The sequence below is a fragment of the Paenibacillus lacisediminis genome (assembly GCF_046567315.2).
The window spans coordinates 1-230686 of sequence record NZ_JBKIAX020000002.1 but is presented as its reverse complement, the minus strand read 5'-3'; the positions used below and the strand labels follow the sequence as shown (position 1 = coordinate 230686).

The 230686-nt window shown below is 53.6% G+C and carries 202 protein-coding genes, 3 tRNA genes, 1 rRNA gene, 4 pseudogenes, 1 riboswitch and 2 other annotated features (1 of these 213 cut by a window edge); of the genes and pseudogenes, 167 read left to right on the top strand and 43 right to left on the bottom strand.

Features of this window, described 5'->3' with window-relative positions; all coding sequences use genetic code 11:
• The 23 genes and pseudogenes from ACLD72_RS04405 to ACLD72_RS04295 form a co-directional block, all read left to right on the top strand.
• Positions 1 to 114 carry the final stretch of a carbohydrate ABC transporter permease gene (locus ACLD72_RS04405; RefSeq protein WP_410996158.1) on the top strand. 741 nt of this gene lie to the left of the window's left edge, so 114 of the gene's 855 nt are visible here — the last part of the coding sequence; its start codon lies beyond the left edge, outside the window; its stop codon occupies positions 112 to 114.
• Positions 115 to 371: 257 nt separating this feature from the next.
• Positions 372 to 1910, top strand: coding sequence for an extracellular solute-binding protein (locus ACLD72_RS04400; protein ID WP_410996156.1), 1539 nt, complete (start codon positions 372 to 374; stop codon positions 1908 to 1910).
• Positions 1911 to 1929: 19 nt separating this feature from the next.
• Positions 1930 to 4002, top strand: coding sequence for an alpha-glucuronidase family glycosyl hydrolase (locus ACLD72_RS04395; RefSeq protein ID WP_410996154.1), 2073 nt, complete (start codon positions 1930 to 1932; stop codon positions 4000 to 4002).
• A 53-nt stretch (positions 4003 to 4055) separates the two neighbouring features.
• On the top strand, positions 4056 to 7511 hold the full coding sequence (locus ACLD72_RS04390; RefSeq protein WP_410996152.1) for a glycoside hydrolase family 2 TIM barrel-domain containing protein: 3456 nt from the start codon (positions 4056 to 4058) through the stop codon (positions 7509 to 7511).
• Between the two features lie 13 nt (positions 7512 to 7524).
• Positions 7525 to 9141, top strand: coding sequence for a glycoside hydrolase family 43 protein (locus tag ACLD72_RS04385; protein ID WP_251591277.1), 1617 nt, complete (start codon positions 7525 to 7527; stop codon positions 9139 to 9141).
• A 49-nt stretch (positions 9142 to 9190) separates the two neighbouring features.
• Complete coding sequence (locus tag ACLD72_RS04380; RefSeq protein WP_410996150.1) at positions 9191 to 10246, top strand: NAD(P)-dependent alcohol dehydrogenase; 1056 nt, start codon at positions 9191 to 9193, stop codon at positions 10244 to 10246.
• Between the two features lie 506 nt (positions 10247 to 10752).
• The gene (locus ACLD72_RS04375; protein WP_458475577.1) at positions 10753 to 11076 is read left to right on the top strand and encodes a hypothetical protein; all 324 of its coding nucleotides are present in this window, start codon (positions 10753 to 10755) and stop codon (positions 11074 to 11076) included.
• Between the two features lie 23 nt (positions 11077 to 11099).
• Positions 11100 to 11468, top strand: a complete 369-nt coding sequence (locus ACLD72_RS04370) for a DUF6933 domain-containing protein (protein WP_410996147.1) — start codon at positions 11100 to 11102, stop codon at positions 11466 to 11468.
• Positions 11469 to 11810: 342 nt separating this feature from the next.
• On the top strand, positions 11811 to 12458 hold the full coding sequence (locus tag ACLD72_RS04365; protein WP_410996145.1) for a FusB/FusC family EF-G-binding protein: 648 nt from the start codon (positions 11811 to 11813) through the stop codon (positions 12456 to 12458).
• 138 nt (positions 12459 to 12596) lie between these two features.
• A complete protein-coding gene (locus tag ACLD72_RS04360; RefSeq protein ID WP_410996143.1) occupies positions 12597 to 13106 on the top strand; it encodes a DUF1572 family protein in 510 nt (169 codons plus the stop codon).
• Between the two features lie 165 nt (positions 13107 to 13271).
• The gene (locus ACLD72_RS04355; protein WP_410996141.1) at positions 13272 to 13739 is read left to right on the top strand and encodes a hypothetical protein; all 468 of its coding nucleotides are present in this window, start codon (positions 13272 to 13274) and stop codon (positions 13737 to 13739) included.
• 64 nt (positions 13740 to 13803) lie between these two features.
• Positions 13804 to 14409: a hypothetical protein gene (locus ACLD72_RS04350; protein WP_410996139.1), complete on the top strand. Its 606-nt coding sequence runs from the start codon at positions 13804 to 13806 to the stop codon at positions 14407 to 14409.
• A gap of 29 nt (positions 14410 to 14438) precedes the next feature.
• Positions 14439 to 15179 (top strand): ATP-grasp domain-containing protein, encoded by a 741-nt coding sequence (locus ACLD72_RS04345; RefSeq protein WP_410996137.1) that lies wholly within the window; start codon positions 14439 to 14441, stop codon positions 15177 to 15179.
• A gap of 69 nt (positions 15180 to 15248) precedes the next feature.
• Positions 15249 to 15542 (top strand): hypothetical protein, encoded by a 294-nt coding sequence (locus tag ACLD72_RS04340; RefSeq protein ID WP_410996135.1) that lies wholly within the window; start codon positions 15249 to 15251, stop codon positions 15540 to 15542.
• A gap of 347 nt (positions 15543 to 15889) precedes the next feature.
• Positions 15890 to 16327 carry a GNAT family N-acetyltransferase gene (locus ACLD72_RS04335; RefSeq protein WP_410996133.1) on the top strand — a complete coding sequence of 146 codons (438 nt, stop codon included), beginning with the start codon at positions 15890 to 15892 and terminating at the stop codon, positions 16325 to 16327.
• 52 nt (positions 16328 to 16379) lie between these two features.
• On the top strand, positions 16380 to 16949 hold the full coding sequence (locus ACLD72_RS04330; protein ID WP_410996131.1) for a histidine phosphatase family protein: 570 nt from the start codon (positions 16380 to 16382) through the stop codon (positions 16947 to 16949).
• A 128-nt stretch (positions 16950 to 17077) separates the two neighbouring features.
• Positions 17078 to 17500 carry a hypothetical protein gene (locus ACLD72_RS04325; protein WP_410996129.1) on the top strand — a complete coding sequence of 141 codons (423 nt, stop codon included), beginning with the start codon at positions 17078 to 17080 and terminating at the stop codon, positions 17498 to 17500.
• Positions 17501 to 17545: 45 nt separating this feature from the next.
• On the top strand, positions 17546 to 18028 hold the full coding sequence (locus ACLD72_RS04320; protein ID WP_036620204.1) for a tetratricopeptide repeat protein: 483 nt from the start codon (positions 17546 to 17548) through the stop codon (positions 18026 to 18028).
• A pseudogene (locus tag ACLD72_RS04315) lies at positions 18021 to 18197 on the top strand (GNAT family N-acetyltransferase); the annotation flags it as partial. The gene ACLD72_RS04320 and the pseudogene ACLD72_RS04315, both read left to right, overlap by 8 nt.
• Positions 18198 to 18239: 42 nt before the next feature.
• Positions 18240 to 18773 carry an AAA family ATPase gene (locus ACLD72_RS04310; protein WP_410996127.1) on the top strand — a complete coding sequence of 178 codons (534 nt, stop codon included), beginning with the start codon at positions 18240 to 18242 and terminating at the stop codon, positions 18771 to 18773.
• A gap of 38 nt (positions 18774 to 18811) precedes the next feature.
• Positions 18812 to 19225, top strand: a complete 414-nt coding sequence (locus tag ACLD72_RS04305; protein WP_410996125.1) for an 8-oxo-dGTP diphosphatase — start codon at positions 18812 to 18814, stop codon at positions 19223 to 19225.
• 60 nt (positions 19226 to 19285) lie between these two features.
• Complete coding sequence (locus ACLD72_RS04300) at positions 19286 to 19744, top strand: GNAT family N-acetyltransferase (RefSeq protein ID WP_410996123.1); 459 nt, start codon at positions 19286 to 19288, stop codon at positions 19742 to 19744.
• A gap of 49 nt (positions 19745 to 19793) precedes the next feature.
• The gene (locus ACLD72_RS04295) at positions 19794 to 20546 is read left to right on the top strand and encodes a hypothetical protein (protein WP_410996121.1); all 753 of its coding nucleotides are present in this window, start codon (positions 19794 to 19796) and stop codon (positions 20544 to 20546) included.
• A gap of 452 nt (positions 20547 to 20998) precedes the next feature.
• Here the strand turns inward: ACLD72_RS04295 and ACLD72_RS04290 are convergent, their stop codons facing one another.
• Positions 20999 to 22375, bottom strand: a complete 1377-nt coding sequence (locus ACLD72_RS04290; protein ID WP_410996119.1) for a PTS transporter subunit EIIC — start codon at positions 22373 to 22375, stop codon at positions 20999 to 21001.
• Positions 22376 to 22627: 252 nt separating this feature from the next.
• Between ACLD72_RS04290 and ACLD72_RS04285 the strand changes: the two genes are divergently transcribed.
• On the top strand, positions 22628 to 23827 hold the full coding sequence (locus tag ACLD72_RS04285; protein ID WP_410996117.1) for an enolase C-terminal domain-like protein: 1200 nt from the start codon (positions 22628 to 22630) through the stop codon (positions 23825 to 23827).
• Between the two features lie 13 nt (positions 23828 to 23840).
• Here ACLD72_RS04285 and ACLD72_RS04280 read toward each other — a convergent pair whose 3' ends face one another.
• Positions 23841 to 24548, bottom strand: a complete 708-nt coding sequence (locus tag ACLD72_RS04280) for a GntR family transcriptional regulator (RefSeq protein WP_251591237.1) — start codon at positions 24546 to 24548, stop codon at positions 23841 to 23843.
• Positions 24549 to 24639: 91 nt separating this feature from the next.
• Between ACLD72_RS04280 and ACLD72_RS04275 the strand changes: the two genes are divergently transcribed.
• Positions 24640 to 25140 (top strand): PTS glucose transporter subunit IIA, encoded by a 501-nt coding sequence (locus tag ACLD72_RS04275; RefSeq protein WP_410996115.1) that lies wholly within the window; start codon positions 24640 to 24642, stop codon positions 25138 to 25140.
• A 1442-nt stretch (positions 25141 to 26582) separates the two neighbouring features.
• Here the strand turns inward: ACLD72_RS04275 and ACLD72_RS04270 are convergent.
• Positions 26583 to 28214, bottom strand: coding sequence for a response regulator (locus tag ACLD72_RS04270; protein WP_410996113.1), 1632 nt, complete (start codon positions 28212 to 28214; stop codon positions 26583 to 26585).
• A complete protein-coding gene (locus ACLD72_RS04265) occupies positions 28211 to 29959 on the bottom strand; it encodes a sensor histidine kinase (RefSeq protein WP_410996112.1) in 1749 nt (582 codons plus the stop codon). The genes ACLD72_RS04270 and ACLD72_RS04265 overlap by 4 nt, the downstream gene beginning before the upstream one ends.
• A gap of 339 nt (positions 29960 to 30298) precedes the next feature.
• On the opposite strand from ACLD72_RS04265, the gene ACLD72_RS04260 reads away from it, so the two are divergent.
• From ACLD72_RS04260 to ACLD72_RS04235, 6 genes are all read left to right on the top strand, one after another.
• The gene (locus ACLD72_RS04260; RefSeq protein ID WP_410996509.1) at positions 30299 to 31873 is read left to right on the top strand and encodes an extracellular solute-binding protein; all 1575 of its coding nucleotides are present in this window, start codon (positions 30299 to 30301) and stop codon (positions 31871 to 31873) included.
• Positions 31874 to 31888: 15 nt separating this feature from the next.
• The gene (locus tag ACLD72_RS04255) at positions 31889 to 33670 is read left to right on the top strand and encodes an alpha-amylase family glycosyl hydrolase (protein WP_410996111.1); all 1782 of its coding nucleotides are present in this window, start codon (positions 31889 to 31891) and stop codon (positions 33668 to 33670) included.
• Positions 33671 to 33840: 170 nt separating this feature from the next.
• Positions 33841 to 34764 carry an ABC transporter permease gene (locus ACLD72_RS04250; protein ID WP_410996110.1) on the top strand — a complete coding sequence of 308 codons (924 nt, stop codon included), beginning with the start codon at positions 33841 to 33843 and terminating at the stop codon, positions 34762 to 34764.
• Between the two features lie 15 nt (positions 34765 to 34779).
• A complete protein-coding gene (locus tag ACLD72_RS04245; protein WP_410996108.1) occupies positions 34780 to 35700 on the top strand; it encodes a carbohydrate ABC transporter permease in 921 nt (306 codons plus the stop codon).
• A gap of 264 nt (positions 35701 to 35964) precedes the next feature.
• Positions 35965 to 37584 (top strand): extracellular solute-binding protein, encoded by a 1620-nt coding sequence (locus tag ACLD72_RS04240; RefSeq protein WP_410996106.1) that lies wholly within the window; start codon positions 35965 to 35967, stop codon positions 37582 to 37584.
• A 539-nt stretch (positions 37585 to 38123) separates the two neighbouring features.
• Positions 38124 to 38546: an NUDIX hydrolase gene (locus ACLD72_RS04235; RefSeq protein ID WP_458475575.1), complete on the top strand. Its 423-nt coding sequence runs from the start codon at positions 38124 to 38126 to the stop codon at positions 38544 to 38546.
• Positions 38547 to 38634: 88 nt separating this feature from the next.
• Here the strand turns inward: ACLD72_RS04235 and ACLD72_RS04230 are convergent, their stop codons facing one another.
• The 4 genes from ACLD72_RS04230 to ACLD72_RS04215 are packed head-to-tail and all read right to left on the bottom strand — an operon-like array spanning position 38635 to position 41745.
• Positions 38635 to 38844, bottom strand: a complete 210-nt coding sequence (locus ACLD72_RS04230; protein WP_458475574.1) for a hypothetical protein — start codon at positions 38842 to 38844, stop codon at positions 38635 to 38637.
• Positions 38844 to 40076 (bottom strand): glycosyltransferase family 4 protein, encoded by a 1233-nt coding sequence (locus ACLD72_RS04225; RefSeq protein WP_410996102.1) that lies wholly within the window; start codon positions 40074 to 40076, stop codon positions 38844 to 38846. The genes ACLD72_RS04230 and ACLD72_RS04225 overlap by 1 nt, the downstream gene beginning before the upstream one ends.
• 14 nt (positions 40077 to 40090) lie before the next feature.
• A complete protein-coding gene (locus ACLD72_RS04220; RefSeq protein WP_410996507.1) occupies positions 40091 to 41089 on the bottom strand; it encodes a polysaccharide biosynthesis protein in 999 nt (332 codons plus the stop codon).
• Between the two features lie 5 nt (positions 41090 to 41094).
• A complete protein-coding gene (locus ACLD72_RS04215) occupies positions 41095 to 41745 on the bottom strand; it encodes a DUF1796 family putative cysteine peptidase (RefSeq protein WP_458475573.1) in 651 nt (216 codons plus the stop codon).
• 238 nt (positions 41746 to 41983) lie between these two features.
• Between ACLD72_RS04215 and ACLD72_RS04210 the strand changes: the two genes are divergently transcribed.
• On the top strand, positions 41984 to 42745 hold the full coding sequence (locus tag ACLD72_RS04210) for a hypothetical protein (RefSeq protein ID WP_410996098.1): 762 nt from the start codon (positions 41984 to 41986) through the stop codon (positions 42743 to 42745).
• 111 nt (positions 42746 to 42856) lie between these two features.
• Here the strand turns inward: ACLD72_RS04210 and ACLD72_RS04205 are convergent, their stop codons facing one another.
• Both ACLD72_RS04205 and ACLD72_RS04200 read right to left on the bottom strand, forming a co-directional pair.
• A complete protein-coding gene (locus ACLD72_RS04205) occupies positions 42857 to 43222 on the bottom strand; it encodes an aspartyl protease family protein (protein WP_410996096.1) in 366 nt (121 codons plus the stop codon).
• 20 nt (positions 43223 to 43242) lie between these two features.
• Positions 43243 to 43503 (bottom strand): hypothetical protein, encoded by a 261-nt coding sequence (locus ACLD72_RS04200; RefSeq protein WP_410996094.1) that lies wholly within the window; start codon positions 43501 to 43503, stop codon positions 43243 to 43245.
• Positions 43504 to 43723: 220 nt separating this feature from the next.
• Between ACLD72_RS04200 and ACLD72_RS04195 the strand changes: the two genes are divergently transcribed.
• On the top strand, positions 43724 to 45088 hold the full coding sequence (locus ACLD72_RS04195) for a helix-turn-helix domain-containing protein (protein ID WP_410996092.1): 1365 nt from the start codon (positions 43724 to 43726) through the stop codon (positions 45086 to 45088).
• A gap of 253 nt (positions 45089 to 45341) precedes the next feature.
• On the opposite strand, the gene ACLD72_RS04190 is transcribed toward ACLD72_RS04195, so the two are convergent.
• A complete protein-coding gene (locus tag ACLD72_RS04190) occupies positions 45342 to 49559 on the bottom strand; it encodes a S8 family serine peptidase (RefSeq protein WP_410996090.1) in 4218 nt (1405 codons plus the stop codon).
• A 274-nt stretch (positions 49560 to 49833) separates the two neighbouring features.
• On the opposite strand from ACLD72_RS04190, the gene ACLD72_RS04185 reads away from it, so the two are divergent.
• The 4 genes from ACLD72_RS04185 (at position 49834) to ACLD72_RS04170 (ending at position 52208) form a co-directional block, all read left to right on the top strand.
• Positions 49834 to 50451 carry a DUF4269 domain-containing protein gene (locus ACLD72_RS04185; RefSeq protein WP_410996088.1) on the top strand — a complete coding sequence of 206 codons (618 nt, stop codon included), beginning with the start codon at positions 49834 to 49836 and terminating at the stop codon, positions 50449 to 50451.
• Positions 50444 to 50779 (top strand): cupin domain-containing protein, encoded by a 336-nt coding sequence (locus ACLD72_RS04180; RefSeq protein WP_410996086.1) that lies wholly within the window; start codon positions 50444 to 50446, stop codon positions 50777 to 50779. Before ACLD72_RS04185 ends, ACLD72_RS04180 begins: the two co-directional genes overlap by 8 nt.
• Positions 50780 to 51176: 397 nt before the next feature.
• Positions 51177 to 51698 (top strand): YfiT family bacillithiol transferase, encoded by a 522-nt coding sequence (locus ACLD72_RS04175; protein WP_410996084.1) that lies wholly within the window; start codon positions 51177 to 51179, stop codon positions 51696 to 51698.
• Between the two features lie 42 nt (positions 51699 to 51740).
• On the top strand, positions 51741 to 52208 hold the full coding sequence (locus ACLD72_RS04170) for a DUF5381 family protein (protein WP_410996082.1): 468 nt from the start codon (positions 51741 to 51743) through the stop codon (positions 52206 to 52208).
• 349 nt (positions 52209 to 52557) lie between these two features.
• On the opposite strand, the gene nrdG is transcribed toward ACLD72_RS04170, so the two are convergent.
• The 3 genes from nrdG to ACLD72_RS04155 form a co-directional block, all read right to left on the bottom strand.
• Complete coding sequence (nrdG, locus tag ACLD72_RS04165; RefSeq protein WP_410996080.1) at positions 52558 to 53076, bottom strand: anaerobic ribonucleoside-triphosphate reductase activating protein; 519 nt, start codon at positions 53074 to 53076, stop codon at positions 52558 to 52560.
• 5 nt (positions 53077 to 53081) lie between these two features.
• Positions 53082 to 55271 carry an anaerobic ribonucleoside-triphosphate reductase gene (gene nrdD, locus ACLD72_RS04160; protein WP_458475571.1) on the bottom strand — a complete coding sequence of 730 codons (2190 nt, stop codon included), beginning with the start codon at positions 55269 to 55271 and terminating at the stop codon, positions 53082 to 53084.
• A gap of 353 nt (positions 55272 to 55624) precedes the next feature.
• Positions 55625 to 56683: a permease gene (locus ACLD72_RS04155; RefSeq protein ID WP_410996076.1), complete on the bottom strand. Its 1059-nt coding sequence runs from the start codon at positions 56681 to 56683 to the stop codon at positions 55625 to 55627.
• 186 nt (positions 56684 to 56869) lie between these two features.
• Here ACLD72_RS04155 and selD point away from each other — a divergent pair, with 186 nt between their 5' ends.
• The 9 genes and pseudogenes from selD to nagZ all read left to right on the top strand — a co-directional run bounded on the left by selD (position 56870) and on the right by nagZ (position 64600).
• Positions 56870 to 57922 (top strand): selenide, water dikinase SelD, encoded by a 1053-nt coding sequence (gene selD / locus ACLD72_RS04150; RefSeq protein ID WP_410996074.1) that lies wholly within the window; start codon positions 56870 to 56872, stop codon positions 57920 to 57922.
• A 39-nt stretch (positions 57923 to 57961) separates the two neighbouring features.
• Entirely contained in the window at positions 57962 to 59014 is a 1053-nt protein-coding gene (gene mnmH / locus ACLD72_RS04145; protein WP_410996072.1) for a tRNA 2-selenouridine(34) synthase MnmH, read from the top strand.
• Between the two features lie 294 nt (positions 59015 to 59308).
• Positions 59309 to 59599: an S-layer homology domain-containing protein gene (locus tag ACLD72_RS04140; protein ID WP_410996068.1), complete on the top strand. Its 291-nt coding sequence runs from the start codon at positions 59309 to 59311 to the stop codon at positions 59597 to 59599.
• 63 nt (positions 59600 to 59662) lie between these two features.
• On the top strand, positions 59663 to 60499 hold the full coding sequence (locus ACLD72_RS04135; RefSeq protein ID WP_410996066.1) for a DUF2785 domain-containing protein: 837 nt from the start codon (positions 59663 to 59665) through the stop codon (positions 60497 to 60499).
• Between the two features lie 773 nt (positions 60500 to 61272).
• A pseudogene (locus ACLD72_RS04130) lies at positions 61273 to 61452 on the top strand (MerR family transcriptional regulator); the annotation flags it as partial.
• 133 nt (positions 61453 to 61585) lie between these two features.
• On the top strand, positions 61586 to 62041 hold the full coding sequence (locus tag ACLD72_RS04125) for a DinB family protein (RefSeq protein WP_410996505.1): 456 nt from the start codon (positions 61586 to 61588) through the stop codon (positions 62039 to 62041).
• 74 nt (positions 62042 to 62115) lie between these two features.
• On the top strand, positions 62116 to 62700 hold the full coding sequence (locus ACLD72_RS04120; protein WP_410996064.1) for a hypothetical protein: 585 nt from the start codon (positions 62116 to 62118) through the stop codon (positions 62698 to 62700).
• Entirely contained in the window at positions 62697 to 63275 is a 579-nt protein-coding gene (locus ACLD72_RS04115) for a TIGR00730 family Rossman fold protein (RefSeq protein WP_410996062.1), read from the top strand. The genes ACLD72_RS04120 and ACLD72_RS04115 overlap by 4 nt, the downstream gene beginning before the upstream one ends.
• Positions 63272 to 64600, top strand: coding sequence for a beta-N-acetylhexosaminidase (gene nagZ, locus ACLD72_RS04110; RefSeq protein WP_410996060.1), 1329 nt, complete (start codon positions 63272 to 63274; stop codon positions 64598 to 64600). Before ACLD72_RS04115 ends, nagZ begins: the two co-directional genes overlap by 4 nt.
• Here nagZ and ACLD72_RS04105 read toward each other — a convergent pair.
• A complete protein-coding gene (locus tag ACLD72_RS04105) occupies positions 64593 to 64913 on the bottom strand; it encodes an MGMT family protein (RefSeq protein ID WP_410996058.1) in 321 nt (106 codons plus the stop codon). The two genes, nagZ and ACLD72_RS04105, sit on opposite strands and share 8 nt — an antisense overlap.
• A 78-nt stretch (positions 64914 to 64991) precedes the next feature.
• Here ACLD72_RS04105 and ACLD72_RS04100 point away from each other — a divergent pair, with 78 nt between their 5' ends.
• The 3 genes from ACLD72_RS04100 (at position 64992) to ACLD72_RS04090 (ending at position 66949) form a co-directional block, all read left to right on the top strand.
• A complete protein-coding gene (locus ACLD72_RS04100) occupies positions 64992 to 65552 on the top strand; it encodes a GNAT family N-acetyltransferase (protein ID WP_410996056.1) in 561 nt (186 codons plus the stop codon).
• Positions 65553 to 65657: 105 nt separating this feature from the next.
• Positions 65658 to 66389, top strand: a complete 732-nt coding sequence (locus ACLD72_RS04095) for a DUF1361 domain-containing protein (protein WP_410996054.1) — start codon at positions 65658 to 65660, stop codon at positions 66387 to 66389.
• Positions 66386 to 66949 carry a GNAT family N-acetyltransferase gene (locus ACLD72_RS04090; protein WP_410996052.1) on the top strand — a complete coding sequence of 188 codons (564 nt, stop codon included), beginning with the start codon at positions 66386 to 66388 and terminating at the stop codon, positions 66947 to 66949. The genes ACLD72_RS04095 and ACLD72_RS04090 overlap by 4 nt, the downstream gene beginning before the upstream one ends.
• Before the next feature lie 156 nt (positions 66950 to 67105).
• Here ACLD72_RS04090 and ACLD72_RS04085 read toward each other — a convergent pair whose 3' ends face one another.
• A complete protein-coding gene (locus ACLD72_RS04085) occupies positions 67106 to 67915 on the bottom strand; it encodes a histidinol-phosphatase (protein WP_410996050.1) in 810 nt (269 codons plus the stop codon).
• Between the two features lie 35 nt (positions 67916 to 67950).
• Positions 67951 to 68853, bottom strand: a complete 903-nt coding sequence (locus tag ACLD72_RS04080) for a LysR family transcriptional regulator (RefSeq protein ID WP_251591194.1) — start codon at positions 68851 to 68853, stop codon at positions 67951 to 67953.
• 261 nt (positions 68854 to 69114) lie between these two features.
• Here ACLD72_RS04080 and ACLD72_RS04075 point away from each other — a divergent pair, with 261 nt between their 5' ends.
• The 7 genes from ACLD72_RS04075 (at position 69115) to ACLD72_RS04045 (ending at position 78840) form a co-directional block, all read left to right on the top strand.
• Positions 69115 to 69573, top strand: coding sequence for a chemotaxis protein CheX (locus ACLD72_RS04075; RefSeq protein WP_251591191.1), 459 nt, complete (start codon positions 69115 to 69117; stop codon positions 69571 to 69573).
• Positions 69574 to 69608: 35 nt separating this feature from the next.
• A complete protein-coding gene (locus ACLD72_RS04070; RefSeq protein WP_410996048.1) occupies positions 69609 to 70385 on the top strand; it encodes an SDR family NAD(P)-dependent oxidoreductase in 777 nt (258 codons plus the stop codon).
• A 127-nt stretch (positions 70386 to 70512) separates the two neighbouring features.
• Positions 70513 to 70734 carry a hypothetical protein gene (locus ACLD72_RS04065; RefSeq protein ID WP_410996046.1) on the top strand — a complete coding sequence of 74 codons (222 nt, stop codon included), beginning with the start codon at positions 70513 to 70515 and terminating at the stop codon, positions 70732 to 70734.
• 403 nt (positions 70735 to 71137) lie between these two features.
• Entirely contained in the window at positions 71138 to 74629 is a 3492-nt protein-coding gene (locus ACLD72_RS04060; RefSeq protein WP_458475570.1) for a carbohydrate binding domain-containing protein, read from the top strand.
• 635 nt (positions 74630 to 75264) lie between these two features.
• On the top strand, positions 75265 to 76791 hold the full coding sequence (locus tag ACLD72_RS04055) for a DEAD/DEAH box helicase (protein WP_410996043.1): 1527 nt from the start codon (positions 75265 to 75267) through the stop codon (positions 76789 to 76791).
• Between the two features lie 90 nt (positions 76792 to 76881).
• The gene (locus ACLD72_RS04050) at positions 76882 to 77619 is read left to right on the top strand and encodes an ABC transporter ATP-binding protein (RefSeq protein WP_410996503.1); all 738 of its coding nucleotides are present in this window, start codon (positions 76882 to 76884) and stop codon (positions 77617 to 77619) included.
• A gap of 3 nt (positions 77620 to 77622) precedes the next feature.
• A complete protein-coding gene (locus ACLD72_RS04045) occupies positions 77623 to 78840 on the top strand; it encodes an ABC transporter permease (RefSeq protein ID WP_410996041.1) in 1218 nt (405 codons plus the stop codon).
• 77 nt (positions 78841 to 78917) lie between these two features.
• On the opposite strand, the gene ACLD72_RS04040 is transcribed toward ACLD72_RS04045, so the two are convergent.
• Complete coding sequence (locus ACLD72_RS04040; RefSeq protein ID WP_251591186.1) at positions 78918 to 80216, bottom strand: aminotransferase class I/II-fold pyridoxal phosphate-dependent enzyme; 1299 nt, start codon at positions 80214 to 80216, stop codon at positions 78918 to 78920.
• A gap of 111 nt (positions 80217 to 80327) precedes the next feature.
• On the bottom strand, positions 80328 to 80948 hold the full coding sequence (locus ACLD72_RS04035) for a pyridoxamine 5'-phosphate oxidase family protein (protein WP_410996039.1): 621 nt from the start codon (positions 80946 to 80948) through the stop codon (positions 80328 to 80330).
• Positions 80949 to 81374: 426 nt separating this feature from the next.
• Between ACLD72_RS04035 and ACLD72_RS04030 the strand changes: the two genes are divergently transcribed.
• Together ACLD72_RS04030 and ACLD72_RS04025 are read left to right on the top strand one after the other, a co-directional pair.
• On the top strand, positions 81375 to 83057 hold the full coding sequence (locus ACLD72_RS04030; protein ID WP_410996038.1) for a PLP-dependent aminotransferase family protein: 1683 nt from the start codon (positions 81375 to 81377) through the stop codon (positions 83055 to 83057).
• Between the two features lie 58 nt (positions 83058 to 83115).
• A complete protein-coding gene (locus ACLD72_RS04025; protein ID WP_410996036.1) occupies positions 83116 to 83901 on the top strand; it encodes a helix-turn-helix domain-containing protein in 786 nt (261 codons plus the stop codon).
• Between the two features lie 845 nt (positions 83902 to 84746).
• Here the strand turns inward: ACLD72_RS04025 and ACLD72_RS04020 are convergent.
• Positions 84747 to 85649, bottom strand: coding sequence for a transposase (locus ACLD72_RS04020; protein WP_458475569.1), 903 nt, complete (start codon positions 85647 to 85649; stop codon positions 84747 to 84749).
• A gap of 597 nt (positions 85650 to 86246) precedes the next feature.
• Between ACLD72_RS04020 and ACLD72_RS04015 the strand changes: the two are divergent.
• The 5 genes and pseudogenes from ACLD72_RS04015 to ACLD72_RS03995 all read left to right on the top strand — a co-directional run.
• Positions 86247 to 86435: pseudogene (locus ACLD72_RS04015) on the top strand (IS4 family transposase); the annotation flags it as partial.
• A gap of 152 nt (positions 86436 to 86587) precedes the next feature.
• Positions 86588 to 86809, top strand: coding sequence for a hypothetical protein (locus tag ACLD72_RS04010; RefSeq protein ID WP_458475568.1), 222 nt, complete (start codon positions 86588 to 86590; stop codon positions 86807 to 86809).
• 298 nt (positions 86810 to 87107) lie between these two features.
• Positions 87108 to 87219, top strand: a riboswitch (TPP riboswitch).
• 99 nt (positions 87220 to 87318) lie between these two features.
• The gene (locus ACLD72_RS04005; RefSeq protein ID WP_251591179.1) at positions 87319 to 87924 is read left to right on the top strand and encodes an ECF transporter S component; all 606 of its coding nucleotides are present in this window, start codon (positions 87319 to 87321) and stop codon (positions 87922 to 87924) included.
• A 2-nt stretch (positions 87925 to 87926) separates the two neighbouring features.
• Positions 87927 to 89594 carry an ABC transporter ATP-binding protein gene (locus ACLD72_RS04000; RefSeq protein ID WP_411003771.1) on the top strand — a complete coding sequence of 556 codons (1668 nt, stop codon included), beginning with the start codon at positions 87927 to 87929 and terminating at the stop codon, positions 89592 to 89594.
• Positions 89591 to 90388: an energy-coupling factor transporter transmembrane component T family protein gene (locus ACLD72_RS03995; protein ID WP_411003770.1), complete on the top strand. Its 798-nt coding sequence runs from the start codon at positions 89591 to 89593 to the stop codon at positions 90386 to 90388. The genes ACLD72_RS04000 and ACLD72_RS03995 overlap by 4 nt, the downstream gene beginning before the upstream one ends.
• 8 nt (positions 90389 to 90396) lie before the next feature.
• On the opposite strand, the gene ACLD72_RS03990 is transcribed toward ACLD72_RS03995, so the two are convergent.
• Entirely contained in the window at positions 90397 to 91527 is a 1131-nt protein-coding gene (locus ACLD72_RS03990) for a YheC/YheD family endospore coat-associated protein (protein WP_458475567.1), read from the bottom strand.
• 228 nt (positions 91528 to 91755) lie between these two features.
• Between ACLD72_RS03990 and ACLD72_RS03985 the strand changes: the two genes are divergently transcribed.
• The 23 genes from ACLD72_RS03985 to ACLD72_RS03875 all read left to right on the top strand — a co-directional run bounded on the left by ACLD72_RS03985 (position 91756) and on the right by ACLD72_RS03875 (position 115864).
• Positions 91756 to 92943: a glycosyltransferase family 4 protein gene (locus tag ACLD72_RS03985; RefSeq protein ID WP_458475566.1), complete on the top strand. Its 1188-nt coding sequence runs from the start codon at positions 91756 to 91758 to the stop codon at positions 92941 to 92943.
• Between the two features lie 683 nt (positions 92944 to 93626).
• Positions 93627 to 94499, top strand: a complete 873-nt coding sequence (locus tag ACLD72_RS03980; RefSeq protein WP_458475565.1) for a glycosyltransferase family 2 protein — start codon at positions 93627 to 93629, stop codon at positions 94497 to 94499.
• Entirely contained in the window at positions 94496 to 95686 is a 1191-nt protein-coding gene (locus ACLD72_RS03975) for a glycosyltransferase (protein ID WP_458475564.1), read from the top strand. The genes ACLD72_RS03980 and ACLD72_RS03975 overlap by 4 nt, the downstream gene beginning before the upstream one ends.
• A complete protein-coding gene (locus ACLD72_RS03970; protein WP_411003765.1) occupies positions 95683 to 96429 on the top strand; it encodes a glycosyltransferase family 2 protein in 747 nt (248 codons plus the stop codon). The genes ACLD72_RS03975 and ACLD72_RS03970 overlap by 4 nt, the downstream gene beginning before the upstream one ends.
• A 163-nt stretch (positions 96430 to 96592) precedes the next feature.
• Positions 96593 to 97324, top strand: a complete 732-nt coding sequence (locus tag ACLD72_RS03965) for a sugar phosphate nucleotidyltransferase (protein WP_411003764.1) — start codon at positions 96593 to 96595, stop codon at positions 97322 to 97324.
• A gap of 28 nt (positions 97325 to 97352) precedes the next feature.
• On the top strand, positions 97353 to 98462 hold the full coding sequence (locus tag ACLD72_RS03960; RefSeq protein ID WP_458475563.1) for a GT-D fold domain-containing protein: 1110 nt from the start codon (positions 97353 to 97355) through the stop codon (positions 98460 to 98462).
• Positions 98463 to 98466: 4 nt separating this feature from the next.
• Positions 98467 to 99819 (top strand): glycosyltransferase family 2 protein, encoded by a 1353-nt coding sequence (locus ACLD72_RS03955; protein ID WP_411003762.1) that lies wholly within the window; start codon positions 98467 to 98469, stop codon positions 99817 to 99819.
• Positions 99820 to 99949: 130 nt separating this feature from the next.
• Positions 99950 to 100237 carry a nucleoside-diphosphate sugar epimerase gene (locus tag ACLD72_RS03950; RefSeq protein ID WP_251591164.1) on the top strand — a complete coding sequence of 96 codons (288 nt, stop codon included), beginning with the start codon at positions 99950 to 99952 and terminating at the stop codon, positions 100235 to 100237.
• Between the two features lie 27 nt (positions 100238 to 100264).
• Positions 100265 to 100618 carry a restriction endonuclease subunit S gene (locus tag ACLD72_RS03945; RefSeq protein WP_411003761.1) on the top strand — a complete coding sequence of 118 codons (354 nt, stop codon included), beginning with the start codon at positions 100265 to 100267 and terminating at the stop codon, positions 100616 to 100618.
• Positions 100615 to 100917 (top strand): hypothetical protein, encoded by a 303-nt coding sequence (locus tag ACLD72_RS03940; protein WP_251591162.1) that lies wholly within the window; start codon positions 100615 to 100617, stop codon positions 100915 to 100917. Before ACLD72_RS03945 ends, ACLD72_RS03940 begins: the two co-directional genes overlap by 4 nt.
• Positions 100918 to 100920: 3 nt before the next feature.
• Positions 100921 to 101310, top strand: coding sequence for a hypothetical protein (locus tag ACLD72_RS03935; RefSeq protein WP_411003760.1), 390 nt, complete (start codon positions 100921 to 100923; stop codon positions 101308 to 101310).
• Positions 101311 to 101992: 682 nt separating this feature from the next.
• Positions 101993 to 103090, top strand: coding sequence for a CgeB family protein (locus ACLD72_RS03930; RefSeq protein WP_458475562.1), 1098 nt, complete (start codon positions 101993 to 101995; stop codon positions 103088 to 103090).
• A 31-nt stretch (positions 103091 to 103121) separates the two neighbouring features.
• Positions 103122 to 104258, top strand: a complete 1137-nt coding sequence (locus ACLD72_RS03925; RefSeq protein ID WP_411003759.1) for a glycosyltransferase family protein — start codon at positions 103122 to 103124, stop codon at positions 104256 to 104258.
• Between the two features lie 41 nt (positions 104259 to 104299).
• The gene (locus ACLD72_RS03920) at positions 104300 to 105871 is read left to right on the top strand and encodes a glycosyltransferase (RefSeq protein WP_411003758.1); all 1572 of its coding nucleotides are present in this window, start codon (positions 104300 to 104302) and stop codon (positions 105869 to 105871) included.
• A 26-nt stretch (positions 105872 to 105897) separates the two neighbouring features.
• Positions 105898 to 106989, top strand: a complete 1092-nt coding sequence (gene wecB / locus ACLD72_RS03915) for a non-hydrolyzing UDP-N-acetylglucosamine 2-epimerase (RefSeq protein WP_411003757.1) — start codon at positions 105898 to 105900, stop codon at positions 106987 to 106989.
• Entirely contained in the window at positions 106982 to 107968 is a 987-nt protein-coding gene (locus tag ACLD72_RS03910; RefSeq protein ID WP_251591157.1) for a polysaccharide biosynthesis protein, read from the top strand. The genes wecB and ACLD72_RS03910 overlap by 8 nt, the downstream gene beginning before the upstream one ends.
• Positions 107965 to 108798: an SDR family oxidoreductase gene (locus ACLD72_RS03905; protein ID WP_251591154.1), complete on the top strand. Its 834-nt coding sequence runs from the start codon at positions 107965 to 107967 to the stop codon at positions 108796 to 108798. The genes ACLD72_RS03910 and ACLD72_RS03905 overlap by 4 nt, the downstream gene beginning before the upstream one ends.
• Positions 108774 to 109718: an NAD-dependent epimerase/dehydratase family protein gene (locus ACLD72_RS03900; RefSeq protein ID WP_411003756.1), complete on the top strand. Its 945-nt coding sequence runs from the start codon at positions 108774 to 108776 to the stop codon at positions 109716 to 109718. The genes ACLD72_RS03905 and ACLD72_RS03900 overlap by 25 nt, the downstream gene beginning before the upstream one ends.
• A complete protein-coding gene (locus tag ACLD72_RS03895; protein ID WP_411003755.1) occupies positions 109715 to 110437 on the top strand; it encodes a glycosyltransferase in 723 nt (240 codons plus the stop codon). Before ACLD72_RS03900 ends, ACLD72_RS03895 begins: the two co-directional genes overlap by 4 nt.
• A gap of 721 nt (positions 110438 to 111158) precedes the next feature.
• Positions 111159 to 112238 (top strand): glycosyltransferase family 4 protein, encoded by a 1080-nt coding sequence (locus ACLD72_RS03890; protein WP_411003753.1) that lies wholly within the window; start codon positions 111159 to 111161, stop codon positions 112236 to 112238.
• A 2-nt stretch (positions 112239 to 112240) separates the two neighbouring features.
• Positions 112241 to 113452 carry a glycosyltransferase gene (locus tag ACLD72_RS03885; RefSeq protein WP_411003752.1) on the top strand — a complete coding sequence of 404 codons (1212 nt, stop codon included), beginning with the start codon at positions 112241 to 112243 and terminating at the stop codon, positions 113450 to 113452.
• A 13-nt stretch (positions 113453 to 113465) separates the two neighbouring features.
• Positions 113466 to 114263 (top strand): glycosyltransferase family 2 protein, encoded by a 798-nt coding sequence (locus ACLD72_RS03880; RefSeq protein ID WP_411003751.1) that lies wholly within the window; start codon positions 113466 to 113468, stop codon positions 114261 to 114263.
• An 8-nt stretch (positions 114264 to 114271) separates the two neighbouring features.
• A complete protein-coding gene (locus ACLD72_RS03875) occupies positions 114272 to 115864 on the top strand; it encodes a glycosyltransferase (protein ID WP_411003750.1) in 1593 nt (530 codons plus the stop codon).
• A gap of 580 nt (positions 115865 to 116444) precedes the next feature.
• Here the strand turns inward: ACLD72_RS03875 and ACLD72_RS03870 are convergent.
• Entirely contained in the window at positions 116445 to 117347 is a 903-nt protein-coding gene (locus ACLD72_RS03870) for a transposase (protein ID WP_458475560.1), read from the bottom strand.
• Positions 117348 to 117725: 378 nt separating this feature from the next.
• Between ACLD72_RS03870 and ACLD72_RS03865 the strand changes: the two are divergent.
• Positions 117726 to 117923, top strand: a pseudogene (locus ACLD72_RS03865) (IS4 family transposase); the annotation flags it as partial.
• Between the two features lie 168 nt (positions 117924 to 118091).
• On the opposite strand, the gene ACLD72_RS03860 reads toward ACLD72_RS03865, so the two are convergent.
• From ACLD72_RS03860 to ACLD72_RS03850, 3 genes are read right to left on the bottom strand one after another with little or no spacing between them, the layout of a single operon-like run.
• The gene (locus ACLD72_RS03860; protein WP_458475559.1) at positions 118092 to 119009 is read right to left on the bottom strand and encodes an NAD-dependent epimerase/dehydratase family protein; all 918 of its coding nucleotides are present in this window, start codon (positions 119007 to 119009) and stop codon (positions 118092 to 118094) included.
• Entirely contained in the window at positions 119006 to 119986 is a 981-nt protein-coding gene (locus tag ACLD72_RS03855; protein WP_411003285.1) for an NAD-dependent epimerase/dehydratase family protein, read from the bottom strand. Before ACLD72_RS03855 ends, ACLD72_RS03860 begins: the two co-directional genes overlap by 4 nt.
• Positions 119987 to 120015: 29 nt before the next feature.
• Positions 120016 to 121293: a nucleotide sugar dehydrogenase gene (locus tag ACLD72_RS03850; protein ID WP_251591141.1), complete on the bottom strand. Its 1278-nt coding sequence runs from the start codon at positions 121291 to 121293 to the stop codon at positions 120016 to 120018.
• 231 nt (positions 121294 to 121524) lie between these two features.
• On the opposite strand from ACLD72_RS03850, the gene ACLD72_RS03845 reads away from it, so the two are divergent.
• The 8 genes from ACLD72_RS03845 (at position 121525) to ACLD72_RS03810 (ending at position 131706) form a co-directional block, all read left to right on the top strand.
• Positions 121525 to 122754, top strand: coding sequence for a glycosyltransferase family 4 protein (locus ACLD72_RS03845; protein ID WP_411003284.1), 1230 nt, complete (start codon positions 121525 to 121527; stop codon positions 122752 to 122754).
• A 3-nt stretch (positions 122755 to 122757) separates the two neighbouring features.
• A complete protein-coding gene (locus ACLD72_RS03840) occupies positions 122758 to 123912 on the top strand; it encodes a hypothetical protein (RefSeq protein WP_411003283.1) in 1155 nt (384 codons plus the stop codon).
• Between the two features lie 222 nt (positions 123913 to 124134).
• Positions 124135 to 124584, top strand: coding sequence for a hypothetical protein (locus tag ACLD72_RS03835; RefSeq protein WP_458475558.1), 450 nt, complete (start codon positions 124135 to 124137; stop codon positions 124582 to 124584).
• A gap of 274 nt (positions 124585 to 124858) precedes the next feature.
• On the top strand, positions 124859 to 126415 hold the full coding sequence (locus ACLD72_RS03830) for a glycosyltransferase (RefSeq protein ID WP_411003281.1): 1557 nt from the start codon (positions 124859 to 124861) through the stop codon (positions 126413 to 126415).
• Positions 126416 to 126429: 14 nt separating this feature from the next.
• The gene (locus ACLD72_RS03825; RefSeq protein WP_411003280.1) at positions 126430 to 128997 is read left to right on the top strand and encodes a glycosyltransferase; all 2568 of its coding nucleotides are present in this window, start codon (positions 126430 to 126432) and stop codon (positions 128995 to 128997) included.
• A complete protein-coding gene (locus tag ACLD72_RS03820) occupies positions 128994 to 129272 on the top strand; it encodes a hypothetical protein (RefSeq protein WP_411003279.1) in 279 nt (92 codons plus the stop codon). Before ACLD72_RS03825 ends, ACLD72_RS03820 begins: the two co-directional genes overlap by 4 nt.
• Positions 129273 to 129322: 50 nt before the next feature.
• Positions 129323 to 130390, top strand: a complete 1068-nt coding sequence (locus ACLD72_RS03815) for a glycosyltransferase family 4 protein (RefSeq protein ID WP_411003278.1) — start codon at positions 129323 to 129325, stop codon at positions 130388 to 130390.
• Between the two features lie 158 nt (positions 130391 to 130548).
• Entirely contained in the window at positions 130549 to 131706 is a 1158-nt protein-coding gene (locus ACLD72_RS03810) for a YhcN/YlaJ family sporulation lipoprotein (protein ID WP_411003277.1), read from the top strand.
• Positions 131707 to 131819: 113 nt separating this feature from the next.
• On the opposite strand, the gene nagA is transcribed toward ACLD72_RS03810, so the two are convergent.
• Genes nagA through ACLD72_RS03795 form a run of 3 tightly spaced genes read right to left on the bottom strand, consistent with a single transcriptional unit; the run spans position 131820 to position 134592 of the window.
• Positions 131820 to 133001, bottom strand: coding sequence for an N-acetylglucosamine-6-phosphate deacetylase (gene nagA, locus ACLD72_RS03805; RefSeq protein ID WP_411003276.1), 1182 nt, complete (start codon positions 132999 to 133001; stop codon positions 131820 to 131822).
• On the bottom strand, positions 133001 to 133729 hold the full coding sequence (gene nagB / locus ACLD72_RS03800; protein ID WP_411003275.1) for a glucosamine-6-phosphate deaminase: 729 nt from the start codon (positions 133727 to 133729) through the stop codon (positions 133001 to 133003). The genes nagA and nagB overlap by 1 nt, the downstream gene beginning before the upstream one ends.
• Positions 133723 to 134592: a MurR/RpiR family transcriptional regulator gene (locus ACLD72_RS03795; protein ID WP_411003274.1), complete on the bottom strand. Its 870-nt coding sequence runs from the start codon at positions 134590 to 134592 to the stop codon at positions 133723 to 133725. Before ACLD72_RS03795 ends, nagB begins: the two co-directional genes overlap by 7 nt.
• Positions 134593 to 134815: 223 nt before the next feature.
• On the opposite strand from ACLD72_RS03795, the gene ACLD72_RS03790 reads away from it, so the two are divergent.
• Both ACLD72_RS03790 and ACLD72_RS03785 read left to right on the top strand, forming a co-directional pair.
• Complete coding sequence (locus ACLD72_RS03790; RefSeq protein WP_411003273.1) at positions 134816 to 135256, top strand: MarR family winged helix-turn-helix transcriptional regulator; 441 nt, start codon at positions 134816 to 134818, stop codon at positions 135254 to 135256.
• Between the two features lie 333 nt (positions 135257 to 135589).
• On the top strand, positions 135590 to 135814 hold the full coding sequence (locus ACLD72_RS03785) for a helix-turn-helix domain-containing protein (RefSeq protein ID WP_009225122.1): 225 nt from the start codon (positions 135590 to 135592) through the stop codon (positions 135812 to 135814).
• 107 nt (positions 135815 to 135921) lie between these two features.
• Here the strand turns inward: ACLD72_RS03785 and ACLD72_RS03780 are convergent, their stop codons facing one another.
• Both ACLD72_RS03780 and ACLD72_RS03775 read right to left on the bottom strand, forming a co-directional pair.
• The gene (locus tag ACLD72_RS03780; RefSeq protein ID WP_411003272.1) at positions 135922 to 136215 is read right to left on the bottom strand and encodes a hypothetical protein; all 294 of its coding nucleotides are present in this window, start codon (positions 136213 to 136215) and stop codon (positions 135922 to 135924) included.
• Between the two features lie 356 nt (positions 136216 to 136571).
• Positions 136572 to 137927, bottom strand: coding sequence for a dipeptidase (locus ACLD72_RS03775; protein WP_411003271.1), 1356 nt, complete (start codon positions 137925 to 137927; stop codon positions 136572 to 136574).
• Between the two features lie 231 nt (positions 137928 to 138158).
• Here ACLD72_RS03775 and ACLD72_RS03770 point away from each other — a divergent pair, with 231 nt between their 5' ends.
• From ACLD72_RS03770 to ACLD72_RS03760, 3 genes are all read left to right on the top strand, one after another.
• Positions 138159 to 139337 carry a peptidyl-prolyl cis-trans isomerase gene (locus ACLD72_RS03770; protein WP_411003270.1) on the top strand — a complete coding sequence of 393 codons (1179 nt, stop codon included), beginning with the start codon at positions 138159 to 138161 and terminating at the stop codon, positions 139335 to 139337.
• A 124-nt stretch (positions 139338 to 139461) separates the two neighbouring features.
• On the top strand, positions 139462 to 140217 hold the full coding sequence (locus ACLD72_RS03765) for a class I SAM-dependent methyltransferase (protein ID WP_411003269.1): 756 nt from the start codon (positions 139462 to 139464) through the stop codon (positions 140215 to 140217).
• The gene (locus ACLD72_RS03760) at positions 140214 to 141212 is read left to right on the top strand and encodes an MBL fold metallo-hydrolase (RefSeq protein ID WP_411003268.1); all 999 of its coding nucleotides are present in this window, start codon (positions 140214 to 140216) and stop codon (positions 141210 to 141212) included. The genes ACLD72_RS03765 and ACLD72_RS03760 overlap by 4 nt, the downstream gene beginning before the upstream one ends.
• Before the next feature lie 299 nt (positions 141213 to 141511).
• On the opposite strand, the gene ACLD72_RS03755 is transcribed toward ACLD72_RS03760, so the two are convergent.
• Positions 141512 to 142078 carry a phosphatidylglycerophosphatase A gene (locus tag ACLD72_RS03755; protein ID WP_411003267.1) on the bottom strand — a complete coding sequence of 189 codons (567 nt, stop codon included), beginning with the start codon at positions 142076 to 142078 and terminating at the stop codon, positions 141512 to 141514.
• Positions 142079 to 142228: 150 nt separating this feature from the next.
• Here ACLD72_RS03755 and ACLD72_RS03750 point away from each other — a divergent pair, with 150 nt between their 5' ends.
• From ACLD72_RS03750 to ACLD72_RS03735, 4 genes are all read left to right on the top strand, one after another.
• On the top strand, positions 142229 to 143302 hold the full coding sequence (locus ACLD72_RS03750; RefSeq protein ID WP_411003266.1) for a GerMN domain-containing protein: 1074 nt from the start codon (positions 142229 to 142231) through the stop codon (positions 143300 to 143302).
• A 199-nt stretch (positions 143303 to 143501) separates the two neighbouring features.
• The gene (rph, locus tag ACLD72_RS03745; protein ID WP_251591113.1) at positions 143502 to 144260 is read left to right on the top strand and encodes a ribonuclease PH; all 759 of its coding nucleotides are present in this window, start codon (positions 143502 to 143504) and stop codon (positions 144258 to 144260) included.
• Between the two features lie 3 nt (positions 144261 to 144263).
• On the top strand, positions 144264 to 144884 hold the full coding sequence (locus ACLD72_RS03740) for an XTP/dITP diphosphatase (RefSeq protein ID WP_411003265.1): 621 nt from the start codon (positions 144264 to 144266) through the stop codon (positions 144882 to 144884).
• A gap of 390 nt (positions 144885 to 145274) precedes the next feature.
• Positions 145275 to 146177, top strand: coding sequence for an endonuclease/exonuclease/phosphatase family protein (locus ACLD72_RS03735; RefSeq protein WP_458475623.1), 903 nt, complete (start codon positions 145275 to 145277; stop codon positions 146175 to 146177).
• A gap of 506 nt (positions 146178 to 146683) precedes the next feature.
• On the opposite strand, the gene ACLD72_RS03730 is transcribed toward ACLD72_RS03735, so the two are convergent.
• Positions 146684 to 147598, bottom strand: coding sequence for a serine hydrolase domain-containing protein (locus tag ACLD72_RS03730; RefSeq protein ID WP_458475556.1), 915 nt, complete (start codon positions 147596 to 147598; stop codon positions 146684 to 146686).
• 368 nt (positions 147599 to 147966) lie between these two features.
• Here ACLD72_RS03730 and ACLD72_RS03725 point away from each other — a divergent pair, with 368 nt between their 5' ends.
• The 5 genes from ACLD72_RS03725 to ACLD72_RS03705 all read left to right on the top strand — a co-directional run bounded on the left by ACLD72_RS03725 (position 147967) and on the right by ACLD72_RS03705 (position 155949).
• Entirely contained in the window at positions 147967 to 148926 is a 960-nt protein-coding gene (locus ACLD72_RS03725; protein WP_411003262.1) for an ABC transporter permease, read from the top strand.
• Positions 148927 to 148952: 26 nt separating this feature from the next.
• Positions 148953 to 149855 (top strand): carbohydrate ABC transporter permease, encoded by a 903-nt coding sequence (locus ACLD72_RS03720; RefSeq protein WP_411003261.1) that lies wholly within the window; start codon positions 148953 to 148955, stop codon positions 149853 to 149855.
• 46 nt (positions 149856 to 149901) lie between these two features.
• A complete protein-coding gene (locus tag ACLD72_RS03715; RefSeq protein ID WP_411003260.1) occupies positions 149902 to 151494 on the top strand; it encodes an ABC transporter substrate-binding protein in 1593 nt (530 codons plus the stop codon).
• 63 nt (positions 151495 to 151557) lie between these two features.
• Entirely contained in the window at positions 151558 to 154935 is a 3378-nt protein-coding gene (locus tag ACLD72_RS03710; protein WP_411003258.1) for a GH36-type glycosyl hydrolase domain-containing protein, read from the top strand.
• Positions 154936 to 154983: 48 nt separating this feature from the next.
• The gene (locus ACLD72_RS03705; protein WP_411003257.1) at positions 154984 to 155949 is read left to right on the top strand and encodes a LacI family DNA-binding transcriptional regulator; all 966 of its coding nucleotides are present in this window, start codon (positions 154984 to 154986) and stop codon (positions 155947 to 155949) included.
• A 169-nt stretch (positions 155950 to 156118) separates the two neighbouring features.
• Here the strand turns inward: ACLD72_RS03705 and asnB are convergent, their stop codons facing one another.
• Positions 156119 to 157963, bottom strand: a complete 1845-nt coding sequence (gene asnB / locus ACLD72_RS03700) for an asparagine synthase (glutamine-hydrolyzing) (RefSeq protein WP_411003256.1) — start codon at positions 157961 to 157963, stop codon at positions 156119 to 156121.
• A gap of 149 nt (positions 157964 to 158112) precedes the next feature.
• Here asnB and ACLD72_RS03695 point away from each other — a divergent pair, with 149 nt between their 5' ends.
• The 3 genes from ACLD72_RS03695 (at position 158113) to ACLD72_RS03685 (ending at position 158969) form a co-directional block, all read left to right on the top strand.
• On the top strand, positions 158113 to 158436 hold the full coding sequence (locus tag ACLD72_RS03695; RefSeq protein ID WP_251591099.1) for a hypothetical protein: 324 nt from the start codon (positions 158113 to 158115) through the stop codon (positions 158434 to 158436).
• 26 nt (positions 158437 to 158462) lie between these two features.
• Entirely contained in the window at positions 158463 to 158813 is a 351-nt protein-coding gene (locus ACLD72_RS03690) for a hypothetical protein (RefSeq protein ID WP_411003255.1), read from the top strand.
• Positions 158814 to 158895: 82 nt separating this feature from the next.
• Positions 158896 to 158969, top strand: a tRNA-Arg gene (locus ACLD72_RS03685).
• 59 nt (positions 158970 to 159028) lie between these two features.
• Here the strand turns inward: ACLD72_RS03685 and ACLD72_RS03680 are convergent.
• The 9 genes from ACLD72_RS03680 to ACLD72_RS03640 all read right to left on the bottom strand — a co-directional run bounded on the left by ACLD72_RS03680 (position 159029) and on the right by ACLD72_RS03640 (position 165076).
• A complete protein-coding gene (locus tag ACLD72_RS03680; RefSeq protein ID WP_411003254.1) occupies positions 159029 to 159763 on the bottom strand; it encodes an ABC transporter permease in 735 nt (244 codons plus the stop codon).
• Positions 159764 to 159776: 13 nt separating this feature from the next.
• On the bottom strand, positions 159777 to 160484 hold the full coding sequence (locus ACLD72_RS03675; RefSeq protein WP_411003253.1) for an ABC transporter permease: 708 nt from the start codon (positions 160482 to 160484) through the stop codon (positions 159777 to 159779).
• The gene (locus tag ACLD72_RS03670; protein ID WP_411003252.1) at positions 160481 to 161389 is read right to left on the bottom strand and encodes an ABC transporter ATP-binding protein; all 909 of its coding nucleotides are present in this window, start codon (positions 161387 to 161389) and stop codon (positions 160481 to 160483) included. Before ACLD72_RS03670 ends, ACLD72_RS03675 begins: the two co-directional genes overlap by 4 nt.
• 88 nt (positions 161390 to 161477) lie before the next feature.
• Positions 161478 to 162218 (bottom strand): sensor histidine kinase, encoded by a 741-nt coding sequence (locus tag ACLD72_RS03665; protein ID WP_458475555.1) that lies wholly within the window; start codon positions 162216 to 162218, stop codon positions 161478 to 161480.
• A 356-nt stretch (positions 162219 to 162574) separates the two neighbouring features.
• Complete coding sequence (locus tag ACLD72_RS03660) at positions 162575 to 163288, bottom strand: response regulator transcription factor (protein ID WP_411003250.1); 714 nt, start codon at positions 163286 to 163288, stop codon at positions 162575 to 162577.
• A gap of 198 nt (positions 163289 to 163486) precedes the next feature.
• Entirely contained in the window at positions 163487 to 163570 is an 84-nt protein-coding gene (locus tag ACLD72_RS03655; RefSeq protein WP_269059151.1) for a putative holin-like toxin, read from the bottom strand.
• A 189-nt stretch (positions 163571 to 163759) separates the two neighbouring features.
• Positions 163760 to 163833, bottom strand: a tRNA-Gly gene (locus ACLD72_RS03650).
• Positions 163834 to 163913: 80 nt separating this feature from the next.
• Positions 163914 to 164291 (bottom strand): hypothetical protein, encoded by a 378-nt coding sequence (locus ACLD72_RS03645; RefSeq protein ID WP_458475554.1) that lies wholly within the window; start codon positions 164289 to 164291, stop codon positions 163914 to 163916.
• 290 nt (positions 164292 to 164581) lie between these two features.
• On the bottom strand, positions 164582 to 165076 hold the full coding sequence (locus ACLD72_RS03640; protein WP_411003248.1) for a glutathione peroxidase: 495 nt from the start codon (positions 165074 to 165076) through the stop codon (positions 164582 to 164584).
• Between the two features lie 570 nt (positions 165077 to 165646).
• Here ACLD72_RS03640 and ACLD72_RS03635 point away from each other — a divergent pair.
• The 5 genes from ACLD72_RS03635 (at position 165647) to nikC (ending at position 171306) form a co-directional block, all read left to right on the top strand.
• Positions 165647 to 166636 carry an ABC transporter ATP-binding protein gene (locus ACLD72_RS03635; protein ID WP_251591087.1) on the top strand — a complete coding sequence of 330 codons (990 nt, stop codon included), beginning with the start codon at positions 165647 to 165649 and terminating at the stop codon, positions 166634 to 166636.
• On the top strand, positions 166633 to 167613 hold the full coding sequence (locus ACLD72_RS03630; protein ID WP_411003247.1) for an ABC transporter ATP-binding protein: 981 nt from the start codon (positions 166633 to 166635) through the stop codon (positions 167611 to 167613). Before ACLD72_RS03635 ends, ACLD72_RS03630 begins: the two co-directional genes overlap by 4 nt.
• A gap of 80 nt (positions 167614 to 167693) precedes the next feature.
• Positions 167694 to 169352, top strand: coding sequence for an ABC transporter substrate-binding protein (locus ACLD72_RS03625; RefSeq protein WP_251591083.1), 1659 nt, complete (start codon positions 167694 to 167696; stop codon positions 169350 to 169352).
• 40 nt (positions 169353 to 169392) lie between these two features.
• The gene (locus ACLD72_RS03620; RefSeq protein WP_251591081.1) at positions 169393 to 170397 is read left to right on the top strand and encodes an ABC transporter permease; all 1005 of its coding nucleotides are present in this window, start codon (positions 169393 to 169395) and stop codon (positions 170395 to 170397) included.
• Between the two features lie 12 nt (positions 170398 to 170409).
• Positions 170410 to 171306 (top strand): nickel transporter permease, encoded by an 897-nt coding sequence (nikC, locus tag ACLD72_RS03615; RefSeq protein ID WP_411003245.1) that lies wholly within the window; start codon positions 170410 to 170412, stop codon positions 171304 to 171306.
• Between the two features lie 555 nt (positions 171307 to 171861).
• Here nikC and ACLD72_RS03610 read toward each other — a convergent pair.
• A complete protein-coding gene (locus tag ACLD72_RS03610; RefSeq protein ID WP_458475553.1) occupies positions 171862 to 172764 on the bottom strand; it encodes a transposase in 903 nt (300 codons plus the stop codon).
• Between the two features lie 1095 nt (positions 172765 to 173859).
• On the opposite strand from ACLD72_RS03610, the gene ACLD72_RS03605 reads away from it, so the two are divergent.
• The 50 genes from ACLD72_RS03605 to ACLD72_RS03360 all read left to right on the top strand — a co-directional run.
• Positions 173860 to 174813 carry an L-lactate dehydrogenase gene (locus tag ACLD72_RS03605; RefSeq protein ID WP_411003182.1) on the top strand — a complete coding sequence of 318 codons (954 nt, stop codon included), beginning with the start codon at positions 173860 to 173862 and terminating at the stop codon, positions 174811 to 174813.
• 126 nt (positions 174814 to 174939) lie between these two features.
• Complete coding sequence (locus tag ACLD72_RS03600) at positions 174940 to 175557, top strand: GNAT family N-acetyltransferase (protein ID WP_411003181.1); 618 nt, start codon at positions 174940 to 174942, stop codon at positions 175555 to 175557.
• Between the two features lie 67 nt (positions 175558 to 175624).
• Positions 175625 to 176452, top strand: coding sequence for an alpha/beta fold hydrolase (locus ACLD72_RS03595; RefSeq protein ID WP_411003180.1), 828 nt, complete (start codon positions 175625 to 175627; stop codon positions 176450 to 176452).
• A gap of 124 nt (positions 176453 to 176576) precedes the next feature.
• Positions 176577 to 176650: transfer RNA gene (locus ACLD72_RS03590), tRNA-Arg, on the top strand.
• A 238-nt stretch (positions 176651 to 176888) separates the two neighbouring features.
• Complete coding sequence (locus ACLD72_RS03585; protein ID WP_411003179.1) at positions 176889 to 177770, top strand: hypothetical protein; 882 nt, start codon at positions 176889 to 176891, stop codon at positions 177768 to 177770.
• Between the two features lie 180 nt (positions 177771 to 177950).
• Positions 177951 to 179387 carry a trigger factor gene (gene tig / locus ACLD72_RS03580; protein WP_411003178.1) on the top strand — a complete coding sequence of 479 codons (1437 nt, stop codon included), beginning with the start codon at positions 177951 to 177953 and terminating at the stop codon, positions 179385 to 179387.
• A gap of 271 nt (positions 179388 to 179658) precedes the next feature.
• Complete coding sequence (clpP, locus tag ACLD72_RS03575) at positions 179659 to 180243, top strand: ATP-dependent Clp endopeptidase proteolytic subunit ClpP (protein ID WP_411003177.1); 585 nt, start codon at positions 179659 to 179661, stop codon at positions 180241 to 180243.
• Positions 180244 to 180262: 19 nt separating this feature from the next.
• Positions 180263 to 181519: an ATP-dependent protease ATP-binding subunit ClpX gene (clpX, locus tag ACLD72_RS03570; RefSeq protein WP_251591072.1), complete on the top strand. Its 1257-nt coding sequence runs from the start codon at positions 180263 to 180265 to the stop codon at positions 181517 to 181519.
• A gap of 119 nt (positions 181520 to 181638) precedes the next feature.
• Positions 181639 to 182760: a flavodoxin-dependent (E)-4-hydroxy-3-methylbut-2-enyl-diphosphate synthase gene (ispG, locus tag ACLD72_RS03565; protein ID WP_251591070.1), complete on the top strand. Its 1122-nt coding sequence runs from the start codon at positions 181639 to 181641 to the stop codon at positions 182758 to 182760.
• Positions 182761 to 183250: 490 nt separating this feature from the next.
• Positions 183251 to 184969 carry an ATP-dependent protease LonB gene (lonB, locus tag ACLD72_RS03560; RefSeq protein ID WP_251591067.1) on the top strand — a complete coding sequence of 573 codons (1719 nt, stop codon included), beginning with the start codon at positions 183251 to 183253 and terminating at the stop codon, positions 184967 to 184969.
• Between the two features lie 135 nt (positions 184970 to 185104).
• Positions 185105 to 187441, top strand: coding sequence for an endopeptidase La (gene lon, locus ACLD72_RS03555; protein WP_411003176.1), 2337 nt, complete (start codon positions 185105 to 185107; stop codon positions 187439 to 187441).
• Positions 187442 to 187744: 303 nt separating this feature from the next.
• Entirely contained in the window at positions 187745 to 188341 is a 597-nt protein-coding gene (gene yihA / locus ACLD72_RS03550) for a ribosome biogenesis GTP-binding protein YihA/YsxC (protein WP_251591065.1), read from the top strand.
• A 172-nt stretch (positions 188342 to 188513) separates the two neighbouring features.
• Entirely contained in the window at positions 188514 to 189101 is a 588-nt protein-coding gene (locus ACLD72_RS03545; RefSeq protein ID WP_411003175.1) for a non-ribosomal peptide synthetase module, read from the top strand.
• A gap of 327 nt (positions 189102 to 189428) precedes the next feature.
• Positions 189429 to 189827: an adenosylmethionine decarboxylase gene (speD, locus tag ACLD72_RS03540; protein ID WP_411003174.1), complete on the top strand. Its 399-nt coding sequence runs from the start codon at positions 189429 to 189431 to the stop codon at positions 189825 to 189827.
• A gap of 206 nt (positions 189828 to 190033) precedes the next feature.
• A complete protein-coding gene (gene hemA, locus ACLD72_RS03535) occupies positions 190034 to 191428 on the top strand; it encodes a glutamyl-tRNA reductase (protein WP_411003173.1) in 1395 nt (464 codons plus the stop codon).
• A gap of 185 nt (positions 191429 to 191613) precedes the next feature.
• Complete coding sequence (locus tag ACLD72_RS03530) at positions 191614 to 192249, top strand: precorrin-2 dehydrogenase/sirohydrochlorin ferrochelatase family protein (protein ID WP_458475550.1); 636 nt, start codon at positions 191614 to 191616, stop codon at positions 192247 to 192249.
• Positions 192246 to 193241 (top strand): hydroxymethylbilane synthase, encoded by a 996-nt coding sequence (hemC, locus tag ACLD72_RS03525; RefSeq protein ID WP_411003171.1) that lies wholly within the window; start codon positions 192246 to 192248, stop codon positions 193239 to 193241. The genes ACLD72_RS03530 and hemC overlap by 4 nt, the downstream gene beginning before the upstream one ends.
• Positions 193242 to 193247: 6 nt before the next feature.
• The gene (gene cobA, locus ACLD72_RS03520) at positions 193248 to 194792 is read left to right on the top strand and encodes a uroporphyrinogen-III C-methyltransferase (protein WP_411003170.1); all 1545 of its coding nucleotides are present in this window, start codon (positions 193248 to 193250) and stop codon (positions 194790 to 194792) included.
• Positions 194793 to 195313: 521 nt separating this feature from the next.
• The gene (gene hemB / locus ACLD72_RS03515) at positions 195314 to 196318 is read left to right on the top strand and encodes a porphobilinogen synthase (RefSeq protein WP_411003169.1); all 1005 of its coding nucleotides are present in this window, start codon (positions 195314 to 195316) and stop codon (positions 196316 to 196318) included.
• 62 nt (positions 196319 to 196380) lie between these two features.
• On the top strand, positions 196381 to 197682 hold the full coding sequence (gene hemL, locus ACLD72_RS03510; protein WP_411003168.1) for a glutamate-1-semialdehyde 2,1-aminomutase: 1302 nt from the start codon (positions 196381 to 196383) through the stop codon (positions 197680 to 197682).
• A 44-nt stretch (positions 197683 to 197726) separates the two neighbouring features.
• Entirely contained in the window at positions 197727 to 198629 is a 903-nt protein-coding gene (locus ACLD72_RS03505; RefSeq protein WP_411003167.1) for an RluA family pseudouridine synthase, read from the top strand.
• A gap of 691 nt (positions 198630 to 199320) precedes the next feature.
• Positions 199321 to 200700, top strand: a complete 1380-nt coding sequence (locus ACLD72_RS03500; RefSeq protein WP_411003166.1) for a LysM peptidoglycan-binding domain-containing protein — start codon at positions 199321 to 199323, stop codon at positions 200698 to 200700.
• 86 nt (positions 200701 to 200786) lie between these two features.
• Positions 200787 to 201060 (top strand) — a binding site (T-box leader).
• Between the two features lie 148 nt (positions 201061 to 201208).
• Complete coding sequence (locus ACLD72_RS03495; protein WP_411003165.1) at positions 201209 to 203881, top strand: valine--tRNA ligase; 2673 nt, start codon at positions 201209 to 201211, stop codon at positions 203879 to 203881.
• Positions 203882 to 203916: 35 nt separating this feature from the next.
• The gene (locus tag ACLD72_RS03490) at positions 203917 to 205296 is read left to right on the top strand and encodes a bifunctional folylpolyglutamate synthase/dihydrofolate synthase (RefSeq protein WP_411003164.1); all 1380 of its coding nucleotides are present in this window, start codon (positions 203917 to 203919) and stop codon (positions 205294 to 205296) included.
• A 59-nt stretch (positions 205297 to 205355) separates the two neighbouring features.
• Positions 205356 to 206678 (top strand): UDP-N-acetylmuramate--L-alanine ligase, encoded by a 1323-nt coding sequence (gene murC, locus ACLD72_RS03485; protein WP_251591657.1) that lies wholly within the window; start codon positions 205356 to 205358, stop codon positions 206676 to 206678.
• Positions 206679 to 207122: 444 nt separating this feature from the next.
• Positions 207123 to 208427, top strand: coding sequence for an SPOR domain-containing protein (locus tag ACLD72_RS03480; RefSeq protein ID WP_411003163.1), 1305 nt, complete (start codon positions 207123 to 207125; stop codon positions 208425 to 208427).
• A gap of 163 nt (positions 208428 to 208590) precedes the next feature.
• Entirely contained in the window at positions 208591 to 209193 is a 603-nt protein-coding gene (locus ACLD72_RS03475; RefSeq protein ID WP_411003162.1) for a Maf family protein, read from the top strand.
• 181 nt (positions 209194 to 209374) lie between these two features.
• Positions 209375 to 210064 (top strand): RadC family protein, encoded by a 690-nt coding sequence (gene radC, locus ACLD72_RS03470; RefSeq protein WP_411003161.1) that lies wholly within the window; start codon positions 209375 to 209377, stop codon positions 210062 to 210064.
• Between the two features lie 39 nt (positions 210065 to 210103).
• Positions 210104 to 211138 (top strand): rod shape-determining protein, encoded by a 1035-nt coding sequence (locus ACLD72_RS03465; RefSeq protein ID WP_128629488.1) that lies wholly within the window; start codon positions 210104 to 210106, stop codon positions 211136 to 211138.
• A 104-nt stretch (positions 211139 to 211242) separates the two neighbouring features.
• Positions 211243 to 212142, top strand: a complete 900-nt coding sequence (gene mreC / locus ACLD72_RS03460; protein WP_411003160.1) for a rod shape-determining protein MreC — start codon at positions 211243 to 211245, stop codon at positions 212140 to 212142.
• Complete coding sequence (gene mreD / locus ACLD72_RS03455; protein ID WP_411003159.1) at positions 212135 to 212665, top strand: rod shape-determining protein MreD; 531 nt, start codon at positions 212135 to 212137, stop codon at positions 212663 to 212665. The genes mreC and mreD overlap by 8 nt, the downstream gene beginning before the upstream one ends.
• A gap of 80 nt (positions 212666 to 212745) precedes the next feature.
• Positions 212746 to 213405 (top strand): septum site-determining protein MinC, encoded by a 660-nt coding sequence (gene minC, locus ACLD72_RS03450; RefSeq protein ID WP_251591025.1) that lies wholly within the window; start codon positions 212746 to 212748, stop codon positions 213403 to 213405.
• 3 nt (positions 213406 to 213408) lie between these two features.
• Complete coding sequence (gene minD, locus ACLD72_RS03445) at positions 213409 to 214203, top strand: septum site-determining protein MinD (RefSeq protein WP_411003184.1); 795 nt, start codon at positions 213409 to 213411, stop codon at positions 214201 to 214203.
• Between the two features lie 6 nt (positions 214204 to 214209).
• The gene (locus tag ACLD72_RS03440) at positions 214210 to 215355 is read left to right on the top strand and encodes an FtsW/RodA/SpoVE family cell cycle protein (protein ID WP_411003158.1); all 1146 of its coding nucleotides are present in this window, start codon (positions 214210 to 214212) and stop codon (positions 215353 to 215355) included.
• Between the two features lie 368 nt (positions 215356 to 215723).
• Entirely contained in the window at positions 215724 to 216668 is a 945-nt protein-coding gene (locus ACLD72_RS03435; protein ID WP_411003157.1) for a peptidoglycan DD-metalloendopeptidase family protein, read from the top strand.
• Positions 216661 to 217515, top strand: coding sequence for a M50 family metallopeptidase (locus ACLD72_RS03430; protein ID WP_411003156.1), 855 nt, complete (start codon positions 216661 to 216663; stop codon positions 217513 to 217515). Before ACLD72_RS03435 ends, ACLD72_RS03430 begins: the two co-directional genes overlap by 8 nt.
• Positions 217516 to 217631: 116 nt before the next feature.
• Positions 217632 to 218813, top strand: a complete 1182-nt coding sequence (locus tag ACLD72_RS03425; protein ID WP_411003155.1) for an Rne/Rng family ribonuclease — start codon at positions 217632 to 217634, stop codon at positions 218811 to 218813.
• A gap of 80 nt (positions 218814 to 218893) precedes the next feature.
• Positions 218894 to 218979, top strand: a sequence feature (ribosomal protein L21 leader region).
• A gap of 13 nt (positions 218980 to 218992) precedes the next feature.
• On the top strand, positions 218993 to 219304 hold the full coding sequence (gene rplU, locus ACLD72_RS03420; RefSeq protein ID WP_251591020.1) for a 50S ribosomal protein L21: 312 nt from the start codon (positions 218993 to 218995) through the stop codon (positions 219302 to 219304).
• Positions 219305 to 219317: 13 nt separating this feature from the next.
• Entirely contained in the window at positions 219318 to 219650 is a 333-nt protein-coding gene (locus tag ACLD72_RS03415; protein WP_411003154.1) for a ribosomal-processing cysteine protease Prp, read from the top strand.
• 18 nt (positions 219651 to 219668) lie between these two features.
• A complete protein-coding gene (rpmA, locus tag ACLD72_RS03410) occupies positions 219669 to 219980 on the top strand; it encodes a 50S ribosomal protein L27 (RefSeq protein ID WP_036620517.1) in 312 nt (103 codons plus the stop codon).
• Between the two features lie 189 nt (positions 219981 to 220169).
• Positions 220170 to 220937: a Spo0B domain-containing protein gene (locus ACLD72_RS03405; protein WP_458475546.1), complete on the top strand. Its 768-nt coding sequence runs from the start codon at positions 220170 to 220172 to the stop codon at positions 220935 to 220937.
• Positions 220928 to 222241, top strand: a complete 1314-nt coding sequence (obgE, locus tag ACLD72_RS03400; protein ID WP_411003152.1) for a GTPase ObgE — start codon at positions 220928 to 220930, stop codon at positions 222239 to 222241. The genes ACLD72_RS03405 and obgE overlap by 10 nt, the downstream gene beginning before the upstream one ends.
• Positions 222242 to 222390: 149 nt before the next feature.
• Positions 222391 to 222828: an ACT domain-containing protein gene (locus tag ACLD72_RS03395; RefSeq protein ID WP_128629477.1), complete on the top strand. Its 438-nt coding sequence runs from the start codon at positions 222391 to 222393 to the stop codon at positions 222826 to 222828.
• An 84-nt stretch (positions 222829 to 222912) separates the two neighbouring features.
• Complete coding sequence (locus tag ACLD72_RS03390) at positions 222913 to 224199, top strand: homoserine dehydrogenase (RefSeq protein WP_411003151.1); 1287 nt, start codon at positions 222913 to 222915, stop codon at positions 224197 to 224199.
• 28 nt (positions 224200 to 224227) lie between these two features.
• Complete coding sequence (gene thrC / locus ACLD72_RS03385) at positions 224228 to 225298, top strand: threonine synthase (RefSeq protein ID WP_411003150.1); 1071 nt, start codon at positions 224228 to 224230, stop codon at positions 225296 to 225298.
• Positions 225295 to 226263, top strand: a complete 969-nt coding sequence (thrB, locus tag ACLD72_RS03380; RefSeq protein ID WP_411003149.1) for a homoserine kinase — start codon at positions 225295 to 225297, stop codon at positions 226261 to 226263. The genes thrC and thrB overlap by 4 nt, the downstream gene beginning before the upstream one ends.
• Positions 226260 to 227165, top strand: coding sequence for a prephenate dehydratase (gene pheA, locus ACLD72_RS03375; protein WP_411003148.1), 906 nt, complete (start codon positions 226260 to 226262; stop codon positions 227163 to 227165). The genes thrB and pheA overlap by 4 nt, the downstream gene beginning before the upstream one ends.
• Positions 227165 to 228046 (top strand): branched-chain-amino-acid transaminase, encoded by an 882-nt coding sequence (gene ilvE / locus ACLD72_RS03370; protein WP_411003147.1) that lies wholly within the window; start codon positions 227165 to 227167, stop codon positions 228044 to 228046. The genes pheA and ilvE overlap by 1 nt, the downstream gene beginning before the upstream one ends.
• A 164-nt stretch (positions 228047 to 228210) precedes the next feature.
• Entirely contained in the window at positions 228211 to 229974 is a 1764-nt protein-coding gene (locus ACLD72_RS03365; RefSeq protein ID WP_411003146.1) for a LysM peptidoglycan-binding domain-containing protein, read from the top strand.
• A gap of 387 nt (positions 229975 to 230361) precedes the next feature.
• A 16S ribosomal RNA gene (locus ACLD72_RS03360) occupies positions 230362 to 230686 on the top strand; the annotation flags it as partial.

The following is a 230686-nucleotide window of genomic DNA, read 5'->3' as shown; positions in this document are numbered from 1 at the left end:
CAAGGGGTCAAAATGGCCGTGATCGTCGTTTCCACGCTGCCGATTATGATCGTCTACCCGTTTCTGCAAAAGCATTTCGCCAAAGGAGCTTTAATGGGCTCGGTGAAGGGCTGACGAGATTATTTTATTTAAAAGTGCGTGTTCAAAAAGTTGAGTTTTCAGGACCGAGAAGGTTGAATGAAGCTAGGGACTGAGTAGCGGAGCGTAGATAGATCTACGTGAGTCAAATGTTTCCGAAGGAAACATGCCTCGGAAGCATCCGCTTGGAAGGCCCGGCTGAATTCAAGATTCGACGTCGACTCCACTCCCTGAATTACTTCGTCATGGGAAGACGACTTTTTGAACAACCTCTAAAAAGGGAGGCATTAGGTATGACACGTAGAAATAGTATATGGAAAAAATCGGGGGCCGCAGCGCTCATTTTGGTTCTGGCCGGCTCGCTGCTGGCCGGGTGCGGCTCCGGCAAGGCGAACCAAGCAGGCTCCGGCACGGACTCCGGTTCCGGTTCGGCTGATCAGCCGCTCAAAATCAAGATGACCCTGAACTTTGACGGGAAAGAAGTTCCGCAAAAAGATAACGAAATCGAGCAGGCGATGGAGAAATACACGAACACTGAACTTGATCTTACCCACATTTCCAGCAACGACTTTTGCACCAAGCTGCCGGTCATGATCGCCTCCGGCGAGCTGCCGCAGGTGCTGGCGAGCTGTGGCGCGCCTAACCAGTCCTATCTGATCACGGCCGCCCAAAACGGCGCCTTCTGGGATATTACGGATCTGATTAAAGATTACAAAAATCTGGCCTCCATGCCTCAGCTCGTCTACGACAACGTATCCATCGAAGGCCGGTTATATGGCATTCCGCGGTTCCGTCCTGTCTCCCGGTATACTTCGGTTTACCGTCAGGACTGGCTTGATCATCTCGGCATGCAGCCGCCCCAAACGCTTGATGATTTATACCGGATGTTAAAAGCGTTTACAGAGCAGGATCCCGACAAAAACGGCAAAAACGATACCGTCGGGGTGACGATCATGATCAGCAATAACAGTATCTCCTTTGACCTGAGCTCAGCCTTCGGCGCGCCCAACAATTGGAGCGAGACGGACGGGGAATTCGTAAAAGCGGAAGAGACACCGGAATACCTGGAATATCTCAAATTTATGAAAAAGCTCTATGACGAAGGGCTGATGAACAAAGATTTTGCCTCGATTGATGTCGGACAAAACGAAGGCAATTTGGAGAACGGCAAAGCCGGCGTGATTAACGCTACGACCAACAACGTGCTCGGCTTTCAAACCCGTGTCGAGAAAGTGAACCCCGCGGCGAAGCTGGATTTTGTCAGCGCGCTGGAAGGGCCGCAAGGACAAAGGGTGTCCGCGGACCGCGGCTCCAACGGCATTCTCATGTTTCCGAAATCGAGCGTGAAAAGCGAAGAGGAGCTGAAGCAGCTGCTGGCTTTTTTTGACAAGCTGGCGGATAAGGAAATGGCGGACCTGCTGGAGTGGGGGATTGAAGGCAAGCATTACGAGATCAAAGACGGGAAGGCGGTTCGTCTCAACCAGGAGCTTTATGATAATGAGGTTTCCTTTCCATACAACAAACCTCTCGTGACAGTACCTTTAACTTCGATTAAAACGCCGGGCGACCTTGATCCGATCTCCGAGAAAGTGCTTCAAGTGGAGAAGGAAAATGAGCAATTTGCCATCAAGGACCCTACGATGAGCCTGGTCTCCGATACTTGGGCGGAACGCGGCGCTGAACTGACGCAAATCCTGATCGACGCCAAAGTGAAATTCATCATGGGCAAGCTGGATGAGAACGGCTGGAAACAACAGCTGGAGAAATTTAAGCAAGCGGGCGGCGACAAGGTAGCCGAAGAGTATGCCGCCGCATTGGCCAAATCGAAATAGCAAAAGCGGAGGTATTTCCATGCAACGGTTAAGCAATCACGGTGAGGTTTACAAATGCTGGCTGCGGTACGCGGCGGTTACTGATCCGGCAAAACTTCAGGAATACCGGAAATGGTGCGGGGAGCTTGTCTCCCCGGCTGCCGCCGGCGTCGTACTTAAATCGGCGATTGAGGAGCTCCAACAAGGCATTCTCGCGATAACTGGTTCGAGTCTGCAGGATCGACAATCCCCTTCCGCATCCCATTATATTTTGCAGGGAACCCGCGGACAGTCGAAAGCAATCGACGAAGCTTTATCCTCGCTATCTACTTTGTCCGCGGATAGTTACATACTCAAAACTTTGCCTCTGGACGGGCGGAAGTGCCTGCTCGTCGCCGGGCGATCGGACCGCGGAACTTTGTACGCGGCTTTTCATCTGCTTAGGCTCATGCAAATGGGAAGCACACTGGAGGACCTGGATATTCAGGAGTCCCCAGTGAACGGACTAAGGATGATCAACCAGTGGGACAACATGGACGGAAGCATTGAACGCGGGTACGCGGGGCAATCGATTTTTTACGAAAATAACCGCATCGTCAGCGATCTTTCCCGGATCAAGGATTATGCCCGGCTTTTGTCCTCGGCGGGAATCAACGCCATCTCCATCAACAATGTCAATGTTCATCATCACGAGACGCTGCTCATCAAGCAGCCGCAGTTGTCCGAGGTGGCCCGGATCGCAGGCGTATTCCGCAAGTATGGCATCGCAACGTTTCTAAGCATTAATTTTGCCAGCCCGATGCAGGTTGGAGATTTGCCCACAGCCGATCCGCTTGATGAGGGGGTCAGAGGGTGGTGGAAGAATGCGGCCGAGGAAATTTACCGGGTCATTCCCGATTTCGGCGGGTTTCTGGTTAAGGCGGATTCCGAATCCCGTCCCGGGCCGTTTACGTATGGGCGGAATCATGTTGACGGGGCGAACATGCTGGCGGAAGCGCTGCTTCCCTTTGGCGGCACCGTGATTTGGCGCTGCTTTGTTTACAATTGCCAGCAGGACTGGCGCGATCGCAGTACGGACCGGGCCCGAGCCGCCTACGATCATTTCACGCCGCTCGACGGCGGGTTCCACGACAATGTGATTTTGCAGATTAAAAACGGACCGATGGATTTCCAAGTCCGTGAGCCGGTGTCGCCATTATTCGGGGCTTTGCCCTCGACGAACCAGGTGCTGGAGCTGCAAATCGCCCAGGAGTATACGGGGCAAGCCAGACACGTCTGTTATCTGGTGCCGCAGTGGAAGGAAGTGCTTGAGTTCGACACGTTTGCGCGCGGCGAAGGCTCCGATGTGGCTAAGGTGATATCCGGCTCATTATTTGGCGGGAAGTTAGGCGGGATCGCGGCGGTATCCAATATCGGGAACGATGCAAACTGGACGGGACATGTTTTGGCCCAGGCGAATTTATACGGATTTGGCCGCTTGAGCTGGAACCCGGAGCTGACCTCGGAACAGATTGCTAGAGAGTGGATTTATTTAACGTTTGGTACCGAGCCGAAGCTGGTGGAGGTCATTCTGAATATTCTTTTGAACTCCTGGCAGACCTATGAAAATTACACCGCCCCGCTTGGTGTCGGCTGGATGGTGAACCCGGATCGTCATTATGGGCCGAACGTAGACGGCTACGAATATTCCAGGTGGGGGACCTATCATTTTGCCGACAGGAATGGCATCGGCGTGGATCGGACAGAGAAAACGGGAACGGGATACGCTGCCCAATACCATAAACCGCATGCGAACCGCTATGAATCGCTGGACACTTGCCCGGACGAATTGCTGCTGTTTTTCCATCATGTTCCGTATACCCACAAGCTGCATTCCGGTAAAACGGTCATTCAGCACATTTACGACACGCATTTTGCCGGGGCGGAGCAGGCAACGGATTTTTTGGAATCCTGGCTGACCCTGGAAGGGAGTATGGATGCGCAGCAGTTCGAAAATGTACGCAGCCGTCTTCAGGAACAAGCGCAGCACGCCTTGGAATGGCGGGACCAAATCAATACGTATTTTTTCCGTAAGTCCGGTATTGCCGACGAACACGGGCGTACGATCTATTAGAGGTTGTTTTTGAACTCCACTATTATTAGGAAAGGGAAAGAGGGCGAGAGGCGATGAATATGAAGATGCGGTTTAACGACGGTTGGGAATTTGCCAAAAGCGGCCTGGAAGTTGCGAGTCCTGCCGATCTGAACTTTGAACCGGTCGATATTCCCCATGACTGGCTGATTTACAATACACTGGATCTGTACGAAAACAGCATCGGCTGGTATAGGAAAACATTCAATTATACAGGCAGCGATGAGGAGGTTTTGTTGGCCTTTGACGGGGTTTATATGGACTCTACTTTGTATGTGAACGGGCAGCAGATCGGGGAGTGGAAATACGGGTATTCCTCCTTCGAGCATGAAATCACGGAGGCACTGGTGTCCGGGGAAAACGAAATTGTGCTCAAGGTCGTGTTTCAAAGCCCCAACAGCAGGTGGTACTCCGGTGCGGGGATTTACCGCAATGTATGGCTGAGAACACGGGGCCGGGGCCATATCGTCACGGATGGCATCTATGTTTCTACGGCGCGGGACGGGGATAAATGGCAGGTGGACATCGAAACCGAATTAAAGCTTGATCGGGATGCATTACTCTCTCATACGCTTTTGTACAAAGGGGAGATCATTCAGTCCAGTGCGGAACAGGTCTCGCCAGGGGCAGGAGGCAAAGATTCCGCCGTGATTCTGAACCTGCAAAAGCTAACGATCCCTTATCCGCATCTTTGGAGTACGGAAGCGCCGCATTTGTATACGCTCGTGACCGAGCTGCGGCCGGCTGGGGCGGAAATGGGCGGCTCCAGCGGCGGTCCGATTCTTGAAACCGTTACTCAATCCGTCGGATTCCGGGAGCTCCGCCTTGATCCCAACGCGGGTTTCTTTTTGAACGGGAGATCTATGAAGTTAAACGGCGTCTGCGAACACCATGATCTTGGCGCTTTGGGTGCGGCGTTCAACAAGGAAGCCATGCGGCGGCGATTGCGGATATTGCGGGAGATGGGCGTGAATGCCATCCGGACGGCCCACAATATGCCGGCGCCCGAGCTGATGGACTTGGCTGATGAAATGGGCTTTCTGGTCGTGTCCGAAGCTTTTGACATGTGGGAAAGACCAAAAACGACTTACGATTACGCGCGTTATTTCAAAGATTGGGCCGCTGCGGATGTGAAGAGCTGGGTCAGACGGGACCGCAACCACCCCAGCCTTTTGCTGTGGAGCATCGGGAATGAAATCTATGATACCCATGCCGATGAAAGAGGGCAGGAAATCACTAGGCTGCTGATGGAGGAAGTACGCGAATCTGATCCGAAGCAAAACGCCCGGGTGACGATCGGCTCCAATTACATGCCTTGGGAAAATGCGCAGAAATGCGCCGATATCGTCAAGGTTGCAGGCTACAATTATGCGGAAAAATACTACCGCCAGCATCATGCCGAGCATCCGGACTGGATCATCTACGGCAGTGAAACGGCTTCGGTCGTACAAAGCCGGGGCGTGTACCATTTCCCGTTTGAGCAGTCCATTCTGGCCGATGATGATGAGCAGTGCTCGGCGCTGGGGAACAGCTCCACCAGTTGGGGGGCGAAATCAGCGGAAGCGTGTATTTTGGCGGAAAGGGACACTCCGTTCTCCTTGGGGCAGTTCATTTGGACCGGATTTGACTACATCGGGGAGCCGACCCCGTATCATACGAAAAACGCCTATTTCGGGCAGATTGATACGGCAACATTCCCCAAAGACTCGTATTACATCTATCAGGCGGAGTGGACGGATTACAAAGACCGGCCTATGGTGCATCTTTTTCCATACTGGGATTTCAATCCCGGGCAAATGATCGATATCCGCGTTTGCTCGAATGCCCCCCGGGTGGAGCTGATCTGCAACGGCGTGACCGTTGGAAGTCATGAGATCGATCACCGGAATGGGCAAGAGCTGGTCGGATGGTGGAAGATTCCTTATCAGGCAGGGGAAATCAAAGCCATCGCTTACGACGAGCACGGCCGGGTGATTGCAACCGATGTTCGCACCTCTTTCCAAGACGCGAGACAGATCAAGCTAAAGCCTGATAAGGAGTCACTGATCGCAAACGGGACGGATCTCATTTTTGTGGAAATTACGATGGAGGATGAGGACGGGCGGCCTGTGGAGAACGCAAATAACCGGGTGTTCGTTGAAGTTACGGGAGCAGGGCGGCTGGTGGGGCTCGATAACGGAGACAGCACGGATTACGATCCGTACAAAGGCTTAAGCCGAAGATTGTTCAGCGGAAAACTGATGGCGATCGTTGCGGCCGGTACTGAGCCGGGCACGATCCGGATGAAGGTAAGTTCAAAAGGCATGGAGAGCCGGACGCTGGAATTTGCCGCCCTGCCTTGTGAAGCAGAAGAGCTGTCGGGAATCTCCGCTTATATGAGCAACCGGGAGCTGCCTTGCGTTATGGGCCGACTGGACGAAATTCCGCTGCGCAAAATCGAATTGCTCAGCCGCTCGGGTCAGCATTTGGACGAAACGAAACCTGCGGTTGAGGTGGAAGCGAAGCTGTACCCTCATAATACTACCTATACGGAAGTGGAATGGAGCGTGGTCAACGACGCTGGCATTCCTTCCAATCTGGCGCAGATTGAAGGCGATGGTCACACCGCACGAATCACGGCTTTAGGGGATGGCGCATTTCGCGTTCGGTGTACCGGCAAAAACGGCAGCGACAAAATCAAGCTGATCTCCGAACTGGAATTTGCGGTTACCGGACTCGGCATGGCGGGTAAGGACCCCTACGGCTTTATCTCTGCCGGGCTGTATGATTACAGCCGAGGCGAACTCGGCAACGGTAACGAAAGAGGCGTCGCCACCAGCAGGGACGGAGAAACCCGGGTCGGCTTTCGGAATCTCGATTTTGGTTCCCATGGTTCGAATGAGATTACCCTTCCCATCTTTGCCTTAAGCAGCGAGCCTTACCCGCTGCAGATTTGGGAAGGCATGCCGGGCGAAGAGGGCAGCGAGCTGCTGGCCGATGCCGTGTACCAGAAAGAGACGAAATGGAATGTCTACCAGGAGGAAACGTTCCGCCTAAACAAGCGGCTCCGCGGCATCACTTCAATTTGTTTCGTACTCCGGCAGAAGGTCCATATCAAAGGTTTTTATTTTACCCGTCAGAATCGGGCTTTTGCACAAAACGCCGCTGCGGACTGTGATCATATCTATGGGGATACCTTTAAGATTGTGGACAGCCGCGTCGAAGGCATCGGCAACAATGTCTCTTTGGAGATCAAGGAGATGGACTTTACGGCGGAAGGCGCCTCGAAGCTGGCTGTTTACGGACATTCGCCGATCGATAAAAATACGATTCACGTGCGGTTTTCCCGTCTGGACGGCGAGAGCCTGCAACAGCTGATCGAATTTACGCACACCGATGGTTACGAGGTGAAGGAGTTTCCTTTGAACAAAGTGACCGGCGTGCAGGATGTGACGTTTATCTTTTTGCCGGGGAGTCAGTTCGATTTTGGCTGGTTCCGGTTTGAAAAATAGGAGGGGTGTCAAAATGAAGACGATTGTTAACCCGATCTTGAGCGGTTTTAATCCCGATCCTTCGATCATCCGCGTCGGTGACGACTATTATATCGCCACGTCAACGTTTGAATGGTTTCCCGGCGTTCAGATTCACCATTCCCGCGATCTCAAGCATTGGCGTTTATTGCCGCATCCGCTGACGCGGACCAGCCAGTTGAACATGCTTGGCAATCCCAGCTCCGGGGGCGTTTGGGCCCCCTGTCTAAGCTACTGTGACGGGATTTACTATCTCGTGTATACCGATGTAAAAAGCCATATCGGACCGTTCAAGGATACGCACAATTATTTGGTTTATGCCTCCGATATTGAGGGGCCTTGGTCGGAGCCGGTCTACCTGAACAGCAGCGGTTTTGATCCATCGCTATTCCACGATGAAGACGGCCGGAAATGGCTGCTCAACATGGTGTGGGATCATCGGAAAGGACGAAATCGCTTCGGCGGGATCGTGATGCAGGAGTACGATGAGCGGCAGCGGCAGCTGGTTGGCCCGGTGCATAACATTTTCCGCGGGACTTCGCTTGGCCTGACGGAGGGACCGCATCTTTACCGCCGCGGCCGCTATTATTATCTGCTGACCGCGGAAGGCGGCACCCGCTATGAGCATGCCGTTACGATGGCTCGCTCGGAGTCCATCCTGGGACCGTATGAGGTCGATCCGGCGAATCCGATTTTGACTTCCCGGTTTAATCCCGAGCTCCCGCTGCAGCGGGCGGGACATGCGGACCTGGTGGAGACGGCTGCGGGCGAATGGTACATGGTTCATTTATGCGGCCGGCCCTTAAAGACGTCCCGTATGTGTAATCTGGGCCGGGAGACGGCGATTCAGCAAGTGGAGTGGACGGAGGATGGCTGGCTGCGGCTGGTGAGCGGAGGTTGTGAGCCGGAGCTTACGGCCGCCGCCCCTGCGGATTTGCCGGAGCATCCTTTTCCCGAGCAGCCGCCGCACGGTACGGGCATCGATCATTTTGATGGCGAGACGCTTGCCGTCCATTTCAATACCCTGCGCGAACCGGCAGACGAAGCTTGGCTTTCGCTGCGGGAGAGACCGGGTTATCTGCGCCTTCGCGGACGAGAGTCCTTCTCTTCCGCCCATGGCCAGAGCCTGGTGGCCCGCCGGCAGCAGGCGTTCACCGCGGAGGCGGAGACGGTGGTCGAGTTCGAACCCGACACGTATCAGCAGATGGCTGGGCTGGTCTACTATTATAACGCTCGGAACTGGTATTATTTGCGGATCAGCCGGGACGAAACGCTAGGCAAATGCCTGGCCATCCTCACGAGCAACCAGGGGGAATATGATGAACCGCTGGATCAGGAAATATCCGTGAACGGATGCGAACGGGTTTATCTGAAGCTTACGCTGGATCATGATCAGGCTCAATTCTACTACTCGGTGGATGGCTCCGATTGGAACGCTGTCGGGCCGGTGCTGGATGCCGGACGCATGTCCGATGAAAATGCGGAGACGAAGCGCGGGGGCGTACTGTTGGACCAGGGATTTACCGGCGCGTTCATCGGCGTCTGTGTCCACGATTTAAGCGGGCGCAGTCTCCATGGGGATTTTGATTATTTTGCGTACCGGGAGGACTGAGAATGAACCCGGCATGTACATCATTTTATTTTACAAGAGGTGAATTCGTATGACGGCAGGCAAGATGAAAGCGGCGATCATGGACGAGCCGTTTACCATCGCGGTCAAAGAGGTGGAAATTCCTGTTCCCAAGGAGAACGAGGCGCTGATCAAAGTTTATTGCATCGGCATATGCGGATCGGATGTGCATTATTACGAGCATGGCAAAATCGGGCGTTACGTGGTCAAGGAGCCGATTGTGCTGGGCCATGAGCTGGCCGGCGAGGTGGTGGAGGTAGGCGTCAATGTAACGAATGTAGCCGTGGGCGACCGGGTGGCGGTGGAGCCGGGGGTGACCTGCGGCCGCTGCGATTATTGTAAAAGCGGGCGCTACAATTTGTGCCCGGATGTCGCTTTCCTGGCGACGCCTCCGGTGGACGGCGCGTGGGCGGAATACATCGTGATGCCTAGCGATTACCTGTTCAAGCTGCCGGAAGCGATGAGTTACGAGGAAGGTGCGCTGCTTGAGCCGCTGTCCGTTGGCTTTCACGCTTTGCTTCGCGGCCAGGCCAAGCCGTTTGACCGGCTGCTGATCACCGGCCTCGGCCCGATCGGCCTGCTTGCGGGGCAAGCGGCGAAGCTGTTCGGCGTATCCGAAATCTACGGAACGGATGTGGTGCCGCTGCGGCGGCAAATGGCCCTCGACCTGGGCTTTACCGCAGCGCTTGACCCGGCCAGTGAGGACGTCCGGGAGCGGCTCGTCGAGCTGACGGGCGGAGAGGGGATCACCCTCATCGTCGAGTCGTCGGGCAATGCCAAAGCGATGGCCGATACGATTAAGCTGGTCCGGCGCGGCGGAAGAATCGTCTTCGTCGGCTTGCCCGCTTCGGACACGGTGCCGATGGATATGGGCCAGCTGATCGACGGCGAGATTGACGCCTATGGCGTTTTCCGTTATGCCAACACGTACAAGCCAGCGATTCAGACGCTGCAGCATTCCTCCGCCGAGATGGAGAAAATTATCACCCACCGCTATGCGCTCGATGACATTAAGGAGGCGGTAGAAACGGCGCGTACGGAGAAAGACACCAGCATTAAGGTCATGATCTATCCGAATATGCCTTGAGCGATGTATAATACCCCAGCCTCAGATAAGAATTATCTAGGGCTGGGGTGTTTTGTGAATACCGGATCGTCATATGCATGATGCCACCTCTCATTGGAAAAAATCCAATAGATTGACGGCATCAATCGCAATTTGGTACTCTCATTGGAAAATATCCAATAGAATTCGCCCCAATCGCCTATTTTGCACGGTGCAGAGCCAGATCTATTGGAAATTTCCAATCTAACTGCCGTATCTGCCATTGAATTTCCAATTCAATTGGATATTTCCAATCAGAACGTTGTGTCAGAGCGGGAAACTTCCCGACTTTGACAGCGACTTCATGAATCAGTTTCAATAGTTTGCTCGTTGAACTGCATATTTGCAGTTGAACCGCCCTTTTCGAGGGATTTCGACGAAAATCGCATGCCCTTTCGGCTTGTGCATTTCGTGGAAAGTTACAGACGGTCATAGCGGTTGGACTGATCATTATTTTTTGAAAAAATGAGTCGGGGGCAAGAACTAAGGTGGAATTTGAAGTGAGAGAAATCAAATTAACAGCGCATCAGTTTGAAGAACTAGTCTTTGCCAGTGAGCATACGGGATATGAAATGAAATATTATTTTGATTTGCAGACCAGGGAAGTAGAGATGTTGGGAGATTACATTGACAATGATCCTGAGCTTGAAGAAAGAATTGAGGAAGAATTTGGAGAACGCTATATCAGAGTACCGCAAATTGAATCATGGCAATCGTTCGAGGATATGGAAAAATTCACTGAAACCGTGACAGACAAGAGAATGAAGAACTCGCTTGAACATGCTCTAAGTGGGGGAAGGGGGGGTTTTTAGAAGATTCAAGGACACTTTATCGGATGACGATTATTATTTTTGTCAATAACTCAAGTCGATTATGTTTGATCCTCGATGGGATTCGGAGTTCGCAATTAAGCAAACTGCAGGAAAAATTTAAGTCCGAACTTAAAGAGTATTTACAGCTAGAGGGGATAAAGAAAAGTGTGATTGAACAATATTTGTTTGAAGCCGGAGAAGTTAGTATAGGTATTACCAATGATAAAAGTGTTTTGGCAACGATGACAGAAATGTTACGCTATAGTAGAAGTGCAGAGTTTGATCACACTTTTGACCTGAGTGCCTGGCTAAACTCATTGATCTACAAGCCCATTGATTATCAAAAACCCATTAAAGTATTCAAGGATGCACTAGAAAGAAAGTATTCATGACACGGCCGGCCATTTCGTAAACCTTAAGGCTCTCGAAGTGCAACAAATTTAGGAAGAATGTTGGTCTGAGGAGATACATTTAATCCATCCACCGAAAAAAATTGCGCCTCCCGGGACTTGCTGCTATACTTTGCGTATGATATGTGATTGGGGGTAGGACCGGTGGCAATACTGAATTGCTCATTAGCTAGGGAGTCCTCATGCAAAGCCTGATTTGGGGCGATACTTTGCGTGGGGCGTGATAGGATGAACTGGATCGCCCAAACTTAAACTTTATCGTTTCTAATAACAGGCTTTGCACCTTATTGATTATCTTTCAAAATAAATAAGGGGCTGAAAGCTATGAGTACACCATTTATTAGAAACCACCAATTTAACGTGATTAAGAAACAAGCGGAATTTCTTCAGAAAACTTTGCGGACCGTTGCGGATCGGAGTGTCTTGGAAACCGTAAGGTATAGTGCCGTAGCGAACATTGTTGAAGCATTTCCGGTTCTGACAGAGGATCAAAAGAAGATGCTGGGACAAATCTCGACCTTCGAGACGGCATATGATTTTCAGAGATATCTTAGCGCCTTGGAAGCGTACCTGGAGCCTTTTCCACCGATTACGCCGAAGCAAATTCAGAAGTTATTCCCTAAAAATAAGAAGCTGAAAGTGCCGGATTTACAATCCATCGACTTTCGTTTTGTGACGTATCTGGGTTGGGTGGATATCGCCACGAACAAGCTATTCATTGTATATCCGTTCGAAGGACGGTTCATTGGCATCGAGGGCAGAATTACGCCGACCAACAAGAAAGGGTATTGCCTGTTCTGCAATCGGCATCAGGAGCTTGCCTTTTTCTCGGTCAAGACCAAGCCTGCTATCGCTTCGCCGGATAATATTTCGCTCATGGGTAACTACGTATGTCTGGATAACCAAGGATGCAATCACAGCATTACCGATACAGGATCACTGGAGAAGTTCATTCTCTCCGCCAGTAAATAAGTTGCTATAACCAGAAATAGGCTGCCGCTTAAGGCAGCCTATTGTGTTAGTAATGAGTAAATCTGAGGCATCAGGCTATCCTCCCTTAGCGATCAGATGTATAATTATGGAACATGAATATTAAAAAGAGGTGTACCAATGGATATAGCCTCCGAAGTGATCGAGAGTATGTTAATCAAATTTAAATCTGAGAAGAAATGGACTCTTCAGGCGATTGCGCAACTGTCAGAAGAAGATATAAATTGGTCGCCGAACACGGAAAGCAACAGTATTGCGAATTTGGTTGCTCATATTCGGGGTTGTGTTCACTCTCGAATTGAAACCATCTTTTTTGATATTCCTGATACAAGGGACCGGGATAAGGAATTTGAACGCGGACTAACCATGTCCAATGAGGAAGCCTATAACAAGACAAAGGAAGCCTTTGATATAATCATTCAATATCTCGAACACCTAGGCTCAAACCCGGAATTGTTATTATCTCAACCCTTTATCAATCGTCCACCCCTTACATATAGCCAAGTAAATAATGAGACAACCTCGCTTAACCTAATGATAGCGATGGTTAGAGAGATTCATTATCACACAGGGCAAATCATTTATGCGGCAAAAATAAGAAAAGGGCAGCTTGTATGGCAATATGACTAGACAGAAACCCATGGAGAGGGACTGTCTTTTTTATTGTCAAGAAGAAATGGAATGAAGGTATAATTAAACGAGAAGATATGGTGTGTGTGTAAATCCCTAAATGGAGGCGTGCAGAAAGGAAGTGAAACCTTTAGGGTTAGTTAACCTGAAAGGAGGAATAATTACATGCCATATCATGAATTTATAGTTGGGGATGAACGAGCGCCTTTAGAAAATGTGACATGGGATAAAAACAGAATTGCCATTAATGGAATTGAAGTTTTACCTCAGGTTTCAATTGATGATGATTTTATTAATTATATTAGTGATTCTCTCGCATGGATTAAATCTAGGGGGCCGAGTGATGCCTTTCATGGATTTGGATTGGATTTATATGGGTATACGATAATCCGGGATAAAGAGAGTCTGAATACTTTTAAGAATATTATTTCATCTTGGAAGGAACTTTTTTTGTACGCTCCTCCAGAGTTTATTATTACCGGAAATTACGGTTGGGAAGCAGGGTCAGATGAAGGGCACTACGAAAAGATATCAGTTACACGAAATGAATTAATCGAATCATTAAGCAAATTAATAGAGGTAATAAACACCGCCTTAGAATCTAATCAATGTGTGATACACTTTGGAATATAATGAAATAATACAGGTGCGTACTAAAGAATATTTTTCCGGCAAGTACAACTAAAGGAGGTCTCTTATGAAGAACTTCATAATCTTTGGATTTATGGTAACAGTCATTACATTGACAAGTTGCTCGTCTAATGAAGAAACCTCCAATCGTACTGTACCAACTTCTGAAATTACTGCCCCCTCCAATGACCCGGTGCCTTCTATTCAAGAAGACAATTATTATTCCATTAAGACGGATGAATCTTCTTTAATTCAGTTGCGGAATGATGAAAAATCGGTTCGAGAGGTTTTGGGCAAACCATTAAAGGAAACCACACCAGAGCCGCTCGGAGACGGGGCGGATACTTTTAGCGGGATGTATAGCAAGACCCTTGAATATGACGGGCTAACATTGAAATTTTTGGGAAAATCGGCTGAAGAACTTTGGTTATCTGAAATTGAATTAAGCAATAACAAATATGCAACGTCGGAAGGAATTAAAGTAGGGGACTCTTTAAATGCTTTACTAAATGCTTACCCCAATATTAAATATCTGGATACTACTATACTCGAAAACAAGCCAAATTCGAAGGTATACGGATTTCGCCAAGGCGAGCTTGGATTTTTTGCGGATTTTGTTGTTGATGAGAATGAAAAAATAGAAGCCGTGCATATGTATTTTGTATTTGATTAGTTATATGGAGAATTGAGAGGTATCAATGGATGAGAGCATACATACAGGCAGACAAGAATGGGGACTTCTACAATGTAAATGCATTTATCGCTAATGAAGGCTTCACTTCTTTCGGGTGGGAGACAATTAAGTTTTATGACGTCCAAGAAATTAAAGAACATAATCCTGAAGATATCGTAGTTGGCGGAATTGGCAACGTGAGAAAACGTCTCGAAATTTTGGGATTTGAAAGAAATCATGGGGAGATCGATTATCCAACTTCCTTATCCGGTTATTTTGGCAGAAAAATTTGGACTACAACGATTCAGGAACTTTTTGAGAACAAAGAGAATTGGAATGTTTTTATAAAACCGAAGGACACAACAAAGAAGTTTGCTGGAAAAGTTGTCAAAGAATATAGAGATTTTATAGGATTAATGGAAGAAAACGAGGTTACGAATATTTGGTGTTCGGAAATTGTTGATTTTATAACGGAGTGGCGTTGTTTTATTCGCTACGGCCAAATACTGGATATCAGATATTATAAAGGCGCTTGGGATTCAAAATTAGATTTAAGTGTTGTAAAAAGTGCGGTTAGAGATTTTACCGATGCGCCGGTTGCTTATGGTATGGATTTTGGAATGGATCGGGAAGGAAATATGAAATTGGTGGAGATCAACGACGGACATTCTTTAGGAACTTATGGCATCAGCCCTTTAAACTATGCGAAATTTCTTTCGGCTAGATGGTCGGAATTAACAGGGACTAAAGACTATTTAAGAAGCTTATAGTTTAAGGAACCTATTGTACGCAGCAATACAGCATTCAAGAAACATACAAGGTTAGAAGAGGGGCCTTTCATGAATATTTACTTAGAGTACGGTGATACAAGCTTTATAGGGTTAGTCAACGCTCAGAATTACAAGTCCTTTGTAAATGAAGACTGGGAGTTGGTAGAACTGCTGCAGCATTTTAGTAGTGAAATGATAAACGAAAATATATTAGTGTACCAAATGACAAACGAAGGAATTGAACATTCATGGAATATAGATGTAATCATAGGTCCGGAAACGGAAATAGCCGATGAAGAGTGCTTCAGGAAGGCAGAAGGATACATAAAAGTAACAGACAACAAACTTTATATTGTGGACTAGGATTGTTTAACAATGTCCGCGCAATTTGAAGATGAACAGGTCCCGGATCATAATTGCGCGAAAAATCAAATAAATATCAACAACGGGACATATAAAGTAACTTTTTATCAGTATTATAATGTAGATGAAAACAAGTTTATTGGCAGAAACGATACTGACATTAGGATGATTATAACGGAAATTTCTGAAATAAAAGATCAGGCAGATAAGGTTTTTTGGTGCACTTTCTATTAGATTTCTGTTATGATATTAACAAAGAGCAGCTCTCTGATGAGGGCTGCTCTTTGAATTTTTTAAACTAGACCTGCTACTTAGAATGGTATAATCAGGAAGAAGGGACTGATTCAATGATAACAATAAGACAAATCACAAGAGATGACTTAAAGGATTTGTGTATGCTCTACGAGGAACTTATTGATAGACAGACCAATTTTGAGAAATTGGTTGAAGCATTTGAAAGCATTAAAAGTAACGATAATTATTATATACTTGGAGCTTTTAAAGAAAATGAATTAGTAGGATCAGTTATGGGGATTATTTGCCAGGATATAGTAGGGGAATGCAGACCTTTTATGGTAATTGAGAATGTCGTGGTTTCCGGTCGAGTTCGTAAACAAGGAATCGGGAAAAAATTGATGAAAAATATTGAAACAATAGCTAAGGAAAGAAGCTGTTATTATATAATTTTTGTGTCTGGTGGACATAGAAAAGAAGCACATGCTTTTTATGAGAAATTAGGATTTAAAGATGAAAAGGTTGAAGGATATAGAAAACATTTTTCTTAAAGGGTACGTTTAAGTGAAGAAGATATTTCAAATATTTCAAGTCGGAGGTTGTATGAAAACATATATTTATATGGTGAGACATGGAGAGTCCCCAAAAACGGAAAATAATGAGAGAACTCGCGGGCTGACGGACAAAGGATGGTCTGATGCAAAAAGAATCACGGAAATACTTAAAAATGAAGGAATAGATGTATTTGTATCGAGTCCTTATAGGAGAGCCGTGTTAACCATCGAGGAATTAGCGAAGTGTTATGATAAAGAAATATTACTTTTTGAAGAGTTAAGGGAATTGGAATTTTCAAACGAAAATCGGATAATGACTGATCAGGAATTATATCCCGAAGTAAAAAAGATGATTGGTGATCCCGACTATTCATTGCCTGGAGGAGAGTCCAGTGTGATGTGTATGAACCGGGCTATTGGTGTTTTGAAGAAGATAATAGAGGAAAACCAAGGAAAAAAGATCGTAATTGGCACACATGGACTGGTCATGACATTAATGATGAGATATTTCAACAGTAAGTACGATTTCGATTTTTTGTTAAGCACAACGAAACCGGATATCTACCGGATGGAGTTTGAAGAGGGCGGTTTAATGGAAGTAAAGAGAATATGGAATTGAGGAACCGGGTGGAGTTGTTCTTATATCATTATTTTGAATCAAGTCACGGACCGTTCAGAAATCTGTCAGGGATGAAGAAATAATACAAAAGTACATTAAGAAAAACGGTATGTGAAAAGGAGAAACTTATGCCAACTACATTAGAGCAAGACATAATATCAACATCAGAAAGCTTCACCAAAAATTTTGCGGATAAAGGCAATTTCAATTTTAGTATTGAAAGCCTACATGATGTAGATGATCTTCTTGATGAACTATGCGATTTTGAATTGGATGAAGAACATTTGGATTCAGTCTCTTCTATGGTAGGATGTTATATTTTCGAAGTTGCTAGAAGGAACTGCGGCGGGAAGTACTATTGGGTGCAAGATCGAAAACAACCGATTCTAATTACGGGTGAACCGGATTTTTCAATTTCATTATTAGCTTTTGATAAAGTGAGGGGAAGAATTCTAAATGGAACAGAAGATAATATCCCTTTTTACTTTAATGGTTATGTCGAGGCGGTTAAAAAGGGCAAAGAAACAGGATACTGTGCAACGATTGTTTGAACTTGCCGGACTAAAGGGGAAAATAATCGTAGAGGATGAACATTAATGAACGAGTTGGAAAAAGCCATAGAACTCAGGCAAAGCGGAAAATTGGAAGAAGCCAAGTCATTGCTGCTTGATTTGATAGCGCAAGATCCTAAGAATCCGTCCGTTTGGTACCAGTGTGCTTGGGTACATGATGCTGCGGGACAAGAAAGGGAAGCGGTCCCGTTTTACCAGAAAGCCTTGGAGTTGGGACTCCAAGGAGAGGAAAGACAAGGAGCATTATTGGGTTTGGGAAGTACGTATCGAACACTGGGAATGTACCAACAGTCCGAGAAAATATTTGAAGAAGCGATAAAAGAATATCCGGAATCAAAAGAGTATCAAGTCTTCCTGGCAATGGTTAAATACAATCTTAAGGAACACAATGCTGCAATGGAAATTTTATTAAGTTTATTGGCTGAAACAAGCAGCGATAAAGGGATTCAAACCTATAGGAGAGCCATTCAATTTTATTCAAACAAGTTAGATCAGGTGTGGGAATAGGATCATGGAAGCCATTAGGGAATACTTGCAGGACAATGCACCGGAAAAATCATTTGTAGGCTTATTTGCATCCCAAGGTAAAGAGCCATTCTACAATAAATATGGTTTCCATAAACATGACGGAATGACGGGAATGTTCGGCGTTATTCATGAAATTGAAATAAGATGACGTTATTGCATAAATCTAAAAAGAAATAGGGGGACGTTATATATGATAACGGAACATCCTCGGATCATTTTAATTACGGGGATTATGGCGAGCGGAAAATCGACGGTGGCTCAACTGCTTGCTGAACGGTTTGGAAAGTCGGTCCATTTACGCGGGGATATTTTTCGAAAAATGATTGTCAATAACCGCAGTGAGGTAACGCCGAACCCGGAAGAAGGTGAAATAGAACAATTGCTGCTCCGGCATAGGCTAACGGCCCAAGCTGCCGATCTTTATTTTGAAGCAGGGTTTACCGTGATTGTTCAAGATGTTATCATTGGCCCCATGCTGCAAGGGTTTATATCATTTGTCCGTAACCGTCCTTTGGATGTGGTTGTTCTTTGCCCCAATAAATCAGTTGTGGCACAAAGGGAAGCTGCGCGAACGAAGAAAGGATATGGAATTTGGACCGTAGAAGCATTAGATAACGTACTGCGGAAGGAAACTCCGCGAACCGGAATGTGGTTAGATTCCTCTAACTTAACACCCGAAGAAACCGTTGATGAAATTTTGGGAAACCTCATTTGGAAAGAATAAATTGAAAAATAAGTGATTTTGCGAGCATTCTTTAGGAGATGACGAAGTTGTCCAAAGTTGAAATGACAAATATGTGCATGATTTACGATAAAGACAAAGGCAAGGTTTTAGTACAGAATAGAGTTAAGTCATGGAAGGGGATAGCTTTTCCGGGCGGACATATCGAAGACGGCGAAAGTATTATAGATTCTACAATCAGAGAAGTTAAAGAAGAGACAGGGTTATCGATCAGTGATTTGGAGCTATGCGGAATCATTCATTGGTTTAATGATGAAACCGGCGATAAGTATCTGGTTTTTTGTTATCGAACGGAGAAATATAGCGGTGATTTATTGGCTGAAACGGAAGAAGGCCGATTAAGTTGGGTAGATGTTAAGGAGTTACCCTCGCTTCCCCTTGCGGAAGGGTTTAGAGAAAGGCTGCCCATGTTTATTGACAAGAAATATTCCTAGGGATTCGGACTATGGAATAAGGCTGCAAGTGAGATGAAATGGCAATAGAAGGAGGATATTATGGAAGTATCCATTGAAAAACTATCAGATAAATTATCCGCGCCCTATGATTTATTGTTGCTCGCAGATCCCTCTAAAGCTATAGTTGATGATTATTTATCGAGAGGTATTTGCTATACGGCTTCATTAGAGGATGAGGTAGTTGGTGTATTCGTTATTTTGAGGACTCGGCCGGATACGATTGAAATTGTAAATATAGCAGTGAAAGAGAACTATCAAGGTCAGGGACTAGGTAAAAAAATGTTGTCGCACGCCATACAAACCGCCAAAGAGATGAACATCAAAACGGTTGAGATCGGCACGGGCAATTCAAGTGTTTCACAGCTGGCCTTGTATCAGAAGTACGGTTTTCGGATCGTTGGGGTGGATCACGATTTTTTTGTAAGACATTATGATGAAGAGATTTATGAAAACGGGATCCAGTGCAGGGATATGATCCGTTTGCGGATGGAGATTTGATACTGGCGCTAAAATGATGTCAATAAACCTTAATGAGGAGACTTAAGATTTGAAGCCAAATGATAAATATCTGATCAAGCTTTGGAAACCGGCAATTATTATCGGCTTGTTAGCCATATATAGTATTTTCGCAAGCGGAAATTTTGGTATTATCCTGATCCCCGTTGTTGTCGCGATTGTATTTATGGTACTTAAAATTAGGAGTAAAAATGGTGTGGCCAAAGCGCTTCAACATGAAGATCCATCCAGGTTAATAGACACGATCGTAAAACCATTGAAATCTTCCATTTCGCAAAAGAAAACCGCGGAATGTTTGATGGCTTACAATACGGCTATCTCACATGTATTATACGGAGAATACAAGCAGGCCGAAGACGTGATGAGTAGAGTGGATTGGGCTTCCAAAGAGCCGATGTTTCAATCATTGGACTGGAGTATCAAGAGTTTAATTCACTTGTTTACCGGCAACATTCATTTAGGGCTGTCCGAAGCCCGTCAAGCGAGGGCTTTAGCCACGACATCAGCGTTTCCGGGGGCTCAAAAAAGTATCGACACCTATGAGGCGTACATACAAGTCGGGCAAATCCTGGCCGGGATATGTCATGACGAAATGATACATAGTTTGGAGGCAAAGCAGCAGAAGCTGCCGCTTATTCCCGCTTTGCTTATTGCTTGGGGATTAATAAATGGATATCACGAGAGAAATGAACTGGAGAAATATCGGCGTATGGTTGAATTTTGCGAAAATAACGCGCCCCATTGTCATCCATTAAGACGTTTGGTTTCTGTAAATGGGGATTAGGGAGACACTGGTGTGCAGGTGCAGCCGTAAAGCGAATCCTAACGGACACCAGCGCCGTTATTTCGATGAAATCAACCGTTTTAAAAATGTAACGGACACCACAGACCTTATTCGGCATTTTTGAGCACGTATCCGGCCATTTTCGAGCAAATAGCGCCTCCCCTGTCCGTTAGAAATCAGAGCGGCGATTTTTCAGGCAAATAAGGTCGCTCAGGTCCGTTAGCCTCCCCATGCGGTCGGATCTGCCGTTTAGAGTAGCTTGTCATCATGCTCCATGGTCCACCGGAGCTAAAAATGCAAAAAACCGGACGAAGGTGTCCGGTCTTTGTATTTTAACCGATCAAGCAACATCCGCCGCAGTCCAACCATAGCCCAACCACAGCCCGACCACAGTCCAACCACAGTCCAACCTCAGTCCAACCGCGGCCCCACTCTCCCCGAACCGAAATCTATTAAGCCGATTGCGCAGCAGTACCAGTACCGCCTTTTCTTAGGAGCAGGTAACACAACGTAAAGGACAGGGCAATTGCGATAATCATGCCGGAGATGGCATATACGAAGTAGGGCCCGATGTAAGCAGGGATGCTAAAAATGCTCGAGAGTACGTATCCGTACAATCTGACGCCAAAGAAACTGATAAATGCCGAAGCGACGGAACTGGCGATGATTGCAGATAGAAACGCCTTTTTATATTTTGCCAAAACCCCGAACAGGGCGGGCTCTGTGATTCCCAGCAGACCGGAAATCGCGGCCGAGACGATAATTGACTTCTCTTTTGGCGTATTGACTTTGAAGTACACGGCGAAGGTGGCGCCTACAATGGAGAAGTTGGCCATACACATCATGGGCATCAGCATATCGTAGCCCTGGGTGGCGAAATTTTGCAGAGCGATGGGAGTCATGGCATGGTGCATCCCCGTAAATACGGCCAGCGGACGAATCGCCCCCACAACAACCCCGGCCACAATAGGCGAGATATCAAACAATCCTTGAACGACCCAAGCTAACCCATTCCCCAAATAAATTCCGATCGGACCGATTACCGACAAGGCCAGAAAACCTGAAATAAACAGCGTCAATGTAGGCGTAACAACCGTTTTGAGCACTTCCGGAATAAATTTGTTCACGATTTTATGGACATAACTCATCAACCATACCGCAAAAATAATCGGAATGACCGTACCTGTGTAGTTAAAAACAGGGATCGGGATGAAGCCCATAAAAAGAAATTGCGATATTTCTCCGGCTTTGGCCGCGTCCACCATCGTGGGAAACATAATTGTAGCGGCGATGGCGATCGCCAAATATTCATTGGTTTTAAAAATTTTAGCTGCTGATGCCGCCAGGAAGAAAGGTAAAAAGGTAAACACGCCGCTGGCCATCATATTGATGATTTGCACGGTTTGGCTTTGATCCGAAATGATCCCCAGCGCGGACAAACCGGCAAGCAGCCCTTTGATCATACCGGCCCCGGCGATCGCAGGCACGATAGGACCGAATACCCCGGATACGATATTCATAAATACCGTAACGAAATCTTGTTTCTTTTCGGCTTGCCCGGCTTCGGCGGGTTCCTTCTCGGAAATCTTTAATTCACTGGCCAGAACATTAAAGTATTCGTTGACTTTGGGACCCAGTACGATCTGGAATTGATCGTTGTTAAATTGCGCGCCCAAGACGGGATCCAGCTCTTTGATTTTCTCGATGTCCACTTTGCTTTTATCTTTTAAAGTAAACCGGAGCCTGGTCATGCAATGCCAAGCGTTGTCAATATTGCCCTCCCCGCCGACCCTGGAAATGATATCCTGTACGACTTGTTCTTTACTCATGCAAAATTCTCCTGTCTGGAATAAGTTTTGGTTCCGTTTACAACCTGAATAGTAACACAAACATTCTTTAGTTAAAAGCAGTCCAAAATTCACTGAATTTTTGAGAAAACGTTGATTTAACAAGGTTTTTCCTATAAAAATATTAAAATTGGACTGGTTTATTTTATTCTTGGGCGCTTTTTGCCAACCAAATTGATTCCCCGCTATAAACATGTTTCAATAGACTAAGAAATTACAGAAAAGAGGAATAGCATGATCCCTTCCATAATTACCAATGTTGAATGTTTTGTGGTTAAACCCGACCGGCATAATCTCGTAGTTGTTAAGGTAACCACGGATAGAAACATAACCGGATATGGCTGCGCGACTTTTCAACAGCGTCCCAAAGCTGTTCAGGTGATGGTTGAAGAGTACCTCAAGCCAATACTAGTGGGGAAAGACGCTAATCATATTGAGGATTTATGGCAAATGATGATGGTCAACGGGTATTGGCGTAATGGACCGGTCACCAATAATGCCATTTCCGGCGTGGATATGGCCTTGTGGGATATTAAGGGGAAGCTTGCCGGCATGCCTTTATACCAGCTATTTGGGGGGAAATCCAGGGACGCGGTTCCTGCCTATACGCATGCGGTTGCCGATAACATCGAAGACCTGTATATAGAGATCGACGGCCTTTTGGAACAAGGGTATAAACATATCCGTTGCCAGCTTGGGTTCTATGGAGGGAACCCGACACGTTTGCATGTCCCGGAAAATTGCACGGAAGGGTCTTATTTTGACCAGGACGAGTATATGGAGACAACGATAAAGATGTTTTCATTGTTAAGGCAAAAATACGGCAATCAGTTCCACATTTTGCATGATGTGCACGAGCGGCTTTTTCCTAATCAAGCGGTGCAATTTGCCAAGGAAGTTGAGCGGTACAAGCCTTACTTTATCGAGGACCTGTTGCCGCCCGATCAGAACGAATGGCTGAGCCAGATTCGCGCGCAAACTTCAACGCCGATTGCCACCGGGGAATTATTTAACAACCCGCTGGAATGGAAGAGCCTGATAGTTAACCGGCAGATCGACTTTCTTCGTTGCCATGTCTCGCAAATTGGCGGAATTACGCCCGCGCTGAAGCTCGGAGCTTTATGTGAAGCTTTTGGAGTCAGGATCGCTTGGCATACTCCATCGGATATATCTCCGATCGGCGCCGCTGTCAATACGCATCTCAATATTCATCTGCATAGCGCGGCCATCCAGGAAAATATTCCAATCAAGGAGCGTACGCGCAGCCTCTTTTCCCCGATTTTCGATGCCAGAGACGGTTACATTTATCCGATCGATCTGCCGGGAATCGGAGTGGATTTCAATGAATCTATGGCCGGGAAGTATCCTGTCGAGTATAGAATGCATGAATGGACGCAAGCGAGAATACCGGACGGAACGATCGTGACACCTTGATGATCGCCCGTTCTTATTGCGTTCTTCTTTTATGATGCTCATTGTTAAACGCCGTAAAATAGGTGCATTTGTAATCGATGGCGACAATTTCACTGGTTTCAAAAATTTTGCCGTTGCTTAAAATGCCGCGGCTTGAGATTTTCATGGCCGGGCTTTTCCTTTTTTGCTGCAAGAGCATGGCTTGTTCTTTATTCAGCGTGATCGCCTCATAAGTGTTGAGATAGTGGGATATGGAATATTTGTGCTTTAGCACATACGACTGGATCGATTGTTCGGCATCCTGATGCGTAAGGGTAGGGAACAGCGCCACCGGCAATCTGGATATCTCAATTTGCATGGTTCGATAGTTTACGATTCTTAATCGATGATAGACCCATACTTCGTCTTTGCCGGTAATCCCAAAAATCTGCTGATCTTCGGGACTGGCCGATTGTTTTTGCAATTCGATCACTTTGGATTTTATACTAGAGTAGGGGTTTTCGGTCAAAGAATTGTAAATTAACGGACTGGTTTGCAGATTTTTATTCAAAAAAATGCCCGAACCTTGAATGACATTCACCATGCCCATGTCTTTTAGTTTTTTGATCGCTTCTTGGATCGTATATCTGGAAACGTGGTATTGTGCCGCCAGTTCCCGCTCGGTTGGCAGTTTCCAATCGGGAAAATAGTTTTGGTATATCTTGCTCAGCAAATCGTTAATGACAAATTCTTTCTTGTTCATGATGGGCTCCTCCTAAATGCATGAATCAAGGCTGTTGATTTCCCCTCAAGTATAACTCAGATTCATATATTAAATCAGGAGGTAACAACAGATGTTTTTTAAACGCAAGAAAAAAGAGGAAAACCTGCCGTACCTGGATATTCCATCCCCTCTGCCGGGGAAAATCATACCTTTGGATCAAGTGGAGGATGAAGCATTCTCCAGCAAAGCGATGGGCGAAGGGTTCGCCATTCTTCCCGATTTGGGCAAGGTTGCCGCTCCATTTGCAGGCAAAATCGCCCATATCATGGAGAAAAGCAAACATGCCGTTATTCTTGAGCATGAATCCGGAGTTCAACTGTTAATTCATGTCGGGATGAATACCGTTGCTCTGAAAGGAGAAGGATTTAAAGCCTATGTAAAAAGTGGCGATCGGGTGAAAAAAGGCCAGTTGCTGCTTGAATTCGATATCGATTTGATCCGTCAGGAGGGATATTCCGTCATTACGCCCGTTATCGTTCCCGCGGGCCAGGAAGCGGTCAAGACCATCGAACAAATAAACACCGATCAAGGGTCGCTGGAGGAGACGGTTCTGCGGATTCATTTTAATTAACCTTGAAAGGGATGGGGCGGGATGAAACAGGGTGAAGCTGAAAAGTACCATGTGTTAGCGAGAGGAATTATCTTATCCCATGATTATTTGCTGGTACCTGTTTATAACCGACCTGGAAGGCGCCGATCCTACAAGCAACCCGGTATCTCAGGAAAAACATTTGGAATTTTATTGGATCCCTATCGATGAAATGGAATTGCATCATCTTTTGCCCGCTCCCATCCGGAAAGTGATTAAAAATTACGTAGATCAAGTCAGAGGCCCCTACTTTGAAAGTACATTTGAAGCATAGGAATAATAGCAAGTCAAAACCCACTCCAAGGTTTCCGAACCGAAGGGTGGGTTTCTGCATTTATGGATACAAGGTATATGTTGGAATTTGGCGAAATAAATTAGCACATCCACTATACGGGAAGCGGTTGGGTTATTTTTTCATGGGAGTTTTCTATAACACTCTATGCGCTGACAATAGGTGCACTATATAACCTGATTTATCTTGTGGTGGCGATATCGCGCAGTAAACCAGCCAAGGCCGAAAACTAGGCTGAATAGTTGTAAAATATACAAAATATACATTTACTTATCCGGATATGTAGCCAAACACTTGTTTAAGTGTAAATCCTGCAACTAAAGCGGCCTAATCTGAAGAACTAACAAAAATGTTTGGATGTAATTGCAGGAAATACAATTAAAACCTATGAATCCGTATCATCTATTAAATCTAATTGTGCGTTTTACAACTAAACGCCCAGAGTACGTCGATACGCTGCTTTTGTTACGCGTATCAACCGGGAAATGGGGACAGCTAACCGGATCAAATGCAAAAGTGCATTTCATTTTCTCTAAATTTTCATTCTAGGGCGATTTAAATGCAAAAAAAATGGCTCAAAACCGAGATCAGTCCTTGACAAAATAAATTATGACTTTGGCTCTGAGGTGGCTGTCTATAGAGTTCGTGTCTTGGTATCCCTGCATGCTGCTTTGCACGATTATCCCTCTTGTTCAGGGGGAGAGAGGGTGGGGGCTAATCACGGTCCTTTCATTTTTTTCGGTGTCTTGCCCCCATTCCTCCCATCAGGTCTGCTTCTCCCAAACATATTTTCTTCTCCTGAATTTATCTTCCTCTCTGCTTCCGGATCAAACGGGATAATCGTGCAAAGCGTCCAGACAGGGATATTGATCTGCCGACCAACCCACCGGCCTTCCTTGTCCTCAAGCTTTCAACGCCCTTCCGATATTTCTTACCATGATCGGTTACCGGCTTGACTGTCAAGCGCTGATTATTAGGTTGAGCTAAAAAAATACATCTGATTTAGGGCATTTCGATAAAAAAGGGGTTTTTGGCCGGAAGTGAACTGCACTTTCGGGCTTTTGCATTTCGCTACCGTGGGCCTCGCCTGGCTTCCTTGAAAGTACGCCGGTAGACGTTTCTTGAGCGCACATCACCCCCGCTCCGCCGCCGCTTGCAGCTCTGAACCCCGGGGGTTCTTCTTGTACTCATTTGGAGTAACCCCCACCTCTTGCTTAAACAGTTTGGAAAAATACGAGTAGTTGGCGTAGCCCACCTTGTTCGCCACCGCATAGACGGACAGATTGGTCGTTTTGAGCAGCTGCTTGGCTGCCGAGATGCGGACCTGGATGACGTAGCTTCCCAGCGAAACGCCCGTTTCTTTTTTGAACAGCCGGGCCAGATAATCCGGGTTGAGGTAGACGACTTCCGCCAGGTCGCCCCGGGTCAGCTCATCCCCGTAATGTGCGTGAATATACTGCTTGATTTCCTCGGCCACGGTTTTCGGTTCGGCGGCAAAGTCGCGGTAGACCATGGCGGTGTTGACCAAATATTTCACATATTCCTCCATATCCTCAAGCGAATGCAGGGATTGCGCCAGCAATTGATCATTGGCCCGCCCGGCGTACAATTTATGCGCTTCAATGCCTTTCATCTTAAGAAAGGCATACACAAGCTGGACGATATCCAGCCGGAACAAGCTCAGGCTGGCGGTGTCCAGCTTCCTGTGATGCAGCCGTTCCCGGAGATACCGGGACGTCTCATCCAGAAACGCAGCGGGATCATTCTGGTCAAGCAGCTGCTCCAAACGGGTTAAATCCGGCGGAGCATATTCCGGCCTGCTTGGCGCATAATCGCGTTCGGCCAGGTAGGTTTGATTGCGGGTTTTGGTCAGATTTTCGTTCATCGCCAAAAGCTGATGCAGGACGGGTCCGATGCCTTCCAGCTTGCCGGACAACCCGATGCAGCAGCAGGCATCACACTTGAGAAATTGGCCCGCCCGTTGAATCAAGGAAGCGCACAACTGCTCGAGCACCACTGTTTCCGGCGGCCGGTTCCATTTCAGAATGGCGATCCAGTTGTAATCTTTATATTCCATAATAGTTTCGACGGAAAAACGCGAATCATCCTGCAACAGCTCATATAGCACATTAAGCAGAGCGAAATCGAACAGTCCTTTCTCTTCCCGGCCCATGCTGCCGCTAAAGGGAAACAGCTGGATCAGCACCGGCTGAAAGAGATCGGTCATGCGGTAGGAGAGATGCTGCTCCTCCATCGCCCGGGCCACGGCTGCCGGCTTGACGGGTGCGGATACGCTTAAGCTCACCAGCTTGCGCCAGAAATACTCGACGATTTTGGCCTGGTTTTTCTGCCAGAAATATCCCTCCTGAATCGCTTTTTCCTGGTTTTGCTGCTCCTTGGCCCGGGCCGCCGCCTTCTGGATGATCAGCATCAGCTTGTCGAACTCGATCGGCTTGAGAAAATATTCGAAGCTCTGCAATTCGATCGCTTTTTGCGCATAGTTGAAGTCGGCGTAGTTGGTCAGAAAAATGGCCTGAACGGCGTATTGCTCCTCCCGGATCCACGCCAGCAGCTCCAGCCCGCTACCCTGCGGCATTTCGATGTCGGAAATGAGGATTTGCACCGGGTGCTCTTGCAAAATTTCACGCGCCTGGGCCACGTTGTTCGCCGAATACACGTTTTCAATACCTAGCAGCTTCCAGTCGATTTTCTTCTCCAACGCGGTAACGACATAATAGTCGTCGTCCACAACCAACGCGTTCATAAGGCCACACTCCTGTTCGTTCCCGCCGCCACGTTCGCCGGGAGGGATAAGATTACGCAGGCGCCGCCGTCCTCCTTGTTGAAGAACGATACTGCCGCTTGTTTATCGTAAAGGGAATCCAGTCTCTGCAGCGTATTCATGATCCCGATACGGGAGCCCGCGGTTTGTTCCAAAGGCTTTCCGCTTTGCAGCTTCTCCAAAATATCCGGCGGGAACCCGGGCCCGGTATCGGAGATGCGAATCACGAGGCGCTCTTCCCCGGCGTCCAGCTGCAAACCAGCCGCAAGCTCGATCCGTGCTTCCGCAACCCAGGACACCGCGTATTTGACCGCGTTCTCCACAAAGGTCTGCAACACGAGCGGCGGGATTTCGGCTTCCGTCAGGTTTTCCGCCTGTTCGATCCGGTAGGCCAAGGCATTTTGATAACGGTGCTTCTGGATCTCGAGATAAATCCGCACATGCTCGATTTCGTCCCCCAGCTTGACGAAGTCCCCGTCATTTTGGAAGATGTAGCGGAAATATTTCGCGGTCGACAGCGCCATCCGTTCGATTTCCTCGTGCATTTGCATTTGCGCCATGCTGTAGATGCTCGTCAGGCAATTCAGGAAAAAATGCGGCTTGATCTGCAGCTTCATATAATCGAGCTGAATCCGCTGCTTTTCCAGCTCCCGTTCGTACAGGTCGATTTTGAATTTTTTGATCTGCCCGATCAGGTTTAAAAACTGCTTGTTCGCTTTCTCCAGCTCAATAATTTTGCTGCTCTGAAACTCCAGCGGTTCGCCTTCTTCCGTCCAAAACGCCAGGTTATAGGAGAAGTTTTTGATCGGCCGCAGCACCTTGTTCCGGAAATACAGCAGGATGAATCCCAGGCTGCAGGTGATGATCACGGCCAATAGAAGGATCAACAGCTGGGCGATCATGATTTTTTCAAAGGTTCCGAACTGGATGACCAGCTTGACGTGAAAAGTAGCGTTCGTGAACTCTCCGTTCACCGTCGTTCCGGCCTGGAACAGGCCCAGGGAAGAAGACGCCTGCGGAACATCATTCAGCACCTTGCCATTGTTGGAAATCGGACTGGTGATGCTCTGCCCGTTCTCGGCAATCAGAGACACGAAGCCGTTCTCTCCGAGATTTATCTCGCGCAGGGGGCGGATCAGGTCATCCGCGGAAACCAGGCTGATCATGTAGCTGTCGTAATAAGGCACGATGTTCGTAATGTAAAACTTACCGTTGACCCGAACCGGCGTCCATTTGGAATAGAGCTTTTCGTAAACGTTGCGATCCTGCCTGGCGTTGGCGATAATCTGTTCCTTCAGCGCCTGGTAATCCGAATAGGAGATACTGATCGGGGCGCAATTGAGAAAAAACGACTGCTTCTTTAAATACACGAAGAAATTGTATTCCTGTCCGTAGTTTTTTTGCAGCTCGGTAAACCGTTTGTGCAGATTTTCGTTCGCCTGGAAAAACTCCAGGCTGTTCATCGGGCTCGTATTCATCGCCTTCAGGCTTTCGTCGTTGGCCAGCGTCCATCCGGTATAGTGATTGATGTAGGCAAAGTCATGATTGATGCGGTCCAGGTACAAGCCGGCCGTATCCTGCAAATAACGCGTGGCCTGCTGCTTGACGATCGAGATCGCGGAAATGCTGATGGCAAAGTCCAGGATAAGAACGATGAAGGAAATCAGAAACATGATGTTCACGTAATGCCGGAGCGGATACTGTTTGTTTTCCGTTGGTTTGGCCATGGCTTCCTAGCGCCGCATCCTTTCCCGCGCTTAGCTTTTCTATGAATGCGCTTTTACGGAGGTTTAACCCTATTATAAAACCTTTGGCTGAAAAAAGGATACGTAAGTCCATGCGGCTTGCGGGAAAAGTCCGGAAAGTGCAAACGAAGGTCTGGATTGCGTTATGATTTTTCCGGCTGCAACCATTTATACTGGAAGTGTCCAAATTCACTTACAACATTTGGATTAGGAGGCTGAAATACACTTTCGAGGATGGGAGCAGGCGGCTTGCTTTCATTCTGAAACGGGGGATGATGCATGAAACACCGCACTAAGCGGAAAACGGCGAAAACGGGGACTATGCTGCTGCTATCGGCCGCGCTGGCCTTTGGCCTTGCGGGATGCGGCGGCGGCTCCGGCAATTCCGGTTCATCGGAGGAGTCCGGCCCGGCAAGCGGTTTTAACCAAGCAGGCCTGCCGATCGTAAACGAACCGGTCACGCTGAAGGTATTGACCATGCGTTGGGGGAACATGGGGGACACCTTCACGCAAAACCAGTGGCTCAAGGATTTGGAGAACAGCACGAATGTGAAAATCGAATGGCAGGTCGTGTCCTCCAATGACTGGAATGAGCAAAAATCGATCATGCTGGCCAGCGGTACGCTGCCGGACGTCATTTTGGGCGACGCGACGCTAAGCGATTCCGATATTATCAGCAACTTAAGTTATTTCCGCCCGCTGGACGATTACATTGAACAGTACATGCCAAACCTCAAAGCGGCCATGGAAGAATCGCCGGAGCTCAAGAAGATCAGCACCTTCCCCGACGGAAAAATCTATTCTTTGCCGGCCAAACAACCGGCTTCGCCCAAAAGCACGCGCCAGCCGGTCATTAACAAGATGTGGCTGGACAAGTTAGGTTTGCAGGTGCCGGACACGATCGACGATCTTCATGCGGTGTTTAAGGCGTTCAAAGAACAGGACCCGAACGGGAACGGCAAAAAAGACGAAATTCCCTACTCGGAGACGGGCCTCGGGACTTTGCTCGATCCTTTCGGCGTGACCGACCTGAACGGCAACAACATGATGATCAAGGACGGTCAGCCGGTGTTCATCCCCGCCTCCGAGGAATACAAAGCGGGCATCAAGTGGGCGCATCAGCTGTATGCCGAAGGGCTGATCGACAAAGAGCTGTATACCCAGGACAGCAGTATGACCTCGGCCAAACAGCAAAATATGGATGCGCCGATCGTTGGCTTTTCCTATCAATGGACGCCGGACGCGGTTTTTGGCCAATGGGGGAAACAGTATGCAGCCATCCCACCGATCGCCGGACCGGATGGCCAGCGTTACCAGAACGGCAATCCGAACGGCAACGGCCTGAGCCGCAATCAACTGCTGATAACGACGTTCTGCAAAAATCCGGAGGTGGCCGCCCGCTGGGCCGACCAGTTCTACACCAATGAGGCGAGCATTCAAAATTTCTGGGGCGCGATCGGCACCGTGATTAGCAAAAACGCCGACGGCACTTATACGCTGATGGACCCGCCGGAGGGCACCAGCGCGGACGCCTGGTATTGGGAGCAGTCCTTGCGGAGCTTCGGGCCGAAATACGTCAGTCCGTCTTTTGAGGAGAAGCTGATCCTGAACCCGGAAGCAGGCGACGGCCTGAAGCTGGAAATCGACAAGCTGGGCAGCAATTACGTCACAACGCCGTTCCCGAACGTGATGTACACCGTGGAAGAATTCCAGGAGTTGCCGACCTTGACGACGGACATCGACAGCTATGTGGCGGCGATGCGGGCCGCCTGGGTAACCAAAGGGGGGATCGACGAAAACTGGGAGGCTTACATGAAAAAGCTGAATGACATGGGGCTGGAAAAACTGATGAAGATCCGTACCGAAGCGTACAACCGGTATATAGGTACGGAATAAAAGGAGATGGATAATGTGGCAAGACGTTTTAAGGCGTTTATGGCATCCGTAGTGGCGGTACTTATGGCCGCGGTATTTATGGCGGGCAATTTCGCGTATATTCAGCCCGTTCGTGCGGCGGGTGTAGAGGGCGTAGTAACGCAGGCCGATCCCGGCCCGGTCCCGAACGGCTCGCTGCGGGTCCACTATCAGCGCGCCGATCAGCAGTACGGCCATATGGGCCTGTGGCTGTGGGGCGACGTAAAGACGCCGTCCGAGCAGGCGGGCAGCTGGCCAGGCGGGGCGGCCTCTTTTGACGACAACCAAACTACAAGCTACGGGGCTTATCTTGACGTTCCGCTCAAGGTCAATGCCGCTCATCTTAATTTCATCGTGGTCGACAAGACGAACGGGGTCAAGGAAGGCGGCGATAAGTACGTCGCGTTGACGGCGTCGGGGCCAAAGGAAGTATGGATCAAGGAAGGTTCGGATGAGGTGTCTCTCCAGAAACCGTCCGGGCCGCCTACCGGAGGGCCTGAAGACAGTCAGGCTAATTTTCCCGCATGGTCGCAGGATTCCGTGATTTACGAAGTCAATGTCCGGCAGTTTACGAAAGAAGGCACATTCGCGGCGTTCGAAGCGCACTTGCCGCGGCTTAAGGAGCTTGGTGTGGAAGTTTTGTGGCTGATGCCGATCCACCCAATCTCGCAGGAGAAGCGGGTCGGCACGTTAGGATCGTATTATTCGGTCGCAGACTATAAGGCGGTGAATCCGGAGTTCGGGACGATGGACGATTTCAAACGCCTGGTGGACAAAGCGCACGACATGGGCTTTAAAGTCATGTTGGATTGGGTGGCCAACCACACCGGCTGGGATCACCCGTGGATACAGAATAAATCGTGGTACGTGACCGACGCCGGCGGCAACATCGTCGCTCCGGAAGGCTGGTCGGATGCCGCCGAGCTGAATTACGACAATCGCGACATGCGCGCGGCGATGATCGATGCGCTTGTTTACTGGGTAAGGGAAGCGGACATCGACGGCTTCCGGGCGGATTTCGCCTCCGGCGTGCCGCAGGATTTCTGGGAGACGGCGCGGCGGGAGCTGGACCGAGTCAAGCCGGTTTACATGTTGGCCGAGGATGATACCCAAATAGGATTGCTGCGGCAAGCCTTCAACTCGAACTACAATATGGGGCTGTTCTACAACATCATGAAGCAGATTCCAGGCGGGGGAGTCAGCGCCGCGGACGTCAAAGCTTTTTTGGATGCCCAGGCGCAAAAATACCCCAAAGGCGCTTACCCGATGAATTACATTACCAACCATGATACGAACTCGTGGGAAGGCACCGCCTCCGAAATGTTCGGCAAGGCGGAGAACCTGGTGGCCGCGCTTAGCTTTACCGTGCCCGGCATGCCGTTGATCTACTCGGGCCAGGAAGCGGGCCTGAACAAACGGCTGCAGTTTTTCGAAAAGGATGAGATCGACTGGAGCGATTTGTCCAAGCAGGATTTTTATAAGCGGCTGATTCAAACCAAGCGGGAAAATCCGGCGCTTTGGAACGGCAACGCGGGTGGGCCGATCAAGTATTTGGCGGCGGACGACGGACAAGTGCTCGCGTTCGAGCGGGAGAAAGACGGGAACAAGGTGATCGTGATCCTCAACCTGTCGGGGACGGCGCGCACGGCAACCGTTCAGGCTGAAGCTTCCGCGGGGCGTTACTACGATATTTTCGAGCAATCCTATACGGATATCGGGGCTGGGCAAACCTTCACGCTGGCGCCGTGGGGATACCGTATTTTTGCAAAGTCCGAATAGTGACAATAATAGTCCAGTTTAGTTATCGCCCTCTTCCGGCCGGGAGAGGGCTGTTTTGTGCGGGCGGATGAACCTGCGGAAAAAGTCCGGTTAGCGCCTGCTTCCGGTCCGGTAAACGCGCCAGGCGGGGCTTTATACTTAGGTTGTTGGAAGAGTAAGGAGGGGATGTCATGAAATCCGGTTCTTTGGACATCGGGCGGATGCTCGGCCGGGTCAAACGCAACGGAGGACTTTATTTGCTGCTATTGCCCGCGTTCGTGCTTACGCTGCTGTTTGCGTACAAACCGATGTACGGGGTGCTTATCGCCTTTAAGGACTACAGTCCGGCTTTGGGGATCGGGGGCAGTCCCTGGGCGGGGTTCAAGCATTTTGAGAAATTTTTCAATTCGTATCAATTTTCCACGACGATCAAGAACACGATTGTGATCAGCCTGTACAGCATCGCCACATTTCCGATTCCGATCGTGCTGGCCTTAATGGTCAATCAGATGCGGGCGGGCCGGTTCCGGCGCTTTTTCCAGACGGTCTCGTACATGCCGCATTTTATCTCGACGGTCGTGATGGTCGGGCTGATGCTCATTTTGCTCTCCCCAAGCACCGGACTCGTCGGCAATCTGTACAAATTGCTCGGCTTCGAAGCGCCCGATCTGATAGGCTCGGCCGCCTGGTTCAGCAGCTTGTACGTCTGGTCGGACGTGTGGCAGCATGTCGGATGGGACAGCATCATTTTTATCGCCGCGCTGTCCACGGTTGACCCGAGCTTGTACGAGGCGGCCACGGTCGACGGGGCCAGCCGCTGGCACAAAATCCGCTACATCGATCTCCCGATGCTGATGCCGACGGCGATTACGCTGCTGATTTTGCGGGTCGGCGGACTGCTTGGGGTCGGGTTTGAAAAGGTGTACCTGATGCAAAACGACCTGAACATTACCGCCAGCGAAATTTTATCCACGTACATTTACAAAATCGGGCTGCTGAGTAGCCAGTACAGCTTTTCCTCGGCCGTCAACCTGTTCAACACCGTGATCAATTTCTTGCTGCTGATTCTGGTGAACCAGATTTCCAAAAAATACAGCGAGAACAGTCTTTGGTAAAGGAGGGAAAAGAACATGGACACAGGGCATCCGGCGGTAAGTCCGGCCGCGCAGCCGGTCAATAACCGATCCTCCGACAAGGTGATGGAGGTGGCGCTATATGTATTCGCGGTTCTATTTCTGATCATTTTGATCTATCCGCTTTATTTTATCGTCATCGCTTCCTTCAGCGATCCGTCCGCGGTGGCGAACGGGCAGGTATGGTTTTACCCCAAGGGCTTCACGCTGGACGGGTACAAGGAGCTGCTGCAGCACGAAAATATTTGGATCGGCTACCGGAACACGATTTTGTATACTGTAGTTGGCACGGCCATTGGCCTGATCGTCAACGTATCGGCGGCTTACGCGCTGTCGCGCAAAGATCTCGTCGGACGGAAATTTCTCTCTTTGTTTTTTATTTTTACGATGTTTTTCAGCGGCGGGCTGATTCCTACTTTTCTAACGGTCCGCGATTTCCACCTGTACGATACGTTTCTGGTCATGGTTCTGCCTTTTTCCGTCATCGTGTATGACATTATCGTCGCCAGAACCTTTTTTCAGTCGAGCATTCCCGAGGATTTGTGGGAGGCGGCGCAGATCGACGGCTGCGGCAACCTCCGTTATTTCGTCCAAATCGTGCTGCCGCTGTCCAAAGCGATCATCGCGGTGCTGGGACTTTGGATCGCCGTCGGCTACTGGAACTCTTATTTCAACGCTTTGATTTATTTGAAAAATCCCGACCTGCATCCGCTGCAGTTGATCCTGCGGAACATTCTAATCACGAACCAGATGCAGTCCGGCATGGGCACCGGCGAAGCCGCGCAAATCGCGCTCCGGCTGGCCAACCTGATGCGCTATTCCGTCATCATCGTCGCTACCGTGCCGATCATGTGCGTCTATCCTTTCCTGCAAAAATACTTCAACCAGGGAGTCATGATCGGCGCCGTAAAAAGTTAGTTGGCCGGGACTACTACATAAGTTGAACTAAAGAAATGGACGAGAACAGGCAAGAGGGTGAAATGATTCTGAAGAAACTAAAAGCTTTCTGCAAGAAAGCTGCTTCGGAAAGTCGCCTTTGTGACCGGATTTCTACCTTGTTTGAATTTAGTTCAATCCTAGAAATCTGGGAACAACAGCGATCGTAAGAACATTTCACCCGGCTGCCCAATCTCTATCCATAATAGTTCAACTTACAACACAAATGATTAAGGGGGATGCTCTATGAACAAACAAGCCGGTAAATTTGCGGCGAAAAAATGGGTGCCGCTGCTGCTTGCGGCCGCGCTGGCTTTCGGACTCGCGGGCTGCGGCGGCGGCAATGCCGGGAACAGCGGCGGCAGCGCGCCGGACGCGGCGGGCAATTTCAACAAGGAAGGCCTGCCGATCGTAAACGAACCCGTGACACTTAAGGTGTTGACCATGCGCTGGGGCAATATGGGGGATACGTTCACCCAAAACCAGTGGCTCAAGGACCTGGAGACGAACACAAACGTTAAAATCGAATGGCAGGTCGTATCCTCCAACGACTGGGGCGAACAGAAATCGATCATGCTGGCCAGCGGCTCGCTGCCGGACATCATCCTGGGCGATCAGACGTTTTCCGATTCCGATATCGTCAACAACTTAAGTTATTTCCGCCCGCTCGACGATTACATCGACCAGTACATGCCGAACCTCAAGGCAGCGATGGAGGAGACCCCGGAGCTGAAAAAAATCAGCACGTTCCCGGACGGTAAAATCTACTCCCTGCCGACCCGGCTGCCTTCGCGGCCGAAAACGAAAAACCAGCCGGTGATCAACAAAGCCTGGCTCGACAAATTGGGCCTGCAGGTTCCCGATACGGCCGACGATCTTTACAACGTGCTGAAAGCGTTTAAGGAGCGGGACCCGAACGGCAACGGGAAGCAAGACGAGATTCCCTATACCGAAACCGGGCTGGCCCCGGATTTCCTGAATCCGTTCGGCATCACCGACATCAACGCCAACAGCATGCTGGTGAAGGACGGCAAACCCGTCTTTTACCCGGTCAGCGAGGAATACAAGGAAGGCCTCAAGTTCGCGCATAAACTGTACGCGGAAGGCTTGATCGACAAGGAACTGTTCACCCAGGACGCCACGATGACGTCGGCCAAGCAGCAAAACGCTGAGGTTCCGATCGTCGGGTTCACAAACCAGTGGACGCCGGACGCGGTATTCGGCAAATGGAGCGGCCAATATGTTACGATTCCGCCGCTCGCCGGACCGGACGGGAACCGCTACAATCCGGGCAATCCGAACGGCATGAGCTTTAACCGCAACGAACTGCTGATTACGACGTCGTGCAAATACCCGGAGGTGGCCGCCCGCTGGGCCGACCAGTTCTACACCAACGAGGCGAGTATCCAAAATTTCTGGGGCGCGATCGGCACGGTCATCCAGAAAAACGACGACGGAACCTATACGCTGATGGATCCGCCCGAAGGCACCAGCGCCGATGCCTGGTATTGGGAACAGTCTTTGCGCGATTTCGGACCGAAATACGTCAGCCCGTCCTTCGAGAAAAACATCGTCCTGAACCCCGAGGCCGGCGACGGTCTGAAGCTGGAGATCGACAAAATGGGCAGCGAATACGTCACCACGCCGTTCCCGAACGTTATGTATACGGCCGAGGAATTCCAGGAGCTGCCGACCCTGACGACCGATATCGACAGTTACGTGGCGGCAATGCGCGCCCAGTGGGTTACGAAAGGCGGCATTGATGAAGAATGGGGGGCTTACGTGAAGAAGCTGAACGATATGGGCCTGGACAAACTGATGAAAATCCGCGCCGCTGCGTACGACCGGTATATGAGCGTGAAATAAACGACGTGGCTGTAGGGGTATAACGTAACGCCCTGACCTTGGAATAGAATATTCTAAGGCCGGGGCTTTTTCCATGTGCTAGAGAGCGTTGGTATCGAGGATACCTTGGGTGCTATACTGTTAGTGAAGCCATGGCAGCGGGGCTGGACCGGGCGGAAAGCAATATTGATCGTGGGCAAATTCCCAGGGCGTGGCGCAGTGTTCTGATTGGAAATATCCAATAGAATTGGAATTTAATTGGGAAAAACGACGGTTTGATTGGATATTTCCAATAGATGAGGCTCGTAAGAGTGGAAAACGGCGATTTAAGCGCAATCTATTGGATTTTTTCCAATGAGACTTCAAAATGGAGTGCGATTTTCGGCAATCTGTTGGATTTTCTCCAATGTGGAGTTCATGAAACTCTGAAGCCATACATTATCGATCAGGCTGCCCGTTTATAGAGGAAGGCTGATCAAATAGAAAAGACGGTGGTTTGTTTGCTATCCAGACTCGTTAACCTGATCCCTCGGGATTGGCTCGTTTATATGTATAAATATATGCCGTCGAAAAAATTCAAAAACTGGGTCGTTTACCGGACTCAGCATAAATTTATGGTTGCCGTCTTGGGTTTGATCACCAATGAGCGGGGGCAAGTGCTGCTGCTAAAGCATGCTTACCGTGGAAATGAGCCATGGGGGATACCGGGAGGCTGGATGGAGCTGGAGCAGCCGGAAGCCGCGCTGGTCAGGGAGATTTATGAGGAGACCCGATTCAATGTACAGATAACCGGACTGGCCAAGGCCATTTATGACAAGAAGCCGGCAAAGGTTGAAATCGTTTTTAGAGGAAGTATCGTTGGCGGCACCTTTACTCCCAGCGTCGAAATCTCGGACTATATGTACTGTGACCCGGGACACTGGCCGCAGGGGTTGCCGGCGGACCAGAAGAAACTGATCCGGGAGCTTCTCGCCCGCCATTAATTTCCACCAAAAACAAGAAGCCCCCGCCCCGAGATTTATACGCTCGCAGACGGGGGCGTTGTTGCCGTTGTTGCCGCTACCGCTTCAATTATTCTTTCATTTTCGCTTCCAATTCCTGCGACGCTTGTTCAAGCACGCGGAAGGTAACTGGGTCCGGAAGCCGATAATCGCTTGGCAGCGAGGTAAACACACGGTCCCAAACCTGACCGTCCACGATCACGAGTTTCTCGGTATCGCCGACCGGGCGCGTAAACCACCGGCTGTATTTGTCACCGCTGACAAATGAGTATTTTTTCATCATCGTGCACCTCCCCTGCGTTTTTGGATGGCGTATTCGTAGACCGCCAAATAATGGTCGACCATCTGATTCAGGTCCCAGTGTTTGGCAGCCCATTGCTTGGCGTTTACGCCGAGACGGAGGCGAAGCTCATCGTTTTCCAGCAGCATTTTTAATTGATCGCTGAGGGAGTCTATATCCCCTACCGGATAAACCAATCCCGTTTGCTTGTGAGACACCATCTCCGGCAAGCCGCCGGTATCGCTGACGATGACCGGCAACCCGGCAAGCTGGGCCTCAATGACCGATAATGGCTGGTTATCCAGCAAGCTGGGCTGCACGAAAATATCCGCCTGCCGCAGCATTTGCGGTACGTCCTGACGTTTTCCCCAGAATACGACGTCGTCCTCTAGACCCAACGCTTTGGCTTGAGCGCGCAGTTTCACCTGCAGATCTCCTTCGCCGGCAAGCCAGCACACCCAGTCGCTTCGCTGTTGCTTCAGCCCGGCGAGCGCACCGATCAGGTGATGCGCTGCCTTCAGCTCGATCAGACGCCCGGCGAACATAATTACCTTCTTGTCTGCCGGCTTGCGAACGTCGGAAACCTCCTTCATCCGGTTAGCATAAGCGGCCTGATCGTAACCGTACGGGTACATTCTTAGCTTTTTAGCGGGGACGTTGAAATCCCGGATCAGCATGTTTTTGAGCCAATGGTTGGCGACGATGGTCGCTTCCGGCGAAGACGCGCCAAAATGTTCAAGCGCATCAAAATATGCTTTAGCAACGGAGTTGGTGGAGGATTTGTGTACGGTGCCAAACTGGCGCTCCACTTCGCGCGCCACGCTGCCGTGCAGCGAAGCGACCAGCGCTGCGCCGCCGTTCCTGATCCGCTGCATGCAGCCGGAGGCAATAACGTCTTGGGCGTGAATGACATCGTATTGCTCTACGTTTAAGTATGCAGCCGCCAGTTCGAACATGTACCGTTCGAGCTCCGTATATAAAACGAGCTGGTTCCGGTGAATGGCAGGATAGGTTTCTTTGCTTAATTTTTCCAAAAGTAGCGGACGAACTTTACCTTTATGGAATTTAGCTTTGCCGATGATCGAGACGTAAGGGTCGCCCGGATCACCGCCATTCCCCAGGAGATCGACCTCATGGCCGCGGTCCTGCAGTTGTTTCTGCAGTTGCAGCATAAAAGGCCAAACACCGCCGACATGAGGGACCGCCCAGTACGTTGCCAACAGGATCTTCATGTTCGCAGCCCCCTTTAGTTTAAAAATCCGCCGTCTCTCAGCATCTGTCCGATTTCTTCCCTGCTCATCAAGCCGGATGAGTTCGAGGTATAGGATTTCGCTTGAGCCCGCGGGTATGCTGCATAGTGCCGGGATACCTCCTCGCTGCCCGGGGAGGGGAGCACGACAAAATATCGTTTGCCGTCTTTATCGTACAAGACCGTGTGCTTCACCTCATGATCGGAAATCAAGTGCTCGTGCAGCTTCTCGCCGGGACGGACGCCGATGACTCTGAGCTCCGTGTCCTGGTTCCCGTATTTCTCCCGGATGACTTCCGCCAGGTCCGTAATTCTACAGGCCGGCATATCCGGAAGAAAGATTTCCCCGCCGAGCCCGTCCGTCAAAGCGTCCAGCATCAGCTCCGAGGTGACGTCGCTGGTGACGAAATAACGGGTCATCGCTTCGTCGGTAATGCCGATCCGGTTGCTCTGGCGGATTTGGTTTTTGAACAGCAGCACGACGCTTTCGCTGGTTCCGATGACGTTGCCGCTGCGGACGGAAATAAATCTCGTATGGGCGCTGACCGAATCGGCGTACAGCACCAGCTTTTCCCCGATCGATTTGGTTAGGCCGTAAAAATTGGACGGATTCGCAGCTTTGTCCGATGAGACGTTGATCACTTTTTTGACTTTGCCGCGGATCGCCGCCTCGACTAGGTTTTGGGCGCCCAGCACGTTGGTTTTCAGCGCCTCCAGCGGCTGGTTCTGGCAAATGTCGACATGCTTCAGGGCAGCCAGGTGAAATACGTAATCGATCCCGTCGCACGCTTCGATAAGCGCTTCTTTATCGCGAATATCCCCTACTTTGAAGGTCAATGCCGGATGACCCAATTCCCGGTGCATTTTAACCTGGTGGGATTCGTTGCGGGAATAGACGATGATTTGTCCCGGTTCGTACGTTAAAAGCTTTTGCACCAGCCCATACCCCCAGGAGCCGGTTCCCCCGGTAACCAAAATTTTGCTGTTTTTAATCATGTTTCTCACTTTTCTCCCCCCTCGTTCAAGTTGGGTACGTAACGGATTCCTTGAAAAATTTGCTTCCATTGAAGGTCATTGCCGTTCCATTTGTCGAGATCGGACAGCTCTATGGCGCAAACCTTCTCGAGCGGCCAGTTTAATTCGACAGTGCCCCTTACCTGCGTGTGATTGACGAGCAGCACCCGGAAATCGTGCTTGACGGTGCGGTTCAGCGTCTGTTCCAGCAGCTTGGCTTCTTCCAAAGTACCTTCGGTGCGCACGAACAGAATCCGCCGGCTCATGGCCAATTTGTTTAGGAACCGCTCGATACGCCGGTCATACTTAGCCCTCACTTCCGGGTAGTCAGCCAGATCGGCCACCGTATTTTTACTCGCTTCGAAATCGTGGCTGGAAATGATGGAATTCGCGTCATCCGTCACCCAGATCATTCCGGTATCCGTTACGCCGCCAACCCGCAAATTTTCCAGCTCCATAAATCCTTTGAACCTAGTGGCGATCAGCCGGCATACATCGTCAAGATTCGGCGAAGCCACCCAGTCAAATACGCCGGCGTAGGGACGAAGATTGTTTTTTTCGAGCTGCAGTGCAGATAAACAGAGGTCCCCCAAGCTGAAGATTGCGTCGTAGCTGCCTTTCAAATCTGCCAGTTTCATCCCTTAATCTCCTTTCTTTTTTTGAATGAATCCTGTTCCCGACTCTATCGTTCTCACCTCACTCTATCGTTTTCTAATACTATGAAATGCAAGATTCTCTGCATCTGCTTGGGTACTCATATGAATTTTAAAAAAATTTGCTAGTTTTTGATTTTCAGAGATAAGCGTACAAGCACGGCTGCTCGATAGAAACATAGATTAGTAGAGAAGACGGAAAAGAAAGGAGTTGGCGATAGGGATGCCGGTAAAATTACTCGTGATCGGGGTTCCGGAATCCGGACTCGGAGAGATGTATTCCCTTCTGGCGGAGCTGCTGCCGCTTCGCAAGGGAACATGGGTGAACCAGTGGGAGGGGGATGTACAAACCGAATTGCTGAAATTGAAACCCGGGGAAATCCGTTCGGGGTACCTTTACCACAGCGAGACAATGAGACGGTTTTTGGATGCCCAGCAAATTCGCCGAATTTTCATGGTCAGAGATCCGCGCGACATGATCTTAAATTTGCTTCTCACCATTTTGAGGGACCCCAAACACCCGCATCAAAAATACTTCCTTCAACATTTGAAATCGATGGATGAGCGTCTGCTCCGGATGATTACCGGTTTTATGGAAAGCCGGGCCGTCTCCAAGCAGTACGGAGAGGTGCAGATTGGCTACGGGGACATCAATGATCATTACAGCCGGTATTTGCGATGGATGGACGATCCGGGCACCTTGACGATTCGTTATGAAAAGGCCGCCGGCGATCCAAAGCTGCTGCACGAGGAGCTTGCGCGTATCGTGGATTATGTGTGGCCCGATCTTCAGGAGGGGGAACGGAAGTTTACGAAGGAGCAGTACATCCAGCGGATCAGTCAATTGAAGCTGGAGCTCCCGGAACATCTTTTGCCGCCGGAGGAGTGGAAAAAGGAGTACACCCCGGAGACCGTAGCCGCATTCAAAAAGGTTGCGGGTGAGCTGCTCATCTACTTGGGGTATGAACAGGATTTTGATTGGTGAAAAATGAAGCAGATCATAAAATGGCCTTCCCGCAGGCGAGGGAGGGTCTGTTTTTTTAGGGCTATAACTATAATTACAGTTATTTAACCGGAAGTGTATTCGGGCATTTGTTTAAATTGCAAACTGAATCTCCATTGATTCAAAATCGGCTTTGCATTTTGCTCTCATCATAAAATCAATCCCAAGTATGCCGTCAAAACCGTAAGTCTCTTGTATGGATCCGAGCTGGATAGGAAAATCATTCAAGGCAAAATGTTCAATTTGAAGCTCGGAAAGTATCTGTTCATAGCAAATTTCACTTGTTCCCCCTACTCCATACATTCGCTTGGCTCTTCCGTTAATGAAATCAATGAAAATGCCAATCTGTGCGAGCACATCGGTATCAAATACCGTTGCAGCACAGCCAGTATCGAATAGGACGTAGGGCAAAATAATCGATTGATTGTTGTGAGTTAGAGTCAAAGAAACAATCGGCAATCCATGCTGGAGATGTATCTTTATGAGCGCTGCCGTACGCCCGAGAAGAACTCATCAACAACATCTACATCGCTTCGGCTGGTATGGAATACGTAAAGTTCGCGTGTCGGATGTAACTTGTGCAACTGCTTGTATCCGCTCCACGCTTCTTGCGGATTGTCGTAATTCTGAATAACCACCATATCCTCCAACTGACGAACATGGTTATTGGAACTTGCTTTGATTGCCTCTACCAATACAAAGCGACCTGGATGCAACTCGGTAATTTCTCCCCATTTCATCCCCTTCACCTCGCTTGAACTATAGTATGTCTATTATAGCATACTTGTTTATGCCCAACGGTTATTCGTCAAGGGATATCCGTATTTTAAATGAAATTGTAACCAGAGAGTCAATTGACCGTATAGTAAAAAAAGCGTATAGTTTGTATATACATAAAATTCCAATGCAAACAATATTGTGGATGTTATCCTCCATTACAAAAGGGAAGGAGTGGTTAAATTGAACTCATCTACGATACTTGCAGAAGTTTTGTTATATATGAAACAAAATAGTTTAAGCACAAGACAGTTTGCTTTGAAACTGGATATTAACGTAGGAACGTGTAGTTATTTGTTAAATGGTGCTCGAACACTAACCGTCGATCATTTGGACCGAATTACAGAAGTATTGGGATTTCCTAAAGGACACTTTTATGAAAACTACATACATGAATATCTCCAAGATCTCGATCCCAACTGGCGCAGGATCGGCCCCTTCCTTCGTAAATGTGCGGAAATGGGCAAGTTGGACTGTATCCGGGAAACCGTAAGTTTATTATTGGATGATTTGATGTATACCACCCCGTTATTTGATCTGGCGGAAGAGCTGTTCGAAAACGGCAACTATGCGGCAGCCGAAATACTGTATGAAAATGTGGCTATAAGCGAGACAAGGCAGTATTCGGAACGGTTGGCCTTATGTCAGTACCGGCTGTTTAAAATCCGGGTCGGGGAAGATCAGGTGCGTAATCTCAAATTTGCCTACCAATTTGAACCCTTCGTTGACCGGCTGGATGAAGTCCGGCAGCTGGATGCCCTAAAGGATTTGGCCAACTTGTATCGTTCCGTACGCCAATGGGATCGAGTTGAAGCATTAGCTCATGAGATGGAGCATAAAGCAAAAATACTATATTTTAGTGAAAAACGAACCGCGGCAAAATTTCAGGAAATGCAAAGTAAATTGAGCAGACCGCTTTTTATGTATATTGCCTATGCAAAACTGTTATGTGCAGATGCCTGTGACGGCTGGAATGATTTTGAAAAAGCGCTGCAATATACTTATGAATACACTGATTTAAGCTGGGTAATAGAAACGGATGAGGATACCAAGCACTGGCTGGTTTTATTCCAGAAGTGGTCGCAAGCTAATATCTATGCCAATAAACTTATGGGGGGCGATATAGACATTCTCCCGGAATATGTAAAACATATCCGGCAACAACCGGACGAGATTGTACCGGGATTATCAAATATTATGTATGCTGCTAACCGATATCAAATGGATGTGGATCATATCCTGCAACAATTTAGTTCAGAGATAGAAGCTTGTGAACACCAACTATCGAATGATTTAAGTAAAGGGATAGTAATAACCGATGTATTTAACAATTTTTTGTATAATCTTACTTACTATTATGTTCGTAAGGGTGACTACGAAAGCGGATTCAAATATATGATGCAGGGTTTGGAAAATTCAGTTATGATTAACAAAGAGGACAGTATTATTAAGTTTATGGTTTTGTTTGAAGAAGTTAGACACATGGCATCTGAAGAAATTTGTTTAAAGTACAAAAACATAGTTAGTGAGGTGCGTCAGTTAGTATGAAGAAAAAAATAATAATTGCAGCAGCTATTATTTTATCCTTAGTAATTGTTACTCCAGGTACAACCTTTCAACCCACATTCACTACTTTTAGTCAGCACGGTGTCGGATAGGTTTCATAAGTTATGAGTTATGGGGCTGTTCCCAAAGTAAGTTTGCTTGAACACGTTAAAATGAAGAAAAGGCGATGCAGATGATTTTCTGCATCGCCTTTTCCCGTTAATCTAATGCCGCTTACCTGGCCGGAATCCAGTTGTTAATCGGACAAACCTGCCTTGCTGAGCAGCAGATACAGCGCCGAGGCGGCGGTTTCGCGCGTGGCGGTGGCGTTAGGACGGAATTTTGTTCCGCCGTCAGCTTCCACACCGCCGATGACGCCGGCGGCCGTTAACGTCCGAACGCTGTCTTTGGCGTAAGCGGCAATTTCCGCCGCATCGGCATAGGCAGCTGCCGGCGAATCGGCCGCCGGCAGCTTGGCTCCCGTAAACGCCAAAGCTCTTGCCAGAATCGCCGCCATTTCCTGACGCGTTACGCTTGCGCCGGGGGCAAACACGCTTTGGCTTTTGCCGTGGATGATGCCGGCTTCATTAGCGGCGGCGATGTCTTCGGCGAACCAGTCGGTCGCCTTCACGTCGCCGAACTTGGCGGCTGTGCCTTGTGCTTTCAGACCAAGCGCCCGTACGAGCAAGGACGTGAATTCCGCGCGGGTCAAGTTGCCGTTTGGTGAAAACATGCCGGCGGAAGTTCCTTCAATGATGAACTTGCTTGCCAACGCTTGAATATGGTCCGCTGCTGGGGAACCGGCAATATCATCGAATTGAATCGTGCGAGTGACGGCGGCATACACGGAAAATCCAGGACGGTTTACCGTGACCAGCGTCGTCTTGTCTTCCCGGGCCGCGAATACCGAAGCGACCGGTCTGACTTCACCGTTCTCTTCATAAAGGACCCCGGCCGTTCCCGGCTCAATTTGACCCGGTACGGTGAACGCCCGCTTGATGAAGGTGCCAGCCGGCACCTTGAGCGGCGTGCTTCCGGACTCGGCAACCCAGTTCGCTGCAAAAAGCACCGGTGTCCCGAGCACCGTTGCACCGGGAGCATGCTCCGTAAAGGCTGCTTTGCCGGATTCGGACGGTTCGATAATCAGATCAAGTCCGGCGGAAGCCGGAGCTTGCGCAAGTAGGCTAACCGGCAAAGACAAAGCAGAACCTGCTGCACTAAACACGATCACGCTTTGCGGATGCAGGGCGGCCAGCTGCTTAACTTGCCCGGCTGGGAACGAAGCCTTGGCGTTTGTTACGGTTGCACCCGGCAAGCTGAGCACAACCGCAGCCGGCGAGCCGGATCCGGCCGAAGCCAGTGCGGCGCTCAGCTCGCTGTCGCCCGCCGCGGCCGTTGTGACGCCGCCGTTCGTAGTCGTCTTGGCGACGAGATTTACCTGCTTGTGGCCCGGTGCAATAACGGCTTTTGCCGCGGCGCTCAAGCTTCCCGACGGTTCGGCGGGAGCTGGCGGATTCGAAACGGAACTACTGCCTTTGTCGCGGCCACCGCCGCCTCCACCGCCTCCATTGCCACCGCCGCCGTTTCCTTTGGAGTTGTCCACCCGGAAGGAGGTGACGCTGTTGTACATAATTGCCGAGCCGTCCTTTCTCACGGCTATTTGATAGTTGCTGTCCAACTGAAGGGCGTAAATCCAAATTTTATAAATGCCGTCCTCCAGGTAACGGGTGACCGGTTGGCCTTGACCATCGAGGATCAAATTGCCGTTCGCATCGACGGGGTAATACGCGCTGCCGATTCCTTCGAAGGTATAAACCCCTGGCGCAAAACGGTCGTTAATGTCCTCGGTAACCTGATCCCCGATCAACCCGAGCATTTCGTCATTCACATTGTACACCCGAATTTGTAAAAAATTCGTGTCAGTCGCCGTCACTTTAAAGCTCAAATCGGTCGACTTTTGCGTGCTGCGGTTCGGGTAAACGATGGAGTTCGTAACCTTGGCTTCCTGAATACCGAATCCATTCGCCGGCGGCTGCTTATCAACGTAAACCACAAACGGCAGATGCAGTTCCGGCAAGCCAGGGTTTGTCAGGTTGACCTGTCCTTCATAAAATCCGCTTGCGGCATCGGGAGCCACCGTTAAGGTCAACTGGAACGTAGCGGTTTCTCCGGCGGCGGCGGTCAACGCAGTTAGGTCAAGCTCGGCCTCCACGCCAAGATGACCGCCGTGCCACACCACGGATGCCTCATAACTGACTTCTTGGTCCGACGTATTTTTCAACTGCAGGACATCGGTTTGGCTCGAGCCGGGAGCAACGACGCCGAGGCTCGCGGATGAGTTATAGTTAATGACGTTTTTGCGGTTGTAATTCGGATCAAGGATCGTGATCGGCTCAACGGCTTGCAGCAAAGCGGGCGTTTCGACCGCGTTTGCCACGTTGGCGCGCCCGGCTCCTTGCTGGTATACCTTATATAAACCGCCATCTCCATTGTCCAACACATCAGCGGTGTTAGCCAATGCCGCGCGAACGTCAAAAGGCGTCCAATCCGGATGCTGCTGCAGGAGCAGCAGCGCCAAACCGGCCACATGCGGAGCCGCCATGCTGGTGCCGCTGCTGCGCATATAAGCCCGATCGTACGAGGCACCCTTCACGAGGTTGCCGTATGCCGGATAACTGGACCTAATGTTGACGGCAGGGGCGACGATATCCGGTTTGATGCTCAGGTCTTTGTCGGCGTTTGGCCCCCAGGAGCTGTAAGCGTACAACGAGTCGCCCGGAACGATTTCCGACGGATACTCTTCGGGGAAGGTAAAGTTCAAGGCGAGCCCGTCATTTTCCGTCAAGGCCCGGGCCAAGGCGAGCCCGTCCTGTCTCCTGAGGTCAAGGGTCGGAATATAGTCAAAGGAATCGCCTTGAGGCAGGTTAATGTATCCGTCATACTCATCCGGAATCGCGTCGCTTAACTCGGCGTTTTTGCCGCTGGCGTCAGCCGTACCGTTAAAAATGGCGATAGCGACCGCTCCGCGCTCCTTGGCATTGGCGATTTTGTAGGCAAAAGGCTGGGCCCCGCGGGAAACCAACACCACTTTGCCTTTGACATCCAATCCCGCGTAGTCTTCATCGCTGCCAAGGTTGGCATAGACGACCTCCAGCGGCTTCGTACCCAAAATGTTGCGAAAATCATCCTGCAACGTCTCCCATGCCATGACGTTAAAATCATAGGTGGCATAAGTTGCCGAGGTTGCCGAAGAGGAAGTGGCGTCCGATAAATCGGACGAATTGGCAAATTTGGAATCCAGGCTGCCCGAATAATGCAGGCTGTCGGTGTCTACGCCGCCGACCGCAATCGCCAGCTGAGCCGTAGCCGGCGAGCCCATGCTGTAATTCCCCGGACCCGCGTTGCCATTGGCGACGACCGCCACGACGCCGGACAATACGGCGTTGTTGATGGCGACGGCATCCGGCGAATTGACGTCTTTTTCGGAATCGGAGCCTAACGACAGGTTGATCACGTCCATCCCGTCCTTGACCGCCCGTTCAATGCCGTCGATCACCTGTGCGGAGGAACCATTGGTTTGGGCAGGGTTTTCCTGATTTCTGCCCAGCACCTTATAGGCGTATAGCTCAGCCTCGTAAGCAATGCCTTTTTGCACGATGTCGCTTTCCGTATTGGCGGCCCGGCCGACGATCGTTCCCGCCACATGGGTGCCGTGCGACGTTCCTTCGTACCCAGTGCCGAGCGGATCGTCTTCTTGGGCGATCGGCGGTTCTTCATATGGATCGTCGTCATTATAAAAAGAGTCATAACCGCCCTTGTAAGCCCCTGCGAGATCGGGATGCTTGTAATCGACGCCGGTGTCGATCACCCCGACCTTCAGGCCTTTGCCCGTGAGCCCTTTTTCCCAGGCGAGGTCGGCTCCGATTTGCTTGATCGGATTGATTTCAAAAGGAGCGCTTTCATCCATCGAAGCAGTCTCCAGCGGAACCGGATACCATATGCTGTTCTCATGGATCGACTTGACACCGGGGACGTCCGCCAGCTTTGGGATTTGATTGGCCGGAATCGTAATTTCAAAACCGTTGAGCACGGTGTCGTACTGATAATTCACGTCCAGATCCAGGCCTTGTCCGGCCGCGGTATGTAAAAATTTCTGCTGTTCATTATTGACCGTAGCTTCCGTCGTTACTGCAGCCAAGGAGCGCATGCCGGCTTTGGCCGCAAATTTTCCGGCCGCGGCAGGTTGGCCATCGAGCTGTACGATAATTCTGACCGGTTCCTTGGATGACGTATCGATTTGCGGCGATATGACCGGTTCCGAAGCTGGTTCGGTTTCGGAGTTTAAAACCTGACTGATTAATGGCGAAGGCTCCGAGCCGGAAGCTGTGGTTGTACCGGGGAAAGCTCCGGTGGCGGTCAGCCCCAGGGCAAGCAAATAGATGAGCCATGTGCGAAAACGAATTCTGCTTATCAACTCTATCTCCTCCCAAAAACGAAAATTGGTTACACGCGAGCTGTTGCCGGTTATCACACATACATGAAGCCGATGGAATTCCCGGGTATAACTCAATGAACCTCCCTTCCTATATGTGAATATAGTAGAAATTTAAGAAGATTCTACCATTCGCAGGCTAAAATAACTATATCATTGTAGGTATATTTCTGAAAAGATAGAGTAGGCATGGAGTGATATACTGAAATGGTATAAAGCGTTCCGTGATTCTAGTTTTGAGTGAGGGTGGTTGCCGATGCGCGATTTTTCAACGATAGAATATTTGCGGGAAGGGAACCCGAGGCAGCAAAAGGCTTACAAAACGATGATGGACATAAAAATCATGGATTTGCTCGCTCCCTACCAACCCGTATTGGCCGGAACAATTCCGCTCGGCATCGACCTGCCGGCCAGCGATCTGGACATCATATGCGAGGTTTACGACCACGAAAAGTTTCAGAGAGACGCAGAGTTACTGTTTGGCGGGTACGAGGATTTCCGGTGCAAGCCGAAAATCGTCAACGGAGTGATGCGGACGGTAGCGAATTTTGCGGCCGGCGGATTCCCGTTTGAAATTTTTGCCCAGTCCGTGCCGGTCACCGGGCAAAATGCTTACAAACATATGGTGATTGAGCATCGCATTTTGGAATTGGCCGGAGCGCAGGCCTCACGGGAAATTCGGCAGAGAAGGCAGCAGGGCATGAAAACGGAGCCGGCATTTGCCGATTGGCTTGGATTGCCCGGGGACCCTTATGCTGCTTTGCTGGAGTTGTACGATTGGGAAGACCGGAGGTTGGCCGAATTTGTATATACGGCTGCCCTATCACATAAGATTAGTTCAACTTGTATAGGAAAGGGCGGTATGCATGATTAGCAAAAGCAACGCGGAGCACTACATTTGGGGTGAACGCTGTGACGGATGGAGGCTGGTGGACCGGGAAGAAATGAGCGTCATTCACGAAAAAATGCCCCCGCACACCCGTGAAACCAGGCATTTTCATATTAAAGCAAGCCAGTTTTTCTTCGTATTATCCGGATACATGCACATTGAAGTCGACGGAACGGAACATCTTCTTCAAGCCCATGAAGGGATCGAGGTCCGGCCGGGAACTCCACATCAGGTGTTCAACAAATCAGAGCACCCGCTCGAGTTCCTCGTCTATTCGCAGCCGAATAAGCGCAACGACCGGGTGCAGGCTTGAATCGCAAAAAGAAGTAGAGCACACGCTACCATTCGAATCGAAACTATCGTCCGCCGGAGCTCTAACGGTTGTAGCAGCTGCTATTTTACGAAAAAAGGCCTCTTCTAAAATCTAACGGTTGTGAGCGCCGTTATTTGCCTGAAACTAAGCAAAATTGGCTGGGTTTAGTGAAATAAGCGCCATGGCAACCGTTACAATTTGAAATCAACGTTTTTGGAACAAATAGTGGTTGTGGCAACTGTTAGAATAGTCGTGTGGTTAATATAGTTCCTCCGAAAATGGAAGATCGGCCACATCAAGGAATATGAGGAGGCGATGATGTGGGAACTTGGTATCTCGACAACGGCAGCAAATTGGGGTATACATGAAATCATTAATAAAGGAGGCGAAATGAGAAATGGACTATAGATATCCGATCGGCAAATTTGAATTTACGGGTGAAATTACCGCCGCCCAGCGGGAGCAATGGATCCGGGAAATCGAGACGCTGCCCGCAAGAATGAGGCAGGCGGTTGCGGGATTAAGCGAAGATCAATTGAACCTGCCCTACCGGGAGGGAGGCTGGACGCTCCGTCAGGTCGTGCACCATGTAGCCGACAGTCATATCAACGCTTATACGCGGTTTAAGCTGGCGTTAACGGAAGACAACCCGACGATCCGGCCTTATTTTGAAGACCGCTGGTCCGAGCTGCCGGATTCCCGGGCGGATATTCAGGTTTCACTGGCCTTGCTTGAGGCACTGCACCAAAGATGGGTGATATTGCTGAAATCGCTGAGCGAAGCGGATTACGCGCGGCAGTTCCACCACCCGGCATCGGGACAAACGACCACGCTCGCCTACAATCTGGGCACTTATGCCTGGCACGGCAATCATCATTTGGCTCATATTGCGTCGTTGAGAACGAGGCTGGATCTTTAGACAGAATGGAGAATCCCGAAGACTTTGGAAGGCGTTGGACAAATGAAGACGATATCTTACCGGAAAACAGTGGCATGGGGCAAAACGCTGGGCAGCTTGCTTTTTGTCCTCACCTGTCTGTTTTTGCTGTACGCCGCTTTGTTTATGGACGTTAGCCCGGTCCGCCTGTTTTTCTGCATCACCTCGGCCATAATCGGGCTGCCGTTTTTCGGGGGCTATTTCGTTGTGTGCTTCCCCAGAGCTCTGCGGTCCAACCCGTGCCTGCTCACCTATGATCAGCGCGCCATTTCAGATGGAACACGCACCGTCGCTTGGCCGGAGATTTCGAGCATCAGCTACAACGGTCCCTCGATCCGCAAGTGGTTGCTCCCTCAGTTCCCGGAATTGATTTTTCACCTCAAGAACAAGGAAACCTGGACCGTGAGCACTTATTATTTGCTAACTGATGCCGAAATCCATGCGGTCATGAAGCATTTACGCGGTCTGATCAGCCGAAACGGAAAAGAATAGTCCGCCAAAGCCCGTATCTTTGAAGTCGGCGCTTGGAGACCAACTGCTGCTGGACCGGCTGACTGGCCGCCGGCCTTCAAAATAGCGGAACTTTATGTGCTTATTACTCGGGGCCCGGCATGTTCTTCCCCATTAGCGCCATTTTATGTACTTATTATCCTATAAATGTCCAGTACGCGGGCATTTCCTTGCGACCCAAAGAAAATAGCGACATAAAATGCCGCTATTTCTCGCAAGTGGACGGATATCACCGGAATAACGCCCTTTTTTGTCCTTATGTGTTTCGCTGGAGTTTCTCAGACCGCTCAGACCAGGCAGGCAGCCTGGTTTTTGCCTGTTTTCCCCCGCTTTACAAACCGCGTTGCTCCGACTTTAGCCAAACGGCGGTGCGCTCCCGCAAGCTCTCCCGGACATCGAGCACCCGCTGGTTTTCCGAGCCCCTCCACTTCAGTTTGAGATTACGCTGTTCCAAAATAAACCGGCCGTCGATCAACACATCGCAATGGGCGAGCAACTCCATGCGGGAAGCGTCGGCAAGGATCTCCTCGAACGTATAGCCCGACCAGATCCAGATGTCCTTGCCCGGGCATTCCGCCCGAACCCGCTGGACCAAACCGAGCAGCCCGTCCACGTTTTGAAACGGCTCGCCGCCGAGGATGGACAGGCCCGCCAGACGGATGTCCTCCACTTGTAAATCGGCGATGACCTGATCCTCGAATTCCTGCGTATAGGGGAAACCGTAGGCGAAATTCCAGGTAGCCGCGTTAAAGCAGCCTTGGCAATGATGAGTGCAGCCGGAGGTGAACAGCGAGTTGCGCAGCCCTCTTCCGTTCAGCACGTCGAATTTTTTGTAATCGGCGATGTTCATAGGCGTCACATATGTTTGACGCGGGCGAGCACTTCCTGCTGTTTCCCCGCATTGAACGGCCGCTGGCTCGGCTCGGACAGATAACCGCAGCAGCGCCGGATGACCGAGGAGGTTTTGGGATTGCGGTTTCCGCAATTCGGGCACTCAAATCCCGTGCTGGTCGCTTCAAATTCCCCTTCGAATCCGCATTCCAGGCATTTGTCCGTCGGGGTGTTCGTCCCGAAGTAAGGCACCCGCTCGTAAGCGTAGTCCCACACCGCTTCCAGCGCCTCGGGATTCTGCACCAGCGAGTCGAATTCGCAGTAAGTGATGAAGCCGCCGTTGGCGTAAACGGGGTACTGTTTTTCGAATTCGATTTTTTCGAACGGCGTCACCTTTTTGGCCACGTCCAGATGGAACGAGTTGGTGTAGTAGCCTTTGTCCGTAATTCCTTCGAGGCTTCCGAAACGCTGCTCGTCCAGCTTGCAGAAGCGATAGCACAGCGACTCCGCCGGCGTGGAGTAGAGGCTGAAGCCGTACCCGGTTTCATTTTTCCATTCCGCAGCCTTTTCACTCAAATACCGCACAATGTCGAGGCCTTTTTGCCTTAGTGCGTCGGCGTCGAAGATATGTTTGCCATGCAGCGCCAAGATCGTCTCATGAATGCCTATGTACCCCAGCGAGATGCTGGCCCGGCCGTTTTGCAGCAGGTGATCGATCGTGTCTTCGGGCTGGAGCCGGCTGCCTGCCGCTCCTTCCATGTACAAAATGGGCGCGACCTTGGCTTTGACGCCCCGCAAGCGTTCGATGCGGTACATCAGGCCTTCCTTGCAAACCTCCAGCAGCTCGTCCAACAGCTTGTAGAAGGTCTGCTCCGATCCCTTTGCCTGAATCGCCAGCCGCGGCAGATTGGCGGTCACCACGCCCATGTTGAAACGCCCGTCGTGCAGCTCCCGCCCGTTCTCTTCGTAAGCGCCGAGGAAGGAGCGGCAACCCATCGGGAATTTGAACGACCCGGTAATCGCTTTGACTTTCGGCACTGAAATGATGTCGGGATACATGCGCAGCGTGCTGCATTTGAGCGCGAGCTGCTTGATGTCGTAATTCGGATCGCCCGGCCGCAAATTCACCCCTTCTTCCAGGGCGAAAATCAGCTTGGGGAACACCGGCGTTTTGCCGTCCTTGCCAAGACCGCGGATGCGATTCCGCAAAATGGCAATTTGGATCTGCCGTTCCTCCCAGCTTAAGCCCCGCCCGAACCCGAACGTGCTGAACGGCGTCTGGCCGTTGGCGCTCACGAGCGTGTTGATTTCATACTCCAGTGATTGGAACGCGTCGAAAGTTTCCTTTTCCGTCAGCTTTTTGGCGTAGTCGAAGCATTTTGGATAACGTTCGTGCAATTTCGTATTTTCATAGGAAATATCAAGCCCGGCGGTCGCCGCGCTATCCAGTTCATACAACCATTCCAGGCCGTTCTTATAGTGTTTGACAAAAGATTTCGCCACATAAGGCGCTAAAATTTTATCGATTTCGTTAATCGTGTTCCCGCCGTAAATATGGCTGGCCACCTGGGCGATGATCTGCGCCGTGATCGCTGTCGCGGTCGTGATGGAGCGCGGCGTTTCGATCTGCGCGTTGCCCAGCTTAAAGCCGTTCTCCAGCATGCCTTTGAGATCGATCAGCATGCAGTTGTAGATCGGGAAATACGGGCTGTAATCCTGGTCGTGAAAATGCAGGCTTCCGCTGTTATGGGCTTCCACCACCCGTTTGGGAATCATGTAGGTCTGGGCGAAATCCTTGGCCATAATGCCGGCCAGCAGGTCCCGCTGCGTCGGAATGGTCGCTCCATCCTTGTTGGAATTTTCCTTGAGCACTTCCTCGTTCGTCAGTTCCAGCAATCCCAGCACCTTTTTGTCCAGGCTGCTGCGCTCGCGTCTTTTCAGCGTGCGGATTTCACGGTAACCGATATACGCTTCAGCCGCGTCCTTTCTGCGGCTGTTCATCAGCGCGGATTGTACCTCGTCCTGAATATGTTCGATATCCACCTTATCCAGCTTGGAGATTCTGGCGGTCACTTTGTCGGCTACCTTTTGCGCCACATTCATGTCGACTTTCTTCTCCGTGCTGTTCATGGCGGCGCAAATCGCGTCGATAATTTTTTGCTGGTTGAAGGCCACCTCGGACCCGTCGCGTTTAATGACTAACGTAACAATCACCCTTTGTTCTTTGTTTTGCTTGGTGAGTATAGCACACCCGGCTGGAAAAAACGGTGATGTCACGCACTCCCAAACCTATCGCTCGCAAGATCGCGGTCGTCGACCCGAACAATAGCGGTAAAAAAGGGCGTTATTTCCGTCGCATTGAAGATTAGCGGGCTAATAGAGGAATAAAAAGGCGCTATTTCCGCAAGGAAAGAATGAAATCGTTCGATTTCGTTCGCTCCTGGAAAAATAGCGCCACAATTTACCTCTATTTATAAATTTCAAGCGGGTATCGGCGAATAAGGCCATGAATTACCGTTATTTTACAGGGGGACATGCCGAACCTAATGGGCCTATCCCTTATGTCGTTACAGCACCCAAGCCCCCACGATCCCGGCAGCGATGCCGATCGCAACGACCGACACAAACACAAACAGCAGCACTTTGCGCGGGAACGAGCGCGACACCATCAGCATGGACGGCAGGCTGACGGCCGGCAGCGTCAGCAGCAGAGCGGCCGCAGGTCCGGCGCCAAGGCCAAGCGCGGTAAATGATTGAATGATCGGAATTTCGGCCGCCGTCGGAATGACGAACAGGGTGCCAACGAAGGCGAACACGAGGATCGCAAGGAAACCGCCGCCCAGTGCCACCGGGAACATCGTGTTTTGGAAAGCGCCAAGCACAAGCACGGACAGCAAATAGGCCGGCACGACGTTCAGGATCATCAGGCCCAGGCTTTTCAGCCAACGCACCACAAACGGCGTTTTGTCCTTGCTTTCGGCGGCTTCGATTGCGGCCGGAGCGGGAACCTCCTTGCCTTTGGCGAACCGGTTCGCCAAATAGCTGACCCCGAACGTCATCAGGATCCCGAACACGAGCCGAAGCAAGGTGAATTCCCACGACAGCACGAACGTCATAAAAATGAGCGTGGCCAGATTCAACACCGGATTGCCGATCCAAAAAGCGAGGCTCGCCCCGACCGACACGTTTCTTTTGCGCAGGCCGGCGGCGATCGGAGCGGCGCAGCAGGTGCACATCATCCCCGGAAGGGAAGCGACGCCGCCGAGGAAGGTGCTTTTGAAGCGGCTGCTGCCCAGCACCTTATACAGCCACTGGGCCGGAAGCAGCACTTGCACGAGCGAGCCGAGCAGGATGCCAAGCACCGCCGCCTTCCACACCGACTTGAAGTAGACGATCGCATAGTCTACCGCCGCGCCCCACGACGGGGCCGCCGCCGTGTCCGAGCCCAAAATCGAAGAACCGATCGAGTGGCTGGCTGCGCTTTTGAGCGCTTTTTCATAATAGGGCCACCACTTGACATAACTTAAGCCGGCGATGGCTATGATGAGAAACAGAATCACGAAAAACACGGTCTTCCGGTTGAAAGAACGCGCCGAATGGAAGTTTTCGCTGTTTGAAGAAGTCATGATTCCCTCCGCGTATCTATAAATTTTGCACAAGCAATAGTATAACACAATGTTACAAGGCCAAGATGCGTGCCAAGATCGAGAAGGCGAGAAGATCAGTTGCCTTTTTCCCGGCAACTGGAGTACGATTTATAAAGGAGTAAACGGTTTTCAAACCATCTCGTTAGGGAAGGAACGTGAGGATTCATGTCAACAACGGATTCCGTTAAATTAACATCTTTATCCAGCAAAGGCGGCTGCGGCTGCAAAATCGGTCCCGCCGATTTGATGCAGGTCATCCGCAATCTGCCGCCTGCGGAGCCGAATCCCGATCTGCTCGTTGGCCTGGACACAAGCGATGATGCCGGTGTCTACCGGTTGTCGGATGATTTGGCACTGGTGCAGACCGTCGATTTTTTCACGCCGATCGTGGACGACCCGTATTCGTTCGGGCAGGTGGCGGCGGCAAACGCGATCAGCGACATTTACGCGATGGGCGGCAAACCGCTTACCGTGCTTAATATAGTAGCTTTTCCGATTTCCACGCTGGACAAAAGCATTTTGGCCGACATTTTGCGCGGCGCGGCCGACAAGGTTAGAGAAGCGGGAGCTACCTTGGTTGGGGGCCACTCCATCGACGATAAAGAGCCCAAATTCGGCTTGGCCGTCACCGGGCTGGTGCATCCGGACAAGGTCAGAACGAATGCCGGCGCGAAACCCGGGGACAAGCTGATCCTGACGAAGCCGATCGGCGTTGGCATCATGACGACTTCGATCAAAAAGGACCAGCTCAGCAAAGAGGAGACGGAACGGGTGACGTCCGTGATGACGACGCTGAACAAAACTGCGGCCGAGGTCATGGAGCCATACGAGGTCCACGCTTGCACCGATGTCACCGGCTTTGGATTGATGGGACACGCCCTGGAGATGGCCAAAGGCAGCGGCGCAGGCATCACGATCCGCAAAAGTGCGGTACCCGTGCTTCCGCGCGTCAGAGAGCTGGCGGAGCAAGGTTTCATTCCGGGCGGCACGAAAAACAATTACGCTCACGTGGAAGCCGACATTTCGTTCCCGGAAGCGCTGGATCAGACCGACCGCTATATTTTGTGCGATGCGGTGACCTCCGGGGGATTGCTCATTTCGGTAAGCTCGGCGCAGGCGGACAAGCTGCTTCCGGCTCTGGTGGATGCGGGCGTAGAAGCCAGCCTGATCGGCGAAGTGACGGACGGGCCCGCCGGGCGGATCGTTGTCGAAGTCTAATGAAGCGGTGGGATTAACATCAAGAAGGAGTTTTTGAACATGTTTCAGGATTTGAGCCTGGAGGAATGGGTAGAGCAGCGGCAGAAAGGGCTCTCGCTTATCGACGTTCGCTCGCCTTCGGAATTTGCGCAATCCACGATTCCGGGCAGCGTCAACATCCCGTTGTTCGATGACCGGGAACGCGCCGAAATCGGGACGTTATACAAACAAGCCAGCGTGGAGGCCGCCAAGCAGCGGGGCTTGGAGATCGTCTCGGCCAAGCTGCCGAGGTTTATCCGGCAATTCGCCGAAATTCCCGGGCGGAAAGCCGTTTTTTGCTGGCGCGGCGGCATGCGCAGCAAAACGACGGCTACGCTGCTGTCCCTGATGGACATCCATGCTTACCGGCTCGCGGGAGGATACCGGGCTTACCGGCAGTGGGTCGTCAGCACGCTCGAAAATATGTCACTCATCCCGCAAATGGTGGTGATTCATGGGAATACGGGCAGCGGAAAAACGCTGCTGCTTCGCACGCTGAAGGAGAAAGGATACCCGGTGATCGATCTGGAGGAGTTGGCCGGGCATCGCGGCTCGGCTTTTGGACAAATCGGCCTGAAATCCCGCAACCAGAAAATGTTCGACTCCTTGCTGCTCGATGAGCTGCTGCGATACCAGGAGGAACCGTATGTATTGATGGAGGCGGAAAGCAAGCGGATCGGCAAAGTGGTCATGCCGGAGTTCCTCGCCGCCAAAAAAGAGCAGGGACGCCATATTCGCCTGGAGCTGCCGATGGAGGCGCGCGTCAAGATTATTTTGGAGGATTATGAGCCGTGGAAGCACCCGGAGGCATGTCTGGAATCTTTCCGCAAAATCAAATCGAAAATTCACACCCCGGTCGCCGCGGAGATCGAGTCGTGTCTAACCTCCGGGAAGTACGACCGGGCGGTGGAATTGCTGCTGGCGTATTATTACGACCCGCGTTATGCGCATACCGAAGATCAGTACACCGGAGCGGAGTTTGCGGTCGTCCGTGCCGCTTCGGTTGAGGAGGCCGTGGCCGGGGTGGAACGGCTTTTGACCAAGCCGGCTTCGCTTGCCGTGGATAAACCGTAAATGTGAAACAGCTCGTCCCGCCTCGCTTCATGGAGGGGATGGGCTGTTTTTTTGTACATCCATCCTGGAAAAATTGCCTAATAGCCGATACAATTAAGAAGAAATGGGAAAAGGGAGGATGAAACAGGTTGAAGTATAGTCGTAAAGGCGAAAGTTCCGATCGCCCAAAGCCGGAAGCAGCTAAAAAATCGCCGGCCAAAATGCTTCTTATTGCTTTGATAGCGATTTCAATCATGCTGCCGCAAGGGGCTGCGTTTAAGCCGGGGTTGAATCCGTACGGAAGGCGCGCTGAATATGGATGAAACGCTCACCCGCGAGCCATTGGCGGTGATGCTGGCAGCGGTCGTAAACTATGATAAGCTGGCGGAGTTTTTGGATCAGGACGAAAAGGTCAACAAGTTGGCCGACGCCAAAGCGCTCACCCATCCGGGGGCGGTGGCCGTAACGCTTAAACTGGGACTGCTGCAGCCGCAAAACGGCAAATTCCTGCCGCAGCAGCCGGTCACCAAAGCCGAGGCGGCCGCCGTGCTGATGAGACTGGTGAAACTTCAGGGGCACACGGATCAGCCGATCGGGCAGGAATAACCGGCTAAAGAGGAGAAGTCCTTAGGGCTTCTCTTTTTTTCATCCTAAATATGAGGTGCGAATATGGAAGATACCTTTGAGTTAAAAGTACGGTTAATAGAAATCCGGGAAAATAACTATCAGGCGCCCCCCTCTACCCCGGTCTTTGAATTCACTTTGTCGATGATGGATCATATCGGGGCCCCCGATCCTTTTTTGCGCGATGAATTGATCTATATGACCCTCCAGCATTGGGTCACGCAAGGGATGTACACCCATGACCAACTTCTCCAATTGCTCCACATCTGCCTTGACAAGCATCACCTTTTCTGCAAAATCGGGGAGAAAGGCACCGAGTCCGTATTTACGCGTTCGTTCTCCGTGCTTCTGATTCCGTTAATCCTGTTTGCGGACAGGCAAGAGCCTTTTTTGAGCGGCGGCGATACGGAAATGATCAAAAACGAATTGGTGGCGTATCTGCTGATGGAAAACGATCTCCGGGGATACACGGGGGACACGGGCTGGGCCCATGCCATGGCGCATGCCGCCGATGCCTTTGAAGACCTCGCCCGGTCGGAACATATGCAGCGGCCTGCGCTTATGGAAATTTTAAATACGCTTCAAGCGAAAATATGCAATCATCAGTACACCTTTATCAACGAAGAAGATGAGCGAACGGTTTCCGCCGTCGTTACTGTCTTGGACAGAAGCATACTTACGGATGAAGAGGTAGCCGGATGGATCAAGCGTTTCGGGACGGCTCCCAAACCGGGCCGATTCCCCGACGACCACGTCCTTGGTACCAATGTTAAATGCTTTCTGCGAAGTTTGTATTTCCGCGTCTTGCACCATGAGGCACACCATAAATACATAGATATCATTTTAAAAACGTTGCGGCAGTTGGAACATGCGGGGGAGTGACTTCGCCTGTTCCGCCGTTTATTTCGCTCTTTTCGCGCGAAGGGTTATAACTCAAACCTAACATTTTGCACCGTAGCCTCCCTCGAGCAGTGTCACAAATCGACGCTAGGTGAGGGGGCTGCCCAAAGGGTTCGTGTCAGGTTCGTGTCTTGGTGTCCCTGCCTTGGTGTCCCTGCCTGCTGCTTGCCTTTGCACGATTATCCCTCTCGTTCAGGGAGCAGGGAATGGGGGCTAGCAAGGGTTCCAAAAAAGAGAGAAGTAAAAAAGATGAGGAAAAAATGAGACGGTTCAGGTGAGATTTTCGGCTTGATAAGGGAACATACGTTTGATATAATGGGATAAAACGAACGCGAGTTCGTGAATTTTTGATTCGTGGTCTCCTATCTTAATCTCTTGTTCGGTCTGTTTCATCTCCCCTAAACCTGATTCCTTCTCCTAAGTCCGTCTAAATTATCTCGAACCGATCTGCTTCTCCACCAAATATTTTCTTCTCCCGAGCTCGTCTGTTTCTTTGCTACCCTGATCAAACGGGATAATCGTGCAAAGTCTCCGGACAGTGAGTGGTGATCTGCCTCCCACCGAGGAGAAGAGGAGTCTGGGGCTAAGGGACACCAGAGCCGTTATCTGCGGAAAAACGGAGGTTTAAACAATGTAAACGGACACAGATGATCTTATTTACCTCAAATCGGCCTGGATGAACGGGTTTAGAGCGAAATAGGGGCGAACGAGGAAGAATGGAAGGAGGCGCTCTGGACGATTCGATTCAAAGTCTGATCGTAGGGCATCTGGTTTTTTTAAATCAGCACGGGCATACGCTGACGGCGGCCGATTTTGCGGGTCGGACCAAGTTTTTCCTAAGCGACGAGTTCCACCGGAATATGCTGGAGACCCAGCAGACCGGGCTGGCGTACTATTTGCACGCCGCGGCGGAAGCTTTTGCTTCGCGGCAGTAATGCAGATGTGAAAAGTCCTTTGGCCACGCCAAAGGGCTTTTTACGTTCCGCGGGATTATTTTGCCCGGGACTTATGGTAGAATCAGGGTACTGCGACTTCAGAAGAAGCTGGTTAGGGAAAGGAGACGAATGTATGCTGAAAATGTTCCAATACAACTGGCAAGTCAGGGACGAATGGTTTGGCTGGTGCGAAAATCTGCCCGAGGAGGAGCTGCTGCGGAAGCGGGTTGGCGGTGTAGGAAGCATCCTGGAAACGCTGTTTCATATCGCTGACGTGGAGTGGAGCTGGATTCGCGTCATTCAGGGCAAGCCGGATTTTCAGGAGCCGTTTGAGCAGTATAATACTTTGGAAAAAGTAAAAGCGTTGTCGGCCGAGTTTCATAAGGAAGTGGCGGACTTTCTCGGTACGTGGACGGACGATATGGAGGGGCTCCCGGTCACCGATGGAACCCGCCATTTCACCGCCGGAGAAATCCTCCGGCACACCATCGCTCACGAAATTCACCATATCGGCCAACTGTCGGTGTGGTCACGCGAGTTGGGGCGGGCGCCTGTTTCTGCCAACTTTATCAACCGAGGCATCGTGTAACTGCTTTTTCTTTGGAAAAAGGGCATTCTATCCTTATATCCCAATTTTGGCGCTGCCCCAAGGAGGAACAACGTTTGAGACAAAACATTCAGGTGCCCTTTGGATATGAGCCTCCGGTCCCCAGCCGGAAAGGCACGGTCATTTTTTACGACTCTTTTAGGCACATTTCGGATAAAGAACTGGATTTTGCGGCCAAGGAGGCGGCCCGCCGGGCGTTTGCCAAGCTTGTGCTGTACCCGCTGCATGAACTCACCGTGAAGAGGATAGCGAACGAGCAGGCCGGCCCGTTTTACCAAAGAGAGGATCGGCTGCATGCGTGGAAGCGGGAGCGCGGCGCCGCGGATGTAGAGGTGCTGGTGGAAGGCTGGGAGGGGAAGCGGAAGAAATATACGCCGGCGGATGCCGCGTTGCGGTATTTGACGGAAAAATATCCGTCCCCTTATTTTTTGTACATGACGCCGGACATGGCGAACCGGTTTGCGGGGTTTTCTTCATTTGAGGAATGGATTGTCAAGCTGAGGTTATTGTTGTCGGATAACCCTGCCGCCCCGCATCCCAAGCTTGAGAAATACAGGCACCGCTGGAATGTCGCGGGCGAAACCGAAGCGGTGCCGGAGCGGCCGGCGGGCCATAATGGAATAAGAGGGGGAAGAGGATGAAAACGATATGCGTATATGCCGGATCGAGGTTCGGCAAGGATGAACGATATCGCGGCGCGGCCGAGCAGCTTGGGCGCTATTTGGCCGAGCACAACTTCCGCCTCGTATATGGAGGATCCAAGCACGGGCTGATGGGCGCCGTGGCCGATGCCGCGCTGGCCGGCGGCGGCGAAGTCGTGGGCGTGATGCCTACCGGCTTGCTTCACGGGGAAGCGGCCCACCCTGGCTTGACGGAGTTCATTGAAGTCAAGGATATGCACGCCCGCAAAGCGAAGATGAGCGAGCTGGCGGATGGATTTATCGCTCTGCCGGGCGGCTTTGGCACGCTGGAAGAGTTGTTTGAGGCGCTGTGCTGGCTGCAGATCGGAATTCACCGGAAGCCGATTGGCGTGCTGAGCGCGGCCGGTTATTACGATCCGCTGCTTGGGCTGGTGAAATCCTGCATCGATGCCGGATTTGTCGATGAAGGCCACCTGTCGCTGATCAATATGGCTGATGACCCGGGCGAGCTGATCACCCGGATGAAAAATTTTGTACCGGCGATCGCCGAGACCAAGTGGAGGCAGGAAAAATGACTAGTTACCGGGGCATGATTGTGATTTTGCTGCTTGTTCTGATCGTTAGCGGGTGCGGCGGCCGGACAGGGACGCCGGGCGGCGGTTCAGCGCCGGGCACTGGGGGCGGTGCGAACGGTTCATCCTCCGCCGGCAGCGGCGGGACGAACGTGCAGCCGCCGGCGGATGGATCGGGCGGGGCGGGGAATGCTCCCGGCACCGGCGAATCCGAGCAGGCACCCGCTGATCCCGTCCTTGAACAGCTCGGCAAACTAAGCACCGACGAAAAAATCGGTCAGCTGGTGCTTGTCGGCATGGAGGGCACCGAGATCAATCAAAACGTCCGCGATTTGATCGAAAAGGAACATGTCGGCGGGTTTATTTTTTACAAGGACAATATCCAGGATAAAAAGCAGGCGCTTGCGTTGTTTAACGCGCTCAAGGCAGCGAACCGGGACCAGCCCGTCCCGCTTTTTCTGAGCGTCGATGAAGAGGGCGGGCGCGTCAGCCGGATGCCCGGAGAGTTCGCTAAGCTGCCGGCGATGCGCGCGATCGGCGATATTGGCAGCGAGGAACTGGCCGGACGAATCGGCGGAGTCATCGGCAAAGAGTTGTCCGGATTCGGCCTGAACCTCGATTTTGCGCCGGTGCTCGACGTCAACAGCAATCCCGACAACCCGGTCATCGGGGACCGCGCGTTTGGCGTGGAGCCGGAAATCGTCAGCAAAATGGGCATTGCCGTCATGAACGGGATCCGGGAGCAAGGCGTCATCCCGGTCGTGAAGCATTTTCCCGGCCACGGCGATACGGCGGTTGATTCCCACCTGGGCCTGCCGGTGGTGGAGCATGACCTGGACCGGCTGCGTAAGCTGGAGCTGGTTCCGTTCGCGCGCGCGATCAAGGAAGACGCCGACGTCGTCATGATCGCCCATCTGCTGCTGCCGAAGCTGGACCCTGACCATCCGGCATCTTTCTCCGAACCGGTCATTCACGGCTTGCTGCGGGAGGAGCTCCAGTTCAAAGGGACGATTATTTCCGACGATATGACCATGGGCGCGATCGTCAAAAACTACGACATCGGCGAAGCGGCGGTGCAGTTCCTGCTGGCCGGCGGCAATATCGTGCTCGTTGGACATAACTACGATCAAGAGCAGGCGGTAATTCAAGCGATTCGCGAAGCCGTGGCTTCGGGAAAAATTTCCGCCGAAGAGCTGGACGATCGCGTGTACAACGTGCTGAAGCTGAAAGCGAAATACGCGCTGGCCGAAAAGCCGGCTTCCGGTCCGGACTTAAAAGCGATCAACCGGGAAATTCGCTCGCTGCTGGAGGAGAATGGGCTTAAATAGCCGCTTGATCCGGGTGATATTGATACCGGATTAAATCGATCCGGCCGTGCGGCAGTATCTCAACGTCCTCCGCTTCCAGGTTCCACACCTGCTCCTGGAAAGACTCCTCGTCCTGCAGCGCAATCTGCCCTTGCCCATTGACGACGCGGTGCCAGGGAAGCCCGTGCTTGCGGCTCATGCTGTGCAAAATCCGCACGACCTGGCGCGCGGCCCGCGGGCTTCCGGCACAAGCGGCGATCTGGCCGTACGTCATCACCTTTCCGGGCGGGATGGCGGCGATAACTTCAATCACTTTGGCGGTAAACGGCTGCATGGTGCATAACTCTCCTTCACATAGTACTTATTATCCGTACCCTTATTAGTTTAACTTAATAAGCTTGAGGTGGTTCATATGGAATCTATTTTATACTCCGAAAGGCTGATTTTGAAAGAGCTGGGCGCGCCGGATGCGGAAGCCGTCCTGGACTATTTGCGCCGGAACAGGGAAGTGCTCGGACCTTGGGAGCGAACCAAGGAGCCCGCGTACTACACGTTGGAATACCAGCGCGAGCTGCTTCATCAGGAGTCGGAGAAAATCGCAAGCGGCGACCTGTGCAAATGGTGGATTTTTCGTCAGGAGGAGCCGGTGCGGGTCATCGGTTCGGTGGCCTTAAGCAACATTGTGCGGGGCGCTTTCCAATCCTGTCATCTGGGTTACGGGCTAGATGGGAAGGAGCATGGGAAGGGGTATATGACCGAAGCGGTCCGCCGGGTGACATTGTACGCGTTTGCCGCATCGGGGCTTTACCTGCACCGGATCGAAGCCAACATCATTCCGCGCAACGCGGCTTCCTTGCGGGTCGCCGAGAAATGCGGATTTTATCATGAGGGCTTGGCCTACAAATATCTGTACATCAACGGGGCGTGGGAGGATCACATCCATATGGTGCTTAGAAACGAAGCGATGGAATAGGCGCTTACCGGACCAACCTCCCGCCCGATAAGCCGTGATACGCCGTAACAATTCGAGCGTCATCATCGTTTATTCGTTAAAGCAAAGCGAGCTGGAGGTGCGTGAATGCGGCAAACTTTTAAAGAGCTGGGATACCCCGTCAAATTGTACTTGTATATCGCGTTATTCGCCGCGAGCGTGATCGGCATGAAATATGTGATCGATACGCAGCTGCCTGGAGGAGGGCGTCCTCCCTACCTGTTCCTGATCTGGAACACGTTTTTGGCCTGGATTCCGCTGGGGATGGCGATTGCGCTTGATTTCATCAGCCTGATTCCGTCCCGGCCGGCCAGATGGGGGCTAATGCTGCCGGCCGGTTTAGTCTGGCTGTTTTTTTACCCGAATGCGGCCTATTTAATTACCGATATGCTGCATCCCTTCAACCGGTATCCGATCCCGGAAACCGGAAAGTTTTGGCTCGAAATGTCATTTTGGGATCATCTGTTCACCTTGTTTTTTGTCGCCTTGCTTGGTTTGGCGCTCGCTTCCGTTTCCCTCGCCTCGGTTCACGGACTGGTCCGGAAAGCCTGGGGAAGCGCCGCTGGCTGGGCGTTTGCGATCGCGGTGCTGCTGCTAAGCAGCTTCGGCATATATCTGGGCCGTTTCATCCGTTGGAACAGCTGGGATTTGTTAAGATCCCCTATGTATGTGGTGCGGGAGACTGTGGCTTACTTCGGCGATCCCGGGAATGTTTCGCATGCGATGACGTTCTGTAAGTGGATATTTATCATAACGTTGTTTTGTTATGTCGTATTGTACGGGGCCGGGGCGATGCGAAAGCGGGCGGGTGAACTTTGAGCGGGATCAGGCAAAAGCTGCAGGAGCGGTTTCCGGTGCTGGAAAGCGAGCGGCTTGTTATGCGCAAGCTGGAGCTCCGGGACGCGGACGCTTTATACGACTGCATCACCACTCCGGCCGTACGCAGACATGTGGCGATCCGTTCGGACAGGCTGCAGTTTCCGGAGCGCTTGTTCCGCTATTTCGAAGAGTCTTACCGCAGTTTGCGGGACCTTCATTTTGCGGTGGAATATAAACGGGAAGGGCGGTTCATCGGCCTGTGTTCCCTGCAATACTTACGCTCGGACGGACAAAAAGCGCGGATCGGCTACATGCTGTCGCCGGCTTATTGGAATCGGGGGCTGGCAACCGAGGCGGCACAGACTGTGCTGGGCTTTGGGTTTGACACGTTGGGGCTGGCGAAAATTGAGGCCCGCTGCAGCAGCGACAACCCGGCTTCGGAACGCGTGCTGCAAAAATGCGGTATGCGCCGCGAAGCGCACATTCCGCCCGCCGCAGGGCGGGAGGGGCAGGAGGAAAGCTTGCTGCTGTATATTGGCGAACGTAATTGGTTCTTTTAACAAAAGGAACGATATTTGTTACACAATTGAAATATAGCTGTGATCAAACCCTAATAGAAAGAGGGTACACTTATTACATGACCCCCTTTTGAATATATATTTTCTTTTTGGAATCCGGTGCATGCGGCGCGGATTCTCTTTTTTTGTCCGGATAAGTTACAGCGGCACGGATATCTTTTGTTTGTTTTTGAAATACACCCATTCGCGGAAACCGATGTCCCTAAGGCGCCGGGCGACATCGTCCCATTCGTCGGCGACGCGCTGAGGGATGTGGGCATCCGAGCCGAAAGTGACATCTACGCCAAAATGCAGCGCGCGTTCGAGAATGGCGTCAGAAGGGTACCAGCCGCCGCTCAGCTTAGTTTTTCCCGAGGTGTTGATCTCGATGGCCACCCCGCTGTCCGCAATCGTCTTCAGCGTATCGTCGATCGCCTCCGTGGCGGGAATGTCCGAAAATGCCGGATAGTTGCCTTTCATGGCGTCGATATGCCCGAGAATTTGAAACATCCCGCTTTGCGCCGATTGCCGGATCAAATCGTAGTAGCCTTCTTTCGTAGCGATTTTTTCCTGCGGGCTGAGGCCTTTCCAACGGTTTTTGTTGAAAATGCTGACCTCGCCGACGCTGTGCACCGAGCCGATCACATAATCAAACGGATACTGGTTTAGTGTATTCCGATAAACTTCGGCATGTTCCGGGAAGAAATCGGATTCGATCCCGAGCAGAACGTCGATTTTGCCCTCGTATTCCTTTTTCAGCTTCAGCACTTCGTCGACGTAGCCGGCGAACTCCTTTTTGCCCATCGAGATCCGGGGAAACGGTCTGTCTTCCGGACTGCCGAAATACGGGGTATGGTCGCTGATGCCAATCACGGACAATCCCGCGGCGATGCCCGCCTCGATATAATCCCGGATATTGCCGTCGGCATGTCCGCAGCGGAAATGGTGCGTATGAAGGTCGAACTTCATAATTCTGTCGGCTCCTTTCAGTTAGGGACTGCCGGTTATTCGGAACTGATGAAATGCGTTTCCGGCATGCCCTTCAAGTCTCCGAGAAACTGCTGCATCGCCGAATTGACGTACCGGCTGGATTTATAGATGACCCCGACCGGATGAGTGACCTCCAGCTCGGGGATCGGGACGATCTTTAGGGAACCCTGTTTCAACTCCCGCAAAATCGACTGCTTGGAAATAATCGCCGCCCCCAAATTGATCTCCACCATCCGTTTGACTTCTTCGCTGCTGGACAGCTCCATCACAATATGGGGGTCGATTTCGTGCCTCTTGAACACCTCGTCGATAAACCGCCGTCCGACGGTGTCGGGAGACAGCATAATGAGCGGAACCTCCCGGAGCGAATCCAGCGAAGGATTGCGAAGGCTGGCCAGAGGGTGCAGCGGCGAAACGACCAGTTCGAACGTATCGTAGTAAAGCACCGAAGACAACACCTGCGGGTTGTTTTCGATCAAATAACCAATCCCGATATCGACGAGCCCTTGCTCCACGTTTTGATAAATCAGGCTGGACGGCATGGACTGGATGGTCGTTTTGATCAGGGGGAACTGGTCTTGAAAATAGGACAAAATGCGCGGCAGGATCTGGATGGCGATCGACGTCGTGGTCCCGAGTACGATATGGCCCTGCGGCGTGTGCTCCATATCGGACAGCTTCTGCTTGAGCTCCTCGACAATATCCAGTATCCGTTCCGCCTGCTCAAGAAATACCTGCCCCCGATCGGTTAGCGTGACGGGTTGATTGCGGTCGACCAGCACGGTCCGGAATTCGTCCTCAAGGCTTTTGATCTGTGCGGACACGGCGGGCTGGGTCAGATTAAGCAGTTCTCCGGCTTTGCGGAAGCTTTTGGTTTTGGAAATGGTGATCAATGTTTCCAACTGGCTGATGTTCACCAGGCATACCTCCTTTCCGTAGGTTTGTTATCCCTGACGAGGCTTCCTTTTGATTTTATTAATTATAGGTGATTTTCCCGAAGTAAATCAATGATCGGCCGCCCTGGGACTTGAAGCATCCTCCGTTATTATGTGCTATTCGACGCAATTCTGCGATTTTTAATGACTTATGAATAGGAATAAAGTATAATTAGCATTAACTAAAAGATGGGTCTTTTGTATTGAATAAGTTATTCTCCTAGTGAAAAGGGGCGCATAATTTTGAAAGCAGAAGTGATAAATCCTTTTCTTGAATCAGCGCGTTCGGTCATTGAACAGGTCGTTCAAATTTCTCCTTCAACTGGGAGCATGGGCGTCAAAGATGTGATTCCCGTACAGGATCACATATGGATTCAGATTGGCATGACCGGCCATTTCAGCGGCATGGTTGTGTTCGGTTTGCAGGAAAACGTCGCTCTCCGGATCGTATCGGCGATGATGGGCGGATTTGTGCTTACGGAAATGGACGAGATGGGGCAAAGCGCGATTTCGGAGCTGGGAAATATGATCAGCGGAAATGCCAGCACGTTGTTGTCCAACCAGGGTTTTGCGGTAGATATTACGCCCCCGCAGGTGATCAAGACGGAAACGGCCAGCGGATTTCTGCCGCGCAAAGCGCTGTGCATACCGCTGCTGATGGACGGCATTGGCGAACTGGACATTCAAGTGATGATCTCTTAAGATAGGAGCATCCTAGTTTGAAGGGATGAATGACCATGTCTTTAAACAAGCGGATCGTTGTCGTCACCGGCGCATCCAGCGGCATCGGCGCGCTGTCGGCGCAAATGCTGTCGGAGCGGGGAGCCGTCGTTGTGCTTGCCGCGCGTTCAATGGACAAGCTGAAACAGGTCGGATCGGGGATGAAAGGGCCGTATCAGCTGCTTGAAATGGATGTAAGCGACGATGTTTCGACGCGATCGGGATTTGAGCGGGTGTTTTCCGAGTACGGGCGGGTGGATGTTCTGGTGAACAATGCCGGGTACGGCAAGTTCGAATACTTCGACCAAATGCCTTTGCCCGAATTTGCGGAAATGATGAATGTAAATTACATAGGAATGGTCCGCTGTGCCCAAGCCGTTTTGCCGTACATGAAGTCGGCGCATTCCGGCACGATCGTGAACGTCGCGTCGCTGGCGGGCAAAATCGGCACCGCCAAATCGACGGCCTACACCGCCACCAAACACGCCGTGGTCGGCTTCAGCAGCGCGCTGCGCCAGGAGGTTCGGCCGTACGGCATTAAAGTGTCGACGATCAACCCGGGGCCGATCGATACGCCGTTTTTTGACCTTGCCGATCCGAGCGGGGATTATGTGCGCAACGTCAAATGGTTCATGCTAAAGCCGGAGCGAGTGGCAAAGGCGATCGTCTCCGCCGCGGAGAAGGGCCGTACGGAAATCAACCTTCCTTGGATCGCCGGGGTGGGGGCAAAATGGTACCAGATGTTTCCCGGTTTGGCGGATCGGATCAGCTACCGGCTGCTGAATAAGAAATAACCATAACCTGCCTGTGAGGGCGGGTTTTTGTGTGTATGAAAAGTGTCCGGTTAGGCGGTTATGATTTGCCGAGTCGCGGAAGGTGCGGAAGTTCGGAAGATGCGAAACTGCGGAAGTTGCGGAAGGCGTGGAAGGCACAGAAACTGCGGAAGTTGCGGAAGGCGTGGAAGGCGCAGAAACTGCGAAAGCTACAGAAGCTGCGGAAGTTGCGGAAGACTCGGCCATAGCGGTAAAAAAGGGCGTTATCTTTGGCGAGAAAGGCAGATGGGACAAAATAAAGGAATTTTTTACCGCTATTCTTGGCAAAAGGAGAGGAAAAGGTGATTTTCCCCGGCTTGTTGTAAAATAGGGCCCCAAATTACCGTTATTTGGCGAACAACAAGCTGAATTTACAGAATAAGGCCATAATTTACCGCTATTTCTCCGGGAATATTGCAAAACGTATAAAAAATATTGAAAAAACCAAAATATTTGGTACAATCTAACTATAGTTCCCATAAATAAACATATTTAGGACTTATCGATTTTGAACGCGCTTACATCATTTTGTTTAAAAGGAACTGTAATATCCCAATATTGGAGGTGAGTGAAGCACGCCTAAAAATTCAAACGTTTGCACAAGGTGGTTAGGCACTTTAAATCGGGCCAGGGATTAATATCGATCGAAATTCAAACGTTTGCACAAAGTAAGAACACATCAGGATAAGCCAAAATCGATGCTTGCGAACCTAAAAATTGAAGGAGGACTTGCAATGAATAAGAGAGTTCGGAAAATAACGGCCTTATTCGTAGCCGTCATGTTTTTTGCCACATCTTTTTTTATCCATCCGCTGCCTTCCGCACAAGCTGATTCGGCCATTCCAACAAACAACTCCGACAAGAAGGCAACATTCAATTGGGATAACGCCAACGTGTATTTTGTCTTAACGGACCGTTTCAAGGACGGGGACTCAAGCAACAATAATTCGTACGGAAGACCGTCCCGGGATGCGACCGGCAAAAATATCGGAACTTTCCACGGCGGGGATTTGAAAGGGCTTACACAAAAACTTAACGAAGGCTACTTTACGGACTTGGGCGTTAACGCCATCTGGATTTCGGCTCCCTATGAGCAGATTCACGGGTTTGTCGGCGGAGGCAATGGCGGGGATTTTGCCCATTACGGCTATCATGGCTATTACGCCCTCGATTTCACGATGATGGATCGCAACATGGGGACCATCGAGGATATGCGTGAATTTGTGGACACGGCGCATGCCCAAGGAATCCGGGTTGTGCTTGACATCGTGATGAACCATCCCGGCTACAACACGCTAAAGGATATGGAGGAGTACGGGTTCGGCAGTAAAACGGTCGGCGCAGACTGGGCTCCGGGCAATGGGCAAACCTGGCACAACTATCATGATTATATTAACTATAACGACGCTTCCGCCTGGTCAAAATGGTGGAATACCTGGGTACGTGCCGGCATTGCCGGTTACGAGCCTGGTGGTTCGAACGATCTTACGCAACTTGTCGGCAACTTGCCGGACTTTCGCACGAATGTGACGAACAACATCGGGCTGGCTCCGCTCTTGAAAACGAAATGGGCTAAAGAAACGACGGGCTATGAGCGGTGGATCGTTCCCGCGGCGGCTCCTTTAAGAAAAGACCTTGGCGCGGCTCCGGCGGATTACCTCGTCAAGTGGCTGGCGGCCTGGGTTGAAGAGTTCGGGATTGACGGATTCCGGGCCGACACGGCCAAGCATGTGGAACTAAACCGCTGGAAACAATTGAAAAATGAGGCCAGCGCGGCTTTGGAAAGATGGAGGCAGAACAACCCGGACAAACCGGGCGCGGATTGGACCGAAGATTTCTGGATGACCGGGGAAGTTTGGGGACATGGCGTCGGCAAAAGTGAGTATTTTAATTACGGCTTTGATTCGATTATCAATTTCAGCTTCCAGGGCGCCAATATCAATTCCCCGGAAGGAGTCTATTCGGACTATGCCGCAAAGCTGAACAACGATCCGAACTTTAACGTGCTTAGTTACATCTCTTCGCATGATACCAGTCTGTATGACCGCGGACGATTGATCCAGGCCGGAACGGCGCTGCTTCTGCTGCCGGGCGGAGTGCAAATCTTCTACGGCGACGAAACCGCCAGACCTTTTGGGGATACCGGTTCCGACCCGCAGCAGGGAACGCGTTCATCGATGAATTGGGACAATATCAATCAGAACGTGTTGTCCCATTGGCAGAAGGTCGGCCAGTTCCGGAACAACCATATTGCGGTTGGAGCGGGCCAGCACGCCAAAATCGCGGACAGCCCGTATACGTTCAGCCGGACGTATGCCAAGGACGGCATTGAGGACAAGGTTGTCGTGGCTATGAACGCCTCCGGCTCTACTGCGGTCAACGTATCGCCCGTGTTCCCGGACGGAACGCTCGTTCGAGACGCTTATACCGGAAACGAGGCGGTCGTCAGCGGCGGAACAGCGACTTTCACGGCAGGAGCCAACGGACTGATCCTGATCGAACAGATCGGGGAATCCCCGCTGCCGCTGTTGTTCGCCGACCCTGCGGGAGGAAACTTTAAAACGGACACGCTTGCGGTTAAGCTGCAGGTGAGGAAGGCGGACAGCGGGAAATACACGCTGGACGGCAGCGATCCGCAGCAGGGGATTGCCTTCACCGACGGGACGGAGATTACAATTGGCGAAAATATGGAGTTCAACGATAAGCTAACCTTGAGAATGCATGCCGTAAATGAAGATGGTGTTTCCACACAGCAGTATATCTTTACGAAGAAAGATCCGAATGCCGGGCTGAGCGTTCATTTCAAAAAGCCCGCTGACTGGGGAACGCCTCACCTGTATTTCTATGAAACTTCGCCTAAGGTGGCCGAGCCTACTTGGGCGGAAGCTCCGGTTATGACGAGAGAGACGGGAGACTGGTATTCCTATACGATTGATGGCGTGGATAACGCTACGGTTATATTCAGGGATGATAAAGGACGACAAAATCCAGGACAGAACCAACCCGGCTTCCCGCTGACCGCAGACGGCTGGTATGATGGACGGTGGCATGATTCGAATCCGGACGGTCAAGGGGACACGGAAGCGCCGACGGCTCCGACCGGCCTCCGCGCGACTGCGGTAACGGATCGGACGGTAAGCCTCGCCTGGACCGCTGCAACCGATAATGTCGGTGTAGCCGCCTATGATATTTTCCGGGGAACAGAGAAAATCGGAAGCACGGAGGCAACCGCGTATACGGATACAGTCCTCTCTCCTGAAACCGTTTACATTTATTCTGTCAAGGCGCGCGATGCTGCGGGCAATGTATCCGCGTCAAGTGATCCGCTGGAAGTAACGACCAAGCCGGCGGGAACCGGCGGCAACCAGGTCACTGTATATTACAAGCACGGCTTCAACACGCCGTACATGCACTACCGTCCGGAAGGCGGCGAATGGACAGCCGTACCGGGCGTGCGAATGGAATCGTCCGAAGCAGCGGGCTACAGCAAGCTGACGGTCGATATCGGAACGGCGCAAAGGCTGGAGGCCGCCTTCAACAACGGCAATAATCAGTGGGACAGCAACAATCAGCGGAACTACTTCTTCGGGGTAGGCACCTGGACGTATTCCGGGAATGGAAAGATAACCGAGGGCGCGCCCAATCCGAGCGCTGGCAATCAAGTGACCGTTTACTATAAGGAAGGCTTCAACACGCCGTACATGCACTACCGTCCGGAAGGCGGCGAATGGACAGCCGTACCGGGCGTGCGAATGGAATCGTCCGAAGTAGCGGGTTATAGCAAGCTGACGGTCGAGATCGGAACGGCGCAAAGGCTGGAAGCCTGCTTTAGCAATGGTAGTGGTCAATGGGACAGCAACAACGGTAAAAATTACTTTTTTGGAATAGGGACATGGACTTTCAGCGGCTATGGCAATATACGGGAGGGCGCGCCCGCGCCGACCGTCCCTGCGTCTGCCGAGGAAGCGGAGGGTTCCGCCGGTTTGGAACCCAATCAAAATCAGATCGGGCTGGAATCACCGCTTCCGGCTATTTTACCGGATCCGGAGCCAGCGTCCAAAATCGAGCCGGCGCCGGTTGTTCCCGAGCCGCCCGCTTTTGAAGCGGCGCCGGAAACATTGTCAAACTTAAGCGATGCTAAGTCCGGCGGCGTACTCCATGTTGGAGTACTCCATGCTGGCGTAATTCATGTCGGCGACCCATGGGTAAGCCGTTTGTCCGCCTAGACAACCGAAAATCGAGCGAAAAATGCCCCTTTGTCATGAGGGATCATGGCAAGGGGTGTTTTTCTTGGAATTGTAGAGGAGATTAACAGAGTCAAAGGCAAAAATGCATTTCATTTTTCGTAAATTCCCGTTTTGGGGCGAATCAAGTGCAAAAGTACATCTCATTTGGGGCCATCTAATAAAAAAGGTTCTTTTGGCCGGAAATGAACTGCACTTTTGCATTTGAACCACCTGTTTCGAGGGAGTTCGACAAATTCCGCCTGCACTTTTGCATTTCGTAGTAGTTGACGCAGGGCGCAGACCCGATTTGGCATAACCCCTGATTTGGTACAACCCATATTTCGCATAAGTCCGGAATCGCATAAGTCTAGATATCGCTCTATTCCTGATATCGCAACATAGTCCATATTTCACACATAGTCCAGATTTCGCATGATCTCGAAGCTCCAGCTTCCTTATATCGTAAGGAAATCTGCCGCTTAACGAGCTCTGTCCACCTGAAATGTACCTCGAATGACGCTTTTCTTGAGGTATTTATTTGTTGTGACCAGCGTATATCGCATATAATGAAAATATTAACATTTCAAAGCAATGATCAAAAGTGATTAACGATAAATGAAAAAGGATGAATGGATATGACAAATACGACGTTTGCCGGGCTTGGAATCGGAGAACTGTTGTCCGCGAAGCTGATGGATTATGGCATTACGGAACCTTCGCCGGTACAGGCGGAATGCATTCCCGCGGCGTTGGAAGGACGCGACGTACTTGCGCAATCGCAGACGGGAACCGGAAAAACGCTGGCTTATTTGCTGCCGATCCTGCAGTCCATCGATCCGGAAGCCAAAACGCTGCAGGGCCTGATCCTGGCGCCAACGCAGGAGCTCGCCATGCAGATCTTGCGGGAGGCGGAAAAATACGGGGAAGCGCTGGGGATTTTCTCCCAGGCGCTGATTGGCGGAGCCTCCGTCAAAAGACAACTGGAGCGGCTGAAGCAGCATCCCCAGCTTGTGATCGGAACGCCGGGACGCATCCGGGAGATCCTAGCGCTCCGCAAGCTGAAGCTGCACACGCTAAAAACCTTGGTCGTGGACGAAGCCGATCAGATGTTCAAACTCGGGGGCACGGCCGACGTGGAGCATATTTTGCGCGCGACGCTGCGCGACCGGCAGCTGATGTTCCTGTCCGCGACGATCACCCCGGATATCCGGTCCCTGGCGGCCAAAGAGATGAACAACCCGGCGGAAATCGGGATCGAGCCGGAACAGCGGACATCCAAAAGCCTGGAGCATATTTACTTCGTTTGCGAACCGCGCGACAAAATCGACATGCTGCGCCGGATCGTAAGGCATTTCGATCCGGCCCGGGCGATCGTGTTCATTAACCACACCGACCAGATCGCCGAGGTGGAAGGCAAAATGAACTATATCGGCCTTAGCGCCGGCGCCTTGTACGGCGATGCGGACAAAGCGGCGCGCAGCCTTACGCTGAAGCGGTTCCGCGAAGGCAAAATCCGCCTGCTTGTCGCCAGCGACGTAGCCGCCAGAGGCCTGGACATCGAGGACCTCGCCCTGGTCGTAAATCTGGATCCGCCGGCCGACGCCGAGCATTATGTACACCGCGCCGGACGCACGGGACGGATGGGTAAGCACGGCCTGGCCGTCTCGATCGTCTCGCCGCAGGAAGAGTTCATTATGCGCAAGTTTTCGCGCGAGCTGGGCATCGAAATCGAGCCGAAGACGATGTATCAGGGCGAAGTGCTGGGGCTGGAGGAACGGCCGTCAGCGGGGAGACACCGGCATCCGTCCGGAGGCAAAAAGGCGGGGGTGAGCGCTGCCCGCCGCCACGCGGCGGAAGGGCCCGGAGCTGCGTCCGGCAGCCGCTATCCCGCCGAGGGTGGGCGCCGGGGCAAAACAGCCGGGCTGGCGCAGCCGGACAGTGGCGACCGCGGGAGCGCCGGACATTCGGCAACGGGAAAAACCGGCCGAGGCAGCCAGACGGCTTCGGGGCGCAAGGCATCGACGTCCGCTTGGGCCGGCGGGGCGGCTGGCGGGGGAGCGCGCAAGATGAATCCGGCGGGCGACCGGAAGAAAGAGCGCCTGGAGGACCGTAAGAACAAAGGCGCCCCGCGGTGGCTGAAAAACAAAAAGCCGCAGGGTTAAAGCGGATTTTAGGAACCGATGAGTAATATAACGCAGGGAGCTTTTTCAGGCTCCGCGTTTCTTTGTTGGGAGGAGTTCAGATTGAGTGAAATGCCCATACTGCAAGTTGAGGAGCTAAGCGGGGGATACAGCCTAGGCCGCCCGGTGCTCCATGATGTGAGCTTTGAGGTTAAGCCGGGCGAAATGGTGGGGCTGATCGGCCTGAACGGCGCTGGCAAAAGCACGACGATGAAGCATATTCTCGGGCTGATGGCGCCGCACCGGGGCGGCATTTATGTTACCGGCAAGACGCGGGAAGAGGCGCCTGAAGCGTATCAGTCTTCGCTCGCGTTTGTCCCGGAATCCCCGCTGCTGTATGAAGAATTAACCGTGAAAGAGCACCTGGAATTCACCGCCAGGGCTTACGGAGTCGGCCCCGAGGATTACCAAGACAGAGCGGAGCGGCTGCTGAAGCTGTTCCGCATGGAGGAGAAAGCCGACAGTCTGTCGATGCATCTCTCCAAAGGCATGAAGCAGAAGGTGATGATTATGTGCGCCTTTGTCGCCCGGCCGCCGCTGTACATTATCGACGAGCCTTTTCTCGGGCTGGACCCGCTGGGAATTCGCTCGCTGCTTGACTTTATGCTGGAGATGAAGGAGAGCGGGGCGTCGATTTTGCTGAGCTCGCACATCCTGTCGACCATCGAAAACTATTGCGACCGTTTTATCGTTTTGCACCGCGGGAAGGTGATCGCGCAAGGAACGCTGGCCGAAATCGGGGAGCAAGCCCGCATGCCGGGGGCCGCGCTGGAATCGATTTTTTACGCTTTAGTGAAGGACGGAGAGTAGCCTATGGAACTTAGAGCGCTGCGGAGCCGGCGCAAAGCGGCGTTTTGGGGCAAAGTGCTCCCGTATTTGCCCTATGTGTTCCAAAGCGGCGTCGCCGTGCTGCTGCTCCTGCTGATCATTGCTTTTTCCGCCTGGTATACGAATTTTTTGCAAAATCTTCCCCCCGGTCTGCCGATCGCCTGGATCATGCTGCTTTTACTTGGCCCGCTGACGGTTTATTCCGGGTTTCGCACTTACATTCAGCCGGCGGACGTGATTTTCCTGCTGCCGCAGGAGACGCGGATGAAGGAATATTTGTCCCCCGCATTCCGCAGCGGTATTATTTATAAGCTGATCGGGTTGTATATCGTGCTGCTGCTTGTTTGGCCGCTTTACATACGAAGCTCCGAAATCGTGCATCCGCTGTGGCTGATGATGCTCATCCTGCTGCTGCTCAAAGCGTTAAGCGCTTATGGCGCATGGCAGGAGCTGCGCATTACGACAGCGCGGGCCAGAACGGGCTACCGCCTGCTGCGCTGGTGCTTCATCCTGCTGATCATCGCGGCGTGGCTATGGCAGCCCGCTTGGAAAAGCGCCTTGTTTACGCTGCTCGTCAGTCTGAATTATGTGCTCGTGCTGCGCTTTCCGATGAAGCATGCCGTGCCATGGGACAACCTGATCGCAGCGGAAAAATCGAACGAAGCCAAGGTGATGCTGCTGCTCGGCTGGTTCGTGGACGTTCCGGCGGAAGGGCAAAAGGTGATCCGGCGCCGCTGGTTATCCGCGGCCGGCAACCGCACGCCCTGGACGCCTGCGGCCGCTTACCGCTACCTGCTGATCAAAACCTTTGTCCGCAGCGAGCTGCTGGGCATTTTGATCCGGCTAACGCTGCTCGGCCTCCTGCTCGTCGGCTGGAATGAGCAGACCTGGCTGGGAGCGGTTTTGTATTTGTTGTTCGTGTTCTTAACGGGAACCCAGCTAGCATCCCTGCGCCATGCGCATCGCGATTCCCCGGCGGCTTCCTTTTATCCGCTTCCGCCCGGGGCCAGAAAGGCTGCCGCGCTGCGCATCACCTCGCGCCTGCTGTTCGCGTTGGCCGTGCTGCTCTGGCTGCCGATGGTCCTGTCTCCCGGCGGAGACGCGGCGCTTACGTTCGGCAGCCTCGCCGCCGGCCTGGCGTTTGCCTGGGCGCTTCGCAGCATTTGGTCCCGCAAATGGCAAGAAGAAGAGCTGGACGATTAAAGTCGAACCGAAAATGGCCCGTACTCCTGCAAACCGGGAATACGGGCCATTACTTATGAAATGGAACGGCAAAATGACTATTTTGCCTGCAGATCCTGTACGCCTTGGTAGATCAAATCAAACAATTCCTCCAGATTTTCTTCCGCGATGCAGGAGAATGCGATGCGCAGATCGGTTTCGCCGAGCGCGATCGTGCCAACGCCGTATTGGTGAATCAAATGCTGGCGCAGCGCCTCGGCCGACACGGTCTTCAGCTTCAGGCACATGAAGTAACCCGAATTAAACGGGTAATATTCCCAAACATCCCCGTATTTGCCGCTGTCCAGCAGCGCTTTGACCTTGTTGGCGCGGCCTTTCATCGCCTTGAATTTCGCTGCCTTCTGCGCTTCGAACTCCGGCGACTGCAACGCCTTCAGCACAAACGTCTGCGAAGGATGCGGTCCGCTGGAAATGGTAGCGCGGATGATGCCAAGGGTTTTTTGCTCCAGGGCGGCGAGCAGCGCTTCGTCGTCCGCCGCGAATGTGATGAACCCGACGCGGAAGCCCCAGACATATTCCTCTTTGGTCGCCCCGTCGATCTTCACCGGCAAAATCCGCGGATGCAAGCCGGCCAGCTTGCCGAACAGCGATTCCTTCAACGATTCCTCGAAAAACAGACCAAAATACGCGTCATCGGTGACGACAACGACGTTAATCCCGGCTTCGGCGGCAGCCTGGATCGCATCGACGATCTCCCCGCCTTCCTTTGCGCCGGGCGTATATCCGGTCGGGTTGTTCGGGAAGTTCAGGATGACGACCGCTTTGCCCTTGTCCTTTTGGGCGAGCAGAGCTTCTTTCAAGCCGGCGCTGTTAAACGTCATCTCATCGGTAAACAAGGGGAAGTTGACGATCCGGGCATGACGGCGGATGCCGAAAGTCAGCTCGTAGTTCTCCCAGTTTTTATCTGGAAAAATAACCGCATCACCCTCATCAACCAACAGGTCGGCGACGATGCTGAGCCCGTGGGTCAGCGCGTTCGTCGCGATCGGATTGCCGAAGCTTTTGCCCGCAAGCGACGGGTTCTCCTGCAGCATTTTGGCGCGCCAAACTTTGCGCAGCTCCGGTTTGCCCGCCGGCGGTGCGTAAGGGTACAGATCCTGCGGCTTATAGGCGGACAATGTATCCTGGATCGCCGCCAGGTGCATTGGCCCTCCGTTTTCCGTAGCGATGCCGATCGTGGCGTTATATTTTTTCGCTTGGGCTGAAGCTTCGGCAGATTGGCTCAAAATGCCCTCCTTCGGAAAATAAATTTCCTTGCCCAGCCCCGACAGCATGTCGTACACGTGGCTGTTCCCCGATTTGATGTTCTCGTTTAACTGCTCCGCAAGTGGGTTCATCACATTCATCCTTCCGATCCGTTTAATAATTTAGGGCAGTACCGTCTTAAACTGCCTAACATTATATCATTTCGATCAGAACGAGTCACGATCTAAAACCGCCGCAGCGGCCTATTTTTCGCGGTGAAACGGACAGTATTTTTCCATATGGCGGATCGTTTCCGCGTCCAGCTCGCCGCCTCGCTCCCGCAGCCCTTCGACCACGGCCTCAAACTTCGCTTCGCTCTGGTTTTGCCCGAATTTGAATTTGGCGGTCATCGTTTCCGGGACGATCCGGCATAGCGCCACCGCCTTGAGCTGCCCCGCATATTTAGGGTCGGCCGGATCGATCGGGTTATAGCCGCCTTCGGGCTGGAGCTTTTCCATAAACAAAGTGAACGCATCCGCTTTTTCCCGGGCGTCTTCGACCTTTTCCACCCTTCCGCGGACCATCACGCTTTTGAAAAAAGCGGAAGCCGGACAAGCCAGCAGCGGGTCGGTAAAATAAGACGGAATAATCGCATACTCCTTCGCCACGGTGAAGCTGACCCGGGGATCGCGGGCAAGCTGCTTCATTTTTTCCCCGGCCAGGCTGCCGTGAAAATAAAAGAACCGTCCGTCATATACAAAATTCAGCGGAGTCACCCGGCTCCAGCCGTCTTCGCCGACGGTGCCGAGAAAGCCGTAGCTCATCTCCCGCAAAAACTCTTGGATTTCCGTTTCATCCTGCATTGCAAATTCTTTTCTGCGCATATGGTTCGCTCCCTGCTCGTTTTGACATTCAGCATACGCCGCAAATTGACATTAAAAAAGAACCAATTTACATTTAAATTAATAGTCCAATTTAAAAGTAAGGGAACTGGTGGACTGTTCCTGAAGGAATTATGGCAACCGCTGGGTCGTCAGCTCCGGCCGCATGGTTGCTAACGGACATGAGCGCCCTTATTTGCCAGAAAAGACACCGTTTTTATTTCTAACGGACAGGAGTGTCGCTATTTGCTCGAAAAAGGCCGGATATGTGCACAGAAATGCCGATTAAGGTCAGTGGTGTCCGTTACATTTTGAAAACTGCTGATTTCATCGAAATAATGGCGCTGGTGTCCGTTAGGATCGGCTAGATTGCCGGATCGTTCTTCTAGCAGCCATAGAGTATTATGCGACCGGGAGGAGACATTGAAAATGCCTGATTTTACGATAGCTTTACAATCGTTCAGCGATAAATACCGCTATAAATATTTAGCCTTGTATCATGCGCTCCGTGACGCTATTCATAACGGGACGCTTCCGGAAGGAACGCGGTTGCCGGCCACCCGCGAGCTGGCGGCGATGTACGGCCTGTCGCGCGGGAGCGTCTCCCAGGCTTACGATATGCTGCACGCGGAAGGCTACGTCAGCACGATCATAGGCGGCGGGACGTTCGTCACCGGGATGGTCGCATCCCGCCAGGAGACTTCAGACCGCATGGCCCAGGTCGTTTTGTCGCCATGGGGGCGACGCGTGATGTCGGTGATGGACCGGACCGGGGAGCAAAGAGGCGCCGGGCCTGCAGGCGGGGAAGCGGGGGGCGGCGGCCGGTTGCCGGCTGGGGCGGCCGCAGCCTTGGCTTCGCCGGAGCCGGACGGCGTGATCTCTTACCGCGACAGCGGACCGTGGGCAGCGGGGTTTCCGGCCGCCGAGTGGAAAAGCGCGCTCGCCTGGGCGGCGCGCGGCAGGTCCGGCGGCCGCGTTGCGGGCGTGAGCGGTACGAGTGTAAGCGGTACGGGCGCAGCCGGCTTGGCCGGAGCTGGCGGGGGGAGCCGCGCTGACACAGGGCGTTGGGGGCCGGAGCGCGCTGATATAGGCGGTACGGCCTGGGAGAGCGCTGGTCCCGGCCACACCGGCATGGACCCGCTCGGCGAGCTGGAGCTACGCCAGGCGATCGCCGCGCATTTGCGGCGCAGCCGGGGCATCTCGGCAGATGCGGAGCAAATCTGCCTGTTCAACGGCTCGATGCAGGCGATCATGCTGCTGACCCAGCTGCTGCTGGGGGAAGGCGAACCGGCCGTGCTGGAAGATCCATGTTACTACGGGATCGCCCGGGCGGTCGCCGCCTGCGGAGGCGTGGCCGTCCCGGCGCAGCTGGACGGCCAGGGGATCGTACCGCGCGATTGGGACGCGCGGCTGCTGTTCGTGACGCCGGGTCGGCAGTTCCCGACCGGCGTCGTGCTCTCCCACGCCCGGCGGCGCGAGCTGCTGAAATGGGCGTCGCGGCGGAACGCTGTCATCGTCGAGGACGACTATGACAGCGAGTTCCGCTGGGGCGGCCGCCCGCTGGAGCCGCTGAAGGCGCTGGACCAGGAGGAGCGCGTCATTTACATTGGCTCCTTTTCCAAGACGATGTTCGCTGCCTTGCGGATCGGCTACGCGGTGCTGCCGCACAGTCTGGTGCGGCCGCTGGCGAGCGCCAAGGCGCTCTACGAGCCGGCGCCCCCGGCGCGGCTGGAGCAGCGGGCGCTGGCCCGGTTCATGCGAACGGGCGGCTATGACCGCCATCTGCGCCGGATGCGGCGCTATTACGGCGCCAAGCAGGAAGCGTTCCGCATCCGGCTGGAAAGCGAGCTGGGCGGCCTGTTCCGGCTCCAGCCGGCCGACGCCGGGCTGCTGATGTACGCGCTTTGGCAGAGGTCGCCGGAGGAATACCGCGCTTTTCAGACCGCGGCGAACCGGCGGGGCGTGTTGTTCCGCGACGCTGCCATCTACCGGTTGACCCCGGGAGAGCCGGCCGCTTGCTTTTGTTTTGCCCATTTGGACGAGGAAACATTGCTCGAAGGAGTGAACCGTATGCAAGCAGCGTGGATAGATATTCAAGAGAACGGGAATTAAGGGTATAATAAAAGCATAAACATCCATCTTTAGGGATTTTTTTTCGGGAGGGAAGGACATGCTTCACGTTTCACCGTCTTCGTTTGTATTGAAGCCGGCTTTTGCCAAAATCGTGTGCGAGCCCGGTTGGAAATGGCACAAGCGCGATAAACCGCTGGATAACTACGACCTGTTTTACGTTTGGAGCGGCGAAGGAACGGTTGTCCTGAACGACCAGCCGATTCCCGTCAGCAAAGGAAGCTGCTTTCTTTTCCGGAAAGGGGACCATACGAGCGCCACGCATAATCCGCAGCGTCCGCTTATCCTCACGTATATCCATTTCGACGTCAATGAACCGGTGAGCGAAGTGCCGGGACCTTACCGCGTGCTTGAAGATACCCTCGATTTTGAATACATGCTGTCCCGTTATGTCCGCCTGTTTCTGGTGAAGGCTTACGCCGCCGAAGAGGAAGCGCGGCTCATCCTCAAACAGCTGCTTATTCAGTTGCTGCGCGAGGAGCGCCAGGTGCCGACGGAGAAAAAAGTCAGCAACCAGCTGCACGAGGTGATTCATGAGGTAGCCAACTACGTGCTCCAGCATCCAGGCTTGCCCCACAAAGTGCAGGACCTGGCGGCGCGGGCTGGGTTGTCCCCACGTTATTTTTCGATCAAGTTCAAGGAAATCATCGGGATGTCCGTTCAATCGTACATCATCAAATCGCGGATCGACCGCGCCCAGCACCTGCTGCTGCATGCCGGTATGAACGTCACCGAGGTGGCCGACGCGCTTGGTTACCGGGACATTTTCTTTTTCAGCCGCCAATTCAAGCAGTATACCGGCAAAAGCCCGTCGGAAATCAGATAACAAAAGCGCCCCGGTTACCTTAAGGATTTTTAAGGAGTACCGGGTTTTTTGCTATTTTGACGGATAATGCCGCAATCCGCTTTGAAGGCCTTGCCCGACCTCTTGTCTACGCACCTCCGCTGTTTTATTCCCTTCCTGATGCCCTGCTTCTCCGTCGTGGTATAAACATTTCTCCCTTGTTGTTTCTAACATTCGCCCGTGAATCTTTTTCTTAACTCAATATTCGCAGAGCAAAAATCAGCTTGAGTCCTTGAACTGAAGGTATTCAAAGAAATAAGAAAGGCGGCTGGCAAAATAGAAAAACACCGCTTTGTTTGGTAAAGCGAGAGTGACGAGCTTCTACGATTCGGACAGAAGAGGTGTCTTTCATTGTTATAGACATCAGCCCGACCTAAATCAACTACCGAACGATTAAAAGTATTCTTTTCTTGGGGTGGGCGGCAGATCAACACTCACTGTCCAGAGACTTTGCACGATTATCCCGTTTGATCAGGGTAGCAGAGAAACAGACAAGCTCGGGAGAAGAAAATATTTGGTGGAGAAGCAGATAGGTTCGAGATCATTTAGACGGGCTTAGGAGAAGGAATCAGGTTTAGGGGAGGTGAAACAGACCGGACAAGAGATCAAGACAAGAGATCAAGACAAGAGATTAGGACAGGAGATCAAGGACAAGACGCAATGGAAACGAAAAGACCGTGATTTTGCTGTAGCCTGAACCCTTCCATCTGCAGCAACGCCCGCACTGTTCATGCTAATTCACACCAATCAAGTTGATCCGTATTAAGCTAACCCCTACCCATTAAGTTGATCTGCATCAAACTCCCCTCGCCGTTCCAGCGTCTCGATCAGGCCGCATCCGCAAGGGGCTGATTCGGTTGGCGTGCGATCAGCCGGCGGTAAGGGATCGCCGGAATCGCCACACACATGCGCAGTAACTTCTGCCGCATTGTTTCTTCCGCTCCGGGCAGGTGCAGCCAGCGGCGTCCGGTATACTCGTTTAGGTACGCCTGCAGATGCTTTAGTCCCAAGGCTATATATGTACTCTTCAGCGTTTCCCACGCTTCTCTCACCACTTTCCGCAAGGGCGCATACAGACGAAAGGCTAGAGGGAACGACTGTACTACCGATGTACGGACATCCACATGCCCGTTGATGAACGCAGCGAGTTCGTGACGGTTTGCCCTTTTCCCGTCTCCTCTCTTATGAGGCACCAGGCGGATTTTGACCTGCTCCGGCTCGCCCGACTCCGTCACCGTGCATCCCGCTATGACCGCCGAGGCATACGGATGCGAAAACTGACACCGGGACGGGTTACGCCCATACAAATCGCTGTTCACCTTCACGTCTCCGTAGAGCAGTTCCCGGGCATCGAACTCTCCGACGGCATGGCGTATTTTGTGCAGCATCAACCAGGCGGTTTTGTAGGTGACCCGGATCACCTGGCTTAGCCGCAGCGCCGAGATGCCGCCCTCAAGCAGGAACAAATCCAGGGCCTCGAACCACTTGAGCAGGGGCAAATGTGTTCCTTCAAAAATCGTACCGACCAAAGCAGACGTTTGATGCTTGCACTTTCCGCACTCGAACAAGGGGATATGCCGGGAGGTCAGACGACTGCACCGGGTGTGAGCGCAGCGCGGGCAGACGAAGCCGTTCGGCCACTTCATCGCGATCAGCGCCTCCATGCAGGCCTGCTCGCTGTTATAACGGCTGCTGAATGGTTGAAGTTCCGTTCCCGCATTGGCCTCCATGGTCGCTCGCCCCCGAATCAAGAATTTACGAACTCACGTTCGATTTACTTCATTATACCGAACATACGTTCCTTTATCAAGTCGAAAATCTCACCTGAACCGCCTCATTTTTTCCTCATCTCTTTTTCTTCTCTCTTTTTTAGGAACCCTTGATCTAGCCCCACCCCCTACTCCCTGCTCTCTGAACGAAAGGGATAATCGTGCAAAGGCTGCAGGCAGGGACACCAAGGCACCAAGGTACCAAGACTCCAAGACACCAAGACTCCAAGACACGAACCCTTTAGACAGCCCCTCACCTGGCGTCGATTTGTGACACTGCTCGAAACGGATGCGGTGCAAAAGGTAGATGGTGCTGACCTCGGCGGATCGTGGCGCCCTCTTCATCGTTGGCTCTTCCGTGCTTCCATGTTTGAGCGGAATCGCAGCAAAGCGGTCGAGTTGCTTGTGCGATTTAGAGATCATGCCACCGGCACGTTTTACAAGGGACCTCCTATGCTCACGATGGACTGATCGAACGGCTACACCTTTTTGCCCCTCCACTTCGCACTACTTTAGCCCCAGCCATATCTTGCTGGCGTGAAAGCGTCGGCAAAGTACAATGCACGCTCCTTCGGCGGCTTGTTTTATTTGCTGTGCGGCGAAGTCGGCACACTCGATTGGCTGGCTACCTTACAGCAGTTGCTCGACTTGATCAACGAAGTAGCCCAAAAAGCCGGGAAGACACTGTCCGCCTCTGATTCAGCGTCAACTCCGGCAATGGAATGGATTGCTGCTTTACCCAGCTAAATCAAGGCTTACCTGCCGATTTTTTGCTGCGAAAGTTGAGTTCTTAAGATTAATTTAAGGTTGGCGACAGGGGGATGTAAGGATAGTCAGGTATGCTGATAAAAGAAATAGAGAGACCATACCCTTAAGCATAAAAGGAATGAAATGATCATATGAAATCGCTTTGGAAGTTTGCCCTGCAATTTTTGCTGGCCCATATCGTTAGCGATTTAACCTATAGGCAGCTCGCTTTTTTTCGGTACCCGTTCAATAATACATCCGTCCCCGCGGTCATTTTTAAAACCATGTTCGATATGATATTATTTGTGATCGTCGCTGCCGTTGTTTTTATCGGGATCGAGAAAATTCGGCAGATTATCAGACGTCTCAATTAGGCGGCAAAAGTGGGAGCTGGAGTATGAGATTGGATATTGGAAACTGAAACTCCGGACAAGGGGTGTACGCAGCCTGATGTCGCATAAAAAAATGAACCGTTCCGCCAACCGCAGGCTCCATTTCATCCATGTTGCCGCCAAGAAAGCAACCTCCTACTCTTAATGTGCCTATTCCGCTTATTTTGACAAAGAACAGGGACGGAATCAATATGAAGGCGGCTTTTTGTCCGTTTTGAAAAGTGAATGTTTAAAATTTGTTCTTGATGCCTGTAAGCAGTTGGTGTATGTTAAAGACAATCGCATACGATACGGGGGCTTGAGTGAATCAGGCTGAGATGGCAGCATACTCCGCTGCGGACCGTTAATCTGATCTGGATAATGCCAGCGTAGAGAATCGAATGTCCGGGATTTTTTTGTGTCCATCCCCGTGACCTGACTGCCGCCTGAGCTTATTCTGGCGGTTTTTTGTCGTTTGCGAAAAAAATATTTTTTGAAAAGGGGAGAAAAACATGCAAGAGGCAGCAACAAAACAAGGCGGCCGCGGGCTGAAGCTGAGCGATCTGCTGGTGACGGTGCTCGTGTCGGTCGTGCTTGGCGTAGTTTATCATTTCTGGAGTTCGGTGTATAACTTACTCTCGCCGCTGTTTGCGCAGGCCGACGAAATCGTATACGGGATGTGGTTTCTGGCCCCAACGCTTGTATTTTTGCTGATCCGCAAGCCGGGCGTGGCACTGATCGCGGAAGTGGCCGCGGCCCATGTGGAAATCCTGTTCGGCAGTGAATGGGGCGTTCAGCTCGTACTGTACAGCGTGTTGCAAGGCTTGGGAGCGGAACTCGTATTCGCGGCTTTCCGGTATCGCAAATTTTCCGGTTCCGTCGCCGCCTTGGCCGGAATCGGGGCCGCGGTCGGTTCCATCATTCCGGACATTTATTACGGATATGTACAGGACTATGAAACCTGGCTGCTGATCGCCAAATATGCGATGCGGGCCGTCAGCTCTGCGCTGATTGCCGGCTACTTTGCTTACGGGCTGGCCAAGGCCGTAGAAGCGACAGGCGTCACCACCTTGCTGCGCCCCGTTGATCCTAAAGATTACGCGGCATTGGATGATTAACTATGGAAACAGCCGTTGAAGTTTGCGATCTAAGGCTTAAATTTCCGGGGGAGACGCGGTTTGTGTTCAAGGATTTGAGCTTTCGGGCCTTTCGCGGGGAAAAAGTGCTCTTGCTCGGCCCCAGCGGGAGCGGGAAATCCACGCTTCTACAGGTGCTGTCGGGGATCATCCCGCAGCTCGTGGAGGTTCCGATGCGCTACGCTTCGCAACGTCTGCCCCACTCCTGGGGGTTCTTGTTCCAGGACCCGGACACCCAGTTTTGCATGCCTTACGTGGATGAGGAGTTGGCTTTTACGCTGGAAAACCTGGGGGTTCCCCGGCCGGAAATGGAAGCCCGGATGGAAGCGGTGCTGCAGGACGTCGGGCTGCGTTTGCCCGAGCTGCACATGCCGATCCATGCCTTGTCCCAAGGGATGAAGCAGCGGCTCGCTTTGGCTTCGGTGCTGCTCGGCGATCCGGAGGTTTTGCTGCTCGACGAGCCTTCCGCGCTGCTTGATCCGGAAGGGCGCGAGCAAATTTGGCAGTCCGTCAGCCGCATTGCCAAGGATCGCACGCTAATTATCGTCGAACACCGGATTGAAGAAATTCTGGCGCTTGGACTCGTCGACCGGGTCGCTTTGTTCGGACCGGACGGCCGTCTGCTAGGTCAGGGGCCGCCGCAGGCGATTTTTGCCGAGTTTCGCCGGGAGCTGAAGGAGTTTGGCATCTGGTATCCCGGCGTTTGGACGGAGTTTTTAGCCGCGCCGGAGGGGCGGCGGCTGCTGGAGCCGGCTCCGTCCAGGGGCGGGGAAACCGGCGCTTCTTCCGCCGGGCTGTCCGCGCCGTCTGCTGGCGCCTCCACCGGCTTCGCCCCGCTTGTCGAACTCAAAGGATTCCGCGGGCTAAGAATGGGCAAGCCGGTTATTGAAGTTGGGGATGCCACGGTGATGCCCGGCGATTTCATCGCCGTCACCGGTCCAAACGGTGCAGGAAAAAGCTCGCTGTTGCTCAGCCTGATGGGACTGCTGAAGACGGAGGGCGAATATGTTCTGCAGGGCGTTCCGATGCAGGGGGGCAAGGTTCGTCGCCGCGTACGCCGGCGCCAGATGGAGCGTACGGCACGGGAAATCGGCTTCGTCTTTCAAAACCCGGAATTTCAATTTGTAGCCGACCGGGTGGACGAGGAAGTGGCCTTTTCCCTCAGGGAAGATGGGCTTTCCGCAGAAGGGATTCACGAGCGTACGGTGCGGATTTTACGGCAATTCGGCCTGGAAGGTTATGAGGGGCGGCATCCCTACCAGCTGTCACTGGGGCAAAAACGGCGGCTCAGCGTGGCCAGCGCGGCCGTGCGTGAGCAGCCGCTGCTGCTGCTCGACGAACCGACTTTCGGCCAGGATGCCGCAAACGCGTTTGCGATCCTTTCGTTATGCGAAGAACTGCGGCGGAGCGGGACCGCGATCGTAATGGTCACGCATGAGGAGTGGATCGCAGCCACGGTCGCGACCCAGCGCTGGGAAGTGCGGGAAGGGCGGCTGGTCTCCCGCTCCTGCACGGAACGCGGGGCGGCAATGGCCGGGATTACGGCGGAGCCGGGGGGAGCGGGCCTGTCCGAAACGGCCGGCTCGCTCGCTTCATCCGTCTCCGGCAGAGCCGCATCCGCTTCCGCCCCAAAGGCGGTGACCCTGCGATGAAGCCGTTGTTGACCCCAAAAACGAGAGGCTGGCTGCACCGGGCCAACCCGGCCTGCAAATTGGCGCTTTTTGTACTGTTGTTTTTGGTGACTTTGTTTACGCACCGCCCTGATTTCATGTTTTATCAAGCCGTATTGTTTACGCTGCTCTTGTTTCTGCTGAGCGGATACGAGCCGTGGAAAATCGCGCTGCTTGTCCTGCCCTTTCTGCTCACCTTCGTCTCGTCTTCCTCGACGATGATTTTGTTCGGCAAAGGCGAGCACGAATGGTGGGCCTGGGGCCTCATCCGCATTTCGGAGGAGAGCTTTTACCGCGGCGTCCATATCGGGCTCAAGGCGGTGACTTTTGCGGCGGAAGGTTTGCTCTTCGTGCTGACCACCTCGTCCGTCGCCCTGTTTTACTCGCTGATGCAGCAGGTCAAGCTTGCGCCTAAATATGCCTACAGCTTTATGGCTTCCGTCCGGCTGCTCCCGATGGTCTGGGAGGAGCTGCAGATCCGCCGGAACGCCCTGCGTATCCGCGGCGTGCGTACGCCGCAGGGACCGCGGGGCTGGGCCAAGCTGGCCCGGCTTTACGCGGTGCCGCTGCTCTCGCAAAGCATCCGGCGGGCGCACCGCGTGGCCGTGGCCATGGAAGCCAAAGATTTTGACGGCAGCCGGCCGCGCACTTATTATTACCGCTTTGCTTATTCGCGGTATGACCTTCTGGTGCTGCTCGCCATGGCCGCTGCCGTGGCGGCCGCCTTCGCGCTTTCGCAGACGTATCCGCTTTTCGGCATTGCCGATGTAAGATAAGCAAGCCGTTATAGGACATTCTCCTGCAGCAGCTTTTGCGCGGCCGGCGGCCCGTTCGGGTGATCGAGCAGGTACCTGGCAAAAGACATCGGCTGATGGTACGTGTTTTTCCATATTTCAGTCAATCCAGCTTTGCGAAAACCGTAACGTTGGTCGCGGCCGTTGCATTCTATAAAGTAGGGACGCCCGCTCATGGTGAGACCAATGTCGAGTCCCAGATCGGCAAGCAGGGGCAACTGCGTGCCGAGATGGCGGCTGATCGCCAGCGCCAGCGCTTCCACATGGGCGAGGGCCGCGGCGACCGAATGCGGAGGCAAAACATGGACCAGCAGCTCTGCCGCCGGGAAAACTTCACTGCCCTTGGCGATGTTGCATAGAAAGCTGCCTTTCAAGGCCACCTTGGCGAACAGCCCTGTGACGGCCCAATCGCCGAGTTCGCCGCGTTGGACGGTAACCCGCAGATCTATGGGCCGGGAATCGTATTCCGCCAGCGGAATGCGCTCCTGAACGAGGTAAGGGGTGCGCTGCAGCAAGCGCCGCGTCCACAGCGGCAGTTTCCCTTGCTGGAGTTTGGCGGTGCGCCATTCGTTTTTTCCGGATTTGGACGCATAGGTCAGTCCCCAGCTTTGATGATCGTAACGCAGCCGCATGATCCCGTGTCCAACAGAACCGCGTATCGGTTTAAGAATCAGGTCGGAATACCGGGACATCATGGTGTGCAGTGCCGCCGGCTTGGCCGGAGCAGCAGCGGGCAAATAGCTGCGCAGATGCGGAGCGTTCCAGAGCAGACGGTGGATGACATCTTTTCCATAACGGTTGTTGACGTTGAAGATTATGATGCCCCGGGAAGTCAGATTGCGGATTTTTTGGTGCGCTGCAGGCTCGGGATACAAGGCCCGGTTATGAATGACCGGTGGCAGGGGAAGGCCGGTTATCACGTATTCTTTTCCATTCGACACATAGCCGGAGCAGGTTCCCCGGAACAGGTCGATATCGCCCAAGCGGAGAAAACAGGGGATCAAGCCGTATTTCCGGGCCGCTTCTTCAAAATTGGAGATCGACTCCTGGCCGGTTTTTCGCTGAGGGATTCCCCGGAACATCCCGGAGTTCAGCAATATTCCTACATAGTCCTGCTTCAAATAGGGTTCCTCCTCCCTTGCTTCTTCTTTCAATCTATGTTGTCCCGTTCAAAAAGAGTGGACGACTGTTCTCCGTCAGCCGCCTGTTTTGGGGCAGGCTTTCCTAGGCTTTTCCCAGGCTTTCCTAAGTTCCCGAAGGGCTGCGCCTCCAGCCGGTTGTCACATTTACCGGGCGGGCATCGTATATTTAGGATAGCGAAGCTAGTGAAAGGAAGGAGGGGATCGCTCATGGATCGGGAAAAGACAGCGGTGATCACGACCGGATCGTTCGTCATGCCTTCAGGCAGAAGCAGTTCGCTGGAACGGGTGATTGAAAATGTGGTCCCGCTTGCGGCGGAACATGTAAAAATCCGCATTTTTGGACTCGCGGACGGCCATTTGCCTTCCCAGGGCTGGATCGGAAACGTTCCGGTTTACCGTTTGCCCGGCGGGCGGCTTTACTTGGAATCGATTTTGCGCCATTTGCGGAAATGGCGGCCCGGAACCGTTGACGTCCACAATCGGCCGCTGCTCGCTTTTCAGTTAAAAAGCCGGCTGCCGCTGGCCCGCGTACTGCTCACCCTTCATTCCGCCGCGTTTATTTCCCCTTCTTGCCATCCCAAAGCCCGCATGCAGCCGATGCTGGAAAGCGTAGACGGGATCATCGTGGGCAGCGAGTATTTGAAAGAGGAGCTGCTTTCCCGGTTTCCCGGCCTGTTCACGCCGATTTGGGTCAATCCGCCGGGCGTCACCCTGGAGGACTTCGTTCCGCGCTGGACGCCGCATGGGGAAGTGCTGCGCACGGCGCGGCTGGCCGAATATGGCTGGGAAAACCGAAAAGTGGCCCTGTTCGTCGGCCGGCTGCTTCCGGCCAAAGGCGTGCATCATTTGCTGGCGGCGTTTCCGGCCGTGCTGCGTCAGGTGCCGGAAGCCATGCTGCTCATCGTGGGTGACACTTGTCACGGAGCCAACCGGGAAACGGACTATGTCAGCCGGCTAAAAGCAATGGCGGAGCCCTTCAAGGAGCGGGTCGTATTTTTGCCGTTTACGCCCTATTCCAAAGTTGCCGATTGGTACAATACCGCCGATTGCCTGGTCGTTCCGTCTTGCGAAGAGGAGGCGTTCGGCCTGGTCAACGTCGAGGCGATGGCCTCGGCCGTGCCGATCGTAGCGGCCCGTGCGGGAAGTATTCCCGAAATCGTTGCGGACGGTTATTCGGGATTTCTGGTGCCCGCGGAAGGGATAGTCAATGCGTTGGCGGATCGAGTCATCCGCCTGCTGCAGGATGAAGCGCTGTGCAAATCGATGGGCCAGGCCGGACAGGAGCTTGCCCGCAGCCGGTTCCGCTGGCAGCATACGGCCGAGCGATGGGTCGACACCATCTGCTCCAGCCGGGTCATTCCGGCTAACGCTCCGCAATGGAAACAGCAGCCTTAGCGGAAAAAAGTTTGCTGAATACCGTTGAATAGTTGCCCAAGATACAGTTATTGTTTGTAAAATGGAGCGGGGCGCTTGTTTAAATGCACATCCTGCACCTAAAAAACGTTTCGTTTTTTATTGGTAGAAGCCGGAACTTTTGCATTTCGTGGAAGTTGGAGTAACAAATAAGGACCTGGCCGGCGGCCAGGTCCTTATTTGCACATTTAGAATTTATAAAATTTCGGTCATGGTAGAGGGCGAAACGCAAGTAGAGAGGGGAGGAGAAGAGGGACGTGGGGGGCTAAGGGACACCGGAGCCGTTATTTTCGAAAAAACGGAGGTTTGCAAAATGTAAACGGACACAGATGAGCTTATTTACCTCAAATCGTCCTGGATGAACAGGTTTAGAGCGAAATAGGGCCGCTTATGTCCGTTAGCCTGGGAAATACCCGGGAAATGGGCGGATAAGGTCGCTGGTGTCCGTTAGAGCAGCGTCCAAAGTTGAGGAAGAGCCTCCAATCGCTCCAAAGTAGAAGTCAGAGCCACTAAAGGACGCCGTCAGGCGTTTTTCTTAGTTTGATTCGAGCCCCGAAAGCGGCGGAAGCGATGAGGACCAAGCGGCAGAAAGCGGCAGATCCGGTCCGGAGTACAGCTGTACGTTTGCCGTTGCAACGCCGACAGCACCACATACACTGTTGTATATGCTCCGGTATATCACGATCTGGGAGGAAAGAGACGTGGTCAATAAACGCAAAATTCAAGGCCGCCTGAACCGTAAAAAGCTTCAGCGCAAGCCGGCGATGCCGCGTTTGGTCAATCATCAGGACCCGATTGTTTCGATCATCATCCCGGCGATGAACGAAAGAGCCACGCTGCGGAACGTTCTGCGCGAAGCCGCACGATTGCATCCCCGCAGCGAAACGATCGTCGTCGCAAACGGTTCGACGGACGGAACGGCGGAGCTGGCCAAGAAAAGCGGGGCCCGCGTGATCCGATCGGCAAAGCCGCTCGGTCACGATGTCGGCAGACGCGTCGGTGCGGAGGCGGCTCGCGGGTCGGTGCTCCTGTTCATGGACGCCGACATGGTCATCCCGGCAAAAGAGCTGCGCCCTTTTGTGGAGGCCGTGCTATCCGGGGTGGACGTGGCGCTGAACGGGTATTCAGGGCCGGTTGCCAGCAAAAAGACCCACCCGGTCGTACTGGCGAAGCATGTTCTTAACGGCCTGCTGTCGCGAACCGATCTGAAAGGAGCATCCTTAACCGCCGTTCCGCATGCTTTAAGCAGACGGGGGGCGGAAACCATTGGACTTGAAACGCTGGAAGTCCCTCCGCTGGCCCAGACCAAGGCGGTGCTTCTAGGCTTAAACGTGGAGGCCGTTCACACCGTGCCCGTGGGCAAATTAAATCCGGTCCGGGCCCGGCGGCGAGCTAAAGGAAAGCGAGAAGATCCGTTGACCTCTCTGGTTGTCGGTGATCATTTGGAAGCCGTGCATTGGCTGATCCGCCAAAAAGGGGCGCGCGGAGGTTACGGCGATCTCGGCCGCCTGCGCGGCAAGGTGAGGTGGATGGAATGAACGCGAAAAAACAGGTAAAGCGCCGCCGCAGCCAAATATGGCCCATGCCGGGACGGACGCGCAAAAGACCTCGCCCTAAGCAGGCGAAGCCGGGCCGCAAAGCCGGACGGATTCCAACCGGCTACCGCTTTGGCCGCCCTCCTGGCGTTCGGCGGAGCGGTTCACGCCATATTCAAGCCGGCGGGGCAGGTCCTAAGTCCGGCGGGCAACAGCGGCTGGAGCTGAAGGCGGTGGAAGCGGGAGCCCATGCCGCCATTTTGGACGGGGCCCAAGGCCCCCCTGCGACCCCGGAGCGGCTGCAGCAAAGCTTTCAAGACTGGTACCTTGAACATGTCCCGGCAGATTTATCTTATCGTGAAATACTGCCGCTCGCTCTCGCTTTCAGCAAGGGATATGCGGACGTTTCCGGTCTCGCGAACCCGTGGATTCCACTGCCGTTAAAGGAAGGCGTATCCGCGATCGTCACCGCAAGCAACGAAGAAAAAACGTTATCCAACGTGTTGTCGGAGCTGTGCAAGCTGCCGTTTAAGGAAATCATCGTCGTGCTGAACGGCTGCAGCGATGGCAGCTTTACCGCAGTTGAACGGGATCCGCGGGTGACCAAACTGAATTTTCCGGAGCGGCTGGGCCATGATATTGGACGGGCGATAGGCGCTGCGGCGGCTTCGGAGCCTATCTTGCTGTTTACCGACGGGGATATGGTTTTGCCCGCGGAGGATTTGGCGGCATTTCTGATCGCCGTGGACCAGGGGATGGACATCGCGCTGAACGATCTGTCGCCTTATTTGCCCTCCTTTCCGCAGCAGGATGAGGTGACGCGCTGCAAAACGTTCCTAAACCAGGCCCTGGGACGGCCCGATTTGAAAGCCAATTCGCTGACGGCGGTGCCGCATGCGATCTCTCGCCGTGCGCTGCAAACGGTGGGAACGGGGGCGTTGATCGTCCCCCCGAAGGCCCAGGCGCTGGCGCTGGCTCGCGGACTGGCGGTCGGCGCCCCGCATTCTGTCGATGTCGTGCGGAAAAACCGGATTCGCAGCGGTAATACCGGGGCCGGGAACGGTGTAGCCCAAATGATCATCGGCGACCACATCGAAGCGCTGGACGCGGTGATGCAGACGGAAGGCGTCCGTCTGCGTTACGTTACGCTGCCCCGAAGCGAACTGGCGAAAGCGAGGAATGCGCTGTGAGCGGAGGCGAATTAACCAGCATTGTCATACCAACCTACAACGGGCTGCATTTGCTTCGGCCCTGCGTAGAAGCGATTCGTAAGCATACGGAAGTCCCTTATGAAATCATCGTTGTGGACAACGGCTCCGATGACGAAACCGCGTTGTTCTGCTTGCAGGAAAAGCTTATTTTGGCGGCATTGCCGCGAAACGAAGGTTTTCCGGTTGCCGTGAATCGAGGATTGACGATCGCGGCCGGCGGCCAGCTTCTCATCTTGAACAATGACGTCATCGTGTCCCCGGGATGGTTGTCCAATATGCTGGCCGCCCTCGGCAGCGCGGACGATGTCGGTCTTGTCGGTCCGGTGACGAATTACGCCAGCGGCCGGCAGCAGATCACCTTCCCTTGGAAGGATCAGGACGATTTCCTCCGGGCCGCCGCGCGGTTTAATCAATCCGATCCCGCCAAATGGCAGGATGTCCGGCGCCTGGTGGGCATGTGTCTGCTGCTCAAGCGGGAAGTGCTGAACCGGGTGGGGTTGTTGGATGAACGGTTTTCGCCCGGGCATTACGAAGATGACGATTACTGTTACCGGGCGCGGCAGCAGGGCTACCGGTTGCTGATCTGCGGAGATACGCTGGTCTACCATGCCGGCAGCGCTAGCTTTAAGGCCCACCATCCGGAAGGATGGGACGGGATCATCGAGCAAAACCGCAAACGGTTCATTGAAAAATGGGGAGTGGATCCCTGGCAGTTTATTTAGACGCTCACAAAAACAAGGCCAATGCTTCCGGTGCGAGTTTTTGTTCGAGGCTAACCAAGAAGCAACGCTCACAAAAACAAGGCCAATGCTTCCGAAGCGAGTTTTTGTTCGAAGCCTAACTAAGAAGCAACGCTCACAAAAACTTTTAGGGAGGAGAGAGTTCATGAAAGGTGTGATTTTGGCGGGAGGCACAGGAACGCGTCTATACCCGCTGACCCGGTTAATCAACAAGCATCTGCTTCCTGTCGGGAATCATCCGATGGTCTGTTACGGCATAGAACGGCTGCGTCAAGCCGGAATCACCGACATTCTTATAGTCATCGGCAAGCAGTCCGCCGGATTGTACGCGGATTATCTCGGCAGCGGCGAAAACTTTGGCGTCAATCTGTCGTATCGCGTGCAGGAGTCGGCGGGAGGTATTGCTGAAGCGCTGGAACTCGCCGAAGGGTTTATTCCGCCTGGCGACAAATTCGTCGTGCTGCTGGGCGATAACTTGTTTCTGGACGATTTGACCCCGTATGTGGAAAAATTTAAGCAACAGCCGCCGGGAAGCGCCCGGGTAATGCTGAAGCCGGTGGACGATCCCCGCAGATACGGCGTTCCGGTGTTCGACGAGGCCGATCCGAGCCTGATCGCCTACATCGAGGAGAAACCGAAAAAGCCGAAATCGAACTATTCGGTCACCGGCATTTATATGTATGATAACGCCGTTTTTGCGATCATTCGCGGCATCGGCCGGTCGGCCCGCGGCGAGCTTGAGATTACGGACGTCAATAATCGTTATGCCAAAACGGGCAAGCTGGAATACGACGTCCTGCAGCTATGGTGGGGGGACGCCGGAACGCCGGATTCGCTGCAGGAGGCGAGCGTCCGGATGCGGGGTGTCCTTCCATGACCTCTACAGGATGCGGAGGGGTGATATGATGCCGCATCGCGCTCAAAAATCCGGCCTGTCCCGCAACAAGCGGTCAGGGGCAAGAGCACCGGGAGCGGCGGGAACGAAGCGTTCCCGCCCTGCCGGAAGGCGCAGCGGCTACGGGCGAAGATCAGGCACGCCGCAACCATCCCCGGCTGCTGCGGCAGCATCTCCCCCATCGCCCGCGCCTTTGCCGCAAAAGGCGGCGCTTTCCTTGGACGCCGAGCCGGCCGCGATGCTTACCCCCACCACTGAATCGGCGGCCGAGCCGGCCTGCACCGAGGCTTATGCCGCCGGGTTTCGCGAGGGCATGTTTGAGGGCGGGGAGGCGAAGCTGGGACGGCTTATTCCCCGCCATATGATTTTGCCTGAGCTGACGGTGGGCGATGTCATCGCTGCCGGGTTCCGCTCCGTCGCTGGGGCGTTGTCCCCTTTGCTGCGGGCTTCCGACGTGTTTGCCGCCGCCGATCAGGCCCTGCGCACCGGCCAGCCGTTGTCCATCGTCCGCCTCGGCGACGGAGAATTGCTGACGCTCGCGCATGGCACCGTCCTCCCGGTGGAGGAGGCGATGCGCTGGAGCGCTTTTTTGCCCTATGCAGGCGTACAACTGCCGGATCCGGCTGCGCGCGGGTTGCTCGCCGCCGCCGTCCGCACCGCCGGCATGATCGGCGTCCCCGAATCGCGCCATCCCTCCTACCAGGGCTTGCTGTTCCCGGTGTTTCGCCATTACGGCATCGATTACCGCAGCCTGCGGCTCACCTCCTCCACGATCAATTACGAGCTGAACGAGGAGGGGTATTTCGCCAACCTGCTTAAAGGCCGCCGTGTGCTTCTGATCGGCAATCAGGCTTTCGCCCTTGCGGAGTTCTTGAGCCTTCGCGGCGCCGACATCACCGGTTGCATCGCCCCGGTCAACGGGGTGCACGACGTGCCGCGGGTTCTGCAGCTTGCAGACGGTTTCCCGTTTGACCTTGCGCTCGTCGCCGCCGGAATCGCCGCCGTCATTGTCTGTGAACGCCTCGCCAGGGAGCGCGGCAAGGTCGCGCTTGATCTTGGGCATCTGGCCAACAAATTGATCAACGGAGAGGCGGTTATGCCGCCGATTCAGGAGGTGTAGTCGTTTGGCACTCGGAAGAAACCGCAAACCGGCTAAACGCCAGAGCCGCAGCGCTGCCCGCGAAAACCGCAGGGAAGGGTCCATGCGCGCTTATGAACTCGGGTATGCCGCAGGTTATCCGCACGGCGTTTTGGAAGGAAAACGTTCGTTCAGCGCGGGTTTTGACGGAACGAGCATCATTATACCGACGTACAACCGCAAAGACTTGCTGATCGAATGCCTGAACCGGATCGAGGCCCATACCGCTGCGCCCTACGAAGTGATTGTCGTGGACAACGGATCGGACGACGGCACGGCGGATGAAGTGCGCCGCCGGCGCAGCCCGGTCCGTTTGGCCGTTCATCCGCAAAACCACGGCTTTGCCCGGGCGGTAAATACGGGGCTGATGATGGCCAAAGGACAAACGATCGTATTGCTTAACAACGATGTGCTTGTAACGGAGCGCTGGCTGGATCAACTGCTGGGCTGTCTGGAGCTGACCGGGGCGGCGGCCGTCGGGCCGGTCACGAATTACATCAGCGGAGACCAGCAGATTGACGTGCCCTATGAAGACGTTGCGGAAATGCCGGCTTTCGCCGCCGCTTTTAACGCTCCCGATCCCCGGAAATGGCGGGAGGTAAGCCGCCTGGTCGGCTTCTGCCTGCTGTTTCCGCGCACTACGCTGGAGCAGGTTGGTTATTTTGACGAGGGATATGTTATCGGCAATTATGAGGATGACGATTGGGTGGCCCGGCTGCTTTTGCAGGGTAAAAAGATGGTGATTGCCGGCGATACGTTTGTTCACCATTACGGAAGCTTGACCATGAAAGGACTTGGTGCGCAAGGCTTTGAGCAAGTAAACGCCCGCAATTACGACTATTTTGCCGAAAAGTGGGGGGATCTGCACGGATTTCTGCACCGCAAACCCGAGTCCCGGGCGGGGTACGGGCAGAGAACGGTTGATTTTTTTCCTACGCACACGTACGTAAAAGGGTGGTCCAATACGGTGTATTGGCTGGAGCACGGCGTAAGGCATCCGGTTTCCGCCGCCCCGCAGGAAGAAGCGGGAAATGCTCCGTCACCGGTCCGGCTAGCGGTTGTCGATCTGCTGCAAATTCCGGTTGGCGCGCCGCAAACGCCGGCGGAACCGCAGGCAGAAAAAAACGCCGGCCTGCCTGAAGGGGGAGTGGTCCGCAGCACCGATGGCCGCTTGTATCAGATTGACCGGGGCCAGCGGCGGGAGATCATGTCCGAATACGCCTGCCGTGTATGGAATTTGCACGTTTTTCCGGAAATTATCCCGTTCCAAATTCTGCAGCAATATCCCGCGGGTCTTCCCATTACGCCCCCGCCCCGCATTATCAGCGAAGATTTATAATGAAGGTTTGCAAACTTATCCTGCTTGGAACGCGCAAATCCGTACCGGCATATGCTAATGCAGGGCACAGGCGGGCAGATTCTCGGCTTTAAACGAGGATGCGACAGCCCATTGATGAGGAGGAATCAGGGTGGAGCAGAAAATTACGGAGATCATCGTCCATATGTCCCACTCTCACCAGCAGATGGCGCGGGTGATTGACGCCGAGCGGAAGGTTGCCGTCCGGATGGCTCAAATCGTGCACGCCATTCCTGATGCCGAACCCGCATTTGAGGGAACGTCCGGGATTCTTGAAAATGCGGGACGGATCAACAAAAGCGTGATCTCTTATTTAAATGCCATCGCCGATTTGGAAGAGGCTATGGCTGAAAATTTGGGTGTTGTAATTAAGGAAATGAAAAGCCAAGATGAAGAGTGAAGAAGCGCAGGAGCGGGGAATGGTGCCATGAGCAGGGAGCAGTCATATCTGAACATGTTGGATGCGGCCGCCAAAATTCAGTGGAATGTCGCGATGATTTTGGAGGCCAAGGCGGTAGAAGCGGAGAAGGTCCGCAATTGGATACTCAACCACGTGCTGGAAAACAACTTTGAGGATCATGAGAAGCAATTGTCCGACCCGCTTGACGTCCATGAGCAGCTCGTGGAAGTGATCGAAGGCTTAACCAAGCTGCAAAACGGGCTTTGCAGCAATTTGAAGAGCTTATTGCCCGAAGAAGAAGAGAAATCCATGTCCGGGGATGACGGCGGGTTCAGCGGCCTGTTTGGCGGAAGTTTTGATTTGGAGGATTCCGGTAAATGAGATTTACGCTGCAAGCCGGGGAGGAAGCCAAACTTCGGCTTATCCATTCCATCAGCCTAAGCCAGCAGGCCATGGCCCGGATCCTTGGCAGCTTGGCCGACGTGACGGAATTGTCCGGGGATACCGCCAGGCATTTGGCTCAAAACGTCGAAAAGCTGACGAAATATCAGGAAGCGATGGCCCGTACCGTCTGCGGGCTATCCTTCCATCACGTTTATTATGGAACTCCTTCATTGCCCTGGATATCGAATTTATGCTACGCCGCAAACGATGCCGCCCGAGGAGAACAGGAGGACTGAAGTATGACCAAAACGAAAGTCCGGCGCACCCGCCGGGGGAAATCCACAGCGCTCAGAAAAGGCCGGTTAAGAAGAAAGCGTAAGCTGACGTTAAAGCGGGGGCGGGCCGCCGTCCGCAAACGGGTCCGCAAAAAAGCGATCAGGAGGGTGCGCCCTCGGCGGAAAAGGCTGAGACGCCGGCGGCGAATCGCCGCGTTGCGGGTTCCTCCCAGGCCAGCGCCGGCACCCGAACCGGCGCCTGTACCAGCGCCGGCGCCGCCTCCAATAACGTCTCCGGAAGGAGCAGCCGCTTATGAACAGGAATATAACGGGGCTTACCAGGAAGGGTTTAATGCCGGTTTTGCCCAAGGTTATGAGGATGGACATAAGCTGACTTACAAAAACCAAGTTTAAAACGGTGAATGCAAACCCCGCTGCCTGTCTGTGGCAGCGGGGTTTTTTAAACTTTATAGAATTTCGGGCATGGTAGAGGGCAATGCGCAGGTAGAGAGGGGAGAAGAAAAGGGATGGACTTTGGGGCTAAGGGACACCAGAGCCGTTATTTTCAAAAAAACGGAGGATTGCAAATTGTAACGGACACAGACGACCTTATTTACCTCAAATCGGCCCGGATGAACTGGTTTAGAGCGAAATAGGGTCGCCTGTGTCCGTTAGCCTGGGAAATACCCGGGAAATGGGTGGATAAGGTCGCTGGTGTCCCTTAGAGCGAGCAGTTCCCAAAGCTTAGAAAGAGTAGGAGTTCTTCGGAGCTTCCTGCTTAGAGCGAAATGGAGTCATATGGGCCCGTTGCTAGAGCAGCGTCCATAGACATTTTACGGACCGGTATCTGGTCTGCCTGGACAAGCCGTCTTGGAAAATATGCGTAAAAGTGCAAACGCAAAAGTAAGCGCACGCCCTTTGTCCGTCCTTGGGAGAAGGCGGATTTTCCTAGGGAAACCGGAAGAAATCTAGGTTTTTTCATGGGTGGCATTCGCCAATTTCTCAGGTTCCCGGGTAGTCGTCCATGATGCACGTGTCCCCTCGGCATATATTTATTAAGACCCAGGAATCCCACAAAGATAGGATGAAGAACTTGATGAACTTGATGAACGAGATGACAACTGCTCCCGGCGAAGCTTACCGGGCCGGATACAATGAGGGCTGCCGTTTCGGAGGATGCCGGGCCGTTCTGGATCGCATCCCGGCGGTTTCACGGGAGAAACGCAGCTGGCGCGTACTCTATGTGCCTCAAGGATTTGAGGCGATCGACGGCGGGGTGGCGGCTGCCCTGCAGGAAACGGTGTACGAGAGCAAGGTCGCTTCTCCGGAAACGATGCTGCAGGAGGCGGAGCAGTTCCGTCCTGATCTGGTGCTGGTCATGAACGCGCTGCATGTGTTCCCTGCCGATCATGCCGGGCAGATTTCCCGGTTGCGTGAGATGGGCATCCGCACGGCCGTCTGGTTCGTCGACGATCCTTATTTTACGGATGATACCCGCAATCTGTCGCTATTTTACGACGTTGTATTCACCCATGAGATGGAATGCGTATCCCTTTATCTGAACGCGGGCTGCCGGGAGGTTCATTATTTGCCCCTGGCGGCGAATCCGCAGGTGTTTAAGCCGGTGCGGACGGAGCCGGAGCATCAGTTTGATGTTTGTTTTATCGGCAACGCTTTTTGGAACCGCGTGGAGTTGTTCGATGATTTGGCGGAGTTTTTGCAGGATAAAAAGGTATTGATCGCCGGCGGGTTTTGGGAGCGGCTGACGAATTATGAACAGCTTGCGCGGTTCATTCGTCCCGGCTGGATCCCCCCCGAGGAGACCGTCTACTACTACAACGGCTCCAAAATCGTCATCAATATTCACCGCCCCACCTTGGCGGGGCAGGACAATCGGAACGGCCTGAATATCACGGGCGGGTCCATCAATCCAAGGACGTATGAGATCGCCGCCTGCGGGACGTTGCAAATTACGGATGTCCGTTCCGATTTGACTTCCTATTATTCCCCCGGTTACGACATCGAGACGTTTCGCGATACCGCCGAGCTCAAGGACAAAATCGCTTATTATCTTGAGCACGAAAATGAGCGCCTGCAGATCGCCTGGCGTTCTCTCTGGACGACGCGGCGCGACCACACCTACGGTGATCGGGTCGGACGTCTTCTGGAAGCAGCCCTCGCCGAGCGGCAGTAGTTAACGATCAAAATTTTGGAGGAGTGACATTATGTTGACAGTGCAATCACCAGAGTCCGTGATCTTTGCCCCTGTGAGCAATCCTGCCGATCCGGCTCAGCTTGGGAGAAGCGCCGGGTTGCAGGACGGGTACCACGAAGGATACTTGCGCGGCCGGGCCAGCGTTATCGTGCAGCGGGAACGGCCCCCGTTTCCGGTGCGAAACGTCAAGGTGCTGTATGTTGCTTCCGGGAAAGGTTTCCCCTATGCGCCGATCGACGAAGCGATCTCAGCGACGCTTCGGACGTTGGTCGCCGAGATGCACGTTTACGAGCCGGGGCAGTTTCTTCCCAATCTCGCCGCCGGGCTGCGCCCTGACCTTGTGCTCGTCCTCGACGGCATGGAATTGCCGGTGGAGCAGATCGATGAGATCCGCGCCATGGGCATTGCCACGGCCATCTGGTTCACGGACGATCCCTATTATACGGATATGACCGTCGAACTCTCTTCTCACTATGACTTCGTGTTTACGCTCGAACGCAATTGCATTGATTTGTACCGCTCGGCCGGCTGCAGCCGCGTGCACTATTTGCCCTTTGCGGCGCATACGGAGCATTACCGTCCAACGCTGACGCCGTCTCAGGTCCGCCGGAACATCAGCTTTATCGGTTCGGCCTACTGGAACAGGGTGAACTATCTGCAACCCGTGATCGGCGATTTGATAAATCAGGGTTTGGTGATTAACGGCATTTGGTGGGATCGCCTGCCGGAGTATGCGCAGTATGCCGACCGGATCGAGCTCGACAAATGGATGGGGCCGGCGGAAACGGCCGAAGTCTACAGCGGGACGAAAATCGTTCTGAACCTGCACCGTTCGCCGTTCGAGGAATCGGTCAACAACAATACGGCCGGGATTCTGGCCATGTCGCCGAATCCGCGGACGTTTGAAATATCGGCCTGCGGAACGCTGCAGCTGGTGGATGCCCGCGATGACCTGGCGTTATTTTACGAGCCCGGCAAAGAAATCGAAACGTTCTCTTCGCCCCAGGAGATGTTGGATAAGATTCACTTCTACCTGAACCATGAACAAGAAAGACGGGAGATTGCGCTGAACGCGCTGGAAAGAACGTACCGCGATCATACGTACAGCAATCGCCTGGACGAAATGCTGCGTCACATTTTCGGATGACGGCCAGGTCCGGGGGATCTTCATAAACGGAGGTGACGGCGTTGCCGGAGCGAAAAAAGCTGTTTTTGTTCTCGCATGTCAGCAATGTCCGCAATATTACAGGGGCCGAAAAGCTGCTGCTTTTTGCGGCCAAGAAGCTATCCGCCCACTTTGACTGTACGCTGATCGCCCCCCAGGAAGGCCGGCTAACCTCTTTGGCCCGGGACAGCGGAATCGGCGTCCTGATTTGGGATATCCCCCTGCTGTACGGGATGTGCTCCCCGTATGAGGGGCTTTACCGGGACGCGGAGGGGCTGATGGGCGGCAGTGCCGCAGCGCAAATCACCGAACTGCTCGCCGCAAATCGGCCGGACGGTGTATTCGTCAATACCTGCGTCAATATCGTCCCGCCGATCGCGGCCAAACGGCTTGGCATTCCGGTGGTATGGCATATCACCGAGGTCGTGCCGGACAACGGCTATGCCACGGAGTCGGTCCGGCTGGTCGATCAATACAGCGACCGGATCGTCGGCATATCCGAAGCGGCGCTAACCCCTTTCCGCAGGGAGGTTGCGGCGGGTAAGCTGAGCCTGCTGTTTCCTTCCTGGGAGAGCAGGGGGTTCCAACCCCCCGGGGACTGGCCAAAGCTGCGGCTAGGCAAACGGCGGGAGTGGGGGATTCGGCCGGAGGAGACGGTGGTTGGGTATATCTCCTCTTTTCTCATTCGCGAGAAAGGTCCCGACCACTTTATCCAGGCCGCCCTGGGGCTCAAAAAGGCGTTCCCGCATGCCCGGTTCGTCGTCATCGGCGGGGAGGCGGACCCCGACTTCCACCGCTCTCTGCGTAATCTGGCGAGCCAGGCGGGAAGCGGCCGCATCGTTTTTGTCGACCACGAGGACAGGATCGAGGCGGCTTACAGCGCCATGGACATCGCGGTCATTCCGAGCCTGATCAACGAAGGGTTCGGAATGACGGCCATGGAAGCGATGATCTTCGGCAAACCGGTAGTAGCTTACGCCTCCGGCGGTTTGCAGGAAATTTTAAAGGCTACGGGCAACGGCGAGTATCTGGTTACGTCCGGGGACATTGCCGGACTGTCGGCCAAAATATCCGGTTTGCTGGCCGCTCACGAAACGATTGCGGCAATCGGCCGGGAAAGCCGCATCCGGGTGGTGGAGGCTTTTGGCCCTGCCGCCTATATGGGCCGGTTTCACGAGCTTTTGGAGCATCTGTATCACTTGACCTCCGCTCCGGGAAACACTCCTGCGGATGACACCGGGGCGGCGGGGGAAGCTTCGCCTTTGGCAAACGCCGTAGCGGAAGCGGCGCCACCGGCGTCCCCGCCGCTGCTGCCGGAGGCCGCGGAGCCTGCGCCTTCCGCGCCTGGCGCGCCCCGGCCCGCCCCGGGCGCAAGGCGCCGTGTGCGTTCCGCCAAAGCCAAACGCCGCCTGCGGCCTGCCGGGGCCAAGAAGCGGACGGGCGTTAGCCGCTCCGCCGGAAAGCGGAGGAACCGCCCAGCGGCGCAAAAACATCGGCGCCGGCGCCGGCCCGCGCGTTCCTCCGCGAGAAGCATTCGTACGCGGAAGTCCGGGCGGCAGCGCCGGCGTTCCGCTCCCGTACGCCGCCATCCTTAACGATACTACAACCAGGGAGTGAGAATGTGAAAATCATGACGATACTGGGCACCCGCCCGGAAATCATTCGCCTCAGCCTGATCATCCCGCTGCTCGACCGGTACGCGGATCGCCACGTTCTGGTGCATACCGGGCAAAACTTCACCTCCAGCTTAAGCGGCATTTTTTTTCGGCAGCTCGGCCTAAGGGAACCGGACTATTCCCTTCAGGACCGCCAGGCGACGCTCGGCGGCCAGCTCGCCGCCATGTTCTCGCAAATGGAACGGATTCTGGAGGACGAGAAGCCTGACCGGGTGTTGCTGCTGGGGGATACGAACAGCGCCTTATGCGCGATTTTGGCCGAGCGGATGGGGATTCCGGTCGCGCATATGGAAGCGGGAAACCGCTGCTTCGACCTGGAGGTTCCGGAGGAGAAGAACCGCAAAATCATCGATGCCGTCTCATCGATCAACATGCCTTATACGCAGCAAAGCAAGCAGCATCTTCTCGCCGAAGGGATTCTCAGCCGCAATATCGTGCTCACGGGCAACCCGATTTATGAAGTGCTTCAGCATTATGAACGTGAAATCTCAAGCAGTGATATTTTGCAGCGGCTGAATCTGACAGCGGGCGATTATTTTCTGGTGACGGCACATCGCGCCGAAAACGTGGATCGCCCCGAACATTTGCGCGAAATCCTGAACGGCCTGAACAAGGTGGCCGAAACGTACGGAAGACGCCTCATATGCAGCCTTCACCCGCGCACCCGCTCCAAAATGACGGAGGAACTGCGGATGAGCATGCATCCGCTCGTCGAGTTTCACGAGCCGTTTGGCTTTTTTGATTTCGTCAAGCTGGAACGCCATGCCTGCTGCGCTTTGACCGACAGCGGCACCGTGCAGGAGGAATGCTGCATTATGGGGGTGCCGACCGTAACACTGCGCCGTACGACGGAACGGCCGGAAACGGTCGATTGCGGAAGCAACATCGTGTCCGGCCTGGATGCGGACAGTATCCTGCGGTCGGCGGCGGCGATGATCGAGCTGCCTCGGGATTGGGAGCCCCCTCAGGGCTATTTGGCCAAGGATGTATCGGTAAAGGTTGTCAAATTTCTGCTTGGAGGGAAACGGCATGTTTGAGAATAAACGTATATTGGTAACCGGGGGGACCGGTTCCTGGGGCCATGAACTCATTCAGCAGCTGCTTCCGCAGCAGCCCCGGGAAGTCATCATCTATTCTCGAAGCGAATCCGCCCAGGTCGCCATGAACCGGGAATTCGAGGATCATCGGCTCAGCTTTTGCATCGGCGACATCCGCGACAAGGAAGCGTTGTCGACCGCCTGCCAGGGGGTCGATTACGTGTTTCATCTGGCGGCTTTGAAGCATGTGCCGGTCTGCGAGGATCAGCCCTATGAGGCGCTCAAGACGAACGTGATCGGCACGCAAAACGTCATCGAGGCCGCGCTTGAAAACGATGTGGAAAAAGTGATTTACATTTCAACGGATAAGGCCGCCAACCCGTCCAATTTTTACGGGATGACGAAGGCCATCGGCGAAAAGCTGATCGTCTACGCCAATTTGCTGCGCGGCAAAACCCGCTTCGTTACGGTACGGGGCGGCAATGTGCTGGGAACGAATGGCAGCGTCGTGCATCTGTTCAAGGATCAAATCCGCCAAAAAGGCGAAGTCTCGATCACCGATATTAACATGACGCGCTTTTTCCTTACGCTTCCCGACGCCATTTCCCTGCTGTTCAAAGCATCCATCGAAAGCGTCGGCGGCGAAATTTTCGTCATGACGATGCCGACGTGCCGGATCGTCGACCTCGCCGAGGTGCTGATCGAGGATTCCGGTTTGCCGGACGTCAAGCTGGTGGAACGGGGGATTCGGCCGGGTGAGAAAATCCATGAAATTTTGATGAGTGAATTCGAAAGCCTGTCAACGGTTGTTTACGATGAGCAGTATCTCGTCATTTTGCCGACGATTAACATGCCCGAACTGAAGGAGCGATACAAGCACTGCCCGCCGGTTTCCTTCCCGAGCTTCAGCTCCGCCGACAATCTGATGTCGAAAGAGGAGATATGGAGCATCCTGCGGCGCGGGGGGTTCCTGTCATGAAGCTGCTGATTTTGGGCGGAAACGGGATGGCCGGCCACATCCTGGTGGACTATTTCCGGCGGCAGGGGCGGCACAGCGTGTTTTACACAACACGCGATCCCAAGGATCCGAACGGGCTGGTCATGGACGCCGCCGACTGCGTGATGGTCGAGAAGGTGGTCGAAGCGGTGCGGCCGGACGTCATCGTCAACGCGATCGGCGTGCTGAACCAGTTTGCCGAGCGAGACAAGATAGCCGCGTATCACATCAACGGCTTTCTGCCGCACCGCCTTGCCCGGGCGGCTGATATTGCCTGCGCCCGGCTGATCCATATCAGTACGGACTGCGTGTTTTCCGGCACGCGCGGCGGCTACCGCGAGGATGACGAGCCGGACGGCACGAGCGTGTACGCGCTGACGAAAGCGCTCGGCGAAGTCCGCGCGCCCGGCCACGTGACGATCCGCACCTCCATCATCGGTCCGGAAATCCGCCCCGGCGGCATCGGGCTGATGCATTGGTTTATGAACAGCCAAGGGACGGTTTCCGGCTACCGGAAGGTGCTGTGGAACGGCGTGACGACGCTCGAACTGGCCAAAGCCGTCGACTCGCTGCTGGATTCCCCGGTTTCGGGCCTGATCCATCTTGCCTGCCCGGAGCCGATCAGCAAACATGATTTGCTGCTTCTGTTCCGGGAGATCTGGGGCCGGACGGATATCGCTGTAGCTCCCAGCGATGAGCCGGTTCAGGACCGGACCCTGATCCCGACCCGGGGCCATTGGAAGTACGAGGTGCCTCATTATCGTGAGATGTTGGAGGAGTTGGAACGATGGACGAAGGAGAAGCACTGCTAGGCCGTGTCATTCTCGTTACGGGCGCGGCGGGATTTACCGGCGCCCACGCTTGCCGGTATTTTGCCGGGCTCGGCATGAAGGTCGCCGGGCTCGTGCACAACCGGATCCCGGATTCATCCGGCGCGGACACGGGAATCCGGTATTATCCCTGCGATCTGCTGGACTCGCAGCAATTGCCGGCGATCGTTCGCGAAGTGGCCCCCGATTACGTGCTGCATCTCGGAGGCAAAAATTCCGTCCCCGAATCATGGGATGACCCGCTGCTGTATATGCAAACCAACGTTTTTTCCCTGCTGTCCCTGCTTGAGGCGCTGCGTCCGTTTCCGGACTGCCGCGTGCTCATTGCGGGGTCGCGCTTATCGGTTCCGCTTTCGCCCCCTTACCGTCCGCCTCATCCCTACAGCTTAAGCAAAAGCCTGCAGAAGGTCATCGCCCTTTCCTGGCAGGCGCTGTTCAACCAGTTCATCATGGTGGCGGAGCCGTCCAATTTGACCGGACCGGGCCCATCGACGGGGATTTGCTCGCTGCTTGCCCGGCGGATCGCCCAGGCAGAGCTCGGCGAGATGAACGAGCCGTTCCGGCTGTCGTCCCGGCTAGCGCGGCGCGATTTCCTCGATGTTCGCGATGCGGTCCGCGCCTACGGATATTTACTTGCTTACGGCCGCAGCGGCGAGGAGTATCCGGTATGCTCGGGGCAGGAGCGGAGCCTTTTGGAGGTGGCGGAAACGATGCAGCAGCTTGCGGAGACCCGGATTCCCCTGCAATGGGGGGATGCCGATCCGCAGCCTCCGGGCGGAGGGGAGGAGCCGGCCGAGCCGGAGTTTCTGTACGGGCTGGGCTGGAAGCCGATCATTCCGTTTACCGCCTCGTTAACCGACGTGATCGGTTATTTTCGCGGTAAGAAAGGAGAGTTTCGATGAAACCGACGGTTTCGGTCGTAATCCCGTTTTATAACTGCCCGTACGTGGGGCAGGCGGTTCAAAGCGCCTTGAACCAGACCTACCGTCCGCTGGAGGTGATCGTGGTTGACGATGGCTCAACCAGTCATGTGGAGCGGCTCGCGCCGTACCGTTCGCGTATTCATTATTTGGGAAAAGCAAACGGCGGAACGGCCTCGGCGCTTAATCACGGCATCCGCCATGCAAGCGGGAAATACATCGCGTGGCTCAGCTCGGACGATATTTTTTATCCGAAGAAAATCAGCCGTCAAGTCGCTTTCATGCAGCAGCAAAACGCCGCCATATCCCATACGAATTTTCATTGTATCGACAGCGCGGGCAACGTGACACGGTCCAATGCGGTTCCGGCCGGTATGCTGCGGAGCAGCGCCGATTTTTACCGGTGTTTTCTGCACGCGAACCCGGTTAATGGCTGCACGGTGATGATCCGGCGGGATCTGTTCGCGGCCATCGGCTTGTTTGACGAGTCGCTGCCGTATACGCATGATCTCGATTTTTGGTACAGGGTGATTCTGACCGGGACGCATTTTCCGTTCTTGAATGAATCCTTGACCGGCTACCGCTGGCACGAAGGAATGGGAACGCTGCGGCACCACGAGCGAATCCAGCCAGAAATCGCCCATACCCAAAGCCGGCACAGAGGAGCGCTGGTGCAAATCCTGTCCAGAATGAATATATGACGGGGGACGGGGGAAGCGGCGCTATTCGGAACCGTCCGGCGTGGGGCCGGACGGTTTTTTTAATGGGAGCAGGAAAACACCGATTTACACCGGCTAATGGAGCGACGAACCGCCGTCGACGAACCTTCAGCCTACAAAATAGCGGAACTTTATGTACTTATTATCTCGAGCCAGGCAGCTTCATCCCCATTAGCGCCATTTTTTGTTCTCACTTTTCCTAGGAAGGGTCGAGAACGTGGGCATTTCCTAGGGATTTGAGAAAATAGCGGCATTAATTTCCCCTATTTCTTGTTGAATAGGGACATCACCGGAATAACGCCCTTTTTTGCCCTTATGTTTTTCGCTGTGGCTAACTCGAAGCCGAATAATGGCTGCGGGGTCCATTAGATCGGGAAATACCCGGGAAATGAGCAAATAACGCCAATACGGTCGGCTAGGAGGCCCCTCATGCCGCATTGGCCGGACAAGCTTTACCGGTCAGAATCCGCAGCCGCACGGTAAAACCGGCCCAAACCTCTTAAGTTTTACGAGAATATAGTAAACTACGAAACTTTCAAAAGCTTGCGAGAGGGGGTGACAAGATGGCTTTTGCTAGAGTTCCGGGTTTGATCAGCGTGGTTGGAACTTGCTGGAACGCCGGATTCACCGCTCAAGGTCCGGTTTGCCCGCAAGGGAGCGGAGAACTCAGCCTATCCATGAAAGGTGTGAACAGAAGGTGACTATGAAACTATCGAAAACAATGGAGGGGCGGGCGGCTTTTAAATTCAAATTCGTCACGGAATATTTGCGGCTTGAAGCGGCAAAAGGCCCGGTCATCGAAGCCAAAATCCGTGCGAAATGGCTGTCTCTTCTTCAACCCATCGATTTGGATATAGCTTTCACTTTAAATAGCGGGGAGTCTCTTCCGCCCGGGCTCGAGCACGTAAAAACCGTTCCAATCCATGAGCCTGGTTACTGGAATCACTACTTTTTCAACTCATGGCAAATGGAGCAGGAAACGGGCAGCGGCGGCGGGTTCAGCATAGGGCCGAACATCGATCTGTCCAAACCGCCAAAGGTGCTGGTTCCCGTGGTTGTTTATTCCGAATATCAAAAGCGCAACCTGCTGAAAAAATGGCCGCATTACGACCCCAGTCTCATTACGGTGATTCCCAACATGATCGACCGGTCGAGATTTTCGCTGGGACAACGCGCCAGTAAACCCGTCGTGGGCTGGATCGGTTACGACCACCCGAGCAAATACACGAAAGGGGCGGAAGTCATTCCGTATTTGGCCAAACGATTCCCTTCGGTCGATTTTGAAATGATTCATGCCGAACCTCCCAAATACAAACAGGAGTGGATGAAGGAAAACCTGCCTAATGTAAAAATCATGAATTCCGTCCCGCATTCCCGAATGCCGGAAATGATGCGCAGGTGGCATGTACTGGTTTGCGGCAGCAAGTGGGAAAATTGCCCTTCACATATCCGGGAGGCGATGGCTTGCGGCGTGCCGGTTATCGCAGCTAAGGTCGCCGCCATCCCTGAAGTAGCGGAAAGCCAAATCCTGCTTGAGGATATGAAGTGGGGACATCCGCCCGTCACAAGTATGCCCTACGAATGGACGGAGAACTCACTGAACAAGTTTGCGGAGGCTTTGTACGAACTCCTTACGGAGGCCGGAAAGGCCAAGCGTTTATCTGAATTGGCTGTGCAAGAAAGCATGAAGGGTGATCCCAGAAAGATCTCGGATCTATGGTTTCAGTTTATGCGAAAATGCCGGGACAGCTGTCAATATAACCGATCGGAAGGAGGAGCTTAAAGTTGGAAAATGCATTGGTAACGGTAGTGATTCCTTTTTACAACCCTGGCCGGTTTCTTGAGGAAGCCATCGAAAGCGTTTTTCAGCAAATTTATCCCCGTTGGAAGCTGCTGTTGATTGATGACGGCTCCACGGAACAATATGAATCCCGGATTAAAACCTATTTGTCCGACCCCCGGGTCAAGCTGATTCGTCTTCCACAAAACGCTGGCCAATCCCAGGCGCTGAACCAAGGGCTTGAGCTGGCGGATACGCCGTTTATCGTCCAGCTCGACAGCGATGACTGGTTTTATCCGCACACGCTGGAAGTGCTGGCCGGTGAAGCGCTAAAGCAGCCGGAGGAGGTGGCGGTGGTATCCGGCAACATTCTAGTGGTTCATGAGGACGCGAACGGGGACCGCTTTCTGACGACGATGAACAAGGGGCGAGCGTTCGCCGACAAATATGATTTCCTCCTGGCGAATACGTCACTGTGGCCGCGTTTTTACCGCACGAACGCGATTCGCGCCATCGGCGGTTGGCCGACGGACGATCCGTATCAGGGGCGGGTGATGGAGGATAAGCGGATTTTGCTGCGGTTAATCGAGCGTTATCGGTTTCATTGGATCGACCAAATGCTGTATATTCACCGCCGGCATACCGGTAATCATACGAATCAGATCGGCCTGTACGCCGAAATGGTGGAATGGTCCGTTCGCGACGCCTTGCAGCGTTGGGGCAGTCCATATGAGCCGGTGTTTGAGAACTACGGTATCGGGTGGAAAAAGCTGGCGCGGCTCGTTGCGGTTGCCCCGTCCGGTTCGGACATTCCCGCCGAGGAGGAAACGGCACTGATAGAGGAAAGCACGGCGGCCGAAGAAAAAACGCCGACAGAGGAACCTGCAGCCGAAGAAATGTCCGCGCCCGCAACGTCCGCTGCTCCGCCCGCGAAACCGAGCGGGTCGGCAATAGCAGCGGTCCCGGCACAAGTAGAGGCGCCTGGGCGGAGAGCTGCCGCAGCGGAACCAGAGCAGAAATCCGCGCCGGCTCCGCAGCTTCCACAGCCGGCCCAATCAAATCCGGCCAGATCGCAGCCGGCCAAAACGCGGCGCAAATTTGCAAATTCGTATTATGTCTTGGCGAATGCCGGCCCGGGCACCGCGCCTTTCACCGGCCCAGGCACCGGACCTTACACCGGACCCGGAACCGCGCCCGGCACCGGGCCGGGGACGTAAGGAGGGAGCCGCGATGAGCCTCGTAACTGTCGTTGTTCCTACGTATAACAAGGCCCGTTACATCAGGGACGCGCTCCGGTCGATCGAAAGCCAGACCTGCCGGGACTGGCGGCTGCTGGTCATCGACGACGCTTCGAACGACGGGACGGTGTCCATCGCAAGGCGCCATACCGATCCGTCCCGGACCCGCATCATCGCGCGCCGGCAAAACCAAGGGATTTGCCACGTGCTGAACGAGGCGCTGTCATGGATAGAGACGAAGTATTTCCTTCAGGTGGACGGGGACGACTGGATCGCCCCGAACACTGTGGAGGTGCTTCTCAGCGAAATGGAGCGCCGGCCGGAACAAGTGGCTCTGGCTTACGCCAATACCTGCCATTGGCATGAAAGGGACGGCGCCCTGCATTTTCACAAAAAAGTGAAGCATCGTCCGTTTCGGGACCGCTATGATTTTGCCGCCTATGATCCGATGGTTCAGCCGAGATTTTACAGAACAAGCTGCGTGAAACAAGCGGGCGGATGGGAGATCGACAAGCTGACCGGAGGACGTATGATGGAGGATCGGCGCATGCTGCTGAGACTGCTGGATCATTACGAGTTTGCTTATGTAAACCGGGATCTCTATCATTTTCGCTATCATCAGCATAATTTAAGCCATGATCGCAACGCCGAAATCTATAATCGCTTACGAAAAATGTATACGGCCCAGGCACTGGGGCGCTGGGGGGATGTTTACCGGGCCGAGGCGGCGGGGCCGCCCCACTTGTGGCAATCCATCGTACTTGTCCCAACCGGCACCAGAAAGGAGTGATCGTTTGTATGGCAATGGTTACCGTTGTCATTACGTTGTACAACAAGGAACGTTACATCGAACAGGCGATTCGCAGCGTCATTCATCAGACCTATACCGACTGGGAGCTGCTGATTATCGACGACGCTTCTACCGATGCCTCCCTGCAAAAAGTCCGCAGCTTTAACGACAGCCGCATACGCACGATCGCCTTGCCTCATAATATCGGGCAAACCCATGTCTTAAATTACGCCTTGACGCGGATTTCAACCCCTTATTTCGTGCAGCTTGACGCCGATGACTGGCTGGATCAAAACGCGCTGCAGCGATTGGCTGCCGCGGCGCAAGCCCATCCCCAAGCCGCGCTTATATACGGCAATCATCTGACGTATTGGTTGGACGCGCAAGATAATGTAGTGAACAAGGAGCCGACCATCCTGGAGCAGTACAAGGACCGCTACGACCTGCTGCTGAAAATGAGCCAGGCGATGGTGCCGCGCTTTTACCGTGCGGATGCCGTGCGGGAGGCCGGCGGCTGGATGGTGCAGGAACAGGGCGATATGCTCGCCGAGGACGTTCAGATCACGCTTCGCCTGGCGGGAAAGTATCCGTTCGTATGGGTGAATGAAATACTATACCACCGGAGAAGGGATCCGGCCAACTGGAAAAAATTCGAGGAAACCCGGCCGCTGCGGCGCCAATACCGTTATGAGTTGTACAATCAAATTCTTCGCGAATGGGGCGGCGAGTATCTGGCTGATTGGAGGCTGTCAAACGATGCCTACTATTTGCAAGGATTAATTCCGGCCCCGCAACCCGTCAAGGAGGAAGCTTTTCCCCGTTATACGATTATCATACCCAATTTCAACCACGAGTCCTCCATCGTCGCTGCCGTACAAAGCGCCATCCGCCAGACGCTTCCCCCCGAATCGATCCTCGTGATCGACGACGCTTCCACCGACCGGTCTTTGGCCCGGCTTGACGCCAGCATCAAGGATCCTAAGATCCGCGTGATCCGGATTTCAAAGAACAGCGGTATCTCGGCGGTGCTGAACGCGGCGCTGCCGCATATCCAAACTCCCTATTTCATTCAGCTCGACGGGGATGACTGGCTGGACAAAAAGGCGGCCGAGAAGCTGGTGACAAGCCTTCACCGCAACCCGAAAGCGGCCTTTGCGTTTGCCGATCACCGGCTTTGGGAACGGAATGCGGAAGGAACGCTGGAATGTGTCAACCAGATCCTTCAGCCGGCTTTTGAAACGCCATATGATTTTCTGTTGAAGCTCGGTTACATGGTGAACCCGAGATGCTACCGGACGGCTAGTGTACGCGAGGTCGGCGGCTGGCTGACCAACGACCCCTGGGAGGGGCGTTATTTCGAGGACGCCCGGATGATTATCCGGCTGGCGGCGGGGTACTCCTGGATTCATGTGCCAGAGCTGCTGCATAACGTCAGAATCAACCGGCAAAAATCGGACAGCAAAATCAAATACTACAACCATTTGCGCAAGTCGTTTTATGAGGAAACGCTGAAACAGTGGGGTGACCATTACAACCCCGTATGGAGAACCGCTCCGACGGGGCGGATTATTCTGGAGAGGCTGGAGCCCCGGCAGAAATAACGCTGCGCCCCTAAAAGGCTGCTTGTCCCAAATGGATTCATTTAGGACAAGTGGCCTTTTTTGCGTGGCTATTCGGAACTTGAACGTGCGAGCTTCTACGATCAGACAAAAGAGGTGTCTTTCATTTGTTATAGACCATCGGCCCGACCTAAATCAACTGCCAAACGAATTAAAGTATTCTTTTCTTGGGGGGGGCGGCAGATCAACACTCACTGTCCGGAGTCTTTGCACGATTATCCCGTTTGATCAGGTAGCAGAAACAGACAAGCTCGGTAAGAAGAAAATATTTGGTGGAGAAGCAGATCGGTTCGAGATAATTTAGACGGACTTGGAGAAGGAATCAGGTTTAGGGGAGGTGAAACAGACCGGACAAGAGATCAAGATAAGAGATCAAATAGAAGATCAGGACAGGAGATCAAGGACAAGACTCGAGGGAAACGAAAAGACCGTGATTTTGATGTAGCCTGCTTTCATCTGCAGCAACACCCGGACTGTTCATGCTAACCCACACCAAGTAAGTCGATCCCCATCAAGACAAGTTGATCCGCATCAAACTCCCCTCGCCGTTCCAGCGTCTCGATCAGGCCGCAGCCGCAAGGGGCCGATTCGGTTGGCGTGCGATCAGCCGGCGGTAAGGGATCGCCGGAATCGCCACACACATGCGCAGCAACTTCTGCCGCATCGTTTCTTTCGCTTCGGGCAGGTGCAGTTGGCGGCGTCCGGTATACTCGTTGAGGTACGCCTGCAGATGCTTCAGTCCCAAGGCTCCATACGTACTCTTCAGCGATTCCCACGCCTCTCTCACCACTTTCCGCAAGGGCGCATACAGTCGATAGGCTAGAGGGAACGACTGTACTGCCGATGTACGGACATCCACATTCTCGTTGATGAACGCGGCGAGTTCGTGACGGTTTGCCCTTTGTCCGTCTCCTCTTTTATGCGGTACCAGGCGGATTTTGACCTGCTCCGGCTCGCCCGACTCCATTACCGTGCATCCCGCTACGACCGCCGAGGCATACGGATGCGAAAACTGACACCGGGACGGGTCACGCCCATACAGATCGCTGTTCACCTTCACGTCTCCGCAGAGCAGCTCCTGGGCATCGAATTCTAGGGCGGCATGGCGTATTTTGTGCAGCATCAACCAGGCGGTTTTGTAGGTGACCCGGATCACCTGGCTTAGCCGCAGCGCCGAGATGCCGCCCTCAAGCAGGAACAAATCCAGGGCCTCGAACCACTTGAGCAGGGGCAAATGTGTTCCTTCAAAAATCGTACCGACCAAAGCAGACGTTTGATGCTTGCACTTTCCGCACTCGAACAAGGGGATATGCCGGGAGGTCAGACGACTGCACCGGGTGTGAGCGCAGCGCGGGCAGACGAAGCCGTTCGGCCACTTCATCGCGATCAGCGCCTCCATGCAGGCCTGCTCGCTGTTATAACGGCTGCTGAATGGTTGAAGTTCCGTTCCCGCATTGGCCTCCATGGTCGCTCGCCCCCGATCAAGAATTCACGAACGTTCGTTCGATTAACTTCATTATACCAAACATACGTTCCCTAATCAAGTTGAAAATCTCACCTGAAACTCCTCATTTTTTCCTCATCTCTTTTTCTTCTCTCTTTTTTGGGAACCCTTGATCTAGCCCCACCCCCTACTCCCTGCTCTCTGAACGAAAGGGATAATCGTGCAAAGGCAAGCAGCAGGCAGGGACACTAAGACAACTAAGACAACTAAGACAACTAAGACAACTAAGACAACTAAGACAACTAAGACAACCAAGACGCCAAGACCAAGACACCAAGACACCAAGACACCAAGACACCAAGACACCAAGACACGAACCCTTTGGGCAGCCCCCTCACCTGGCGTCGATTTGCGACACTGCTCGAGGGCGGCTACGGTGCAAAAGGTAGATGCGCTGACCTCGGCGGATCGTGACGCCCTCTTCATCGTTGACGCTTCCATGCTTCCATGTTTGAGCGGAACCGCAGCAAGGCGGTCGGGTTGCTTGCCCGGTTTAGAGATCATGCCACCGGCACGTTTTACAAGGGATCTTCTATGTTCTAGATCAACGAAGAAGCCCAAAAAGCCGGGAAGACACTGTCCGCCTCTGATTCAGCGTCAACGCTTGTCTGCCGATTTTTTGCTGCGAAAGTTGAGTCATAAATTCTGGCGTGTAATCTTAAAAAAACCGAGCAAGGGAAGCCTCTCCCTTGCTCGGCCTAAAACTCAACTCCGGTTCATCACATACTGGTACGTTTCCTGCAATCCGCGGTACAGGTCGTACGTCGGCTTCCAGCCAAGCAATTCGAACGCCCGGACGTTGCTTAAGCAGCTGTGCCGGATATCGCCGGGCCGTTCGGGCTCGTGCACGGCCAGCAAAGGCTCGTCGTGAATATGCTGCAATATCACGAGCAGTTCCTTAATCGAGGTGGGCAGGGATGTGCCGATCTGGATGATTTCGCCGTCGCCTTGCCGGACGGCGGCAAGGTTGGCTCTGACGACATCTTTCACGTACACGAAATCCCGGGTTTGCTCGCCGTCTCCGAAAACGACGAGCTGCGTCCCTTTTTTGATCCGGTCCATAAAGATGGAGATGACGCCGCCCTCTCCTTTTGGCGTTTGCCGCGGCCCGAACACATTGGCGTAACGGAGGATGGTGTAATTTAAGCCGTACAGTTTATGGAATACGCGCAAATACAATTCGGGCGTACGTTTGGAAATACCGTAGAAGGAAATGGGACGTGCCGGATCCTGCTCATGGATCAACGCTTTTTCCAGCTCTCCGTAAACGGCGCAGGAGGAAGCATACACGACTTTTTTGACGGCGGCTTCACAGCAAGCTTGTAAAATATTCGCAGCACCCACGATGTTTATGATCGCATCATAGGCGGGGTCCTTGACGGAGCGCTGGACGTCGACCTGGGCCGCCTCATGGAAGACGATGTCCGGCTTCAGCCGTTTGATCAGCTTTGCGGCCTCCTCGCCTTGGATATCCAGGGTGTGCAAAGTCACGTTTTTGGGCAAGTAATCACGGTTTCCCGTCGAAAGGTTATCGATTACGTGAACGTCGGCACCTTGTGCAATCAGTGCTTCGACCAGATGGGAGCCGATAAACCCGGCGCCGCCGGTGACGAGCATTTTCATGACAAATTCCCGTCTTTCAGCTGCCCGCGGAACCATTCGATTGACAGCTTCAGCCCTTCGTCCAGGGAAACGGAAGGTTCGTAATTCAGGACGTTGCGGGAGCGGGTCAGATCGGGCATACGCAAGGGCATGTCTTCATAGCCGGGACCGTACGCTTTAGCGTAGGGCACGTAAACGATCGGCGAGGAAGACCCGGCCAAATCGCGGATTTTAAAGGCCAGGTCGCGGATCGTTATCGCGTGCTCGGAGCCGATATTAAACGCCTGTCCATTGGCATGGCTGCCCATTGCGGCGAGCGTGCCCTCCACCGTATCGCGGATATACGTAAAGCAGCGGATTTGCGATCCGTCATGGTACACCTCAAGCGGCTGATTCAGCAGCGCGGCCCGGATGAAACGGGCGACCACGCCGCCGTACTGCGATGACGTCTGTCTTGGCCCATAAGCGTTGAAGTACCGCACGACGGAGACCCGTAGCCCCTTCTCCGCATAGGCGAAACAGAGATGCTCATCGATCGCTTTGGCTGTAGCGTAACTCCAACGGTGGATGGACGGGGCCCCCAATACTCGGTCCGACTCCTCGCTGAACGGGAGTTTGTTGTTTTTGCCGTAGATTTCCGAGGTGGAGGCGAAAACGACCTTAACCCCGTTTTGATGGGCAAGCTCCAAAATATTACGCGTGCCGTCGATGTTGCCTTCGATCACCTTAAGCGGATTTTCCACCGTATTTTTGACCCCGAGCACGGCGGCCAGGTGGAATACGACATCGCAGCGCTCCATCAGACCGCGAAGCAAGTATTTGTCCGTTACCGACCCGTAGATCATCGAATGGCGGTTATTTTCCGTCACTTCATTCAAAAATTGCAGTTTTCCGGTAGACATATCGTCTAGCGTCCAAACGTAATGTCTTTGCTCAAGCAGCCGCTCCACCAGATGGGATCCGATAAAGCCGGCGCCGCCGGTTACTAATATATTCATCGTGGATATACACCCCGTTTCCTCTGAATTTAGATGACAATGATATTTTTGCGGTCCTCGATATTTTTGGTGGCGTTCCGGGTGTCGAATACCAAATGGGAGAAAGATGCGAGAGTTTCATAGGAGATCGAAGAGTGGTCCGTTAGGATGAGCACGCAGTCGTGCTGCTGGATGATTCGTTTGGTTAAGGCAACGCCGTTTAGGGTACGCCCGCCGATTTCGACCCGGTTGATATACGGATCATGGAAATTCACGGTCACGCCCGCTTCCATCAGCTTTTGAATAATCGTCAGCGCCGACGATTCACGCAGATCGTTTACGTCTTTTTTGTAGGTCACCCCCAGCGCAAATACTTTGCATTCGGCGAGCGGTTTGTTGGTGGACAGATGCTGGCTTACCTTCTGCACAACATAATCCGGCATCGACTCGTTCACCCGGTGGGCCAGCTCAATAAATTTCGAATCTTCCCCGTACTGCTTCGCCTTCCACTGCAAATAAAGCGGGTCGACCGGAATGCAGTGGCCGCCGATTCCCGGTCCGGGATAATAAGGCGTGAATCCGTAAGGTTTTGTGCTGGCCGCCTTAATGGCTTCCCACAGGTTGATGTTCATTTTTTCACACAGAATGGCTAGTTCGTTCATAAAAGAGATGTTGATCAGTCTTTGGCAGTTCTCGAGCAGCTTGGTAAACTCGGCGACACGCGGGGAAGAGACGACGACGACACGGTCAAAGATGCTTTCGTATATGGCTTTGGCCGTTTCCGTGCATTTTTCGGTGACGCCTCCGAGCACCTTCGGGATCAGATGCAGCTCCTTCTGATCGGGGCCTGGGTCGATGCGTTCCGGCGAATAGGCGAGAAATACGGTTTGCCCGACGACGAGCCCCGTCGACTCTATCATCGGCAGCAGTTCCTCCTCCGTCGTTCCGGGATAAGTGGAGCTTTCCAAAACGACCAGTTGGTCTTTTCGCAGATAGGGCAAGGCGTTTTTCATGGCACCCTGTACATAGGTCAAATCCGGTTCAAAGTTTCGGTCCAGCGGGGTAGGTACGCACAAAATGACTGCGTCCGCCTTGCTGATGTCGCTGAAAGAATCGCTAACATGGAACCGTCCTCCAGCGAACATGGCTCTTATCTCTTTGGATGTAAAATCGGATAGATAGCTTTGCAGGTTTTGCAATTTGGCAATTTTACTAGCATCTACGTCGATGCCGTAAACGGTATGGCCATTTTGCAGAAATAGAGAAGCTAGCGGAAGTCCGACGTACCCGAGGCCGATGACGGCGATGCTGGCTTTTGCCTGATTCATAGGTTTTCACTCCTTTTCTGGTAGATGATATATCCTACTCAAGCAAGTCTTTCATTGATATAGATAGAAGTACCCGTGATAGAAAAAATGGTAGAATATCCTGCTGGTGCAATAGATTCGTATAGACGAAAATAAACGTGCTTGTCCTGCGGCAATTTGGTTGAATGTCCCTGACGGCGGATTAGGTGAGTGCATAGGATATATGGAGTTCCACAAGGAAGGGCTGGGGACATGAATATTTTGTTAACCACTTATTTTTATCTGCCGCACGTCGGCGGGGTTTCGACGTACGTGGACACGCTGAAGCGCGAGCTGGAGCGGCTTGGACACCGGGTGGATATTTTTGCCCATCATCCCGATATGCAGCATTACTACATGTCGAACAACGGGCGCACACTGGTGAAATCAAAAGTGAAAGACCGCATCTATGAGCAGGTGTACGCCTACTACGAAAAGCAGATGAACCATGTTGATCCGTGGATTCGGTGGCGGGATATCGAAAGGTACTGCTTCGAGGCAGCGGCGTCGGTATTCGGGCTGCAAAAATACGACCTAATCCATACCCAGGACATTGTGTCGACCCGGGCGCTGTGGCGCGTCAAAAACAAAACAACGCCGCTTATCGCCACGATCCACGGTTGCTTGGCCACGGAATTCATCTATTCCGGCGAAGTCACCGGAAAAGACACGCTGCCCTGGAAATACGCCGCAGCGGAGGAGTTTTACGGAGCGATTTCCAGCGATGCCACGATCGTTCCTACCGAATGGCTCAAAGCGCTCTCCATGAGCGAATTTGCCGTTCCTGGCAAGCATTTGCAGGTCATTCCCTACGGAATGGACGTCGCGGCGTTCCAGAATCGGCTGGCCGCCGCGCCTGCTGCCCCGGCGCATCCCGAAAAAAAAATTCTGATCTGCCCCGCCAGACTCGTTCCGGTGAAGGGTCATAAGCATCTGATTGAAGCGTTGGCTCTGCTCAAACAGGTTCGCGAGGATTGGGAATGCTGGCTGCTGGGCGACGGGCCGCTGGAGAGCGAGCTAAGGGAGCAGGTACGGAGCTTGGGATTGGAAGCGCATGTACGGTTTTGTGGCCCAAGGCAAGACGTTCCGGAACTGCTGAGCCAAGCTGACGTGTTTGTACTTCCGAGCCTTCAGGATAACCTCCCCTTTTCTATTATGGAGGCGCAAATTGCCGGGAAAGCCGTGGTCGTATCGGATGCGGGCGGCATTCCGGAAATGGTGAAGCACGGCAAAACCGGACTTGTGTCGCCGGCCGGCCAAAGCGAGTCGCTGTTCCAAAATCTCCGCAGGGTGCTGGAGAGCGATAGGCTGCGAACCAAGCTTGGGGAGCAAGGCAAAAGGTGGGGGCTGGAGCACTGGTCCATCGAAATGATGATGAAGAAAACGTTGAAGGTGTATGATGCGGTTACGAAGCGGCGGTATGCAAATAGGGAGGGAGCATAAAGCATGAAGGTAAGCATGGCCCCCGCTCCGAGACGGGGAAGGGTTGGGCCGCGGCGAGCCCCTGCGGTGGAGCGAAACGGTCAGGTAAAGTTGATTGAACTCGGCACGGTCAAACGGATCGCAACTAATGAGGAAATTAAAAAAACGAAGGCGCGGCGAAAACCTGCGGCCCAGCGGTCCAAACGGAAATCGCTCAAGGCTCGAAAACTTACGGCCTGGAAAAAAAGAAAAGCTAGACGGAAAAGATGGGCTGGAGGTCAGCGGCGGAGAATCCACCGGAGATTAGCGCGTGTTGTTGCCCGCCGGCCGGCGGCCGGGAAGCGCCGCCATAAAACGTTGGCGAACCCGGCAGTGGTACCGAATCAGGCGGCGGAGACCTCGCCGCGGAATCTTGCGAAACCTGCGGGAGAACCCGGTGTTCCGGCAACTGGGAATACTGTGGCTGCCAAGGCGCCGCTGACGGAACATCCCGGTAAGTTAAAACATCCGTTTACCGTTGAACCCCAGCGGGGCTTGATTCCCCCGCCGGAACCTTGGAGAACAGGGGGAGACCCGGCTGCCGCAGCGGTTGCCGTGGATACGGCTATCGGGCAGCAGGTCCTGCCGCCCGAACCGGAACCGGTGGAACCAGTGGTTGCGGCAGCCCCGGCAGGGGCGGCGGTTCCGGAGGAAATGTTCGCCGCGGCTGAAGTTGTTTACGCCGCTGCGCCGCCTGAACCAAGCCATCCGGAGCCGGCGATCGAAGTTTCCTACACACCTGCTCCCGTGGCTGTGATCGAGGCGGCCGAACCGATCGCCCCGGTAGCTTTTATGGTGAATCCGGTCGAAAATGCGGTAGTGCAGGAACCAGTGGAGGAGGCACCGGTACAGGTACCGGAACAGGCTGCCCCGGCCGCCCCGGAGTTAAACATCGTACCGGGAGAAACCATCATACCCGATCCCGCCTTCATTCATATTCTGCAGTCCGGCACCGAGCCGGTCGAATTGGGCAACGAATGGAGACAGGTCGAAGCGGATGAGGCGATCGGCTCGATTCTTCCTCCGGAGATGGTTCAGGCGTTGGCCGCCGAGGTTTCGCCTCCGTCCATCCCTGAGCCTGCGGACGGAGAGAGTGGAGCTTCAATTCCAGGCAGCGGCGCTATAAATGAAGAATCCTAGAAGGAACGATTCTAAAACTTTATAAATCCCCTTGAGGCTGGTTCTTATATATGTGGAACCGCCTCTTTTTTTGATTCGAACGGATGTCCCTATCCTTCTATTTTTCCTCGGAATATACTGACTACCGTAGCAAGCAAGACTTTGAAGTAGATTATAGCAGAGGAGTTGGATGTCGTGTCCAGAAGAAACAGAGGTGAAAATGCAAGTCGGGCTCTTCAAGCCATGCTGGCCCAAATTCCGCCTGTCTATCACGGGATGATTCCTTCCGACCTATCGGATGAAGAAAAAGTAGCTTATCTCGAAGAACAGGAGCAGCGGAAAATTTTTAGAACGAAGCCGTTTTTTATGTGGCTGAATAAAGCTCCGGGCTCGGGGCTTTTCACCGGTCCGGGAACGGGTCCGGGGACGGGGCCCGGAACCGGGCTGCTGGGGGACAATATCACCCCGTATATACCAGCAGGCATGCATAAAGCGTACCAGGAGGAATATGCCGACGTATATTTCCATGAACTTCCTGAGCCCGTGGTCGTTAAGCCGGCTCCGGTGCAAGTTCAGTCACCCGTTTATGAAGCAGAAGTGGATGAAGAATTGATTGAAGACATGGATGAAGAGATGGACCTCGAAGACCTGTTGGACGACGAAGATAACGAGGAAGAAAGCCCACAAAAGTAAACGGGAGTCTTTTCAAGCCACCGGACATGACGTCTAGTGGTTTTTCTTTAAACAGCGCAGTTTCAACTCTAATGAAAGTTCAAAAAGTCAGGTTTTCAGCACCGAGAAGGTTGGATGAAGCTAGGGACTGAGTAGCGGAGCGTAGGATGATCCTACGTGAGCAACGGAAGGCCCGGGTGAATTCAAGATTCGATGCCGAATACGCCCCATGTTCATGCTTCGTGATCAAAAGATGACTTTTTGAACAACCTCTTAAATAAGGAGGAGGTCGTGCTTGAATATATTGCTGGCCACATACTGGCCGTTTCCGCATATCGGCGGCGTATCGACCTATTTGAACATCCTTCGTTCCCGGCTCACGGAAGCCGGACATGAGGTGGAAATCCTTGCCCAGCATCCCGGCCTTTCTCATTACTATCTTGTTCGCGGCGGGCTTCGCTTGCGGAAACAAGACTTTCTTCCGCGGGCGGAGGAGGCGGTGAAATCACGGTTTCGGCGGCGGAAAATTCCGCTAAGCCCGTGGATGCTCTGGAGGGAAAGCGAGAAATACGCTTTTGAACTGGCCTGCCAGGAGATCTCTTTGCAAAACTATGATTTGATTCATGCGCAGGATATTATCTCTACTTTTGTATTACGCAGGGCCAAGCCGGGGCGTGTTCCCCTGGTGGCGACGATTCACGGTTGTCTCGCTACCGAATGGACGGCGAATCATGAGATTCAGGCTCGCTCGCCGCTGGAACAACATTATCTGTCTTTGGAAGAATACTATGGTTCCATGTCCCCGGATGGTTTGATTTTGCCCAGCCGCTGGTTGTGGGGCAGACTATCAACGTTCGGGATTCGGCATCCCCGTGCTTGCATTATTCCTTACGGCTTGAACCAGGAATCGTACCGGGACAGGCAAGACATACGGCAGATGAACTTAAAGATGTCCTCCCCGGTCCGGCCAAACAAGATCATTGCCTGCCCTGCTCGCCTCGTCGCCATTAAAGGGCAAACTTATCTGATCGACGCGATGAAACTGCTCGTGCGGCAGCGCAGCGATGTCGTCTGCTGGCTGATTGGGGACGGGATGATGCGCCAGGAATTGGAGCGGCAAACGCAAGAGCTTGGCCTTGCGGAGCATGTTATCTTTTGGGGTAAACGGCATGACGTTCCGGAATTGATTTCCAGCGCCGACATCGTGGTGCTTCCTTCGCTGCAGGATAACTTGCCCTTTTCGATTATCGAAGCGCATAGCTTGGGCAAACCGGTCGTTGCTTCCCGAATCGGCGGGATCGAGGAAATGATCGAGGACGGAGTCGACGGGCTGTTGGCGGAACCGGGAAATGCCGTTGATTTGTGTGAAAAGCTGTTAAGGCTTGTGGAAGATGACCAGCTCCGGAAAAAGCAGTCTGCCGAGGCGCGGAAGCATGCGTTAACCGTGTGGAACGATATAACTATGCTCGGGCAAACGCTGGAGGTTTATGCACAGGCAACCGCCAGCCGGCCGCTGCCGCTTTTAAGGCAGGACTTTGTTTCCAGGTTAAGCGATGATTACCGGGCAAATGCGCGCCTGGCGGCCGGCCATATACGGAATTTTTCTACCTTAACCGGAACGGTGGCCGCTGCGGAGACCGGGCTCCCGCTGCCGGACATCCCTGTTCACTTACTGGATTTAGCCGGCGTCGTCCTTCGAAGTACGGTAAGCGGCAGCTGCGGAAAATTTGAAATCCGCGGTCTTCAGCCGGGAAATTATGAACTGGCGTTGGCTCACCCCCAGGCTGGGATGATGACGCGAAAAATATCCGTCTTTCAAGCCGAATCAGTATTGATCGACATTTCGCTATAGAGGAGGGGATGAGCTTGAGCAATCGGCTGCCTTATTATTTATGGAAGCGACTGGAGGGCGAACGGGAGCATGACCGCTTTGGCGACGTGGTTCTGGTCGGAGACGTCAACGGGGACGGAATGGACGAATGGATCATTTCCGCGAGCACGGCAACCTATGTTGAGGATGAAGATGGCGTGAATCCGATCCCCCAGTATTACCGTGGAAAAGTTTACGTATACTCACATGATCTGAAGCCGCTTTTCACGCTGCAGGGGGATTGCTACGGCGATTGCTTCGGGGCTGCGGTCGCTTTGGGGGATATCGACGGCGACGGAAACCTGGAAATCATCGTCGGGGCGCCGCGGGCAAGCGCAGACTCCCTGCTGGAATGCGGAACCGTATCGATCTACTCCGGGCGTACCGGGAGACTGCTTGGACTATGGTGGGGCCAAGAAAATTACGCGCGTTTGGGGGGGGCGCTGACCGTCTTGGACTGGGACCAGGACGGCATCCCGGATGTGGTGGCGTCTTCGCATAATTTGGACCCGAACGAGGTCGACCGGGATGGCCGGGTGACCATTTTTTCCGGCGACGATAAAATGATCCTGGCATGCTGGGAAGGAATAGACAGGGAAGGCTTGGGCCTTTCGCTCGCTTCCGGCGATTTGGACGGCGACGGCAAGCCGGAGCTTATCGTAAGCGCACCGCTATACTCAGACCCGGGCATGAAGCATAACGGGCGCGTACTGGTGTTTCGCTGCGGGAATGCTGCTTCGATGTTCGAATCCAGAGGAAAACGAAGCTATGACGAACACGGCCGCAAAGTGGCTGCGTTTGATCTCGACGGGGACGGCATCGCCGATCTGGTGATCGGCTCGCCCAAAGCAGGCGGGGAATTTACCCGCGGCGGGGCAGTTTCGGTATATAATCTGGTGTCAGGCAAGCTGGTGATGGAGAAGGAAGGCTGGCTTAGCCATCAGCAGTTGGGGATCGATGTCGCCCCATTTTTCCTCCGTGGACAGGAGCCGGCCCTGCTTGCCGGTTCGCGGGTCGGCGCCATCTATTTTCTGGGCCGTGACGGCAAGCTGATTCACGAGTTTAACGGCGACGAAGCGGAGGTGTTCGGCCATTCCCTGGCGGTCATGTACGGAACGGACGAAACGCAAATCGCGGTGGGCGCCGTTTCCGGCATGAACCAAAACCGCTTTATGTCCGGATGCGTGTACTTCCTGTCCACCGCGCCGCCCGCTGCCAGTGAGCGGGATGCTCCTGTGCTGCCGGAAGATGCTGATTCGGAAACCGCCGCAGATTCGCAGACAGATTCACAGACAGCTTCGCGGCCGGCTTCCTCATCCGAAGGAGTTCCGGCCTCGGTCTTGGTGTCGCCGAAGCGCATATTGCTGGCTACCTACTGGTATTTGCCTCATGTCGGCGGGGTCGATGTCTACGTTCGTCTGCTGAAAAAAGAATTGGAGCGCAAGGGGCATCAAGTCGACATACTGGCCCATCACCCGGATATGGCCCACTACTACCTTGTCGGCGGGGACAAAAAAATCAACAAATGGAAAATCAAAAACCTGATTTACGACCAAGTCATCCGTTTTTACCAGCGGTATTTGCCCCATGTCGATCCCTGGGTGCGTTATCGCGACATTGAGCGCTATTGCTTCGAACTGGCCGCCGCTTTGTTTGATTTGGAGCAATACGACATCATTCATACCCAGGACATTATCTCTACCCGGGCGATGTTCCGCGTCAAGCCGCCCCATACGGCCCTGGTCGCCACCATTCACGGCTTGCTGGCCAAAGAACATATGATTGCCGGCGACATTGAAAGCAAGGATAGTTTGGCCTGGAAATACGTGGCTGATGAAGAGTATTACGGATGCGTATCGGCGAATGCCACCATTTTGCCGACCGAATGGCTTCGCAATGAAATGACCAGGTTCTCCGTGCCCTCGGACATCTTCAGTGTCATACCTTATGGTATGGATTTTGCCGATTTCGAGCAAAGATCGCAAATGCCGCTTATGCAGGTGCTTCCGCAAACGGCGGACTTTACAATCAGCTGTCCGGCCCGGCTCGTCCCGGTCAAAGGCCACCGCACCTTGATCGGAGCGCTTAGCCGCATAAGCTCCGATCCGCGCTGGCATTGCTGGCTGCTTGGCGACGGAACGCTGCGCGCCGACGTGGAGCGCTGGATCTCCGAGGCCGGCTTAACGGACCGCGTTACCTTGCTCGGCGACCGCCAAGATGTGCCGGCGGTTTTGCGGCAAAGCGATTGCATGGTGCTGCCTTCGCTCCAGGATAACCTGCCGTTTTCCATTATGGAGGCGCAGTTGTCCGGTACCCCTATCGTTGCCTCAGACGCCGGAGGAATCCCGGAGATGATCCGGCATGAGGAAACCGGATTGCTGTTCGAGACCGGCAACGATCAGCAGCTTGCCCAGCAGTTGACCCGCCTGATGGAGGATGAGCCGCTGAGACGATCGTTGGCTAAACGGGCTAAGGAATGGGCGAATCGACAATGGTCTCCGGACACCTTGCTGGAGCGGACGCTGGCGGTTTATGATCTGGCGCTGCGGAGGGTGAGAACATGATGTTTTTTTCCTTTTCCGCGTACGAAAAGCCGGATCCGGCCTTTTGGGAACAGCTTTTGGCAAAGCTTCCGGAAGGTTATAGCTACCCCGATCTTTCCTTTCTGCGAACACTCGATCCACAGCTTTCCAGCTTGCCTTATGTTATGGACCGCTCCTGCCTGACCCCGGACCTTACCCAAGAAGACGGGAACTTCTGGGAGTCTCTTCCTGCCAAGCTGCCCCCGGAATACCGTATCCCGGACGCCGGATTGATCAAGCGCCTTTTCGAGTTGTGAACCATAAAAAAGTGCGTGTTTAATACAACATCTATAAGGGAAGATGCCATTTGAACAAACGTGTACTGTTTGTGTTTTACGTGCCGAGCGGGGGGATGGAGACCGTGAATCGCCAACGGTGCAGAGCATTGCGGCGTCATGGCATACAAGCGGAATGCTTATATTACAGATGGGGGGCCGGGCTGCAAAACGAAGCAGATTTCCCAATTTATGTTACGAATAATGATGATGAAATCCACCGGCTCCTTCAAGCAAACCGCTACGATTGCATCGTGGTGACGACGGATTATCCCAGCCTTCCCCGCTTTCGCCGGCTCGGCTATCAAGGCAAGCTCGTGTTGGAAATCCAAGGATTCGGATCTGTGGCAACCGCGCAAAAAGAGCTTTGCGCCGCGGTTCCGATCGTCCATGATCATGCGGCCGCGTTAATGAACCCGAAAACGCCCCATATTACGGCCATATTTCAACAATTGTACCCGGCCATTCCGCAATTTTATATTAACAATTGTTTTGATGCCGATGCTTTTGCCTACCAGTCTTCGCGGGATCCGGAAAATCCCACCGTTGCCTGGGTCGGGCGGATAGAGGACAATAAAAACTGGCGCGAGTTTCTTTATATTGCCCATTCCCTGCTTTTTTATGACAGACGCATTCAAATCTGGATGTTTGAAGATCATTATTTATCGGATCTCGTGGAGCGCAGGATGTTTGAAAGTTTAGTGGATCAGTTGCAGCTTGGCCCCTATTTACAGATTCGTTCCAATGTACCGAATCGGGAAATGATGTTTTATTACTCCCGCATCGGCGATTCCGGGGGATTCCTTTGCAACACCTCTAAAGTGGAAGGAGCGCCGTTATCCATCCTTGAAGCGATGAGCTGCCGTTGTCCGGTACTGGCGAGCAGTTCGGACGGCGTCATCTCCTGTATTTCGCATAATGAGACGGGCAAAAGCTACTCGCTTGGCGATATCGGTCAGGCCGTCCGGGAAGGGCGAGAGCTGATGCTGAACGAACCGCTGCGCAGCAGGATACGAAACCGCGCTTTGCAGCTTGTAAAAAGCGAATTTCATCCGGATAAATATTGCCGCGAGTTTATGAACATGCTGCAAACCATTTAATACGGTCGCATGAACTGCTCCCGCCGTCAAAACGGCTTTTTCGGGAACAGTTCTTTTTTTCCCGTTGCGGTGGAACTTCCCTGAATGTCACTCGCGGAAGCGGTGCACTCTAACGCATGTAATCATACACATTAAAATATTTGATGGGGGATGACTACATGCCTGGAGCCAAAAGTAAAATCGTGAATTTGTCGTTGTCCGCCGCTTTGCTGACCGGTATGATCGGCATTGCGGGCTGCGGTGACGGCACAGCCAAGAACAATGTACGGACGCAAAGCGTTCGGAACAACGTCAACCGGAACTATGATGTCAACTCCCTTTCCGATGGGAATCGTCTGTTTTCGCGAAGCGCGGGAAACGGTCAGGATCAGCGGATTCGCTCCCTGAGATACAGCCCCGCACTGAGCAATAAAGTTGCCCAACTGGGCGACGTGCAGACGGCTCATGTCGTCGTGACGGATCGCGATGCGTATGTGGCTGTTACGCTTCACGGTAACAACGCCGTCAGGGGCAACACGGCAGGACGGACAACCACTTACGGCATGCGCTCTACCGGCATCGGTGCGGGAACGACGAATGTCGGCGGACCTTATGGCGCTGGTTACGGGACGCGTGGCGCCGGGAACAACGGGCTTGCCCGCGGGCTGACGGGACCTAACGCAACCGGCGGTCTTTTCGGCACTCGCAACAACAACTGGTTCGGTATGGGAACGAATCCCGCCGGAACAGGGACGGCCGGTACAACTGGGTACGGAACAACCCCTGGGTATGGGACTACCGGCACCACCGGAACAACCGGGTATGGTACAACCGGAACTGTTCCCGGCACCATGTACAATGGTACTGGCAATATGGGGATGAGTAGCCTGAACCGGGGTGGAGGAACCACCACGATTTACGGTACCGGTCCGCGCACCGGTGTTGGAACTTTTAACGGTGTGGGTACAGGCCGCTATAATGTAAACGGCACGGTTACCGATAACGTTCCTCAAGACGTTAAGGACCGCATTGCCCATGTAGTGAAGCAAACGGCTCCTCATATCCGCAACGTGTATGTTTCCGGGAACCCCGATTTTGTGACCAGCATGGGGAACTATGCCACCCAATCGCGCGGAGGCGGGACGCTGAACAATTTCATCGGCGACTTCCAAACGATGATCAACCGGATTTTTCCGGGACGCGCCGGAACGATGACCGGTCCGAACGGGTATACGCCTACAGGTCCTAACACCGGAGCCGGAGCGGGCACGATGGGAACCCGCGGAGGTTTCCGCACTGGCACCAATGGCGGTTTTTCGGGCGGTACGACTCGTTAACGGGGAAACCGGCTAATCGCAGTAATTCACATAATAAGTCCCCTTCCTCGCCAGAAGGGGGCTTAGTGTTTGTTATGATATCAAATCCAGCTTTAAACTTGCTCCATTTTGATCTACTCGGAGTTCAGCAGCCGCCCTTTCACCCAAACCCGCTGCAGCTCCAAATCGGCGCTTACCAGCAGCAAATCGGCTTGTTTTCCGGTTTCCACCGCTCCCGTCAAATGATCGATCCGGATCAACTTGGCCGGATTGCCGCTCGCCAGTTCGGAGGCCCGCTCCACGGACAGGCCGACTTCCTGCACCAAATAACGGAAGCCGCGGATCATCGTCAGCGTGCTGCCGGCCAGCGTGCCTTCGCTGTTTTTAAGCGTGCAGACGCGGTCCTTGACGACGACCGGCAGATCGCCGAGCATATACTCGCCGTCACCGAGACCGGCTGCGGACATCGCATCCGTAATCAGCATCAGATTGCTGCCGGTTTTAACGCTGGTAAGCAACCGGATTGCGGCAGGGTGCACATGGATGCCGTCGGCGATGATTTCCGCGCTGATGCCAGGCGTGCTGAGAATCGCTCCCACGGTTCCGGGTTTACGGTGATGGAGCGGCGTCATGGCGTTGAACATATGCACGGAGTGGTTTAATCCGACTCCATATGCGGCCATGATTTCCTCGTAGGTTGCGTCCGTATGTCCGGCGGCCGCCGCGATACCTTTTTTGCGCAAATAGCGGATCAACTCATGCGAGCCTTCCCGTTCCGGCGCGAACGTTACCTGTTTGATCAGTCCGGGATACCGCGTATCCCACGCTTCGACCCATTCCCGGTTCGGCGGCACAATGTGCTCCGGATTTTGCGCTCCCGGCCATTTCGGACTGATAAACGGCCCTTCCAAATGAACGCCAACAAGCTGCGCATAAGGCATATCGCCTTGCATATAACGGTGCACCTCATCCAGCACGTGTTCGATCACATGCTTCGGCATCGTCATGGTGGTAGCCAGCATGGATGTCGTGCCCTGGCTGCAGTGCAGCTGCGTGATCGCATCAAAGCCGCGTTGGCTCGGCGCGGAGAAGTCTTCGAGCATGCCGCCGTGCACGTGAACGTCGATAAAACCCGGCAGCACGTAATTGCCGCTCGCATCGATGGTTTCGCAGCCGGCCGGAAGCGAAAGCGGCACGCCGGAGGCGGAACCGACATAAACGATGAGCCCGTTCTCTACGACAACCGCCCCATCGTGAATGATTCCGCGAGGTGTTACAACTTCGGCATGGGTCAGGATGAAATTCCGGCCGTCCATTATAACCACTTCCCTGCAGCTTGATCTACGACGACTACGACATTGGAATGGGTTTGCAGGAACGAGGCCGGGCATTTGGTCGTAATCGGCCCTTTCAGCGCCCGGGCGATCACTTCCGCCTTGTCCTCGCCTTTGGCCATCAGCAAAATTTGCTTGGCATGCAAAATGGAGCCGATCCCCATCGTAATCGCGTGCGTCGGCACTTCGTCAATGGAGTTGAAAAACCGCGCATTGGCCAGGCGGGTTCGCTCTTCGAGCTTAACGATATGCGGCGGCCCCTGCAGTTCCTCGCCCGGTTCATTGAAGCCGATATGACCGTTGTGGCCCAGGCCGAGCAGCTGCAAATCGATCTGGCCGGCCTCGTCCAGCAGGCGCGAGTAATCCTCGGCCGCTGTTTGCGGATCGGTTTCCACGCCGGATGGAACATGGGTATTTTCGGGCAAAATATCGATATGGTTGAACAGCTTCTCGTCCATAAACCGGCGATAGCTTTCCGGATGATCGGCGGGAAGGCCGATGTACTCGTCTAGATTATAGGTTGCGGCCTGTTTGAAGCTGACGCTGCCTTTCCGGTAAAGTTCGATCAATTTCCCGTAAACGCCGACCGGAGTGCTCCCGGTCGCCAGGCCAAGAATCGCCCGGGGATTGGATTGCAGCAGGCTGGCGATGATGCCTGCACCGGTTTCGTTAAAATGATCCTCATTGTGCGTTTTGATAATGTTCAGCATAAGTTTTGCCCTCCCTGAGTTTTGCGGTAAATTTGCACGTTTTGATATGAACTTTCCAGCTTGGGAATGTAATCTTCAAACTCCAGGCTGACCATTCCCGTAAATAAAATATCGATGACATGCAGCTGGGCGATCCGTGATGCCATGTCGCCCCGGCGCATACCTTCCTCCAAGGAGGAAGAGAATAACGCTATATCCGCCAACGAGGCCAGGCGGTTTTGGCCGTATTGTGTCAAGGACAGGGTAAACGCGCCGCTGTCCTTGGCACAGCGCAGCGCATCGATCGTCTCCGGCGTTTCCCCGGAATAGGAAATCGCCAGTGCGACATCGCCCGCCCCCAGCGAGGAAGCGGAGGTGATCTGCATATGGGAATCGGCGAAAGCGGTGCAGTTTTTGCCGATGCGGATCAGTTTTTGATAAAAGTCCTGAGCTACCACCGACGAGGTGGCCACGCCGTATAAATCGATGCGTTTGGCGCCGCACAGCGCCTTTACCGCTTGGGCCAGCTGGTTCATGTCCAGCAAGCGGGTGGTGTCGGTAATGGAGGCGAGGTGGTTCGCTTCCATGGCCTCGACGATTTTTTGCAGATCGTTGCCGGCAATGATGTCCTGATATTGCGTGTCCGCCGGTTTATGCGCCAGCTCGCCGGCCAGCTTCATTTTAAAATCGGGGAACCCTTTAAAATGAAATGTTTTGCAAAAACGTGTGACGGTCGAAGGGCTTACTCCGCACGTATTGGCCAATTCCGTAATGCCCAAATGGAGAACGGCCGCGGGCGTTTCCAAAATATATTCCCCGAGTTTGCGCTCCTGCGGCGGCAGCGTGTCCAAATGGCTGGAGAGTGCGTGCAGGATTGGTGTCAAAATGACCTCCCCCTAATCTTATAGACCTCATATTATCGTTGCGAAAAATATTTTTATATAATGTACAAATATCATGAAAATTATTTCGATTCCATCATAAAGGATTTTTCTCCGGTTTTCAAGGCTCTTCGCTGGCGAAAAGTCGAGAGTTTCCTTGAATTTTGCCTGGCCGCATAATACACTTACAATAGGTTGGACCCTGTGGGGGTGAGGAAAGATACCTGTGTCAAAAGATGATCTCGACGCGTACATCGAGCGTATGGAAGTTGCTTGGTCGAGCACGTTCCGCAAAATGAAAAGCGAACTGATGCATCATCAGGAGCTAGGTTTGACTGGGCCGCAGTTTCACATGCTGGCGCTGATCGCCCGGCAAAAGACTTGCAATGTCAGCTATTTGGCGGACAAGCTTGAGGTGAAGCCCAGCGCCATCACGGTCATGATCGACCGGCTCGTGCAAAACGGATACGTCGAGCGCCGGCATGACGAAAAAGACCGGAGAGCGGTATTGCTGTCGGTGACCACGCGGGGCGCCGAGGTATGCGAAGAAGCCCGGAAGAAGTCCCGGGAAGCGCTGAAATCTCATTTATCCCTGCTCGAACGGCATGAATTGGACGTGCTGCTCGGGATTATAGAGAAATTAAGCAAAGCCGGCAAAAGCAAGTAACGGGAGCAAAGAAGAGGAGATACAAAAAACCGTCGGACGGTTTATCCGGCGGTTTTTTGTATGCGCTTAGTTAAAAGATCAGGGCTTCCGCGTTGACGCGCATCGAGCGGCCGGGGCAAGGAAGTGCCGATCGCCGGGGCATCCGGAGGTAACCCGGGAAGCGCTCTACCAAGGCTGGGTCAAAGCAATTCATGCCACTATGGCGTTCAAGTAGGGCAGCGCCCATTTTGCCACCCGCACCGCACCATTGCCTCCATTTCTTCATAAGATGTGTTGACTGTATCCCTTAACCTTGTTAAACCATAAAACCCGAGCAAGGAGGGGTGACGCATTTTGAAAAGCAGCGATCGTAACAGCAAATTTCTGTTGACTCATCGTGAGCGGGAGGTTTTCGAGCTTCTCGTGCAGGATAAAACGACGCGCGACATCGCGGGACAGCTGTTTATCAGCGAAAAAACCGTACGTAATCACATTTCCAATGTCATGCAAAAATTGAATGTCAAAGGTCGCGCGCAGGCGGTTGTCGAGCTGATCAAGCTTGGGGAGCTAAAAATCTAACGGTATTCTATAATGTTTGAACGGAAAACCGTAAACCTTCTTTTTCATTCCGGCATTGAAGCGGGAGAGAGAGGAGGTTTTTTTGTTTTGCCGGGGGATGGTGGCGGCTAACCGCCCCCTTGAACCGGAATGTGCTCTTTCCCCGCCGCTGCGTTTCCCCTTCCGGGAACGCCGATGTCCTGCTCCGCCAAGTCTCCGTTCAGCGACTTTAAGCCGGGAAGCAGCAGTGCGGCGCAGGAGGTTAGCATCGGGAGCAGGCCCGCGGCCAGAATCATGAACTGCAGGCCAAATTGCTGGGCCACCGCACTCCCGGCAAAAGCGCCTAAAGGCTGCAGACCGCCTCCGATCAGAATGGCGGCGGCATCCCGCTGCAATATTTCGCGGACATAAGGGACCATCATCGTCCGGATGGCGATGGAGCTCTTTCTAATCTGTGGATGCTGCTCTAACGGACTCCAGCGACCTTATCCGCCCATTTCCCGGGTATTTCCCAGCCTAACGGACTCACATGACGCTATTTGGCCCAAAACGAGTTCAACCGGGCTGATTCGAGGTAAATAGAGTCATCTGTGTCCGTTACATTTTTCAATCCTCCGTTTTTCCGCAGATAACGGCTCTGGTGTCCCTTAGCCTTCAGATTCCGCTTCTCCTTACCTCTTTACCTGCGCATTGCCCTCTGCCCCGCCGGAAATTCTATAGATTTCTTGTATTTACAAAAAGCCGTCCGAGTCGGACGGCTTTTTGTTGAATATTCGGCTTACAGCGACTTGAGGTAATGGACGATCGTCAGCAGCCCTTTGTCGAAGTTTTCCAAGTTGAAATGTTCGTTCGGGGCGTGCAAGTTTTCGTCCGGCAGCCCAAAGCCCATCATGACGGCCGGGGCGGACAACACGCGCGACAACGTTTCGACGATCGGAATCGAGCCGCCGTCTTTGGTGAACAATGCGCGGGTGCCGTATACGGCGGCATAGGCATCGGCCGCTTTTTGCAGCATCGGATCCGACGGATCGATCGTGAAGGCGCGGGCTTTTTCGGTAGCCTTGACGCTCAAGGTCGCGCCAGGCTGCAAATGCGCGCGCAAATGGCGTTCGATCCGGTCGATCGTGGCCTGCGGGTCCTGATCCCCGACGAGACGGCAGGTGATTTTGGCGTGGGCTTCCTTGGGCAGCACCGTTTTGGTGCCCTCTCCTTGGAATCCGCCCCACACCCCGTTGAGTTCCAGCGTCGGACGGGCGCCTGTCCGTTCCACGAAGGAATAGCCTTCTTCTCCGTACAACGTCTCCAAACCGAGGTCGTGTTTCAGCTTCTCTTCGTCAAACTGCTGCTTGGCGAATTCCTCCCGCAATTCCGGAGTCAGCTCGGGCACCCCTTCATAAAATCCCTCCACCGTAATGCGGCCCTGCTCGTCATGCAGGGAGGCGAGCAGAGAGACCATCGCATGCAGAGCGTTTGGCACGCCGCCGCCAAACGTGCCTGAATGCAAATCGGTGTTGGCCGTATGAAGGGAAATCTCCAGAGCGCACAATCCGCGCAGGCCGATGCAGATCGCCGGTTTGCCCGGGGCAAGCAGCGCGGTATCGGAAATCAGAATGCAATCGGCCGCCAGCTTCTCCTGATTCGCTTCCAGGAAGGAAGGCAAATTCGGGCTGGTAACCTCCTCTTCGCCTTCAATGCAAAACTTGATATTGACCGGCAGCTGCTTCTCCTGCTTGAGGAGCGCTTCGACCGCTTTGATGTGCATGAACACCTGCCCTTTATCATCAGTGGCGCCGCGTGCGTACAGCTTGCCGTTGCGGATCGAAGGCTCGAACGGAGGCGTCTCCCACAGATTCAGCGGGTCTACCGGCTGAACGTCGTAATGCCCATAAACCAGGACCGTCGGCTTGCCTGGAGCGTGCAAATGCTCAGCGTATACCACGGGATGTCCGGCGGTCGGGTGGATTTCCACGCCTTCCATGCCGGCCCGGCGCAGCGCGTCGGCGATCCATTCGGCCGCTTTCAGCACATCGCCTTTATGTTCGGACAACGCCGAAACGCTGGGGATTTTCAACAATTCCCCCAGCTCGTTTAAATGTTGTTCTCGATGCGTGCTAAAGTAAGTTTGATAGTCCATCGTTTTTTTGTTCCTCCCGAACTGGATTTACCAGTATATTCTACACCTTTTTTGCCAAGAACACGAATGACGGGTAACAAGATTTTGGAGTTTCTTGGCGGATAGCTTAAAAAAAACTTAAAATTCGTTCCCGTTTTTTTATCCATATTTAAGGTATGCCCTGTTGATTTCTGTTAAAGTCAAGGATATGGTTTAAAAAAGTTCGCTATTCGAAGAAGGGAGTCAAGACATATGGATGACAAGGAGAAAAAGGAGCTAGAAGAAACGGCATCAAGGCCGGAGGCGGAGGAAACAGCGGAAACAGCGGAAAAGGCCGAGGGACAAGCCCGCGGCACAGATGAACCGGCTGTGCAGCCTGGACAAGAAGGCGCTGTAAAGCTGACGAAAGCGGAATACGACCCGGCTCTCGACGCACAGGGTGCCGACGAACATGGTGGCAGGGACGTTCCGGTAATGGAGGCCGAGGATCTTGCGGATCAAGGAACGCCGGTGCAGACAACGAATGGGGGCAAGGTTTGGCCGATCATTTCGCTGGTGCTGGCTGTTCTGCTTATTGTTGTGCTGATCAAACCGCCGTTTGCGGCGAAGAAAGCCGAAGCGGTCGCTACGGTCAACGGCGTGGAAATTACGAAAGACCAATTGTATAACGAATTGGTGACTCAAGGCGGCGAGCAGGTGCTTTCCGGCCTGATCGACCAGGAACTGATCAACCAGGAAGCCAAGAAAAAGAACATTACGATCACAGACGCCGATATCGACGCGGAAATCAAAGATACTTATGTAGCCCAGTTCGGGTCCCAGGAAGCGCTGGATCAGGCGCTCGTTCAATACGGCATGACGAAGGACGATTTGCGGAGCCAGATTGCAAGTCAGCTGAAGCTGACCAAACTGCTTGAGCCGCAAGTCAAAGTCACCGACGACCAAATCAAGCAGACGTTTGAGACATATAAAGATTCTTTCAATACGCCGGAGCAGGTTCGCGCATCCATCATCCTCGTGAAGACCGAAGACGATGCGAAGGACATCATCAAACAGCTGAAAGGAGGCGCGGATTTCGCGGAGCTGGCGAAGAGCAAATCGCTGGATACGGCGACGAAGGAGCAAGGCGGGGATACCGATTTCTTTGCCCGCGGGCAAAAGGAAACGGCCGTTGAGGACGCTGCTTTCAAGCTGACTAAAGGTCAAATCAGCGACCCGGTGAAAACGAGCGAAGGCTATCAGGTCATCAAGCTAACCGACCGCAAGGAAGCGCACACGGCTACGCTGGATGAGAAGAAGGAAGAAATCCGCAAAACGCTGGTAAACCAACAGGTTTCGCAATTGTCGGCCACCTGGCTGCAGAACCTCCACAGCAGCTCGAAGATTACGAATACGCTCACGGACGCGAACAACGCCGCTGCAGCGAAATAATATGAAAATGTCGCAAGTTTGTTAGATGGAGCCGCCGAAGCGATAGCGTTTCGGCGGTTTTTTTCGAGTATAATAATGTCAGAGCAACGCAGCATCGGCTGATGCTGTACGGGAGGCAAAAGACATGTCGGATTGGTATGAACGCAGCTTCGGGGAAGATTATCTGCTCGTGTACAAACATCGGGATCAGCGGGGAGCCCGGCGCGAGGTGGAAAAGCTGATCGCCTGGCTAAACCTGCCGCCCGGGGCAAAAGTGCTCGATTTATGCTGCGGCATGGGGCGGCATTCGCTCGCTTTCGCCGAGGCGGGTTATGAGGTTACCGGGGTCGATTTGTCGGAGGTGCTGCTGCGGGAGGCAAAACGGAACGATTCTAACGGGAGCGTGCAATGGATGAAAGCCGATATGAGAAACCTGCCGCTCGCGGGCGGCTTTGATGCGGTTGTAAACTTGTTCACCTCCTTCGGTTATTTCCACGACGATCACGAGCATGTTCAGGTGCTGCGGGAGGTAGCGAGAATGTTGAAGCCGGGGGGCGGCTTTATCATCGATTATTTGAACCCGGCGTATACGGCGGCGCAACTCGTGGCCCGGTCCGAACGGGTGGACGGGGATCAGTTCATCACCGAACGGCGCGTCATCGAGGACGGGTATGTCAAAAAGCATATCACCATTACGAAAGCGGACAGCGCGGGAGAGGATGTGGACGGAGGACGGTCAAGGGAATACATGGAACGGATCAAACTGTATTCGAAAGCGGATTTTGCCGCTATGCTGCAAGAGGCCGGATTGATTCTGGGGCAAGTCCATGGGGATTACGGCGAAGACGCTTATGATCCCGAAACGTCGCCTCGGATGATTTTGGCGGGTAATCGCCCATGAAGACTATGCTTACGGAAATTCAAACCTGGGAAAAAGAAGGCGTCGTCCGGGTTCCCATGCCGATGGCCCCGCCGCTGCGCCGGGTGAACAGCTATGTGCTGCGCGGTCCGGAGGGGATCACGATCATCGATCCGGGGCCGAGGACCGCGGAAACTGAGCGGGAATGGTCGCTTGCCCTGCGCCAGCTTAACATCGCTCCAGGCGATGTGGCGCAAATCGTCGTGACCCATCACCATCCCGACCATTACGGACTGGCGGGGTATTTGCAAGCGATGACCGGGGCTGACGTCCGCATGTCCCGGCGCGCATACGAAGAGACGCAGCTGATGTGGGGGGAAAACAGCGTCATGAACGAGGCGTTGCCCCGCCTGTTTCGGCGTCACGGCATGCCGCCCGTTTGGAGCAGCCAGTTGCCGCCGCATCTGCAGAGCTTTTTCCCGCAGGTGACACCGGTGCCCGAGGTCGATTTTATCCAGGAAGGGCAAGCGGTGATGATGGGCGGGCGATATTGGCTGCCGATCGAAAGCGCGGGACATGCCCCGGGCCATCTGTCCTTCTACGACGAAGAACGCAAGCTGATGTTTTGCGGAGACGCGGTGTTGCCGCAAATTTCCCCCAATATCAGCTGCCTGCCCGGCAGCGATCCGCAGCCGCTGCAATCGTTCCTCGCATCGCTCGAACGGTTTGGGAGCTACGAGGTCAGAATCGCATTTCCGGGGCACCGCCATCCGTTTGAGCATTTCGGGGAACGCGTGCGCATGCTGCTGGAACATCACGAGGAGCGGCTGGCGCGCATCGAAGGGCTGTTGAAACAGCGGCCTCACACCGGGTTCGAGGTTTGCGCTGCGCTGTTCGGCACGGATCTCGGTATCCACCAAATGCGCTTCGCCATGGCCGAAACACTGGCCCATCTGGTCGAGCTGGTTCGCCGCGGGCATGCCGAGGAGCGGATGAGCGCAGAAGCTGCGGTGGAATTTCACTTTACAGTGCGATAATCATACAAAAAGCGGCCATAGGCCGCTTTTTAACATTAGTGGAAGAAACTATACGCCACTCCCGCCACAATTGCGATATAAGGGAGAGGAGGAAATCTCACGAAATGCAAAAGTGCAGGCGATTTTTGTCGAAACCCCTTGAAACTGGTGGTTCAAATGCAAAAGTACAGTTCATTTCCGGTCAAAAGTTACTTTTTTATCGGATAGTCCTAAAAGAGATGTACTTTTGCATTTCAATCGCTCCAAAACGGTGATATACGGAAAATGGAATGCACTTTTCCCGAATTCCGAATCCCGGATCAGCCTTCGGCATCAAGCGTATCCTCGCCGTGCTCCCGCTCCCGTTCCGCCTGCTTGCGGTGGGCGATCCGGCTGCTGGCCGAAGCGGCGATGGCGCCGACGATGTCGTCCAGGAACGTGTTGCACGGACCCAAGCTTTTATCGTTCAGCTTTTCCAAAATGCCCGGTTTCAGCTTGTCCACATAACCGTAGTTGGTAAAGCCGATGCTGCCGTAGACGTTGACAATCGAAAAAGCCAAAATTTCATCGACCCCGTACAAGCTTTCGTCGTTTGCGATCATCTCCTGTAGTTCGGGGATAAGCAGCCCCTGCTCCGCCAGGATATCGAGCTGAATGCCGGTCAATACCGCGTTTTGCACTTCCCTTTTGGTCAGCACCTGTTCCACGTTATGTACGCATTCTTCCATCGTCAGGTTCGGGTAATATTTCTGCTGCAGGAACAGCACCAGTTCCGCGATTTGTTCGGTTGTGACGCCGCGTTTGTGCAGCCATACCTTGGTGGCGTCGGCGACTTTTTTACTGTTCAGACTATAAGGCGCTTTATGTTTCGGTTGTTCCATCCCCATACATTATCCCTCGCAATCAGGTCATCTTCTTGGCACAGATATGAAGCAGTTTGTCCACTTCCCGGAAAAATATAGTTATTTTTCAAAGAAGGGCTCGTATATATAGTAATACAAACCTAAGAAAAATGTTAGGGAGGAGCCAAAAAGACGATGAATAGGAACCGCCGTTTTCGGAACACCGCCGCCGTCAGCGTATTAGCGTTTCCGCTGCTGCTGTCGGGATGCAGTCTGTTCGGGATCAATTCATCCGCCCAAATCGATCCGCCGCCCGCGGACGTGGAGGCGCAAATGCTGGAGTCGATCGGCGCAGAAAAGACAAGCTCGGAACAGACAAGCTTCATGACGGAGGAGGCGCTTTCGACGGTTTATTTGGAGAACGAGCATGGCTTGCTGGCCCCGGTGGCGCTGCATTTGCCGGAAGGCGACGCATCCTTGAAGCTGAATCGAATGCTGGAAACGATCGTACAGGAAGGGCCGTATGACAGCCTGCTTCCGGCCGGGTTTGCCGGCGTGCTTCCGGCGGGCACCGAGGTCAAAGCCGTGACCGTCAAGCAAGACGAAAAGCTGGCCGTCGTCGAATTCAACGGGGCGTTTGCCGATTATGCCAAGAAGGATGAACGAAAAATCCTCGAAGCTTTGACCTGGACGCTTACCGGAACTCCCGACATCGAGAAGGTCCAGCTTTGGGTAGACGGGGAAAAGCTGAACGAAATGCCGGTCGGCGGAACTCCGCTTGACCGTCCGCTCAGCCGCAGCATCGGCATCAATTTGGAGCTGAATGACGGCTCCAGCTTGTCGCAATCGAGCCCGGTGGTCGTGTATTTCTCCGCGGCGACGCCGGACGGAGTGCAGTATTTTGTGCCGGTGACGCGGTTTGTCCCTGCCGGGAACGATCCGGTGAAAGCGGCGCTTGGCGAATTGCTCCAAGGTCCGCAGCGGGGCGATGGCCTGGAAAGAGTCGTGACGGACAATACGAAGCTGGAAAGCGTGGAGAAATCCCAGGACGGCGTCGTGACGGTATCGCTGCAGGACGACATGTTTGAAGCCGGCGAGAAGCTTCCGGCGCAGATGATGCAGTCGCTCGTGCTGACCGTGACGCAAAACGCCGATAACAGCAAAGTGCGCATTTGGATCAACGGGCAAAAAGACGTCATCGGTATGGACAACCAAAAATACAGCGAACCCGTTGTGCGGCCCGAAACGATCAATGCCATTCCGCTTTGAGCTCCAGCCGTATGATTTTGGAGATGAAAACATACACTGAAACCCTGATACACTGAAACCCTGCGGCGCAGGGTTTTTTTATATGGCAAAAGCATGCGAAAGCCCGATGTCCGGGCGAATGGAAAGGTGCTTTTATGACCACACTTTGGTAGAATAGGAAAAGCATATGGACAGCAAGAAAATGTAGGAGGCCATTAGAATGAGAAGTAATGGACGCGAAGCGAATGAGCGCCGCCCGATGAAGTTGACCGTAAACGTCAATAAATATGCGGAGGGCTCCGTATATATTGAGGTCGGCGACACGAAAGTGATGTGTACGGCGACCGTGGAAGAGAAAGTGCCGATGTTTATGAAAGGGCAGGGCAAAGGCTGGGTGACGGCCGAATATTCGATGCTCCCCCGGGCGACCCAGACCCGGAATCAACGCGAATCGGCAAGGGGAAAGCTGAGCGGACGAACGATGGAGATTCAGCGACTAATCGGGCGCTCGCTCCGTTCGGTTGTCGATCTGCAGGCGCTGGGAGAGCGCTCCGTTACGATCGATTGCGACGTGATACAGGCGGACGGAGGCACACGGACGACGTCGATCACCGGCGCTTTCGTGGCGCTGGCGCTGGCGATGCACAAGATCGTCCAAAAGCATGCGCTGCCGGTGTTTCCGATCACCGACTATCTCGCTTCCGTCAGCGTGGGGATCGTCGGACAGGAGACGCTCCTCGATCTGAATTATGATGAGGATTCCAAGGCGATGGTCGACATGAACGTGGTAATGACGGGCCGCGGCCAATTTGTCGAAGTGCAAGGAACCGGGGAGGAGAACCCGTTCTCCCGGGAGGACCTGGACCGGATGCTGGCGCTGGCCGAAAAAGGAATCCGGGAGATGATCGAGCAGCAGCGCGAAGCGCTTGGCCCCGTCGCCCTGCACATCCAAAGCGGACAGTCCGGATCGGCGGTGTAAACGATGATTGAAGGACCGATTATCGTCGTGGCCACGCGCAATCAGGGCAAGGTCCGGGAATTCGCCCATGCTTTGGAGCCCCTGAGCAAGCGGGTGCAGAGCCTGGCCGATTATCCGGACATCCCGGATATCGTCGAGGACGGCGAAACGTTTGCCGAAAACGCCCGCAAAAAAGCCAAAACGGTCGGTGACCACCTGGGACATCCAGTGCTGGCGGACGATTCGGGATTATGCGTCGACCGGCTGGGTGGAGCGCCGGGCGTTTATTCGGCCCGTTATGCCGGGGAGGGCGCTTCCGACGAGGACAATAACGAAAAGCTGCTGGCGGAGCTGGAGAAGGAGCGGCTCGGGGAAGATACCGAGCAGCCGCTGCTCAGCCCGGCGCGGTTCGTCTGCCATCTGGCGCTGTACGACCCGGCCACGGGGCGGTTTGTGGAGGCCTCTGGCGAAGCGGAAGGCTGGATCACATCCGAGCCGGCCGGAGGCGGCGGGTTCGGGTACGACCCGCTGTTTTACCTGCCCGCCTACGAGAAGACGTTCGCGGAGCTGAATCTGGAGGAGAAGCAGGCCGTCAGCCACCGCGGCGCGGCGCTGCGCAACCTGGCGGCCAAGCTGGCCCTGTGAGCAGCAGCTAATTTAGAGGCACAGTAATCGGGAAAACCCGATGCTGTGCTTTTTCATTTGATCGTGGAGGAGAGCACACAGCCTGCGTTTTTGTGGAGGTCCTGGGGGAATAGCGGTAAAAAAGGGTCTTATGTTGTTCCAAAAAGGGGTATGGCTAAAATAGAGGAATTTTTTTCCTCTATTTTAGAAAGCTGGAGGCAAACGAGTGCTTTTTCCGAACTTATCTCCCGAATAACGGAATTAAATTCCGCTATTTTGCATGGGAAGGAGAAATTCTCAAGATAACGACATAAATTGTCGCTATTTCCGGCAACGATCATTCATCCCCCACTTTCGTTAAGTTATGGTAGAATGACGGTGCAATCCACTTTATGGAACGGGGTGCCGCGAATGAGAGGGAAGGAACGGAGTACGGAATTGGAACTGCGCTGCATGTCTTACAACATTAAAAACGATTACGACCTTGAGGGCGAGAATATATGGAACGGCCGCCGGGACATGGTTGCCGGGATCATCCGCTTTCACCGGCCCGATCTGGTCGGCATGCAGGAGGTGCTGCACAGGCAGTTGGAAGATTTGCAGGAGCGTCTGCCGGAGTACGGCTGGGTCGGCTCGGGGCGGGATGACGGAGAGAAGGAGGGCGAGTTCTGCTGCATTTTCTACTTGAAAAAACGGCTTGAGCCGCTGAAGCACGGCCGGTTCTGGTTGTCCGAAGAGCCGGAGAAGCCCGGCGTTCCCGGCTGGGACGCGGCTTGTCCGCGCATTGTGACATGGTGCGTGTTCCGGGATATCGATACCGGGGAAGTGATCACCCATCTGAACACGCACTTCGATCACATCGGCAAGGTGGCGGTGGAGCAGAGCGCGCATCTGATCAAAAATCGTATCCGGGAGATCTCAGGGGAAGGCGCTACGGTGTTGACCGGGGATTTTAACGTTACGCGCGCTTCCGGGGCGTACGGGATATTGACCCGCCAAGAGGGAGGCGAGGCGGTATCTTTGCTTTACGATGCAAGCCTCACTGCCGACTATAAGCATTTTGGGCCGGAGTTCACGTTCCAAGGATTCGACATTGCGGAAGTGGCCGCGCGTCAGTTTCCATCCTGCGTCTCTTCCCGGGAAGGGCACGGCATCGAGTTTGACAGTGCGATCGACTTCATTTTCGTAACCCGTGGCGTGCGGGTGCGGAATTACGGCGTGATCGCCGATCATCGCCAGGGCAAGCTGCCGTCCGATCATTTTCCGGTGGTCGCGGATGTGCTTGTGGCGGCTGGACCGGCCGTCCGCGGCTAACAGACTGCCCGCAGCTACGGACAGCCTGCGGCTAACGGACTCCCGTGCTAACGGATCGCCCGCGGCTAACCGCGCACAGCTAACGGACTGCTCGTAGCTAACAGACTGCCCACGGCTAACGGACCCCCGTGCTAACGGATCGCCCGCAGCTAACCGCCTGCGGCTAACCGCGCACAGCTAACGGACTGCTCGTAGCTAACAGACTGCTCGTAGCTAACAGACTGCCCACGGCTAACAGACTCCGGTGGCTACAGCCCGCCCGCAGCTAACGGACCTGAGCGACCTTATTTGCCCGAAATATCGGTGTTTTATTTTCTAACGGACACTAGCGCTCTTATTTGCGCGAAAAGAGCCGAAAACGGGCACGGAAATGCCAAATAAGGTCGCTGGTGTCCGTTACGTTCTGCAGACGGTTGATTTTATCAAAATAACGTCGCTGGTGTCCGTTAGAGCCACGTCGAAGGTTTCGACCGGAAGTTTCAGGCGGAAGTTTCAGGCGGAAGTTCTCAACGGGAAAGCTGCGGCAAAAGATCCGACCATACGGCATCCAAAATTCCCTGCATGTCGTCCTCGTCGCTGTTGATGGCGATTACGGCTGCTTTTTCCGGAACAATCACGCAGAATTGCCCCTTCATCCCGTCGGCGCGGTAAGCTTCGTGGGAGCACATCCAGAACTGGCAGCCGTATCCTTTCCCCCAATCCCCGCTGCTCCCGTCCGTTTCGATGTGCTTGCGCGTAGCGAACTCGATCCACTCTGCAGGTACAAGCTGCTGCTCCTGCCATCTGCCTTTTTGCAGCAGCAGTTGGCCGAACCGGGCGAGCTCGTCGTTGCTGATCCGCAGCCCGGCGCATCCCAACGTTATGCCCAGCGGCGACGTGTCCCACTCAGCACGATCGATGCCGAGCGGCTCGAACAGCCGCGGGGTCAAATACTCCAGCACCGTCTGCCCGACGGCGGCCTGCACCATCGCGGAGATGATGAACGTGTCCCCGCTGCTGTAGGTGAACTTTTCGTCGGGAGGTCTGTCCAGCGGCAGAGACAGATAATATTTCACCCAGTCCTTTTCCTGCAGCGTCGCCCGCTCCTCGGCCCATAAAGGCGGTTCATCGTGGCCGGAGGACATGCGCAGCAGATCATACAGGGTAAGTTCCCCTGGGGGATAAGCCGAACCGGGAACTTCCTTGGCATGTTCCGGGAACAGATCTCTGATTCGGGTATCAAGGCTCAGCTTGCCTTCGCGGATAGCTAGCCCGACCGCCATACAGGTAAAGGACTTGCTGACGGAATGCTGCTGCCGTCGCACATCCCCGCCCAAGTCCCAGGCATCCAGCAAACGGCCCCGTTGAAGCACACGTACGGAAAGGACGTTCAGGCGGCGGCTGACGATTCGTTCCAGAAAACCGTTCAAAAGGTTAATCATCATTTTCCCTCTCTTTGCGCTTGATCGTTTGTTTTGCATTCAATAGAAACGTTTATATTTTCATAAGGATTAATTTGAGGTTAATACAGAGTTTGCAGGCTTGTCAACATGATTCCGAAATCGTTTTCCGATAGTTGGACAAATCCTTATATGGCCTGATACCTAAAGAAGTTATCACAGCTTAGGAATTTTCTTTGTCCGATTTCGGCCAGGTCAAAAAGATAGTTGACAGGAGCGGATATCGGCATTAAGATTTAATCGAAACGATTCGATAAAACGTTTACAAATCCTCGGATCGATCAAACCGGAAGCAAACTTTTCGCGTGATCGAACCAAAAAACGACCCAAGAATAGTGAGGAGATGCCGATTGAAACCCGCAGCTGTTGGGCCTGAAAAAAGCGTAAGGGCGAGTGCCCGGACCGGGAACCTGCTTGCGCAAATCTGGAAGCACCGGATGACGTATACGCTGCTGATTCCCGGACTCGTCTGGCTGTTCCTGTTCGCTTACATGCCGATGGGTGGTCTGTCGCTAGCGTTCAAGGATTACAAAGCCAACCTGGGAATCTGGGGAAGCCCCTGGGCCGGCCTGGAAAATTTCCAATACGTCTTCAGAGATCCAGCGTTTATTAACGCATTGTGGAGAACGCTGTACATCAACGTTATCAAGCTGTTTATCCAGTTTCCGTTTCCGATCCTGCTGGCGCTGCTGCTCAACGAACTTCGTATGCGGCGCACGAAGAAGATTTTGCAGACCGTGTTTACGTTCCCGCAATTTCTGTCCTGGATCATCGTGTCCGGGGTCGTGATCAATTTTTTGTCTTATGACGGACTGTTAAACAGTACCTTTGCGATTCTGGGACTCCCGACAATCAACTTCCTCGGATCGGAAAAAATGTTTCTGCCGATGCTGATCCTCACCGACATCTGGAAGTCGACCGGCTGGGGCGGAATCATTTATCTGGCCGCCATTTCCGGGATCGACCAGGATCAGTACGAATCGGCGCAGATCGACGGGGCCTCCCGCTGGCAGCAAATGTTCAGAATTACGCTGCCAAATATTTTGCCGACGGTGACGGTCATGTTCATCCTTTCGGTTGGCGGCCTGATGTCCTCGGGTTTCGATCAAATTTTCAACCTGGCGAACGCGGCCACGCAAAACGTTTCGGAGGTGCTGGATGTGTACATTTACCGGGTCACCTTCCAATCGTCCACCGATTTCTCGTTTTCGACGGCGGTCAGCCTGTTCCGCTCCCTCGTGAACATGATCCTGCTGCTGATCGCGGACAAAGCGGCCAAAATGATGGGCGGAGACGGCCTGTTCCGCTAAGATCCGCTAAGAAAGGAGAGCAAAGAATGGACAGCAAAGCAAAAGCCAAGTCCGCATACCGGATCGGAAGAGCGACGTTCCTCGATTATTGCATTTTGGCGGTACTGCTCGTGATGGCCCTGTTAATTATCATTCCGTTCTGGAACGTCATCATGATTTCGTTCGCCACGCAAAAGGAATATGCGGATAACCCGCTGCTGATGTTCCCGAAGCAGCCGACGCTGGATTCCTACCGGGCCCTGTTCGCCGATGGCAGCATTTTGACGGGGTACTGGAACACCCTGAAGCTTCTCGCCGCCGGGCTTCCGCTCAGCTTGTTTCTGACCAGCACGATGGCTTACGGTTTGAGCCGGGGCAAGTTCCCGGGCAAAAAATTCTTTTTCTTTCTCGTACTGTTCACCATGATTTTTAACGGCGGGATCGTTCCGCTTTATCTGGTGATGAAATCGCTTCATTTGACGGGAACGCTTTGGTCGGTCATTTTTGCCGGGTCGTTCAGCGCTTTTAATTTGATCCTGATGATGAACTATTTTCAAAGCCTGCCGGAATCGCTGATGGAGTCGGCCCGGTTGGACGGCGCCGGCGAATGGAGAATCCTCGGTTCCATCGTGCTGCCGCTGGCTGCGCCGATTATGGCGACGATCACGCTGTTTTACGGCGTGGCCATCTGGAACGGCTGGTATGAAGCGATGATCTTCCTCCGCAAGGCGGAGCAGCTGCCGCTGCAAAACGTGCTGCGCGCCATCATCGTCGAGTCGACGACGAACGTATCCAATGCGTCCAGCGTGGACGCGATGGGCAAGCAAGGCTTCTCCATGGGGATGAAGATGGCGGCCGTGTTCGTCACGATGGTGCCGATCATGTGCTTTTTTCCGCTCTTGCAGAAGCATTTTGCCAAAGGAGTGTTAACAGGGGCGATCAAGACCTGATTTGCATATGCATTTTTCGAAAATTTGAAAAAGCGGGGGGTAAAACATGAGCAAAAACAAAAAACGGCAGGTTAAAGCGGTACTGGCGATCTTGATGTGCCTGGCGATGCTGGCGGCAAGCGCCTGCTCGAAGCAGGCGGCGGGCGGGAATGCGAAGGACGAAAACGGAAATTACAAAGACAAACTGACCATTTCCGTGGCCAGCACGATCCAGTTGAAGGATGGGCAGTTGGACAATGAGTTTCACAAGTTGTGGATGGACAAATTCAATCTTGAGTGGGACTACAACTATGTGGAATGGGATTCCTGGGACGAAAAGCTCCGCCTCTGGATCAACTCCGGCGACCTGCCGGATGTGGCGACGTGGAACTACAACAACGGCGATGCGCTGAATTACATCGACCAGGGGCTGCTGTACAAATTGCCGGACGATTGGAAGGAGCGCTGGCCGAACGTAGCGGCCGCCTACGCGTTGACCGGGCTTGGCGAGAAGCTGGAGGAGAAAACCGGAGGCACCTACATTTTGCCGCGACCGGTTTATTACGAAAACAAGCCGGCCGATCCGCTGGTCAACCAAATCGGGGTGATCGCGCTGCGGAAAGACTGGGCTGAAGCTGTCGGCTTTCCGGTGAAAGACGTGTACACTACCGGCGAGCTGATGGAATTCGCCAGACTGGTCAAAGCGCAGGATCCGGGGAAGCTGGGCTCGAAGCTGATCCCGATTTCCTACAATGCCGCCGATGCGCTGACGAACATCGTGATGCCGAACAGCGAGCATGCCCGGGTCGAATCGGCTTTCTATAAAGGCGCTGACGGCAAATACCACTGGGGTCCCGCCGATGCCGAGACGCTCACCGGTCTCAAGCTGCTGCAGCAGGCGTATAAGGAAGGTTTGCTTGACCCCGAGTTTTACACCTGGAAAAACAACGAAGGCAGCGACAACTTCCGCGTCAAAGGCGTTGCGGCGATCACCAGCCTGGGAGGCCTGGCTGCCTACAGACAGGACATGGACACCCAGATGAAAAAGAACCTCGGCGTTAATAGCGATGACCTCGTACAAACGGCGATCGTGCTGGGGGATGACGGCAAATACCGCAACCTGGAGCAGGTCAACTTCTGGTCGGCTTTGATTTTTTCACCGGATATCAGTGAGGCCAAATTTGAGCGCATTATGGATTTGCTGGACTATTCCACAAGCAAGGAAGGACAGCTGCTGCTGAATATGGGCTTCGAAGGCAAGGACTGGAAATACGGCGAAGATGGCGAACTCGCCAGTCTGCTGCCGGAGGGGACGACGCTGGAAGACAAATACCCGAGCCGGTTTGAAGGGTTATACCTGCTAGGGGATGACTTTAGCGTGATCAATCCGGCGATCAAAAAGGAATATCGTGAAACGGCGGTCAAGCACTATCAGGACAAAGCCAAGCTGGGGACGGAAGGCGGCAAGCTGGCCTCATACGATTGGACCGTGCAAATGTACGACTCCAAAGCGAAAAACCAGGCGACCTTCGAATACGAAAAGGAATACGCCAACTTGATTTTGCAGGACGGGGATTTGGAGACGAACTGGAAAAAGTGGGTTGACGGCAAACTGTCCCTCGTCCAGCCGGTGCTTGATGAACTAAACAATTTAAAGTAATCCAGCATGAGAGAAAATAAAATGCCGCGGGCATTTTTGGGAATAGGACTGGAGGAATCATACATGACAACTACCACGAACTCGAAGCTGGAGATTCGGGCCGGGGATTTGCGGTTCGTCTTCTGGGAGAGCGGCGATCTGTATCAGGCGGTTTGCGGTGGCACGATGCTCAATCAACTGCTGAACAACCCGATCGACGGGGCCTTAAACAATTTGTATCTGCGTTTTCACGATGCTGCGGGAATCCGCTTCTACCCGCTGCTTGGTGTTCGATCCGGCAGCAAGGTCAGCGCCAGCGAGGGGCAGGGGCGCATCGTTTGGCAAGGCGCGGCGGAAGGTGTGGATTACGAAGTTACGTTCGTCTTGCCGGCGCCACGGGTATGGTTTTGGGACGTGAAGATTCGCGGAAACGGAGCGGTGGTCGACGTCGTTTACGGCCAGGACATCGGCAACGCGGACGCGGGCGCCGTGCGCAGCAACGAGGCGTATCTGTCCCAATATATCGACCATGCTGTGTTCGAGGACGCAACTTACGGCTACACGGTCTGCTCGCGGCAAAATCAGCCGCAGCAGGGTGGCGCGTTTCCTTATATTCAGCAGGGTTCATTGACGCGGGCATCCGGGTTTTCCACGGACGGCTTCCAGTTTTTCGGCTTGTCTTATAAGGAAACGGACGTTCCGGAATGCCTCGGCAATCCGTCGCTGGCCAATGAGGTTTACCAATACGAATTCGCGTACACCGCGCTGCAGTCGCCGCGGGTTCGTCTGGACGGCGAAGCCCGCTTCGTGTTCTACGGCCTGTTTCAACCGGATCATCCCGAAGCCGTAACCGGGGTTAAGTATATGGCTGAAGCGCTCCAGGCCTGGGAAGCGTATCGAGCGGCGGCTGACGGAGCGAATACGCCGCTTCGCGAACTGCCCGAAGTTCGCCTGAACGAGCGGATCGGCGAGCCGCTGCGGACCATTCCGATGACGCCTGAAGATCTGGACGCACGATTTCCCGAGCGGGGGAGACGCCAGCAGGAATGGGAAGGAGAACGGCTGCTGTCGTTTTTTACCGCTGCTTATGAGCACGTCATTCTTAAGGAAAAGGAATTGCTGGTGGAGCGTCCGCACGGGCATATTCTCATGAGCGGCGGCAATGTAAAGCTGGGCGCCGCGGTGATCGCGACGAGCTCTTACATGTACGGCATTTTCAATTCCCATCTCGTGATTGGCAACACCAACTTCAATAAAATGATCAGCCATGCGCGGAGCGCCCTAAACGTGCCGAAGACGGCGGGCCAGCGGATTTACGTGGAAATGGACGGAAAATACAGGCTGCTGACGATGCCTTCACTATTCGAAATCGGCTTCAACTACGCACGGTGGTACTACAAAACGCTGGATGATGTGCTGATCATCACGAACTATACCGCTGCCGACGCGCCCGAAGTGCGGCTTCATGTCCGTTCGGAAAGCGGCAGGGCGTATCCATTCCTCGTTACAAACCAGGTGACGATGCATGTGAACGAATACGAAACCCCGATTCGCCTGACGGAAGAGGGCGGGGTTATGACGTTCCACGGCACTGGGGAGGGGCTTCAGGCCGAGGCTTATCCGGATTTGGCGTACCGGATGTGGATTGACGGGACCAAGGCCGTAGCCCGCGACGAAACTGTACTGGCCCGGGGCGTGGCTCCCGGGGACGCTTCGCTGGTCGTTTTGCAGTTGGATCCTTGCAGCGAATGGACCCTCACGGTACAAGGGCTGCTGGACGGAGGCGTCGTACCGGTCCTGATCGGTTCTGCGGAGCGGGAAATCGCCAAGTACCGCGAGTTTCTGCAGGACGTCATGAACGGCTTCCGGCTGGCTGCGGCGGACGGAAAGGAAAGAGACGGGCTGTACAAGTTCAACGCGCTCGCCTGGTGGTATACGCATAACATGCTTGTTCACTATTCGATGCCCCATGGGCTCGAGCAGTACGGCGGGGCGGCCTGGGGAACCCGGGACGTCTGCCAGGGACCGACCGAATATTTTATGGCTATGCAAAAATTCGAGCAGGTCCGCGACATCCTAAAAACAGTCTATTCCCACCAGTACGAGGACGACGGTAATTGGCCACAGTGGTTTATGTTCGACCGGTACTTCAAGGTTCAGCAGGAGGAAAGCCACGGCGATATCGTTGTGTGGCCTTTGAAGGTGTTGGGTGATTATTTGCGGGTTACGCTCGATTTTGGACTGCTGGCGGAAAAAGTTCCTTACACCATGAAGCGCGGATTTCATTTTAGCGGACAGGAAGCCCCGATCCTGGAGCATGTCCGGAAGCAGATCGCCTATATTCGTGGACATTTTCTGCATGATACGTTTTTGTCCGCTTACGGGGACGGGGATTGGGACGATACGCTGCAGCCGGCGAACGCCCAGCTTAAGCGGTATATGGTAAGCAGTTGGACGGTCGCGCTGACGTATCAAACGGTGGCCCGGCTGTCCGAGGTGCTGCGGTCCGCCGAACCCGCGCTTGCCGCAGAGCTTGGGGAGATGGCGCTGGGGATCAAACGCGATTTCGAAACATACATGCTGGGAACGGACATCATCCCGGGCTTCCTTTACATGGAAGACCCCGCTGCGGTGAAGCTGATGCTGCATCCGCAGGATACGGAAACGGGCATCACCTATCGCCTGCTCCCGATGACGCGCAGCATAATCGCGGAATTGCTTGATCCGGGACAGGCAAAGGCGCATTACGAGCTGATTCGGGAGAAGCTGTTTTTTCCCGACGGCGTCCGGCTGATGGACCGCCCGGCCCAGTATGCCGGCGGCGTGAGCACGCATTTCAAGCGGGCGGAGCAGGCGTCGAACTTTGGCCGCGAGGTGGGGCTGCAGTACGTGCACGCCCACATCCGCTACATCGAGGCGATGGCGAAGCTCGGCCGCGCGGACGATGTTTGGAACGGGCTGCATATCATCAACCCCGTTGGTATCCGCGATGTCGTTCCAAACGCGGAGCTGCGCCAGAGCAACGCCTACTTCAGCAGCTCGGACGGGAAATTCAAAACACGATATGAGGCAGAGGCGCGTTTCGGGGAGCTTCGCAGCGGCAAAGCACCGGTCAAGGGTGGCTGGAGAATTTACTCCAGCGGACCGGGGATCTATATAAACCAGCTGATCTCGAACGCGCTTGGCATCCGCCAGGAGGGGCGGGATCTGGTGGTGGATCCGGTGCTGCCCGCGTCCTTGAACGGCCTGCATTTTGCTTTTCGGTACAATGGCGTGAAAGTGACTTTCATCTACCATCTGGCGAACGCCGTGGAACGTCGCGTCGCGGTGAATGGGAAACAGGTGAACGCCGAAGCCGTGCCTAATTCGTACCGTCAAGGCGGGCTGCGGATTAGGCGGGAGGCCTTCGAGCAGGAAATGCGGCGGGATGACGATAACAATATAGTTGAGATTTTTATGTAAACTATTTAAGGTTAGGATACAAGGCAACACGTAAGGAGCGAGGTAGCATTGGTGAGCATTAAGGATATCGCTAAAAAAGCCGGGGTTTCCATATCAACCGTATCATATGCCCTAAACGGCAGCAGCAAGGTGACGGATGAAACCCGCTCGAAAATTTTGGCGGTTGCCAAGGAACTGAACTATGTGCCAAATGCGGCGGCAAGAACGTTAAAGAAGCGGGAATCCGGAATTTTGGGCGTGTTTTTGACGGACTTCAAAGGGGATGTTTACGGCGACCTGCTGGACGGGATGAAAGAGGTGTGCAACGACCGGGGTTACGATTTGATCGTATGCAGCGGCAATAGGGCGCACCGGATGCTTCCGGAGCGGATGATCGACGGGGCCGTCATTTTGGACCAGACGTTTATGGACGAAGAGTTGCTTGCGTATGCGGACCGCAATCACAAAATCGTCGTGCTCGACCGGGAACTGGACCACCCAAACATCAATCAGGTGCTGCTGGACAACAAGGCAGGCGCCGCGTTGGCGGCCGAATATTTGCTGGAGCAAGGGCACCGGAAGATATATGTGGTGACCGGGCCGGAGGGCTCGTACGACTCGATTCAGCGGATGAAGGCCGTTAAAATGATGGCGGATCGCACCCGGGACGTGGAATGGATTGAAATCGCCGGCGATTTCAAAAAAAGCGGCGGTGAACGGGCCGCCGAGCAGGTGATCCGGGAATACTCCGGACCGGCGGCGGTTTTTTGCCTGAATGACGAAATGGCGATCGGCTTCTGGAACCGTTTGGAGGGGAGCGGCTACCGGATCGGTGAGCATATTCATCTGATCGGCTTCGACAATATCGAGCTGACGAATTATATGCAGCCGCGCCTGGCCACGATCAATTACTCCAAACGGAAATGGGGCGCGCTCGCCGCCGAGCAGCTGATTAAAATTTTGGCCGGAGAGCAGGTTGAACACGAACGGATTTATGTCACTTTGATCAAAGGCGAATCCGTGGGAAAAGTATGATTTGACGCCGCGCCCACAAAAGCGAAAAAACGGGTTGTGAAGGGAAAAGAACGGGATTCACAGGGGGGAATTACCCTTGTGACCCGTTCTTTTTGAGATTACTAAGACGGTTGAATCTGTAAGAAGGGTGCCTGCGCCTGCAAAAGCTTTTACATTTTGTTTGGTTCCATTAGCGGAACTCGATGCCGTAAGTTTTTAACCAGTGGTTAACCTGGGACAAATAAGCGAACAGCTGCGGTCCGGACATGAGTTGGCCGAACCACGGCAGGTTCGAGGAGGATTCCTCGGAAGCGGCGATGGAGCGGATTTTATCCTCATCGATCAGCGGCAGGATCGGCGATGACGGATTATCCAAAATGGACAGCATCTCATTTCGTACGGCGGTTAAATAGTTCGGATTATGGGTTTTTGGAAAAGGGCTTTTTTTGCGGTAAAGTACATCTTCCGGCAGGATGCCTTCGAGCGCTTTACGCAGGATGCCTTTTTCGCGGCCTCCGGTCGTTTTGATCTCCCAGGGGATATTCCATACGTATTGCACGAGCCGGTGGTCGCAATAAGGGACGCGAACCTCCAGGCCGGCGGCCATGCTCATGCGGTCCTTGCGGTCGAGCAGCGTCGGCATGAAGCGGGTGATGTTCAAATAGGACATGATGCGCATGCGGGCCCGTTCCCCGGATTCGCCCTCCAGCTTCGGCGCCTCACCCACGGCTTCGCTGTAGCGGTCCGCAATATACTGCTCCGGTTTGATCCACTCGCGAATTTCCGGGGACAAGAGCTCCGTGCGCAGCCCAGTCGCCACCGACCAGGGGAACGTCCCGGAATTCAACAGCTCCTCGCGGTGGAACCAGGGGTAGCCGCCGAACACCTCATCCGCCGCTTCGCCGGAAATGGCCACCGTGGCGCCTTTTTTGATCTCCCGGCAAAACAGCAGCAGCGACGCATCGACATCTGTCATGCCCGGCATGTCGCGGGCGACGGTCGAGTCGGGCAGGGCGGCGACAAGCTCGGGGGTGTCGAACGTAATCGCATGATGCTCCGTGCCCAGTTCCTCGACCATTCGTTTGATCCAGGGGTTATCTGCGTCCGGCTGGTAGCTGTGGGCTTTAAAATGCTTGTCGTTATCCACGTAATCGATCGAATAGGTGTGCACCCGGCCCTGACCGGTCCGTTTGTAGTAATCGACGGCAAGCGCAGTCAGCGCGCTGGAATCCAGGCCTCCCGACAGCAGTGTGCAGACCGGCACGTCGGAGATGAGCTGCCGCTCCAGCGTATCCTGCAGCAGCCGGCGGATGGTGGCGGCCGTCGTTTCCACGTCATCGGTATGGGGTTCCGCCTCCAGCTTCCAGTAAGCGTATTTCCGCAGCCCCGACCGGCTGTAAATCATGACATGGCCGGGGCGCAGCTCCTTGAGATCCTTGTAGACGCCATGGCCGGGGGTACGGGCCGGCCCGATGACGAAAATTTCGGCAAGCCCTTCCGGTCCCACCGCCGGTTTGACTTTGGGATGTCGCAAAATGGCTTTAGGCTCGGAGCCGAAAATCAACGTTCCGTCCACCTCGCTGTAGAACAGCGGCTTCACGCCGAGGCGGTCCCGCGCGAAAAAAACATGCTTACGGACGCTGTCCCAGACGGCAAAGGCAAAAATGCCGTTAAGCCGGTACACGCAATCCGGCCCCCATTCGATATACGATTGCAGCAGCACTTCCGTATCGCAGTTCGTTTGAAACCTGCGTCCTCTCCGCTGCAGCTCGGCTTTTAATTCCGGCGCGTTATAAAGCTCCCCGTTATATACGATCGTAAACACCGCGTCTTCTTCATGGATGATCATCGGCTGGGCTCCGTTTTCGGGATCCATGACGCTAAGCCGTCGATGGCCAAAAGCGCAAGGGCCGGAAATCCAGGTTCCCTGCGCATCGGGGCCTCGTTTTTCCAGACAGGATGTCATGGACAATACAAGGTCCGATTCTTTGGTCAAATCCCGGTTCCATTCGATAAAGCCGGTTATTCCGCACATTTTTGCAAATCTCCTCTCTGCATTGCTTTACGTCCCCCGCTTGCCGACCGGGTGAAAAGTATTAACAAATTATGCCGAACATGGGCATAAAATGTCTGTCCATCATGGAAAACTACGACTGACAAGCAGCAGAAAGGGGAGATATGGCATTGGAAAAGAAACGGTATTACGTGTCCGTACAGGGGCGTTCGGTGCTCGACGATCCTGGCGCGGCGGCCTATGAATGGTCGGTCGAGGCCACCTCGGAGGAGGCCGATACGTTAAAGCATATGCTTGATCAGCTTGGTGAGAAGGAAGAAAGCACTTTTTTGGCATACACCCATCCTTGGCCGGATTCGCCGGAAGACGACGTCAACCGCAGCTATCAAAGCGTTGTGAACGGCCTGTTTCGGGAAATTTACCGGCTGGGCACGGCGGAGACCAGGGAGCAGTTGGAACGGGCGGGGTATCCGGGCAAGCTCTGGCCGGTTTGAAGCGTTAGGAAAGGAGCGACCTGCGCATGTATTACATCAAAGACGCGGAATTCACACGGATGGACGAGCAGCGGGGGCGTCCCTGCGCCGTCATTCAGGTGCGGCCGGGGGCGGTAGGCGATCCCGATCTGTTCGTCTATATCGCCCGTTCCGGGCGAGGCGAAGGTTGGGAAATCGTCCGCATGATCCGAAGCGATGCCCGGGCGGAAATCGACTGGTACGACAACAACATGCATCAGGCTTACACGGAAGTGACGGAAGAGCATTTTGGGGATACCGGCTGGCCGGACCCTGCTAAGCAGCGAAGGATGTTCCTGGAAAATTTGCTGGCGAACGAGGCGATTGCGGCGAAGCTTAAAGAGCTCCCTCTCCAATAACGGATTTTTTTGTAAAACCACTTTGAAAAAATATACAGGATGCGCTATAATGATTAACGCATCCTTTTTTATTCCTATTTGTGTCCCAGTAGCTCAGCTGGATAGAGCAACGGCCTTCTAAGCCGTCGGTCGAGCGTTCGAATCGTTCCTGGGACGTTTTCTTAGATATTGCTCGAGGCCCGTAGATGCGGGCCTCTTTTTAGTATTATAGTTGGTCACATCCAATCCTTCCGTACAAAATGACGTAGACCGGCTGCAAGATAGACGAGAAAAGTGAAGGCGAGAATCAGGACAAACGAAACGGGCTCCAGCCTCGGGGAAAGGGCTAGTCCCTGCGGAAACATGGCGTAATACGGCGGAGCAAAGGGGAACCATGCCCCGATAAATCCTTCGAAACCCGTAATGACGATATTCGGAATAACCGCCGAGATGCTGAACAACAGGGCGATGCCGAAAGATTTGAAACGGATCGACAGGTAAATTTGCAGCATGGCCAGGGGGAAAGTGGCCAGCCATCCGCCGATCACGCCGGGCAGCACCGTTTTCCAGGGAATAACGCCCTCCACATGAATGAGCTTTCCGGTCGCCAGGTACCCGGCCAGAAAGGCAAGCTGTGCGATCGCCAAAAGAACAATCAGCATCAAAAACTTGGACAAATAGATTTTCCAGCGCGGAAACGGCAGGGTGAGCAGTTGCTTCCACGCCCCGTTTTTATGTTCATAAAAACAGAGGAATGCCGCAAATATGCCGGCGAACAGCGGAAGAATAAACATCCCGTGAAAAGAAACCGCCTGAAAATAAAGGGTAGTCCAATCGGGGGCAAAGTAATCGGTCAAATTCGCGACATGCTCTGCAGCCAGCGAAAGGCTTGCCGTTATGTCCATTAGAATCAACAACAAAATCAACGGCCATCTGACTTTTTTGCCTTCCGCAAAAAATAAACTCAACATATCCATCTTCCTCCTATTTGATTTCCATGGCGCGAAAGCGTACGGCTCCGCCCCAAAGCAAAACCACTCCCAACCCGGCCCCCAACATGATCCAACGGGCATATCCTTCGATAAAAGGGCTGGCCATGGAGGGATACGCCCATGGCAGAACATATAAGATTTCTCCGCCGAATCTGGCGATAAACAGACTGGAGATGGCGCCGAGCACACCGACCGCCAGCGGGAGTGTTTGATTGGGGAAGCGAAGCGACAGAAATAATTGAATCCCCAGCACCGGCAGGGAGGCGCCAAAGCAGCCCAGGACCTGTTTGACCAAAAACGGGAAGGGGAGCGGCAAATCGGTGTAAACGAGCCAAATGACTACCGTCCCGCCAATAATGAGCGCGCAGCATCCCAGCATGAAAATCCCGATCCAGATCGCCTTGGCAAAATAGAAGGCCATTCGGTTAACCGGCAGGGAAAACAGCAGCTTTAATCCTTGCGCTTGATGCTCCGGTTCGGACATGGTGCTGCACAACAACGAGATGGTCAGCAGCATTGTAAAGGACAAAAACATATACAGTACATTAAGCCCCGCGTAGACGCCGGCTTCTCCCTGCCGAAAATACAAATACCATTCCATACAGCTGAACAAAAGTAAAATGACCGCGCTGATGACCGGAATCCATGGGCAGATTTTTTTCATCTTCAGGTACTCGGCGGAAAGCGCCCTTTGTATCATAAGCTTTCTCCTTTTCCCGTCAGCTGCAAAAAGATGTCCTCCAGCGACGAGGATACTTCCTTGACCTGGTGTAAGGTGAACGGTTGAAGCAGCTTGAAGATGTCCGCCTGGCTCATCCGCTCGCTAACGGTAATCAGCAGTTGACTCCCATACCGCTCGATTTCCGCCCCGCTGCCGGCAAGCACCTGGCACGCTTCATCGGGCCGGTCCGTAATAATCGCCAGCCGCACCTTATTTCTCTTTTCAAGCTCTTGAATCCGGTCTTGAAAAATCAATTTCCCGTTCTGGATGATGCCCACGTAATCGGATACGGCCTGGATTTCGCTCAAAATATGGCTGGACAAAAAAATGGTTATCCCCTGCTCACGGGATAACGACAGCATCAATTGGCGGATTTCCTGAATGCCGGCCGGGTCAAGACCATTGATCGGCTCGTCCAGAATTAATATTCGCGGCTTGCGGATCAAGGCTTGCGCGATGCCTAACCGCTGCTTCATTCCAAGCGAATATCCTTTGACCGTCTGTTTGGCATAGGGAGTCAGCCGCACGATATCGAGGACTTCGCCAATGCTGCTTTCCGGTAGATTTAACAGCTCCGCGATGATTTTAAGATTTTTGTAGGCCGATAAATGCCCGTAATAGGACGGCGCCTCAACGAGAGAGCCGATATGGCGCAAAATGGTTTCGCGATGCTGCGAAAGCGAGCGCCCCGTGATTTGAATCATGCCTTCGTCCGGACGGATCAGGCTGAGCAGCATGCGGATGGTCGTCGTTTTCCCCGCGCCGTTCGCCCCTAAAAATCCGTAGATTTTCCCTTCCGGGACGCGCAAATCAACGTGATCGACCGAAACGCGTTCGCCGAAACGCCGCGTCAGGCCGCTTGTTTCAATGATAAATTCGGACATCGTGGTTCCTCCCGTTTTCTTTTTATAACAGGAGTATGACTGCCGAATCTTTTGCTCAGGTAAACGAAAGTAAAATATAAGTAAAATCTTATTGCGGCAGCGGCAGTTCGATCAGTATGGCGGTTCCGCGCTCCGGCGCGCTTTCCGCGCGGATCAAACCGTTATGCAGCTCGATCAATTGGCGGGCAATCGCCAAGCCGAGCCCCGATCCCTCCGCCGGCTGGTCCGTTGGCGTTCCTCGATAATAGCTTTCAAATAGATTGTTCCGGGTTTCCTCGTCCATTCCCGCCCCATTGTCGGCAACCTGTATACAAAAAACACCGGGCTTCTTGTTCACCGATACGCGAATTTCCGTGCCCGGAGGATTATGAATGACGGCATTGACGAGGACATTTTGTATCGCCCTTTGCAGCAGCGCGGTATCCGCTTCCAGAAAACATGTTTCCAAATCGGTGTCATAAGCAAAAACATACTCTGCGGAGCGCGGGGAATTGGCCGTGTCCAACGTAATGCAGCGCAGAAATTCAACCATTTCCGTGTGCGTTTTTTGCAGGGTGATTTTCCCGTTTTCGGATTGGAAGGATGCGTTCAAATCGTCGATCAGCTTTTGGATATGCGTGGATTTTTGTTCGATCTTGGCGCCAAACGATTTCACTTCGCGTTCGGACCAGTTGTACTGCTCGGCGGCAATCATGGAAGCATATCCTTGAATATAAGACAGCGGCGTTTTCAGATCATGCGTGATCCCGGCCAGCCAGTTGCGACGGTTTTTTTCCAGCGTCCGCCGGTCTGTTTCACTTTGTATTAATTTGTCCGTCAAAATCTGCATTTGGATGAGGAGGTCTTTGTATAAAAACTGTTTGCTTTTTTGAAATAGGGGAGTTCCGCTAAATAAAAAACCGGTTGCAGCGGGCTCCTGAAAAGTTCCTTGGGACAGTGCCTGAATCCAATGAATAATGTGCAGAACAGGTTTTATGATTAACAGAAAAAACAGATAGGCCACAGCTGCCCCGGACAGAAGCATTGCGGTGTTGCGAAAAATTCCCCAGTCTGCAGTCCGGAGAACGGGGACCACTTGTTTTACAAGACTAAATAGAATTGTAAGCAAACTGAAGCTAAGTAAATAAACCAACAACGGTATTACCATCAAGGCAACGATTTTCATGCTCATTTTCAGATAGGTTTTCATTGTCCCGTCTCTCCCTGTTTATGCGGGATAAATTTATACCCTAGTCCACGAAGGTTCTTTATATATTTCGGCACTTGGGCGTTGGGTTCGATTTTTTTGCGGATTTTGGAAATATGCATCACGACGGTTTTGTCATCGCCTATATTGAGCTGCCCCCATACGTTCTCATACAGTTGGGCCGCGGTAAAAATCCGGTTCGGATGCTCGGCAAAAAAAAGCAGCAGCGAATATTCCAATGCCGTCAATTCCAAAGGTTGTCCGTTCCGGATCACTTCACACGACTCGGTGTTGATGCAAAAATCCGCAAATTCCATTGTTTTTGGCTGTCCCTGGTCTGAACACATCTGCCAGCGTTTTAGCTGGACCTTAATCCGCGCAACAACCTCCAGGGCGTTAAAAGGTTTGGTGATATAGTCATCGCCGCCCATGGCAAATCCCACAAGTTTATCGTAGTCCGAGGTTTTCGCCGTCAAAAAAAGCACGGGCGCCTCCGTTTTCTTGCGCAGTTCCATACAAAGCTCAAGGCCGCTCATATCGGGGAGCATCACATCAAGGATAATCAGCTGCGGCTCAAACTCTTCAACTAACTGCAGCGCCCTTTGCCCTGTTTCCGCCCGTTCAATAGCTCGGAACCCTTCTTTGTTCAAGATCGTTTCCAGCATATCGAGAATGCCGGTTTCATCGTCCACCAGAAGAATGCGTTGCTCCATCGTCGCTCTCCTTATTTACATAAACTAGGTAAAAAATATCATGTGTCATTGAAAGACACTACATGAAATGCTAAAATGAAGACATTAAAAGGAGCCGTACTTGCGATACGACTCCTTCGAGCAATAGCCGCTTTTAAGGGCGGCAGACTTAAATAGGGATGATTTAGAAATTAGACCGCAACCTTCCCCTAGGGCGGTCTATTTCTTTTTGAGGTAAGTCAGTAAAGCTACAATGAACATGCCGAACATGAACATTAGAGACAAAGCTTGATAAACCTCCATGGCCTCACCTCCCTTTCCGGAAGATGCGCCGACCGCCCTTGCAAGCCTTTTCTATCACTCTTAGTATGGATTATAGCATATTTTGCCATAGAAGTATGGTTCCGCTAACGGTTTACAAGCGTACCCAAAAAAGCACACTTTCTAATAGTTGAATAACCATTAGTTAGTGTGCTTATCTTTAGCGAATTATGGAGCGGGTGAAGGGAATCGAACCCTCGCCTCAAGCTTGGGAAGCTGGCATTCTACCATTGAACTACACCCGCATTTTGCTCAGCAATAGACATTATACACCCTTGCCGTGGGAAGATCAAGTGCATCCTCCCACAGCATCCGCCAGGCGTGTTTAAAGAACAACAATCCGTCCGGAAGCAGCCAGCGAGCGCAGTTCGATGTTCAACTGCTCTTTCTCATCAGGGCTAAGCTCCAGAGACAGCCCATAATGGAACACGGCCGGTTCAATCTCCTCCTGCCAGCGTATTTCGCCGTGGTATACGCAGAGTTTCTCGTTCAGTTGAATGTGAACGGCCGCCCGGATATGGTGGGCGGAAGCGTGTAGATTCAGGCCGGTCCCGATACGGCATCCCGATTTGTTGATGTCGATGAGATCGACCGTAGCCGGCTTGCTTTGAAGAGGCATATCGTCGATATGCGTAATCTCCATCTTACAGGCCAAAGGCGGCGTCAAGGTGTAGCGAAAAGGATCGGTTCTTTTTGTAGTCATCAAAATGATGGCCCCCAGCTCTGTCAATATTACTCAAATTATATCGAAATCCGGGCGGATTGTCTTCTTCTAATTTAGAGGTAGTTCAAAAAGTCATCTTTTGATCACGAAGCAGGACAGGAAGCGGATCGGGCGTCGAATCTTGAATTCAGCCGGGTCTTCCGTTGCTCACGTACCCAAAACGTACGCTCCGCTACTCAGTCCCTAGCTTCATCCAACCTTCTTGGTGCTGAAAACCTGACTTTTTGAACTTGCATTTAAAAATCCTAATCACCTAATTGCCGGTTATCTTACTCGTTCCCATCGGCGCTAAGCAGCTCGTGGATATCCGGCTCGATGGCGGCCGGTTCGGTGCGTGCGCTGTATTGTTTGATGATCTGGCCTTTTTGGCCGACCAAAAATTTAACGAAATTCCATTCGATATCCCCGGTTTTATAGGGTTCCGGCGTATTTTCGATCAAGTACCGGTACAGCGGGTGGGCATGCTCGCCCTTCACATCGATTTTGCTGAAAAGCGGAAAGGTGACCTGGTACCTTGTTTCGCAGAAAGCCTTGATTTCTTCCTCCGTCCCCGGCTCCTGTTCGGCAAACTGATTGCACGGAAAGCCGAGCACAACGAGCCCCTGATTTTTATACGCCTCATAGAGGCGCTGCAGGCCTTCGTAATGCGGAGTTAAGCCGCAGGCGCTGGCCGTGTTCACGATCAGCATTACTTTGCCTTCGAAAGCTTTAAGGGTCATGGCTTTGCCGTCAATGGTCCGAACTTCAAAATCATAGATGTTCATCTGATCACCATCCTTCATAGAATATGGCGAAACATACGCCAGCACTGCATTTCTTTCATTCTACCTAAATCGAGCGGACAACTCAATTTGCGGTACCGCTGGTTATCGCCCCGATAGAAAAAACCTTCCACAGACATGACATCTTATAAATTTTCTATTGTCTATCATATGAAAATACTGTAAAGTAACTTAACAAGCCGTTTTTGTTCGTTTAGTGGTTGGCTTTTAGACCTTCAATTGACCGTAGTTCGATTTTTTGTCACATTTTTCGCGTTTCGGGTGATTTTGGGGATGGTGCATATTGTTCTAGATGTTCGCTTTACTTGAATGCAGCGAAGAAGCATCCGCAAACATGTGTCCACGAATCAAGGACGTTTTGACGGTTGTCTTTGCTGTCAATAAGGCCGTTATGAATACGGAGGCATCCTGCTGCTTTAGCGAGTTGCAGCAAGTGAGGGTACATAAACATCAGTCTTTTGTATGCGGACACTATTTATGAAAATTATTCATGAAGAACCGCGAAAATTTTCAAGTAGTCGTTAACTTTATTTCATGAAAAGAGGCTGTCACATGATTCAACCCATTTTGCAAATTGAGGATTTGCATACTCACTTCTTCACCGATCGCGGCGAGATTCCCGCTGTGGACGGCGTTAATTTGTATGTGAATCCCGGCGAAGTGCTGGGTGTCGTCGGCGAATCGGGCTGCGGAAAAAGCGTGACTTCGCTGTCCGTGTTGAAACTGATTCCGCAACCTCCGGGTAAAATCGTCGGAGGGTCGATCTTTTTCAAAGGCCGGGATATCGTTCCGCTTAAGGAGCGCGAAATGCGTGCGATTCGCGGCAACGCGATCTCCATGATCTTTCAGGAGCCGATGACGTCCCTCAATCCGCTGTATACGATCGGGCAGCAAATTGGCGAAGCGGTTCGCCTGCACAAAGGCCTCAGCAAAAAGGAAGCCCGGGCGCATACGATCGATATGTTGAAAAAAGTCGGTATTCCAAGGCCGGAAGCGATTATTGACGAGTACCCCCATCAGTTGTCTGGGGGGATGCGCCAGCGGGTCATGATCGCCATGGCGATTTCTTGCAGCCCGGAGCTGCTGATCGCCGATGAACCGACAACGGCGCTGGATGTGACGATCCAAGCGCAAATTTTGGACCTGATTCGGCGCCTGAACGAGGAAAACGGAACGGCTGTGATGATGATTACCCACGACCTCGGCGTCGTAGCCGAAATGTGCCATCGCGTGGCCGTCATGTACGCCGGGAAGGTCGTCGAGGAAGGCAGCGTGCACGATATTTTCAAGAACCCGCTACACCCGTACACGCAAGGGCTTATCAAATCGGTGCCGCGGATGGATGAGCAGCGGAAACGGCTATTTTCCATCCCGGGGAACGTTCCTGTGCTTAGCACGCAAATGCAAGGCTGCCGCTTCGCTGACCGCTGTCCGCATGCGATGCCGGTATGCCTTACGCAGCTTCCGGAGCTGCGGGAATACGAAACGGCCCACAGTTGCCGGTGCTGGCTGCATGAAACGCCACAGGAGGATGTCGTATGAGCGAACCATTACTGCAAGTGGAGCATCTGAAAAAATATTACCCGATCGGCGGAGGAATGTTCGGCAAGTCCAAACAGCAGTTCGTCAAAGCGGTCGATGATATTTCGTTTACGGTTCAAAAAGGCGAGACGTTTGGGCTTGTCGGCGAAAGCGGCTGCGGCAAATCGACCACCGGCCGCTCGCTGCTGCGGCTGATTGAACCGACGGACGGGCGCGTTGTTTTTAACGGTGATGACATCACGGCGCTTTCCCCGGAGGAGCTGCGCCAGAAACGTAAAGATATGCAAATCGTGTTCCAGGATCCGTTCTCGTCGCTGGATCCCCGCCACACCGTGCAGCGCATTTTGGAGGAACCGCTCATTGTGCACGGGGTCGGCGACGCGAAAGAACGCCGGAAAATCATCGACCGGCTGATCGATGTCGTCGGTTTGACGCAAGGCCATCTGCAGCGTTATCCGCACCAGTTTTCCGGCGGGCAGCGGCAGCGGATCGGCATCGCCCGGGCGCTCTCGCTCCAGCCGAAGCTGATCGTTGCGGACGAACCGGTTTCGGCGCTGGACGTTTCGATCCAGTCGCAGGTCATCAACCTGCTGCAGGATTTGCAGGAGGAATTTGGCCTGACCTATATTTTTATCGCTCACGATCTCAGCGTGGTGAAGCATATTTGCGACCGGGTCGCGGTTATGTATCTCGGACGGATTGTGGAGATTGCCGAGAAAAACAAGCTGTACTCCTCCCCGCAGCACCCGTATACCCAGGCGCTATTGTCCGCGGTGCCGGAACCGGATCCGGACAAAAAACCGGAGCGGATTATTTTGCAGGGAGAAGTGCCAAGCCCGGCTAATGCGCCGGTCGGCTGCGCCTTCCATGCCCGCTGTCCGCTGGCGATGGACATCTGCCGTTCGAAACGGCCCGAGCTCGCGGAGACGGAAGCCGGCCATCTGACGGCCTGCCACCTGTTCACCCAAGAGGCATAAATGGTTTATAGCCGGGCGCAAACGTCCGGCTTCATATAAACAAACTCATATATATTCAATGTCAAGAAGGGAGCCAGAATATGAAAGCAAAGAGATGGAGCAGTATTATTTTGCTATTGATGCTGAGCATGGCCGTTGCCTTGACGGGCTGCGGCGGCAACGGCGGCGGTAACAGCGCCGCTGGCACAAACAAGGGAGCGAACACGGGGGCGGAAGCTCCGTCAGGTTCCGCGCAGGATACGTTGATCGTTGGGCGAGGCGGCGACTCCTCTTCCTTGGATGCGGCGATCGTCACCGATGGCGAATCGCTCAAAATTACGCACCAGGTGTTTGATTCCTTGCTGGAATACAAAGAAGGAACAACGGAAGTTCAACCGTCCCTTGCCGAGGAATGGACGGTTTCCGAAGACGGCCTCAAATACACGTTTAAACTGCGTCAAGGCGTGAAGTTCCATGATGGAACCGACTTTAACGCCGAGGCTGTTGTATTTAACTTCACGCGTTGGTCCGATCCGAAAAGCGAATACAAGTTTGAAGGGGACTCTTTCGATTATTACGATTCCATGTTTGGTCCGGACGGCAAACGCGTCATTAAAGAGGTCAAAGCTGTCGACGACAATACAGTAGAATTCACGTTGAATCAGCCGCAGGCGCCTTTCCTGCAAAACCTGGCCATGACCTCGTTCGGGATTGCCAGCCCGACGGCGATTCAAGAGAAGAAGGAAAACTTTAAAAACGAACCGGTCGGCACAGGTCCATTTGTGTTCAAAGAGTGGAAACGCAACGACTCGATCACCTTGGAAAAGAACCCGAACTACTGGAAGGAAGGCCTTCCGAAGCTGAACAAAGTCATCGTTCGTTCGATTCCGGACAACTCCGCGCGCTTTAACGCGCTGCAAAGCGGGGAAATCGACCTGATGGAAGATTTGACCCCGGACGATCTGGCTACGTTGGAAAGCAATCCGGATCTGCAAAAGATCACACGTCCGTCCAACAATGTCGGTTACGTCGGCTTCAACTTGAAGAAAGAACCGTTTAACGACGTGAAAGTAAGAACAGCGCTTAGCTATGCCGTAAATAAGCAAGGCATCATCGACGCCTTCTTTGCGGGCCAGGCCGAGCCGGCCAAAAACCCGATGCCGCCGTCCCTGTGGGGCTACAACGACAGCATTCAGGATTACGAATACGATTTGGAAAAAGCGAAGCAATTGTTGGCTGAAGCCGGTTACCCGAACGGTCTGCCGGGCGAGTATACCTTCTATGCGATGCCGGTATCCCGTCCTTACATGCCTGACGGCAAAAAGGTAGCTGAAGTTATTCAAGCGGATTTTGAAAAAATCGGCGTTAAAGTAAATATCGAATCCCCGGAATGGGCGACGTATTTGGATGACGCGCAAGCCGGCGAAAAAGACGATCTGTTCATGCTTGGCTGGCAAGGCGACAACGGCGACCCGGACAACTTCCTGTACACGCTGCTGGACAAAGACGCCATTCCGTCCAACAACTACAGCTATTATGCCAATGATGAGCTGCATGAGATTTTGAAGCAGGCGCAAGTTGAAACCGAGCAATCTAAACGTGAAGAGTTGTACAAAAAGGCGCAGGAAATCATCAAAGCCGACGCTCCGTGGATTCCGCTCGTGCATACGACGCCGCTGCTTGCAGCCAAAGCTAACGTAAAAGGATACGTTGCGTCTCCGACAGGGACAGAGTACTACAGCAACATTTATTTCGAATAACGGGCGTTTTTGTTAACGCCTCTGGCAGGTGAACCTTAACTTGAAAGCCTATATTTTTAAACGAATATTAATCATGGTTCCTGTCCTGATCGGAATGACGATTATCGTATTCTCCATCATCCATGCGATTCCCGGTGATCCTGCAGAAACCATTCTGGGACAGAAAGCGACGGAGCAGTCCAAAGAGGCGCTTCGGGAACAACTGGGCTTAAACAATCCTTGGTATCAGCAGTACTTTACGTATATGGGAGATTTGCTGCAGGGAGATCTGGGGCAGTCGATCCGCACGAGAGTGCCGATTTCCCAAGAGATCATGCCGTATCTGGCCGCTACGGCGGAGCTGACGATTGCGGCGATGCTGTTCGCCATCATCGTTGGGGTGAACGCCGGGATCATCAGCGCTTGGCGGCAAAACTCCTGGTTTGACTACATTTGCATGCTGATTGCGCTCATTGGGGTGTCGATGCCGATTTTCTGGCTTGGTCTGATGGAACAGTGGATCTTCTCCTTGAAGCTCCACTGGCTCCCTTCGATCGGCCGCATGAATCAGCGGGATCCGGTGGAAACCGTGACGAATCTGTATGTGCTCGACACGATTATAGCCGGCCGTTGGGATCAGCTGTGGACGGTGATCAAGCACCTGGTTTTGCCGAGCGTGGCGCTGGGCACGATTCCGATGGCGGTGATCGCCCGGATGACGCGCTCAAGCATGCTGGAGGTCATGAATTCGGATTTTGTCCGCACGGCGAAAGCCAAGGGGTTATCACAATTCGTCGTCGTCTACAGGCACGCGCTTAAAAATGCGTTTATACCGGTGCTGACGGTCATCGGCCTGCAAACCGGGGCGCTGCTCGGCGGCGCGGTGTTGACGGAAACGATTTTCGCCTGGCCGGGCGTAGGACGTTATATCTACGATGCGATCAGTTCGCGCGATTATCCGGTCATTCAATCCGGCATTCTGATCATCGCTTTTATTTTCGTCTTCATCAATCTGATTGTGGATTTGCTATACGCTGCGGTCGATCCACGCATTCGCTATCGGTAAAGGAGGGAAACCATGGCTCAAATCACTGCAAGTACAGGCGGCAACACTGCTATTCAAGCCGAGAAGGTTTCCGGGCCTTGGCGCGATGCGTGGAGAGCGTTCCGCAAAAATAAAATCGCCATGATCGGTCTGATCATGATTGTGCTGTTTGTCCTCATCGCGCTGCTGGCCCCCGTGATCGCGCCTTATGATTTTAAGGCTCAGGAGCTGGGGGACCGTTTAAAACCGCCGTCTTCCGACCATTGGTTTGGAACGGACGACCTGGGGCGTGACTTATTTACGCGGGTGCTGTACGGGGCGCGGATTTCCTTGTGGGTCGGCACGTTTTCCGTTATCGGCTCAATTATCCTTGGCACGCTTCTTGGGATTCTGGCCGGATTTTACGGGAAATGGATCGATATGATCATCTCGCGCCTGTTTGATATCCTGCTCGCGTTCCCGAGCATTTTGCTGGCGATCGCCATCGTTGCCATCCTCGGCCCATCGCTGCAAAACGCGTTGTACGCGATCGCGATCGTCAACATTCCGACGTACGGCCGCTTGGTCCGCGCCAAGGTGCTCAGCTTGAAAAACGAGGAGTACATTACGGCCGCGCGAGCGATCGGGATGAAAAACAGCGGCATTCTGCTGCGGCACATCCTGCCGAACAGCTTGACCCCGATCATCGTACAGGGCACGCTTGGCATCGCCACGGCGATTATCGAAGCCGCCGCGCTTGGCTTCCTTGGCCTCGGCGCGCAGCCGCCCGCACCGGAATGGGGCAAAATGCTATCCGATTCGCGGCAATTTATCGCCACGGCTCCGTGGACGGTTGTTTTTCCGGGGGTATCGATCATGCTCACCGTGCTTGCCTTCAACTTGATGGGCGACGGTTTGCGCGACGCTTTGGACCCGCGAATGAAAAATTAATAAGTATCTTGATCATTTAGCTTAACTGCCGGGAGGGATCCCGGCGGTTTTTTTGTGACGAGTTGCAATATCAGACAGAAGGTGTCTTTCATTGTTTTAGACCATCAGCCCGACCTAAATCAATTACCTAACGAATTTAAGTATTTTTTTCTTGGGTTGGGAGGCAGATCAACACTCGCTGTCCGGACGCTTTGCACGATTATCCCGTTTGATCAGGGTAGCAGAGAAACAGACAAGCTCGGTAAGAAGAAAATATTTGGTGGAGAAGCAGATCGGTTCGAGATAATTTAGACGGACTTAGAAGAAGGAAGCAGGTTTAGGGGAGGTGAAACAGACCGGACAAGAGTTCAAGACAAGAGATCAGGATAAGAGATCAGGACAAGACGCAAGGGAAACGAAAAGACCGTAATTTTGCTGTAGCCTGAACCCTTCCATCTGCAGCAACGCCCGCACTGTTCATGCTAATTCACACCAATCAAGTTGATCCGTATTAAGCTAACCCCTACCCATTAAGTTGATCTGCATCAAACTCCCCTCGCCGTTCCAGCGTCTCGATTAGGCCGCAGCCGCAAGGGGCTGGTTCGGTTGGCGTGCGATCAGCTGGCGGTAAGGGATCGCCGGAATCGCCACACACATGCGCAGTAATTTCTGCTGCATCGTTTCTTTCGCTTCGGGTAGGTGCAGCCCGCGGCGTCCGGTGTACTCGTTGAGGTACGCCTGCAGATGCTTCAGTCCCAAGGCTATATATGTACTCTTCAGCGATTCCCATGCCTCTCTCACTACTTTCCGTAAGGGAGCATACAGCCGAAAGGCTAGAGGGAACGACTGTACCGCCGATGTACGGACATCCACATACTCGTTGATGAACGCGGCCAGTTCGTGACGGTTTGCCCTTTGTCCGTCTCCTCTCTTATGCGGTACCAGGCGGATTTTGACCTGCTCCGGCTCGCCCGACTCCGTTACCGTGCATCCCGCTACGACCGCCGAGGCATACGGATGCGAAAACTGACACCGGGACGGGTCACACCCATACAGATCGCTGTTCACCTTCACGTCTCCGCAGAGCAGTTCCCGGGCATCGAACTCCCCGACGGCATGACGTATTTTATGCAGCATCAACCAGGCGGTTTTGTAGGTGACCCGGGTCACCTGGCTCAGCCGCATCGCCGAGATGCCGCCCTCAAGCAGAAATAAATCCAGGGCCTCGAACCACTTGAGCAGGGGCAGATGCGTTCGTTCAAAAATCGTACCGACCAAAGCCGACGTTTGATGCTTGCACTTTCCGCACTCGAACAAGGGGATATGCCGGGAGGTCAAACGGCTGCACCGGGTGTGAGCGCAGCGCGGGCAGACAAAGCCGTTCGGCCACTTCATCGCGATCAGCGTCTCCATGCAGGCCTCCTCGCTATTATAACGGCTGCTGAATGGTTGAAGTTCCGTTCCCGCATTGACCTCCATGTTCGCTCGCCCCCGAATCAAGAATTTACGAACTCACGTTCGATTTACTTCATTATACCAAACATACGTTCCCTAATCAAGCCAAAATCTCACCTGAAACTCCTCATTTTTTCCTCATCTCTGCTTCTTCTCTCTTTTTTGGAACCCTTGCCTAGTCCCACGCCCTGCTCTCTGAACGAAAGGGATAATCGTGCAAAGGCAAGCAGCAGGCAGGGACACCAAGGCACCAAGACACGAACCCTTTAGACAGCTCCTTCATCTGGCGTCGATTTGTGACACTGCTCGAAACGGCTACGGTGCAAAAGGTAGATGCGCTGACTCGGCGGATCGTGACGCCCTCTTCATCGTTGACGCTTCCATGCTTCCATGTTTGAGCGGAACCGCAGCAAGGCGGTCGAGTTGCTTACCCGGTTTAGAGATCATGCCACCGGCACGTTTTACAAGGGATCTCCTATGTTCTTGATCAACGAAGTAGCCCAAAAAGCCGGGAAGACACTGTCCGCCTCTGATTCACCGTAAACTCCGGCAATGAATTGCTGCTTTACCCAGCTAAATCAAGGCTTGTCTGCCGATTTTTTGCTGCGAACGTTGAGATATAAAAATTTCGGGTATGGTAGAAGCGATGCGCATGAAGAGAGGGGAGGAGAAGCGGAATCTGGGGACTAAGGGACACCAGAGCTGTTATCTGAGGAAAAACGGAGGTTTGCAAAATGTAACGGACACAAATGACCTTATTTACCTCAAATCGGCCTGGATAAACTGGTTTAGAGCGAAATAGGGTCGCCTGTGTCCGTTAGGCTGGGAAATACCCGGGAAATGGGCGGATAAGGTCGCTGGTGTCCGTTAGAGCAGCGTCCTAAGTTTAGGAAGAGCCTCCAATCGCTCCAAAGTAGAAGTCAGAGCCACTAAAGGACGCCGTCAGGCTTTTTCTAATACTCTCCTGATGATTGGCAACTCTGCGTCAACTTTCCTTCCCTCATTTTAATGACTTATTTTGGGGGGAATAATATGATGTTAATTATTGTCACATATATTGGGCTTCCGGTTATAATTTAAGGAATAAGATATAGCAAAGATATGGGCAGGAGGCGCGAGATGGCAAAAAAGTCTAGAAAAGTGACCATTGTCGGTTCCGGATTGGTGGGTACGGCTTGCGCGTACTCCATGATTAACCAATCCATCAGCGAGGAAATTATGATGATCGACCGGACCTATGACCGCGCGGTGGCGCATGCGTTGGATTTGTCCCATTGCATGGATTTTACCTCGACACGCACGAAGGTCATTGCCGGCCGTTTGGAGGACTGCCGTGATGTCGATATCGTGGTGCTTACGGCCGGGGCCAATCCGAAGCTGGGACAAACGAGGCTGGACGTGCTCGGGGACGCGGAAGAAATTACGGGGGATATCGTCAGCCGGCTCGTGGACGGAGGGTTTGACGGTGTTTTTGTCGTTGCAGCCAACCCGGTGGATATTGTTACGTATATTGTACGCGAGGTGTCAGGTTTTCCGCGGAACCGGGTGATTGGCACCGGTACTTCGATCGACTCAGCCCGGCTTAAAACGCTGCTGTCGGAGGTGTTTTCCATCGATCCGCGCAGCGTTAACGGCTATGCGATGGGCGAGCACGGCGATTCGCAGTTTGTGGCCTGGTCGCATGTGACGATCGGCGGCAAACCGCTGCTGCACATTCTCGACCAGCACAAAGAGCGTTTTCGCCATGTCGATTTGGACGAAATCGCCAAGAAAACGAAGGATGCCGGCTGGGAGATTTTTACCCGGAAAGGCAATACACAATTCGGCATCGGCAACGCGCTCGCCTATATCGTCCGTTCGATTCTGAACGATGAGCATAAAATTATCGCCGTGTCCGCGGTCCTTGATGGCGAATACGGGCAATCCGGGGTATGCGCCGGGGTTCCGGCCATTATCGGCGGTGGCGGTATTGAGGAGATTTTGGAGCTGAATTTGGCGGGGGAGGAGCGGCATAAATTCGAGTATTCCTGCAGCATACTTAAATCTGCGATCCAAAGTTTGCAGCGACGGTAATCACTTATGTTCAATTCAGCCGGTCGGCGTAAGTCGGGTGGTGGATGGCTGGCTCCTTCCCGCGGCGGTTCTACCTTTTTGCTCCCTGTTATATAGTTAGAAAAAATGAAACGGGAGCGATGGATCATGGACGGAATTGTCATCCGGAATTTGGCTGAGCTTGGACAGGTCGGGTTAAGACAGGCGACGGAAGTTTTCGTGGACGGATTTTTTCAGCCGCTGCAGTTTTTTTGCAAGGATCGGGCGAGGTTGGTTAGGGCTCTGGAGCACGCTTTGGTCAAGGAGCGTTTTTGTGTGGCGTTAATGGATGGGGGGGTGTTGGGTATCTTTGCGTTTTCCGCGGGCCGGCAGCGGGCGTTTCGGTTGAATCCGGACATTTTGCGAAAAGAATTGGGCTGGCTGAAAGGAAGCCTGTTTTGTGCTTTCGTCCGGCAGGAGTTGGAAAAGCCGCTGGGCTTGAAGGACCGGCAATGCTACTTCGAAGCGGTGGCAACTGCGGAAGCGGCCAGAGGCAAGGGGGTTGCCACCCGCTTGCATGACCATCTTCTCTCTGTTCTGGATTTTGATGAATATATTTTGGAGGTTGTAGACACCAACACGGCAGCGGTACGTTTGTATGAAAAATTGGGGTATGCCGAATTTAAAAGAAAGCCGCAAAGATGGTTTCGGAAGCAGGTGGGCTTCAACGCCAGAATATATATGAAGAAATACGCGGACAATTCCTCGTTACGGCAAAATGAATAGTGAAACTGGACAGGAACATACATTCGTATTATGATTATGAAATCAACTCAAGGGACGTGATGGTAATATGCCATATTGCAAAGTGAACCATGCGGAGCTCTATTATGAGGAGATCGGGACAGGGCGGCCCATCCTGATGATCCACGGATTTACGCCGGACCACCGGCTAATGAGCGGCTGTATGGAGCCCGTTTTTTCCGAAAGACCGGAGTGGAGGAGAATTTATGTCGACCTGCCGGGGATGGGTCAGAGCAGGGACTATGAGGAAATTGCCGGTACGGACGAAATGCTTGAAGCGGTGCTGCAGTTTATAGATAAAGTCATTCCCGATTCCCGTTTTCTTATCGCCGGGCAGTCGTACGGGGGTTATTTGACGAGGGGAATTATCGCCCGGCTGCCTGAACGGGTTGAGGGAGCGGCTTTGATTTGCCCGATGATCGTACCGGAAAAGGAAGACCGGATTTTGCCCGTACATAAGATTTTCCATGAGGATCCGGAATTGGCGTCCGCGCTTGGCAAGGAAGAATACGAAGACTTCAGATCGATGGGAGTCGTATTGGATCGGTACACTTGGACAAGATATGCGGATGAAATAGCCGCGGGCTGTAAAATCGCGGATGAAGCTTTTTTGGCCAAAATCAAGGCGAATTACGGATTTTCTTTTCCGGTTGATCGGGAATTTATGGGCCCGGCGCTATTCCTGCTTGGAAGGCAGGATACGTCGGTAGGATATGCGGATGCGCTTCGCCTGCTGGATTTATTTCCGCGCGGCACGTTTGCCGTTCTGGATCGGGCAGGGCATAATCTGCAGATCGAGCAGAAGAATGTTTTCGATGCGCTGGTTAACGAATGGCTGGACAGGGTGGAAGAGAGAATGGGGGCGTATATGAATTAAGCGGCTTACCCCGAAAGGAGATTCACCAGTTGCCGAAAAACAGCTCTCAAATGTAAAATTGATATTGCTAACTCAATTATCCTGTGATAGAATAATTTTTGCTTGTAAAATTTCATTCCATTATGTCTCAGTAGCTCAGCTGGATAGAGCAACGGCCTTCTAAGCCGTCGGTCGGGGGTTCGAATCCCTCCTGGGACGTGTAAAAAAAGCTCTCTGCGGAGAGCTTTTTTGCTGTCTGGAAAATTTCCGCAAGTTCTGGTGGCCAATCGATTCTTTTAAAGTCAACAGATCAGCGTCCCGCCGTTTTGGACCCAGCTTTTACTCCGGGATTTTTGCCTTGGACCGGGTCTATGCTATAATCTCAATTAATGCAGTGCGGAAGAAAGGAGGTGCCCTTATCAGCCATTTTCGACCCGATGAGAAAGACAACATCGTATTGTTTCCGAAAACGCTCGATTACTACCAGATTGAGCTGACCCGGATGCTGGAAACCGAGAGATACGGGGAAGCTGCGGATCTCTTGAGATTTTTGCTGCAGTGCCAGGGGGAAGACCCGCGCCATTATGAAGAATGGCGGGCGTTGCTGGACTGGCTCACCGAAGCTTTTCCCGGGCTTCAGAACGGATCCCCGGACGCGGAAGATTATGGTCCTGAAACGGAGGAATCGCTGGCCAGACGGCATGTTGAGGCGAAGCTTGAACAGGACCAGAATTATGCCAGCAAACTGCTGAGCGCGGTAATGGATAAACCGTTGTCGGAGCAGACGCTTTTGGCTTTGGACCAGCTTGCATATTTGGACCGGCCGGAAGTGGACGAAGCGCTGATCGAATGGTTGCATCAAGAGGAACTCCATCCGTTGCTTCAGTATCGGGTGCTGCAAACGCTGCGCCGCCGCGGCACGCAGGGAATGCTTTCCATGATGCGCGCCGGGGAAAAGGTGGAGATTGAAATCGAATCGGTTCCGCTGAAACCCGATGAATTTCCTCCGGCCGTGCAGGAGGTGCTCGAAAGGGTGGGGGAGCAGACGCAGGTGCACGATCCTACTTTGTTTTATTTTGCCCAGGAGTTGTGGTCGCAAATTGTTATGGGGTTGTACGGCGGGAGGGACTATCGTTCATTGATCGATGGCGACGATACGGTGATTGATATTTGGGCGGCGGCGCTTCATCAACTGGTCGCGGACAGCCTGCCGGACGGAAAAACCGACGAGGAAATCCGCGCGTTGTACGGGATTACCGATGAGCATAGACTTCGCTTTGAGCAGGTTTGCCGGTCGATTCGCCTTTTTTTGGCGGTGAGCGGTGTTCAAGAAAGATAGGCACGGGGAATTATTGGCTCTACGATCGGCTCTTGTAAAAAGATGTATTGTTGTTTATAATATAATGGTTATTCTGATCGTGTTCATAGGGACAGCTATACTGGAACCATGATAGCTGTTTTATACGCGATTCGGTTTCAGTATTTTAGTATATGTGAAATTTGGAGGGGAAGGCATAAAATGAAAGCAACCTGGGAAAAGATAGAGAAGAACCTCGGCGTTCTCGAGGTCGAAGTGGAGGCGGAACGTGTAGCCGCCGCACTTGATAAAGCGTTTCAAAAAGTGGTGAAAAGAGCGAATGTACCTGGATTCCGTAAAGGCAAGGTGCCTCGTCCGATCTTTGAAGCCCGTTTCGGCGTAGAAAGTCTGTATCAAGACGCCATCGACATTTTGCTCCCTGAAGTATACAGTGAAGCCGTCGATCAAACGAACATTTTCCCGGTGGATCGTCCCGAAGTGGACGTTGAGCAGTTTGAAAAAGGGCAAGCGTTCAAGTTCAAAGCGAAAGTGACGGTTAAACCGGAAGTGAAGCTTGGCGATTACAAAGGCGTGGAAGTGCCGGCGGTCAGCGCGGAAGTTACCGAAGATGAGCTGAACGAGGAGCTTGAGCGTCTGCAACAGCGTCATGCCGAACTGATTGTTATCGACGAAGAAGCCGCGAAGAATGGTGATATCGCTGTTATCGATTTCGAGGGTTTCGTTGACGGCGTTCCGTTTGAAGGCGGCCAGGCAGAGCGTCATTCCCTGGAGCTTGGAAGCAATTCGTTTATCCCTGGCTTCGAGGATCAAGTCGTTGGAATGGCTACCGGTGATTTCAAGGACATTACCGTAACTTTCCCGGAAACTTACCATACTGAAGATTTGGCCGGCAAGGAAGCCGTATTTAAAGTTAAAGTTCATGAGATCAAACGCAAACAGCTCCCTGAGCTTGACGACGAATTTGCCAAGGATGTCAGCGAATTCGATACGCTGGACGAGTTTAAAGAAGACTTGAAGAAGCAACTGCAAAGCCACAAGGAACAAGAAGCGAAGGGCGCCCGTGAAGCGGCTCTCGTTGACAAAATCGGCGAAAGCGCGGAAGTGGAAATTCCGGAAGCGATGGTCAACAATGAAGTGGAAAACATGGTGCGCGATTTCGACAACCGCCTCCGTTCCCAAGGCATGAACCTGGAATTGTACATGAACTTCTCCGGCCAAACCGTTGACGATCTGAGAGCCCAAATGAAGGACGACGCAGAAAAACGCGTTCGCAACAATCTGGTGCTGGAACAAATCGCCAAAGCCGAAGACATTAAAGTGGCGGAGGAAGACGTCGACAAACAGCTGGCGGAAATGGCCGAAGCTTATAAACGTACACCGGAAGAAATCCGCAACATTTTGGCGGCCAACCGTTCGCTGGACAGCTTGAATGATGAAATTCTGATCCGCAAGACGATCGAATTCCTGCTGGAGAACAGCAAGGAAGTGCCGGCCGAGCAAGCGGAAGCGCCGAAAGCGAAGGAAGCAAGCAAACCGGCAGCCAAGAAAACGGCGAAAAAATCGACGAAGGCAGCTGAAGCGAAAGCCGATACTGACGCCGACAAAAAAGAAGCGGAAGAGGCTAAGGACGAGGAATAGTCTAACGCGAGGCATTCCCGGTTGCAGACAGATAAGCCTCCCATGAAATACATCAAGATAAACGTTAGGGCACGTATACAAATGCGTGCCTTAATTTTTCATCATTTGCCGATACATTTATTTCCATTTGGCATCGGACAGGCCGGCGGTTATATAATGTGTAAAAGTCAACATAAACTGTATCGTGTGAAAAATGACATGAGGCTTTGAACATGGTAGAATGTTTCTGTAAACCGGAAAGGAAAATTGATAAAGAAAAGAGGTTGGTCGCATGAGTCTGGTACCTATGGTCGTAGAACAAACGAATCGGGGAGAACGATCTTACGACATCTATTCAAGACTTCTTAAAGATCGCATCATTTTTCTCAGCAACGCTATTGATGATGAAGTTGCCAATCTCGTGATTGCCCAACTGTTGTTTTTGGCGGCCGAAGATCCTGAGAAAGATATTCACCTGTACATTAATTCGCCGGGTGGTTCAGTCACTGCCGGGATGGGGATATATGATACGATGCAATACATCAAGCCTGACGTGTCCACGATCTGCGTAGGAATGGCTGCGAGCATGGGATCGCTGCTCCTTACGGCCGGGGCGCCTGGCAAACGTTATGCTCTGCCCAACAGTGAAGTCATGATTCATCAGCCGCTTGGAGGCGTTCGCGGTCAGGCGACGGATATTAAAATTCATGCCGACTGGATTATCAAGACGAGACAGAAGCTCAACCAGATTTATGTGGAGCGAACGGGTCAACCCCTTGAGAAAATCGAGCGCGATACAGACCGTGACTTCTTCATGAGCGCGGAAGAGGCTAAGGACTACGGGATTATCGACAAAGTCATCACATCAGCCCATTAAATCATAAAGGGGTGTTTACATGTTTAAATTCAATGATGAAAAAGGACAACTGAAATGCTCTTTCTGCGGCAAATCGCAGGAGCAGGTACGCAAGCTTGTAGCCGGACCCGGCGTTTATATATGCGACGAGTGCATCGAGCTGTGCACGGAAATCGTGGAGGAGGAACTCGGGCACGAAGAGGAGCTGGATCTCAAGGAAATCCCGAAACCGAAGGAAATCCGCGATATTTTGGATCAGTACGTCATTGGCCAAGAGCAGGCGAAGAAATCGTTGTCCGTAGCGGTTTACAATCATTACAAACGGATTAACACGCAAAGCAAGATCGAAGACGTGGAGCTGCAAAAGAGCAACATCCTGCTGCTCGGGCCGACCGGTTCCGGCAAAACGCTGCTCGCGCAAACGATGGCGAAAATTTTGAACGTTCCGTTCGCGATCGCCGATGCGACTTCCCTCACGGAAGCCGGATATGTCGGCGAAGATGTGGAGAATATTTTGCTCAAGCTGATTCAAGCGGCCGATTATGATGTGGAAAAAGCGGAACGCGGCATCATCTATATCGACGAAATCGATAAAGTGGCGCGCAAATCGGAGAATCCGTCCATTACCCGCGACGTCTCCGGCGAAGGCGTTCAGCAGGCGCTGTTGAAAATTTTGGAGGGCACCGTGGCTTCGGTTCCTCCGCAAGGCGGTCGCAAACATCCGCATCAGGAATTTATCCAAATCGATACGACGAACATTTTGTTCATTTGCGGCGGCGCGTTTGACGGCCTGGAGCAGATGATCAAACGCCGGATCGGCAAAAAAGTGATCGGCTTCAACGCCGTAAACGACGGCCAAAAGGACCTGAAGCCGGGCGAATATTTGTCGATGGTGCTGCCGGAAGATTTGCTCAAATTCGGGTTGATTCCGGAATTCGTAGGGCGTTTGCCGGTCATCTCGACGCTCGAGCCGCTGGACGAAAAGACGCTCGTACGGATTTTGTCCGAACCGAAAAACGCGCTGGTCAAACAGTATCAGAAGCTGCTTGAGCTCGACAACGTCAATTTGACGTTTGAGTCCAAAGCGCTTGAGGCGATTGCGCGTGAAGCGATCAAACGCAACACCGGTGCGCGCGGACTTCGCGCCATCATCGAAGGCATTATGCTGGACGTGATGTATGAAGTGCCGTCCCGCGACGATATTTCGGACTGCGTCATCACCGAAAAAGTCGTCGTGGAGAAAACTGCGCCGGAGCTGGCCACGAAGAAAAACAAAAAGCAGGAAGAGAGCGCGTAAGGCTGATAAAGCCGAATAGCGCGACAAAATAGATGTCAAGGTTCTCCACCTTTGCGGAAGGGCGTTTTTTAAGCGTTTTTCGCAGGGGTGGAGCTTTGATCGTTTGGGAGAGACCTGATATGACATTCTTGAGACAAGATACGCGGCCGGTCAAAGTCGGAAATCTGACGATCGGCGGCAGCAACGAAGTTATCATCCAAAGCATGTGCACGACCAAAACGGCGGATGTGGCCGCCACGGTAGCCGAGATCCATCGTTTGGAGGAAGCGGGCTGCCAACTGGTGCGCGTGACGGTGAATAATGAGGAAGCGGCTGCGGCGATCAAGGAAATCAAGAAGCAAATCCATATCCCGCTCGTCGCCGACATCCATTTCAATTACAAGCTGGCGCTTATGGCGATCGAGAATGGCATCGACAAGGTGCGGATCAATCCGGGGAATATCGGACGCCGCGAGAAAGTGGAAGCTGTTGTCAAGGCCTGCAAGGAACGGGGGATCCCCATTCGAATCGGCGTCAACGCCGGGTCGCTGGAGAACCATCTGCTGGAGAAATACGGCTATCCGACGCCAGAAGCGATGGTGGAAAGCGCCTTGTTCCATATCGGCATCCTGGAGGAATTGGACTTCCACGACATCATCGTATCGCTGAAGGCCTCTGACGTCCCGATGGCGATCGCGGCTTATTCGAAAGCGGCGGAAGTGATTCCTTATCCGCTGCATTTGGGGATTACGGAAGCCGGAACGCTGTTTTCGGGGACCGTGAAGAGCGCGGCCGGCATCGGCGCGCTGCTGTCGATGGGCATCGGCTCGACGCTGCGCATCTCGCTGAGCGCCGACCCGGTGGAGGAAGTGAAGGTCGCCCGCGAACTGCTCAAAACCTTTGGTCTGATCACCAATGCGGCCACATTGGTGTCCTGCCCGACCTGCGGCCGGCTGGATATCGATCTGTTTTCCATCGCCAACGAAGTGGAGGCGTACATTGCGAACCTGAAGGTTCCGATCAAGGTGTCCGTGCTCGGCTGCGCGGTCAACGGGCCGGGCGAAGCGCGGGAAGCCGACATCGGCATCGCCGGTGCCCGGGGCGAGGGTCTTTTGTTCCGTTACGGCGAAATGATCCGCAAGGTGCCGGAAGCGGAACTGCTTAACGAATTGAAAAAAGAAATCGACCATATCGTGGAAGTGTACGAAGCAACCGGAGAAATTCCCGGACGCAAAGAACACCGCGCTCATGTGAAAGCTTAACTGTTTGAGCCGCAAGCTGCCGATGACAAGGCGGCTTGCGGTTTTTTGACATTATCGAATTTATAAAATTTCGGTCATGGTAGAGGGCGATGCGCAGGTAGAGAGGGGGAGAGAAGGGGAATCCGGGGCTAAGGGACACCAGAGCCGTTATTTGCGAAAAAACGGAGGATTGCAAAATGTAATGGACACAGAAGCTCTTATTTACCTCAAATCGTCCTGAATGAACGGGTTTAGAGCGAAATAGGGTCGTGTGTGTCCGTTAGGCTGGGAAATACCCGGGAAATGGGCGGATAAGGTCGCTGGTGTCCGTTAGAGCAACGTTCAAAGTAGAAGTCCAAAGTAGAAGTCTGAGCCGCTAAAGGACGCCGCAAGGCGTTTTTCTTAATATATAGACCGCTTTTTTCCAAACTCTCCGCAAAAACCTCGTTTTACGTTGGTGCGAAAAGGCTATACTACCAAGTATCAGTGAAAAGTGAGGGAGGCGTTCGTTATGGATTTAAATCTCATCCTGATGTCCGTTCAAATGTTTTTTGCCGTCGTGATCGGCCTCTATTTCTGGAACCAGCTGCGCAGCCAGAAAGGAAACCGGGTGGCGGTGGACCGGGAATCGCGGAAGGAGATGGAGAAGCTGCGCAAGCTGCGGGCTATTTCGCTCACCAAGCCGCTGGCGGAGCGGACGCGCCCGGCCACGATGAACGATATCGTCGGGCAGAAGGACGGGCTGCGCGCATTAAAAGCCGCGCTGTGCAGCGCCAACCCGCAGCACGTCATCATTTACGGTCCGCCGGGCGTGGGCAAAACGGCGGCGGCGCGCGTCGTGATGGAAGAAGCGAAAAAAAATCCGGTGTCCCCGTTTAAGTCCGACGCCAAATTCGTGGAAATCGACGCGACGATCGCGCGGTTTGACGAACGGGGCATCGCCGATCCGCTGATCGGGTCGGTACACGACCCGATTTATCAAGGGGCCGGGGCGATGGGTGTCGCCGGCATACCTCAGCCGAAGCCGGGGGCCGTAACGAAATCGCACGGCGGGATTTTGTTCATCGACGAGATCGGCGAACTGCATTCCATCCAGATGAATAAGCTGCTCAAAGTGCTGGAGGATCGTAAGGTGTACCTCGAGAGCGCTTATTACAATTCGGAAGATACAAACACGCCCGCGTATATTCACGATATTTTTCAAAACGGGCTGCCCGCCGATTTCCGCTTGGTTGGGGCTACGACAAGATCGCCGCAAGAAATTCCGGCGGCCCTGCGTTCACGCTGCATGGAAATCTATTTCCGTCCGCTGCTGCCGGAAGAAATCGCCCGGATCGCCGAAGACGCGGTGGGGCGAATCGGCTTTCAGCCTTGTCCCGAGGCTGTGGACGTCATTAAGAAGTACGCGACCAACGGCCGGGAAGCCGTCAATATGGTGCAGCTTGCGGCCGGACTGGCCTTGACGGAAAAACGCGACCATCTGCTCGCTTCGGATCTGGAGTGGGTCGCTACCAGCAGCCAGCTTGCGCCCCGGCCGGACCGCAAAATTCCCGAGCGTTCGGAAATCGGCGTCGTCAACGGGCTGGCGGTGTATGGCGCGAATATGGGAACACTGCTGGAAATCGAAGCGACGGCGGTGCCGGCGGAAAAAGGGCGGGGCATTTACAATATCACCGGCGTGGTGGATGAAGAGGAAATCGGCGGGGGCAGCCGCACGCTGCGCCGGAAGAGCATGGCCAAGGGATCGGTGGAGAACGTGTTGACCGTTCTGCAACGCATGGGCCTGCACCCTTCCAATTACGATCTTCATATTAACTTTCCGGGCGGAACGCCGATTGACGGACCGTCCGCGGGCCTCGCCATCGCTACCGCGATCGCTTCGGCGATCAAGCGGGTGCCGGTGAACCATCAGATCGCCATGACCGGCGAACTGGGCATACACGGCAAAGTAAAGCCGGTCGGCGGCGTCGTGGCCAAAGTGGAAGCGGCGTTCCAGGCGGGGGCGACGACCGTACTGATCCCTAAGGACAACTGGCAGTCGCTGTTCGAGGGGCTGGAAGCCTTAAGCGTCATCCCCGTCGAGACGGTGGCCGAGGTGTTCCGCCATGTGTTTGGTCCGGAAGCCGAGAAAAATTTGGATCTTCTGACCGGCGGAGAGTTGTTCGCCCCAACTCCGGCGCCCGCGCCGTTTTTGCATGCGGAATCCCCGTCGCAGGGCGGGACGATGTAGGCGCGTCATGGCTTGCCGGGAATGGCTCACGAGGGGCGGCTGCTTTTTAAGCGGCCGCTCCTCATTGGTGTTTTTTTGTAACATTTGCTAAAATAGCAATGATATCTAACGAGAACGTTTGGAGGTGCATAAGCGATGGGACCGCATAAATCAAAAGGCCGGCGCTTTCCTTTGCTTCCCTTACGGGGCCTTCTCGTCTACCCGAGCATGGTGCTGCATTTGGACGTGGGCCGCGAGAAATCCGTAAAGGCTCTGGAAAAAGCGATGGTCGAAGATAACTTGATTCTCCTCTGTTCTCAATCCGAAGTGAACATTGAAGAACCGACCCAGGAAGATATTTTTCGTATCGGGACCGTTGCTAAAGTCCGCCAAATGCTGAAGCTGCCTAACGGCACGATTCGGGTGTTGGTGGAAGGAATGGAGCGCGCCGAAATTATCGAATACCTGGATAATGATGAATATTACGAGGTTATCGCCAAGGAGCGTCCGGAGGCAGAAACGGTCGATCCGGAAATCGACGCGCTGATGCGCACGGTTTTAACCCAATTTGAACATTATATCAATCTTTCCAAGAAGGTCACGCCGGAGACGCTTGCCGCGGTATCGGATATAGAAGAGGCGGGGCGCCTCGCCGATGTGATCACCAGCCACCTGTCCTTGAAGATCAAGGACAAGCAAGAAATTTTGGAAACGATCGATGTCCGGAAACGGCTGGAGAAGCTGCTGGACATTTTGAATAATGAACGCGAAGTGCTTGAACTGGAGCGGAAGATCAGCCAACGCGTCAAGAAGCAGATGGAGAAGACGCAGAAGGAATACTACTTGCGCGAGCAGATGAAAGCGATCCAGAAGGAGCTTGGCGAGAAAGAAGGCCGGGCCGGAGAGGCGGAGGAACTGCGCGCGCAAATGGAAGAGAAGCAGCTTCCGGAAAAGGTTCAGGAAAAGGTCGAGAAGGAAATCGACCGGCTGGAGAAAATGCCCGCAAGCTCTGCGGAGGGTGGCGTTATCCGCAATTACGTCGATTGGCTGTTAAGCCTGCCGTGGCATAAAAAAACGGAAGACGACCTGGACTTGGCCAAAGCCGAACAAGTGCTGAATGATGATCATTACGGGCTGGATAAACCCAAGGAGCGGGTGCTGGAGTATCTGGCTGTGCAAAAGCTGGTCAAAAAGCTCAAAGGCCCCATCCTTTGCCTCGTCGGGCCGCCCGGGGTGGGGAAAACCTCGCTGGCCCGTTCGATCGCCCGCTCGCTAGGGCGGGAGTTCGTCCGCATTTCGCTCGGCGGCGTGCGGGACGAAGCGGAGATCCGCGGCCACCGGCGCACGTATGTTGGCGCTATGCCGGGACGCATTATTCAGGGCATGAAGACGGCGGGGACACTGAATCCGGTGTTCTTACTCGACGAGATCGACAAGATGGCCTCCGATTTCCGCGGCGATCCTTCCGCGGCGCTGCTGGAAGTGCTTGATCCCGAGCAGAACAATACGTTCAGCGATCATTTTATCGAAGTGCCGTTCGATTTGTCGAACGTGATGTTTATTACGACCGCCAACGCGGTGCACAACATTCCACGCCCGCTGCTGGACCGGATGGAGATGCTGTTCATTCCGGGTTATACGGAGCTGGAGAAGCTGCAGATCGCTACCCGCTACCTGCTGCCGAAGCAGAAGAAGGAGCACGGTCTTGCGCCGGAACAGCTGGAAATCGGGGAAGATGCGCTGCTTAGGACGATCCGCGAATACACGCGCGAATCGGGTGTGCGCGGTCTCGAGCAGCAGGTTGCGGCGCTCTGCCGCAAAGCGGCCAAGCAAATCGTGTCCGACAGCAAGGAGAAGATTGTGATCGGACCCGAGGAGATCAAGGATTACTTGGGTGTGCCGAAATACCGCTACGGTGTTGCCGAGCTGGAGGATCAGATCGGTACGGTCACCGGGCTGGCTTGGACGGAGGTCGGCGGGGAAACGCTGATGATCGAAGTCACGGTCGTTCCGGGCAGCGGCAAGCTGACCTTGACCGGCAAGCTGGGCGATGTCATGAAGGAGTCGGCGCAGGCTGCGTTCAGCTATACCCGTTCGAAAGCGGCCGAGCTTGGCATCCCGCTAGATTTTCACGAGAAAAACGATATCCATATCCATATTCCCGAAGGCGCGATTCCCAAAGACGGACCGTCGGCCGGGATTACGATCGCCACGGCGCTCATTTCCGCGCTGACGAATCGTCACGTCTCGAAGGATGTGGCCATGACCGGGGAAATAACGCTGCGCGGCCGCGTGCTGCCGATCGGGGGACTGAAGGAGAAATCGCTGGCCGCCCACCGGGCCGGCTACCGGAAAATCCTGCTCCCCAAAGACAACGAGCGCGATCTGCGCGACATCCCCGAAAGCGTCAAGGAGGAGGTCGAGTTCGTGCCGGTGTCCCACATGGATCAGGTGCTTGAGCACGCGCTCGTGGAACATCCCGAAGTGCATTAACGTGGCTTAAGATGCTGGGTATAGATCCTGGATAAAGATCCTGGATAAAGATCCTGTGTAAGTTGAATTAAAGAAATGCGGGAGTTAGGCAAGAGTGTGAAATGATTCTGAAGAAACGGTAGTGGTCGCCTTTGTGAACGGATTTCTACAACTTCCGAATTTAGTGGATTAAAGAAATCCGTGAACAACAGCGATCGTAAGAACATTTCACACGGCTGCCCTATCACGAGCTATCAACAGTTCAACCTTATATAGATTTAATCCACAGCTTATAGACCGCGCTTGTAGAGAGGATTTGGAACGATGAAAGTTACGAAAGCTGAATTTGTGATCAGTGCCGTGGGTCCAAACCAATATCCCGACGACGCCTTGCCGGAAATCGCTCTGGCAGGGCGTTCCAATGTCGGCAAATCATCTTTGATCAACCGCATGATAGGCCGCAAAAATTTGGCCCGCACGAGTTCGACTCCCGGAAAAACGCAGCATTTGAATTACTACCGCATCAACGACCAGCTCTATTTCGTGGACGTCCCCGGTTACGGTTACGCCAAAGTATCGAAATCGCAGCGTGAAGCCTGGGGCAAAATGATCGAAAAGTATTTAATGGAGCGGGAAACGCTGAAACTCGTGATCTTGATCGTCGATCTAAGGCATCCGCCTTCCAAGGACGACGAACTGATGTACGATTGGCTGAAGGCGTATGAGCTTCCGGTTTGCGTCGTGGCCACCAAGGCGGACAAGGTGCCGAAAACGCGCTGGCCGAAGCATCTGAAAATCATCAAAGAAGCGCTGGTCCTGCGGGCCGGAGATCCCGTCATCCTGTTCTCCTCGGAGGAGGGCATCGGGAAGGATGAGCTGTGGGGGCTGATAAACAAATCGTCGGATATGGAAGGGATTTGAAGCAGTTTCCGCAGGAAAGTGAGCATGAAGCGGGATTTTTACGGTTAAAAACGGCTGAATCCGGTTTTTTCTGAAAAATGGCGTGAATTCACGTTTCGATCGCTGAGCAAATGCTTTTGATCGTAGTGTATAATTATGATAAAGCGATTGTAAAAGAATTGAGGAGATTTTTATGGCTCAGCGGTTAGCCACAGAGTATGTTAACGCCAGTTTGCGTTTGTCGGAAGTTCAGATGTCGCAGTTTATTCACAAAGTGTACGATCCTCATGTACGCCAGCGGGTGAAGGTGCTCGATAACGGCGGGCAAGAGGTGGTGCTGGAGGATGACGGCGGGGAGGAAGTGCATCTGCCTTTTGACCGTAAAGACGGATATTACGTCTGTGAATTGTCTTTCCGCTTGGAACAACCCCATCTCACGAACGTGATGAGACTGCTGTTCGCGGCTTTTAAAGGCAGCGGCATGGTAACGAGAATTTATAATGGATTCATGATGATGTATTATTATCAGGAAGGCCGGGTTCGCAAAATCGTCGAATACTCCCGGGATTCCTACAAGCTTGTTTTTGAACTCAAAGATACGGTGGGAGAACTTACACGCATCTACCGCAGCAATGAGGCGGAGATCGAGATCGGCCGAATCCGCAAGAACATCAACGCTTTGCTGGACGCACGCTTTATCGCTCAGGACGCCGGGGAAGTGGAGCGGATTGACGCGGAATTGCGGGCTTGTTCCCGGAGATTGTTCGTGCTCGAGGCTTGAGTTTTTCCGGTGCGCCGGAAAAGCGGAAAGTGAAAGTCACCCTTGGTCCGAAAACGGCATAAAGTACTAGGGAAAGCTACCCAACCTGATTGGGTAGCTTTTTTCAGGTAAAGGCGGAAGGGGGGATGCAGCGCTTTTTTTAAAAAAGGGTTGCATTTGTCCCTGAGAGATGTTATTTTTAATCTCGTTGAAAAGAATATAGGAACCAGGATTCACTCAGGACATGGAGATGTTGCGAGAGATTTTTCCCTCGGGAAGTGAATGACGTAGGTCCTAGCGGATGAAATTTTTTCAAACATTTTATTCCTAGGAAGGGGGAACCGGAAGATGGAACATTCAACTTTCGGAAGACACGTTGCTGCTGATGTTTGGGGAGTCGACTTCGATGTACTGAACAACGCGGATCTCCTCGAAGCTCATTTGGTGGAAGCCGCCGAAGCTTGCGGAGCCACGGTGCTGTCCATGCAATCGAGACAGTTCGAACCACAAGGTGCTACGGTGCTTGTGATGCTGTCGGAGAGCCATCTCTCAATCCATACGTATCCTGAGAGAGGGTTTGCCGCCATTGATTGCTACACTTGCGGAGAAATGGTGGAGCCCGGGTTGGCCGTCGATTACCTGGTGTCCGTTTTACAACCGGAGAAAATTTACGCTAAACAACTGGTTCGTGGATTGGGCGAATTGGAAGTCGAAGATTCGCCGTCCAAAAAAGCGGAATTTGCGTAATCCATCATAGATTTTGGAAATATGGGAAAAATAAGATAACCATGGAACAATTCCATGGTTATTTGTTTTGTTATCGCCGATTTCATAAATAATTCATAAAAAACTCACGGAAATGAACGAGTTATGGATGTCCTCTGTGATATAATTAACATAGTTTGTTTGCGGTTGGTGATTGAACATTTAATAAGAAGGCAGGTGAACTTGCAATGCACATTGTCGTAGTCGGGTTAAACTATCGCACGGCGCCTGTGGAGGTCAGAGAACGCTTCTCCTTTACGGAGAAAGACATGCCGCAAGCGCTGCAGGAGCTCTTACGCACCAAAAGTGTATTGGAAGGCGTTATTATCGCGACCTGCAATCGGACGGAAATTTATGTGGTAGTCGATCGTCTGCACATGTGCGGGTCTTTTATCCGCAGCTTTATGGAACGCTGGTTTGGGGTTCCGCGCGAAGAATTTACCCGCCATTTATATATGTATGAGGATGAACAAGCGGTACGTCATCTGTTCCGGGTCGCCTGCGGCCTGGATTCGATGGTGCTGGGCGAAACGCAGATCCTTGGCCAGGTTAAAAGTGCGTTTTTGCTGTCGCAGCGCGAGAAGGGGACGGGGACCTGGTTCAATATGCTCTTTAAGCAAGCCGTGACGCTCGGGAAACGCGCCCATTCGGAAACCGCCATCGGCGAAAGCGCCGTTTCCATCAGCTATGCGGCGGTGGAGTTGGGCAAACGGATCTTCGGAAGCTTTAGCGGCAAGCGGGTGCTGATCCTCGGTGCCGGCAAAATGAGCGAGTTGACCGCGAAGCATTTAAGCGGGGGCGGAGCGGAGGAGGTCTTCGTCGCCAACCGGACCTATGCCCGCGCCCAGGAGCTCGCCGCCAAGTTTGACGGCACGCCGTGCACGATGCAGGAGGCAATGGAGCGGCTGGCGGACGTGGATATCCTGATCAGCTCCACCGGAGCGGAAGGATATGTGATCACGTCGGCGCAGGTTGCGCGCAGCATGAAGCGGCGCCCGGACCGCCCGCTTTTTATGATCGATATCGCGGTGCCTCGGGATATCGAGCCGGTGATCGGCGAGCTTGAGAACGTGTTTTTGTATGATATCGACGATCTGGAGGGTATCGTGGAGAACAACTTGGAGATGCGCCGGGCCGAAGCGGTGAAAATCGATAAGATGATCGAAGAGGAAATGCAGGTATTTGCAAACTGGCTGCAAACGCTGGGCGTCAAACCGGTGATTCGCGCCCTGCAGGAAAAGGCTGCCCATATCCATGAAAGCACGCTGGACAGTATGTTTAATAAGCTGCCTGAGCTGGATGAGCGCCAGCGCAAGGTGATCCGGCGTTTGACCAAAAGCATCTTAAACCAGATGATGCATGATCCGATCAACCGGATTAAGGAGCTGGCCGGCGAAAAACAGGGCGCCGAAGCGCTGGAGATGTTTACACAGATTTTTGCGCTTGAGAAGCATTTGGAAGCAGGTGCGTCCGCGCCGTCGGGAGAGGAGAGCGTCGCCTCCCTCGAAATCCAAGAGGCAGCGTCAACCGAAATGTCTTTTGCGCGGGAAACCGAGCTTTCTTTGGAAAAGGTGTCGGTTTAACATTTGGATAAGAAAGAGAAACGGCCCTCGGGAAAGCCCTGAGCCCACTGCTTGATTTCTCGAATTTGCATGGCTGTGGAATTCGAAGGAAAGCGGGAGGCGCGGGGTTTTTTTATATGATATGCTATTAACGTGATGAACCAATTGTCCGGGAGTGGATAACGATGCCCCATTATATGCCCGTCATGTTGAATTTGCAAGGCCGCCGCTGCGTGATCGTCGGCGGGGGCGCTGTCGCCGCACGTAAAGCGGCCGCTTTGACGGAGGCCGGCGCGGTCGTCAAGGTGATCAGCCCCAGCGTGACTGCCTGGCTTCAGGATCGCGTTCGGGAAGGGGATATCGCTTGGTTGGCGCGCGAGTACCGGGAAGGGGACCTGAAAGGGGCGTTTCTCGTGTACGCGGCTACCGATTCCCCGCAGGTGAACGATAGTATCGTGAAGGAGGCAGAAATGCTGGGGATTCCGGTGAACGATACCGCTGACGGAGCGCGGGGAAGTTTTATTACCCCTAGCGTCGTCCGCCGCGGCAAGCTGGTGATCGGGGTGTCCACCTCGGGGGCGGGGCCCAAAGCGGCCCGGGATTTATGCCGCGAGATCGACCGGAGTTTTGGCGATACATATGAACGGTATGTTGAATTTCTAAGCTTGATCCGGACTCGGATCAAGGGGCAGGTTGAAGATAAAGAGCGGCGCATACGACTGCTGGCCAGGCTGGGTGAGCTGGATATTTTGCCGTCGATCCGGCAAGGCGGCTTCACGCCGTGGAGCGAAGCGGACATTGCGGCCTGGATCGAAGAAGAACAACGGAGGAATAGCGAATGACAAAGCGTACGATTGTGGTAGGGACAAGACAAAGCCAACTGGCATTAACGCAAACGGAACAGGTGATCGACGATTTGAAGGAACTGTGCCGGGCGCACGGACTCCCGTTTGAGTTCGAGGTCAGAAAAATCGTCACCAAAGGCGACCGGATTCTCGATGTGACCCTGTCCAAAATCGGCGGCAAGGGGTTGTTCGTCAAGGAAATCGAACAGGCGATGCTGGACGGGGAAATCGATATGGCGGTCCACAGCATGAAGGATATGCCGTCCGTGCTCCCCGAAGGGTTGATCAACGGAGGAGTACCGCTGCGGAAGGACCCGCGGGACGCGCTTATTTCCCGCAGCGGCCTTGATCTGCATGAGCTGCCCCGGGGCGCGCGCGTCGGCACGAGCAGCTTGCGCCGCTCCAGCCAACTGCTGGCTTGCCGGCCGGACCTCATGCTGGAGCCGGTCCGGGGAAATATCGATTCCCGGCTGCGCAAGCTTGAGGAGGAAGGGTTCGACGCGATTGTTTTGGCGGCGGCGGGCCTGCAGCGGATGGGCTGGGAGGACCGGGTCACGGCTTACCTGTCCGCGGACGTCTGTTTGCCGGCGGTCGGCCAGGGCGCGCTCGGGATCGAATGCCGGGAGAACGATTCCGAACTGCGGGAGCTGTTATCCTTGTATAACGACCCGGATACCGCACTTACCGTGGCGGCGGAACGCCGTTTTCTCGCCATGCTGAACGGCGGTTGCCAGGTGCCGATCGGCGCTTATGCAACTTTGGAGCGGGCGGACGGTCAAGCGCCGGATGAAGGCGGCGCGGGCAGCGGTGAAGCAGGCTCCAGCCACGCCCCGCGGATCAGACTGACCGGTATGGTTGGCTCGACGGCCGGCCGGGTCATTTTGAAAGAGAGCGCCGTAGGGGAAGATCCGGTGGCCTTGGGTGAGCAAATTGCCGAGCTGCTGCTGGCCCAAGGGGCGGACGCGTTACTAAAGGAAGCCAAGGAGTGAATGGACATGGCGGGGAGAGTATATTTGGTCGGTGCCGGCCCGGGGGATGCGCGGTTGATTACGCTAAAGGGGCTGGATTGCATCGAAAAGGGCGATGTCATCGTATATGACCGCCTGGCCAATCCAAGCCTTTTGAGAAAAGCGAAACCGGGAGCCGAAAAAATTTACGTCGGCAAACGCACCGACCGGCACACGATGAAGCAGGAGGAGATCAGCCGGCTGCTGGTCGATTTGGCTCTGGCGGGAAAAACCGTGGTGCGCCTTAAGGGCGGAGACCCGACCGTTTTTGGCCGGGGAGGCGAGGAGGCCGAACTGCTGCGCAAGCACGGGATTCCGTACGAAATCGTGCCGGGCATCACCGCGGCGATATCCGTTCCGGCTTATGCCGGCATCCCGGTTACCCACCGCGACCTGGCTTCCTCCGTGTCGATCATCACCGGCCACGAAAGTCCGGATAAGCTGGATTTGTCCATCAACTGGGAAAAGGTGACGAATGCCACAGGCACGCTTGTGTTTATGATGGGCGTGGCCAATATCGGCTATATCAGCAAACAGCTGGTCGCTTACGGACGTCCGCCGGAAACGCCGGTGGCGCTGGTGCGCTGGGGAACCCGGGCGGAGCAGGAGACGCTGACCGGGACGCTGGCCGACATCGAGCAAAAGGTGCTTGACGCCGGCTTCAAGCCGCCGGCCGTCATCGTCGTCGGCGAGGTGGTGAACCAGCGCGAGCAGTTGAAGTGGGCGGAGTCCCTGCCCTTGTTCGGCAAGCGCATTTTGGTGACGCGCTCCCGTACCCAGGCGAGTGATCTTGTTCGCGGCATCGAGGAACTGGGCGGCGAGCCGTACGAGTTCCCGGTCATCGAGATCTCGATGCCAAGCGGCGCGGCGCTGGAACGGGCGGACGAGGCTTTAAGCCGCCTGGAGACGTACGACTGGGCGTTTTTCACCAGCGTCAATGGTGTCGACTATTTCTTTAAGCACCTGGAGAGACTGGGAAAAGACATTCGCGCGCTGCATAAGGCGCGTATTGCTGCCGTAGGGCCGGCCACGCTGGCGGCGCTGCGCGAGCGCGGCATCACCGCCGGGGAGCTGCCGGGCCGATTCCAGGCCGAAGGCTTGCTGGAAGCGTTTGGCCCGGAGCTGCTGCCCGGCCAAAGCGTGCTGCTGCCGCGCGGGGATCTTGCCCGGGCATGGCTGCCGGAGGCGCTGCGCGGTCAAGGGCTGACCGTCACCGAGGCGGTCATGTATGAGACGGTCCCGGCCGGCGAAAAGGACGAGGAGCTGCTCAAGCTGCTGGAGAAGGGCCGGATCCATGCCGTGACCTTCACCAGCTCCTCGACGGTGACTAATCTTTTGGCCGCGCTGTCGGGCATGGGCGTCGCCGATCCGGTGGCCGCACTGCGGGGCGCGGAAATCGCCTGCATCGGGCCGGTTACCGCGCGCACCGCGGAGGAAGCGGGTCTGCGCGTATCGATCCTGGCCAAGGAGGCGACGATTCCCAGCCTGATCGAAGCGCTTTGCGGTTGGAAGGAGCGGGACGCCTCGGTCTAGCGGCCGGCACGAAGCGACCGGTCGGTCATGATGGCGGAGGATCGTGGAGCGTGCAGTGATCGGCCAGTCCAGTGATTGGCCGGGCCGCATGTGGTTGATGGCCAGTGCGGCGGCAAATCGGACCTTGTTTCCCGCAAAAGTTCATCAGGTTTTCGAGCCGATACTGTCACCTACCCGCCGGAAATCTAACGGTTGTAGCAGTTGCTATTTTACGAAAAAAGCCTTTTTCTAAATTCTAACGGTTGTGAGCGGCGTTATTTGCCTTAATCTGGGCCCAAATAGCCGGTTTTAAGTGAAATAAGCGCTATGGCAACCGTTAGAGTTTGAAATCAACGTTATTGGAACAAATAGCGTTTGTGGCAACCGTTAGGCGTTTTGTGGAGCGCTCCAGTTCTTAAGATTTCACCGAAAAACGGCACTCCGGTTAGTTAGGATCGAAGACCGGCCGATTCTTTTGTTCAAATACAGCTTTTACTGCACTAGCGGGACGTGTTTCCGCTTTAACTAAGGAGGTTAATGCGATGAACTATCCATTTGTAAGACATCGCCGTTTGCGGCAATCGGCCGCTATGCGCGGGATGGTGCGCGAGACGGTGCTGACGGTGGACGATTTTATTCAACCGATATTCGTGACGTACGGCAGCGGTGTGAAAAACGAGATTCCTTCCATGCCCGGCGTGTTTCATTTTTCGCTGGATACGCTGGAGGAAGAAGTCAAGGAAATCGTTGATCTGGGCATTCCGGCGGTGCTGCTGTTCGGCATTCCGGAAACGAAGGACGCCGTGGGCACGTCCGCCTTTGTCGATAACGGCATCGTGCAGGAGGCAACGCGGGTGATTAAAAAACGTTACCCGGATCTGCTCGTCGTCGCCGATACCTGTCTTTGCGAGTTTACCGATCACGGCCATTGCGGGATGGTGCACACCTACGAACGGGACGGTCATGTATGCGGGGACGTGCTGAATGACGAGTCGCTGGAGCTGCTCGTAAAAACGGCGGTTTCGCAAGCAAAGGCGGGCGCGGACATCATCGCCCCGTCCAATATGATGGACGGATTCGTGCAGGCGATCCGTACGGGACTCGATGAGGCGGGTTTCACCCATGTGCCGATCATGTCGTATTCCGTGAAATACGCTTCGGCTTTTTACGGGCCGTTCCGGGAAGCGGCCGATTCCGCGCCGCAGTTCGGTGACCGCAAATCGTATCAAATGGATCCGGCCAATGCGCGGGAAGCGCTGCGCGAGGCGGAATCGGACGTGCTGGAAGGCGCGGATATGCTGATGGTCAAACCGGCGTTGGCGTTTATGGACGTGTTGCGCATGCTGCGGGATCAATTTGATCTGCCGCTGGTGGCCTACAACGTCAGCGGCGAATATTCGATGGTGAAAGCGGCCGCGCAAAAAGGCTGGATCGACGAACGCGCGATCGTCACGGAGACGCTGCTCGGGATGAAACGCGCCGGCGCGGACATCATTATCACTTATTTTGCCAAAGACATGGCGCGGTGGTTGCGCGAGAAACGTTAACCGGATGTATTTTCGGATGGATGAATGGTTAGGAAGATTAGATCCATAGGAGGGGATTCGGCATGAATCACACGATCGGACGGCGGGGCGAGGAACGGTCCCGGGAGGCTTTTGAAGAAGCGAAAAAGGTGCTGCCCGGCGGCGTCAACAGCCCTGTGCGGGCGTTTAAATCGGTCGGCTTGACGCCGATGTACATCGACCACGGGATCGGCTCCCGCGTGTACGATATCGATGGGAACAGCTTTATCGACTATTTGGGGTCCTGGGGCCCGCTGATTATGGGGCACGCGCACCCGGAGGTCGTTAAAGCGCTACAGGAGACGGCGGCGAAAGGGACGAGCTTCGGGGCGCCTACACTGCTGGAAACGGAGATGGCCAAGCTGGTTGCGGAACGCGTGCCTTCGATCGACGTCGTGCGCATGGTCAATTCGGGAACGGAAGCGACAATGAGCGCGATCCGGCTGGCCCGGGGCTATACCGGACGCAGCAAAATCATGAAATTCGAAGGCTCCTACCACGGCCATGCCGACAGCCTGCTAATCAAGGCGGGCTCCGGCGTGGCGACGCTTGGTTTGCCGGACAGCCCCGGCGTGCCGGAAGGCGTGGCCGCGAACACGATTGCGGTGCCGTATAACGACCTGGAATCGGTGGAACTGGCTTTCGAGCGCTTCGGGGAAGAAATCGCCGGGGTGATCGTGGAGCCGGTTGCCGGCAACATGGGCGTCGTACCGTCGCAGCCGGGCTTTCTGGAAGGGCTGCGTAAAATCACGGCTCAGTACGGCAGTCTGCTGATTTTTGACGAGGTTATGACGGGCTTCCGCGTTCATATGAACTGCGCCCAGGGGCGTTTTGGCATCACGCCGGATTTGACCTGTCTCGGCAAGGTGATCGGCGGCGGTCTGCCGGTCGGCGCTTACGGCGGCAAACGCGAAATCATGGAGCAAATCGCCCCGACCGGCCCGATTTACCAGGCCGGCACGCTAAGCGGCAACCCGCTGGCGATGGCCGCCGGCTACACGACGCTGTCGCTGCTGACGCCGGAGGTATACGACCGGCTGGAGCGGCTTTCCGCCAAGCTGGCGGACGGATTCGAGCGAAACGCCAAGGAGCTCGGCATTCCGTGCACGATCAATCGCGTGGGCTCGATGGTCTGCCCGTTTTTCACGGACCGGCAAGTGGTTAACTATGAAACGGCCAGAAGCAGCGACCTCGATCTGTTCCGCCGTTATTTCGCCGCGCTGGTGGAGGAAGGGATCAATGTGGCGCCTTCGCAGTTTGAAGGCATGTTCGTATCCGGCGTGCATACCGACGAGGATATTGAGCTGACGATCGAAGCGCACCGCCGCGCGCTGCAAAAGCTGTGAACGCGCGGATTTCCGCTGTGCGCCGGGGCGAGTGGCTGGAGCTGATGCCTGGCAAACTGCCGCCAGCCGAAGGACAGGACCGGCTGGCTGCCGCCCTCGCCTGGCTCGAGAAGAGCTACGGTGCTCCCCCCAAGCTGCTGCGGCGTCTGCAGGCCGAAGGCGGCGTCAAGCTGGCCGGGGATCGGCTGCGCCTGCGGGTGTTTCCGCCAAGGGAGTCTGGATTTGCTCCGGTAGAATCGGAAGCTGAGCAGCTCACCATTTTGTACGAGGACGATTTTAGCCTCGTCGTACATAAGCCGGCCGGGGTCAAAGTCCATCCGGACGGCAGCGGAGCGGGTGCGGCTACGAAGCCGGGGGCTCCGACGCAGGCCACATTAGCCAATATGGTCACGGCGCTGCACGCCGGTCGCGGGGAAGCGGTGGCGGCCGCGCACATCCACCGCCTGGACGATTTCACGTCCGGGCCGGTGCTGTTTGCCAAAAACGAATATGCCCAGCTCAAATTGGACGAGGCGATGAGCCGTAAGGAGATCAGCCGGACGTACATCGCGTTAGTCCACGGCATCGTCAGCCCCGATATGAAGGTCATCGATCAGCCGATCGGCCGGGACCGCCACCACAATCAGCGGCGCCGGGTTTCCCCAACCGGCAAGCCGGCGCTGACCCGGGTGGAACTCGTCGAGGTGTACCCGGCTCATGACGCCAGTCTGGTCCGGCTTACGCTGGAGACAGGACGAACGCATCAAATCCGCGTTCACCTGAGCGCCGCGGGGCATTCGCTTATCGGCGACGTGCTGTACGGAGGAAGCAAGGCGCGGTTGCCGCACCAGGCCCTGCACGGGGAACGCCTGGCGTTTCCCGATCCGCTCACGGGAGAGACCGTGGCCGTTGAAGATCCCTGGCCAGATGCGCTGCAAAAGCTGCGTGCAGAGTTGCAAAGGGCATGACCATTCCCTTGCACCGTAAGATGCGATGAGAAAACGCACTGGCCGTGTTTTTGTGAAGGTTATTGGAAATTAACAGTATAAAAGAGCTCAACCTTGAAATCGCTGCTTGACAGCCCGCTACCGGACGACGAAATATCAGCCTGCAAAATAGCGGAATATTATGTTCCTATTATCCGGAGCTACAGCATGTTGATCCCACTAGCGGAATTTTTTGTGCTTATTTTCCCGTGAGTGGTCCAGAACGCGGGCATTTCCTTGTGATGAGGGAAAATAGCGACATAAATTTCCTTTATTTCTCACAAATGGACGGATATCGCCGGAATAACGGCATTTTTTGGTCTTATGCTTTTTGCTGGGGTTTCAAATATACAAAAGCGTTAGTCCGCCGACTTATCGGCGGACTAACGCTTTTGGCTCTATAATTACAAAGTTGAAGTCAGGGGGGCTTTTTCAAAACTTGGTCACTAGGTAAGTTGCCCCCCACCCCGTCCTCATCATCTCCGTACGCCAAAGCAACATCCAGGTATACTCCCCACACAATAGTTTGCAACGCCAACGTACGTTTGTTCGTATCAGGCAAAAAAGCTGGCATGCACTCTTTTTCAAAGGCATATAGATAAAACGAGGATGATTTGGATCATGACAAATGGATGCTAAATCATGTTTGGATATGCTGAAAGGAGGTAGCGTTTTGGCTGATCATTCCTATGGTCTTCGTTTTGATATTTACGAGCGCGTTCATTTATCGGAAGATGTGATCGGCATTGAAGAGCTGGAGGAAATTGAACTTTTCCCGAAAATTCAGGTTATTCCCGGCGAGGAATATGCTTCATTAAGAGGTCATTTGCTTCTGGCCGGTTTGTATCGGGGGGAAGGGGAGACCCGCAGTCTGGAGCATTGGATCCCCGTAGAAATTACGATTCCGCTCAGCCGGGTGAACCGGCTGGAGGATATCACGGTGGAAATTGAAAATTTCGATGTGGATCTGCTCAGCGCGCGCAGCTTGAACATTACCGGCGTTTTGTCGCTCCAGGGGGTGGAAACATCCTCTCTGGCGGTGGAGGCCGACAACTGGAAGGATCGGGAATTTACGACCGCACACGTCGTTCCGGGCGTTCGTGACGAGGAGGAGACGGGTAGTCTCTCCTTAGCGGAACAGGAGGAAATCCATGCCGTACCAGAACTCCCGAAACTTACGGAATGGCAGGCGTTTCCGGAGGAAGTGCTGAAAGAGCAGCGAAGCCCGGACGAGCCGACGCCGAAGCCGGACCCGGAGACGGAGCCGACCTCCCTATGGTTGGGGGAAGAGAACGTGGAGCCGCCTGCCGGGCCTTGGACGGACAAGGAATACGCCCTTCCGGCCCAAAACATGCTGCCGCAAACGGAGTTTGAGCAGTTCAATGATGTGTGGTTCAAAGAGGTAATGTCCCCTTTTGCCGAGCCGGAAGCTGCCGACCGTTTGAATGAGCCGGTGAAACCTGAAGCCGCCGAAAAAGAACCGTTGCATTTCGAAGCCCAGGAAAACGAACTGGTTAACGTAACGGCAAGCGAGGCGGAATCGCAAGAACCTGCCGTTCCTTCATTTTCCGAAGCCGTAGAGGAAAACGTAGCGGCCGGGCCGAACAAAGCCGCTGCCGAGGCCGCCAAGGAGCCGGAAAACGCCGTATTGCCGGAAAACCTGGCGCAGGCCGAAGCGGAGGAGAAAAAAGAACTGAAAATCGCGCTTGGCAGCAAAAAAGGCACCGAAGAAAAAGAAAGCGAGTCTTTTGGCCTCAAGAAGCTGATTTTTTCGCGGCCGCAGCACGATCTGCAAACGCAAGAAGCGTATTCCCCGACGGCGTCCGACGAGGCGGAGATCGGCGATGGCGAGGATCTTTTGTGGAAAAATCTTTTTATTCAAGGCAGCGAGGAACAAACCCCGTTCCGTAAGGTCAAGCTGGTGATCGTGCAGCGGGAAGAAACGCTGGATGACATTGCGGAGCGTTATCATTTGAGCTCCCGCGAGCTGCAGCTGTACAATCGACTGTCCGAAAACCATTTGGCGGAAGGGCAAATTTTGTATATTCCGTAGGCGCTTCATTCATGATGGACGGCTGAATATTGACTCCCGCAGGTTTCCAAGTTATGATAATATAGATTCAAGCAAAATGATTGTTGTCATCGACTTGGAATGGGAAGAGTAGGGCAGTGAACCCTTCAGAGAGCGGAGTTGGAACGCTGAAAGATTCCGCAGGATGTTAGCTGGCCGAAGTCGCCCGGGAGTCGTCCGTTTGAGCGGAGATAGCCGTTAGAACGGACCGGTAGCAGCCGTTATCTGCTTAAGTGTCGCGGTTTTTCAACTTTTTTGCCGGATCAATGGCGGCCGGCGAAGGAAGGCTGGATGCTGCGAAACAAAGGTGGTACCGCGAAAGTAAAGCCTTTCGTCCTTTGAGACGAAAGGCTTTTTTGTTTTTGCGGCGGGTGTCCGAGGGAGGAACGGCTCGCTGCAAAGGAAAGTGTCGGGGATAATCGCAGTTCATGCGCGCGGATTATCTTTGGCAAGTGAAGGCGATGCTTATTTGTAACGGAGGTTGAATGGTATGACGGAAAACCAAGGTCAACAAAGTCAAACGGAAATGCCAACGACGTACGACCCCAAGTCGGCCGAACAGAAGTGGTACCGTTATTGGATGGAGGGGGACTTTTTCAAAGCCGGGCAGCGTCCGGACGCGCAGCCGTTTACGATCGTAATCCCGCCGCCAAACGTGACCGGCATGCTGCATATCGGCCATGCGCTTGATTTTACACTGCAGGATATTTTGATCCGGACGAAACGGATGCAGGGGTATGACGCATTATGGGTGCCGGGGTCGGACCATGCGGGGATCGCCACGCAAACGAAAGTGGAGCAAAAATTGCGCGAGCAAGGCGTCAGCCGCTACGATCTGGGGCGCGAGAAGTTCCTGGAACGCGTCTGGGAATGGAAGGATCAATATGCCGCCACGATCCACGAGCAATGGGCAAAAATGGGCTTTTCGCTTGACTATTCGCGCGAGCGTTTTACGCTGGACGAGGGGCTTTCCCAAGCGGTTCGCGAAGTGTTTGTGAAGCTGTACGAAAAAGGCTTGATTTACCGCGGCAAATATATTATCAACTGGGATCCGGCCGCGCGCACTGCGCTGTCCGATATCGAGGTTGAATATAAAGAAGTGGGCGGCCACCTGTATCATCTGCAGTATCCGCTCAGCGACGGCAGCGGATTTATCACCGTGGCGACGACGCGTCCGGAGACGATGCTCGGCGATACGGCCGTGGCGGTTCATCCGGAGGACGAACGGTACCGGCATCTGGTCGGTAAAACGCTCCGCCTTCCGATCGTCGGCCGGGAAATCCCGATTATCGCGGATGAATATGTCGAAAAAGAATTCGGCAGCGGTGCGGTAAAAATTACCCCGGCGCATGATCCGAACGACTTCGAGGTGGGCCTGCGCCATAACCTGCCGCAAATCAACGTCATGGACGAAAGCGGCACGATGAATGGGGAAGCCGGCAAATACCAAGGGCTGGACCGCAGCGAATGCCGCAAGCAAATCGTCAAGGATTTGCAGGAGCTTGGCGTTCTCATTAAAATCGAAGACCACGTGCATCAGGTCGGACACAGCGAACGGACGGGCGCAGTGGTCGAGCCGTATTTGTCGACCCAGTGGTTCGTGAAAATGAAACCTCTTGCGGAAGCGGCCATCGCGGCGCAAAAATCCGGGAAAGGCGTCAACTTCGTACCGGACCGCTTCGAAAAAACTTATTTGCACTGGATCGAAAATGTACGCGACTGGTGTATTTCCCGCCAGCTGTGGTGGGGGCACCGGATTCCGGCCTGGTACTGCGAGGCGACCGGCGAAATGGTTGTGGCCCGCAGCGAAGAGGAAGCCCGCGCCAAACTTGGACGAGACGATCTGAAGCAGGACGAGGACGTACTCGATACGTGGTTCAGCTCGGCTTTGTGGCCGTTTTCGACATTGGGCTGGCCGGACGAATCCAGTGCGGACCTGAAGCGTTATTTCCCGACCGACGTGCTTGTGACCGGGTACGATATTATTTATTTCTGGGTAGCGCGGATGATTTTCACGTCACTCGAATTCAAAGGAGAAATTCCGTTTAAGGATGTGCTGATGCACGGGCTCGTGCGTGACAGCGAAGGGCGGAAAATGTCCAAATCGCTGGGCAACGGTGTCGATCCGCTCGAAGTGATCGAGAAATACGGTACGGACGCGATGCGCTACATGATTTCGACAAGCAGCACGCCGGGGCAGGATCTGCGCTTCCGGTGGGAACGCGTCGAACAGGCGCGCAATTTCGCAAACAAAATCTGGAACGCCTCCCGGTTTGCTTTGATGAATCTCGATGGCGTGACTTACGACGATATCGATATCAGCGGAGAATTGTCGACGGCAGATCGTTGGATTTTGCACCGTTTCAACGAGACGGCCAAAGAGATCACCCGTTTGATTGACGCTTACGAGTTCGGGGAAACCGGGCGCCTGCTGTATAACTTTATTTGGGACGATCTTTGCGACTGGTACATCGAATTCGCCAAGCTGTCCCTCTACGGGGAAGATGCTGCGGCCAAGCGGAAAACGCAATCGGTGCTGGCCTTCGTGCTGGATCGTACGCTGCGGATGATTCATCCGTTCATGCCGTTTATTTCCGAGGAAATATGGCAGCATTTGCCGCATCAAGGCGATACGATTACGCTGGCTGCATGGCCTGAATACGACCCGGCTTTGGAAGCTCCGGACGCCGTTCAGGAAATGAATCTGCTGATCGACATCATCCGTGCCGTGCGCAATATCCGCGCTGAAGTGAACGTGCCGATGAGCAAAAAAATCGAGCTCGTCGTTAAGCCGGGCAGTTCCGAAACGCACGAAGTGATCGCCCGCAACGAACATTATATCCGCCGGTTCTGCAACACTTCGGAATACGAAGCGTCCTTGAACGCGGCCGTACCCGACAAGGCGATGACCGCCGTCGTGACCGGAGCCGAACTGTATTTGCCGCTGTCCGGGCTGATCGACATTCAGCAGGAAATCGAGCGTTTGAACAAAGAGCTTGATCACCTGAACAAGGAAGTGGAACGGGTGGAGAAGAAGCTCGCCAACGAAGGGTTCGTGTCCAAAGCGCCGGCAAAAGTCATCGAGGAGGAGCGCGCCAAGATGGCCGATTATGCCGAAAAACGCGACAAGGTGCTGGCCCGGATCGAGGAATTGAAGGGCTAGGCTAGGCAAATTAATTCAAAATGAAGGTGAAAACCATGGGGGATCTTACAGACGAAGATATACGGCCGCTTGCGCTGGACAGCTATGATGAAGCGGTAGGCTGGATAAACGGGCTGATTCCGTTCGGAATCCGCCCGGGACTGGAACGCATCGAGCTGATAATGGAGCGTTTGGGTAATCCCGAGCGGAGGCTGAAATTTATACATGTCGCCGGGACGAACGGCAAAGGTTCGTCCTGCGCTTTTCTGACCCGGACCCTGCGCGAATGCGGTTACCATGTCGGAACGTTTACGTCTCCTTATATCACGAAATTCACGAACCGTTTTCAATATGACGAAGCGGATATTCCCGAAGAGACGCTCCTTGAGCTCGCGCGCCGGGTGTTGCCGCTCGTGCGGGAGATTGCCGAAACCGAGCTCGGTTCGCCGACGATGTTTGAGGTCAGCACGGCCATTGCGATCCTTTATTTCGCCGAGGTCTGTTATCCCGATGTTGTGGTATGGGAGACTGGCCTTGGGGGAAGGATGGATGTTACCAATATCGTCACGCCGATCGTTTCGCTGATTACGAATATCGGCTATGATCATATGGACGTGCTTGGCGATACCATCGAGCTGATCGCCCGCGAGAAAGCGGGCATCATCAAACCTGGGGTTCCGGTGGTGAGTTGCGTGGAGCAGCCGGAAGCGATTGCAGTGCTAAAGGAAACGGCTGAGGCCAAGCGGGCGAACCTTTATTTGCTCGGCGAGCAGTTTAGGTTTGAACGCCTGGAGGTTGGCAGTAAAGCGCAAACTCTGCGGTTTCAAGGCCCTTTTCGCGAACTGGACGTGGCCATCGGCATGCAGGGGGAGCATCAATGCAAAAATGCGGCCGGAGTGATGATGGTCCTCGAAGTGCTGCGGCAGTATATGGCCTTCATTTTGGAAGACGAGCAACTTTTGGACGGCTTCCGCTCCGCCTTCTGGGCGGGACGTCTTGAGCTGGTGATGGAGGAGCCGCGCATCGTGCTGGATGGGGCCCATAACCCGGAAGGCGCGGCGGCGCTGGCAAAAAGCCTTCCGGAAGTTTACCGTTACCGCAAGCTGCATATGATGATGGGGATGTTAGCCAACAAGCATCATCTCGGCTACTTCAAGCATATATTACCAATAGTGGATACGCTTATTCTGACCGAGCCCGATTTTCGCCGAAAAATGGATGCCAACGCGTTAAATGAGCTCGTGACCGAAGTTAAGGGATCTGAAGCGAAAGCGGAGTTGAATATCATCGTAGAACGTGACTGGAAAAAGGCCCTTTCGCTTTTGGAGTCACGGACGGAACGGGAGGATCTAGGGGTAGTGACGGGCACGTTGTATTTGATATCGGACGTGCGGGCGGCCCTTTTGCATCAAACCGATTCTGAAAAAGGCTGGTGACCATTTTGTTAAATACTACGGAACAACATGTACACTTTATCGGCATCGGCGGCTATGGCATGAGCGCCATTGCCCGCGTCATGCTGGAAATGGGCTATACCGTCACCGGATCGGATGTCGCAGCCCAGGAGTTAACGGAGAAGCTCGCCGCTAAAGGAGCGAAAATCTATATCGGACATACGGCCGAGCATGTGCACGGAGCAGACTTGGTCGTGTATTCGACGGCGCTGCCGCAGGACAACGTGGAGCGGATTGAAGCGCAGGAGCAGGGAATCCCGATCCTGCATCGCTCGCAAATGCTCGCCCGGCTGCTGAATGAGCGGAGCGGGATCGCGGTGGCCGGGACGCACGGCAAGACGACGACTTCCTCAATGATCGCGCTGGTGATGGAGAGTTGCGGGGCGGACCCCACTTACATTATCGGCGGCGAACTGATGGATGTCGGCACGAACGCCAAAGCGGGACAGGGCAAGTTCGTTGTCGCGGAAGCGGACGAGAGCGACGGCTCCTTCCTGCAGTATCATCCTTGGATTGGCGTCGTGACCAACATCGAGGCCGACCATTTGGAAAATTACGGCGGCGAATTTGGCCGTCTTAAGGAAGCATATGTTCAATTTTTGAACCAGATTAAACCGGGAGGCAAAGCGGTCGTTTGCGGCGATGACCGGAATGTGGCGGAGCTGATGCCGAAGCTGGCGTGCGGCACGATCACTTACGGGATCGACACGGCCTGCGATTATTCGGCCCACGACATTGAGTTGGGCGATCGCTGCGTTACGTTCAAGATGAGACGCGGCAACGAAGAGTTGGGCACGGTCGAATTGTCCGTTCCGGGCCGGCATAATGCGTATAACGCGATGGCCACGGTCATCGTCTGCCTGGAAGCGGGAATTCCGTTCGCGGATATTACCGAGGCGTTGAGGAAATTCCATGGGGCGAAGCGGCGTTTTCAGGTGTTGGGGGAAGCGGACGACATTCTCATCATCGACGATTACGCCCACCATCCGACGGAGATTCAGGCCACGATCGCGGCGGCCAAAGCGACCGGCAAACGGATTATCGCCGTCTTTCAGCCGCAGCGCTATACGCGCACCTTCTTCCTGCTCGATGCGTTCAGCCGGGCGTTTGGCGACGCGGATGAAGTGATCATCACCGACATCTACTCCCCGGCCGGGGAGAAGCAGATTGAAGGGGTGCATTCCGCGAAGCTGGTGGAATTGATCAAGGAAAACAGCAACGCTGGAGCCCGGTATCTGCCGACAAAGCAGGACGTGCTTCAGGAACTGCAAGGCCGGCTCCAGCCCGGCGATCTGGTGCTCACGATGGGCGCCGGGGATATCTACAAGGTTGGCTACGAACTGGCCAAAGGATTGTCCAGCTAACGGCCAAGCTGCACTGAGCAAGTACATCATGTATACCGTTAAATACTAGAGTGCTCCCTCCGGGGAGCATTTTTTACATCTTATAGAATTTATAAAATTTCGGTCATGGTAGAGGGCGATGCGCAGGTTGGGAGGGGAGGATAAGAGGAACCTGGGGGCTAAGGGACACCAGAGCCGTTATTTGCGGAAAAACGGAGGATTGCAAAATGTAAACGGACACAGAAGACCTTATTTACCTCAAATCGTCCCGGATGAACGGGTTTAGAGCGAAATAGGGCCGCCTGTGTCCGTTAGGCTGGGAAATACCCGGGAAATGGAGCGATAAGGGTCGCGAGTGTCCGTTAGAGCAGCGTCCAAAGTTTAGGAACAGCTGAACTCCAAGGCATATCATTCTTCCTTTTCTCATAAGGTAGGATAGATGAATGGACAAGGAGCGTGCGGACCGTGAACAAAGCGAAAATGACATTCCGGTTTGACCAAAACGGACGGGAGGTTCGGGCGATAAGTCCGGATCAAGGCCATGATAAAAACGATGCGCCCGTGTGGCGGTATGCGGTTGAACTCCCGGCAGAGGATACGCCATGGAAAAAGGAACCCGAAGCCGAAGTCGAAGTCGTTCCTGTGGAGAGACCTGCCCGATACCGTGCGGTGGAGGCGGCGGTATCGTGGGGCGATCCGTTTACCGATCATACCGGCATGGGATTGACGGTTTTTCCGGGAGGGCGGGCAAAAGGCGATTTGAGGGATGAAGCGGACGATTTTGATAAATCGGGAATATCGCACAGGCCTGAAGAAGTGGTGGCCGATCCATACAGCGTGCGGGATCACGGCGATGATCCATGGAGCCCCCGATATGAGGATACCCCTTATTACACTCGTCCCCCCAAATCGTCCGGCTCTGGCTGGAAGGTGGCGGGTTCGTTAACCGGGGCGATCGTTACCGGCGCTTTATTCGGCTATGTCGTATTGTCCCTGTTTAACCAGGAAATGCAGCTCCCGCTGCCAGGGATCGGCTCGCCGCAGCAAAGCGCGGCCGATCAGGCGGCCAGCCTTCCGGCAATGGCCGAAATCGGAGCGGAAGGAGAGACGATGGAGGAATCCATCCCGCAGATCAGCTTTGCGCTTCCGGAGCAGACGTATTATTTTCTCCAATATGGGGTGTTCAGCACGGCTCAAGGGGTGCAGCTGGCACAAGAGGAACTGCAGGCTTCCGGGCTTGCGGCCGCGCGCGATACGGTCGATGAGAAAAGGGTCTACGCGGGCGTATCGACGGACCGGGAACAATCCAAGCTGCTAAGCGGCCAATTGAAAGCCGCCGGCGTGCACCTGATCCTGCATGAGGTGGCTTTGCCCGCCACAGCCAGCGCGGAGTTTGCGGGCGACCGGGGGACGCTCGAGGGGTACATGGCGCAAAGCGCCGAGCTCGTGCGTTTGCTGAGCACCACATCGGCATCCCTGCTTAGTGACGCTGACCCGCAGCCGCTGGGCGACGAGGCGGTAAAGCAATTGGGGCGGATGCATCAATCCTGGACAGAGCGCGCGGCGGCGGTGCGGGGCAAATGGCCGACGGCTCTGGAACCTTACGCCGGAGAAATGGAAAAGGCGATGAACGGGGCTGTCGAAGCTTTGGGGGAATTTAATAAAAGCCGAGCGAAAACGCTGCTGTGGGAGGTGCAAAACGAGATGATGCGCTTCATCATGGCGGAGCAGATTATCATTCACGGCGTGAACCCTGGAGAGAACCGCTGAAGCATATTCGAGGCGAGGGATGGAAATACTTTCCCCTGCCTTTTTTGTGTTTGTATTGAGCATGAATTAATCTTATAATAAGTTAGTGTCAAAAAATGGCGAGGATGACAGCGGTAATGTCGATTGTCCCCGCCCTGTGAATTCCTTGAAGGAGAGTCCACTATTGGAAACCGCACAATTACGCCGGATTATTCTCGCTTCCACATCACCCCGCAGGCGTGAATTGATCTCTTCTTTGCAAATCCCGTTTCAAGTCGTGCCAAGCCATGCGGATGAATCGACGCCGCCAGGGTGGGCACCGGAGCAAATCGTTATGGAACTTGCCGGCCGAAAAGCGGATGCGGTATATCATTCGCTGGAATCGTCCGAACGGGATGCGGTGATTGTCGGCAGCGACACGATCGTCGTCCGCGATGGGGTTGTCCTCGGCAAGCCGCAGGATGAGGCCGAAGCGGCCGAGATGCTGCGATCCTTGCAGGGACGCAGCCATACCGTATTTACCGGCGTGGCTTGCGTGGACGGTTTAACCGGCAGAAGAAAGGTTGAATACCGTTCGACGCTGGTGACGATGAAGGCGTTGTCCGAAGCGGAGATTCAGGCCTACGCCCGGAGCGGGGAAGGTCTGGACAAAGCCGGGGCCTACGCCATTCAAGGCCTGGGGGCTACGATTGTCACCGGCATAGAGGGTTGTTACTTTAATGTCGTTGGTTTACCTTTGTCTTTGCTTGTAGATATGCTGGCGGATTTCGGCATTCGCGTACTTTAAGAGGAAGTTTAAAAAGTCTGACTTTTTGAACACTTATTTTTATGGGATCGGCGGGTCAGCCGCCCTTTTGCCGAAAGGCCGCCTGGAAGTGGTAAAGCATATCCTTCCGCAGACGATTAGGAAGCCATGCCCGGAAAATTCCGGGCTTAGCTCATAAACTATCGGAAGCGAGGGATTGTGCATGAAATCCACTTCTTACATGCTCAGAGATCTTCCTTTGGAGGAACGGCCAAGAGAACGTATGATGGAGTTTGGCCCGGGAGCGCTCAGCAACGCGGAACTGCTGGCGATTTTGCTTCGAACGGGCACGCGCAGTGAATCGGCCATTCACATGGCCCAGCGTGTGTTGTCCGAAATCGGCGGCATTCGCGGTCTCATTGATCTTAGCTTAGATGAAATGGTTCAGATTAGGGGCATCGGCCCGGCGAAAGCGATCGAGCTTAAAGCGGGGATCGAGCTGGGGCGACGGCTGGCCAAATCAAGGCTGCCGGAATCCGAAACGGTCCGCAGCCCGCAAGTTGTGGCGGAGCTGCTGATGGAACAGATGCGGTATTTGCAGAAGGAACATTTTGTTTGTCTTTTTTTGAATACGAAAAATCATATCATTGCTCAAGAAACGCTTTCCATCGGAAGCCTTAACGCTTCCATCGTTCATCCGCGCGAGGTGTTTCGCGCCGCGATCAAGTGCAGCAGCGCTTCAGTCGTTTGCGCGCACAATCATCCGAGCGGCGATCCGACGCCGAGCGCAGAAGACATCCGGATGACCAGCCGGCTTTGCGAAGCTGGCGAGATCGTAGGCATTGACGTGCTGGATCATATTGTTATCGGAGATGGAAAATTTGTTAGTTTGAAGGAGCAGGGCTTGATGTAATATAATAGTTTAGATACAGAAGGAAAGGAAGAAAACAGCATGTTGGGTGGCTTTACGAAAGACTTGGGAATCGATTTGGGAACGGCGAATACGCTTGTTTATACTCGCGGTAAAGGAATCATAGTAAGAGAACCTTCGGTAGTGGCGATACATACCGATACGAAAAATATTGTCGCCGTCGGTGAATCCGCAAAAAAAATGATCGGCCGGACCCCTGGCAACATTCGGGCGATCCGTCCGATGAAAGACGGGGTTATCGCCGATTTCGATACAACGGCTACCATGATCAAATACTTTATCAACCAGGCGCAGAAGCAGCGTTCGCTGTTCCAACGCCATCCGAATGTAATGGTTTGTGTGCCGTCGGGAATTACGGCGGTTGAGCAGCGCGCCGTTGAGGACGCGACGAAGCAGGCCGGAGCGCGCGAAGCCTATACGATCGAAGAGCCTTTTGCCGCAGCGATCGGCGCCGATCTGCCGGTTTGGGAACCGACCGGGAGCATGGTAGTCGATATCGGCGGCGGCACCACCGAAGTAGCGGTCATTTCGCTCGGCGGCATCGTCACAAGCAAATCGGTGCGTGTGGCCGGGGATGAAATGGATGAGGCGATCATCCAATACATCAAACGTCAATATAATTTAATGATCGGGGAAAGAACCGCAGAACAGTTGAAGATGGATATCGGATCGGCTATGGCCCTCGAGCAGGTGGAAACGATGGAAATCCGCGGGCGCGATCTCGTTAGCGGGCTTCCGAAGACGATCACGATCACCTCGGACGAAATTTCTGAAGCGCTCAGCGATACGGTTGGCGCGATCGTTGAAGCCGTCAAGGTCACCCTTGAGAAATGTCCGCCGGAACTTGCCGCCGATATTATGGATCGGGGCATCGTATTAACCGGTGGCGGCGCCTTGCTGCGCAATCTGGACAAACTGCTGGCCGGAGAAACGGGGATGCCCGTCATCGTGGCCGAAAATCCGCTGGACTGCGTAGCGATCGGCACAGGCCGCGCTTTGGACAACATCCACTTGTTCAAATCCAAGAGCAGCTCCGCTCTTCGCTCCAGACGCTGATCCATCGTCATAACGATGCAAACACCCCTTATCACGAAGCGGCGCCGTCCTTGTAAAATTGGGCGGCCTATGCCGTTTTTATCAAGAAAACGTAAGGTTGGAGGGTGCTGAAACTGTTTAAGCTGCTAGGCAATAAAAGATTGTTTATTTTGCTCATGGGACTTATTTTATTTATTGCGGTTATGGGTTTTACGCTGGGGCCAAGAACCTCCCTGTCCTGGCCGGAAAAATTCGTCAAAGACACGGTTGGCTTCGTGCAATACGTGTTTTACAAGCCCGCTAGCTACATAGCGGGCTTGTTTGAAGATATCGCGAACCTGCGCGCGCTGCAGGAAGAAAACGAGCAGCTTAAAATTGCGTTATCCCATTATACCCGGGATAAAGTGACTTATAACCGGATTGCGCAAGAGAATGAGCGGTTGCAAGACAAGTTGCACTTTACTGAAGAGCAGAAAAAAATGTACGACTATACCTGGAAAATCGCTCAGGTCATCAGCGTTAACGATGATCCTGTGAACAGCACAATCGTGCTGAATTTAGGGGCTCGGGAAGGCGTGAAGGAAGGGATGGCCGTTAGCTCCGAGAAAGGGCTTGTCGGTGTCATCAGCCACGTCAGCAACTTTACTTCCTCCGTAAGGCTGGCGACCTCGATGGACGCCAAAGACCCGAATTCGAACGGAATCGCCGTGACGGCGCTAGGTAAAGAAAATGACGTGTTCGGAATGATCGAGACGTATGACAAGGAGAAGGGCGTATTTCTTATGACCCGGATTGAGGATCCGAAGCCGCTCGCCGAAGGGGATCTCATCGTATCTTCGGGCGTCGGCGGCGTCTTTCCACGAGGTATGATCATCGGTACGGTGCAGGATGTTCAGGTTGGCGAATACGGCCTGACGTATACCGCGACCGTGAAGCCGGAGGCCAGCTTTACCGACTGGAAGGAACTGTTCGTCGTGTTCACGCCGGAAGTGCCGGAAATGCCGGAAGGTGAAGGCAGTGAGTAGACGAAAGTATATTTTGCTTCTGCTGCTCTTCGGTTTGTTTATCGTGGAAGGAACCATCGTACCTTGGCTGATTCCTGGCCCATGGCAAGCGCGGATCGTTCCGCACTTGGTTTATATCTGCCTTTTGTTCGTTTCGGTTTACGACCATCGCCATGCTGGGCTGATTCTGGGGCTTGTGTTCGGGTTGCTTCACGACGTCGTTTATTACGGAGCGTTGATCGGCGCGTATTCCTTCGCCATGGGATTGTCCTGTTATTTGATGGGCCTTTTATCCCGTTCGCGGCGCGCGCCTATGCCGCTCATGATGATTATCGTGATTTTCGGCAGTCTGCTGTTCGATTCCATTTTGTTCGGCACTTATTCCCTGTTCGAATTAACGCATCAGCCGTATACCTGGGCGCTCCAAAATCATATCATCCCCAATCTGTTCGTTCAGTTCCTGTTTGCTCTGGCGATTTACGTCCCCCTGCGCAAGCAGCTCGAAATGATAACCAAAAGGCGTTCCCCCGAGGAGAAGGCTTGACGTCCGCGTACTTTTCCTTGCCGCTCAAGCAGGAACTTTTCTGCTCCTGCACGAATTGATAAGGAGGGAGGGACAGGCTAATGACGGTGAAATCCAACCACGTGACGATCAAAGGAATCAAGGACGGCCTGGTTTTCCTGCTGGACGACAAGTGCGATTTCTCAAGTCTTCTGGAGGAACTCCGCTATAAATTGGAGTTTAGCCATCAGAATATTCTAACGGGGCCGATCATTCACGTTGACGTGAAGCTTGGCATGAGGCTTGTTACCGAAGATCAGAAAGAAATGATTCTTGATATATTGAAACAAAAAGGCAATCTGCTTGTCCGTTCCATCGAAACGCCTGCGCTTGCGCAGGAAAAAGACGAAAACGCGGTTACGACGCTCGCCGGGATCGTCCGGTCGGGGCAGGTGCTTCGCCAGGACGGGAATTTGTTGTTTATCGGAGACGTAAATCCCGGCGGGACGATCTGCGCGACCGGGGACATTTTGATCCTCGGCGCCCTGCGGGGGATGGCTCACGCCGGCGTCTCCGGCAATGAGAAAGCGGTTATTGCCGCCTCTTATTTGGCCCCGACGCAGCTGAGGATCGCCGAAACGATCAGCCGCCCGCCGGACGAGTGGGAGAACCGGGAGACGAGCATGGAGTTCGCTTTTTTGCGGGACGGGAAAATGCAAATTGATAAAATCATCAATATGACCCGGGTCAGACCGGATTTTAACGTGTTTAAAGGGGTGTGAATGATGGGAGAAGCTATCGTAATTACGTCCGGCAAAGGCGGCGTCGGCAAAACGACGACCTCGGCCAATATCGGAACCGCGCTTGCGCTGTTGGGCAAAAAGGTGTGCCTGGTCGATACGGACATCGGTTTGCGCAATTTGGATGTGGTCATGGGCCTGGAGAACCGGATCATCTACGATTTGATCGACGTGGCCGAAGGCCGCTGCCGGTTAAACCAGGCGCTTGTGAAGGACAAGCGGTTCGACGAGCTGTACATGCTGCCTGCCGCCCAGACGAAAGACAAAAACGCCATCTCGCCCGAGCAGGTCAAAGACATTGTGCTTGAGCTGAAGAAGGACTTCGAATACATCATCATTGACTGCCCGGCCGGCATTGAGCAGGGCTTCAAAAACGCGATTGCCGGAGCGGATCAGGCAATCGTGGTGACGACGCCGGAGCATGCCGCCGTCCGCGATGCTGACCGGATTATCGGCTTGCTGGAAAATTCGCATGTCGGCGCGCCCAAGCTCATCGTCAACCGGATCAAGGTGAACATGATGAAAGCCGGGGACATGCTGGATATCGAAGGGATTTTGCAGGTGCTGAACATCGATCTGATCGGTATCGTTCCGGATGACGAGAAAGTCATCAAAGCGGCCAACAGCGGCGAACCGACAGTCATGAACCCCGATTCAACTGCGGCCATCGCCTATCGCAACATCGCGCGGCGCATTTTGGGAGATACGGTGCCCCTGATGCTGCTCGATCAAAAGAAGGGCGTATTTACGCGCTTCAAGAAGTTTTTCGGAATGGGTTGATCTTCGTTGTTGTTTAAACTGAAAAAGCTGGACTGGGTGATGGTCGGAATATTGGCTTTGTTCATGGTATTCAGCACCCTTTTGGTCCGCAGTGCCATTGCCCCGTATGAATCGGAATTTCAAGGATATGATTTAAGGACCGTTATTTTTTATATTCTCGGCTTTATTGTCGTGTTCGGGATGGCGCTGGTCGATTATCGTTCCCTGCTTCGTTACAGCTGGTATGGATACGGGGCAGGTTGTCTTCTGCTTATTTTGGTGTATTTGTTTGCGCCGGAAATCAACGGAGCGCGCAGCTGGTTTCGGATCGGCAGCCTGCTGTTTCAGCCGGCCGAGCTGGTCAAGGTCATCCTGATTCTGGTCACGGCGTACCTGCTTGGCCAGAGGCAAGGTCAGGCATTACGCTTCCGCGGCGATATTGTGCCGATTTCGCTGATCACGCTTGTTCCGTTTTTTCTGGTGCTTATTCAGCCGGACCTCGGCAACGCGATTATCTATCTGGTGGTTTTTGTTGGCATGATGTGGATCGGCAATGCGAAATACAGCCATGTGCTGATCGCCCTGACGGCCGCCGTTGCGGCCTTGATTGTGTTTGTGACGCTGTTTAATGCGTACAATGAGCAGATCCGCGATTATTTGGAAAGCCATAAGAAGGTGCACTGGTACCAGCGGATCAATACGTTTATCAATCCGGACCAGGCTTCCAACGACGATAAACACCAATCGAACTACGCCAAGATCGCCATCGGTTCCGGGGGGCTGCTCGGCGACGGGTACATGAAGGGCGAACTGAAGAACAAAAAGTTCGTGCCCTATCCTTACTCGGATTCGATTTTTGTCGTGGTGGGCGAGGAGTTCGGCTTCCTGGGTTCTTCGCTGCTGCTGCTGTTTTATTTTTTGTTTATTTACAGGATGATCCTCATCGCGCTGCGCTGCATCGACAAAAGGGGAGCCTACATTATCGTTGGGATCGTGGCGATGTTCCTGTTCCAAATCTTCGAAAACGTCGGCATGATGATCGGTCTGATGCCGATTACCGGCATTACGCTGCCGTTTATCAGCTATGGGGGGACCTCGCTGCTGATCAACATGCTGTGTATCGGGCTGGTGTTCAGCATTAAGCTGCATCAGGAAAAATATAAAGTAGAGTGAAACAACCGGTGCCGGGGTGGCGCCGGTTTTTTGGTGCGCGGTGTAAGCTAAATCAACTGAAAAAGTGCATTTGATTTTTCCGCAAATCTCATTTTCGAGCAGGTGAAATGCAAAAGTACATCTGATTTACGATCATTTGATAAAAAAGTATCTTTTAACCGGATATGAACTGCACATTTGCATTTGGACCACCCGTTTCGAGGAGTTTCGACAATAACCGCCTGCACTTTTGCATTTCATATAGTCTCCTGTTCATATTCCGGCCAAGCCCTTCATAAAAATATTACTACCAGATATTTCGAGTGGGCTACTGCGGTTTGGGTACGCCGCTCAACGAAACGCCTGACTTGACCGGGGGGACTGAGGAGATGGACGTGAAATCAAATGTGAAAAAACGAAGAGCGGAGCGGATTAGGCAGCTGACGATGGAGGATGCGGCCGGTCTTCTCCTCCCGGATAGGGGGCGGGATTCCGGTAGCTATAGCGCGGTTCGGCCCGGGCTGGGCGGTTCGATGGACTCTAAAGCAGAGGCTCGTCCTGGAGGACATCCGCAGAGCGACGAAACCGGGAATTCAGGGCTTGAAGCCGAACGCGACCCCGAGTTGCTGTGGAAACGCGGGCAAGGCCGCTGGGAGGAGCTTTACGGCGGTTTTGGCGGCAGAGAAGACCCCCCGCCCCCGGCAGGCAAACGCTCTTCCTTTTGGACGACGATGTTTACTCGGCTTGTGATCAGCGCGCTGCTGTTTTTGGGGTTTTGGGGAATAGAACGGTACGAGCCGTCCTGGTCGCTTCCGATTCGAGCGTTTGTCGCGCAGTCGCTGACCGAAGAGATGGATTTTCAGGCGGTGGAAACCTGGTATGAACGTTATTTCGGCGGTGCGCCGTCATTTATTCCGATTTTTAAGCACCATGAAGACAACGGGGTAAAGGTCGGGGCAACAAGCGGATTCGTTGCTCCCGTCTCCGGCAGCCCTGCCGGCTCGTTTGCGCTCAGCTTGAAGGGGGTCGAAATGATTCCGGAGCGGGCGGAGAACGGAGTTGTTCAGGTGAAAAGCATAGGAACCGGACGGGTTCTCAGCGTAACCCGGGATCCGGCGATGGGCGTGACCGTCACGGTCCAGCATGCCGATGGATACATCTCCATCTACGGCCGCCTGGAGCAAACCGCCGTCGAAAAAGGGGATTGGCTGGAAGGGGGCGATATCGTCGGCACGCTTCCTCCAGGAACGGAACCGCCGCTCCCGACCTTGTATTTTGCGCTGCAAAAAGATAACCGGTATATCGATCCGGCGGATGTGATTCCATTTGATTAAATGGGGCGGAATGACGATTTCCTTTCATCCTCTGTTTGTTATCATTATGCTCATGTCGGTATTGACCGGCCATTTCTTGGAGCTTCTGTCCCTGTTTGCGATCGTTTTTATCCATGAGCTCGGCCATGTGGCCGCGGCGCGGATGTATGGAATCCGCGTTCTGTCCGTGCAAATGCTTCCTTTCGGCGGCGTTGCCGTCATGGAGGATGCGGGAGATCTGACGGCCGGGCGGGAAATCGCCATCGCTTTGGCGGGGCCCTTGCAAAACGTGCTGCTCATCTTCGCGTCCTTGCTCCTGCACGCGGCCGGTTTGTGGGACGGGCCTTTTCTGGACTATTTTATTCAAAGCAACATTTTGATCGCTCTGTTCAATTTGCTGCCGATTTTGCCGCTGGACGGCGGGAAAATCAGCCAGGCCTTCTGCAGCTTTCTGCTTCCTTACCACGCCACGCTGGTCTGGTCCTACCGCATCAGCCTGCTGTTCAGCGTCATGCTGACCGCCTACTCGCTGCTGCCGCTCCTGCTGCTTCGGGAAGGACTGCAGCTCAACATACTGATGATCGGCATCTTTTTGCTCTATTCGAACGCCATCGATTACCGGAATATTCCTTACCGGTTTTTGCGCTTTCTCGTGAACCGGGACCGGAGCTTTTCCAGGCATCTGATGAACGGGACTTTAGCCCAGCCGATTGTTGCTGAAAAAGCGAAACCTTTGGACCATATCTTGCGTCTATTTAAACGGGAAAAATACCATTTCATCTACGTTATGAATCATCAAGGGAACATCGTCGCCGTTGTGCCGGAACAGCGCGTCATTTCCTCCTTTTTAAGATTAAAGAATTTTTAGTTTCAGCGCGGCTGAATGGTTCTTTTTTCCGACGGGAGGCACGGAGCTTAATGTGCGCAGTCATGGTATAATGTGATACAGGTATGATTCTGCTAGAACGTTAGAAAGGTGAGATCATGAAAAGGATGATTGTTCACTGCGGATCCGGCTCTACCGAGGTGGCGCTTCTGGAAAACGGCAGACTGGTGGAGTATGCGGCGGAGCGTTCTCAGAACAGAGGACTGGTCGGCAGCTTTATTAAAGGTAAAGTCGTTAATGTCATTCCCGGCATGCAAGCCGCATTTGTGGATATAGGACAGAAAAAAAACGCGTTTCTGTATATTGATGATGTGCTTCATCCGCATTTGGAAAAACAGCCCAAACCGAAGCCGGCGATTACGGAGTTGTTGAAGCCCGGCCATGAGCTGGTCGTTCAGGTCGTAAAAGAAGCGATCGGCAATAAAGGCGCGCGGGTGACGACCCATTATTCCTTGCCCGGGCGCTGGCTGGTGTATATGCCGACGGCCGGTTACGTCGCCGTATCCAAAAAAATCGGCCGCGAGGAAGAAAGATTCCGGTTGAAATCAGTTGGCGAGGAGCTGAGGCAGGAGGAGGAGGGGCTTATCCTGCGGACGGTGGCCGAGGACGAAGGCAGCGCGGCGATCGGCGAAGACCTGGACCTGCTGCGGGGGCAGTGGACCTCTATCCTGCAGGAAGCCGGGGACGCCGCGGCTCCCGCTTTACTGCATCAGGATTTAAGCGTCGTGCAGCGGTTGATGCGGGACGTCTACAGTCCGGAAACGGACGAGCTGATTGTGGACTGTCCGGAACAGGCCGACGAAGCGCTGGCTTTTTTGCGCAAAATGCTGCCGGGAGAATCGCCGCGCATCATCGTGTATGAAGGCGAACCGCCTTTGTTTGAGCATTACGGGGTCAAGCCGCAGCTCGACAAGGATTTTCAACGCAAAATTTGGCTGCCCGGCGGCGGCTACCTCGTTTGGGACACGACCGAGGCTCTGACCGTGATCGACGTGAACACGGGAAAATACACCGGGGGCACGGATTTGGAAGATACGGTGTTTCAGACGAATTTGGAGGCGGCCCGGGAGATCGCCCGGCTTGTCCGCCTGCGCGACACCGGCGGAATCATTATTATCGATTTCATCGACATGGACTGCGACGAGCATCGAGAGGCCGTCTGGGAGCGGCTGGAGCAATCGATGTACGGCGATCGGACGCAGCATCACATCTTAGGCTGGACGCGGCTCGGACTGCTGGAGATGACGCGAAAAAGAATTCGTGCGGAAAATTCGTTATGATCTTGGCTGAAAAACAAATTGATATTATCCGCACCACATGCTATTATAGTGAGGTATGTGTCACTAAGTATATGCTTGTGCACATGCTGTAACCGCTCCAGTCGGGTCAACAAGTCCGCTTGCCATAAGGCAGCGGCACCTGGATTAGGCGAGTCTGAGACATGAGGAGGTGCAAGCAAATGTACGCAATTATCGAAACCGGCGGTAAACAATACCGTGTTCAAGAAGGCGATGTGCTTTACATCGAGAAATTGGACGCGCAGGACGGCGCAAGCGTAACGTTCGACCGTGTGTTGGCAGTATCCAAAGGGGAAGGTTTGGTGGCGGGAACTCCGCTCGTATCCGGCGCTACTGTTACGGCTAAAGTCGAAAAACACGGCAAAGGCCAAAAAGTGGTCGTTTACAAATACAAACCGAAAAAGAACTACCACAAAAAACAAGGTCATCGCCAGCCGTACACGAAAGTAACGATCGAGAAAATCCAAGCGTAAGAAGGTGCGGTAATTGATTATCGTCTCCATTTTGCGCAGGCAGGATAACGGCATCTCGGGCTTTGAGGTGGAAGGCCATGCCGGCTACGCGAAGGCCGGGGAGGACATTGTATGCGCCGGCGTTTCGGCCGTTACCGTAGGTACGGTCAACTCCATTGAGGAGCTGACGGCGGTCGTGATGGATTCCCGGATGAAGAACGGCTTTCTAAGCGCGAGTCTTCCTTCCGCGGTTCGGCCGGAAGCCGAGGAACAAGTGCAATTGCTGCTTGCTTCCCTTGTCGTTATGCTGAAGAGTATCGAAGAATCATACGGGAAGTATATTCAGATACAGGACGTCATCATTTAAAGAAGGAGGTAGACTACAATGTTGAAATTGGATCTCCAGTTGTTCGCTTCGAAGAAGGGCGTAGGCTCCACGAAAAACGGACGCGACAGCATCGCGAAACGCCTTGGCGTGAAACGTGCTGACGGCCAAGTCGTGACGGGCGGAAGCATCCTCGTTCGTCAACGCGGTACGAAAATTCATCCGGGTACGAACGTAGGCATCGGTTCCGACGATACGCTGTTCGCCAAAGTCGACGGCGTCGTGAAATTCGAGCGTTGGGGTCGCGATCGCAAAAAAGTGAGCGTCTACCCTGTAGAAACCGCTCCGGTAGCGGCTACGGTTGAAGCCTAAGCGGCGAAGCCGTACGAAATGAAGCTAGCTGCAAAGCCCTGGCACAATCAAGTGCCAGGGCTTTTTAAATGTCGGGATATCGATCATTTTGGATTTACTAAGTGGAGCGATTTTGAAGCCGGGTTTATGTTATACTTGGTTAAGATGCCAGGGTGGCAAGCTCACCCAATTCGTTAGGGGAACGGGGAAATGATGAAACATCGGTTCACGGTGCCGACGATCGGCGTGCTGCTTGCAATCGCTAGTCTGGGCCTCCATTATTACGTGAAATCACCGATAGGACATGCGGTTATAAGCGGTTGTCTTTTCGTCTTGTTTTGGATGTATGTACGGCATATTCGAAAACAGGCGGCGAACGAGCGGAAGCATTTGCTGGAATCGGTACAGCGGACGGCTTCGGCGACGCTTAGCCACCATCGCCATGATTGGATGAACGACCTGCAGATTTTGTACGGATATATTCGGATGGGCAAATTTGATAAATTGGCTGGTTGCGTGGAAAGAATAAAGGAGCGAATGGCTGTAGAGAGCAAAATATCGAGGCTCGGCATTCCGTCGCTCGTGTTTTATTTACAGTCGTTCCGCGAAGTGAACGGATCGGTGCAGCTGGAGGTTGAAATCGAAAACGACTTGCAGCTCGGCAGCCTACTTACGGCGGACGACGCGGAAGAGCTGACGGAAGCTATCGTGGAAACGGTCAGAGCTTATCAGTATACCGGCCGGTCTTCGTGGGGAGAAATCCTCCAGTTGAAGATGTCCATCACCCGGGAGAACGGTGAGGTGCTGGTGCGCTTCGATTCGCCCGCCTTACCGGGGAACAAGGAAGCGCTTCGGCGCCAAATTGAGGAATGGGCGGAGGGGAAACGGGTTCGCGCCGAACAGGTTGAATCGGAATTCTCCGCTTTTCGGCTGCGGATTTCCTGCGGGAATTTAAATGAGGTGAATGCATGTTTGTAGATAAAGCGAAGATTTATGTCAAGGGAGGCGACGGCGGTGACGGGATCGTCGCTTTCCGCCGGGAGAAATACGTTCCCGAAGGCGGCCCGGCCGGCGGCGACGGCGGCAAAGGCGGTGACGTCATTTTCCGGGTGGACGAAGGCTTAAGAACACTGATGGATTTCCGCTATCAGCGCCATTTCAAGGCGCAGCGCGGGGAGAAGGGACGGAACAAAAGCCAGCACGGAGCAAATGCGGAAAATATGATCGTTCGCGTGCCTCCGGGTACGGTCGTGATCGACGACGACACGCAGGAGGTGCTCGCCGATTTGACGCGCCACGGTCAACAGATTATCGTGGCCCGCGGGGGGCGCGGGGGGCGCGGCAATATTCGCTTCGCCACGCCAAACAACCCGGCGCCGGAGCTGGCCGAGCATGGCGAAGAAGGCGAAGAGCGCTGGGTGGTGCTGGAGCTGAAGGTGATGGCCGATGTCGGGCTGGTCGGTTTTCCGAGCGTCGGAAAGTCGACGCTGCTGTCGGTCGTATCGGCGGCCAAGCCTAAAATCGGCGCCTATCATTTTACGACGATCACGCCGAATCTTGGGGTGGTCGATGCCGGCGAAGGGCGCAGCTTCGTGATGGCCGACCTGCCGGGGCTGATTGAAGGTGCCCATGAAGGGGTCGGCCTGGGGCATGAGTTTTTACGCCATGTGGAGCGGACGCGTCTCATCATCCATGTCGTCGACATGGCGGGTTCGGAAGGGCGCGATCCGTTTGACGATTGGCAGAAGATCAACGACGAGCTCAGGCAATATAACGCCGATCTGGAGCATCGTCCGCAAATCGTCGCCGCCAACAAAATGGATATGCCGGAGGCGGCTGAAAATTTGGAGAAATTCCGCAAACAAGTCAGCGAGGTTCGCGGCGACCTGGAAATTATGCCAATCTCCTCGTTCACTCGCCAAGGGGTTCGTGAGCTTGTTTACCGCGCGGTCGATTTGCTTGATCAAATCCCGGAAGCACCGGCGCTCGAAGAAGTGACCGAACTGGAGGAGCGGAAAATTTACAAGCTTGACAAACGCGAGGACGAAGGGTTTACGATCCGGCGGGAAAATGAGACATTTATCGTGGAAAGCATAAAAATCGAGCGGATGATGAAGCGGATGCAGCTCAATTCGCATGACGCGATTTTAAAGCTGGCCCGGACGCTGCGCCACATGGGCGTCGATGAGGAGCTCCGCAAACGCGGCGCCAAGGACGGTACGCCTGTACGCATCGGCGACTTTGAATTCGAGTTTGTGGAAGGCAGCAGTTATTATTATTGACCTAGAAAGCACCTTTGCGGTGCTTTTCTTGCTATTGGCGGCACCAGCGGAACTTCGTGTATTTTCGGCAAAAACCATTGCTACCTAAGCGACTTTCCGGTATAATGTCCACTATACAAAAACAAGAGTCTCTAAGGAGAGGACGTTTTGTGAAAGAGCATTATTATTTGGTTCGCGAGGACATTTTGCCCGAAGCGGTGGTCAAGACGCTCCAGGTCAAGCAGTTGCTCGCCGCCGGCGAAGCCAAGACGGTGCACGAGGCGGTGGCGCAGGTGGGCTTAAGCCGCAGTGCTTTTTATAAGTATAAAGACGGCATTCATCAATTAAATCAAATTGAACGGGAAAGCATTGTGACCATCTCCTTTGACCTGGAGCACCGCTCAGGAATTTTGTCGAAGGTGCTTGCGCTGATTGCCGGCTCCGGAGGAAACGTGCTGACGATTAACCAAAGCATTCCTCTCCAGGGCAGGGCGAACGTCGTGATTTCCGTGGAGACCTCCCGGCTCACCGAGGAATTTGACGCGATGCTGCAGTCGCTTCAGACCATTCCCGGCGTGAGGAGAACGCAAATCGTCGGCCAAGGCTAAGGCGGATGAGCGCGGAAGGGTTGAGAGAAATCATAGAAAATGCTCGCTGCCTAGGGCGTATTGGATAACAGGAGGGGATCGGAAGTGAAACCAGTGAAAGTTGGATTGCTTGGGCTTGGCACGGTGGGAACCGGCGTGGTTCGGATCGTGGAAGGGCATCAGGAGGATCTGAGCAGTCAAGTGGGGTCTCCGATACGGATCGAGAAGATTGCGGTGAAAAATCTGGAGAAACCCCGCAGTATCGCGATCGATCGGGCCAAGCTGACGGAGGATCCGTGGGAAGTGATCCGCGATCCGGAGATCGACGTCATCGTGGAAGTGATGGGTGGCGTCGAACAGACGAAAACTTACATTTTAGAAGCGCTGGAACGCGGCAAACATATCGTTACGGCCAACAAGGATCTGATGGCGCTGTACGGTTCGGAAATTTTGGCCAAAGCGATGGATAATCAATGCGATGTGTTTTACGAGGCCAGCGTAGCCGGCGGCATCCCGATTATCCGGACGCTGATCGAAGGCTTCTCCTCCGACCGGATCATGAAAATTATGGGGATCGTGAACGGGACGACCAACTTTATTTTGAGCAAAATGAGCCAGGAAGGCGCTTCTTACGAGGATGTACTGAAGGAAGCGCAGCAGCTTGGGTATGCGGAAGCTGATCCGACCTCCGATGTGGAGGGGCTTGACGCCGCCCGTAAGATGGCGATTCTCGCCACGCTGGGCTTCAGAACCAATGTCGAGCTCAGCGACGTTCACGTCCGCGGTATTTCTTCGGTAACGCGGGAGGATATTTTATATGCCAAACGGCTCGGTTATGAAATGAAGCTGCTGGGGATCGCCGAGCGTCAGGATGACGAATTCAGCATCACTGTGCAGCCGACGATGGTCAAAAATACGCATCCGATCGCTGCGGTGGGCGGCGTCTACAACGCCGTCTATGTGTACGGCGAAGCCGTGGGAGAGACGATGTTTTACGGCGCCGGAGCCGGCGAAATGCCGACGGCCACTTCCGTCGTCGCCGATTTGGTCGCCGTCGTCAAAAATTTGAAGCTGGGCGTCAACGGTCTGAAGCAAATCGTTCCTTATAAGCCGAAGAAGCTGAAAACCGACGAGCAGATCGCCTATAAAAATTTCCTGCTGCTTCATGTCGATGACAAAGCGGGCGTGTTGGCCCGGATCACTCAGGTGTTTGCCGAATATGAGGTCAGTCTGGATTCGGTCGTTCAGTCGCCGAACACGAGCGTGGACGGGGCGGAGATCATGATCGTTACTCATTATGCCAGCAAAGCGAGCATGGATAAGGTGATCAACCATTTCGAGTCGCTTGATGTGATTCATCGGATCAAAAGCGTTTACCGCGTTGAAGGATAAAATTATTTTTAAAAAAGGAGTTCATCCCATGAGATACCTCGGACTGCTGGAAACCTACAAAGAATATTTACCCGTTACCGACAAAACGCCGAAGCTTACGCTGCAGGAGGGGAATACGCCGCTGGTGCGGGCGGAAAATTTGTCGCGGGAGCTCGGGCTTGATCTATATTTCAAATATGAGGGGCTGAACCCGACCGGGTCGTTTAAAGATCGCGGCATGGTGATGGCCGTTGCCAAAGCGATCGAAGAGGGCAGCCGCACGATCATGTGCGCCTCCACGGGCAATACCTCGGCGGCTGCAGCCGCTTATGCCGCTCGCGCGGGCATCGACTGCATCGTGCTGATTCCGAACAACAACATTGCGTTGGGGAAACTGGCGCAGGCAATGATTTACGGTGCAAAAGTGATCGCCATCGAAGGCAATTTTGACCGGGCGCTCGAAATCGTCCGCGACATTACCGCCAAGCATCCGATTACGCTGGTGAACTCCGTGAACCCATATCGCATTGAGGGGCAAAAAACCGCCGCTTTCGAAGTTTGCGATCAGCTCGGCAAGGCGCCGGACGTGCTGGCGATTCCGGTAGGCAACGCCGGCAACATCTCCGCGTACTGGAAAGGCTTTAAGGAATACCACGAACGCGGAAAATCGTCTTCGCTGCCGCGCATGGTCGGCTTTGAGGCCGAAGGTGCTATGGCGATCGTCAAAGGCGAGCCGATTCTGGAACCGGAAACGATCGCTACCGCGATCCGCATCGGCAATCCGGCAAGCTGGAAAACCGCTGTAGCGGCTGCCGAGGAATCGGGCGGGCAAATCAATTACGTGACGGACGACGAAATTCTCGAAGCGTACCGGACCATTGCTGCCCGTGAAGGCATCTTCGCCGAACCGGCTTCGGCGGCTTCCATTGCCGGCGTGTACAAGCTGAAACGCGAAGGTTACTTCAAAGACGGCGAAACCGTCGTTTGCGTCCTTACAGGCCACGGCTTGAAGGACCCGAATATTGCGATCAAGAGTATCGGCAGTGAACCGCTTGTCGTCCAGGATACGGAGGAAGCGGTCATGGATGCGATCGCCAAGCTGCAAGGGGCACGCGCATGATTCGTGAGGGCGGGGTCCGGGTCAAGGTGCCGGCCAGCACCGCCAACCTGGGTCCCGGATTCGATACGCTGGGCATGGCGCTTTCTCTGTATTCCTGGATCGAGATGAAGCCGGCGGGGACGACCGTGTTTCATCTTTATGGCGACGAGATGAGCGGGTTGCCGAAGGATAAAAGCAATCTGGTGTATCAAGTCGCGCAAATGGTGTTTGCCGAAGCCGGCGTGCAGGTGCCCGAACTGGAAATTTCGATGTATTCGGAAATTCCCCTGACCCGCGGGCTCGGAAGCAGTGCTTCGGCGATCGTCGGGGCGCTGCTTGCCGCCAATCTGCTGATCGGCTCGCCGCTCGACCGGGCCAAGCTGTTCGACATGGCCACGGAGTTGGAGAAGCATCCGGACAATGTCGGGGCCTCCTTGTTTGGCGGCATCATCACGGCCGTATGGGACGGCAGCCACGCGGACGTGCTGCGGATCGAACCTCCGGCCGATCTCGACGTGCTGGTGGCGATTCCCGATTTTCAGCTATCTACTTCCAAGGCCCGCGAAGCGCTTCCCCGCCAGGTAAGTTTGCAGGACGCAGTGTATAACGTCAGCCGCACATCGCTGCTTACCGCGGCCTTGGCAGCGGGACGGCTCGATTTGATTCCGGCCGCGATGCGCGACCGCCTTCACCAGCCCTACCGGGCTGCGCTTGTTCCCGGCATGGCGCGGATTTTGGCGGAAGCGACCAAACACGGAGCGCTCGGGGCCGCTTTGAGCGGGGCCGGACCAACGCTGCTGGCATTGGCCGACCGGCGGCAGCGTACTGGGCAGAACCTGGAGGTTTTCCTTTTGGACGTTCTTGCTGAGCACGGAATCCGGGCTAGGACGATCTGGCTCGAACCTTGCACAATTGGGGCAATCGAGCTTACTATGGATAGGGAAGGTTCATTTATGGATTACGTCAAAGGGGAAGTCAGGACATGAAACGTATAGCATTGCTGCCTGAAGGATCGGTTTCCCACGAAGCGGCGCTCTACCTGTTTGGGGATGAGCCGGTGGAACTGCTTCATTTCAAGCAAATTTCCGATGTATTTTTAGCCACGGCCAGCGGAAAAAGCGATTACAGCGTCATTCCGGTGGAAAATACGATCGAAGGATCGGTGAGCCTGCATATGGATTGGCTTGTCCATGAGGTGGACATTCCGATGCAGGTGGAGTGGGTGTATCCATCGATTCAGAACTTGATCGGCCGGCGGGAAGAATTCGGCGCCGGAGCGTCTGATGGCGATGACATCGATTTTTCCAAAGTTACCAAAGTGCTTTCTCACCCGGTCGCGATGGCCCAATGCCTGCAGTTTATCCGCTCCCGCATGCCACAGGCCGAATTGAAACATGTCGGCAGCACATCGGAAGCGGTAGAAGTGGTCAAGCATAATCCCGGCCTGGGATGGACCGCCATCGGCACGAGATTGGGAGCGCAGCATCACGGTTTGGATGTGCTGGCCGGCAAAGTGACGGACCATGACAACAACTATACCCGTTTTGTCCTGATCGGCCCGCAGCCGCTGAAGGTCGGCGGGAACAACAAAACCGCCCACAGCAAAACGAGTCTGATGATTGCGCTGCCGGAAGATTTTCCGGGGGCACTGCACCAGGTATTGTCCGCGTTCGCCTGGCGCAAACTGAACTTGTCGCGGATCGAGTCGCGTCCAACGAAAAAGAAATTGGGGAATTATTATTTTTTAATGGATGTGCTTGAACCGCTGGATTCCGTGCTGCTCAGCTCGGCGATCGGCGAAATCGAAGCTTTGGGGTGTGGGGTGCGCGTGCTGGGGAGCTACCTCAGTTATTCTTTTGAAGAGCAAACAGCGGAGGTGCAGAATTAATGGCAGAACAAGTTATTTACTTGGATGGACAATTCGTAACAAAAGATGAAGCAAAGGTTTCCGTGTTTGACCACGGTTTTTTGTACGGGGACGGGATTTTCGAGGGGATTCGGATTTATAACGGCAATATTTTCAAATGCAAAGAGCATTTGGATCGCCTTTACGATTCCGCGAAATCGATCATGCTGGACATTCCGCTGACCTATCAAGAAATGGAGGACGCTTTGGTGGAGACGCTGCGCCGCAATGAGCTGCGGAGCGGCTACATACGGCTCATCGTTTCCCGTGGCGCAGGCAATTTGGGCCTGGATCCGAACCGCTGCCCCAAAGCAACGGTCGTCATCATTGTGGAGCAGCTGGCGATTTATGCGGAGGAAGCCTACAAATCCGGTTTGAAAGCCGTCTCGGTTTCCACGCGCAGAAACGTACCTGACGCGCTGAACCCGAAAATCAAATCGCTGAACTATTTGAACAATGTATTGGTGAAAATCCAGTCGAACCTGGCTGGGGCGGGCGAGGCTATTATGATGAACGCTCAAGGTTACGTAACGGAGGGCTCGGGCGACAATATTTTTATCGTTAAAAACGGGGTTATCACGACGCCTCCATGTTATTTGGGCGCACTGGAAGGGATCACCCGCCAGGCGATCATCGAAATTTGCGAGAGAAAAGGATATAAACTCAAAGAAGAACCGTTTACGCTGCATGACGTTTACGTGGCCGACGAAGTGTTCCTGACCGGGACCGCAGCGGAAGTTATCGCTGTTCGGGAAGTGGACGGCCGGGTAATCGGCGAAGGACATGCCGGTCCGGTGACGCTGAAGCTCTTGGAGGAGTTCCGGGCGATCGTCGACCAGGACGGTTTGAAAGTTTGGCAATAGCGGCTCCAGTGTGGGCGTTTCGATCCTATTTCCCTTTTTCAAGAGGGAGATAGGATTTTTTCTTTATGTTGGATGTCAAAAACCGGGCTCCTGCATAGGATGTTATAAATGGGCCCCGGGCGATAATCACGTTCCGGAGATGATACCTAGGAGGTCTTTAGCGCGTGAAAATTCATATTGTCAAAAAGGGCGATACTTTGTTTGAGCTCTCAAAAAAGTATAATGTGCCTCTGCAGAAATTGATCGAAGCCAACCCGCAAATCGCGAATCCCGACATGCTGAACGTTGGTGAAAAGGTGAAAATTCCTGCCGAGGCGGTGCCAATCGGCGGTGAGACGGGCAAAATGTATAAGCATGTCGTCAAGCAGGGAGATACGTTGTGGAAACTGGCGAAGGCGTGGGGACTTTCTTTGCAGGCGTTGATCGCGGCGAATCCGCAGCTGAAAGACCCGAATGAGTTGACAGTTGGCGAAATCGTCCATATTCCCGCGGGTGCGGGGCCGGTCGGGGGAGAGCACGGCAATCCGCATCCAAATCCGCATCCAAACCCGGAGAATATCGGGACAATGCCAGCCCAAACCGGCAAGAAAAGCACGGCACCCATTGCCGGCATGGCCGGCAAAAAGAGCACGGCTCCTATAGCCGGGGTGGAAACACCGCCCAAAGCCAATATTGCGCCTGAAGCCGTTCAGCCTAAGCCTGTCCCCAAGGAAGCTCCGAAAGAGGAGGTTCCCAAGGCGCTGCCTATTCAGGAGCAGCCGAAAACGGTGCCGATGGAGATTAAAATCGAGGTCGAGCAGATCCAATACGAAACCACTAAGCTGCAGCCCACGAAGATCGAGCCGATCATGCATGAGCCAATCAAATACGAACCGCCAAAATTCGAGCCGATACATTATGAACCTGCCAAGTATGAGCCTATAGCCTATACGCCGATGAAAACGGAACCGACCAGCCTTGCTCCAATCTCGTATGAACCAATGAAATCGGAACCGTACAGTTATGGGCCGGTAAGCCCGGCTGCCTATGAACCGATGAAATCGGAGCCTCAGGCGTACGCACCTTTAACGATGGGGCAGCAGCCTGAATATGCAAGCCCGTATTATCCGCAGTATCAACCGCTCCAACCTACATCCATACTCCCCGCAATGGTCTATCCAACTCAATCCCCGTGCGGATGTTCGGGGAATGTCCCGACCTACCAGCAGCCGGAAAGCTATCATCCTTTTTACCAATACAATATACCTGCGGAAGCTGTATCTTCCTCTAATGTTCCGCAGTTTCCGCAGGTGCAAGGTGCAATGGGGCATATCCCGGAAGGGGAGTATCCAGGGCTATCGAATGCAGGCGTACCGATGTATCCGATGCCGGAGGTAGGCGGGATTACCAGCCCGGCTGAACACATGGGCTATCCTATGCTTAACGCGCATCACTATCCGTCATCCGGGCCGCAGTATGTGTCTCCCGAATCCTATGGCAAGCCGTCGTATACCCAAGGAGCAGCCTGGCATCATGGTCCGGGATACCCCCCGTATTATGGATCGCCGATGTCGGCATACCCGACCGCGGTTTCACCTTTAGCCCAAGCGCCGTCTATGCCGGGTTATCCTTATCCGACGCCCTTCACCCAAGGGCTGTTTATGGGAAGTGAGCCGCTTAAGGGCGAAGTTAGCCCGCTGGAAAACATGCAAGGTTATTTGCCAAGGGAGGAGCAGACTGCGGAAATCCATGCAGAATCCAAACCGGCAGGAACTCCGGAAGCTCCGCAAGCAATTTCCGCTAAAGATGTTAATATCTCGGGCGGTCCGGACTCCATAAAAACTCGTAAAAAGCAAGGTAAGGCCAGCAGCACAGGTGGGGCTGGAAAAAAAGCGCGCTCAGGTAAACACAAAACGTCCGGCCGCCGGAATCCGTGGATAAATGCTTAATGTTTTTGGAGCGAGGGCGATGATCCCTCGCTCCCCTTTTCCATGAATTAACATGCTAAATTGCTTGAGATTAAGCAAACAATATGCTATATTAAATATCCCCGTTAAATGCGATGCTCTTAAATCTCGCAGGGGAGTAATTGATTTAAAATGTTTTTAAAAAAAGTGCTTGCTTTTCTTTCGTCAGTATGTTACATTATTTAAGTCGCCGCTGAAACAACGGCGATGAACGAAAGCGAAGTTGATCTTTGAAAACTGAACAACGAGTGAGTATTAAATGAGAATTAAAATTCTCGTCAGTAACTGATTGAGCTAATCGCTCTTTCGAATAAAGTTTCAACTTGGATGGAACACCTCATGCCTTCGGGTACGAGACTCCTTCCAACTTTATTGGAGAGTTTGATCCTGGCTCAGGACGAACGCTGGCGGCGTGCCTAATACATGCAAGTCGAGCGGACCTGATGGAGTGCTTGCACTCCTGATGGTTAGCGGCGGACGGGTGAGTAACACGTAGGCAACCTGCCCGTAAGACTGGGATAACTACCGGAAACGGTAGCTAATACCGGATAATCAAGTTTCTCGCATGAGAGGCTTGGGAAAGGCGGAGCAATCTGTCACTTACGGATGGGCCTGCGGCGCATTAGCTAGTTGGTGGGGTAACGGCTCACCAAGGCGACGATGCGTAGCCGACCTGAGAGGGTGAACGGCCACA

Excerpts from the sequence above, each read along its gene's own strand:
- ACLD72_RS03735 (WP_458475623.1), top strand. The coding sequence starts at position 145,275 with ATGAGAGGGAAGGAACGGAGTACGGAATTGGAACTGCGCTGCATGTCT.
- minD (WP_411003184.1), top strand. The coding sequence starts at position 213,409 with ATGGGAGAAGCTATCGTAATTACGTCCGGCAAAGGCGGCGTCGGCAAA.
- ACLD72_RS03940 (WP_251591162.1), top strand. The coding sequence starts at position 100,615 with ATGAGATTTACGCTGCAAGCCGGGGAGGAAGCCAAACTTCGGCTTATC.
- ACLD72_RS04310 (WP_410996127.1), top strand. The coding sequence starts at position 18,240 with ATGATAACGGAACATCCTCGGATCATTTTAATTACGGGGATTATGGCG.
- clpP (WP_411003177.1), top strand. The coding sequence starts at position 179,659 with ATGAGTCTGGTACCTATGGTCGTAGAACAAACGAATCGGGGAGAACGA.
- ACLD72_RS04260 (WP_410996509.1), top strand. The coding sequence starts at position 30,299 with ATGCTGCTGCTATCGGCCGCGCTGGCCTTTGGCCTTGCGGGATGCGGC.
- asnB (WP_411003256.1), bottom strand. The coding sequence starts at position 157,963 with ATGTGCGGAATAACCGGCTTTATCGAATGGAACCGGGATTTGACCAAA.
- ACLD72_RS04035 (WP_410996039.1), bottom strand. The coding sequence starts at position 80,948 with ATGCGCAGAAAAGAATTTGCAATGCAGGATGAAACGGAAATCCAAGAG.
- ACLD72_RS04330 (WP_410996131.1), top strand. The coding sequence starts at position 16,380 with ATGAAAACATATATTTATATGGTGAGACATGGAGAGTCCCCAAAAACG.
- lon (WP_411003176.1), top strand. The coding sequence starts at position 185,105 with ATGGGACCGCATAAATCAAAAGGCCGGCGCTTTCCTTTGCTTCCCTTA.
- ACLD72_RS03495 (WP_411003165.1), top strand. The coding sequence starts at position 201,209 with ATGACGGAAAACCAAGGTCAACAAAGTCAAACGGAAATGCCAACGACG.
- radC (WP_411003161.1), top strand. The coding sequence starts at position 209,375 with ATGAAATCCACTTCTTACATGCTCAGAGATCTTCCTTTGGAGGAACGG.
- ACLD72_RS03665 (WP_458475555.1), bottom strand. The coding sequence starts at position 162,218 with ATGCAGATTTTGACGGACAAATTAATACAAAGTGAAACAGACCGGCGG.
- ACLD72_RS04225 (WP_410996102.1), bottom strand. The coding sequence starts at position 40,076 with ATGAAGATCCTGTTGGCAACGTACTGGGCGGTCCCTCATGTCGGCGGT.
- ACLD72_RS04115 (WP_410996062.1), top strand. The coding sequence starts at position 62,697 with ATGAAAACGATATGCGTATATGCCGGATCGAGGTTCGGCAAGGATGAA.
- ACLD72_RS03860 (WP_458475559.1), bottom strand. The coding sequence starts at position 119,009 with ATGAAAATGCTCGTCACCGGCGGCGCCGGGTTTATCGGCTCCCATCTG.
- murC (WP_251591657.1), top strand. The coding sequence starts at position 205,356 with ATGAGCGCCATTGCCCGCGTCATGCTGGAAATGGGCTATACCGTCACC.
- ACLD72_RS03910 (WP_251591157.1), top strand. The coding sequence starts at position 106,982 with ATGTTTGAGAATAAACGTATATTGGTAACCGGGGGGACCGGTTCCTGG.
- hemL (WP_411003168.1), top strand. The coding sequence starts at position 196,381 with ATGAATCACACGATCGGACGGCGGGGCGAGGAACGGTCCCGGGAGGCT.
- ACLD72_RS03880 (WP_411003751.1), top strand. The coding sequence starts at position 113,466 with ATGAGCCTCGTAACTGTCGTTGTTCCTACGTATAACAAGGCCCGTTAC.
- ACLD72_RS03640 (WP_411003248.1), bottom strand. The coding sequence starts at position 165,076 with ATGAACATCTATGATTTTGAAGTTCGGACCATTGACGGCAAAGCCATG.
- ACLD72_RS03870 (WP_458475560.1), bottom strand. The coding sequence starts at position 117,347 with ATGGAGGCCAATGCGGGAACGGAACTTCAACCATTCAGCAGCCGTTAT.
- ACLD72_RS04325 (WP_410996129.1), top strand. The coding sequence starts at position 17,078 with ATGCCAACTACATTAGAGCAAGACATAATATCAACATCAGAAAGCTTC.
- obgE (WP_411003152.1), top strand. The coding sequence starts at position 220,928 with ATGTTTGTAGATAAAGCGAAGATTTATGTCAAGGGAGGCGACGGCGGT.
- ACLD72_RS04170 (WP_410996082.1), top strand. The coding sequence starts at position 51,741 with ATGAAGACGATATCTTACCGGAAAACAGTGGCATGGGGCAAAACGCTG.
- ACLD72_RS03760 (WP_411003268.1), top strand. The coding sequence starts at position 140,214 with ATGAAGACTATGCTTACGGAAATTCAAACCTGGGAAAAAGAAGGCGTC.
- ACLD72_RS04125 (WP_410996505.1), top strand. The coding sequence starts at position 61,586 with ATGCTGAAAATGTTCCAATACAACTGGCAAGTCAGGGACGAATGGTTT.
- speD (WP_411003174.1), top strand. The coding sequence starts at position 189,429 with ATGGAACATTCAACTTTCGGAAGACACGTTGCTGCTGATGTTTGGGGA.
- thrC (WP_411003150.1), top strand. The coding sequence starts at position 224,228 with ATGAGATACCTCGGACTGCTGGAAACCTACAAAGAATATTTACCCGTT.
- ACLD72_RS04300 (WP_410996123.1), top strand. The coding sequence starts at position 19,286 with ATGGAAGTATCCATTGAAAAACTATCAGATAAATTATCCGCGCCCTAT.
- ACLD72_RS03605 (WP_411003182.1), top strand. The coding sequence starts at position 173,860 with ATGGCAAAAAAGTCTAGAAAAGTGACCATTGTCGGTTCCGGATTGGTG.
- ACLD72_RS04095 (WP_410996054.1), top strand. The coding sequence starts at position 65,658 with ATGCGGCAAACTTTTAAAGAGCTGGGATACCCCGTCAAATTGTACTTG.
- ACLD72_RS03595 (WP_411003180.1), top strand. The coding sequence starts at position 175,625 with ATGCCATATTGCAAAGTGAACCATGCGGAGCTCTATTATGAGGAGATC.
- ACLD72_RS03610 (WP_458475553.1), bottom strand. The coding sequence starts at position 172,764 with ATGGAGGTCAATGCGGGAACGGAACTTCAACCATTCAGCAGCCGTTAT.
- hemB (WP_411003169.1), top strand. The coding sequence starts at position 195,314 with ATGAACTATCCATTTGTAAGACATCGCCGTTTGCGGCAATCGGCCGCT.
- ACLD72_RS04305 (WP_410996125.1), top strand. The coding sequence starts at position 18,812 with ATGACGAAGTTGTCCAAAGTTGAAATGACAAATATGTGCATGATTTAC.
- ACLD72_RS04100 (WP_410996056.1), top strand. The coding sequence starts at position 64,992 with ATGGAATCTATTTTATACTCCGAAAGGCTGATTTTGAAAGAGCTGGGC.
- ACLD72_RS03545 (WP_411003175.1), top strand. The coding sequence starts at position 188,514 with ATGGCTCAGCGGTTAGCCACAGAGTATGTTAACGCCAGTTTGCGTTTG.
- ACLD72_RS03875 (WP_411003750.1), top strand. The coding sequence starts at position 114,272 with ATGGCAATGGTTACCGTTGTCATTACGTTGTACAACAAGGAACGTTAC.
- ACLD72_RS04245 (WP_410996108.1), top strand. The coding sequence starts at position 34,780 with ATGGACACAGGGCATCCGGCGGTAAGTCCGGCCGCGCAGCCGGTCAAT.
- ACLD72_RS04345 (WP_410996137.1), top strand. The coding sequence starts at position 14,439 with ATGAGAGCATACATACAGGCAGACAAGAATGGGGACTTCTACAATGTA.
- ACLD72_RS03680 (WP_411003254.1), bottom strand. The coding sequence starts at position 159,763 with ATGTTGAGTTTATTTTTTGCGGAAGGCAAAAAAGTCAGATGGCCGTTG.
- clpX (WP_251591072.1), top strand. The coding sequence starts at position 180,263 with ATGTTTAAATTCAATGATGAAAAAGGACAACTGAAATGCTCTTTCTGC.
- ACLD72_RS04270 (WP_410996113.1), bottom strand. The coding sequence starts at position 28,214 with ATGAACGCGTTGGTTGTGGACGACGACTATTATGTCGTTACCGCGTTG.
- ACLD72_RS04250 (WP_410996110.1), top strand. The coding sequence starts at position 33,841 with ATGAAATCCGGTTCTTTGGACATCGGGCGGATGCTCGGCCGGGTCAAA.
- ACLD72_RS04230 (WP_458475574.1), bottom strand. The coding sequence starts at position 38,844 with ATGAAAAAATACTCATTTGTCAGCGGTGACAAATACAGCCGGTGGTTT.
- ACLD72_RS04025 (WP_410996036.1), top strand. The coding sequence starts at position 83,116 with ATGCTTCACGTTTCACCGTCTTCGTTTGTATTGAAGCCGGCTTTTGCC.
- ACLD72_RS04385 (WP_251591277.1), top strand. The coding sequence starts at position 7,525 with ATGAAGACGATTGTTAACCCGATCTTGAGCGGTTTTAATCCCGATCCT.
- ACLD72_RS04290 (WP_410996119.1), bottom strand. The coding sequence starts at position 22,375 with ATGAGTAAAGAACAAGTCGTACAGGATATCATTTCCAGGGTCGGCGGG.
- ACLD72_RS03715 (WP_411003260.1), top strand. The coding sequence starts at position 149,902 with ATGAGCAAAAACAAAAAACGGCAGGTTAAAGCGGTACTGGCGATCTTG.
- hemA (WP_411003173.1), top strand. The coding sequence starts at position 190,034 with ATGCACATTGTCGTAGTCGGGTTAAACTATCGCACGGCGCCTGTGGAG.
- lonB (WP_251591067.1), top strand. The coding sequence starts at position 183,251 with ATGGATTTAAATCTCATCCTGATGTCCGTTCAAATGTTTTTTGCCGTC.
- pheA (WP_411003148.1), top strand. The coding sequence starts at position 226,260 with ATGAAACGTATAGCATTGCTGCCTGAAGGATCGGTTTCCCACGAAGCG.
- ACLD72_RS03975 (WP_458475564.1), top strand. The coding sequence starts at position 94,496 with ATGAACGCGAAAAAACAGGTAAAGCGCCGCCGCAGCCAAATATGGCCC.
- ACLD72_RS04335 (WP_410996133.1), top strand. The coding sequence starts at position 15,890 with ATGATAACAATAAGACAAATCACAAGAGATGACTTAAAGGATTTGTGT.
- ACLD72_RS04370 (WP_410996147.1), top strand. The coding sequence starts at position 11,100 with ATGACGATTATTATTTTTGTCAATAACTCAAGTCGATTATGTTTGATC.
- ACLD72_RS04200 (WP_410996094.1), bottom strand. The coding sequence starts at position 43,503 with ATGAAATGGGGAGAAATTACCGAGTTGCATCCAGGTCGCTTTGTATTG.
- ACLD72_RS03710 (WP_411003258.1), top strand. The coding sequence starts at position 151,558 with ATGACAACTACCACGAACTCGAAGCTGGAGATTCGGGCCGGGGATTTG.
- ACLD72_RS03780 (WP_411003272.1), bottom strand. The coding sequence starts at position 136,215 with ATGATGGTCCCTTATGTCCGCGAAATATTGCAGCGGGATGCCGCCGCC.
- ACLD72_RS04070 (WP_410996048.1), top strand. The coding sequence starts at position 69,609 with ATGTCTTTAAACAAGCGGATCGTTGTCGTCACCGGCGCATCCAGCGGC.
- ACLD72_RS03645 (WP_458475554.1), bottom strand. The coding sequence starts at position 164,291 with ATGACTACAAAAAGAACCGATCCTTTTCGCTACACCTTGACGCCGCCT.
- ACLD72_RS03750 (WP_411003266.1), top strand. The coding sequence starts at position 142,229 with ATGAATAGGAACCGCCGTTTTCGGAACACCGCCGCCGTCAGCGTATTA.
- ACLD72_RS03720 (WP_411003261.1), top strand. The coding sequence starts at position 148,953 with ATGGACAGCAAAGCAAAAGCCAAGTCCGCATACCGGATCGGAAGAGCG.
- ACLD72_RS03895 (WP_411003755.1), top strand. The coding sequence starts at position 109,715 with ATGAAACCGACGGTTTCGGTCGTAATCCCGTTTTATAACTGCCCGTAC.
- ACLD72_RS03905 (WP_251591154.1), top strand. The coding sequence starts at position 107,965 with ATGAAGCTGCTGATTTTGGGCGGAAACGGGATGGCCGGCCACATCCTG.
- hemC (WP_411003171.1), top strand. The coding sequence starts at position 192,246 with ATGACAAAGCGTACGATTGTGGTAGGGACAAGACAAAGCCAACTGGCA.
- ACLD72_RS04320 (WP_036620204.1), top strand. The coding sequence starts at position 17,546 with ATGAACGAGTTGGAAAAAGCCATAGAACTCAGGCAAAGCGGAAAATTG.
- ACLD72_RS04140 (WP_410996068.1), top strand. The coding sequence starts at position 59,309 with ATGGATGAAACGCTCACCCGCGAGCCATTGGCGGTGATGCTGGCAGCG.
- ACLD72_RS04105 (WP_410996058.1), bottom strand. The coding sequence starts at position 64,913 with ATGCAGCCGTTTACCGCCAAAGTGATTGAAGTTATCGCCGCCATCCCG.
- nagB (WP_411003275.1), bottom strand. The coding sequence starts at position 133,729 with ATGCTGAACATTATCAAAACGCACAATGAGGATCATTTTAACGAAACC.
- ACLD72_RS03435 (WP_411003157.1), top strand. The coding sequence starts at position 215,724 with ATGGACGTGAAATCAAATGTGAAAAAACGAAGAGCGGAGCGGATTAGG.
- ACLD72_RS04155 (WP_410996076.1), bottom strand. The coding sequence starts at position 56,683 with ATGACTTCTTCAAACAGCGAAAACTTCCATTCGGCGCGTTCTTTCAAC.
- nikC (WP_411003245.1), top strand. The coding sequence starts at position 170,410 with ATGGCTCAAATCACTGCAAGTACAGGCGGCAACACTGCTATTCAAGCC.
- ACLD72_RS04020 (WP_458475569.1), bottom strand. The coding sequence starts at position 85,649 with ATGGAGGCCAATGCGGGAACGGAACTTCAACCATTCAGCAGCCGTTAT.
- ACLD72_RS04010 (WP_458475568.1), top strand. The coding sequence starts at position 86,588 with ATGAAATCGCTTTGGAAGTTTGCCCTGCAATTTTTGCTGGCCCATATC.
- ACLD72_RS04215 (WP_458475573.1), bottom strand. The coding sequence starts at position 41,745 with ATGAAACTGGCAGATTTGAAAGGCAGCTACGACGCAATCTTCAGCTTG.
- ACLD72_RS04000 (WP_411003771.1), top strand. The coding sequence starts at position 87,927 with ATGGAAACAGCCGTTGAAGTTTGCGATCTAAGGCTTAAATTTCCGGGG.
- ACLD72_RS04175 (WP_410996084.1), top strand. The coding sequence starts at position 51,177 with ATGGACTATAGATATCCGATCGGCAAATTTGAATTTACGGGTGAAATT.
- ACLD72_RS03810 (WP_411003277.1), top strand. The coding sequence starts at position 130,549 with ATGCCTGGAGCCAAAAGTAAAATCGTGAATTTGTCGTTGTCCGCCGCT.
- ACLD72_RS03655 (WP_269059151.1), bottom strand. The coding sequence starts at position 163,570 with ATGGAGGTTTATCAAGCTTTGTCTCTAATGTTCATGTTCGGCATGTTC.
- ACLD72_RS04400 (WP_410996156.1), top strand. The coding sequence starts at position 372 with ATGACACGTAGAAATAGTATATGGAAAAAATCGGGGGCCGCAGCGCTC.
- ACLD72_RS03425 (WP_411003155.1), top strand. The coding sequence starts at position 217,632 with ATGAAAAGGATGATTGTTCACTGCGGATCCGGCTCTACCGAGGTGGCG.
- nrdG (WP_410996080.1), bottom strand. The coding sequence starts at position 53,076 with ATGAACATCGCCGATTACAAAAAATTCGACGTGCTGAACGGAAGAGGG.
- ACLD72_RS03995 (WP_411003770.1), top strand. The coding sequence starts at position 89,591 with ATGAAGCCGTTGTTGACCCCAAAAACGAGAGGCTGGCTGCACCGGGCC.
- ACLD72_RS04030 (WP_410996038.1), top strand. The coding sequence starts at position 81,375 with ATGCCTGATTTTACGATAGCTTTACAATCGTTCAGCGATAAATACCGC.
- tig (WP_411003178.1), top strand. The coding sequence starts at position 177,951 with ATGAAAGCAACCTGGGAAAAGATAGAGAAGAACCTCGGCGTTCTCGAG.
- ACLD72_RS03965 (WP_411003764.1), top strand. The coding sequence starts at position 96,593 with ATGAAAGGTGTGATTTTGGCGGGAGGCACAGGAACGCGTCTATACCCG.
- ACLD72_RS03600 (WP_411003181.1), top strand. The coding sequence starts at position 174,940 with ATGGACGGAATTGTCATCCGGAATTTGGCTGAGCTTGGACAGGTCGGG.
- ACLD72_RS03730 (WP_458475556.1), bottom strand. The coding sequence starts at position 147,598 with ATGATTAACCTTTTGAACGGTTTTCTGGAACGAATCGTCAGCCGCCGC.
- minC (WP_251591025.1), top strand. The coding sequence starts at position 212,746 with ATGACGGTGAAATCCAACCACGTGACGATCAAAGGAATCAAGGACGGC.
- ACLD72_RS04180 (WP_410996086.1), top strand. The coding sequence starts at position 50,444 with ATGATTAGCAAAAGCAACGCGGAGCACTACATTTGGGGTGAACGCTGT.
- ACLD72_RS03935 (WP_411003760.1), top strand. The coding sequence starts at position 100,921 with ATGACCAAAACGAAAGTCCGGCGCACCCGCCGGGGGAAATCCACAGCG.
- ACLD72_RS04060 (WP_458475570.1), top strand. The coding sequence starts at position 71,138 with ATGAATAAGAGAGTTCGGAAAATAACGGCCTTATTCGTAGCCGTCATG.
- ACLD72_RS03925 (WP_411003759.1), top strand. The coding sequence starts at position 103,122 with ATGTTGACAGTGCAATCACCAGAGTCCGTGATCTTTGCCCCTGTGAGC.
- ACLD72_RS04210 (WP_410996098.1), top strand. The coding sequence starts at position 41,984 with ATGCCGGTAAAATTACTCGTGATCGGGGTTCCGGAATCCGGACTCGGA.
- ACLD72_RS04240 (WP_410996106.1), top strand. The coding sequence starts at position 35,965 with ATGAACAAACAAGCCGGTAAATTTGCGGCGAAAAAATGGGTGCCGCTG.
- ilvE (WP_411003147.1), top strand. The coding sequence starts at position 227,165 with ATGGCAGAACAAGTTATTTACTTGGATGGACAATTCGTAACAAAAGAT.
- ACLD72_RS04285 (WP_410996117.1), top strand. The coding sequence starts at position 22,628 with ATGATCCCTTCCATAATTACCAATGTTGAATGTTTTGTGGTTAAACCC.
- ACLD72_RS04275 (WP_410996115.1), top strand. The coding sequence starts at position 24,640 with ATGTTTTTTAAACGCAAGAAAAAAGAGGAAAACCTGCCGTACCTGGAT.
- nagA (WP_411003276.1), bottom strand. The coding sequence starts at position 133,001 with ATGGACGGCCGGAATTTCATCCTGACCCATGCCGAAGTTGTAACACCT.
- ACLD72_RS03490 (WP_411003164.1), top strand. The coding sequence starts at position 203,917 with ATGGGGGATCTTACAGACGAAGATATACGGCCGCTTGCGCTGGACAGC.
- ACLD72_RS03900 (WP_411003756.1), top strand. The coding sequence starts at position 108,774 with ATGGACGAAGGAGAAGCACTGCTAGGCCGTGTCATTCTCGTTACGGGC.
- ACLD72_RS03675 (WP_411003253.1), bottom strand. The coding sequence starts at position 160,484 with ATGATACAAAGGGCGCTTTCCGCCGAGTACCTGAAGATGAAAAAAATC.
- ACLD72_RS03630 (WP_411003247.1), top strand. The coding sequence starts at position 166,633 with ATGAGCGAACCATTACTGCAAGTGGAGCATCTGAAAAAATATTACCCG.
- ACLD72_RS03855 (WP_411003285.1), bottom strand. The coding sequence starts at position 119,986 with ATGAATATATTAGTAACCGGCGGCGCCGGCTTTATCGGATCCCATCTG.
- ACLD72_RS04365 (WP_410996145.1), top strand. The coding sequence starts at position 11,811 with ATGAGTACACCATTTATTAGAAACCACCAATTTAACGTGATTAAGAAA.
- ACLD72_RS03405 (WP_458475546.1), top strand. The coding sequence starts at position 220,170 with ATGATGAAACATCGGTTCACGGTGCCGACGATCGGCGTGCTGCTTGCA.
- cobA (WP_411003170.1), top strand. The coding sequence starts at position 193,248 with ATGGCGGGGAGAGTATATTTGGTCGGTGCCGGCCCGGGGGATGCGCGG.
- selD (WP_410996074.1), top strand. The coding sequence starts at position 56,870 with ATGTCAACAACGGATTCCGTTAAATTAACATCTTTATCCAGCAAAGGC.
- ACLD72_RS04380 (WP_410996150.1), top strand. The coding sequence starts at position 9,191 with ATGACGGCAGGCAAGATGAAAGCGGCGATCATGGACGAGCCGTTTACC.
- ACLD72_RS04040 (WP_251591186.1), bottom strand. The coding sequence starts at position 80,216 with ATGAACCCACTTGCGGAGCAGTTAAACGAGAACATCAAATCGGGGAAC.
- yihA (WP_251591065.1), top strand. The coding sequence starts at position 187,745 with ATGAAAGTTACGAAAGCTGAATTTGTGATCAGTGCCGTGGGTCCAAAC.
- ACLD72_RS04005 (WP_251591179.1), top strand. The coding sequence starts at position 87,319 with ATGCAAGAGGCAGCAACAAAACAAGGCGGCCGCGGGCTGAAGCTGAGC.
- thrB (WP_411003149.1), top strand. The coding sequence starts at position 225,295 with ATGATTCGTGAGGGCGGGGTCCGGGTCAAGGTGCCGGCCAGCACCGCC.
- ACLD72_RS04135 (WP_410996066.1), top strand. The coding sequence starts at position 59,663 with ATGGAAGATACCTTTGAGTTAAAAGTACGGTTAATAGAAATCCGGGAA.
- rplU (WP_251591020.1), top strand. The coding sequence starts at position 218,993 with ATGTACGCAATTATCGAAACCGGCGGTAAACAATACCGTGTTCAAGAA.
- ACLD72_RS03770 (WP_411003270.1), top strand. The coding sequence starts at position 138,159 with ATGGATGACAAGGAGAAAAAGGAGCTAGAAGAAACGGCATCAAGGCCG.
- ACLD72_RS04220 (WP_410996507.1), bottom strand. The coding sequence starts at position 41,089 with ATGATTAAAAACAGCAAAATTTTGGTTACCGGGGGAACCGGCTCCTGG.
- ACLD72_RS03945 (WP_411003761.1), top strand. The coding sequence starts at position 100,265 with ATGAGCAGGGAGCAGTCATATCTGAACATGTTGGATGCGGCCGCCAAA.
- nagZ (WP_410996060.1), top strand. The coding sequence starts at position 63,272 with ATGACTAGTTACCGGGGCATGATTGTGATTTTGCTGCTTGTTCTGATC.
- ACLD72_RS03835 (WP_458475558.1), top strand. The coding sequence starts at position 124,135 with ATGCTGGCCCAAATTCCGCCTGTCTATCACGGGATGATTCCTTCCGAC.
- ACLD72_RS03820 (WP_411003279.1), top strand. The coding sequence starts at position 128,994 with ATGATGTTTTTTTCCTTTTCCGCGTACGAAAAGCCGGATCCGGCCTTT.
- ACLD72_RS03635 (WP_251591087.1), top strand. The coding sequence starts at position 165,647 with ATGATTCAACCCATTTTGCAAATTGAGGATTTGCATACTCACTTCTTC.
- ACLD72_RS04390 (WP_410996152.1), top strand. The coding sequence starts at position 4,056 with ATGAATATGAAGATGCGGTTTAACGACGGTTGGGAATTTGCCAAAAGC.
- ACLD72_RS03660 (WP_411003250.1), bottom strand. The coding sequence starts at position 163,288 with ATGGAGCAACGCATTCTTCTGGTGGACGATGAAACCGGCATTCTCGAT.
- ispG (WP_251591070.1), top strand. The coding sequence starts at position 181,639 with ATGACATTCTTGAGACAAGATACGCGGCCGGTCAAAGTCGGAAATCTG.
- ACLD72_RS04045 (WP_410996041.1), top strand. The coding sequence starts at position 77,623 with ATGGAACTTAGAGCGCTGCGGAGCCGGCGCAAAGCGGCGTTTTGGGGC.
- ACLD72_RS04355 (WP_410996141.1), top strand. The coding sequence starts at position 13,272 with ATGCCATATCATGAATTTATAGTTGGGGATGAACGAGCGCCTTTAGAA.
- ACLD72_RS04280 (WP_251591237.1), bottom strand. The coding sequence starts at position 24,548 with ATGAACAAGAAAGAATTTGTCATTAACGATTTGCTGAGCAAGATATAC.
- ACLD72_RS04185 (WP_410996088.1), top strand. The coding sequence starts at position 49,834 with ATGCGCGATTTTTCAACGATAGAATATTTGCGGGAAGGGAACCCGAGG.
- ACLD72_RS03465 (WP_128629488.1), top strand. The coding sequence starts at position 210,104 with ATGTTGGGTGGCTTTACGAAAGACTTGGGAATCGATTTGGGAACGGCG.
- ACLD72_RS04055 (WP_410996043.1), top strand. The coding sequence starts at position 75,265 with ATGACAAATACGACGTTTGCCGGGCTTGGAATCGGAGAACTGTTGTCC.
- ACLD72_RS03505 (WP_411003167.1), top strand. The coding sequence starts at position 197,727 with ATGCCTGGCAAACTGCCGCCAGCCGAAGGACAGGACCGGCTGGCTGCC.
- rpmA (WP_036620517.1), top strand. The coding sequence starts at position 219,669 with ATGTTGAAATTGGATCTCCAGTTGTTCGCTTCGAAGAAGGGCGTAGGC.
- ACLD72_RS04340 (WP_410996135.1), top strand. The coding sequence starts at position 15,249 with ATGAATATTTACTTAGAGTACGGTGATACAAGCTTTATAGGGTTAGTC.
- ACLD72_RS03690 (WP_411003255.1), top strand. The coding sequence starts at position 158,463 with ATGTATTACATCAAAGACGCGGAATTCACACGGATGGACGAGCAGCGG.
- ACLD72_RS03530 (WP_458475550.1), top strand. The coding sequence starts at position 191,614 with ATGTTGAATTTGCAAGGCCGCCGCTGCGTGATCGTCGGCGGGGGCGCT.
- ACLD72_RS03890 (WP_411003753.1), top strand. The coding sequence starts at position 111,159 with ATGAAACTATCGAAAACAATGGAGGGGCGGGCGGCTTTTAAATTCAAA.
- ACLD72_RS03670 (WP_411003252.1), bottom strand. The coding sequence starts at position 161,389 with ATGTCCGAATTTATCATTGAAACAAGCGGCCTGACGCGGCGTTTCGGC.
- ACLD72_RS04360 (WP_410996143.1), top strand. The coding sequence starts at position 12,597 with ATGGATATAGCCTCCGAAGTGATCGAGAGTATGTTAATCAAATTTAAA.
- ACLD72_RS04235 (WP_458475575.1), top strand. The coding sequence starts at position 38,124 with ATGCCGTCGAAAAAATTCAAAAACTGGGTCGTTTACCGGACTCAGCAT.
- ACLD72_RS04085 (WP_410996050.1), bottom strand. The coding sequence starts at position 67,915 with ATGAAGTTCGACCTTCATACGCACCATTTCCGCTGCGGACATGCCGAC.
- mnmH (WP_410996072.1), top strand. The coding sequence starts at position 57,962 with ATGTTTCAGGATTTGAGCCTGGAGGAATGGGTAGAGCAGCGGCAGAAA.
- ACLD72_RS03765 (WP_411003269.1), top strand. The coding sequence starts at position 139,462 with ATGTCGGATTGGTATGAACGCAGCTTCGGGGAAGATTATCTGCTCGTG.
- ACLD72_RS03845 (WP_411003284.1), top strand. The coding sequence starts at position 121,525 with ATGAATATTTTGTTAACCACTTATTTTTATCTGCCGCACGTCGGCGGG.
- ACLD72_RS04350 (WP_410996139.1), top strand. The coding sequence starts at position 13,804 with ATGAAGAACTTCATAATCTTTGGATTTATGGTAACAGTCATTACATTG.
- ACLD72_RS03840 (WP_411003283.1), top strand. The coding sequence starts at position 122,758 with ATGAAGGTAAGCATGGCCCCCGCTCCGAGACGGGGAAGGGTTGGGCCG.
- ACLD72_RS04395 (WP_410996154.1), top strand. The coding sequence starts at position 1,930 with ATGCAACGGTTAAGCAATCACGGTGAGGTTTACAAATGCTGGCTGCGG.
- ACLD72_RS03980 (WP_458475565.1), top strand. The coding sequence starts at position 93,627 with ATGCTCCGGTATATCACGATCTGGGAGGAAAGAGACGTGGTCAATAAA.
- ACLD72_RS03625 (WP_251591083.1), top strand. The coding sequence starts at position 167,694 with ATGAAAGCAAAGAGATGGAGCAGTATTATTTTGCTATTGATGCTGAGC.
- ACLD72_RS03775 (WP_411003271.1), bottom strand. The coding sequence starts at position 137,927 with ATGGACTATCAAACTTACTTTAGCACGCATCGAGAACAACATTTAAAC.
- ACLD72_RS03850 (WP_251591141.1), bottom strand. The coding sequence starts at position 121,293 with ATGAATCAGGCAAAAGCCAGCATCGCCGTCATCGGCCTCGGGTACGTC.
- ACLD72_RS04050 (WP_410996503.1), top strand. The coding sequence starts at position 76,882 with ATGCCCATACTGCAAGTTGAGGAGCTAAGCGGGGGATACAGCCTAGGC.
- ACLD72_RS03985 (WP_458475566.1), top strand. The coding sequence starts at position 91,756 with ATGGATCGGGAAAAGACAGCGGTGATCACGACCGGATCGTTCGTCATG.
- ACLD72_RS03960 (WP_458475563.1), top strand. The coding sequence starts at position 97,353 with ATGCCGCATCGCGCTCAAAAATCCGGCCTGTCCCGCAACAAGCGGTCA.
- ACLD72_RS04265 (WP_410996112.1), bottom strand. The coding sequence starts at position 29,959 with ATGGCCAAACCAACGGAAAACAAACAGTATCCGCTCCGGCATTACGTG.
- rph (WP_251591113.1), top strand. The coding sequence starts at position 143,502 with ATGAGAAGTAATGGACGCGAAGCGAATGAGCGCCGCCCGATGAAGTTG.
- ACLD72_RS03755 (WP_411003267.1), bottom strand. The coding sequence starts at position 142,078 with ATGGGGATGGAACAACCGAAACATAAAGCGCCTTATAGTCTGAACAGT.
- ACLD72_RS03930 (WP_458475562.1), top strand. The coding sequence starts at position 101,993 with ATGAACTTGATGAACGAGATGACAACTGCTCCCGGCGAAGCTTACCGG.
- ACLD72_RS03740 (WP_411003265.1), top strand. The coding sequence starts at position 144,264 with ATGATTGAAGGACCGATTATCGTCGTGGCCACGCGCAATCAGGGCAAG.